This window comes from Pseudoalteromonas sp. ND6B, from assembly GCF_000764215.1.
Taxonomy (GTDB): domain Bacteria; phylum Pseudomonadota; class Gammaproteobacteria; order Enterobacterales; family Alteromonadaceae; genus Pseudoalteromonas; species Pseudoalteromonas tetraodonis.
This window is the reverse complement of sequence record NZ_JQFL01000035.1, coordinates 1-230,686: the sequence shown is the minus strand read 5'-3', so window position 1 is coordinate 230,686 and position 230,686 is coordinate 1. Positions and strand designations below refer to the sequence as shown.

The 230,686-nt window shown below is 39.8% G+C and carries 218 protein-coding genes, 2 tRNA genes, 3 pseudogenes and 1 riboswitch (1 of these 224 cut by a window edge); of the genes and pseudogenes, 94 read left to right on the top strand and 129 right to left on the bottom strand.

Annotated features, from left to right (window positions below; translation table 11 throughout):
• Positions 1–479 carry the final stretch of a porin gene (locus tag ND6B_RS09940; protein WP_033103439.1) on the top strand. It extends 730 nt beyond the left edge of the window, so 479 of the gene's 1,209 nt are visible here — the last part of the coding sequence; the start codon falls outside the window, past its left edge; its stop codon occupies positions 477–479.
• A 92-nt stretch (positions 480–571) separates the two neighbouring features.
• On the opposite strand, the gene ND6B_RS09945 is transcribed toward ND6B_RS09940, so the two are convergent.
• The gene (locus ND6B_RS09945) at positions 572–754 is read right to left on the bottom strand and encodes a hypothetical protein (protein WP_024602491.1); all 183 of its coding nucleotides are present in this window, start codon (positions 752–754) and stop codon (positions 572–574) included.
• Positions 755–865: 111 nt separating this feature from the next.
• Here ND6B_RS09945 and ND6B_RS09950 point away from each other — a divergent pair, with 111 nt between their 5' ends.
• Positions 866–1,387 (top strand): TetR/AcrR family transcriptional regulator, encoded by a 522-nt coding sequence (locus ND6B_RS09950; protein WP_024602490.1) that lies wholly within the window; start codon positions 866–868, stop codon positions 1,385–1,387.
• A 333-nt stretch (positions 1,388–1,720) separates the two neighbouring features.
• Here ND6B_RS09950 and ND6B_RS0119200 read toward each other — a convergent pair whose 3' ends face one another.
• The 3 genes from ND6B_RS0119200 to ND6B_RS09960 all read right to left on the bottom strand — a co-directional run bounded on the left by ND6B_RS0119200 (position 1,721) and on the right by ND6B_RS09960 (position 3,262).
• Positions 1,721–2,137, bottom strand: coding sequence for an alpha/beta hydrolase-fold protein (locus tag ND6B_RS0119200; protein WP_268746940.1), 417 nt, complete (start codon positions 2,135–2,137; stop codon positions 1,721–1,723).
• A 136-nt stretch (positions 2,138–2,273) separates the two neighbouring features.
• On the bottom strand, positions 2,274–2,756 hold the full coding sequence (locus ND6B_RS09955; RefSeq protein ID WP_235420472.1) for an alpha/beta hydrolase-fold protein: 483 nt from the start codon (positions 2,754–2,756) through the stop codon (positions 2,274–2,276).
• Positions 2,753–3,262, bottom strand: a complete 510-nt coding sequence (locus ND6B_RS09960) for a GNAT family N-acetyltransferase (protein ID WP_033103437.1) — start codon at positions 3,260–3,262, stop codon at positions 2,753–2,755. Before ND6B_RS09960 ends, ND6B_RS09955 begins: the two co-directional genes overlap by 4 nt.
• A 99-nt stretch (positions 3,263–3,361) precedes the next feature.
• On the opposite strand from ND6B_RS09960, the gene ND6B_RS09965 reads away from it, so the two are divergent.
• A complete protein-coding gene (locus ND6B_RS09965; protein WP_013464954.1) occupies positions 3,362–3,565 on the top strand; it encodes a hypothetical protein in 204 nt (67 codons plus the stop codon).
• 15 nt (positions 3,566–3,580) lie between these two features.
• On the opposite strand, the gene ND6B_RS20380 is transcribed toward ND6B_RS09965, so the two are convergent.
• The 5 genes and pseudogenes from ND6B_RS20380 to ND6B_RS20530 all read right to left on the bottom strand — a co-directional run bounded on the left by ND6B_RS20380 (position 3,581) and on the right by ND6B_RS20530 (position 4,955).
• On the bottom strand, positions 3,581–3,823 hold the full coding sequence (locus tag ND6B_RS20380; RefSeq protein WP_235420471.1) for a GNAT family N-acetyltransferase: 243 nt from the start codon (positions 3,821–3,823) through the stop codon (positions 3,581–3,583).
• Positions 3,824–3,838: 15 nt separating this feature from the next.
• Complete coding sequence (locus ND6B_RS20375) at positions 3,839–4,051, bottom strand: hypothetical protein (protein ID WP_235420470.1); 213 nt, start codon at positions 4,049–4,051, stop codon at positions 3,839–3,841.
• A 17-nt stretch (positions 4,052–4,068) separates the two neighbouring features.
• Positions 4,069–4,263 (bottom strand): CPXCG motif-containing cysteine-rich protein, encoded by a 195-nt coding sequence (locus ND6B_RS09970; protein ID WP_013464956.1) that lies wholly within the window; start codon positions 4,261–4,263, stop codon positions 4,069–4,071.
• A 92-nt stretch (positions 4,264–4,355) separates the two neighbouring features.
• Positions 4,356–4,727 (bottom strand): annotated as a pseudogene (locus ND6B_RS20535) (MepB family protein); the annotation flags it as partial.
• 12 nt (positions 4,728–4,739) lie between these two features.
• On the bottom strand, positions 4,740–4,955 hold the full coding sequence (locus tag ND6B_RS20530; protein ID WP_033103436.1) for a MepB family protein: 216 nt from the start codon (positions 4,953–4,955) through the stop codon (positions 4,740–4,742).
• Between the two features lie 123 nt (positions 4,956–5,078).
• On the opposite strand from ND6B_RS20530, the gene msrA reads away from it, so the two are divergent.
• Entirely contained in the window at positions 5,079–5,675 is a 597-nt protein-coding gene (msrA, locus tag ND6B_RS09980; protein WP_033103435.1) for a peptide-methionine (S)-S-oxide reductase MsrA, read from the top strand.
• A 127-nt stretch (positions 5,676–5,802) separates the two neighbouring features.
• Here the strand turns inward: msrA and ND6B_RS09985 are convergent, their stop codons facing one another.
• Complete coding sequence (locus tag ND6B_RS09985; protein WP_033103434.1) at positions 5,803–5,985, bottom strand: hypothetical protein; 183 nt, start codon at positions 5,983–5,985, stop codon at positions 5,803–5,805.
• Positions 5,986–6,379: 394 nt separating this feature from the next.
• Between ND6B_RS09985 and ND6B_RS09990 the strand changes: the two genes are divergently transcribed.
• The 4 genes from ND6B_RS09990 (at position 6,380) to ND6B_RS10000 (ending at position 10,326) form a co-directional block, all read left to right on the top strand.
• Positions 6,380–7,261 carry a LysR family transcriptional regulator gene (locus tag ND6B_RS09990; protein WP_033103433.1) on the top strand — a complete coding sequence of 294 codons (882 nt, stop codon included), beginning with the start codon at positions 6,380–6,382 and terminating at the stop codon, positions 7,259–7,261.
• 182 nt (positions 7,262–7,443) lie between these two features.
• A complete protein-coding gene (locus ND6B_RS20370) occupies positions 7,444–7,641 on the top strand; it encodes a hypothetical protein (protein ID WP_235420469.1) in 198 nt (65 codons plus the stop codon).
• Positions 7,623–8,900, top strand: coding sequence for an aerolysin family beta-barrel pore-forming toxin (locus tag ND6B_RS19610; protein WP_235420468.1), 1,278 nt, complete (start codon positions 7,623–7,625; stop codon positions 8,898–8,900). Before ND6B_RS20370 ends, ND6B_RS19610 begins: the two co-directional genes overlap by 19 nt.
• 232 nt (positions 8,901–9,132) lie before the next feature.
• Positions 9,133–10,326, top strand: a complete 1,194-nt coding sequence (locus ND6B_RS10000; RefSeq protein ID WP_033103432.1) for an acetyl-CoA C-acyltransferase family protein — start codon at positions 9,133–9,135, stop codon at positions 10,324–10,326.
• A 176-nt stretch (positions 10,327–10,502) separates the two neighbouring features.
• Here ND6B_RS10000 and ND6B_RS10005 read toward each other — a convergent pair whose 3' ends face one another.
• From ND6B_RS10005 to ND6B_RS10025, 5 genes are all read right to left on the bottom strand, one after another.
• Positions 10,503–10,811 (bottom strand): DUF6419 family natural product biosynthesis protein, encoded by a 309-nt coding sequence (locus tag ND6B_RS10005; RefSeq protein WP_033103495.1) that lies wholly within the window; start codon positions 10,809–10,811, stop codon positions 10,503–10,505.
• A gap of 121 nt (positions 10,812–10,932) precedes the next feature.
• On the bottom strand, positions 10,933–11,511 hold the full coding sequence (locus ND6B_RS10010) for a cold shock domain-containing protein (protein ID WP_033103431.1): 579 nt from the start codon (positions 11,509–11,511) through the stop codon (positions 10,933–10,935).
• 114 nt (positions 11,512–11,625) lie between these two features.
• Positions 11,626–11,859 carry a hypothetical protein gene (locus ND6B_RS10015; protein ID WP_033103430.1) on the bottom strand — a complete coding sequence of 78 codons (234 nt, stop codon included), beginning with the start codon at positions 11,857–11,859 and terminating at the stop codon, positions 11,626–11,628.
• Between the two features lie 138 nt (positions 11,860–11,997).
• Positions 11,998–12,891 (bottom strand): hypothetical protein, encoded by an 894-nt coding sequence (locus tag ND6B_RS10020; protein ID WP_033103429.1) that lies wholly within the window; start codon positions 12,889–12,891, stop codon positions 11,998–12,000.
• Positions 12,892–12,948: 57 nt separating this feature from the next.
• A complete protein-coding gene (locus ND6B_RS10025; protein WP_033103428.1) occupies positions 12,949–14,019 on the bottom strand; it encodes a hypothetical protein in 1,071 nt (356 codons plus the stop codon).
• Positions 14,020–14,409: 390 nt separating this feature from the next.
• Here ND6B_RS10025 and gloA point away from each other — a divergent pair, with 390 nt between their 5' ends.
• Positions 14,410–14,937, top strand: coding sequence for a lactoylglutathione lyase (gene gloA, locus ND6B_RS10030; protein ID WP_033103427.1), 528 nt, complete (start codon positions 14,410–14,412; stop codon positions 14,935–14,937).
• Between the two features lie 73 nt (positions 14,938–15,010).
• Here the strand turns inward: gloA and htpX are convergent, their stop codons facing one another.
• The 5 genes from htpX to bioB form a co-directional block, all read right to left on the bottom strand.
• On the bottom strand, positions 15,011–15,874 hold the full coding sequence (gene htpX, locus ND6B_RS10035) for a protease HtpX (RefSeq protein ID WP_033103426.1): 864 nt from the start codon (positions 15,872–15,874) through the stop codon (positions 15,011–15,013).
• A 139-nt stretch (positions 15,875–16,013) separates the two neighbouring features.
• Positions 16,014–16,697: a dethiobiotin synthase gene (bioD, locus tag ND6B_RS10040; RefSeq protein ID WP_033103425.1), complete on the bottom strand. Its 684-nt coding sequence runs from the start codon at positions 16,695–16,697 to the stop codon at positions 16,014–16,016.
• Between the two features lie 18 nt (positions 16,698–16,715).
• Positions 16,716–17,534 (bottom strand): methyltransferase domain-containing protein, encoded by an 819-nt coding sequence (locus ND6B_RS10045; RefSeq protein WP_033103424.1) that lies wholly within the window; start codon positions 17,532–17,534, stop codon positions 16,716–16,718.
• Entirely contained in the window at positions 17,531–18,685 is a 1,155-nt protein-coding gene (locus ND6B_RS10050) for an aminotransferase class I/II-fold pyridoxal phosphate-dependent enzyme (protein WP_033103423.1), read from the bottom strand. Before ND6B_RS10050 ends, ND6B_RS10045 begins: the two co-directional genes overlap by 4 nt.
• A gap of 55 nt (positions 18,686–18,740) precedes the next feature.
• Positions 18,741–19,781: a biotin synthase BioB gene (gene bioB, locus ND6B_RS10055; protein WP_033103422.1), complete on the bottom strand. Its 1,041-nt coding sequence runs from the start codon at positions 19,779–19,781 to the stop codon at positions 18,741–18,743.
• A gap of 95 nt (positions 19,782–19,876) precedes the next feature.
• Here bioB and bioA point away from each other — a divergent pair, with 95 nt between their 5' ends.
• The 6 genes from bioA to ND6B_RS10085 all read left to right on the top strand — a co-directional run bounded on the left by bioA (position 19,877) and on the right by ND6B_RS10085 (position 26,401).
• Entirely contained in the window at positions 19,877–21,178 is a 1,302-nt protein-coding gene (bioA, locus tag ND6B_RS10060; protein WP_033103421.1) for an adenosylmethionine--8-amino-7-oxononanoate transaminase, read from the top strand.
• Between the two features lie 180 nt (positions 21,179–21,358).
• Positions 21,359–22,171, top strand: a complete 813-nt coding sequence (locus ND6B_RS10065; protein WP_013464977.1) for a hypothetical protein — start codon at positions 21,359–21,361, stop codon at positions 22,169–22,171.
• On the top strand, positions 22,172–23,218 hold the full coding sequence (locus tag ND6B_RS10070; RefSeq protein ID WP_033103420.1) for an extracellular solute-binding protein: 1,047 nt from the start codon (positions 22,172–22,174) through the stop codon (positions 23,216–23,218).
• Positions 23,218–24,717: an ABC transporter permease gene (locus ND6B_RS10075; protein ID WP_024602540.1), complete on the top strand. Its 1,500-nt coding sequence runs from the start codon at positions 23,218–23,220 to the stop codon at positions 24,715–24,717. The genes ND6B_RS10070 and ND6B_RS10075 overlap by 1 nt, the downstream gene beginning before the upstream one ends.
• 13 nt (positions 24,718–24,730) lie before the next feature.
• Complete coding sequence (locus tag ND6B_RS10080) at positions 24,731–25,744, top strand: ABC transporter ATP-binding protein (protein WP_033103419.1); 1,014 nt, start codon at positions 24,731–24,733, stop codon at positions 25,742–25,744.
• 27 nt (positions 25,745–25,771) lie between these two features.
• On the top strand, positions 25,772–26,401 hold the full coding sequence (locus ND6B_RS10085; RefSeq protein ID WP_033103418.1) for a Vat family streptogramin A O-acetyltransferase: 630 nt from the start codon (positions 25,772–25,774) through the stop codon (positions 26,399–26,401).
• A gap of 3 nt (positions 26,402–26,404) precedes the next feature.
• Here the strand turns inward: ND6B_RS10085 and ND6B_RS10090 are convergent, their stop codons facing one another.
• Complete coding sequence (locus ND6B_RS10090) at positions 26,405–26,839, bottom strand: AAA family ATPase (RefSeq protein WP_013464982.1); 435 nt, start codon at positions 26,837–26,839, stop codon at positions 26,405–26,407.
• 291 nt (positions 26,840–27,130) lie between these two features.
• Here ND6B_RS10090 and asnS point away from each other — a divergent pair, with 291 nt between their 5' ends.
• Positions 27,131–28,528: an asparagine--tRNA ligase gene (gene asnS / locus ND6B_RS10095; protein ID WP_013464983.1), complete on the top strand. Its 1,398-nt coding sequence runs from the start codon at positions 27,131–27,133 to the stop codon at positions 28,526–28,528.
• 57 nt (positions 28,529–28,585) lie between these two features.
• Here asnS and ND6B_RS10100 read toward each other — a convergent pair whose 3' ends face one another.
• The 3 genes from ND6B_RS10100 to ND6B_RS10110 all read right to left on the bottom strand — a co-directional run bounded on the left by ND6B_RS10100 (position 28,586) and on the right by ND6B_RS10110 (position 31,529).
• On the bottom strand, positions 28,586–29,665 hold the full coding sequence (locus ND6B_RS10100; RefSeq protein ID WP_033103417.1) for an acyltransferase family protein: 1,080 nt from the start codon (positions 29,663–29,665) through the stop codon (positions 28,586–28,588).
• Positions 29,666–29,852: 187 nt separating this feature from the next.
• Positions 29,853–30,779 (bottom strand): electron transfer flavoprotein subunit alpha/FixB family protein, encoded by a 927-nt coding sequence (locus ND6B_RS10105; RefSeq protein ID WP_033103416.1) that lies wholly within the window; start codon positions 30,777–30,779, stop codon positions 29,853–29,855.
• Positions 30,780–31,529, bottom strand: a complete 750-nt coding sequence (locus ND6B_RS10110; RefSeq protein ID WP_033103415.1) for an electron transfer flavoprotein subunit beta/FixA family protein — start codon at positions 31,527–31,529, stop codon at positions 30,780–30,782. It abuts the gene before it with no gap.
• A gap of 219 nt (positions 31,530–31,748) precedes the next feature.
• On the opposite strand from ND6B_RS10110, the gene ND6B_RS10115 reads away from it, so the two are divergent.
• From ND6B_RS10115 to ND6B_RS10135, 5 genes are all read left to right on the top strand, one after another.
• On the top strand, positions 31,749–33,395 hold the full coding sequence (locus ND6B_RS10115) for an electron transfer flavoprotein-ubiquinone oxidoreductase (protein WP_033103414.1): 1,647 nt from the start codon (positions 31,749–31,751) through the stop codon (positions 33,393–33,395).
• A gap of 101 nt (positions 33,396–33,496) precedes the next feature.
• On the top strand, positions 33,497–33,961 hold the full coding sequence (locus ND6B_RS10120; protein WP_024602547.1) for an acyl-CoA thioesterase: 465 nt from the start codon (positions 33,497–33,499) through the stop codon (positions 33,959–33,961).
• 250 nt (positions 33,962–34,211) lie between these two features.
• The gene (locus ND6B_RS10125; protein WP_033103413.1) at positions 34,212–34,781 is read left to right on the top strand and encodes an outer membrane beta-barrel protein; all 570 of its coding nucleotides are present in this window, start codon (positions 34,212–34,214) and stop codon (positions 34,779–34,781) included.
• Between the two features lie 172 nt (positions 34,782–34,953).
• A complete protein-coding gene (gene tsaA / locus ND6B_RS10130) occupies positions 34,954–35,658 on the top strand; it encodes a tRNA (N6-threonylcarbamoyladenosine(37)-N6)-methyltransferase TrmO (RefSeq protein ID WP_033103412.1) in 705 nt (234 codons plus the stop codon).
• Between the two features lie 129 nt (positions 35,659–35,787).
• Positions 35,788–37,512, top strand: coding sequence for a proline--tRNA ligase (locus tag ND6B_RS10135; protein WP_033103411.1), 1,725 nt, complete (start codon positions 35,788–35,790; stop codon positions 37,510–37,512).
• Between the two features lie 123 nt (positions 37,513–37,635).
• Here the strand turns inward: ND6B_RS10135 and ND6B_RS10140 are convergent, their stop codons facing one another.
• From ND6B_RS10140 to ND6B_RS10150, 3 genes are read right to left on the bottom strand one after another with little or no spacing between them, the layout of a single operon-like run.
• Positions 37,636–38,844, bottom strand: a complete 1,209-nt coding sequence (locus ND6B_RS10140) for an ABC transporter permease (protein WP_033103410.1) — start codon at positions 38,842–38,844, stop codon at positions 37,636–37,638.
• Positions 38,837–39,625, bottom strand: a complete 789-nt coding sequence (locus ND6B_RS10145; protein WP_033103409.1) for an ABC transporter ATP-binding protein — start codon at positions 39,623–39,625, stop codon at positions 38,837–38,839. Before ND6B_RS10145 ends, ND6B_RS10140 begins: the two co-directional genes overlap by 8 nt.
• Positions 39,622–40,434 carry a DUF3025 domain-containing protein gene (locus ND6B_RS10150; RefSeq protein ID WP_033103408.1) on the bottom strand — a complete coding sequence of 271 codons (813 nt, stop codon included), beginning with the start codon at positions 40,432–40,434 and terminating at the stop codon, positions 39,622–39,624. Before ND6B_RS10150 ends, ND6B_RS10145 begins: the two co-directional genes overlap by 4 nt.
• Before the next feature lie 107 nt (positions 40,435–40,541).
• On the opposite strand from ND6B_RS10150, the gene ND6B_RS10155 reads away from it, so the two are divergent.
• Together ND6B_RS10155 and ND6B_RS10160 are read left to right on the top strand one after the other, a co-directional pair.
• Positions 40,542–42,170: a M28 family metallopeptidase gene (locus tag ND6B_RS10155; protein WP_033103407.1), complete on the top strand. Its 1,629-nt coding sequence runs from the start codon at positions 40,542–40,544 to the stop codon at positions 42,168–42,170.
• Positions 42,171–42,255: 85 nt separating this feature from the next.
• Positions 42,256–43,425: a putative manganese transporter gene (locus ND6B_RS10160; RefSeq protein ID WP_033103406.1), complete on the top strand. Its 1,170-nt coding sequence runs from the start codon at positions 42,256–42,258 to the stop codon at positions 43,423–43,425.
• Positions 43,426–43,506: 81 nt separating this feature from the next.
• Here ND6B_RS10160 and ND6B_RS10165 read toward each other — a convergent pair whose 3' ends face one another.
• From ND6B_RS10165 to seqA, 6 genes are all read right to left on the bottom strand, one after another.
• Positions 43,507–45,054: a dihydrolipoyllysine-residue acetyltransferase gene (locus ND6B_RS10165; protein ID WP_033103405.1), complete on the bottom strand. Its 1,548-nt coding sequence runs from the start codon at positions 45,052–45,054 to the stop codon at positions 43,507–43,509.
• Between the two features lie 8 nt (positions 45,055–45,062).
• Positions 45,063–46,040, bottom strand: coding sequence for an alpha-ketoacid dehydrogenase subunit beta (locus ND6B_RS10170; protein WP_013464999.1), 978 nt, complete (start codon positions 46,038–46,040; stop codon positions 45,063–45,065).
• Entirely contained in the window at positions 46,040–47,254 is a 1,215-nt protein-coding gene (locus tag ND6B_RS10175) for a thiamine pyrophosphate-dependent dehydrogenase E1 component subunit alpha (protein WP_033103404.1), read from the bottom strand. The genes ND6B_RS10170 and ND6B_RS10175 overlap by 1 nt, the downstream gene beginning before the upstream one ends.
• 265 nt (positions 47,255–47,519) lie before the next feature.
• Complete coding sequence (astE, locus tag ND6B_RS10180) at positions 47,520–48,572, bottom strand: succinylglutamate desuccinylase (protein ID WP_033103403.1); 1,053 nt, start codon at positions 48,570–48,572, stop codon at positions 47,520–47,522.
• Positions 48,573–48,652: 80 nt separating this feature from the next.
• Positions 48,653–50,290, bottom strand: coding sequence for a phosphoglucomutase (alpha-D-glucose-1,6-bisphosphate-dependent) (gene pgm, locus ND6B_RS10185; RefSeq protein ID WP_013465002.1), 1,638 nt, complete (start codon positions 50,288–50,290; stop codon positions 48,653–48,655).
• A 9-nt stretch (positions 50,291–50,299) separates the two neighbouring features.
• Positions 50,300–50,884 (bottom strand): replication initiation negative regulator SeqA, encoded by a 585-nt coding sequence (gene seqA / locus ND6B_RS10190; protein ID WP_033103402.1) that lies wholly within the window; start codon positions 50,882–50,884, stop codon positions 50,300–50,302.
• A gap of 489 nt (positions 50,885–51,373) precedes the next feature.
• Here seqA and ND6B_RS10195 point away from each other — a divergent pair, with 489 nt between their 5' ends.
• The 5 genes from ND6B_RS10195 (at position 51,374) to fur (ending at position 53,906) form a co-directional block, all read left to right on the top strand.
• Positions 51,374–52,141, top strand: a complete 768-nt coding sequence (locus ND6B_RS10195) for an alpha/beta fold hydrolase (RefSeq protein ID WP_033103401.1) — start codon at positions 51,374–51,376, stop codon at positions 52,139–52,141.
• A gap of 95 nt (positions 52,142–52,236) precedes the next feature.
• Positions 52,237–52,458, top strand: a complete 222-nt coding sequence (locus ND6B_RS10200; protein WP_008113777.1) for a DUF2788 domain-containing protein — start codon at positions 52,237–52,239, stop codon at positions 52,456–52,458.
• A gap of 2 nt (positions 52,459–52,460) precedes the next feature.
• Complete coding sequence (gene ybfE / locus ND6B_RS10205) at positions 52,461–52,739, top strand: LexA regulated protein (RefSeq protein ID WP_008113775.1); 279 nt, start codon at positions 52,461–52,463, stop codon at positions 52,737–52,739.
• A gap of 13 nt (positions 52,740–52,752) precedes the next feature.
• Positions 52,753–53,280, top strand: a complete 528-nt coding sequence (fldA, locus tag ND6B_RS10210) for a flavodoxin FldA (protein ID WP_008113772.1) — start codon at positions 52,753–52,755, stop codon at positions 53,278–53,280.
• 182 nt (positions 53,281–53,462) lie between these two features.
• Positions 53,463–53,906: a ferric iron uptake transcriptional regulator gene (gene fur / locus ND6B_RS10215; RefSeq protein WP_013465004.1), complete on the top strand. Its 444-nt coding sequence runs from the start codon at positions 53,463–53,465 to the stop codon at positions 53,904–53,906.
• A 71-nt stretch (positions 53,907–53,977) separates the two neighbouring features.
• Here the strand turns inward: fur and glnS are convergent, their stop codons facing one another.
• Positions 53,978–55,642, bottom strand: a complete 1,665-nt coding sequence (glnS, locus tag ND6B_RS10220; RefSeq protein WP_033103400.1) for a glutamine--tRNA ligase — start codon at positions 55,640–55,642, stop codon at positions 53,978–53,980.
• A gap of 214 nt (positions 55,643–55,856) precedes the next feature.
• On the opposite strand from glnS, the gene ND6B_RS10225 reads away from it, so the two are divergent.
• Positions 55,857–56,927 carry a DUF3083 family protein gene (locus ND6B_RS10225; RefSeq protein ID WP_033103399.1) on the top strand — a complete coding sequence of 357 codons (1,071 nt, stop codon included), beginning with the start codon at positions 55,857–55,859 and terminating at the stop codon, positions 56,925–56,927.
• 78 nt (positions 56,928–57,005) lie between these two features.
• Here the strand turns inward: ND6B_RS10225 and sucD are convergent, their stop codons facing one another.
• From sucD to sdhC, 8 genes are all read right to left on the bottom strand, one after another.
• Positions 57,006–57,878: a succinate--CoA ligase subunit alpha gene (gene sucD, locus ND6B_RS10230; RefSeq protein WP_024603036.1), complete on the bottom strand. Its 873-nt coding sequence runs from the start codon at positions 57,876–57,878 to the stop codon at positions 57,006–57,008.
• On the bottom strand, positions 57,878–59,044 hold the full coding sequence (sucC, locus tag ND6B_RS10235; RefSeq protein ID WP_008464053.1) for an ADP-forming succinate--CoA ligase subunit beta: 1,167 nt from the start codon (positions 59,042–59,044) through the stop codon (positions 57,878–57,880). The genes sucD and sucC overlap by 1 nt, the downstream gene beginning before the upstream one ends.
• A gap of 176 nt (positions 59,045–59,220) precedes the next feature.
• Positions 59,221–60,738, bottom strand: coding sequence for a 2-oxoglutarate dehydrogenase complex dihydrolipoyllysine-residue succinyltransferase (gene odhB / locus ND6B_RS10240; protein ID WP_033103398.1), 1,518 nt, complete (start codon positions 60,736–60,738; stop codon positions 59,221–59,223).
• Positions 60,739–60,741: 3 nt separating this feature from the next.
• On the bottom strand, positions 60,742–63,561 hold the full coding sequence (sucA, locus tag ND6B_RS10245) for a 2-oxoglutarate dehydrogenase E1 component (RefSeq protein WP_028835188.1): 2,820 nt from the start codon (positions 63,559–63,561) through the stop codon (positions 60,742–60,744).
• A gap of 87 nt (positions 63,562–63,648) precedes the next feature.
• On the bottom strand, positions 63,649–64,365 hold the full coding sequence (locus tag ND6B_RS10250; protein WP_008112091.1) for a succinate dehydrogenase iron-sulfur subunit: 717 nt from the start codon (positions 64,363–64,365) through the stop codon (positions 63,649–63,651).
• 10 nt (positions 64,366–64,375) lie between these two features.
• On the bottom strand, positions 64,376–66,148 hold the full coding sequence (gene sdhA, locus ND6B_RS10255) for a succinate dehydrogenase flavoprotein subunit (protein WP_013465011.1): 1,773 nt from the start codon (positions 66,146–66,148) through the stop codon (positions 64,376–64,378).
• The gene (sdhD, locus tag ND6B_RS10260; RefSeq protein WP_013465012.1) at positions 66,149–66,496 is read right to left on the bottom strand and encodes a succinate dehydrogenase, hydrophobic membrane anchor protein; all 348 of its coding nucleotides are present in this window, start codon (positions 66,494–66,496) and stop codon (positions 66,149–66,151) included.
• On the bottom strand, positions 66,487–66,864 hold the full coding sequence (gene sdhC / locus ND6B_RS10265; RefSeq protein ID WP_076916082.1) for a succinate dehydrogenase, cytochrome b556 subunit: 378 nt from the start codon (positions 66,862–66,864) through the stop codon (positions 66,487–66,489). Before sdhC ends, sdhD begins: the two co-directional genes overlap by 10 nt.
• Before the next feature lie 406 nt (positions 66,865–67,270).
• Between sdhC and ND6B_RS10270 the strand changes: the two genes are divergently transcribed.
• The 3 genes from ND6B_RS10270 to ND6B_RS10280 all read left to right on the top strand — a co-directional run bounded on the left by ND6B_RS10270 (position 67,271) and on the right by ND6B_RS10280 (position 70,324).
• Positions 67,271–68,557 (top strand): citrate synthase, encoded by a 1,287-nt coding sequence (locus ND6B_RS10270; protein WP_013465014.1) that lies wholly within the window; start codon positions 67,271–67,273, stop codon positions 68,555–68,557.
• A gap of 111 nt (positions 68,558–68,668) precedes the next feature.
• Positions 68,669–69,895: an aminotransferase class V-fold PLP-dependent enzyme gene (locus tag ND6B_RS10275; protein ID WP_033103397.1), complete on the top strand. Its 1,227-nt coding sequence runs from the start codon at positions 68,669–68,671 to the stop codon at positions 69,893–69,895.
• A gap of 12 nt (positions 69,896–69,907) precedes the next feature.
• Positions 69,908–70,324 (top strand): SufE family protein, encoded by a 417-nt coding sequence (locus tag ND6B_RS10280; protein WP_024603040.1) that lies wholly within the window; start codon positions 69,908–69,910, stop codon positions 70,322–70,324.
• A 36-nt stretch (positions 70,325–70,360) separates the two neighbouring features.
• Here the strand turns inward: ND6B_RS10280 and tcdA are convergent, their stop codons facing one another.
• The 7 genes and pseudogenes from tcdA to ND6B_RS10310 all read right to left on the bottom strand — a co-directional run bounded on the left by tcdA (position 70,361) and on the right by ND6B_RS10310 (position 77,817).
• Positions 70,361–71,158 (bottom strand): tRNA cyclic N6-threonylcarbamoyladenosine(37) synthase TcdA, encoded by a 798-nt coding sequence (tcdA, locus tag ND6B_RS10285; RefSeq protein ID WP_024603041.1) that lies wholly within the window; start codon positions 71,156–71,158, stop codon positions 70,361–70,363.
• Positions 71,159–71,835 (bottom strand): annotated as a pseudogene (locus ND6B_RS19605) (TIGR01621 family pseudouridine synthase).
• Positions 71,828–72,592 (bottom strand): 3-deoxy-manno-octulosonate cytidylyltransferase, encoded by a 765-nt coding sequence (gene kdsB / locus ND6B_RS10290; protein WP_033103396.1) that lies wholly within the window; start codon positions 72,590–72,592, stop codon positions 71,828–71,830. Before kdsB ends, ND6B_RS19605 begins: the two are co-directional and overlap by 8 nt.
• Entirely contained in the window at positions 72,580–72,777 is a 198-nt protein-coding gene (locus ND6B_RS10295) for a Trm112 family protein (RefSeq protein ID WP_008112074.1), read from the bottom strand. The genes kdsB and ND6B_RS10295 overlap by 13 nt, the downstream gene beginning before the upstream one ends.
• Positions 72,767–73,747, bottom strand: a complete 981-nt coding sequence (gene lpxK / locus ND6B_RS10300; RefSeq protein ID WP_033103395.1) for a tetraacyldisaccharide 4'-kinase — start codon at positions 73,745–73,747, stop codon at positions 72,767–72,769. The genes ND6B_RS10295 and lpxK overlap by 11 nt, the downstream gene beginning before the upstream one ends.
• Positions 73,744–75,489 carry a lipid A export permease/ATP-binding protein MsbA gene (msbA, locus tag ND6B_RS10305; protein ID WP_013465021.1) on the bottom strand — a complete coding sequence of 582 codons (1,746 nt, stop codon included), beginning with the start codon at positions 75,487–75,489 and terminating at the stop codon, positions 73,744–73,746. The genes lpxK and msbA overlap by 4 nt, the downstream gene beginning before the upstream one ends.
• A gap of 60 nt (positions 75,490–75,549) precedes the next feature.
• The gene (locus tag ND6B_RS10310; protein WP_033103394.1) at positions 75,550–77,817 is read right to left on the bottom strand and encodes a DNA internalization-related competence protein ComEC/Rec2; all 2,268 of its coding nucleotides are present in this window, start codon (positions 77,815–77,817) and stop codon (positions 75,550–75,552) included.
• On the opposite strand from ND6B_RS10310, the gene ND6B_RS10315 reads away from it, so the two are divergent.
• Positions 77,797–78,303: a DUF2062 domain-containing protein gene (locus ND6B_RS10315; protein WP_013465022.1), complete on the top strand. Its 507-nt coding sequence runs from the start codon at positions 77,797–77,799 to the stop codon at positions 78,301–78,303. The two genes, ND6B_RS10310 and ND6B_RS10315, sit on opposite strands and share 21 nt — an antisense overlap.
• A gap of 97 nt (positions 78,304–78,400) precedes the next feature.
• Here ND6B_RS10315 and ND6B_RS10320 read toward each other — a convergent pair whose 3' ends face one another.
• From ND6B_RS10320 to ND6B_RS10415, 21 genes are all read right to left on the bottom strand, one after another.
• Positions 78,401–80,140, bottom strand: coding sequence for a DUF3466 family protein (locus tag ND6B_RS10320; protein ID WP_033103393.1), 1,740 nt, complete (start codon positions 80,138–80,140; stop codon positions 78,401–78,403).
• 11 nt (positions 80,141–80,151) lie between these two features.
• Positions 80,152–82,065, bottom strand: coding sequence for an ATP-binding cassette ATPase Uup (gene uup / locus ND6B_RS10325; protein ID WP_033103392.1), 1,914 nt, complete (start codon positions 82,063–82,065; stop codon positions 80,152–80,154).
• Positions 82,066–82,080: 15 nt separating this feature from the next.
• Positions 82,081–82,320 (bottom strand): glutaredoxin family protein, encoded by a 240-nt coding sequence (locus ND6B_RS10330; protein WP_016900376.1) that lies wholly within the window; start codon positions 82,318–82,320, stop codon positions 82,081–82,083.
• Positions 82,313–84,430, bottom strand: coding sequence for a bifunctional 23S rRNA (guanine(2069)-N(7))-methyltransferase RlmK/23S rRNA (guanine(2445)-N(2))-methyltransferase RlmL (gene rlmKL / locus ND6B_RS10335; RefSeq protein ID WP_033103391.1), 2,118 nt, complete (start codon positions 84,428–84,430; stop codon positions 82,313–82,315). The genes ND6B_RS10330 and rlmKL overlap by 8 nt, the downstream gene beginning before the upstream one ends.
• 90 nt (positions 84,431–84,520) lie before the next feature.
• Positions 84,521–85,051, bottom strand: a complete 531-nt coding sequence (locus ND6B_RS10340; protein WP_033103390.1) for a cell division protein ZapC — start codon at positions 85,049–85,051, stop codon at positions 84,521–84,523.
• Positions 85,052–85,182: 131 nt separating this feature from the next.
• Positions 85,183–86,193: a quinone-dependent dihydroorotate dehydrogenase gene (gene pyrD, locus ND6B_RS10345; RefSeq protein WP_033103389.1), complete on the bottom strand. Its 1,011-nt coding sequence runs from the start codon at positions 86,191–86,193 to the stop codon at positions 85,183–85,185.
• Positions 86,194–86,299: 106 nt separating this feature from the next.
• Entirely contained in the window at positions 86,300–91,141 is a 4,842-nt protein-coding gene (locus ND6B_RS10350; RefSeq protein ID WP_033103388.1) for an NAD-glutamate dehydrogenase, read from the bottom strand.
• 201 nt (positions 91,142–91,342) lie between these two features.
• Complete coding sequence (locus ND6B_RS10355) at positions 91,343–93,673, bottom strand: efflux RND transporter permease subunit (RefSeq protein ID WP_033103387.1); 2,331 nt, start codon at positions 93,671–93,673, stop codon at positions 91,343–91,345.
• The gene (locus tag ND6B_RS10360; RefSeq protein ID WP_033103386.1) at positions 93,673–94,668 is read right to left on the bottom strand and encodes a WD40/YVTN/BNR-like repeat-containing protein; all 996 of its coding nucleotides are present in this window, start codon (positions 94,666–94,668) and stop codon (positions 93,673–93,675) included. Before ND6B_RS10360 ends, ND6B_RS10355 begins: the two co-directional genes overlap by 1 nt.
• A gap of 124 nt (positions 94,669–94,792) precedes the next feature.
• Positions 94,793–96,157, bottom strand: a complete 1,365-nt coding sequence (locus tag ND6B_RS10365) for a DUF1329 domain-containing protein (protein WP_033103385.1) — start codon at positions 96,155–96,157, stop codon at positions 94,793–94,795.
• A 13-nt stretch (positions 96,158–96,170) separates the two neighbouring features.
• The gene (locus ND6B_RS10370) at positions 96,171–98,267 is read right to left on the bottom strand and encodes a DUF1302 domain-containing protein (protein WP_028835176.1); all 2,097 of its coding nucleotides are present in this window, start codon (positions 98,265–98,267) and stop codon (positions 96,171–96,173) included.
• 253 nt (positions 98,268–98,520) lie between these two features.
• Positions 98,521–98,742 carry a DUF2835 family protein gene (locus tag ND6B_RS19930; protein WP_016900377.1) on the bottom strand — a complete coding sequence of 74 codons (222 nt, stop codon included), beginning with the start codon at positions 98,740–98,742 and terminating at the stop codon, positions 98,521–98,523.
• 3 nt (positions 98,743–98,745) lie between these two features.
• The gene (gene pepN / locus ND6B_RS10375) at positions 98,746–101,340 is read right to left on the bottom strand and encodes an aminopeptidase N (protein WP_033103384.1); all 2,595 of its coding nucleotides are present in this window, start codon (positions 101,338–101,340) and stop codon (positions 98,746–98,748) included.
• A gap of 50 nt (positions 101,341–101,390) precedes the next feature.
• Positions 101,391–102,875 (bottom strand): Na+/H+ antiporter NhaC, encoded by a 1,485-nt coding sequence (gene nhaC, locus ND6B_RS10380; protein ID WP_033103383.1) that lies wholly within the window; start codon positions 102,873–102,875, stop codon positions 101,391–101,393.
• A gap of 158 nt (positions 102,876–103,033) precedes the next feature.
• Entirely contained in the window at positions 103,034–105,058 is a 2,025-nt protein-coding gene (prc, locus tag ND6B_RS10385; protein ID WP_033103382.1) for a carboxy terminal-processing peptidase, read from the bottom strand.
• A gap of 27 nt (positions 105,059–105,085) precedes the next feature.
• Positions 105,086–105,724, bottom strand: coding sequence for an RNA chaperone ProQ (gene proQ, locus ND6B_RS10390; RefSeq protein WP_008112041.1), 639 nt, complete (start codon positions 105,722–105,724; stop codon positions 105,086–105,088).
• A gap of 16 nt (positions 105,725–105,740) precedes the next feature.
• A complete protein-coding gene (locus ND6B_RS10395) occupies positions 105,741–106,019 on the bottom strand; it encodes a hypothetical protein (protein WP_033103381.1) in 279 nt (92 codons plus the stop codon).
• Positions 106,019–106,477 (bottom strand): GAF domain-containing protein, encoded by a 459-nt coding sequence (locus ND6B_RS10400; RefSeq protein WP_033103380.1) that lies wholly within the window; start codon positions 106,475–106,477, stop codon positions 106,019–106,021. The genes ND6B_RS10395 and ND6B_RS10400 overlap by 1 nt, the downstream gene beginning before the upstream one ends.
• Before the next feature lie 128 nt (positions 106,478–106,605).
• Positions 106,606–106,986 carry a hypothetical protein gene (locus ND6B_RS10405; RefSeq protein ID WP_008112036.1) on the bottom strand — a complete coding sequence of 127 codons (381 nt, stop codon included), beginning with the start codon at positions 106,984–106,986 and terminating at the stop codon, positions 106,606–106,608.
• 172 nt (positions 106,987–107,158) lie between these two features.
• A tRNA-Ser gene (locus tag ND6B_RS10410) sits at positions 107,159–107,249 on the bottom strand.
• 51 nt (positions 107,250–107,300) lie between these two features.
• Positions 107,301–107,391, bottom strand: a tRNA-Ser gene (locus ND6B_RS10415).
• A gap of 252 nt (positions 107,392–107,643) precedes the next feature.
• Here ND6B_RS10415 and ND6B_RS10420 point away from each other — a divergent pair.
• From ND6B_RS10420 to ND6B_RS10445, 6 genes are read left to right on the top strand one after another with little or no spacing between them, the layout of a single operon-like run.
• The gene (locus ND6B_RS10420) at positions 107,644–108,309 is read left to right on the top strand and encodes a Bax inhibitor-1/YccA family protein (protein ID WP_008112034.1); all 666 of its coding nucleotides are present in this window, start codon (positions 107,644–107,646) and stop codon (positions 108,307–108,309) included.
• Between the two features lie 55 nt (positions 108,310–108,364).
• Complete coding sequence (tusD, locus tag ND6B_RS10425; protein ID WP_033103379.1) at positions 108,365–108,718, top strand: sulfurtransferase complex subunit TusD; 354 nt, start codon at positions 108,365–108,367, stop codon at positions 108,716–108,718.
• Positions 108,715–109,071, top strand: coding sequence for a sulfurtransferase complex subunit TusC (gene tusC, locus ND6B_RS10430; protein ID WP_033103378.1), 357 nt, complete (start codon positions 108,715–108,717; stop codon positions 109,069–109,071). The genes tusD and tusC overlap by 4 nt, the downstream gene beginning before the upstream one ends.
• Positions 109,068–109,334 carry a DsrH/TusB family sulfur metabolism protein gene (locus ND6B_RS10435; protein WP_028835169.1) on the top strand — a complete coding sequence of 89 codons (267 nt, stop codon included), beginning with the start codon at positions 109,068–109,070 and terminating at the stop codon, positions 109,332–109,334. Before tusC ends, ND6B_RS10435 begins: the two co-directional genes overlap by 4 nt.
• Before the next feature lie 3 nt (positions 109,335–109,337).
• The gene (locus ND6B_RS10440; protein ID WP_008112024.1) at positions 109,338–109,667 is read left to right on the top strand and encodes a TusE/DsrC/DsvC family sulfur relay protein; all 330 of its coding nucleotides are present in this window, start codon (positions 109,338–109,340) and stop codon (positions 109,665–109,667) included.
• Entirely contained in the window at positions 109,667–110,344 is a 678-nt protein-coding gene (locus ND6B_RS10445) for an rRNA large subunit pseudouridine synthase E (protein ID WP_033103377.1), read from the top strand. The genes ND6B_RS10440 and ND6B_RS10445 overlap by 1 nt, the downstream gene beginning before the upstream one ends.
• Before the next feature lie 57 nt (positions 110,345–110,401).
• Here ND6B_RS10445 and ND6B_RS10450 read toward each other — a convergent pair whose 3' ends face one another.
• The gene (locus tag ND6B_RS10450) at positions 110,402–111,676 is read right to left on the bottom strand and encodes a sensor domain-containing diguanylate cyclase (protein WP_024603062.1); all 1,275 of its coding nucleotides are present in this window, start codon (positions 111,674–111,676) and stop codon (positions 110,402–110,404) included.
• A 467-nt stretch (positions 111,677–112,143) separates the two neighbouring features.
• Between ND6B_RS10450 and mnmA the strand changes: the two genes are divergently transcribed.
• The 5 genes from mnmA (at position 112,144) to ND6B_RS10475 (ending at position 116,939) form a co-directional block, all read left to right on the top strand.
• The gene (mnmA, locus tag ND6B_RS10455; RefSeq protein WP_008113585.1) at positions 112,144–113,244 is read left to right on the top strand and encodes a tRNA 2-thiouridine(34) synthase MnmA; all 1,101 of its coding nucleotides are present in this window, start codon (positions 112,144–112,146) and stop codon (positions 113,242–113,244) included.
• The gene (hflD, locus tag ND6B_RS10460; protein ID WP_033103376.1) at positions 113,244–113,846 is read left to right on the top strand and encodes a high frequency lysogenization protein HflD; all 603 of its coding nucleotides are present in this window, start codon (positions 113,244–113,246) and stop codon (positions 113,844–113,846) included. Before mnmA ends, hflD begins: the two co-directional genes overlap by 1 nt.
• Before the next feature lie 31 nt (positions 113,847–113,877).
• Entirely contained in the window at positions 113,878–115,248 is a 1,371-nt protein-coding gene (gene purB / locus ND6B_RS10465) for an adenylosuccinate lyase (RefSeq protein ID WP_033103375.1), read from the top strand.
• Between the two features lie 80 nt (positions 115,249–115,328).
• Positions 115,329–116,471, top strand: coding sequence for a ribosomal protein uL16 3-hydroxylase (locus ND6B_RS10470; protein WP_033103374.1), 1,143 nt, complete (start codon positions 115,329–115,331; stop codon positions 116,469–116,471).
• A 9-nt stretch (positions 116,472–116,480) separates the two neighbouring features.
• Entirely contained in the window at positions 116,481–116,939 is a 459-nt protein-coding gene (locus tag ND6B_RS10475; protein WP_033103373.1) for a GNAT family N-acetyltransferase, read from the top strand.
• Positions 116,940–116,972: 33 nt separating this feature from the next.
• Here ND6B_RS10475 and ND6B_RS10480 read toward each other — a convergent pair whose 3' ends face one another.
• Together ND6B_RS10480 and ND6B_RS10485 are read right to left on the bottom strand one after the other, a co-directional pair.
• On the bottom strand, positions 116,973–118,190 hold the full coding sequence (locus ND6B_RS10480; RefSeq protein ID WP_016900382.1) for a pyridoxal phosphate-dependent aminotransferase: 1,218 nt from the start codon (positions 118,188–118,190) through the stop codon (positions 116,973–116,975).
• Positions 118,191–118,318: 128 nt separating this feature from the next.
• On the bottom strand, positions 118,319–118,663 hold the full coding sequence (locus ND6B_RS10485; protein ID WP_033103372.1) for an Hpt domain-containing protein: 345 nt from the start codon (positions 118,661–118,663) through the stop codon (positions 118,319–118,321).
• A gap of 132 nt (positions 118,664–118,795) precedes the next feature.
• Between ND6B_RS10485 and ND6B_RS10490 the strand changes: the two genes are divergently transcribed.
• Positions 118,796–119,389 (top strand): tRNA-uridine aminocarboxypropyltransferase, encoded by a 594-nt coding sequence (locus tag ND6B_RS10490; protein WP_033103494.1) that lies wholly within the window; start codon positions 118,796–118,798, stop codon positions 119,387–119,389.
• Positions 119,390–119,414: 25 nt separating this feature from the next.
• The gene (locus tag ND6B_RS10495) at positions 119,415–120,200 is read left to right on the top strand and encodes a CLCA_X family protein (RefSeq protein WP_033103371.1); all 786 of its coding nucleotides are present in this window, start codon (positions 119,415–119,417) and stop codon (positions 120,198–120,200) included.
• 17 nt (positions 120,201–120,217) lie between these two features.
• Here the strand turns inward: ND6B_RS10495 and dcd are convergent, their stop codons facing one another.
• Both dcd and apbC read right to left on the bottom strand, forming a co-directional pair.
• Positions 120,218–120,802, bottom strand: coding sequence for a dCTP deaminase (gene dcd, locus ND6B_RS10500; protein WP_013465052.1), 585 nt, complete (start codon positions 120,800–120,802; stop codon positions 120,218–120,220).
• Between the two features lie 2 nt (positions 120,803–120,804).
• Positions 120,805–121,881 (bottom strand): iron-sulfur cluster carrier protein ApbC, encoded by a 1,077-nt coding sequence (gene apbC / locus ND6B_RS10505; protein ID WP_033103370.1) that lies wholly within the window; start codon positions 121,879–121,881, stop codon positions 120,805–120,807.
• Positions 121,882–122,058: 177 nt separating this feature from the next.
• Here apbC and metG point away from each other — a divergent pair, with 177 nt between their 5' ends.
• On the top strand, positions 122,059–124,083 hold the full coding sequence (gene metG, locus ND6B_RS10510; protein WP_033103369.1) for a methionine--tRNA ligase: 2,025 nt from the start codon (positions 122,059–122,061) through the stop codon (positions 124,081–124,083).
• A gap of 112 nt (positions 124,084–124,195) precedes the next feature.
• Here the strand turns inward: metG and ND6B_RS10515 are convergent, their stop codons facing one another.
• A complete protein-coding gene (locus ND6B_RS10515) occupies positions 124,196–124,837 on the bottom strand; it encodes a hypothetical protein (RefSeq protein WP_235420467.1) in 642 nt (213 codons plus the stop codon).
• Between the two features lie 224 nt (positions 124,838–125,061).
• Entirely contained in the window at positions 125,062–125,235 is a 174-nt protein-coding gene (locus ND6B_RS20290; RefSeq protein ID WP_175527437.1) for a hypothetical protein, read from the bottom strand.
• 135 nt (positions 125,236–125,370) lie between these two features.
• Between ND6B_RS20290 and ND6B_RS10520 the strand changes: the two genes are divergently transcribed.
• Positions 125,371–125,913 (top strand): Tll0287-like domain-containing protein, encoded by a 543-nt coding sequence (locus ND6B_RS10520; RefSeq protein ID WP_033103367.1) that lies wholly within the window; start codon positions 125,371–125,373, stop codon positions 125,911–125,913.
• A gap of 14 nt (positions 125,914–125,927) precedes the next feature.
• Here the strand turns inward: ND6B_RS10520 and ND6B_RS10525 are convergent, their stop codons facing one another.
• From ND6B_RS10525 to ND6B_RS10535, 3 genes are all read right to left on the bottom strand, one after another.
• Positions 125,928–126,449: a DUF2937 family protein gene (locus ND6B_RS10525; protein WP_033103366.1), complete on the bottom strand. Its 522-nt coding sequence runs from the start codon at positions 126,447–126,449 to the stop codon at positions 125,928–125,930.
• A gap of 91 nt (positions 126,450–126,540) precedes the next feature.
• Positions 126,541–127,017 (bottom strand): nucleoside deaminase, encoded by a 477-nt coding sequence (locus ND6B_RS10530; RefSeq protein ID WP_033103365.1) that lies wholly within the window; start codon positions 127,015–127,017, stop codon positions 126,541–126,543.
• Positions 127,018–127,075: 58 nt separating this feature from the next.
• Positions 127,076–127,606 carry a GlcG/HbpS family heme-binding protein gene (locus ND6B_RS10535; protein ID WP_033103364.1) on the bottom strand — a complete coding sequence of 177 codons (531 nt, stop codon included), beginning with the start codon at positions 127,604–127,606 and terminating at the stop codon, positions 127,076–127,078.
• A 240-nt stretch (positions 127,607–127,846) separates the two neighbouring features.
• On the opposite strand from ND6B_RS10535, the gene ND6B_RS10540 reads away from it, so the two are divergent.
• Positions 127,847–128,347, top strand: a complete 501-nt coding sequence (locus tag ND6B_RS10540) for a fasciclin domain-containing protein (RefSeq protein ID WP_033103363.1) — start codon at positions 127,847–127,849, stop codon at positions 128,345–128,347.
• 155 nt (positions 128,348–128,502) lie between these two features.
• Positions 128,503–129,216, top strand: coding sequence for a flagellar brake domain-containing protein (locus tag ND6B_RS10545; RefSeq protein ID WP_013465062.1), 714 nt, complete (start codon positions 128,503–128,505; stop codon positions 129,214–129,216).
• A 74-nt stretch (positions 129,217–129,290) separates the two neighbouring features.
• Here ND6B_RS10545 and lepB read toward each other — a convergent pair whose 3' ends face one another.
• From lepB to aceK, 4 genes are all read right to left on the bottom strand, one after another.
• The gene (lepB, locus tag ND6B_RS10550) at positions 129,291–129,941 is read right to left on the bottom strand and encodes a signal peptidase I (protein ID WP_028835154.1); all 651 of its coding nucleotides are present in this window, start codon (positions 129,939–129,941) and stop codon (positions 129,291–129,293) included.
• Between the two features lie 123 nt (positions 129,942–130,064).
• Entirely contained in the window at positions 130,065–130,319 is a 255-nt protein-coding gene (locus tag ND6B_RS10555) for a DUF2999 family protein (RefSeq protein ID WP_008113615.1), read from the bottom strand.
• 86 nt (positions 130,320–130,405) lie between these two features.
• Entirely contained in the window at positions 130,406–131,368 is a 963-nt protein-coding gene (locus ND6B_RS10560) for a zinc-binding dehydrogenase (RefSeq protein WP_033103362.1), read from the bottom strand.
• 397 nt (positions 131,369–131,765) lie between these two features.
• Complete coding sequence (gene aceK, locus ND6B_RS10565; RefSeq protein WP_033103361.1) at positions 131,766–133,547, bottom strand: bifunctional isocitrate dehydrogenase kinase/phosphatase; 1,782 nt, start codon at positions 133,545–133,547, stop codon at positions 131,766–131,768.
• 117 nt (positions 133,548–133,664) lie between these two features.
• Here aceK and ND6B_RS10570 point away from each other — a divergent pair, with 117 nt between their 5' ends.
• Together ND6B_RS10570 and ND6B_RS10575 are read left to right on the top strand one after the other, a co-directional pair.
• Positions 133,665–134,612 carry a LysR family transcriptional regulator gene (locus tag ND6B_RS10570; protein WP_033103360.1) on the top strand — a complete coding sequence of 316 codons (948 nt, stop codon included), beginning with the start codon at positions 133,665–133,667 and terminating at the stop codon, positions 134,610–134,612.
• Between the two features lie 109 nt (positions 134,613–134,721).
• Positions 134,722–135,168 (top strand): hypothetical protein, encoded by a 447-nt coding sequence (locus tag ND6B_RS10575; RefSeq protein ID WP_013465068.1) that lies wholly within the window; start codon positions 134,722–134,724, stop codon positions 135,166–135,168.
• Between the two features lie 11 nt (positions 135,169–135,179).
• Here ND6B_RS10575 and icd read toward each other — a convergent pair whose 3' ends face one another.
• The 6 genes from icd to ND6B_RS10605 form a co-directional block, all read right to left on the bottom strand.
• Complete coding sequence (gene icd, locus ND6B_RS10580; RefSeq protein ID WP_033103359.1) at positions 135,180–136,430, bottom strand: NADP-dependent isocitrate dehydrogenase; 1,251 nt, start codon at positions 136,428–136,430, stop codon at positions 135,180–135,182.
• Positions 136,431–136,693: 263 nt separating this feature from the next.
• A complete protein-coding gene (locus ND6B_RS10585) occupies positions 136,694–137,434 on the bottom strand; it encodes a glycosyltransferase family 2 protein (protein WP_033103358.1) in 741 nt (246 codons plus the stop codon).
• A gap of 97 nt (positions 137,435–137,531) precedes the next feature.
• Positions 137,532–140,216, bottom strand: coding sequence for a 7TM diverse intracellular signaling domain-containing protein (locus ND6B_RS10590; protein ID WP_033103357.1), 2,685 nt, complete (start codon positions 140,214–140,216; stop codon positions 137,532–137,534).
• Between the two features lie 15 nt (positions 140,217–140,231).
• Positions 140,232–142,502: a TonB-dependent receptor gene (locus ND6B_RS10595; RefSeq protein ID WP_033103356.1), complete on the bottom strand. Its 2,271-nt coding sequence runs from the start codon at positions 142,500–142,502 to the stop codon at positions 140,232–140,234.
• Between the two features lie 87 nt (positions 142,503–142,589).
• Positions 142,590–144,839: an NAD(P)-binding protein gene (locus ND6B_RS10600; protein ID WP_033103355.1), complete on the bottom strand. Its 2,250-nt coding sequence runs from the start codon at positions 144,837–144,839 to the stop codon at positions 142,590–142,592.
• A 20-nt stretch (positions 144,840–144,859) separates the two neighbouring features.
• Positions 144,860–145,795, bottom strand: coding sequence for an acetoacetate decarboxylase (locus ND6B_RS10605; RefSeq protein WP_033103354.1), 936 nt, complete (start codon positions 145,793–145,795; stop codon positions 144,860–144,862).
• A gap of 413 nt (positions 145,796–146,208) precedes the next feature.
• Between ND6B_RS10605 and ND6B_RS20285 the strand changes: the two genes are divergently transcribed.
• Positions 146,209–146,376, top strand: a complete 168-nt coding sequence (locus tag ND6B_RS20285; RefSeq protein WP_007375427.1) for a hypothetical protein — start codon at positions 146,209–146,211, stop codon at positions 146,374–146,376.
• Positions 146,377–146,498: 122 nt separating this feature from the next.
• Positions 146,499–147,332, top strand: a complete 834-nt coding sequence (locus ND6B_RS10610; RefSeq protein WP_033103353.1) for a transporter substrate-binding domain-containing protein — start codon at positions 146,499–146,501, stop codon at positions 147,330–147,332.
• 50 nt (positions 147,333–147,382) lie between these two features.
• On the opposite strand, the gene ND6B_RS10615 is transcribed toward ND6B_RS10610, so the two are convergent.
• The 5 genes from ND6B_RS10615 to rnm all read right to left on the bottom strand — a co-directional run bounded on the left by ND6B_RS10615 (position 147,383) and on the right by rnm (position 150,981).
• The gene (locus ND6B_RS10615) at positions 147,383–147,964 is read right to left on the bottom strand and encodes a YceI family protein (protein WP_033103352.1); all 582 of its coding nucleotides are present in this window, start codon (positions 147,962–147,964) and stop codon (positions 147,383–147,385) included.
• A gap of 1 nt (position 147,965) precedes the next feature.
• The gene (locus ND6B_RS10620) at positions 147,966–148,517 is read right to left on the bottom strand and encodes a cytochrome b (protein WP_024603087.1); all 552 of its coding nucleotides are present in this window, start codon (positions 148,515–148,517) and stop codon (positions 147,966–147,968) included.
• 147 nt (positions 148,518–148,664) lie between these two features.
• Positions 148,665–149,507 (bottom strand): segregation and condensation protein A, encoded by an 843-nt coding sequence (locus ND6B_RS10625; protein ID WP_024603088.1) that lies wholly within the window; start codon positions 149,505–149,507, stop codon positions 148,665–148,667.
• A gap of 2 nt (positions 149,508–149,509) precedes the next feature.
• Complete coding sequence (locus ND6B_RS10630) at positions 149,510–150,130, bottom strand: L-threonylcarbamoyladenylate synthase (RefSeq protein WP_013465078.1); 621 nt, start codon at positions 150,128–150,130, stop codon at positions 149,510–149,512.
• Positions 150,127–150,981 (bottom strand): RNase RNM, encoded by an 855-nt coding sequence (rnm, locus tag ND6B_RS10635; protein ID WP_033103351.1) that lies wholly within the window; start codon positions 150,979–150,981, stop codon positions 150,127–150,129. Before rnm ends, ND6B_RS10630 begins: the two co-directional genes overlap by 4 nt.
• Before the next feature lie 445 nt (positions 150,982–151,426).
• On the opposite strand from rnm, the gene ND6B_RS10640 reads away from it, so the two are divergent.
• From ND6B_RS10640 to trpA, 6 genes are read left to right on the top strand one after another with little or no spacing between them, the layout of a single operon-like run.
• A complete protein-coding gene (locus tag ND6B_RS10640) occupies positions 151,427–152,995 on the top strand; it encodes an anthranilate synthase component 1 (RefSeq protein ID WP_033103350.1) in 1,569 nt (522 codons plus the stop codon).
• A 1-nt stretch (position 152,996) separates the two neighbouring features.
• Complete coding sequence (locus ND6B_RS10645; protein ID WP_033103349.1) at positions 152,997–153,599, top strand: aminodeoxychorismate/anthranilate synthase component II; 603 nt, start codon at positions 152,997–152,999, stop codon at positions 153,597–153,599.
• 10 nt (positions 153,600–153,609) lie between these two features.
• Entirely contained in the window at positions 153,610–154,647 is a 1,038-nt protein-coding gene (gene trpD, locus ND6B_RS10650) for an anthranilate phosphoribosyltransferase (protein WP_033103348.1), read from the top strand.
• Entirely contained in the window at positions 154,640–156,004 is a 1,365-nt protein-coding gene (gene trpCF / locus ND6B_RS10655; protein ID WP_033103347.1) for a bifunctional indole-3-glycerol-phosphate synthase TrpC/phosphoribosylanthranilate isomerase TrpF, read from the top strand. Before trpD ends, trpCF begins: the two co-directional genes overlap by 8 nt.
• A gap of 7 nt (positions 156,005–156,011) precedes the next feature.
• On the top strand, positions 156,012–157,196 hold the full coding sequence (gene trpB / locus ND6B_RS10660; protein ID WP_033103492.1) for a tryptophan synthase subunit beta: 1,185 nt from the start codon (positions 156,012–156,014) through the stop codon (positions 157,194–157,196).
• Positions 157,193–158,014 (top strand): tryptophan synthase subunit alpha, encoded by an 822-nt coding sequence (gene trpA / locus ND6B_RS10665; RefSeq protein WP_033103346.1) that lies wholly within the window; start codon positions 157,193–157,195, stop codon positions 158,012–158,014. Before trpB ends, trpA begins: the two co-directional genes overlap by 4 nt.
• A gap of 73 nt (positions 158,015–158,087) precedes the next feature.
• Here trpA and ND6B_RS10670 read toward each other — a convergent pair whose 3' ends face one another.
• Complete coding sequence (locus ND6B_RS10670; RefSeq protein WP_033103345.1) at positions 158,088–158,666, bottom strand: type 1 glutamine amidotransferase domain-containing protein; 579 nt, start codon at positions 158,664–158,666, stop codon at positions 158,088–158,090.
• Positions 158,667–158,888: 222 nt separating this feature from the next.
• The gene (locus ND6B_RS10675; RefSeq protein ID WP_033103344.1) at positions 158,889–159,158 is read right to left on the bottom strand and encodes an HU family DNA-binding protein; all 270 of its coding nucleotides are present in this window, start codon (positions 159,156–159,158) and stop codon (positions 158,889–158,891) included.
• Between the two features lie 231 nt (positions 159,159–159,389).
• Here ND6B_RS10675 and ND6B_RS10680 point away from each other — a divergent pair, with 231 nt between their 5' ends.
• Positions 159,390–160,031: a CPBP family intramembrane glutamic endopeptidase gene (locus tag ND6B_RS10680; RefSeq protein WP_024603097.1), complete on the top strand. Its 642-nt coding sequence runs from the start codon at positions 159,390–159,392 to the stop codon at positions 160,029–160,031.
• A 54-nt stretch (positions 160,032–160,085) separates the two neighbouring features.
• Here ND6B_RS10680 and ND6B_RS10685 read toward each other — a convergent pair whose 3' ends face one another.
• A complete protein-coding gene (locus ND6B_RS10685; protein WP_013465088.1) occupies positions 160,086–161,510 on the bottom strand; it encodes a sodium-dependent transporter in 1,425 nt (474 codons plus the stop codon).
• 188 nt (positions 161,511–161,698) lie between these two features.
• Between ND6B_RS10685 and ND6B_RS10690 the strand changes: the two genes are divergently transcribed.
• The 5 genes from ND6B_RS10690 to ND6B_RS10710 all read left to right on the top strand — a co-directional run bounded on the left by ND6B_RS10690 (position 161,699) and on the right by ND6B_RS10710 (position 164,834).
• Positions 161,699–162,001 carry a YciI family protein gene (locus ND6B_RS10690; RefSeq protein ID WP_016900387.1) on the top strand — a complete coding sequence of 101 codons (303 nt, stop codon included), beginning with the start codon at positions 161,699–161,701 and terminating at the stop codon, positions 161,999–162,001.
• Between the two features lie 163 nt (positions 162,002–162,164).
• Positions 162,165–162,425: a PepSY domain-containing protein gene (locus tag ND6B_RS10695; RefSeq protein ID WP_016900388.1), complete on the top strand. Its 261-nt coding sequence runs from the start codon at positions 162,165–162,167 to the stop codon at positions 162,423–162,425.
• A gap of 3 nt (positions 162,426–162,428) precedes the next feature.
• Positions 162,429–163,103 (top strand): response regulator transcription factor, encoded by a 675-nt coding sequence (locus ND6B_RS10700; protein WP_008109187.1) that lies wholly within the window; start codon positions 162,429–162,431, stop codon positions 163,101–163,103.
• Positions 163,097–164,434 carry an ATP-binding protein gene (locus ND6B_RS10705; RefSeq protein ID WP_028835133.1) on the top strand — a complete coding sequence of 446 codons (1,338 nt, stop codon included), beginning with the start codon at positions 163,097–163,099 and terminating at the stop codon, positions 164,432–164,434. Before ND6B_RS10700 ends, ND6B_RS10705 begins: the two co-directional genes overlap by 7 nt.
• Positions 164,421–164,834, top strand: coding sequence for a hypothetical protein (locus ND6B_RS10710; RefSeq protein WP_033103343.1), 414 nt, complete (start codon positions 164,421–164,423; stop codon positions 164,832–164,834). The genes ND6B_RS10705 and ND6B_RS10710 overlap by 14 nt, the downstream gene beginning before the upstream one ends.
• Positions 164,835–164,958: 124 nt before the next feature.
• Here the strand turns inward: ND6B_RS10710 and ND6B_RS10715 are convergent, their stop codons facing one another.
• The 3 genes from ND6B_RS10715 to ND6B_RS19925 all read right to left on the bottom strand — a co-directional run bounded on the left by ND6B_RS10715 (position 164,959) and on the right by ND6B_RS19925 (position 166,596).
• The gene (locus tag ND6B_RS10715) at positions 164,959–165,309 is read right to left on the bottom strand and encodes a VOC family protein (protein WP_013465093.1); all 351 of its coding nucleotides are present in this window, start codon (positions 165,307–165,309) and stop codon (positions 164,959–164,961) included.
• Between the two features lie 298 nt (positions 165,310–165,607).
• A complete protein-coding gene (locus tag ND6B_RS10720; protein WP_033103342.1) occupies positions 165,608–165,952 on the bottom strand; it encodes a lactoylglutathione lyase in 345 nt (114 codons plus the stop codon).
• Positions 165,953–166,095: 143 nt separating this feature from the next.
• Positions 166,096–166,596: a hypothetical protein gene (locus ND6B_RS19925; protein WP_081844555.1), complete on the bottom strand. Its 501-nt coding sequence runs from the start codon at positions 166,594–166,596 to the stop codon at positions 166,096–166,098.
• Between the two features lie 306 nt (positions 166,597–166,902).
• Between ND6B_RS19925 and ND6B_RS10725 the strand changes: the two genes are divergently transcribed.
• Complete coding sequence (locus ND6B_RS10725) at positions 166,903–167,985, top strand: flavin monoamine oxidase family protein (RefSeq protein ID WP_033103341.1); 1,083 nt, start codon at positions 166,903–166,905, stop codon at positions 167,983–167,985.
• Positions 167,986–168,025: 40 nt separating this feature from the next.
• On the opposite strand, the gene ND6B_RS10730 is transcribed toward ND6B_RS10725, so the two are convergent.
• The gene (locus tag ND6B_RS10730; protein ID WP_013465095.1) at positions 168,026–169,069 is read right to left on the bottom strand and encodes an AI-2E family transporter; all 1,044 of its coding nucleotides are present in this window, start codon (positions 169,067–169,069) and stop codon (positions 168,026–168,028) included.
• A gap of 168 nt (positions 169,070–169,237) precedes the next feature.
• On the opposite strand from ND6B_RS10730, the gene ND6B_RS10735 reads away from it, so the two are divergent.
• Both ND6B_RS10735 and ND6B_RS10740 read left to right on the top strand, forming a co-directional pair.
• A complete protein-coding gene (locus ND6B_RS10735) occupies positions 169,238–170,128 on the top strand; it encodes a TIGR01777 family oxidoreductase (protein WP_033103340.1) in 891 nt (296 codons plus the stop codon).
• Between the two features lie 135 nt (positions 170,129–170,263).
• Positions 170,264–171,442, top strand: a complete 1,179-nt coding sequence (locus tag ND6B_RS10740; RefSeq protein WP_033103339.1) for a GGDEF domain-containing protein — start codon at positions 170,264–170,266, stop codon at positions 171,440–171,442.
• Positions 171,443–171,504: 62 nt separating this feature from the next.
• Here ND6B_RS10740 and ND6B_RS10745 read toward each other — a convergent pair whose 3' ends face one another.
• Together ND6B_RS10745 and ND6B_RS10750 are read right to left on the bottom strand one after the other, a co-directional pair.
• On the bottom strand, positions 171,505–172,173 hold the full coding sequence (locus ND6B_RS10745; protein WP_033103338.1) for a DUF2987 domain-containing protein: 669 nt from the start codon (positions 172,171–172,173) through the stop codon (positions 171,505–171,507).
• Positions 172,166–172,975, bottom strand: coding sequence for a glucosaminidase domain-containing protein (locus ND6B_RS10750; protein WP_033103337.1), 810 nt, complete (start codon positions 172,973–172,975; stop codon positions 172,166–172,168). Before ND6B_RS10750 ends, ND6B_RS10745 begins: the two co-directional genes overlap by 8 nt.
• A 181-nt stretch (positions 172,976–173,156) precedes the next feature.
• Between ND6B_RS10750 and ND6B_RS10755 the strand changes: the two genes are divergently transcribed.
• Positions 173,157–174,449 carry an anti-phage deoxyguanosine triphosphatase gene (locus ND6B_RS10755; RefSeq protein WP_033103336.1) on the top strand — a complete coding sequence of 431 codons (1,293 nt, stop codon included), beginning with the start codon at positions 173,157–173,159 and terminating at the stop codon, positions 174,447–174,449.
• 68 nt (positions 174,450–174,517) lie between these two features.
• On the opposite strand, the gene ND6B_RS10760 is transcribed toward ND6B_RS10755, so the two are convergent.
• Positions 174,518–176,674 carry a prolyl oligopeptidase family serine peptidase gene (locus ND6B_RS10760; protein WP_033103335.1) on the bottom strand — a complete coding sequence of 719 codons (2,157 nt, stop codon included), beginning with the start codon at positions 176,672–176,674 and terminating at the stop codon, positions 174,518–174,520.
• 157 nt (positions 176,675–176,831) lie between these two features.
• On the opposite strand from ND6B_RS10760, the gene ND6B_RS10765 reads away from it, so the two are divergent.
• Together ND6B_RS10765 and ND6B_RS10770 are read left to right on the top strand one after the other, a co-directional pair.
• On the top strand, positions 176,832–177,143 hold the full coding sequence (locus ND6B_RS10765) for a DUF962 domain-containing protein (protein ID WP_013465102.1): 312 nt from the start codon (positions 176,832–176,834) through the stop codon (positions 177,141–177,143).
• A gap of 177 nt (positions 177,144–177,320) precedes the next feature.
• Complete coding sequence (locus ND6B_RS10770; protein ID WP_033103334.1) at positions 177,321–179,876, top strand: TonB-dependent receptor plug domain-containing protein; 2,556 nt, start codon at positions 177,321–177,323, stop codon at positions 179,874–179,876.
• Between the two features lie 62 nt (positions 179,877–179,938).
• Here ND6B_RS10770 and ND6B_RS10775 read toward each other — a convergent pair whose 3' ends face one another.
• From ND6B_RS10775 to ND6B_RS10785, 3 genes are all read right to left on the bottom strand, one after another.
• On the bottom strand, positions 179,939–180,940 hold the full coding sequence (locus ND6B_RS10775) for a branched-chain amino acid aminotransferase (protein ID WP_318249039.1): 1,002 nt from the start codon (positions 180,938–180,940) through the stop codon (positions 179,939–179,941).
• A gap of 225 nt (positions 180,941–181,165) precedes the next feature.
• Positions 181,166–182,218 (bottom strand): fatty acid desaturase family protein, encoded by a 1,053-nt coding sequence (locus ND6B_RS10780; protein ID WP_033103332.1) that lies wholly within the window; start codon positions 182,216–182,218, stop codon positions 181,166–181,168.
• Positions 182,215–183,258, bottom strand: coding sequence for a flavin reductase family protein (locus ND6B_RS10785; protein WP_033103331.1), 1,044 nt, complete (start codon positions 183,256–183,258; stop codon positions 182,215–182,217). The genes ND6B_RS10780 and ND6B_RS10785 overlap by 4 nt, the downstream gene beginning before the upstream one ends.
• 366 nt (positions 183,259–183,624) lie before the next feature.
• On the opposite strand from ND6B_RS10785, the gene ND6B_RS10790 reads away from it, so the two are divergent.
• The 3 genes from ND6B_RS10790 (at position 183,625) to ND6B_RS10800 (ending at position 185,900) form a co-directional block, all read left to right on the top strand.
• Positions 183,625–184,785, top strand: coding sequence for a PQQ-dependent sugar dehydrogenase (locus ND6B_RS10790; RefSeq protein WP_033103330.1), 1,161 nt, complete (start codon positions 183,625–183,627; stop codon positions 184,783–184,785).
• A gap of 92 nt (positions 184,786–184,877) precedes the next feature.
• Positions 184,878–185,057, top strand: coding sequence for a DUF6435 family protein (locus ND6B_RS10795; RefSeq protein ID WP_024603117.1), 180 nt, complete (start codon positions 184,878–184,880; stop codon positions 185,055–185,057).
• Positions 185,058–185,354: 297 nt separating this feature from the next.
• A complete protein-coding gene (locus ND6B_RS10800; RefSeq protein ID WP_024603118.1) occupies positions 185,355–185,900 on the top strand; it encodes a DUF7010 family protein in 546 nt (181 codons plus the stop codon).
• Between the two features lie 155 nt (positions 185,901–186,055).
• On the opposite strand, the gene ND6B_RS10805 is transcribed toward ND6B_RS10800, so the two are convergent.
• The 4 genes from ND6B_RS10805 to ND6B_RS10825 all read right to left on the bottom strand — a co-directional run bounded on the left by ND6B_RS10805 (position 186,056) and on the right by ND6B_RS10825 (position 189,543).
• The gene (locus ND6B_RS10805; protein WP_033103329.1) at positions 186,056–186,847 is read right to left on the bottom strand and encodes an SDR family oxidoreductase; all 792 of its coding nucleotides are present in this window, start codon (positions 186,845–186,847) and stop codon (positions 186,056–186,058) included.
• A 25-nt stretch (positions 186,848–186,872) separates the two neighbouring features.
• Positions 186,873–187,376: an Mpo1 family 2-hydroxy fatty acid dioxygenase gene (locus tag ND6B_RS10810; RefSeq protein WP_013465113.1), complete on the bottom strand. Its 504-nt coding sequence runs from the start codon at positions 187,374–187,376 to the stop codon at positions 186,873–186,875.
• 680 nt (positions 187,377–188,056) lie between these two features.
• Positions 188,057–188,473 (bottom strand): hypothetical protein, encoded by a 417-nt coding sequence (locus tag ND6B_RS10820; protein WP_033103327.1) that lies wholly within the window; start codon positions 188,471–188,473, stop codon positions 188,057–188,059.
• A gap of 125 nt (positions 188,474–188,598) precedes the next feature.
• Positions 188,599–189,543 (bottom strand): LysR family transcriptional regulator, encoded by a 945-nt coding sequence (locus tag ND6B_RS10825; RefSeq protein ID WP_033103326.1) that lies wholly within the window; start codon positions 189,541–189,543, stop codon positions 188,599–188,601.
• A gap of 124 nt (positions 189,544–189,667) precedes the next feature.
• Between ND6B_RS10825 and ND6B_RS10830 the strand changes: the two genes are divergently transcribed.
• On the top strand, positions 189,668–190,615 hold the full coding sequence (locus tag ND6B_RS10830) for a sodium-dependent bicarbonate transport family permease (protein WP_033103325.1): 948 nt from the start codon (positions 189,668–189,670) through the stop codon (positions 190,613–190,615).
• A 316-nt stretch (positions 190,616–190,931) separates the two neighbouring features.
• On the top strand, positions 190,932–192,101 hold the full coding sequence (locus ND6B_RS10835; RefSeq protein WP_024603123.1) for an MFS transporter: 1,170 nt from the start codon (positions 190,932–190,934) through the stop codon (positions 192,099–192,101).
• A gap of 72 nt (positions 192,102–192,173) precedes the next feature.
• Here the strand turns inward: ND6B_RS10835 and helD are convergent, their stop codons facing one another.
• Positions 192,174–194,270 carry a DNA helicase IV gene (gene helD / locus ND6B_RS19600; protein WP_152333068.1) on the bottom strand — a complete coding sequence of 699 codons (2,097 nt, stop codon included), beginning with the start codon at positions 194,268–194,270 and terminating at the stop codon, positions 192,174–192,176.
• Between the two features lie 206 nt (positions 194,271–194,476).
• Between helD and ND6B_RS10845 the strand changes: the two genes are divergently transcribed.
• On the top strand, positions 194,477–196,519 hold the full coding sequence (locus tag ND6B_RS10845; RefSeq protein WP_033103324.1) for a methyl-accepting chemotaxis protein: 2,043 nt from the start codon (positions 194,477–194,479) through the stop codon (positions 196,517–196,519).
• Positions 196,520–196,591: 72 nt separating this feature from the next.
• Here ND6B_RS10845 and ND6B_RS10850 read toward each other — a convergent pair whose 3' ends face one another.
• From ND6B_RS10850 to ND6B_RS10860, 3 genes are all read right to left on the bottom strand, one after another.
• Positions 196,592–197,299: a pirin family protein gene (locus tag ND6B_RS10850; protein ID WP_033103323.1), complete on the bottom strand. Its 708-nt coding sequence runs from the start codon at positions 197,297–197,299 to the stop codon at positions 196,592–196,594.
• Positions 197,300–197,328: 29 nt separating this feature from the next.
• The gene (locus ND6B_RS10855) at positions 197,329–198,279 is read right to left on the bottom strand and encodes a glutathione S-transferase family protein (RefSeq protein WP_024601612.1); all 951 of its coding nucleotides are present in this window, start codon (positions 198,277–198,279) and stop codon (positions 197,329–197,331) included.
• A 78-nt stretch (positions 198,280–198,357) separates the two neighbouring features.
• Positions 198,358–198,810, bottom strand: a complete 453-nt coding sequence (locus ND6B_RS10860) for a DoxX family protein (RefSeq protein ID WP_024601611.1) — start codon at positions 198,808–198,810, stop codon at positions 198,358–198,360.
• Between the two features lie 124 nt (positions 198,811–198,934).
• Here ND6B_RS10860 and ND6B_RS10865 point away from each other — a divergent pair, with 124 nt between their 5' ends.
• Positions 198,935–199,834 (top strand): LysR substrate-binding domain-containing protein, encoded by a 900-nt coding sequence (locus ND6B_RS10865; protein WP_024601610.1) that lies wholly within the window; start codon positions 198,935–198,937, stop codon positions 199,832–199,834.
• A 74-nt stretch (positions 199,835–199,908) separates the two neighbouring features.
• Here ND6B_RS10865 and ND6B_RS10870 read toward each other — a convergent pair whose 3' ends face one another.
• The 3 genes from ND6B_RS10870 to ND6B_RS10880 all read right to left on the bottom strand — a co-directional run bounded on the left by ND6B_RS10870 (position 199,909) and on the right by ND6B_RS10880 (position 202,853).
• Positions 199,909–200,319, bottom strand: a complete 411-nt coding sequence (locus ND6B_RS10870) for a hypothetical protein (RefSeq protein ID WP_013465125.1) — start codon at positions 200,317–200,319, stop codon at positions 199,909–199,911.
• Positions 200,320–200,526: 207 nt separating this feature from the next.
• Positions 200,527–201,372, bottom strand: coding sequence for an HDOD domain-containing protein (locus tag ND6B_RS10875; RefSeq protein ID WP_033103322.1), 846 nt, complete (start codon positions 201,370–201,372; stop codon positions 200,527–200,529).
• 182 nt (positions 201,373–201,554) lie between these two features.
• Entirely contained in the window at positions 201,555–202,853 is a 1,299-nt protein-coding gene (locus ND6B_RS10880; protein ID WP_033103321.1) for a porin, read from the bottom strand.
• Positions 202,854–203,201: 348 nt separating this feature from the next.
• Between ND6B_RS10880 and ND6B_RS10885 the strand changes: the two genes are divergently transcribed.
• Positions 203,202–203,447: a hypothetical protein gene (locus ND6B_RS10885; protein ID WP_013465128.1), complete on the top strand. Its 246-nt coding sequence runs from the start codon at positions 203,202–203,204 to the stop codon at positions 203,445–203,447.
• A gap of 76 nt (positions 203,448–203,523) precedes the next feature.
• On the opposite strand, the gene ND6B_RS10890 is transcribed toward ND6B_RS10885, so the two are convergent.
• Together ND6B_RS10890 and ND6B_RS10895 are read right to left on the bottom strand one after the other, a co-directional pair.
• Positions 203,524–204,867 (bottom strand): SPFH domain-containing protein, encoded by a 1,344-nt coding sequence (locus ND6B_RS10890; protein ID WP_033103320.1) that lies wholly within the window; start codon positions 204,865–204,867, stop codon positions 203,524–203,526.
• Positions 204,860–205,198 carry a hypothetical protein gene (locus ND6B_RS10895; protein ID WP_028835109.1) on the bottom strand — a complete coding sequence of 113 codons (339 nt, stop codon included), beginning with the start codon at positions 205,196–205,198 and terminating at the stop codon, positions 204,860–204,862. The genes ND6B_RS10890 and ND6B_RS10895 overlap by 8 nt, the downstream gene beginning before the upstream one ends.
• A gap of 486 nt (positions 205,199–205,684) precedes the next feature.
• Here ND6B_RS10895 and ND6B_RS10900 point away from each other — a divergent pair, with 486 nt between their 5' ends.
• A complete protein-coding gene (locus tag ND6B_RS10900) occupies positions 205,685–207,814 on the top strand; it encodes a pre-peptidase C-terminal domain-containing protein (RefSeq protein ID WP_033103319.1) in 2,130 nt (709 codons plus the stop codon).
• A gap of 284 nt (positions 207,815–208,098) precedes the next feature.
• On the opposite strand, the gene ND6B_RS10905 is transcribed toward ND6B_RS10900, so the two are convergent.
• Entirely contained in the window at positions 208,099–208,620 is a 522-nt protein-coding gene (locus ND6B_RS10905) for a cytochrome b/b6 domain-containing protein (RefSeq protein ID WP_033103318.1), read from the bottom strand.
• A 1-nt stretch (position 208,621) separates the two neighbouring features.
• Positions 208,622–208,903 (bottom strand): PepSY domain-containing protein, encoded by a 282-nt coding sequence (locus tag ND6B_RS10910; protein WP_028835106.1) that lies wholly within the window; start codon positions 208,901–208,903, stop codon positions 208,622–208,624.
• A 417-nt stretch (positions 208,904–209,320) separates the two neighbouring features.
• Between ND6B_RS10910 and sbcB the strand changes: the two genes are divergently transcribed.
• Positions 209,321–210,766: an exodeoxyribonuclease I gene (gene sbcB, locus ND6B_RS10915; RefSeq protein ID WP_033103317.1), complete on the top strand. Its 1,446-nt coding sequence runs from the start codon at positions 209,321–209,323 to the stop codon at positions 210,764–210,766.
• Between the two features lie 212 nt (positions 210,767–210,978).
• Here sbcB and ND6B_RS10920 read toward each other — a convergent pair whose 3' ends face one another.
• Entirely contained in the window at positions 210,979–211,860 is an 882-nt protein-coding gene (locus tag ND6B_RS10920) for an NAD(P)-dependent oxidoreductase (protein WP_028835102.1), read from the bottom strand.
• Between the two features lie 120 nt (positions 211,861–211,980).
• Here ND6B_RS10920 and ND6B_RS10925 point away from each other — a divergent pair, with 120 nt between their 5' ends.
• The gene (locus ND6B_RS10925; protein ID WP_013465134.1) at positions 211,981–212,523 is read left to right on the top strand and encodes a glutathione peroxidase; all 543 of its coding nucleotides are present in this window, start codon (positions 211,981–211,983) and stop codon (positions 212,521–212,523) included.
• A gap of 88 nt (positions 212,524–212,611) precedes the next feature.
• The gene (locus ND6B_RS10930) at positions 212,612–213,592 is read left to right on the top strand and encodes a 2-hydroxyacid dehydrogenase (protein ID WP_033103316.1); all 981 of its coding nucleotides are present in this window, start codon (positions 212,612–212,614) and stop codon (positions 213,590–213,592) included.
• Positions 213,593–213,687: 95 nt separating this feature from the next.
• Here ND6B_RS10930 and ND6B_RS10935 read toward each other — a convergent pair whose 3' ends face one another.
• Entirely contained in the window at positions 213,688–215,010 is a 1,323-nt protein-coding gene (locus ND6B_RS10935; RefSeq protein WP_033103315.1) for a sodium-dependent transporter, read from the bottom strand.
• A gap of 166 nt (positions 215,011–215,176) precedes the next feature.
• Between ND6B_RS10935 and ND6B_RS10940 the strand changes: the two genes are divergently transcribed.
• On the top strand, positions 215,177–215,935 hold the full coding sequence (locus ND6B_RS10940; RefSeq protein WP_028835098.1) for a 4'-phosphopantetheinyl transferase family protein: 759 nt from the start codon (positions 215,177–215,179) through the stop codon (positions 215,933–215,935).
• Here ND6B_RS10940 and lysC read toward each other — a convergent pair.
• The gene (gene lysC, locus ND6B_RS10945; RefSeq protein WP_200882080.1) at positions 215,912–217,303 is read right to left on the bottom strand and encodes a lysine-sensitive aspartokinase 3; all 1,392 of its coding nucleotides are present in this window, start codon (positions 217,301–217,303) and stop codon (positions 215,912–215,914) included. The genes ND6B_RS10940 and lysC overlap by 24 nt on opposite strands.
• A gap of 75 nt (positions 217,304–217,378) precedes the next feature.
• Positions 217,379–217,551, bottom strand: a riboswitch (Lysine riboswitch).
• A 98-nt stretch (positions 217,552–217,649) separates the two neighbouring features.
• Positions 217,650–218,897: a sodium:proton antiporter NhaD gene (nhaD, locus tag ND6B_RS10950; protein WP_033103313.1), complete on the bottom strand. Its 1,248-nt coding sequence runs from the start codon at positions 218,895–218,897 to the stop codon at positions 217,650–217,652.
• A 196-nt stretch (positions 218,898–219,093) separates the two neighbouring features.
• Between nhaD and ND6B_RS10955 the strand changes: the two genes are divergently transcribed.
• The 5 genes from ND6B_RS10955 (at position 219,094) to ND6B_RS10975 (ending at position 225,241) form a co-directional block, all read left to right on the top strand.
• Positions 219,094–220,365: a hypothetical protein gene (locus ND6B_RS10955; protein WP_033103312.1), complete on the top strand. Its 1,272-nt coding sequence runs from the start codon at positions 219,094–219,096 to the stop codon at positions 220,363–220,365.
• A gap of 5 nt (positions 220,366–220,370) precedes the next feature.
• On the top strand, positions 220,371–220,919 hold the full coding sequence (locus ND6B_RS10960; protein ID WP_028835095.1) for a condensin complex protein MksE: 549 nt from the start codon (positions 220,371–220,373) through the stop codon (positions 220,917–220,919).
• The gene (locus ND6B_RS10965) at positions 220,916–223,708 is read left to right on the top strand and encodes a hypothetical protein (RefSeq protein ID WP_033103311.1); all 2,793 of its coding nucleotides are present in this window, start codon (positions 220,916–220,918) and stop codon (positions 223,706–223,708) included. The genes ND6B_RS10960 and ND6B_RS10965 overlap by 4 nt, the downstream gene beginning before the upstream one ends.
• Before the next feature lie 104 nt (positions 223,709–223,812).
• Complete coding sequence (locus ND6B_RS10970) at positions 223,813–224,364, top strand: DUF4136 domain-containing protein (RefSeq protein ID WP_033103310.1); 552 nt, start codon at positions 223,813–223,815, stop codon at positions 224,362–224,364.
• Between the two features lie 64 nt (positions 224,365–224,428).
• Entirely contained in the window at positions 224,429–225,241 is an 813-nt protein-coding gene (locus tag ND6B_RS10975; protein WP_033103309.1) for a hypothetical protein, read from the top strand.
• Positions 225,242–225,246: 5 nt separating this feature from the next.
• On the opposite strand, the gene ND6B_RS10980 is transcribed toward ND6B_RS10975, so the two are convergent.
• Positions 225,247–225,753 (bottom strand): peptide-methionine (S)-S-oxide reductase, encoded by a 507-nt coding sequence (locus ND6B_RS10980; RefSeq protein WP_028835093.1) that lies wholly within the window; start codon positions 225,751–225,753, stop codon positions 225,247–225,249.
• Between the two features lie 202 nt (positions 225,754–225,955).
• Between ND6B_RS10980 and ND6B_RS10985 the strand changes: the two genes are divergently transcribed.
• Positions 225,956–227,809, top strand: a complete 1,854-nt coding sequence (locus ND6B_RS10985) for a TonB-dependent receptor plug domain-containing protein (RefSeq protein WP_033103308.1) — start codon at positions 225,956–225,958, stop codon at positions 227,807–227,809.
• 372 nt (positions 227,810–228,181) lie between these two features.
• Here the strand turns inward: ND6B_RS10985 and ND6B_RS10990 are convergent, their stop codons facing one another.
• Positions 228,182–228,445 (bottom strand): YkgJ family cysteine cluster protein, encoded by a 264-nt coding sequence (locus ND6B_RS10990; RefSeq protein WP_008109286.1) that lies wholly within the window; start codon positions 228,443–228,445, stop codon positions 228,182–228,184.
• Positions 228,446–228,616: 171 nt separating this feature from the next.
• Between ND6B_RS10990 and ND6B_RS10995 the strand changes: the two genes are divergently transcribed.
• From ND6B_RS10995 to ND6B_RS11005, 3 genes and pseudogenes are all read left to right on the top strand, one after another.
• Positions 228,617–229,792 (top strand): efflux RND transporter periplasmic adaptor subunit, encoded by a 1,176-nt coding sequence (locus tag ND6B_RS10995; protein WP_013465149.1) that lies wholly within the window; start codon positions 228,617–228,619, stop codon positions 229,790–229,792.
• Between the two features lie 3 nt (positions 229,793–229,795).
• Positions 229,796–230,245 (top strand): annotated as a pseudogene (locus ND6B_RS11000) (efflux RND transporter permease subunit); the annotation flags it as partial.
• Between the two features lie 45 nt (positions 230,246–230,290).
• Positions 230,291–230,686, top strand: a 396-nt coding sequence (locus ND6B_RS11005; RefSeq protein WP_033102530.1) for a transposase, incomplete at its 3' end; no start/stop codon positions are given.

Genomic DNA, 230,686 nt, shown 5'->3' with positions numbered 1-230,686 from the left:
GCGAGTTTGAATTAACGTATGGCGACGGAACAACCCGCTCTGTTGACGATTTAATTTATGGTGCAGGTGTTATTTGGGGCAATATTGATGCGCCAGGCTTGTATGTAGCCGCTAATATCAACAAAAACGAAAACCACGATACAGATAACATAGGTCGTTTAATTAAAGATGCTATTGGTATTGAAACATTTGTGTCGTATCGCTTTGATAACGATTTTAGACCATTTATTGCCTATAACTTATTTGATGCAGGTGATGACTACGTAATTCAACCAAACTTTAATGCCGATCCTAACGATGTATTTAAGCGTCAGTTTGCAGTTATTGGTGTGCATTACTTAATTGACCAAGACACACAACTTTATGTAGAAGCACGTAAAGACTTTGGTGATTTTGAAAGTAATAATAAACAGCAGCAAGCGCTAATGGAGCAATCTGAAGATGACGGTATTGCTTTTGGTTTTAGATACGTTCTTTAATATCAGTTGAGCTTTCAAGCTTAAAATCACAAATCGAAAAAAGCCCTGCAAAATAGCAGGGCTTTTTTCGATTTGTTTAGTTGAAGCTTGAGCTATTTTTTCTTAAATGCTTTTTTTAAAGCACGCGTCCCCTCTGTTGGCCCTAGAATAAGCCATAAAAAAGCAACCCCTCCTGGGACTAAAACTGCTTTTAATATTGGCCCTAGCAAATAAGAATAAAAATAAATTAGTGGAATAAAAAGTACATAACCAATAACACGTTTGATAAACTTCATGTAACATCCTTATAAAAATGAGCATGCTCACAATATTAATTGAGCGCGCTCAATTAATCAAATAATGATTTAGCCCTTTTATTTAACAAACAAGTAAAGCATTGAAATATAATGAGTAAAAAAGAAAAGACACGCGATAAAATTTTAGCTTCAGCATGGGAATTATTTTTGCTGCAAGGTTACGATCACACATCAACAAGAGAAATAGCGGTTGCAGCCAATGTTGCTGTAGGTACAGTGTTTAGTCATTTTGAAAATAAAATTGATTTATTGATGGCCGGTATGCAACAACAAATAGCCGTTATTATTAACCAAGCAAAGCAGTTAGATACGCAGCACTCCCCTCGCTTAAAGTTACGTCATTACGCTCATCCGCTTTATTCTTTTTATTGTGAAAATAGTGAATTTAGTAAGCTATTAATTAGCGACATCATTTGGAGAACGTCTTTTTTTAAAGCGCAGATGGATGAATTTAAACAACTGCTTTTTAGTGAACAACCGAAGTTTGATGAAACAAAAGCAAGCGTAATGATGGACTGTTATTTTATGACCTTGGTCGATGGGTTAAACGATCCCTTACCAAATGCTGAAAATATGCTTAGACAGTTAAGTAATAAAATAGCGCTTTTGTAATTAAGTCCTAAACGTATAGATCGGTGCTGATATAAATAAAGCACCGCCCACCTTTTTTGTTATTTAAATTCTTTATTTAACGATCCAGATAGCCAAACTCAATAAGCGTTATAAACCCACCACTCCACTTATGAGTAAATCGATAATTTATATTACGCCATTGCTAAGATTACATTTAAACACAATTAAGTATGATGTGTTCTTGCATGTGTTATCTTACATCCACCAGCCATTTACACCATAAAATAATTTATAGCAAAACGGCTTAACTGTACATATATACAGTTAAGCCGTTTTGCTAGTACTACTCTTAATTAAAGTTTAACAATATTATTAATTAATAAATTCATCATAGGCCATTAAAGCCCCCGTAATACTCAATGCAGGATTATCATTATGCTTTGCATCAGGGTTTACTTTACTGCCCCACACTAACCAGTTACTAGTATGGCTTACTAAACTTTGCTCCAAGTTATTATACGCCTCAAGCATTAATTTATGCTCAGCCCCGCCAACAGTAAAATATAATAAGGCGGGTCTATAGTAGCTCTGTGTTTTAACTTGTAAAAAGGTATTAAAATGATTTACTACGGTCATATCGTCATACCAAGCCGCAGGGCTAAATGCAAAGTAACCATTAAATAGCGATGGTTTGGTATGCAGCGTATATAAAGTAAAACTGCCCCCTGCCGAAAATCCCGTTAATATACGGTTTTCAGTTAACCTGTAGTTAGCCTCTAAATAAGTAATACCAATTCGCTTAATTAAGTGGTCTATTTTGAGGCTGGAAAAACGAGTTGATAGCTAGGCAAATAATTCGCTATTTAGTTGTTCTAAATGAGAGTTTTTTAACACAGGTAGCGACACGTTTAGCCCCGCAAAATGATTAAGTATTATTGCGGATTGGTATAAGTAGCTCTTGCTCTATAAAAGCTAAAAACAAATCAGCTTTACCAAAAATTTCTGGCGAAGTTTCATGTTTAGGTCGAGGATTTGTATTTACGTCCTTCCTTGCATAAGGTGGTACAAGATCACGATTTCGGGTATCAGTAAAAAACTGATTAGGTATAGCAACTAAAATAGCCTCATTTAATATACTTTCAGGATTTAATGCTTTTAGCGCTTTATCCCAATTAGCTAAATTAAAATTACCATCTGTTTTTATAATAAGTGGATACGCTTTATTTTTATCAAAATCATCGGGGAACCTTATAAATACCTTACGAGACTCATTAAGCACCTTTGAATCTAGGGTTACATCAACAAAATCTGATACATCATTTTTGTAATAACTAAACCCAATTGTTGTAACCCCAAATACACTAACAGCAAGCAACACATTTAAAATAATCGCTTTTTTTATTCTCATGCGTCACCCATTTTAGTTAATTGCTTATGCCAAATACCATTGTTTAATTGCTCGTTTAACACAAACCCAAGCTTAGTCAGTAAATTATAACTACGAACGTTATGTCCGTGAATTTCTGCATATAATTGCTCTATCTTTAATACACTCGGTATCTGGCTCATAAAACCGCGCAGCACTTCTTGCATTAAACCTTGCTGCCAATAAAAAGGATCGAGTTCGAAGCCCAAATAAGCACTTTTGGTTTGTTTACATATTTTATATAAGCCACATGTACCCAGTAGTTTGCCACTCATATTATGTTCAATAGCGAGTCGAATCACTTCACCTTCGTAATATCCGCTTATATCATCTTGAATTAATTGTTTAATATGGTCTTTGTTTAAAGGTGTTTTATAGTCATTAAACTCATAAACGAGTGGATTATTTAAAATTGTTAATAGCGCTGCGCCGTGTTTGTGGGTAATTAAACGTAAGGTAACACGGGGTAATTTTATAGTTTTAAACATGCCTACGCCAAATAAAGTAAACGCGCTTTAAATAGCACTTTATAGAGCGTCATTATTAACTTACCATACCGTATACACAAGCAGTAATTGAGATAAACTATGAGTGACAATTTTAAAGTAATACAACCAACTACTACTGTTTACTGCCCAAAACGTGGTGAAGGTTGGACCCTTACCGGCATTACTAATATTAACGAGTTTACGTCGGTTATGTTTGATGGTGTACGTTACACCTTACCAGCGAGAGAAATTGTAGAGCAGTTGCTGCCTAACCAATTAGCGCGTGAACAGCAAAATAGCTAAATTAAACAAAATTTATCACTTAACCATATGTACACAGTTTTCTGGTAATGGGCTTAAGTTTTGATTTTCTGGGGTATTAGCAGCAACTTTAAAGCCTAGCTTTTTATAAGCCGATACTGCTGCTAGGTTGTTTTTATAAACAAACAATGAGCAATCATTAACATTTAAGTTTAATTGCCCATGTTTACATAATGCTTTAATTAGGGTGGCTGCAATTCCCTCCCCCCTTCGTATAGGGTTTACTATTAAACGCGCCAAATGACATTTGTTTTTTTATTGATAATATTGCCCAAAAGCGAGTAATACGTTTTGTCGTCCAACCAATACAAAAGAAGTCGAGACATCAAGGTTTAAGTCTTCAATAAAAGTCTGCGCCGTAAATGGGTACCTAAAGTAAGGGCCAGCCCATTGAGTTATGTCATGTTGATCATTAAACCAACTCATTAGCTCGATAATATGCGTATTATTAAGTGGTTGTAATGTCATTCGCCTTGTTGATTCCTTCAAAACGCGTCATCTTCACTATACACATTTACGCCAAGCTCGTCTTCATCATCAAACACCACAAACGTAATGGGCTTACAGCATACTTGACAATCTTCTATGTATTGCTCATCAATATCAGCCACATCAATTAATACTTCTATGGTTTCGCCGCAGTAAGGACAACTGATTGACTTTTCAGTTAACTGGTTCATATTTCACCTGATATTTGTATGATTGTGTGATCTCACTTTAGTAAACAACCTTATATATGACAATGCTCGTAGAGTGACTTAATAATTCAAATTTAAACAGCGTTAGCTAAAATATTGTTTAACTTAATTAAATCAACTAAGCCATGTTGGTTCTGATTTAAAAAATAATCGCATTGCCAACGCTGAGTAACTTTAGCAGAGTTACTAAATGCGCCAGTCCCTTTTAATGCCCTACTTTCGCTCCAAGGCGGAAATACTCTAAAAGCCGTTTTGCCTTTATGGTTTCTACCTGTGACGATGCCTTTTTTAACTAACAACTCAACCGGAAATAAAAAGAAACCTTTTTGTATATTTGCTACTTGGTTATTAATAGTGGTTAATCCATCACTTGAAACAGCTACTAATAAATAGTCAAACTCATTGGCAAATGGAATTGGTTTAGAATTACTCAAATCCGCTGGGCGTTTCCATAGTGCTTAAAAAGCGCCAGGTCTGTCGGGTGTAACTTTAGCTTTTCTGTAAATTATACGTTTTTGGTTTAAAGTAAATGCATAGCCATGGTATTGGGCATTTTGATTATGAGGTATCAACTCATCAGCGTTTGGTAGTTTATACCCTGAGGGAGCAAAGTTGTTTTGTAAAATGATTAATAATTCATCATGCAAATGATCATTCGTCATTAAACTTTTCATATCTCGCATCCGTTTTATATAAAGTGAGTTCAAACCCTTAAGCAACTTTGTAATGAAAGAGTTTTTAAAGTTAGCGGGTCTTACTATACAAGTATTTATACATAACTAAAGGTGAACATTTTTATGAAACACACATTAGCGCTAGCATTGACCTCTATGGGGATTTTGTTTAGCTCATTAACATACGCTAAAACCGAACAAGCTATTTTAGCCGGTGGCTGTTTTTGGTGTATGGAAAGTGACTTTGAAAAACTCGAAGGTGTAACCAATGTGATCTCAGGGTTTACTGGTGGTGAACTTAAAAATCCAACCTACAATGGTAATCACCAAGGCCACTACGAAGCTGTGCTGGTTACCTACAACACTAATGTATTAAGCTATCAAGATATTTTAAACCATTACTGGGTGAATATTGATCCTTTTGACGCAAAAGGTCAGTTTTGTGATAAAGGCCCAAGCTACCGTAGTGCGATTTTTGTTGCTAATGAGCAACAGCGACAATTAGCTAAGCAATCTAAACAAGCGGTAGTTAACGAATTTCCTGAGCAAACGGTAGTAACCCCTATTCTTGATGCTAAAACCTTTTACCCTATAAAGGGCGATGAAAGTTATCACCAAGATTATTACAAAAATAATCCTATTCTTTATAACACCTATCGCTGGCGTTGTGGCCGTGATAGTCGCCTAGAAGACATTTGGGGCGATAGAGTTACCCACTGAGTTTAAAAAACCAAAAGGCTGCAAAAATTGCAGTCTTTCTAATATTTAAGCAAAGTAATAGCAGACTAATTATTTATTCTATTCTCAAAGCTGCAAGCCCACTTAAACAATTCATTTTTTAAGACGGTTAAATAGGCTTCCTATCATGATGATTTCTTTTTATAGGAAACACCTTAAACCAAAATGCCATTTCAAAAACAAAGCCCGCAATAATAAAAATAAATAAGCCAGTAGTGCTACCATAAGAATAACAGCCAATAGCAGCAATAATTAATGCAGCTAAAATCAACCATTTTATAAACACATTCATCTTTAATACCTTCAGTTCTGTTGATTTATCGTGGCAAATTCCATTTAGGTAATCAGATCCTATGCATCATGATTATTCACCAAAAAAGTGTGTCTAGCGTAAATACTCGTTTATTGTTTGTCTATTAAAACGTATCGTAAAATGTTACGCATTGTTTCTACTGAGTTTTTATTTTAAAAAACGCGTTATTTGCAGAATCTTTAATTACTAATACCTCAAGTAAGTACACCTTCGCTCACAATAATTTATTAAATGTTCTAATACAAAGGTAAATTTTTTGTTGCCACAAAAGGGACTAATGAGTGCTTTAATTAAATAATTAGTTTTATAACTTTAACTAATTATTAAGTACTAAATACAATTTCATGTCTTAAATTTATACGGGAGATTTACCTTGCTTGATATCATCGCGCTTTTTATAAAAGTAAATCATTACAAAACATTTAATGAAGCGTCAGTAAAGTTAAATATTCCTTTACCCACTTTACAAAGAAAAATAAAAAAACTTGAAGAAGACTTATCGTTAGCGTTGTTTTATCGTGAAAAAGGAAGTTTGCGATTAACAGAACCTGGAAAGAGTTTTTATAGCCACTGCCTAGCCCATGTAGAAGGTTTACAAACTACGCTGTGCAATTTTAAGAATTTCAGTGAAAATAAAGTGAGTAAAATTAAACTAATAGCGCCGCAAAACTTTATAAAGAGTGTGTACTTCTCAGGCGTTATAAATCAATTCACATTACTTTATCCAAATATTAAAATTCATATGATGCTATCGGATGAACGCCTTGATTTAAAAGCCACCGAGTTTGATTTAGCCATTAGAATTGGAAAACTAGATAGCTCACAAAATATATGTAAAGTTATTAACCAAATGAGTTTTGTTTTAGCTTGTTCATCGAGTTTAATTGAGCAATATGGCATACCAAGTAATTTTGACGATTTAGCTAAACTACCCCACATATCGTGCTCGCCATTCGAAAACTGGTCCTTTAAAACAAATAAAAATGAACAGGTAATTTTTAAACCTCAACCTAACTTTATTTCTAACGATATAGAAATGTGTGCCTTAGCTGCTATTGAAGGAAGAGGTGTATATTATGGCCCTAAATATTGTTTATTACCGCATATAAAAGACGAAAGCTTGGTTGAAGTATTAACGCAATTCAAACCCATAAAGCGAGATGTAAACCTGATATGGCCTGATAAATTAATTCCAAAAAGCACACGCTATTTAATTGATTTTTTAGAGCACTCTCTCAAAGGAATCAAAATGTAGCTACCGCAGCATTAATAATTTAATTAATTTTTGTAATGCTTAAGCAACTAATATTTTTGAAAAATCAACTTTCATATAACACTCTATAAAAATAAAGCGAGTTCTTTAGAATCAAAATCGGTCCAAAATTAGATTATTTAATTAGGACCTCATTTAAATATAATTTTAAAGGATGTAACTTAATGAAAAAAATATTACCCCTATTGCTGTTGTCGCATACAAGTTTTGTAAGTGCTAATACAACTGCAATTTATCCAGATCAACTTAAAAATGAAAGCTTAGGTGCTGGAGTTTGCTCAGCTGATAATAGACTAATTACAAAGGCTGAAGCGCAAACCTACAGAAATGAACTTACTAACAAATGGGTAAGTGGCAAATAACGGGATTAGCTAATGGCTGGGTTATTATGGGTTCTGGCTACGCAGGTGAAATAAAACAAGGGACTGCTGCAAATTCTTGGTGCTACCCTAACGATCCTATTAATGAGATCCCTACATTAAGTCCCGTAAAAGTATCGCCAGGCAGTCAAAGCCAAATTGAATGGGACTTAGTGAATCAAAAAGAGGGGTTTATAAAACCCCTTTCATACCTTGCCCATACAATGGGATTTGCGTGGGTTGGTGGAAATCGCTCTAGCTATGTGGGTGATGACATGGAGGTAACCAAAACGGGCTCAGGGTGGAAAATACAAGGTTACAATGGTGGCAGTTGTGATGGTTATCGATGTGATGAAAAGTCAGCTATTACCGTATCTAACTTTGAATATGTGATGGATAACGAGTCATATAAAATAACAGGTGATATTGTTGCTGCCGACAAAGAACTAATAAAAACGTTAACAGTCCCTGCAGTGAATGACACGTCAGCAGCTCAAATGTCAGTGGTTACAATTGAATACGATGCGGCAACCAACTGGTCTAAAACCAATGATTACAGTATTTCTGAGTCTGTTACATTATCTAATACATGGAAGTCTCCCTCTGTTACTGGCGGATCAGACACTTCGTTATCAGTCACAATCGCAGCGGAGCAAGCATGGGGAACAAGTAATGGCGGCTCAGAAGCTGAGCGAGTAGTTGTACAGGCAAGAACCAATGTACCAGCATACACACAGCTTAATGCAAAGGTCGATTTGTTTAAATCATCAATATCGTATCCTTATGCATTCGATGCTGATATTACCTATGATCTATCTATAAATGGCTTTATGCGATGGGGAGGCAATGCTTTATTAACCCACCCAGAAAACAGACCTAACGACACTGCTAATTTTGTAATTGGCCGTTGGGCAGGTCAAGATAAAAGCATTGAGTATCAATGGGAACACCGCTATATACCAGGTGAGAATAAAAAATGGAATTGGCCTTGGATGATACAACAAACAAGCTTATCAACAATGCAATACTATTTAAGCCATGTTTTAAGACCTAAAAAAACAACCCTAACAGGCCACTTTTATGCACAAAGCCAATTTGCGGGCAGTGTTTACTTTGGTGACGAAACCCCAATTGTCACTAACCAAAGAAGTAAGCGAAGTGTTTCATCTAGTGAGTACTCAAGTGCAGAAAAGTTAAAAAAAGAGTTTGAAGATGCGGGTTTTAAAAATGTCGTTGTTAATATTGAAATGATTGATTTATAAACACCTGTGGGCTCTCATAATGAGAGCCCTATTTCATAAATTTAAACAAAAATATTATTACTACTTACCTACTTTACTATTCCTTTTATTAAAATACATATACAGCTGAACCAACCTCGCCTTTAGTTTATTGAGAAATTATGCTTTGATGCATTAATAAAACTATTAATCGCATTAGTCTATTAAACATACACCAGCACAAAGTGATTATAAAAATAATAAGAGAACAAAAATGGCACAAAATACAAACAACAGCGTAGTAATACTCAGTGCGGTTCGTACCGCTATCGGCAGCTTTGGTGGCAGCCTCAAAGATTTTAGCCCAGCTGAGCTTGGCACTTTGTGCGCTAAAGAAGCCCTAAATCGGTCTAAACTATCTCCTAACCAAGTAGGTTCATGTGTGGTAGGCAAAGTTATTCATAACGGCCCTAAAGACGCATACCTTTCAAGAGTCATTGGTCTCGATGCTGGGTTGCCTATAAGCAGCCACGCTGTAACGCTTAATCGCTTATGTGGTTCAGGGCTTGAAGCAATCATACAAGCGGCACAACAAATTCAATTAGGTGATGTAGATGCAGCCATTGCTGGCGGAGCAGAAAGCATGAGTAGCTCTGCCTATACCCTCGAAAGTAATCGCTGGGGGCAAAAAATGGGCAATAGCACTATGGTCGATGAGCTCACCACGACCTTACAAGACCCATGGGATAATAACCCGATGGGAATAACTGCTGAAAACATTGCAAAAAAATATTCAATTTGCCGTCAGCAGCAAGACGAGTACGCAGCAAACAGCCATAATAAAGCTGCAAAAGCCATTGCTGCAGGTCATTTTAAACAGCAAATAGTACCTGTAGAAATCAAGTCGCGAAAAGGGACGCACATTTTTGACACCGACGAACATGTTCGCGCCGATACCACAGCCGAAAAACTTGCCACTTTAAAGCCCTACTTTAAAAAAGATGGAACCGTTACCGCAGCAAGCTCATCAGGTATAAACGATGGTGCATCCATGTTGGTACTCATGTCTGAGCAAAAAGCCAATGAGCAAGGCTTAAAACCGCTCGCTCGTTTAGTGGGTTATGCCAGAGCGGGTGTTGATCCTACTTTAATGGGTATCGGCCCTATTCCTGCAGTACAACAGGTATTTGAAAAAACCGGCTTAACCATTGACGATATGGATGTAATTGAGTCTAACGAAGCCTTTGCAGTGCAAGCACTGTGCGTTGCCAACGAGTTAAATTTCCCTGCCCATAAAGTAAACCCGAATGGCGGCGCCATTGCGTTAGGGCACCCTGTAGGCGCAACAGGTGCAATTTTATCAACTAAATGCTTGTACGAACTCAAACGAATTAATGGCAAGTTTGGGTTAGTCACAATGTGTATTGGCGGCGGGCAAGGTATTGCAGCCATTTTTGAAGCGCTTTAACTTTAAGTTTGTAATAGCTATTTAAGGGCTTTATTCACAAGGAGAAATAACAGACGCTTTGCTTTTAGAGGAAACAAACAATGTGAAAGGCTATCTTCACAAAGGGAGCAAAGCGCTGCTACACCTTATCGCTTAATAACAAAAAGCTTTACCTCAAACGTGGGCAAAACTCTCGTCTACAAAACGTGTTTTAAAGTTAACTTTCTTACGCCTAATAAAACACCACCAAATGAGATTGAAAATAATATCGGTAAAAACAGTAATGCATCAGTGTTGTCTATATCTGTAGCTGGGCTACCAATAACCGCCAGCGTATTAATTAACAGCAATATCAAACTTGATTGCAGGTAGCCCTTGTAACCAATAGCCCCAGCAAATAACAGCATAATAAATGATCCTGATATTGCAGGCGTAAAAGGTGCGGCGGCGAGTAACATACAAACAAACGAAAATATCACAGCACACCCAATTATTACTTTAAACATAACAATCTCCATGATAAATGGCTTTAATCCACCAGCTATTTATAACTGTATTACTAAAAATCGTATTCCACTTAACAGGTATCAACTAATTTTTAGTTTATTAATAACCCCAATATAAAAACTACCTATTTCCAAACTGCCGTTCACAAGGCTCGCCATCTTTATCCCCGTCCATTTTGGTATTTGGGCAATGTTGAATAAAAAATAATGCCTCTGCATACGAGGTCATTTGGCTACAATGTTGGCGGCCATCACAACGAAATGTTGGTGGTGTTTTATTAAGTGAGCTTGAACTCGCGGGCATAAATGACTCTAAGTTAGCATTAGTTACGACTGGTGTTTGCTTGGTATTTAAAAAACCGGTTTTATACACACTAAAACCAATACTAAAAATAATACCAAGTGTTATAAGTTTCATTAAAGGTGAGTTCTTACCTGAGGTTTTGCTTATTCTAACCGGCCTTGATGAAGCTTTTATGTGTGGTTGTGCGAGTACGCCCTCAATACGGCAATTTACAGCTTTGGTTTTACCGTTAGGCTCGGTTGCAACCTCAAAATAGATAATGTCACCTACTTTAGGTTTTCGGCTCATATGTTTGAGCGATGATATGTGTATAAAGGTATCGTGTTGCAGTGTGCTTGATTTAATAAAGCCAAAGCCTTTATCGTCATTCCACGATTTTAATAATCCTTTGTTCATCCTTGAATCGTCCATTTAATAACTGTTAATTTTACATCCGTTTTAAAAAAGGCTTAAAACCAAGCACATCTTGGAGAGCCCACCAACAATCTCTCTTTGTCCCTATTAACTAACTCATTTTGCAAAAAAGCGTATTTTTGCCTCTTTTAATGTGTTTAAAAATACAGAAAACGCACAAATTCCGCCCCCCATAAATGCAATTTGAAAACTTGATAGTGACGAGAAACTAAATTGCTGAGAATACATGTACTGCCCTAATAACTGTGCAAAGGTAGCCACACCTAAAATAATTAATAATGGGCACACAACTAGCGTAAACCAAAACCAAATACGTTTAATGCCTTTCATAAAAAATCCTTTTATTTTAAATTTAACTTAGAGGTTAATTAGCTTATAAGCTACCAGCATTTTAAAAGCAGCTTATAGGTTGCCGTATCTATTGATGTCTGAAGTCAAGATTTGACCCCATTTGTTATTAAGGCCTTGTTATGAGTGTACTACACAGCCCTCTACACTCCTTTGATTCAAGGTGAATTCAGCATTAAAATGTTCATTTAAAGCCACTTGAATATCCTCAATAGTTACGTTGCTTTTTAGGTATGTAAATCCATGCAAACTCAACGAACCAGACACATCACTCTTTATAGAGAATAATCCTTCTATTAAATCAACTGCTTCTAGACTTTGCCAGCAAAAAGGAACGACACCAGAGTGAACAAATGTATTAGTCCATGTATTTATTGCTTTCAATAAGTCTATACATACAGGAAACTCTATAAAGTTAGGATTGTTAGCAAAAAAAGCTAGTAGAGAATTTATTGGGACAAACTTAAACCCTCCACCAACTTTCTCGACCTTTTCCAAGCCAATCATATTTTTTAACTTAATTTCGATAGATTGACGTATTAAAGTTGGCATTGTAGAAAAGTTAAAGTTTCTACAAGTCGTTTCAGCTATGTGTTTGTGGGTAAAGTATGAAAACTTCGCATGTAGAAAGAATTGATGACTTGATAGATAGTTATCACGGCTAACTTGATTGTCTAAGGCCAAACGGCCACCTGAAATTTGATCAAGTAATGAAATGTCAGAAATTAATTCTTTGGTAAGTAGCACCAGATCGTTTTCAGTTAGAATATTTTGATAATATTCGTTGAACTTAGACTCTCCGTTAGTAACTTTCTCAATTTGATTGCAAGCTGACTTACATTGCGCTTCAAACCAGTCTTCGTTTATATCACTACTGTACAGGTGAGAAAGGTATTGTCCTGTATTTTTATTTTTTAAGTAATTTTCCAACTTAACCTTTAAGCCGATAAGATTTGACTTATTGTGCTCTAGATTACGCATTGCAATTTTATCCACTTCTTCTGAAATATTCACATGTGTTCCTTACACTCATAACGCCGCATTCAGCGGCTTGTCCGCTGCAATGCTTTGTTATGAGTTTTTTATACTCTTGATTAAGTTACCTATCTGCTCAACACCATCAAAAGTGCTCGGCAATTTTTCTGGATCGGAAAGAACTCCACTAAAAATTAGACTTTCGAACTTTTCTAAGGCGCTTGAATCTTGCTTTTTCATCTCAGAAGAGTAACCAGTGTAGCTCTGAATAAATTGGCAAAGCGTTTGCCGTAGTTCAATTTGCATTATCTGGGCTTTGACCGACCGATGGTTTAAAAGTATGACCCTAAAGAAATAGATAAGAATTATTTCTATGGAAATTACAGGAATAAGAATAAGCAAGTGCTCCATGCCTAAAGGCTTCCCACTGTAAATACCCACCACAGACAAAACTATTTCAGTAACCAGTGGCGCTAAGATAAGCAAGCCCATTCCAATTAGTGACAAGAATAACCAAAAAGCCTCTTTAGCCTTCTTTTCAGCCAGTGCAGAAAAGCCTTGGTATAGTCCTACGAAGTTAAATCCGATTTTATACTCTTCTAACTTGTCTTTTAATGCGTTGGCTGCTGATTCTTTTGATGTTATTTCTCCATCCCATTGCTCTTTTAGTTTTTCAGCTTCGAGTTTCTTTTGCTCGAAATCTTTGAATACACCAATATTAGCGTCATTAATAAAGTCTTTTGCAATATTAGCTGGCATAACATAAGAGGCATAAATTATTTGCGATCTAACATCGTCATCCATTTTTCCACTGTCATGCTCTATTTTACTTTTAAGTGACCTTAGCTCCATGCTCAGTTCTTTACCCGGCCCCACAAGAAAATCAAATTCGCAGAGAAACCTATAGGACATACAGTAAATATGATCAATATGTGTTGGTTTTGATTGATCGAAATCTCTTAGCCACTGAAGAAATTGGTCACCAATATGCTTAATATTAAATGTGCATCTTTCTTCCCAGCCTTCTGGCGACTTATAAATGTATCCAATTATTTCTCTTGAAATCGACAAGCGCATAGCTCTTGATTCGTCTTCAATATGAGCTGCTTCAGCTTTACGAAGAAAGCTTGCCAAGACTTTTGCATTGTCTTCATTCTTAAAGAACATCGATACTCCAATTATCTACGGGTAACTCATAACAATTTTGTCTAAGACATTTGTCGTTTTATAAACCGACAAATGTCCATATATTACATTGCATTTATCTTAGCCCTCAAATAAACACCTGTAAACAACTAGTTAACTTCGGCTCATACTTCATAAATGCACAAATACCCCAAAATGGGGGAGATCAGTAATATTGGACAAAATGCCATACACTGTATAAATATACAGCACCCATAAATATGCCATTTTTCGCTTATAAAACACTCAGCTCAATGCTTGGTAATTTAGCTCGATGGTTTTAATTTTTGCTGCTGTTGATTATGATGAGCGTATACCCTGCCTTTTTAAATCCATTAAGGTTTTTTCAGTCATTTCATTAAGGATTATCTCATGTCTAGCTATAACGAATCTCCAAGGCAAATTGCACAAGCCACTGAGGGCTATGTGATGCAGCAAACTATGTTGCGTATTAAAGATCCAAAACCGTCGCTGGCATTTTATGAAAACGTATTGGGCATGAAACTATTAGGAAAGTACGACTTTCCTGGTATGGAGTTTACTTTGTACTTTTTAGGCTATGAGCAAGATATGCCAAAAGGCGATAATAAAGAAAAAACCCAGTGGGTGTTTCGCCGCCCTGCGCTGATTGAACTTACCCATAACTGGGGTACTGAAAACGACGACAGCTTTAGCGGTTATCACAGTGGTAATGAAGAACCAAAAGGCTTTGGCCATATTGGTATTAGCGTGCCCGATGTATACGCTGCCTGTGAGCGCTTTGCTAAATACGATGTGGAGTTTGTAAAACAGCCAGACGGTGGCTCAATGAAGGGCCTTGCCTTTATTAAAGACCCAGACGGTTACTGGATTGAAATACTCTCGCCAGAGGGCATTACTGACATAATTCAATCGCAATAAAAACCATTAAACATAAAAAAGCCTGCAAATGCAGGCTTTTTGTTTACAAGTACTGTGAAAAACTTGAATTTTTTTAACGACGTAGTGCGTCTATACGTGCATCAAGCGGTGGGTGAGATGAAAACAACTCAGCCATGCCTTTACCACTGGCAATACCAAAGGCCATCATTGAGCCTTCTAATTGCGATGGGTGGTTTTGCTTTAATCGCTCAAGGGCTGAACGCATTTTGTCTGCGCCAACCAACTGAGCTGCGCCGTTATCGGCTGCAAATTCACGTTTACGGCTGTAATGGGCAACCACTATGCTCGCCAATACACCAAATAATACTTGGAATAACATATCGAATAAGAAGTAAGTCCAGCTGCTGCCGCCCTCTTCTTCATCGCTATTGATAAAGTTGTCAACAATGCCAGCCAGCACTTTCGCGGCAAAAATAACAAAGGTATTAACCACACCTTGAATAAGCGTGAGCGTTACCATGTCGCCATTAGCCACATGCGATACTTCGTGCGCCAATACGGCTTCGGCTTGATCTTGGCTCATGTTATGTAATAAACCCGTACTTACCGCCACCAGCGAATTATTTTTACTCGGGCCCGTTGCAAACGCGTTCATTTCTGGGCTGTCGTAAATAGCCACTTCTGGCATGTTAATACCGGCTTTTTTAGCTTGAGCAGCCACAGTGCTTACCAGCCATTGTTCGGTTTCGGTACGAGGTTGGGTGATCACTTGCGCACCAGTTGATTTTTTGGCGATCCATTTAGACATAAATAACGAAATAAACGATCCACCAAAACCAAATACAGTCGCAATTAGTAAAATTCCGCCAAGGCTACGATGGCTTAAGCCCAGCGCACTCATTATTATTGAAAGCACCACACCTAATACCAACATAACCGCGAGGTTAGTTAATAAAAACAAAAATACACGTTTCATACGAGTTCTCCAAAAATAACATTTATTGCTGAGCGATTTACTATGTTTGATCGGCTTTGAGCAATCACTGCGTTATGACACACTATGTCATAACGTCAGCGCTATTCTGTGACAAACTATGTCGCAACACAAGGGTTATTTATGGATTTATCGATAATTTTTCAAGCAGGGTTTTATAAATTTTTAATTTAGGGGTTTGCTCTGTGTATGGGCTAATGGCAAGCAGTGGAAATGGTAAACGTGTTTTCAGTGAATCTAGGTTTGCTTGGTATTCATCCATAGTGGCATCAACTTGGTTTGCAATCCACCCTACACAATTAATCCCTAAGCTTTGCATGTGTGCAGCAGTGAGTAAAGCATGATTAATACAGCCTAGTTTCATCCCCACCACTAATATTACGGGTAGTTGCTCTGCTTTTACCCAGTCGTATAAATATTCGTTGTTATTAATAGGTAATGCCCAGCCGCCAGCGCCTTCGGTTAACAGGTAATCGGCACCTTGCTGCTTAACATGTTGATAAGCCATGCTGAGCTTTTCTACTGTTATGTTTAGTCCCGCATGCTCTGCAGCTATATGGGGAGCTATTGGCGGCTCAAATGCAAATGGGTTAATTATGTCGTATTTAGCGCTGACTGTGGCACTTTCCATTAGCATTAGTGCATCGGCGTTTACGAGCTGCTCAAACGCCATTTCACACCCAGAGGCAATCGGCTTAAAACCTATGGCGCGCTTTTTATGTTGCGCGAGTAACTTTAACAGCAAACTGGTTACATGAGTTTTACCGGCGTCGGTATCGGTACCGGTAATAAAAAACTGGTTCATGGCATGGCCTTATTATTTTTACTGGGCTTTTTCTAATGATAACAATACTACATGGTAAGATACATGGGCTTTATTGTTTACAAGCGGATAGGCATCACAGACTTTTTTTAGTGCTGATTTAGTTAATAAACCACGACGACTTGTTGCATGATTTTGTGTGGTGGCACCAATGGCTTTAATCGATTTTATAGCCGCTAATGCACTGCTGTGCTGATCGGTATAGATGACTTTTTTTGATACGTTGATCTTAAACCCGGCCTTTTCGACCGATTGGTTTATATTATTATGGCTTGCAAACTGATTAATATGATTATGTGAATCAAGCACTTCAAAGGCGGTTTTGATTTCGTTTAATGACCCTGCAACAACCGTACTAATATAGGCTTGCCCGCCTGGTTTTAATGCTTGGTAAAGCGAGTGCATTAAGGCTTCTAAATTAGCAGACCACTGCAGCGCAAAATTACTAAATAGCACGTCAATACTGTTAGCTTGCAGCGGTAAATTATCCATGTCGGCGCACAGTTTTGGGGTGTTTAAATCACTGCTTTTTAGCATGTTAAAACTTAAATCTATGGCAACAACTTGGCCAAATAATGCCCTTAAAGCCTGAGTATTAACAAGCGGCCCTGCCCCTAGGTCAACACAGAGCTTTTTAGGGTTTGCAGTAATGAGTTTAAATAAATCATTTGCCGCTTGTTTTTGCACATTAGCATGCTGGCTATACTTGTTTGCTGCTTTTGAAAAGTTATGCGCTGTGGTTTTTTTTAAAGCCCGAGTCGCTAAATACACTGTAGTGGGATTAAGTGGCTTAGTTTTAATTGCCTGCGGGCTTATCATGAAATAACCTTTTGTAAACCACCAACGAGTTGTTTTATATCGTCATGGGTGTGGGCTGCACTTAAGGTAATACGCAAACGCGAGGTATTGTGTAAAACAGTTGGCGGGCGAATAGCCGTTAGCCAAATGCCCTGCTGCTTTAGTTGCTCACTGGCTTTTAACGTTTGCTCGGCGCAACCTAAAACAATTGGTTGAATCGCGGTGTTAGAGTCCATTAGCGCAATGTGCTGCTCTTTAGCTAGGCGTTTAAACAGCGCAATATTAGCGTTTAATTTAGCTCGCTTGTCGTTGGCGTCTCTTATGCTTTTGATACGCGCCAAAGTATGAGAGGCAATAAACGGCGACATAGCGGTTGAGTAGGTATAATCACGATTAAACTGCAGCATGTAATCTATAAAATGCTGCGAACCTAATACGCACGCCCCACTACTAGCAACCGCTTTACCAAAGGTGATCACTAAAATATCGGGCAAGGTGTCGGCTGCAATTAAGGCTTCACAACTGCCTAGCCCCGATTTTCCTAAAGCACCAAAACCATGGGCATCGTCTATCATTAGCCAGGCGTTATGCTGCTTTGCTAAGGTAAATAGCGCTTTAATTGGCGCGGTATCACCATCCATGGAGAACACACCTTCAGACACAATGAGCTTATTGCGCGCTTTTGATTTTTCTAGCCGTGAGCGTAAATGGTTTATATCGTTATGGTTAAAGCGTATTAACGCGGCGTTGGCGTGTAATGCGCCATCAATTAAACTGGCGTGATTGAGTTTATCTTGAAAAATCGCACTGTGTTGCGCTGTCGCTTTATCTTGAAACAAGGCTTTTATCACACTGCTATTTGCGCTAAAGCCCGAATTAAACAACATGCCTGCTTCATAACCCAAAGCACTGCATAAAGCTTGCTCAAGCGCTTGCTGTGGCTGTTGATAACCCGTCACTAATGCTGAACTGTGGCTACCGAGTAATGGCGCACTGGTTAACTCCACCGGCGAATCGCCAAACCCTAAGTAATCGTTACTCGCAAAGTTAAGGTAGGTTTTATCATTAACCGTAATAGTGCGCGCCGTTGCGCTTTGCACTACATAGCGTTTACGCAATAGCTGTTGTGCTTTGCGTTCATCTAAATGAGTGTTTATAAATTCAAATGACATAAATGCTTTAACCTTCAACGCGATACTTTAAACCATTACCATAGTACTGAGCACTTTACGCTTCGTAAAATAATTCTGCGGTTGCTTTATCAGCCACTTGCGATGACAAAGACGCAGCAACGGCTTCATCAGAATAGTCTTCGGCTGTTTCTGGGTTCATCCCGAGCTTTTTAATTAATTGCATGTCGGCATCGGCTTCTGGGTTTTCTGTAGTAAGAAGTTTATCACCATAAAATATAGAGTTAGCACCGGCAAAAAAGCACATTGATTGCATTTGCTCGTTCATTGCATTACGTCCTGCTGATAAACGTACGTAGCTATGGGGCATCATAATACGTGCTGTGGCTATGGTACGAATAAACTCAAACTGATCTAAGTCATCAACGTTTTCAAGCGGTGTTCCTTTTACCTTTACTAGCATATTAATTGGCACGCTTTCGGGCTGCTGGGGTAAATTAGCTAACTGCATTAATAAGCCATAGCGGTCGCTTGCTTGCTCACCCATACCGACAATACCGCCGGAGCAGACTTTCATACCAGCGTCTCGCACATTACCAATGGTGTCTAAACGATCTTGGAATGTCCGAGTTGATATAATTTGCTCATAGTATTCAGGTGAGGTGTCGAGGTTGTGGTTATAGTAATCAAGGCCAGCATCACGCAGTGCATGGGCTTTTTCGTTATTTAACATGCCTAAAGTCATACAGGTTTCAAGGCCAAGGGCTTTTACTTCTTTTACCATTTGCGAAATGTATGGCATGTCCCTGTCTTTTGGATCTGACCATGCTGCCCCCATACAAAAACGGGTAGCGCCTTTTTGTTTTGCTAACCGCGCTTGCTCTACCACTTTTTCAACCTCTATGAGGCGCTCGCGTTCTAAATCAGTTTTGTAATGACCCGATTGCGGGCAATATTTACAGTCTTCTGGGCAGGCACCGGTTTTAATAGATAACAACGTAGAAATTTGTACTTCGTTTGGATTAAAATTAGCGCGATGCACAGAGGCGGCTTTAAATAATAAATCGTTAAATGGCATTTCAAATAAGGCTTTCACCTCACTGTGGGTCCAATCGTGTCGAACTGTTGCAAGCTCCATAATACTCTCTTTTATTTTTTGCTCTTGGTGTTATTGGCTTAGAATACGTATTGCCGTACCATTGTCAACGAAGCCCACTTAGTTAAAGTTTACATATGATTAATAAACAAACGATAGACCTTGATTTTGATCGTCAGCACATTTGGCACCCCTACACCTCAATGACTCAACCTATTCCGGTTTACCCCGTAACGTATGCAAGTCACAACCTTATTCACTTAGAAACGGGCGAACAACTTATTGACGGTATGGCCTCATGGTGGAGTGCTATTCACGGCTATAACCATCCGGTTTTAAATGAAGCGATGCAAGCCCAAATAAATAAAATGAGCCATGTAATGTTTGGTGGCATAACCCACCAGCCGGCAGTAGAGCTCTGTAAAAAGCTGGTAGCGATAACGCCAGAGGGATTAACAAAGGTGTTTTTAGCCGACAGTGGCTCAGTAAGTGTGGAAGTAGCGATAAAAATGGCGCTGCAATATTGGTTAAGCCAAGGGGTTACAACAAAACAAAAATTAATGACCCCGTTCAAAGGCTACCATGGCGATACGTTAGCAGCGATGAGTGTGTGCGATCCTATTAATTCTATGCATAGTTTGTACGCTGGTTTTTTGCCTGAGCATATTTTTGTGCCTGCCCCTATTAGCCAGTTTAATGGTGAGTTTAATCAAGCTGAGGCCGATGAACTCGAAAGCTATTTTTTAAAGCACCACCAGCAAGTCGCCGCGTTTATTATTGAACCTATTGTGCAAAACGCCGGGGGGATGAATTTTTATCATCCTGAGTATTTAGCCTGTGTGCGTAAGTTCTGCACTCAATATGATGTGCTGCTTATTTGCGATGAAATTGCCACCGGATTTGGCCGCACCGGCAAATTGTTTGCTGTAGAGCATGCCAATATAGAGCCCGATATACTGTGTATAGGTAAAGCGCTGACTGGTGGCGCAATGACCCTTTCGGCAACCATAACTAGCGACAAAATAGCCACAGGAATCAGCGAAGGAGAAGCTGGGGTTTTGATGCACGGGCCTACATTTATGGGAAATCCGCTGGCCTGCGCTGTTGCCTGCGCCAGTATTGATTTATTACTAAGCCAAAACTGGCAACACCGTATCAGCGAAATAAATACTCAATTACAGCAGCTGCATAAATGCCAAGCGCTCAGCGCCGTGGCGAATGTACGTACTTTAGGAGCTATTGGCGTAGTAGAGCTTACAGAAGAGGCTGGTAGCATTGATGTCGCTAAAATTCAGGCTTATTTTGTATCTCAAGGAGTATGGATACGCCCCTTTGGTAAGCTAATTTATCTAATGCCACCGTATATAAGTGACAAAAACAGTATTCGCGCTTTATGTGATACTATTTATAACGCCATAAAAGGTAAACATTACGTATAGATAGGTTAACTATTATTAAGGGTTACGTTAAAATTTATGCAAATAATTAGTTTGCTGCCTATTCGTCCCAAAACATTGGGATTTTTAGCCCTGACCTGTCATTTAGTGTGTTGATCTGAGTGATCTTTAGGGATATGATAATGCCTATCATTTACAATAACATTTATGGACTCACTTGCTATGAAAATATTACTTAAGCCTGCCAAGACATTAAGTGCAAGTTTTTTACTCGCCTCTGCGATTTTTGCACAACCTGTATTTGCTAATGGCCCTATTGGTGAGCATGTTAATCACCTTCAAGCTAATTTAAAAACTTACAATGAAGACGTTGAATGGATGATCTCTAAAGTCGATACCATGGTAAGCGATTACGAGAAAAAAGGCGCAAAAGCAGTTAATAGTGATGATTTGGTTGAGTACTGGGAATCAGTTAAATTCCACAGCGCAATAGAAACTAATTACGTGCCTGTCTATGCCTCTATTTGGCAAGGTTTGTATGGCATAAAAATGGCTATCGATAATAAAAAACCAGCGCTAGAAGTACGCAAACAACAACAAGCAATGAATAATGCCCTATGGCAAGGATTAGGCGCAGTTAAACTGGCGGCTAAGTTTCAACAAAAAGGGTTACTAGATAGCGTTAAAGCAACAGCAACCAAAGAAATGACGCAAAGCGCGACTATCGACGAAATTAAACATAAATTAGACCGAGTGGTCGCTAAATACGCAGAACGTTTAAGCGATGAAGCCACCAACATAGTGCACGACACTTACCTACATTTATTTGAAGGTGTTGAAGGTACACTAATTGAGCAAGACGCGAAGTTAGTAGAAGTTCTAGAAAAAGACTTTAACGTAACACTTCCACAAGCAATTTCTAATAATAAAAGTGTTGATGAAGTTCGTGATGTGGTTGTTGATATGCAAACCAAACTAAGCCGCGCTCAAACGCTGATTGAAAAAGCAGAAAAAGCACGTAAGGATGTATTTTAAGTGAAACGCAGAACCTTTATTCAAGGCTTAGCTGCGTTAGGGGTAGCGGGTGCTTTACCGCTATCGCTTTCACGCGCTTTTGCCGCTGATATTGCTATTGCAAACCCCGTGTCTGTTGATACATTGCCTAAATTAAAAGGTGCATTGACGCTTTATTTAGGCCGTGGTGAAGGTGGCTTATACGAAAACGTATTACAAGCCATTCAAAAAAAGAACCCTGATCTTGACCTTGCCATTCGTCGCGGCCCTACCGCAGCGCTTGCCAACACCATTGTTGCCGAAGCAAATGCAGGGGTTAAACGTGCCGACTTATTTTGGGCTGTCGATTCGGGCGCTATTGGTTTAGTTACCGATGCGGGCCTTGCCAAGCCCATGCCGAGTGATTTATCAGCGCAATTACAGCCACAATTTAGATACGATGAATGGGCACCTGTAACTGGTCGTATACGTACTTTGCCTTTTAATACTGAGCGTTTAACCAAAGAGCAAATTCCAACAAGCATTATGGAAATAGCCGACAGTGATTTAAGTATTGGTTGGGCGCCTGCTTATGCTTCTTTTCAATCGTTCATTACTGCTATGCGACTTTTAGAAGGTGATGATAAAACTGCTAAGTGGCTCAAAAAAGTTAAAAAACGTTCTAAAACCTACGCCGGTGAACTCGGTGTGGTAATGGGCGTTGAACGTGGTGAAGTAGACATTGGTTTTGCCAATCATTACTACACGCTGCGCTTAAAATCAGGTAAACCCGATGCAAAACTTGATTTAGCCTTTACGCAAAATGATGCTGGCTGTTTAGTTAACGCTTCAGGTATTTTATCGTTATCTGAAGACCCACTGGCAATCAACTTTATGCGCTATTTACTTAGCATTGAAGTGCAAAGTTATTTAGCAAGCGAAGCCTATGAAATCCCTTTGGTTAATGGCATTACTCAACCCGATGGATTGCCTAAGTTAACCAGTATTTCGCCACCTAAAATTGATTTAACCCAGTTGGCTGATTTACGCCCAACTATAGATTTAATGCGCAGCAGCGGCGTTTTATAATGCGAATACCTACATCTTACCCAATGGCGCTGCTTGCAGCGCTAGTGACCCTGACCCCTATTTTTGTTTTAATTACGCTTGCCTCTGACGCAAGCTCTTTTTTTGATAGCCATAATTTAACTATTTTAGGCAATACCCTGTCGTTAATGGGATTAACTGTATTAGGTTCAATTTTAATTGGTGTGCCCTTGGCATTCATTAGCGCCTATGTGCAGTTACCGTTTAAAAAGTTTTGGCTGGTGGTGTTTGCAGCCCCGCTTGCTATTCCCAGTTACATTGGCGCTTTTACGCTTTATGCTGCATTTGGTCCCGGCGGTGAAATAAACAACTTACTTGGTTTTGAAACCCCTTCTATGTATGGCTTAACGGGAGCCGCCATTGTCATGACCTTGTATACTTTTCCGTTTGTTATGATGACTACCCGTTCGTCTTTACTTAGTTTAGATGCCAGTATGGTCAACGCTGCTCGCACACTGGGTATGTCGATGACGCAAAGCGTATTTAAAGTTATTTTACCCCGCGTAATAAATGGCATTGCTGCAGGGTCATTATTGGTTGCGCTGTATACCTTATCTGACTTTGGTACCCCCGCAATGATGCGCTTAGATACGTTTACCCGTGTTATTTATGTGGAATACAATGCTTTTGCCTTAAGCCGTGCGGCTATGTTGTCACTGCAACTGATGGTGATTGTTGGCTTTTTATTAATGATTGAATCACAAATAAAAACCGCCTCAGAGCGTCAAGGTCGTTCGCTTATTTTATTCCCTAAAAAATGGCAACTAGGCGCTATGTTTGCCACCTTTGCACCTATTTTGTTACTCGCTATTGGCCTACCTTTAGCAGTATTTACTTTGTGGTTAGTGCGTGATGGCTTTAGCTCGTTTGATTTTAGTATTGCCTGGCATTCAACTTACGCTTCAGCCATTGCGGCTATTGTTACGGTTATTGTTGCCATTCCGGTTGCCCATGCGGCTTTAAGTGGTAAGGCCGGTAAAGTAATGGAACGCGTTACTTACTTTGGTTTTGGTATTCCGGGTATTGTTATGGGCACAGCGCTTGTGTATGGCGGCTTACAACTGCCCTTTTTATATCAAACGCTGGGCTTATTGATTATTGCTTATATGCTACGTTTTTTACCACTTGCGGTAGGTTCTGTGCGTACCAGCACCGAGCACCTTGACCCTAGTTTGGTAAAATCAGCGCGGGTATTAGGCGCAAACCCGCGCGAAGCCTTTACGCGTATTACTTTGCCCCTAACTATGCGTGGTATTATTGCAGGTGGGGCCTTGGTCTTTTTAGAGTCAATGCGTGAATTAGAAGCCACACTTTTATTAGGCCCCACCGGCTTTGAAACGCTTTCTACCTACTTATGGCGTGTTTATGAAGCTGGTTATTTTGGCCGTGCTGCTATTCCTGGCTTATTGTTGGTGGTGATTTCTGCGGGTGCTTTAGCTATTATGATGTCTGGCGAAAAACGCAACCAGTTTGAACATTAAGGATTTATAAAAAATGCTATCTGTAAGTCAGTTGTCTATAGATTATGGCAGTAACCGTGTTGTTAGCGATTTAAATTTCACCCTAGGTGAAAGCGAAATATTAATGCTTGTTGGTCCAACAGGTTGCGGAAAAAGTACGATTTTACAAGCGCTAGCGGGGCTTTTACCGATTAGCGACGGTGAAATTAAAGTGGCTAAATGGACTGCTACGCCAAAACATACTGTGGCGCCTGAAAAACGCAGCGTGGGTATGGTGTTTCAAGACTTTGCATTGTTTCCCCATTTAACGGTTGAACAAAACGTATGTTTTAAATTAAAAGACACCAGCCCTGCCGATCACTGGTTAAAACTTCTTGGTTTAGATGCATTTAGGCATAAAAAACCAGCCACACTGTCAGGCGGGCAAAAGCAACGCGTAGCATTAGCGCGTACCCTAGCCCACCAACCTGACTTTGTATTACTTGATGAGCCGTTATCTAACCTTGATGCTGCCTTAAAAGATATGTTGCGTTGGGATATCCGTAACGCATTAAAAGAAGCTGGCGTACCGGCAATTTGGGTAACGCACGATCAAGAAGAAGCGCTTTCGGTGGGCGATCGTGTGGGTGTTTTAAAAGGCGGTAAAATACAACAAATTGACACCCCAGAGCAGTGTTTTAGTACCCCAAACAACCGCTTTGTGGCCCGCTTTTTAGGTGAAGCCAGCTTTATAAAAGGAACCCTAAATAACGGCCAAGCGCTTACTGATATTGGTAATGTACCTGCAAACGGCGTTGATTGTGACACTGGTGAGGTAGAAGTTCTACTTCGTCCAGATGATGTATTATTAGTACAAAGCAGTATTGGTAATAATGGTGAAGTAATTTGGGTACGCTTTGAAGGCGGTAGCCGTTTATGCGCGGTTAAACTTGCATGCGAAACCGTGGTAACTAGCCGAGTAAGCCATGAGGTGGTTGTACACCCAGGTGACAAGGTACATGTTTCGCTCAGTACATCTCACCCATTGGCGGCATTTAAAAGCGTGTAGCCTATTTATCTTACTTGAGAGGAAACCATGAACGGACCAAATCCAAACAATCCATCACCTATGGACGGTTTTCCTCAAGTAGGTTATTTAAAAAACTTTATTAAGTCACCTAATATAGAAGTAGGTGATTACACGTATTACGACGACCCTGATGGGCCTGAACATTTTGAAAAAAATGTGCTCTACCATTTCGATTTTATCGGAGACCGTCTCATTATTGGTAAGTTTTGCGCCATAGCTAAAGACGTTACTTTTATAATGAATGGGGCTAACCATCAAACCTCCGGCTTTTCTACTTATCCATTTTTTATATTTGGCAACGGTTGGGAAAAGTCTGCTCCTCAACAAGGTGACTTACCTTTCAAGGGCAATACTGAAATAGGTAATGATGTATGGATTGGTTACAACGCCACTATTATGCCGGGGGTAAAAATTGGCAGCGGCGCCATCATAGCGAGTAAATCTGTGGTAACCAATGATGTACCTGCCTATAGCATTGTAGCCGGTAATCCTGCAAAAGTAATAAAAAAGCGTTTTAATGAAACAACTATCAATCAACTTTTAGCGATTGCATGGTGGGATTGGAGCAGTGAAAAAATCACCGCTCATTTAGATGCCATTACCCACGCTGATATAGACGTATTAGCTAACATTTAATAATTACCACTCAAACATGTAGGCCATTTTACTAATGGTTTTAAGCGGTATGTTATGGCTGTTGCGCTTGGCATATAAGTGCTGCATTGATTTGTCTTTTACTTCACCAACAATCACTTCTTTTACTTGATACCCTAAAGCTATCGCTGCTTGCGAATAGGCAATGAATTCCCATTTTTTAATGTTAGTGTTATCAACAATAACCAGTTCAATACCTTGTGCTAACGCGTTAATAAAACGTGCTAGGTTTAGGTTGTGGTATTGCGATAATTTAAACTTATCAAAATGATACTCACCCTGCTCGTTTACAAAGTAATCATCTGTTGAGCAAATAAAATAATTGCTTTCATCTGCGCCCGATAATTCGTCAGCGAGATTTTGCGCATAATATGACTTACCACTGCCTGGCAGTCCTCGTAAAATAAAAACTTGTTTCATAGCATCCATTTTTTATTAATGGTAAACGTTAATTCGGTTTGATTACTAATAATGCCACAAATTGATGAATTTTCAGAGTAACAAATGGTAATAGTAGCCATTTAACACTAAAAACTGGTTAAAAAAACCGCGCATGACTAAAAACTTTTAAAGAGTTGCCCACAACAGTTTTTTTATTTTACTTTACTAGGTATTATACAAGGTTCAAGTGCAGTGACCTCAAATGCTAAAAAGCATGAGTAACGCACAGTTAATTTATATAGTTAGGCAACTTATATCATTGGAGTGAAGATGAGCCATTTAGCGATTTCAGAGCTATTAAAAGGCAATGTTGCGGTAGACAGCCAAGTAACCATTAAAGGCTGGATCCGTACACGCCGCGATTCAAAAGCAGGAATATCATTTTTAGCCGTTCATGACGGTTCGTGTTTTGATCCTATTCAAGCGGTAGTTCCTAATTCACTGAATAATTATGATGAAGTTACAAGCTTAACAGCAGGCTGTTCTGTGTCGGTTACCGGTGTATTAGTACAATCAGCAGGACAAGGGCAATCTTTCGAAATTCAAGCTAACTCAGTGACTGTGTTAGGTTGGGTTGAAAATCCAGACACTTACCCAATGTCGGCTAAGCGCCACAGCATTGAGTATTTACGTGAGCACGCTCACCTTCGCCCGCGCACCAATATGATTGGCGCAGTAACGCGTGTACGTAACTGTTTAGCGCAAGCGATTCATCGTTTTTACCATGAGCAAGGTTTTTACTGGATCAGCACACCAATCATCACAGCCAGTGACTGTGAAGGCGCAGGTGAAATGTTTCGCGTATCAACCCTTGATATGCAAAACCTGCCAATGACAGATAAAGGCGAAATTGATTACAGCGAAGACTTTTTTGGTAAAGAAGCATTCCTAACGGTATCTGGCCAGCTAAACGGTGAAACATATGCGTCAGCTATGTCTAAAATTTACACCTTTGGTCCTACGTTCCGTGCAGAGAATTCAAATACATCTCGCCACTTAGCTGAATTTTGGATGGTAGAGCCAGAAGTTGCGTTTGCTGATTTAGAAGATATCGCAAAATTGGCTGAAAACATGCTTAAGTACGTGTTTAAAGCGGTATTAGAAGAACGCCGTGACGACATGGAGTTTTTTGCTCAACGTATCGAAAAAACAGCCATTAGCCGTTTAGAAGAATTTGTTGAAAAAGACTTCGCACAAGTTGATTACACAGACGCTGTAGAAATTCTAAAAGCATGTGGCAAGAAATTTGAGTACGCTGTTGAATGGGGTGTAGATTTACAGTCTGAGCACGAGCGTTACCTAGCAGAAGAACACTTTAAAGCACCGGTTGTTATTAAAAACTACCCGCGCGATATTAAAGCATTTTACATGCGTCAAAACGAAGACGGCAAAACTGTTGCGGCTATGGACGTAGTAGCACCTGGCATTGGTGAGATCATTGGTGGTTCACAACGTGAAGAGCGTCTTGATGTATTAGATGCACGCCTTGACGAAATGGGCTTAAACAAAGAAGACTACAGCTGGTACCGCGACCTACGTAAATACGGTAGCGTGCCACACTCTGGCTTTGGTTTAGGGTTTGAGCGCTTAGTTGCTTATGTTACCGGTATGGGTAACGTACGTGATGTAATTGCATTCCCTCGTACTAAAGGCAGCGCAACGTACTAAGCCACGCTTTGTAACGTTAAATAAAAAAACCAACCTACGGGTTGGTTTTTTATTGTCCTAAATCTTTATAAATATCTTTCGCTTATAAAGCATATTTGAAATTAACCAAAAGCCAATAACATGTAATAAAGCAAAGGTGAACGATGCCAATTTAGTGCTCATAACTAAAGCGAGTTGCTGATACATCCAATCCCCCAAGTTTAGCTCGCCAATATTAACCAGTGAATAGCTCACTACCCACACACCCGATAACACATAAATAAACAACGGATTCGAGCCATACACAATTAATGGATTAACAAGACGTTCGGGTTTTACTATGTCGCAAAGCCACACAAAAAAGGCCAGTACAATACAGGCAATCCCTGAGGTGTAAATAACGAAGGTACTGGTCCAAAGCGATTTATTAATTGGCATAATCAGCGAGCCTAATTGCCCTAAAGCGATACCAACAACCCCAATGACCAACAAACGCTTAATACTTGTCCATTGACTGCTAGAGCTGGTAAGTAAACGGGTAACCTCAAAGCCAAATACAACACTTACTACACTTGGTAAGGTGCTCAAAAGCCCTTCTGGATCAAACGCTAATCCTTTACCTTGCCACAAATGCGATTCACCTAATACCGCTATATCAACCGATCTAACCAGGTTGTTCTCTAGTGTATAGGCATTATTAGAACCAACACTTAAAAGCAGTAACCAATATGCAATTAAAATAACAACCGATAAGCTGATCACCCCTCGCCTGTTGAGTAACAATACACAGATAGACGCTAAAATATAGGCAATGCCTATTCGCTGTAATACGCCCAGTATTCTTAAGTTTTCAATGCTCGTGGTAAAGGGATAAATATTTAACGCTAAGCCAATAGCAAAAATAATTGCTCCTCGTTTTATCAGCCGTAACACTTGGCTTGCATTAGCTGTGCTGTTGGTTTTTTTAAATGAAAAAAACATCGCAGAGCCAATAATAAACATGAAAAACGGAAAAATTACATCCGTTGGTGTACACCCATGCCAATCGGCATGAAGTAAAGGTGCATACACGTGGGACCACGAACCCGGTGTATTTACCAGTATCATTAATGCGATGGTTAACCCCCGCATAGCATCAAGCGCTTTATACCTTGTCATTTTGGCTCCTATTTAATAATTTGTATGACTACAAATGACAACGCTGTCACTTTGTTATAAAAAAAAGCCAAGCGCAAGTAATTTAGATAAGTGGCGTTATTGAATTAAAAAAGCCGCAGAATCAAGAATGAAACGGCGGCTTTAAATCAGAATATTTAACTTTATATAATGCTGTGGTTATTAAACTTTATAAAGCTTGTTCAAGTTCAGGTAATACATCAAATAAATCAGCAACTAAACCGTAATCAGCCACTTGGAAAATAGGCGCATCTGAGTCTTTATTTATGGCCACAATAATTTTTGAGTCTTTCATGCCTGCTAAATGCTGAATTGCACCACTAATACCCACCGCTATGTATAAATTAGGCGCTACAATTTTACCTGTTTGGCCTACTTGCATATCGTTAGGGACAAAGCCTGCGTCAACCGCTGCACGTGAAGCGCCAATTGCAGCACCCAGCTTATCGGCAATACCATTAAGTAGCGCAAAGTTTTCACCATTTTGCATACCTCGACCACCTGAAATAACCACATCAGCTGCAGTGAGCTCTGGGCGTTCAGATTCGGTTTGCTCAACACTAACAAAGCTACTTAACTGTGAATCAGAGACCGTATCTAAGGTTGTGACATTAGCTGGCGCTTGTTCGCCTTGTAAATCAAAGCTACTTGCACGCACGGTGATCACTTTTTTACTATCGAGTGATTTAACCGTTGCAATGGCATTACCCGCGTATATTGGGCGTTTAAACGTGTCTGCGTCAATAACATCAATAATTTCTGAAATTTGTGCAACATCTAATAATGCGGCAACACGCGGCATAAAGTTTTTACCTGTCGTTGTGGCACTTGCCACGATATGGCTATACTCATCTGCAAGTGATAACACTAGCTCTGTCATGCTTTCAGCAAGTTGATGTTCGTACACCGCGTTATCTGCAAGTAATACATTTGTAACACCCTCAATGCTCGCAAGTGACTCACTCATGGCACCTAAGTTTATGCCAGCTAACAATACATCGACATCAAAGCCTAATTTTTTAGCGGCGTTAATGGTTTTTGAGGTTTCTGGTTTTAAGGCACCGTTATCGTGCTCTGCAATTACAAGAGTTTTCATTTAAATCACCTTTGCCTCTGTTTTAAGTTTTTCTACAAGCTGTGCAACGTCTTCAACAATAATCCCGCCGCTGCGTTTTGCTGGTTCTTCTACATGAACGACTTCAATACGCGGGGCTAAATCTACACCTAGCGAATCAGCCGCTATAACTTCTAACGGCTTACGTTTGGCTTTCATAATATTAGGTAGCGACGCATAACGTGGCTCATTCAAACGTAAATCGGTGGTGACTATTGCGGGTAAATTAAGTGCAACAGTTTGCAAACCGCCATCAACTTCGCGGGTTACATTCACTTTGCCATTTTCAATAACGACTTTTGAAGCAAATGTACCTTGGCCGCGATTAGTTAATGCTGCTAGCATTTGACCTGTTTGATTATTATCAGAGTCGATAGATTGCTTGCCTAAAATAACCAGCTCAGGAGATTCTTGCTCAACCACTTTCGCAAGTAACTTTGCAATATGGAGAGATTCTAGGTTTTGCTCGGTTTCAACATGAATCGCTTTATCAGCGCCAAGGGCAAGTGCTGTGCGTAATTGCTCTTGTGATGCTTTAGCGCCAATAGTCACAACAACCACTTCGCTTGCAATACCCGCTTCTTTTAAACGAATCGCTTCTTCTACCGCAATTTCACAAAATGGGTTCATTGCCATTTTTACGTTTGTTAAATCAACACCGCTGTTATCAGGTTTAACGCGAGCTTTTACGTTGTAATCAATCACTCTTTTTATTGGTACGAGAACTTTCATAGGGACTCCATAATTATTTAAACCTATAAGCTAACGTCTACGTCAACCTATTTATTTTATGAAATCAGACTACTTCCTGTTGACGTAAACGTCAACCTAAAATAACCTTAAACTATTCACAACCTGTAACGATTAATTTGCATAACAAAGAAACAGGTTGCTTAGCTTACTTTTTGCCTATAGGGCAAGAGTGAGTCCGTCATAGATAAAGAGGTTATTATGATTGAACGCGAAACCATGGAATTTGATGTTGTTGTTGTTGGGGCAGGCCCTGCGGGGCTTTCAACAGCAATTAAACTCGCGCAGCAAGCACAAGAAAAACAACAAGAGTGCATGATTTGTGTGGTTGAAAAAGGCTCAGAAGTGGGCGCGCATGTATTATCGGGTGCTGTTTTTGAAACCAAAGCATTGGATGAACTACTGCAAAACTGGCAAGAATTGGGCGCGCCTGTTACGACTAAAGTCCAAAGCGATGAAATTTATTGGTTTAATAACGAACAAAAAGCAACCTCTATTCCTCATTTTGCAACCCCAAACACATTTCATAATAACGGTAACTACATTGTTTCTATGGGGAATGTATGTCGTTGGCTTGCTGAACAAGCAGAAAGCTTAGGCGTTGAAATTTTTCCAGGCTTTAGTGCTCATTCACTTATTATTGAAGATGATGTTGTTAAAGGCATTATTACCGGTGATATGGGGCTGGATAAAAATGGCGACGAAAAAGACGGTTACATGCCGGGTATGGAGTTACGTGCTAAATACACGGTATTTGCTGAGGGCTGTCGCGGCCATTTAGGTAAGCAACTGATCAATCAGTTTGCTTTAGACGATGAATGCTCGCCACAGCATTACGGTTTAGGCTTTAAAGAAATTTGGCAAGTGGATGAATCTAAACATCAGCTTGGTAAAGTAGTTCACGGAACCGGTTGGCCATTGAGTGGCGATACTGGCGGTGGTGCTTTTATGTATCATAGCGAAAACAACCAAGTGGTGGTTGGTTTAATTGTTGATTTAAATTATTCAAATCCACATTTAAGCCCATTTGATGAGTTTCAGCGCTTAAAACACCACCCGGTATTTAAAAACACTCTCGAAGGGGGTGAGCGTATAGCTTATGGTGCGCGCGCCATTGCCAAAGGCGGTTTACACTCTTTACCTAAAATGCATTTCCCGGGTGGCTTGTTAGTGGGCTGTGATGCAGGCACGCTTAATTTTGCAAAAATTAAAGGTAATCATACGGCTATGAAGTCAGGCATGATAGCCGCTGAGGTCATTTTTAATGCGCTACAAAACGATTTAGCTAACACTGATTTAACCCAGTACACCGCTGAGTTTAAAAAGTCATGGGCGTATAAAGAGCTGTATCAATCTCGTAACTTTGGCCCTGCAATGCATACATTAGGTAAATTTGCAGGCGGCGCATACAACACCCTTGATCAAAACATATTTAAGGGTGCCCTACCGTTTAGTTTTAAAGATAACGTACCCGATCACGCCACTTTAAAAGACGCTGATCAAGCTGAAAAGATTGCCTATCCGAAGCCTGATGGCAAACTCAGCTTTGATAAGCTTTCTTCGGTATTTTTATCAAACACTAATCATGAAGAATCGCAGCCGTGTCATTTAAAACTCAAAGATGCATCAATTCCGATTAAGGTAAATTTAGTCAAATTTGATGAACCTGCACAGCGATACTGCCCTGCCGGCGTTTATGAAGTACAAGAAGTCGAAGGCGAGCAAGTCTTTGTGATCAATGCACAAAACTGTGTGCATTGTAAAACCTGTGATATTAAAGATCCGAACCAAAATATCACCTGGGTCACCCCTGAAGGTGCTGGCGGTCCTAACTACCCCAATATGTAACAACCTTTCTAAAGAAATTATAAACTTATCCTAAATTGCAGGGGCTTCGGCCCCTTTTTTGCGCTATGCTGTTAAGCAATATGAATAAATGAGAGTGTGTTATGGCGTCGTCGAGTGTAATTTTTCGTTTTTTAGCAGAGCCTACCGATGTAAATTTTGGTGGTAAGGTGCATGGTGGTGTGGTCATGAAGTGGATTGACCAAGCAGGCTATGCCTGTGCTGCAGGTTGGAGCGGTCATTACTGCGTAACCGTATCGGTTGCGGGCGTTAAGTTTAGCCGTCCTATTTTGGTTGGCCAAATTGTTGAAGTGGAAGCCAAAATTGCACACACCGGTAAAACCAGTATGCAAATTTTCATACAAGTACGCTGTGGCGACCCTAAAACCCAAAACTTAGTTGAAACTAATCATTGTGTAATAAGTTTTGTTGCTATGGATGAGACGGGTTACCCTGTTGCCGTTCCTGAATTCACATCTGTTACTGACGAAGATAAAAAGCTAGAAAATTACGCCATTAAAATGAAACAAATAGCGATAGAAACAGAAAACTTACTTTATCAAGTTTAATTAAGTACCTTTTGCAGGTATGTATAATCTACAACAAGCTGTAAATTCTACAATTTTTATTTTTTTACAAATTAACAGTACGCTTAACAGCTGGATGTTTTGCGTACTTAAACCACCAAAAAAGTTCAATAAATACACTTTAAGAGCAAATATTGAACAAAAAAATTATTGGCATGTTCACTGCAATTAGTAAATCGACGTTTGATAAATCTATCGAACATTAGATTTTATTTTTTAAAGGAGCTATACAATGATTAAAACACTTTCTCTCTCTGCACTTGCTTTAGCAACACTGGGTTTTAATTCAGCAGCACAGGCTGATGTTACCGACATGGACTCTCCACGTATTTATACGGGTATTGGTTACGGCCAATATTCATTTCAGTTTGAAGATAGCGAAAACGACACCGATTTCGATGACGATGCGCAAATGTTAAAAGGTTATATCGGTACTCAATTTAATGAACATTTAAGCCTTGAACTTGCCTATCAAAATTTTGATGAAGTGAGTGACATAGACAGTAAAGCAGAAATCGATGGGGTATCACTAGCAGCGCGTTTTGCAGCGCCAATCACTGAAGATTTTTCTGTTTATGCAAAAGGCGGTTGGTTTGAATGGGATGCTGATGTAACTCAAGAACTACCAGTAGGCAGCGTTAGCGTATCACAAGACGGTGGTGACGTATTTTATGGTGCAGGTATTGAATATGCTTTCACAACCAATATGCAAGTGCGTTTAGAGTATGAGCGTTACGAATTAGATGATGATATTGATCCAGAAATGGACGTTGCGTCAGTATCTTTCCAATATATGTTTTAATAACAACTCAATAGTTGCAATGTAAGGGTAAGGCTAGGTTTAGCCTTGCCCTTTTTTATTCCACATTTAAACCAATCAGTCTAAACTCTCTTTATGCTGATTATATTAAGCTAATGCCAGCAACGTTAATAAAAGGTAGAATAACGCTCTATTTTTTCTATAACCGAGCATTATGAGCGATTATCAAATTTCAGCTATTGGCCATATCCAATCACCGTATAAACAAAAATTTGCCATTCCTAGACAACCTCGATTAGTGCCTGAAGCAAAAGCTAAACTAATTTTTGCTCCAGATTTTAATCGTGAAGAATTTGTTCGTGGTTTAGATGAATTTAGCCACATTTGGCTGTTATTTCGTTTTCATGAAACCGCGGATAAAGGCTATTCAGCAATGGTGCGCCCGCCGCGCCTTGGTGGTAATGAACGTAAAGGCGTTTTTGCTACCCGCGCCACATTCAGACCTAACGCTATAGGGATGAGTGCTGTTAAGTTAGAGGGAATTGAATACAAAAATGGGCAGTTAGCGTTATTGCTCGCCGGTATTGATTTACTTGATGGTACACCTATTGTTGATATTAAGCCTTATTTGCCCTATTCAGACGCTTTACCTGATGCCAGTGCAGGCTTTGCCGACACGCGCCCAGAAACTCACATGAGTGTTGAATTTAGTGAGCAAGCTTTGGAATTTATAAATAAACAAAGCCACTATCCTGAGCTACAAGCGTTTATCAGCAATGTGCTAAAACAAGATCCTCGCCCAGCGTATAAAAAGCAAAAACAAGGCATGCAAAGTTATGGTATGAATTTGTATGAATACAATATTACTTGGCAAGTGACTGATTCTCATCATCTGGTTACTCATATTGAGCTCAGTTAAGCTAACTTTAAAGCCCTGCTATGGCTATAAAATTCGATAAAAAATCACTTAGCGCTTTAGTGTCAATGCAACCGCTGGTAAACTGAGCGCCTTAATTAAAAGAACATATCACTCTATTTCGGAAAAAACATGCGTACTAGTCAATATATACTCGCTACACTTAAAGAAACGCCATCAGATGCGGAAATTGTATCGCATCAATTAATGCTTAGAGCCGGAATGATCCGTCGCGTCGCTTCGGGTTTATACACTTGGCTACCCTCTGGTTTACGTGTGCTTAGAAAAGTAGAAAACATTGTACGCGAAGAAATGGATAAAGCAGGCGCAATTGAAATGCTCATGCCAGTAATTCAACCGGCTGACTTATGGGAAGAGTCTGGCCGCTGGAGTGAGTTTGGTCCAGAGCTTATGCGCTTTACCGATCGTCACAATCGTGAATTTGCCATGGGCCCTACCCATGAAGAAGTGATCACCGATTTTGTCCGCAAAGAAATTAACAGCTACAAACAACTACCAATTACTTTGTACCAAGTACAAACTAAAGTACGTGACGAACGTCGTCCGCGCTTTGGTGTTATGCGTGCTCGTGAATTTACTATGAAAGATGCCTACTCATTCCATTTAACCGATGAATGTTTAGATGCAACTTATCAAGTTATGCACAAAGCCTACTGTAATATTTTTGAACGTTTAGGCCTTGATTTCCGCCCTGTTATTGCTGATACCGGCTCTATAGGCGGTAGTGTATCGCATGAGTTTCACGTACTTGCTGAATCTGGCGAAGACGCTATTGCCTTTAGTGATGCTAGTGACTATGCCGCTAATATTGAAAAAGCAGAAGCGCTAGCGCCAACTGAATCGCGCCCTGAAGCAAGTAAAGAGTTAAAAGCATTCCCAACGCCTGATGCTAAAACAATTAATGAGCTGAAAAAACACTATGGTGTAAAACCACATCGCGGTGTTAAAACACTGATTGTTTATGGCGCCCCTGATGAAGACGGAAAACGTGGCTTAGTAGCACTAGTACTGCGTGGCGATCACGAGCTTAATGAACTTAAAGCTGAAAAACACCCACTGGTTGCTGCACCATTAGAAATGGCAACCGAGGCTGATATTGTGGCTGCCATTGGCGCAAAACCGGGTTCTTTAGGCCCTGTTGGCTTAAACATGCCAATTATTGTTGATAGAACGGCGAATGTAATGGCTGATTTTGTAGCTGGCGCAAACAAAGACGATGAGCACTTTAGTGGTATTAACTGGGATCGCGACGTAACAGACTACGAGGTTGCTGATATCCGTAATATTGTTGAGGGCGATCCTAGCCCGTGTGGTCAAGGCACGTTGCAAATTAAGCGCGGTATTGAAGTTGGTCATATTTTCCAACTAGGTACTAAATACTCAGAAGCAATGAAAGCAGGTGTATTAAGCGAATCGGGTAAAAACCAAACAATGACTATGGGTTGTTATGGTATTGGTGTATCGCGCGTAGTTGCCGCTGCCATTGAGCAAAATAACGACCAATACGGTATTACCTGGCCTAAAGCCATCGCCCCTTTCGATTTAGCAATTGTGCCAATGAATATGCATAAATCGCATCGTATTCCTGATATTGCTAATAATCTATATCAAGGTTTGAAAGATGCAGGTTTAGATGTGCTATTTGATGACCGTAAAGAGCGCCCTGGTGTTATGTTTAACGACATGGAATTACTCGGTGTACCTTACACGCTTGTAATTGGTGAGCGTAACCTTGATGAAAACAAGGTAGAACTTAAAAACCGCCGCACTGGTGAAAAGCTAATGATAGATATTGATAGCGCGATTGAAACAATCAAAAATCAATTTAATGCATAAGCTTAAAATTAATAAAAAAAACCGCTGTATGATTTTTTCATATAGCGGTTTTTTATTAATTTCTGTAAGCCAAGCTCGATTTTTTAAGTACTCATTTCAGCACTAAAACCTAATAATAATTAATTATCTAAACAACACATCTTCACGGTTAAACCATTTCACACAAAATGCCAGGAGTGCCCCTGCGATGAGTGCTGTTGCTAGGAATATCAATCCCACCAGCGTGTAATCAACGGTGCCTTTAACAATTTCTTTAATCGCTAAGGCGACGTTAGTTACCGGAATAAACGCCGTTTTAGAAGTCAGTTCCATGTTAGGCATTATTGAAATAATAATCGGGAAAAACACGACCATACTTAATGGCGTCATGTAATTTTGCGCTTCTTTAAACGAGCGTGCATAGATTGATATTGCCAAAGCTAATGCAGAAAAGGTTGCAGCTATAGGCAATAATAATACAAAAATCATCAGTAAGTCTGTGATAGCCAATGTACTAAAAGCGGCTTTAATAAATTCAAGATCAGCAAAAGCCAGCGCTAAGGCTATCCAACATCCCATACTAATTACGGTTATCGTGGTTGATGCAATTGACGTAGTGAGTAGAGTAATAAATTTACCCAATACTAGCTCAGTACGAGTAATAGGTGTAAGTAATAAAGTTTCTAAGGTACCTCGTTCTTTTTCACCGGCCCCTAAATCAATAGCCGGATACGTTGCGCCTACCAGTACTAACGGAATAAGTAGATAAGGTAAAAACCCACCCACTTTTTCACCTAGGTTTTCGCGCTTATCGGCAGTATCTACTTTAACTACATTAACTGGCTTTAAAATAGCTTCTTGTGCGCTTTTATCTATACCAAAGCTCAATAATTTACTTTCTTGTAAAGTATCGCTGTACTCTTTAGCAAGCTCTTTGACACGCTCAAATAAGAAGTTAATTGATTTTGAGTCATTAAATACAACTTGCCATTCGCTTTGCTGTTGCTCATTTAATGTTTGCACTGCATCGCTTGGCAGATATATTCCCATGTCGATATCGCCAGCGTTTACACCTGCTTTTAACTCCTCAACACTGTTGAAAGTTTTATCACCTTTATATAACTCAAAGCTTTTGTGATAAAACACTTTATCAGAAAATTCTGGCGCATAGTCGCCATTGATAATCACATAGGTATTTACTTTTTGTTCAGCATCAAGCGCAGCTTGCGAGGATATAAACGCAACCACAGCAAATAACAACGGGAAAACCACAATGGGAAATACCACCACGAACAATAAGGTTTTTTTATCGCGTAGCAGCTCTGTTAATTCCTTTTTAAATACTTCAAACATCATGTTTCTCCGTTAATATGTTCATAAACGCTTGGTTTAATTCTTCACTGTTGCCTGCTTGTTTAAATTCAGCGAGCGTGCCATCAAAACAACTAACGCCTTCATTAATTACCGCAACGCGGTCACATAAAAGTGCTACTTCATCCAAATGATGCGTAGAAAAAATAACAGGAGTACCTTGTGCTTTTAAGCCTTTAATAAAGTTGATCACCGTTTGGGTGGTCATAATATCGAGGCCGGTAGTTGGCTCATCGAGAATAACAACGTCTGGGTGATGTACCACAGCACGCGCAATGTTGGCTTTTTGCTTCATGCCGGTTGATAGGTTCTCAGCGCGCTTATCAATAAATTTATGCATATCGAGTAAGGTAAATAACTCTTCACAGCGTGCCTTAATAGCCTGCTTGCTCATGCCATGTAGCTTTGCAAAATATTCGATATTTTCTTTTACCGTTAAACGGCCATATAAACCAGTAGAGCCAGACAAAAAACCAATACACTTACGCCCAATGAGTGGCTTTTTAATTATGTCATTTCCTGCAATAGTAATACTGCCATCATCTGGTTTTAAAGCGGTAGAGATCATTCTTAATGTTGTGGTTTTGCCTGCGCCATTCGGTCCTAATAGCCCTAGTACTTCGCCTTTTGCACAGCTAAAGCTGACATTTTTAACCGAGTGAAAATAATCTTTATCTTCACGGGGGTCTATATCATCTATTTTATTTTTTTTATGATCTTTAGTGAGCTTAAATTTCTTTTTAAGCGCGGTAACTTCTATCATTTTCGTGTCCTTCGTTTCGGTCTAAAATAGTCCGTGTTATCGTAAAATGATGGATTGTTATTCTCATCACACCAACCAGGAACACCTAATAAAGGTAAAGGTGAAAGCTGTTTGTTATCGGCTAAACAATCATCAGTTTTAATCATCTCATAAAGGCGCTGATCTAGGTACTGATATTGCGTTACTAAATCTTTACAAAATATTTCATCCGGTACATTTACAAATAAGGCTTTGCCAGTCAGTCCAATATAAGGTTTAGTCAACATTTCGTAGTTAGCATGGCCAAACATAAAAGGCGCAATGGTTTTACCCCACAGCTCTCTATGCTCTATAAACGCTGTTTTCCATTGGTGGTCTCTTAACCACTCTTTCCACTGTGATTCGCTAACAGCTAGTACGACCCCACACTCGTCAAACAAAGTCAGTGCGTTACGGTGTTTACTACGTTGTTTTAATCCGTGCTCGGCTATTTCGTCTACATGACGCTGATTTATTAAGGCTTTTGTTTTTGGAAATAAACACCAAATAAAACCACCAAACAGATCATGCCAGTTTTGTTGTCGGGTGGGCACGTCCCCAGTTTCAAAAATGACTTGTTCATAATAGCGCTCAGCAAAATCAACCTTGGCATCATCGACAAAACGAATGGGGAGATTATTAGCATTGATGGCGTTTAAATACGGGGTAAAGTACGCAGGCTCAGGCCAGTCTGTTTGCTGATCTATTTTAAACAGCTGACGAAGGTGCTCAAATGCACCTCCATTTATACTCGTTACTTGAAATTGTTCTGGGGGAGTAAAACGCTTCATTGTTACCTTTACTGTACATTTTTATCAGCAACAGTTTACCGCAAAAACTGGTTCTAATTAACAGAAGTTCATATACTAACGCCACTTAGAACAAAAAAAGAGCCAATATGAAACGTTATTTTTCTTTGACCCTAATAACAACGGCAATTTTAGCCGGCTGTGCAACAACAAGTATCACATCTGATGATGTCGCTAAAGGCTACAACAGCATTCAAGCGGATGAAATTGCTAAGCATGTAAAAGTGTTAGCTTCAGATGAATTTGGTGGACGTGCTCCTTCATCTGAAGGTGAAAAGCTTACACTTGATTACTTAACAAAAGAATTTACTGCTTTAGGCTTTGAGCCGGGTAATGGCGACAGCTTTTTCCAAGAAGTGCCGCTTGTATCGTTAGAAGCAGACTCTGATATGGTGCTTAATATTGGCGGTAAAGACTACCAATACAAAAAAGACATGGTTATGGGCAGCAGCCGTATTAGTGCGCAAGAAGGAATTGAAAACTCGGAGCTTGTATTTGTGGGCTACGGTGTTAACGCACCTGAATATAACTGGAATGATTACGAAGGCCTAGATGTTAAAGGTAAAACCGTTGTTATGCTGGTAAACGATCCGGGTTTTGCAACTAAAGATCCTGCTTTATTCACCGGCGATGCAATGACCTATTACGGGCGCTGGACTTACAAATACGAAGAAGCAAGCCGTCAAGGTGCTGCTGGTGCTATTATTATTCATGAAACTGCTCCAGCGTCTTACCCTTGGTCTGTGGTTGAGAACTCATGGAGTGGCGAGCAATTTGGTTTCGTAAAAGAAAACAATAATATGGACCGTGTTGCTGTTGAAGGTTGGGTTACTGTTGATGTAGCAAAAGAGCTTTTTTCTAAAGCAGGCCTTAATTTTGAAACCGCCAAAGCAAACGCTGCCAAAGGTGCTTACCATGTTGATATGGGCGATTTAACAGCCACTGTGAATGTAAAAAACACCATCAAAAAATCGGTATCTTATAACTTTATTGCCACTCTTCCTGGTAGTAAAACACCCGATGAGCATATTATTTACTCTGCGCATTGGGATCATTTAGGAACGAATAAAAACCGTAAAGGCGATCAAATTTATAACGGCGCACACGATAACGCAACAGGTACAGCCGGTATGATAGAAGTTGCCGAAGCCTTTACCAAACTAGGTAAACGCCCTGACCGTTCAATGACCTTTTTAGCGGTAACCGCTGAAGAGCAAGGTTTATTAGGCTCGAAATATTATGCTGCGAATCCAGTTATTCCAGCTAATAAAACCGTTGCAAATATTAATATGGACAGCTTAAACCTATTAGGTAAAGTAAAAGATATTAGTGTGGTGGGTATTGGTAAATCACAAATGGATGAGCTATTAGCAACTGCGGCCAAAGAGCAAGGCAGAAAAGTATCGGGCGACCCTAAACCATCTTCAGGTGGTTACTACCGCTCAGATCACTTTGCCTTTGCTAATATGGGTGTTCCTGCCATGTATGCCGGTGGCGGTACACAAGCGTTTGATGAAGAAACTGCAAATTACCGTAAGCGTATGAGCTTAGTACTGCGTGGTTGTTACCACCAACCTTGTGATAGATACCGTGATGAGTGGGATTTATCAGGTGCGGTTCAAGATTTACAATTATTTTATAAAGTAGGTTTTGATATTTCGCAGCAATCTCAGTGGCCTACGTGGAATGAAAACTCAGAGTTTCAACGTAAAAAATAACTACTGCGCCAACACGTAAATGATATTGATTATCATTTGATAAAATAGTACAGTGCGATCTCATTCTTTAATTAGGTCGTACTGTATGTTTTTAACATCCCATTTAGGAGTTATTTCGCCAGCTGCAAAACGTGTTTTTCATCAAAATAAACGCCTAATTTTACCTCTGTTAATTTTAGTCTGTTTAGCCCTGCCCGGTTCACGCGCCATAACAATTACTGCACTGAGTGATGCTTTTTTTCAAGTCAGTGTGTTTGTTGTTGCGACCTTATTTATTTACTACTACGCGATTGATCATTTACCCAAACTAGAGCTTCGTTACCTAAATGCTAAGTCACCGGTATTAGAGGTAAGCTTTGCTGCTTTTTTAGGCATGTTACCAGGCTGTGGTGGCGCGATTATTGTGGTGACTCAATTTACAAAAGGCCAAGCTAGCTTTGGCGCAATTGTTGCTGTATTAACGGCCACTATGGGTGATGCCGCGTTTTTATTGTTAGCGACTCGCCCTACCGAGGGTTTAACCATCATGGCAATAGGGTTTGTGGTTGGCTCAGTAACGGGTTTAATCGTCAACACACTTCATAAAACAGGCTACTTATGCCCAACTGATCAAAAGCACACACCACAGGTTACCCTTTTACCGACGAAAATAATTACGCTCAGTAAGCCTATTTGGTACATCGCTATTATTCCGGGGTTACTCATTGCCTTTTTACTCGCTTTTAATATTGATTTGAGCCAATTTGGGCAGTACACCACATTCACTGTTACTCATTTTGGCGCATTAATGGCGTTGTTTGTCGTATTTATGTGGGCGTTATCTTCAAAAGGTGAAAGCTATAAAGAAGTAACCTCAGAAGATGATATATGCAGTCCACCTTCAAAACTCACAAAAGTACTGCAAGATACTCATTTTGTAACCGCGTGGGTGGTTGCCTCCTTTATATTATTTGAACTACTGGTGACAGTGTTTGGCCTTGACTTAAAAACATGGTTTTTAAATTATGCTTATATGGCCCCGCTCATAGCTGTATTAATTGGTTTTTTACCTGGCTGTGGCCCGCAAATAATTGTTACCACTTTATATATTCAAGGGGTTATTCCGTTTAGCGCATTAGCGGCCAATGCCATTTCCAACGATGGCGATGCGCTTTTCCCAGCCATTGCCATGACACCTAAAGCGGCTGTTATTGCCACACTATATACCGCAGTCCCGGCGTTGTTAGTTGGTTATGGACTGTATTATTTTAGCTAAATCAGTCTAGCTTTTATTTATTAAGTTATAAAAAAACCAGCTAATTGCTGGTTTTTTTAATTTATAAATGAATATAAAGACTTAGCGCATAGCCATCATCATTTTAGCTGGCTGCTCTAAGTATTCTTTCCATAAATTATTAAAGCGCGCGATAGTGCCGCCATCAATTACACGGTGATCCCCTGACCAACTTACTTGCATAATTGCACGCGATACCACTTGCCCTTGCTCGTCAAAGCGCGGAAGGTGCTGTAATTTACCTAAGGCAACAATCGCCACTTCTGGCTTATTAATAATTGGCGTAGCTATAGTGCCACCAATCGCACCTATATTCGAAATACTAATAGTACCGCCTTTTAAATCATCTGGTGCTACGCGGCCTTCTCGAGCTGAATCGGTAAGCTGAGTTAAACTGTTAGCAACCTCTACAATACTTTTAGTTTGGCAAGCCTTAATGTTAGGCACTAATAAACCGACTTTAGAGTCTACTGCAACCCCAATGTTATGATCGTCATAGTAAGTAATTTCGCTACAATCATCATTTACTTTTGAGTTAAGTACTGGGAATTGACTCATTGCCAACGATAACGCCTTAATAAAGAACGGCATCATAGTTAACTTAACACCCTGTGCTTTATATTGCTCTTTAAGATCAGTTCGAAGTGCAATTAAATCAGTTAAGTCAATTTCATCACTGTAGGTAAAATGTGGAATAGTAGAAACCGATGCCACCATTTGTTTTGCCATGGCCGCTTTAATGCCTTTAATCGCTTCTGTTCGTGTTCCACCCGAACTAGTCGCGTTACTCTGAGTCGTTTGTGGCTTGTTAAGCTCAGAGGTATCCATGCCAGATGGCACTTCATTTTTTATAAACGCCTCAATATCTTGTTTATAAATACGGCCATTTTTACCACTACCTGGTACGCAGGTTAAATCAACGTCAAGCTCACGCGCTTTACGCCTAACCGCCGGTGATGCAACCGCTTTTTCGTTAACTATTGCAGTTTGCGTTTGCTTAGCAGGTGCGTCTGACGTTGCGTTACTTTGTGCTTTTACAACTGCTTGGTTAACATCAACGTCTTCTTTTGCGACTTGCCCTGCAACCGTCATTTGAAATAATGGGCTATGCACCTTTGCAATTTCACCTTTTTGATAATACAGCTTTTGCACTGTACCGGTGTATTTAGCCGGTATTTGTACTAATGCTTTATCGGTCATTACATCACAAACGGCTTGGTCTTCTTCTATTTCATCGCCCTCTGCCACTAACCATTCAACAATTTCACACTCAACAATACCTTCACCAATGTCGGGTAAAATAAAGTCTTCTAAGTGTTCACGAGTACTTGTTGGTGAAGAAGCTGTTTCAGTCTCTTCACTAGGCGCTTCACCGGCAACATCCATTGCAAATAACGGCGCATGTACTTTAGCAATATCGCCTTTTTTACAATGCAGCTTAGTGATCACCCCATCGTGTACCGCTGGAATTTGCACTAAGGCTTTATCTGTCATCACATCACAAATAGGCTGATCTTCTTTTACAGTGTCGCCCTCTTGTACCAGCCATTCGACTACTTCGCATTCAACTATGCCTTCACCAATGTCGGGTAATATAAAATCTTTAGCCATGGAAACCCCTAAAAGTTCACTGATTGTTTAATTGCGGCCATTACTTTTAATGCATCTGGAACATATTCTTTTTCGAGCGCCAGCGGGTATGGCGTATCTAAACCACACACACGTAAAATAGGCGACTCTAAATGCAGAAAACACTCTTGAGCGATGGTTGCGGCTATTTCTGCGCCAAAACCGTTAGTAATAGGTGCTTCATGACTAACAATAAGACGGCCTGTTTTAGTCACTGATTTAGCAATCGTTTCAACATCCCATGGTAAAATACTGCGAAGGTCAATCACTTCACAGCTAATGCCCTGTTCACTGGCTTGCTTTGCCGCTGCTTCTATAATTTCCATTTGTGCACCCCACGCTAATAAAGTAACGTCAGTACCCTCTTGAACCACTTCAGCTTTACCAAGTTCAATGCTGTAATCTTCTTCAGGCACTTCACCAGTTGAAGCACGGTATAAACGTTTGGGCTCAAAAAATAGCACTGGGTTGTCGTCTTTAATACACGCACGCAGTAAGCCTTTAGCTTGGTATGGGTTACGCGGCACGACAATTTTTAACCCTGGCGTGTGAGCAAAGTACGCCTCTGGCGATTGCGAGTGATACAAACCACCAGCAATACCGCCACCGTAAGGTGTACGAATCGTTAGATTACCCACATTAAACTCATTACCACTACGATAACGAAACTTAGCCGATTCATTCACTATTTGGTCAAACGCAGGAAAGATGTAATCAGCAAATTGAATCTCTGCCAATGCAGGTGCACCAAAGGCTGCCAAACCATTAGCAAAGCCTAAAATACCTTGCTCTGTGAGCGGGGTATTGAATACGCGATGCTTACCGTACTTTTCTTGTAACCCTGATGTTGCTCTAAAAACACCGCCAAAATAACCCACGTCTTCACCAAAAATACACGCTTGAGGATGTTCATTCATGGTGATATCTAAAGCAGAATTAATTGCATGTAGCATGTTCATTTTAGCCATTACTTAATTCTCCCTGCTGTTGTTGGGTAGGCGTCTGGATGTGCTTTTATATGCGTTTTAAGTTCATCATATTGGCGTTGTAAAGATGGAATTGGCGTATCGTAAACATCTGAAATTAGCTCTTCTAACGCCGGCTTATCAATTACTTCAGCGCGTTTTAGTGCCGCTAAAATATCATCACGAATTGTTTCTTTCGCTTTGATATCTTCTGCGTCATCTAACCAATTTTGTTTTACTAACCATTTTCTAAAGCGCTCAATTGGGCATGTTTTATAGTTTGCTTCTTCATCTTTTGAACGGTAACCGCTTGGATCATCTGATGTTGAATGCGCACCTAAACGATACGCTATCGATTCAATTAATACCGGTTCACCTTGTGTCGCAGCAATTTCGCGGGCTTTTTTAGTAGCCGCGTAAACGGCGAGCGCATCACTGCCATCAACACGAATAGTTTTAATACCATAACCCACACCACGCGATGCAATCCCATCGCCTTTAAATTGCTCATCGGCTGGGGTTGAAATAGCATAACCATTGTTACGTGCAAAAAAGATAACCGGTGCTTTATGTACTGCAGCCATATTTAAGCCTGCATGAAAGTCACCTTCTGAGGCAGCCCCTTCACCAAAATAACAAATAGTAACGTTATCAATAGTACTTGCTAGTTCACCTGTTTTAGCATCAATGTGTTTTACTTTTTGACCATATGCGTAACCCGTAGCCTGTGGAATTTGTGTTCCCAAAGGTGATGAAATGGTCATGTAGTTAAGTGCATTAGAGCCATAATGGATCGGCATTTGACGGCCTTTACCTAAATCTAATTCATTAGAAAACATTTGGTTCATAAATTGATCAAGGGTAAAACCACGATAGTGTAAGGCTGCTTGTTCACGATATTGCGCCATGATCATGTCATCTTGATCAAGGGCTGCAGCAGAGGCTGTTACCGCCGCTTCTTCCCCTAAACACTGCATGTAAAAGCTAACACGCCCTTGGCGTTGAGCACCCTGCATACGTTCATCCAATAAACGAATAAAACGCATGGTTTCGTATAATTTAATAGCGGTGTGTTTAGAAATATCAGGTGCAGGAGCACTAGGATGAATGTCGCCGTCCTCAGTTAAAATACTCAGGGTTGGAATATTAAGTGCGTGGCCGTCAATAAACTCAAGCTCATGATTAATATTCAGCGATACGTTATTGGGATTACTCATAACCTACCTTCTTTTGTTGTCGGTATCACAGCGCCCCTTTGGATTATTATTATGGGTGATAGTTGCTGAATAAACTTTGCAACATCTGCACTGTATTTAATTAAAGCTGCCAACACTTTACGTTAACGTAAAGTGTTATTCAACAAAACTGTGACCAAAGAAAAGTAAATAATGAGCAAAAAACTGGCAAGTTAACTATACATATAATTAACCACTTATTAATCAGTTGGTTAAACTTTAATAACAAGTGGTCTGATGTGTTGATTTAGCTAAAGCGGCTATCCACTTGCATAGGGACTACCGTAAGCAATGCACGTTGCCCAATGGCAACCTGTGCGTTAGGAAAAATAATTGCTTCCCCTTCTACGTCGGCATATATGGCATTATCGCCATCGGTGGCTAAAAGCTCACCCTTTGCAAACCCTGTAAAATTCTCGGCATCGTCAGAAAACGGAAAACTAAAGTTTTGCTCTGTGCGGTTAATAGTTCGATGAACAGAAAAAAACTCAAAGTCACTTGCATTAAATTCTGGGTATTTTACTTCTTTTTGGCTAATTAATGCAGTTAGAGTTTGTTTTGTTTTTGCAAAGCGTGACATGTCGTTTTCACCAAAGGGTTTCACTTGCCCAAGCTCTACAGTAAATGAGTCGGCACCATGAACAAACGACGAATAGTAGCTAAACGTGGTAGCAGGCGACTTCATCATCAATACTGTATTCACACCACAGCTTAATAAGAACTGCAGTTGCGACTTTTTCCAAGGCTTGCCATGTAAGAATGGGTAAACAGCAAATTTTTCGTTTTTAGAACCGCGAATAGCGGTATGTAAATCATAATGACAGCGATACGTACCCTGCTCTGAACGGGTGTAAAAATCGCTAACATATTGCTCAAGTTTATCAGCGCGAACGCGTTCGTCGTTCATCGCTATACCATCAACAGTGTGGTGGCCGTTAAACAAGCGGTTTAAGTTCTCTTCTACAAATCGTTTACCAATATTAATTGACTGAGGATTACCAAAAATAAATAAAACACGCTGTTGTAATTCAAGTTGCCCACTAATAATGTGTTTAATCAGTTCATCGCAAATTTCAATGGGGGCTGTCTCATTGCCATGAATGGCACTGGATAGCACCACATTTTTTGAGGTAACACAATCAGGCTCAAACTCAATCACTCCGGTATCGTGTATGGTAACCTGAGTATTGTTATTAAGCGTAAATTGACCTGCCTCTAAATGCCATTCATGGTTACGCGAAAGCGTTAAAAAATCACCATCTTGTTTTAATTGATTAATATATTCTGCAGTGGCTGACATAACGATAAAAGCCCTTTTTTTTTAAATTATAGATACAAAAACGGCTGATAAAATCAGCCGTTTTTAGTTGTAATTGCATATTAGCTAATCACTGAATCAACCAGTTTTTTAGCTTCTTTTTCTAATAAGGCTAAGTGCTCTTCGCCTTTAAATGATTCTAAGTAAATTTTATAAATATCTTCCGTACCTGACGGACGCGCCGCAAACCAGCCGCTTTCAGTTACCACTTTTAGCCCACCAATAGCTGCATTATTACCTGGCGCATGAGTTAGCTTTTGTAAAATAGGCTCACCCGCTAAGGTATCTGCTTTTACGTCATCAGCACTGAGTGCTTTTAATCGCGACTTTTGCTCAGGCGTTGCTGGCGCATCTAGGCGTTTATAAAGTGGCGCACCAAACTCTTGCTCTAGTTCTTTATACAGCGCAGACGGGGTTTTACCCGTAACTGCAAGAATTTCAGCGGCGAGTAACCCCATAATAAAGCCATCTTTGTCTGTACACCAAACCGTGCCATCAAAACGTAAGAAAGCCGCACCAGCGCTTTCTTCACCACCAAAGGCCAATTTGCCTTTGTTTAAACCCTCAACAAACCATTTAAAGCCAACGGGTACTTCTTTTACTTTACGCTTGTTGCGCTCAGTTACTTTGTCAATCATTGAGCTAGAAACAAGGGTTTTACCGATTTCAACACTGGCATCCCAATCACGATGCGTTAGTAAATAGTCAATCGCTACGGCTAAAAAGTGATTAGGATTCATTAACCCATCTGGTGTTACTATGCCGTGACGGTCATAATCAGGGTCATTACCAATCGATAAATCAAAATCATCTTTAAGCGCAATTAAATTAGCCATTGAATAAGGTGATGAGCAATCCATACGAATTTTGCCATCTTTATCAAGCGGCATAAATGCAAAACGCGGATCAACACTGTCATTAACGACCGTTAAATCTAAATTATATTTTTGCGCAATCACTGGCCAAAAGTTAATGCCTGAGCCACCTAATGGATCAATACCAATCTTGATGCCTGCATCGCTAATCGCTTTTAAATTAATAATGTTTTTTAAATCATCAATATAAGGCGTCATTAAATCTTCGTAGCGAATAAAACCAGAACGGGAAGCTTTAGCAAAAGGAAACAGTTCTACTTCAACTAAGTCTTCTAATAATAATTGATTGGCTCTGTCCTCAATCCATTTTGTAACGTCTGTATCTGCAGGACCGCCATTGGGCGGGTTATATTTAAAACCGCCATCTTCTGGTGGATTATGAGATGGAGTCACTACAATACCATCGGCAAGCTCGTTAGGATGATTTTTATTATAACTAACAATAGCATGGCTAATAACTGGCGTTGGAGTAAAGTCACCATTTTCTTGGGTGATCACTTGCACTTCATTAGCAACCAACACTTCAATTGCTGAGTTAAAGGCCGCCTCGCTCAGTGCGTGGGTATCTTTACCTAAAAATAACGGACCAAATATATCGTTCTGTTTTCTATAATCACAAATAGCTTGGGTGATTGATAATATGTGTGATTCGTTAAATTTTACATCGTAGGCACAGCCTCGATGCCCTGAGGTGCCAAATGCAACACAATGCTCGGGGTTTTGCTCTAAGTCAGGCTCATTTAAATAATACGCAGACACTAACTTTGGTACATTCACTAAAGCCGATTGTGGTGCAGTTTTACCTGCGCCGGAATGAATTGCCATGGTCTTTCCTTAAAGATAATCACGAATTTTTTCAGCTTGCTCGTTGCTATAGCCTAAACTAAGTGCAACTTCATGCAGCATCATTTTTTTACGCGTGGTATTAGAATTGGTCATCACCCAATATTCACTGTCAGTGATATTTTTTGGGTTCATACTACTACCGCTATTCACTAAGTCTTCTTTGCTGGTCGCGAAGTAAACACGATCTCGACCTTTAATATCTAGCACCGCAGAGAAATCTGTTTTATGCGTTCGATAAAATGCACTTAAAATAAATAAAAAACGACCTACAACGCCTTTTTGCATCGCCAATTCTTCTTTATTTAAAATATTAAATACGTTTGCATTTTTTTTATTTACCGGCGGTTTTGCCACTTGGGTTGGCTGTTCAACGTCTGCTATAGATTGTTCTAGTGATGAATTAGACACACTTACGGTTTCATTTTTATGATCAGTGTCTAGTTTAGTGGTGTTAATTTTTTCGCCGTTGAGATTTAATAAACGACGTAAAATAGTGGATGCACTCTCACCAATACTCTGTGTATTGCTTGCAATGTACTGATATAACTCGTCGTCTATGTCGATTTGTTTCATGTTCTTCCTGTCATTACGGGTCACATTTTTCTTTCGATATGATTATACCCAAATCACCTCAAGATGCGAGTTTCAGTTGGAATTAAAAGCGATTTAGGCAAGGCATTGATTGCAAACAATAGTCGTTCTATTGCTAAAACCAATAACGCAGTATAAATCGCTTTTAAACCAACCCTCTGGGCGTTTCACAGGAACTTACTCTCATCGTTGTTAATTTTTAAAAGGGATCACCATTGTTGCAAACTAACGCCTTGATATTAAGCCCCGGTGAAACGCTGAATTCTGTATCTTGTGATGGTTTGGGTATATACCCAATCCAGTTAGAAATGCGAGTTACAACCCACGCGACTCTAAACATAGTAGTAATTAATAATTACTAAATAATCAGGAAGCTAGGTGTTTTTGAGTCCAACATACAAATAATACCTGTATTTTTTGCTTTTTAGGGTAATGCTCGGCAAACTATGCGCAAAATTGAAGGAGACGTCTATGCAATTAAATTACAAACAAATTGGTCAAGGTCCAAATGTTATTTTGATCCATGGACTGTTTGGCTCTTTAGAAAACCTTAATGTGATTGCAAAGCCATTAAGCGAGCATTTTTGCGTAACCAATGTTGATTTACGTAATCATGGCCTTTCGCCCCACAGCGATGAAATGGATTATACTGCAATGGCTAATGATGTTGTTGAATTAATGACGGCATTAAACATACAAAAAGCGCATCTGGTTGGGCACTCTATGGGCGGCAAAGTGGCGATGCAAATAGCACTGAGCCATACTGATTTAGTCGATAAACTAGTGGTTCTTGATATTGCGCCTGTGAGCTACCCTGCGCGCCATACCCAAATACTTGAGGCTTTAAATGCAGTAAAAAATGCAGATATTAGTGATAGAAAGCAAGCTGATTTAATAATGCAACCGTATATAGAGGAGATAGGTGTACGTCAGTTTTTATTAAAAAGCTTATATAAAAATGATGATGGGCACTTTGTTTGGCGCTTTAATCTACCTGTGCTCGATGATAAATATTCAACTATTACCGCAAACATTAATGCAAATAATTCTTGTTTGTGCGAAACTCTGTTTATTAAAGGTAATGACTCTGACTACATTTTAACCGAGCATCGCGAAGCGATTAATGCGCTGTTTAAAAACGTCAGTGCAAAAATCATTCATGGTGCGGGTCATTGGTTACATGCCCAAAAACCACAGGCTGTAAACAAAGCAATCAATGATTTTTTAACTGCAGTTTAATGTTATTTTTATGGCGTGTTTTTGATTTATCACACTAAATAATTAAAGATTTATGTGCTATAGTACGCGCCGTTTAATTTAAAGGTTATACGTCGATGGTCAGTCAGTTTATTAACGAATTTGATACCTTAGGGTTGTATTTTGGCTTAGCAGGTATTTTTATTTTTATCGGCTTGGCAATTAAAGACGTACTGAAAAGCGGCAATGTGCCTAAATTTGGTCGTTATATTGTGTGGCTGGTACTCTTTTTAGGTTGCTCTGGCTTTATTGCCAAAGGACTTATTCAGGTATTTTGGCAAGGTGCGGGTGTAGGTTAAGCATGGCCAAGTCAGAAACAGATAGAACAACGCTTGATTTATTTGAATACGAGAAACGTCCAGGAAGACCTAAAACTAATCCCCTTCCTCGGGATATGCAGTTAAAGGTTAATAAACGTAATCAAATAAAAAGAGATAAGGCACGTGGTTTAAAGCGTGTTGAATTTAAAGTTTCGTCACAGCTGTATCAGGCACTCAGTGATATGGCAGATGCACAAAATATTAGCCGCAGTGCGTTGATCGAAACAATTTTACAAGAAAGATTGGCTATTGATAGATAAAAGGTTTAAATCCATGGCAAGTGTAGGCATTTTTTTCGGAAGTGACACAGGTAACACAGAACACGTAGCAAAAATGATCCAAAAAGAATTGGGTAAAAAGCTCGTTGCTGTGCATGACATTGCAAAAAGCTCTAAAGAAGAGATTGCTGAGTTTGATCTGATCTTATTCGGTATTCCAACTTGGTATTATGGTGAAGCGCAATGTGATTGGGATGATTTCTTTCCTGAGCTTGAAGAAGTAAGCTTTGAAGGTAAACTAGTTGCTATTTTTGGCTGTGGCGACCAAGAAGACTATGCAGAATACTTCTTAGATGCTATGGGCATGATCAACGATATCGTAACAGAACGTGGCGCTATTGTTGTTGGCCATTGGCCAACAGACAGTTATGATTTTGAAGCATCAAAAGGCATGGCTGATGACAAACATTTTGTTGGTTTAGGTATTGATGAAGACCGTCAGCCAGAATTGACTGAGCAGCGTGTTAAGCAGTGGTGTGCTCAGGTATATGATGAAATGTGCTTAAGTGAGTTAGCAGATTAATCCCTCCTTTTTTATGCTAACTGTTTAAAATATTATCAAACAGTTAGCATTTTCCGCGTTAATATTGATATAGATCAATTGTTCTTTGCACTTCCTGCTAAGGCACGTTATCCTAACTGTTATTGTAACGAGTACATCTTGCAAGATGTCTAGTATAACTAAATAAAATTGAGACAGATTTAATGACTGATCATAACTTGGAACTTAAAAAAGCCGGGCTAAAGGTAACTTTACCGCGTATTAAAATTTTAGAGATTCTTCAATCTCCAGATAACCAACACATAAGCGCTGAAGATGTTTACAAGGTTTTATTAGATCTAGGCGAAGAAATTGGTCTTGCGACTGTTTACCGTGTTTTAAACCAATTTGATGATGCAGGAATTGTAAGCCGTCACCACTTTGAAGGCGGTAAGTCAGTATTTGAACTTTCTGGCAGCACTCACCATGACCACTTAGTGTGTTTAAAATGTGGCAAGGTTGTTGAGTTTGAAGATGATTTAATTGAACGTCGTCAACTTGAAATAGCTGAAGAAAACGGTATTAAGCTGACCAATCACTCTCTTTACCTATATGGCGAATGTGAAGATAAAGACGCGTGTAAAGCGTTTGCGCAAAGCAATAGTTAAAAGCCTATTTAGTTTAATAAAAAAAAACCTGCGATTAAGCAGGTTTTTTTTAACTAAAAAATAGAGCAATATTATTTGTGCTCTATTTTAGCCCACGAATCACGTAAGCCTACCGTTTGGTTAAATACCAGGTTTTCTGATTTAGTATCACGTGAGAAATAACCGGTACGCTCAAACTGAAAACCTTGTGCAGGTATAGAATTAGCCAATGAAGATTCAAGTTTAGCATTAGAAATAACCACTAATGAGTCTGGGTTTAACGTGCTTTCAAAGTCCTCTGCGGCTGCAGGGTTAGGCACACTGAATAAACGGTCATATAAACGTACTTCAGCTGTCACTGACTCAGGCGCAGATACCCAATGAATAACCCCTTTTACTTTACGACCATCGCTTGGATTTTTACCCAATGTTTCAGGATCGTAAGTACAGTAAATAGTTGTAATTTCACCATTGTCGTCTTTTTCAACACGCTCTGCCTTAATCACATAAGCACCACGTAAGCGTACTTCTTTATCAAGCACTAAACGTTTAAACTTATTGTTCGCTTCTTCACGGAAATCTTCGCGTTCGATAAAAATTTCACGCGTGAAAGGCACTTCACGGCGACCCATTTCTTCTTTATTTGGGTGATTAGCCACAGAAAGCGTTTCTACTTTATCGACTTCATAATTCTCAATCACAATTTTCACTGGATCAAGTACAGCCATAGCACGCGGAGCATTTTCGTTTAAGTCATCACGGATACACGCTTCAAGCATGCCCATTTCAACCATATTTTCCTGCTTAGTAATACCGATACGCTGACAGAATTCACGAACAGATGCCGGTGTATAACCACGACGACGCAGACCCGCAATGGTTGGCATACGCGGATCATCCCACCCTTCTACGTGCTTATTAACCACTAAGTCATTAAGCTTACGCTTTGACATAATTGTGTATTCAAGGTTTAAACGTGAAAACTCAATTTGTTGCGGGTGACATTCAAGGCTGATGTTATCCAATACCCAGTCATATAAACGACGGTTATCTTGGAACTCTAGCGTACATAATGAATGAGTAATGCCTTCAAGTGCATCAGAAATACAATGCGTGAAGTCGTACATTGGGTAAATGCACCACTTATCCGCTGTTTGATGATGATTAGCAAAACGTATACGGTATATAATTGGATCGCGCAGCACCATAAATGAGCTGGCCATATCTATTTTAGCGCGAAGGACACATTCACCTTCTTTAAATTCACCGTTACGCATTTTTTCAAATAATGCGAGGTTTTCTTCAGGTGATGTTTCGCGGTATGGGCTGTTTTTACCAGGCTCTTTTAATGTACCACGGTATTCGCGAGCTTGATCTGCAGTTAAGAAACAAACATACGCTAAGCCTTTATTAATAAGCTCTACCGCATAACCATAAAGCAGATCAAAATAGTTTGACGAATACTTAATCTCACCATCCCAATTAAACCCTAACCACTTTACGTCTTCTTTAATTGAATTAACGTAGTTAATATCTTCTTTTTCTGGGTTTGTATCGTCAAAACGAAGGTTACATAAACCGTTATAGTCTTTGGCGATACCAAAATTTAAGCAAATTGATTTTGCATGGCCAATATGTAAAAAGCCATTAGGTTCAGGTGGAAAACGGGTATGCGTTGTGGCATGTTTTCCACTTGCTAAATCTTCATCAATTCGGGTTCTAATAAAGTTATTTGGGCGATTCTCGATTTCCGCCATAGGATTATAAACCTCTGTATATTGCGTGATAACAAAACTACTGCATTATTACAAAAACCAACCTTAACATACAGTAATAGATGCGGGTTTATGCAGTTATTACCAAAGTTTGTTAGATAAGGGATAGTTTATGAGCAAAATTTGTTTTAGCGCAATATTAAAGTCATTAAAGCGATTTATAGTAAACGAATAACCCCAACTTAAAGGAACGAAGATGGCCTCATTAAATCAACACCGCATATATATTCCAAGTAATGCACGTGCAAATCATTACTTATTAGCCGAAATTACACCTAATGAAGATTTTTATAAAAACTTCAGTAATATTAATGCTTGCTATGAACGAATTGCGCGTCAGTTATTTGCATCATGTGATGAATATGAACTGCATAATGTTCATTTACTCGCAAATGATAAACTCCCCGTGGTGAGATTTCATGATGAGTCTTACCAACTTGAAACCAATAAGCAAATGTTGTTTTTTTATAACCCTCGTTACCATGAAGCACATAAACTACATCACACAGAAAATCAGCAAAGTAAAAAAATACGCCTATTGTTTTTAGCTACTGGTGAAGATATACGTGCCCACTCAGCGCAATTTCATACCAATGTACAAAAAGTATTGAGTCATTTACAAGATCAGTTATTCTTAGACCAGCCAAGCTTTAAGCTGCGCGATCATCAACATTTAACCTATGATTTATTCGCTAAAGAAAAAGGTAATAAAGAAAGCTATGGATATAAACTAAGAAGTTTATACCCTCGTTATCAATCCAGACAATGCGCAATACCTAGTAGCCATGCTGAAATGACTTACGTCACCTTCTCTATTCCCGTGTCACGTAATATTAAAACGCAATTTCAAACACAAATTAATAGCCATACTTATAAACCGTTTTATAACCACTTTTTGCAGTTATTTACTCAACTTTGTGAAGATAATAAACTCACCCATGCAGCGATGGTTGCCAATGGGGCAATGCCAATAATTCGTAATAGTGAAGTAGATAGAAATGAGGGAAATGGTGAGTTACAAAAAATTAGTTTTGATATAGAAGATTCAGCGCCGCAAATAAAAGTATTTTTTGATGAAAATAAACTCGTAGAGACGCTACATTTTGTGATTGTTGCCGCCGCACATAACAAACATGAGATTGGCTATGGTCGCTTTATGAACCAAGTAGAGAAAACCGTTCATGCATTCTGTGATGAATTAGCTATTAATAAGCAGCGCCAAGATTTATCTCTGCGATTTTTTCAACATATTAGTTACCCGTTTTAAAATTAAGGGTAATACGCTCTAGTCATAGATAACAAAAAGGCTCGCAATTGCGAGCCTTTTTTAAAGAATAACCGCTGATTACCAGCCTGTTTTTTCTTTAAGTGCTTTACCGATATCAGCCAGTGAACGTACAGTTTTTACGCCCGCAGCTTCTAATGCAGCAAATTTCTCATCAGCAGTACCTTTACCGCCTGCGATGATTGCGCCAGCGTGACCCATACGCTTACCTTCTGGTGCAGTAACACCAGCAATGTAAGAAACAACAGGTTTAGTTACGTTAGCTTTGATGTACTCTGCAGCTTCTTCTTCTGCAGTACCACCAATTTCACCAATCATTACGATTGCTTCAGTTTGGTCGTCTTTTTCGAACATTTCTAAAACGTCGATAAAGTTAGTACCTGGGATTGGGTCGCCACCAATACCAACACACGTAGACTGACCAAAACCAGCATCTGTAGTTTGCTTAACCGCTTCGTACGTTAAAGTACCAGAGCGAGAAACAATACCTACTTTACCAGGCTTGTGGATGTGACCAGGCATGATACCAATCTTAGTCTCACCAGGAGTGATAACACCTGGACAGTTAGGACCGATCATACGTGTACCTGTTTGATCTAGTTTAACTTTAACGTCAACCATATCAAGTGTAGGAATACCTTCAGTGATACAAACAATTAGCTCGATGCCCGCATCGATTGCTTCTAAGATTGCATCTTTACAAAAAGGTGCTGGTACGTAGATAACTGATGCAGTTGCGCCAGTTGCTTCTACAGCGTCACGTACTGTGTTAAATACTGGAAGACCAAGGTGCGTTTGACCGCCTTTACCTGGGCTTACACCACCAACCATTTGTGTACCGTACTCAAGCGCTTGCTCTGAGTGGAAAGTACCTTGACCACCAGTGAAACCTTGACAGATAACTTTTGTATCTTTATTGATTAATACAGACATTATTTGCCCTCCGCAGCAGCAACAACTTTTTCAGCCGCGTCTGTTAATGATTCAGCAGCGATGATGTTTAGATCAGACTTAGCAAGTACTTCACGACCTAGTTCAGCATTAGTACCTTCTAAACGTACAACTACTGGTACTGTTACACCTACTTCTTTAACTGCGCCAATGATGCCTTCTGCAATCATGTCACAACGAACGATACCGCCGAAGATGTTAACTAAAACAGCTTTAACGTTGTCATCTGAAAGGATAATTTTGAATGCTTCAGATACACGTTCTTTCGTTGCGCCGCCACCAACATCTAGGAAGTTAGCTGGCTTGCCACCGTGTAGGTTTACGATGTCCATAGTACCCATTGCTAGGCCTGCACCGTTAACCATACAACCTACGTTACCATCAAGGGCTACGTAGTTAAGCTCGAAGCTTGCTGCGTGAGCTTCACGCGCATCTTCTTGAGATGGATCGTGCATTTCACGGATTTTAGGTTGACGGTAAAGTGCATTACCATCGATACCGATTTTACCATCTAGACAGTGAAGGTTACCTTCATCTGTGATTACTAGCGGGTTGATTTCAAGTAATGCGAAATCGAAATCGTTGAACATATTACCAAGACCCATGAAGATCTTAACAAACTGTTTCATTTGCGTTGGGTTAAGACCCAATTTAAAACCAAGCTCACGTGCTTGGTAAGCTTGAGGACCTACTAATGGATCGATCTCAGCTTTGTGGATAAGTTCTGGTGTTTCTTCAGCAACAGTTTCAATTTCAACGCCGCCTTCAGTAGACGCCATGAACACAACTTTACGAGAAGCACGGTCAACAACAGCACCTAGGTACAGTTCGTTAGCGATGTCAGTACAGCTTTCTACTAAAATTTTAGCAACTGGCTGGCCTTTCTCGTCTGTTTGGTAAGTAACTAGGTTTTTACCTAACCAGTTAGCTGCAAACGCTTTAACTTCGTCGATAGTTTTAACTAGCTTTACACCGCCAGCTTTACCACGTCCACCTGCGTGAACCTGAGTTTTAACAACCCACATATCGCCGCCAATCTTTTCAGCAGCTGCTGCAGCTTCTTCAGGTGTATCGCAAGCGAAACCTTGAGAAACTGGTAAACCATATTCGGCAAAAAGTTGTTTTGCCTGATACTCATGCAAATTCATGATGCTTTATCCAATTTTTTATATTAAAAGAGTTGAATATTTATGCAAATAAACAACTATCCCAAATTGCGTGCCTAGTATAGATCTCATGGCGCTACATGAAAACCCCAGTATGACCATAGGCACAAAAAAAAAGCTGTGATTTTAACTCACAGCTTATATTTCATACTACTTAATTAAACATCCAGCAGTAAACGTGTTGGATCTTCAAGTAACTCTTTAATTGTTACTAAGAAACCAACTGATTCTTTACCATCGATTTGGCGGTGATCGTAAGATAACGCTAAGTACATCATAGGTAAGATTTCAACTTTACCGTTTACAGCCATTGGACGATCTTGGATTTTGTGCATACCCAAAATTGAAGACTGCGGTAAGTTAATAATTGGAGTAGATAGTAACGAACCGAATACACCACCGTTGGTGATAGTGAAGTTACCGCCGGTCATATCGTCAAGCGTTAGCTTACCATCACGACCTTTAAGCGCTAGCTCACGAATACCCTTTTCGATTTCTGCAACAGATAGCTTGTCACAGTCTTTAAGTACAGGTGTTACTAAGCCACGAGGTGTAGAAACAGCAATGCTGATGTCGAAATAGTTGTGGTAAACAATATCATCGCCATCAATTGATGCATTTACATCTGGGAAACGCTTTAACGCTTCAGTCACTGCTTTCACGTAGAAAGACATGAAACCTAAACGGATACCGTGGCGCTTTTCAAATACTTCTTGGTACTGCTTACGAAGATCCATGATTGGCTTCATGTTAACTTCGTTAAATGTAGTTAACATTGCAGTAGAGTTTTTCGCTTCAAGAAGACGATTCGCAATTGTTTTACGTAAACGTGTCATAGGCACACGTTTTTGTGTACGGTCACCCATAGGTGCTGCTGGCGCTGCTTCTGCTTTTGCCGCTGGCGCAGGTGATTTTAAGAATTGATCAACATCTTCTTTAGTCACACGACCATTTTTACCTGAACCTTTGATTTTTGATGCATCAAGGCCTTTCTCAGCAATTAAACGACGAACTGATGGCGTTAACACATCTGAACCCTCGCTTGAGCTTTCTTCTTTGGCTTCTGGTGCATCCGCTTTAGCGTCAGATTTAGCGGGGGCAGCGCCTGCTTTTACTTTACCAATTACTTGCTCACCAAGAACAGTATCGCCTTCGTCATGAATGATTTCACCCATAACGCCGTCTTCTTGGGCAACCACTTCAAGTACAACTTTATCTGTTTCAATATCAACCAAGTTTTGGTCGCGTGTTACCGCGTCACCTGGTTGAACATGCCAAGTAGCAATTGTTGCATCTGCAACTGATTCTGGAAGTACAGGTACTTTAATATCCACTTCTTTACCTTCTGATGCTGGTGCTGATTGCGCCGCCGGCGCGTCTTCTGATTTTTCTGATGCTGAGCTATCTTCTTTTGGCTCTTTACTTGGTGATGCTTCTTGCGCATCACCAATTAAACCGATCACTTGGTCACCAAGTACCGTAGCACCTTCTTCTTGTGAAATTTCAGTGATTACACCGTCATTTTGTGCAACCACTTCTAAAACCACTTTGTCTGTTTCAATATCTACTAAGTTTTGGTCACGGCTTACTTTGTCGCCAACACTTACATGCCATGTAGCAACGGAAGCATCTGCAACCGACTCAGGAAGAACAGGAACTTTAATTTCTGTGCTCATTGCTTATCCTTTCTTTTCTATAGTAAGCGCGTCGGCAACGAGCGCTTGTTGTTCTTTAGTATGTACTGACATATATCCACATGCAGGAGATGCTGATGCCTTACGGCCTGCATATTTCAATTTTGCACCTTGTGGAATTGCATCAACAAAGTGATGTTGTGAGCAGTACCAAGCGCCTTGGTTTTGCGGCTCTTCCTGACACCACACAAAATCAGTAACGTGTTGGTAACGTTCAATAATTGCTTTCATTTCGTCATGTGGGAACGGGTAAAGCTGCTCAACACGAACAATTGCAATATTGTCTTGCTCAAGTTTACGACGTTCTTGTAATAATTCGTAGTAAACTTTGCCGCTACAAAATACAACACGTTCTACTTTCTTAGGGTCAATCTCATCAATTTCATCAATGATATTGTGGAACACACCTTCAGATAACTCTTCAAGTGTCGATGTTGCTAATGGATGACGTAATAACGATTTCGGTGTCATTACAATCAATGGACGACGCAGTGGTCTAACTGATTGACGACGTAACATTGCGTACACTTGTGCCGGTGTTGATGGTACACACACTTGCATGTTGTGATCAGCACAAAGCTGTAAAAAGCGTTCTAGACGAGCCGAGCTGTGCTCTGGACCCTGACCTTCATAGCCATGAGGTAACAAGCACGTTAAGCCACATAAGCGACCCCACTTTTGCTCACCTGAACTTAAGAACTGGTCAAATACCACCTGTGCACCATTAGCGAAATCACCAAATTGTGCTTCCCACAATACTAATGAAGTCGGCTCTGCAGTTGCATAACCATATTCAAATGCTAATACCGCTTCTTCAGACAGTACTGAGTCGAACACTTCAAACGTACCTTGATCTTCACTAAGGTTCTGTAATGGTAAATACGTTGCACCATCTTTTTGACTATGAACAACCGCATGACGGTGGAAGAAGGTACCACGACCTGAATCTTGTCCAGTTAGACGAATATCAGTGCCTTCAGCTGCAATAGTTGCATACGCTAAAGTTTCTGCCATACCCCAATCAAGTGGTTTTTCGCCAGCAGCCATTGCTTTACGATCATCGTATATTTTTTTAACACGAGATTGTGCTTTGTACTCTTCTGGGTAACTTGCAACTATGTTACCAAGTTCTTTAAGCTTTTCTACCGAAACGCTAGCATCGTAATCAACACTCCATTCATGGCCTACATACTTAGCCCAATCTGAAGAGTGTGATGTTTCTGGCTGTATTTCTTCAACAACACAGTTGCCATCGTCTAAACCATTACGGTAATCATCAGCAAGCGCTTTCACTTCATCTTCTGTGAAAGAACCTTCAGAAATCAGCTGATCCGCGTAGATTAAACGAGGTACTGGGTGTTTTTTAATTTTTTGGTACATAATTGGCTGTGTAGCGTTAGGCTCATCAGCTTCGTTATGACCATGGCGACGGTAACAAACAAGGTCAATCACAACGTCACGTTTAAACTGATTTCTAAAATCAAGCGCGAGTTGCGTTACAAAAGCAACCGCTTCAGGATCATCAGAGTTTACGTGGAAAATTGGCGATTGAACCATTTTTGCGATATCAGTACAGTAATCAGTTGAGCGTACATCGTCTTTTTTACTTGTTGTAAAACCAACTTGGTTATTAACAACAATACGGATACTACCGCCACAACTAAATGCATTAGTTTGCGATAAGTTAAACGTTTCTTGAACAACACCCTGACCTGCAATTGCTGAGTCGCCGTGGATAGTGATTGGAAGTGCTTTGCTGCCTGTTTTGTCATTAAGACGATCAAGACGTGCACGCACAGAGCCCATAACCACCGGATTTACGATTTCTAAATGCGACGGGTTAAACGCAAGTGCCATGTGCACGTTGCCACCTTTAGTCGCGAAATCTGATGAATAACCCATGTGGTATTTAACATCACCTGAGCTTAACGTTTCTTTGTGCTTGCCAGCAAACTCATCAAAAAGTTCTGATGGATTTTTGCCTAGCACATTAACAAGAACATTTAAGCGACCACGGTGGGCCATACCAATAACGGCTTCTTTTTGGCCACTTTCACCGGCACGGTGAATAAGCTCTTTTAACATAGGCACTAACGCATCGCCACCTTCAAGTGAGAAACGCTTAGCACCCGGGAACTTAGCCCCTAAATATTTTTCAAGACCATCAGCCGCTGTTAATCCCTTGAGGATTCGTAGCTTTTCATTTTTATCAAATTTTGGCCTAGACTGAACAGACTCTAAACGCTGTTGTAACCAACGCTTTTCTTCTGTTGATGTGATGTGCATATACTCGGCGCCAATAGAACCACAGTAAGTGGTTTTTAGTGCTTGGTATAACTCACCTAAAGGCATAGTATCGCGGCCAACGGCAAACGATCCTACGTTAAATTCGCGGTCAAAGTCAGCATCCGATAAGTCGTGGTACTCTAGCTCTAAATCTCGTACACGTTCTCGTTGCCAAATACCTAGTGGATCTAGGTTTGCATTTTGGTGTCCACGAAAACGGAAAGCATTAATAAGTTGCAGTACTTTAACCTGTTTAAGGTCGCCACCACTGCCCTCTGCTACCACTACTTCTCTATGCTTGTTTTTAGCAAGCGCCGCAAATTGTGAACGAACTTCTGAATGTTTTACTTCAACATCCACACCATCTACTTTTGGTAACTGTTCGAACACTTCTCGCCATTCTTCTGGCACCGAAGTCGCATCGTCTAAATACGCTTCATAAAGCTCTTCAACATAAGCAACGTTACCGCCGTTTAAATGTGAAGATTCTAGCCATGCCTTCATCACACCTTCGTGCATTTATAAGCCCTTTTTTTTAGCGCAGAAATTAATAGTTATATAACAAGATGGCTAATAAATTATTAGCCATCTTTCGTCTACTAGAAATTAAACCGAGCGGTTTAATAACATAGATTTTATTTGTCCAATTGCTTTGGTCGGATTAAGACCCTTAGGACAAACGCTAACACAGTTCATGATACTGTGGCAACGGAACACACTGAATGCATCGTCTAAGTCAGCTAAACGCTCTTCTGTTGCTGTGTCTCGGCTATCAGCTAAGAAACGGTAAGCATGAAGAAGGCCTGCTGGACCTATAAACTTATCTGGATTCCACCAGAAAGAAGGACACGATGTAGAACAACATGCACATAAAATACACTCGTAAAGCCCATCTAATTTATCACGTTCTTCGATAGATTGAAGACGTTCACCTGCAGCAGGCTCATCATTAATTAGATACGGTTTTACTTTTTCGTATTGAGTGTAGAACTGACTCATGTCAATAACAAGGTCACGAACAACAGGAAGTCCAGGTAATGGACGCACTACGATTTTACCTTTGCCATTTTTTTGCAGCGTAGATAAAGGAGTAATACATGCTAAACCGTTCTTACCATTCATGTTTACGCCGTCTGAACCACACACGCCTTCACGGCATGAACGACGAAACGATAGTGTAGGATCTTGCTCTTTTAATAGTAAAAGTGCATCCAATACCATCATGTCTTGGCCTTCCTCAGTTTGCAAAGTGTAATCTTGCATACGAGGTGCGTTATCAACATCCGGATTGTAACGATAAACTGAAAATTGTACTTGTGCCATCGTCTCGCTCCTAGTAGGTACGTGCTTTAGGTGGGAAAGCTTCACGTGTTTTAGGCTCGTAGTTTACTTTACGCTTGCTCATTTCATCCGTTACCGGATTAAATACTGAGTGACATAACCAGTTTTCGTCATCACGATCTGGGAAGTCAAAGCGAGAGTGTGCGCCACGGCTTTCAGTACGGAAGTTTGCAGCTACTGCAGTTGAGTAAGCTGTTTCCATTAAGTTGTCTAGTTCTAAACATTCAATACGCATGGTGTTAAAGTCTGATGATTTGTCATCAAGACGCGCGTGCTGTAAACGTTCACGGATTTCTTTAAGTTCAGTAAGACCTGTAGCCATTGAGTCACCTTCACGGAATACCGAGAAGTTAAGCTGCATACATTGTTGTAGGTCTTTCTTGATTTGAACTGGGTCTTCGCCTTGACCAGCTGTTGAGTTTTCCCAACGGTTAAAGCGCGCAAGAGACGCTTCTAGGTCAGACTCTGAAGCCGCTTTAGAAATTTCAACGTCATTTAGGTATTTACCTAAGAAGTTACCTGCTGCACGGCCAAATACAACTAAATCAAGTAATGAGTTACCACCTAAGCGGTTAGCACCATGTACAGATACACAGGCAATCTCACCAACAGCAAATAAACCTTGTACTACTTTTTCGTTGCCAGCAGCATCGATATTAAGTACTTGACCATTTACGTTTGTTGGCACACCACCCATCATGTAGTGACATGTTGGGATAACTGGAATCGGTTCTTTTGCAGGATCAACGTGAGCAAATGTTTTAGCAAGATCACATACACCTGGAAGACGTAAGTTAAGCGTTTCTTCGCCTAAGTGGTCAAGTTTCAACTTAAGGTGAGGACCCCAAGGACCATCACAACCACGACCTTCACGAATTTCTGTCATCATTGAACGAGCAACAACGTCACGAGACGCTAAATCTTTAGCATTTGGTGCGTAACGTTCCATGAAGCGTTCGCCATCTTTATTTAAAAGATAACCACCTTCACCACGACAACCTTCAGTTACTAGCGTACCAGCGCCAGCTATACCTGTCGGGTGGAACTGCCACATTTCCATGTCTTGCATAGAAATACCAGCACGTGCAGCCATACCAACACCGTCACCGGTATTAATGTGAGCATTGGTTGTTGATGCGAAAATACGACCTGCACCACCTGTCGCTAACACAACTGCTTTTGATTTGAAGAAGGTGATTTCACCTGTTTCAATTTCAATCGCTGTACAGCCTACTACATCGCCATTATCGTTTTTAACTAAATCAAGTGCATACCATTCTGAGAATACATTGGTTTTGTTTTTAACGTTTTGTTGATAAAGAAGGTGTAATAATGCATGACCCGTACGGTCCGCTGCTGCTGCAGTACGCGCAGCCTGTTCACCACCAAAGTTTTTCGATTGACCACCGAAAGGACGTTGATAAACACGGCCATTTTCAAAACGCGAAAATGGTAAGCCCATGTTTTCTAATTCAGTAATAGCTTCTGGGCCAGTTTGACACATGTATTCGATAGCGTCTTGGTCACCGATAAAATCGGAACCTTTAACGGTATCATACATATGCCATTCCCAGTTATCTTCATGCGAGTTACCTAGCGCGACTGTAATACCGCCTTGAGCAGATACAGTGTGTGAGCGTGTCGGGAAAACTTTAGAGATTAGCGCACATGTTTTGCCAGATTCAGTAATAGCAAGAGCAGCGCGCATACCTGCACCACCGGCACCAATTACTACGGCGTCAAATTCACGAACAGAATATTTCACTTAAACACCCCATAAAACGATTAAACCCACAGCTACGTAAGCAACAGCCATTAGGTTTAGTACAAAGCCTAAAAAAGCACGCAATTTAGCGTTCTTTACATAGTCGGTAAGAACCTGCCAAAGGCCGATGCGGGTATGAACCATAATGCAAACTAGGGTGATTAACGTTGCCCCTTTCATTGCTAGGTTTGAGAATAGGCCTGTCCAGGCTTCATATGTGACTTCTGGCATTGCTAAAAAATAGCCAATAATAAAGATTGCATACGCGCTGATTATTAATGCCGTTGTGCGTAAAGATACAAAATCTTGTACGCCATCACGTTTAAGAGTTGCTTGATTTAAGACCATATCCACACCCCTGCCAATACAGCAAACACAACGCCAAGTGCCATCGCAATTTTAGCGCTAGTATTGCCTGATTCAAGTTCTTCCCAATGCCCCATATCCATAATAATGTGACGGATACCACCGATAAGGTGATAACCCAATACAGAAAGGGTGCCCCAAGCTATAAATTTGGCAATGAATCCGTTAAACAGACTCTTGACGAATTCAAAACCTTCAGCTGAAGAAAGAGACTCTGACCAAGCCCAAATGACAAACGTTAAAGCAAAAAATAATGCAACACCGGTGACGCGGTGAAAAATTGAAGCTTTAGCCGTTGCCGGCATAGATATAGTTGTTAGATCTAGATTTACAGGTCTTTGCTTTTTCACAGTTACTTGCCCATCTTGCCCGCAGTGGGGCTCATCTACTTGTTTTTCTAAAACCCACCAAATGTTTCTGGTGGAACTATCAAAATAAACGTATTGATACTAATAAAGTTCACTTTTTATGAAAATTATTATGTAAAAAAAAGTTTACCCAAATACAAATTGGTTAAAAACCTCCGTTAGTATATATAGCCGGAGACTCTTTTACAATTCTTGTTTACTTTGAGTCGTTTGCGAATTAGCCAATGGTATAATATTCAATCTATACCGAATATTTATTATACATATGTGCATAATACTTATAAAAATTGACTTTATACCCCTCTTTCACGTTAAAATGTAAAGATGTGCTTAGAATAGATTTTAGAATATAAAAATCAGAATAGTTATCTTAATAGGAGATACATAGATGGCAGATAAGAAAGCCACGGTCCATATTGATGGGCTAGATCCAATCGAACTTCCAATTTATCAAGGTACTGCTGGCCAAGATGTAATTGACGTACGTACACTCGGCTCACATGGTCACTTTACTTATGACCCAGGTTTCATGTCGACTGGTTCTTGTGAATCTACCATCACTTACATCGATGGTGGCAAGGGTGTTTTATTACACCGTGGTTACCCAATCGAACAGTTAGCAGAAAGCTCTAACTACGTTGAGTTATGCTACTTACTATTAAATGGTGAGTTACCAACTAAAGAGCAATACGATGATTTCGCTACAAAAATCACTCGTAGCACTATGCTAGATGAAAAAATCGCAAACTTCTTCCAAGGTTTCCGTTTTGACGCTCACCCAATGGCGATGCTATGTGGTGTGGTTGGTGCTTTATCTTCTTTCTACCATGAAGATCTGGATATCACTGATGCAGTTCAACGTAAAACAAGCGCTATTAAATTAGTTGCTAAGTTACCAACAATTGCAGCAATGGCGTACAAAACAAACATCGGTCAACCATTTGTATACCCACGCAATGACTTAAGCTATGCAGAAAACTTCTTACACATGATGTTCTCTGTGCCTGCTGAAGAATACAAAGTAAACCCTGTCACAGCTAAAGCAATGGATAAAATCTTCATGCTTCATGCTGACCATGAGCAAAACGCATCAACCTCTACAGTACGTTTAGCAGGTTCTTCTGGTGCTAACCCTTATGCATGTATTGCTGCGGGTATTGCATCACTTTGGGGCCCTGCTCACGGCGGTGCTAACGAAGCATGTTTAAACATGTTAGAAGAAATTGGCTCAGTTGATCGCATTGACGAATACGTAGCAAAAGCTAAAGACAAAGCGGACCCGTTCCGTCTTATGGGCTTTGGACACCGTGTTTACAAAAACTTCGATCCTCGTGCAACAGTAATGCGTCAAACATGTCATGAAGTGTTAGCAGAGCTAAACATTCAAGACCCATTGCTTGATATCGCAATGAAACTAGAGCAAATTGCACTTGAAGACCCGTACTTTGTTGAGAAGAAACTTTACCCTAACGTAGATTTCTACTCAGGTATTATCTTAAAAGCAATCGGCATCCCTACCAGCATGTTCACTGTAATCTTTGCAATGGCACGTACTGTAGGTTGGATCTCACACTGGGACGAGATGCTTTCTCAACCTGGTCATAAAATCAGCCGTCCACGTCAGCTTTACACAGGTGAAACACACCGTGATTATAAAGCAACTGACAAGCGCTAAGCATTAAGTTAGTTTAAAAGGCCGCCTATGCGGCCTTTTTTATTACCTACTACTTGAGAATTATCTTAAACAGATTACAATTCCTGCCCACTTGATTAACTTTATGAGCCTATGTCTGTGTCCTCGTTTGATCCTAAAAAAATCCGTAATGACTTTCCTACTCTAAATCAGACAATCAATGGCTACCCTTTGGTTTATTTAGACTCAGCAGCAGCAACACAAAAACCACAATGCGTGATTGACGCTACCACAGAGTTTTACACCTTACAGAATGCAAATGTTCACCGCGGACGTCATACGCTGAGTGAGCAAGCTACAGCGGCTTATGAGCAAGTACGTCAACGCGTTGCCGATTATTTTCAGGTAACCAGTAACGAAATTGTCTGGACCAAAGGTGCCACTGAAGCGATTAACTTAGTTGCTCATGGCTTAAGAAATACATTAACAGCTGCTGACACTATTTTAATTAGCCCAATCGAACACCACGCTAATATCGTGCCGTGGCAAGAACTGGCAGCGCAAACCGGGGCAACATTAAAAACTTTACCACTTAATGCAGATGCTACGTTTGATATAGCACAGTGTTGTGAAGTGATTAAGCGCACCAACCCTGCACTACTGGCTATTACTCACGCCTCTAATGCACTAGGCAATATTACTGATTTAGCCCCCTTAATAGCCTCAGCGAAGGAGGTAGGTGCGCTAACCTTAGTGGATGGCGCACAAGGGGCGCTGCATTTAAGACCGGATTTAAAAAAGCTCGATTGTGATTTTTACGTGTTTTCTGCTCATAAAATGGTGGGGCCGACAGGGCTAGGCGGTTTATATGGCCGTTATACAGCCCTTAATGCACTATCGCCTTATCAAACAGGCGGTGAAATGATTGAGAAAGTAACCTTAACGCACAGTACTTATCGTAATGCACCGGCTAAATTTGAAGCAGGAACGCCAAATATAGCCGGCGTTTTAGGTTTTGGCGCTGCACTTGAGTATTTAATGGCGCTTGATCTGCAAACATTACAGCACTATGAACAGCAGTTGTTTATTTATGCAGCGAACGCATTGGGCAAAATAGACGGTATTATTATCTACAGCGAACTCAAATCGAATATTGGCACACTTTGCTTTAATTATAAAAATGAACATCCTTATGATCTGTCAACTTTACTTGACGGCTATGGTATTGCTGTACGAAGTGGTCATCATTGTACCCAACCTTTAATGAGTCATTTAAACCTAAATGGTTCACTGAGAGCGAGTTTTGCTTTTTATAATACGACTAAAGATGTAGACCAATTTATTGCCGCACTCAAAGAATGCATTGCTTTATTAGACTAATTTGGATAAATAATGACACACACATATCAACTCGTAACTAAAAGTATTCAAAGCAGTAGTAGCTGGCAACAAAAGTACCGTGAAATTATGTTACTCGGTAAAACGCTGCCACCTTTAGCCGATATATTAAAAACAGATGATGCGTTAGTGCCAGGCTGTGAGAGTAAAGTATGGATGTTTGTTGAGTTTGACCTAACCGAGAATGCACTGGTTGTAATTGGAGACTCTGATACTCGCATAGTAAAAGGCTTATTGGCGTTAATTTTAGCCCTGTATAACGGTTTAACACCCGAAGAAGTGTTAGCAGTAAATGCTTATGATGAATTTGAAAAGCTTGGCTTAATCAGTCATTTGAGTGCGTCTAGGGGTAATGGAGTAAAAGCCATGGTTGAAACAATACAAACCATGGCCAAACAAAAAGCGCTTTAAGCGCTTTTTAAATACTATTAAACCAAAACACTTTATCTAAGTATTTAGACGCGCACGCTTGTCTAAGTATTTTCGAACCGCTTTAGCGGCAACAAAAAAACCAAAACTACCGGTGATCATCGTCACTGAGCCAAAGCCATTATTACAATCCATGTTCATACTGCCATCAGCATTTTGCTTCGCATGACACACACTGCCGTCACTACCTGGGTAAACAAGCTGTTCAGTGGAATATACACAGTCAATATTAAATTTACGTTTTGGGTTTGAACTGAAATTATATTGTTTACGCAAAATGTAACGCACTTTTGCAAGTAATGGATCTTGAGTGGTTTTTGCCACATCGCCAAAAGTAATTTGACTCGGATCGGTTTGCCCACCTGCACCGCCTGTGGTAATTATAGGCATTTTATTACGTTTACAGTGAGCTATTAACGCCGCTTTTTCTTTAACCGCATCAATACAATCTATTACATAATCAAAACCTTGAATATGTTCTTGAATATTATCAAGGCTAATAAAGTCATCAATCACATTCACCACACACTCAGGGTTGATAAGCTTGCAGCGAGTTTTCATCGCCTCAACTTTAGCTTCCCCTATTGTGCCTGTTAAGGCATGAATTTGACGATTTACATTAGTTGCACAAATATCATCTAAATCAATTAAGGTGATTTTACCTACGCCGGTACGCGCTAGTGCTTCAGCAGTCCAACTGCCTACACCACCAATACCCACAACACAAAAATGTGCTTGCTGTAACCACTCAAATTGCTGTTGACCATACAGACGTTTAATACCACCAAAGCGGATATCAGTTACTTGTTCACTCATTTACCAATCCAGTTTCCACGGCGTTTGCCAAGAATTAAAATCTTGATGTTTAATCAATTGCGCATACTCTTCACCAGATTCTGGCAACAGGGTATGTTGTATTTTTTGCCCTTTCCATAAAAAATCCAGCGCAAATGCATGTAAATAGGTACGCTCTGCAGGGCTGCCTGCATAACTCGCATCACCCATTATGGGGGCACCCAAACTCTTTAAAGCAACTCTGAGCTGATGGGTTTTACCCGAATAGGGTTTTAGTAAGCTCTAAAACCACTTTTAAAACTAAATGAATAAAACCGCGTAATAGCGGGATTTATTTGCGAGTTTAATAATTTAAAAGTACCCCGACGTGACTTCGCCATGTCTCCTTTAACCCAACCTTGCTTTTTTTTAGGCTTAGAATCACTTACAGCTAAATAAAATTTATTAATAGTATGCTCAGTAAACATCTGGGTAAACTTTGCCGCAGCGTCTTTATGCCGCGCTAATATGATCAGCCCTGAAGTCACTTTGTCTAGACGATGAACCGCAAACAATTTTTCGTTTAGTTGTTGCTCAGCAAGAACCACAAAACCAGGGCTTTCTTCTGAATGAAAATTAAGCCCTGCAGGTTTAGTTATAATATAAAAATCATCGTGCGTGTATTGCACCTTTAACACAGGCGTATCTGCTTTATTCACGCGATTTACTTAGAATATGCGCAACGACTTTAGCTAAATCCTCTGGTGTATCAACCCCAGCATGAGGGGTCACCAGCGCTTGCTCTATTTTAATCGCATAGCCATGGTAAAGCACCCTTAGCTGCTCTAGTGATTCTAAAACTTCTAATGGTGATACCGATAATTGAATATATTGCTTTATAAAGCCAGCGCGATACGCGTAAATACCCACATGGCGTTGAAAAGGCGCTAAATTAAGTGGTTGCTGCTCTGCCATCATGGCACTTCTATCAAATGGAATGCTGGCTCTTGAAAAATATAAGGCATTTTTATTGATATCGCTGACCACTTTAACCGCGTTAGGGTTAAACACCTCATCACGCTCTTCAATGGCAACACTTAGGGTTGCCATAGGCGCGGTTGATTGCGCTAATAGTGTAGCCACTTGTGACACGTTATCAGGGGATAATAATGGTTCATCGCCCTGCACATTAACCACGATAGTATCATCTGATAAATTTAGTAAATCAACGACTTCTGCTAACCGTTCAGTCCCTGATTGATGATCTTCTCGAGTCATCAATACATCATTGGTAAAGTGTTTAGCCGCATCAAATACTTTTTGATGATCGGTGGCAATAACCACTTTACTCGCTCCCGACAAACACGCTTTTTCATAGACATGTTGGATCATTGGCTTGCCACAAATATCAGCAAGTGGTTTACCTGGCAAACGAGTAGAAGCGTAACGCGCAGGAATAACAACTACGAATTCCACTTTTCTACCTCTTCAAGAGACAATTCTCGGGCTTCATTTTCAAGTAATACCGGAATATCATCGCGTACCGGGTAAGCAAGCTTTGCAGCTGTACTGATCAGCTCTTGGTTTTCTTTATCAAAGCGCAACTTACCTTTACACACGGGGCAAGCAATAATTTCGAGTAACTTCGTATCAAAGGCCATGATGGATCCCTTTTTCTTTTAATAGTAAATTTAATGTGTTTATTACCGCCGCTGTTGGTTGAGCATCAACAGGCAGGTAATACCAATTAGGTTTTGCAAAATCACGGCATTTAACCGCATCTTTTTCTGTCATTAATACACAGTCATCGCCAAATTGAGCGAAATCATCAGCGCTATAAGCATAATGATCGCGAAAATGATGTGTAGACAGTAATTTAATACCCTGTGCTTGCAGTGAAGCCTCAAAACGACCTGGGTTACCAATAGCACTCACCGCATGCGCAGCCTTTAAAGGCGTCGCTATATCCGTGTTATCGGCAACGCGTTTAATAACCGATGGCTGCAAGCGATAACTAAACTCATCCTCAGAGCCATTTTCAATTACTACGTCTACGCTCTTTAATCGAGAGACGGTTTCGCGCAGTGGCCCTGCGGGCATTAGCAAACCATTACCAAATTTTCTTTCGCTATCAACAATACAACATTCTATGCTGCGTGCCATTTTGTAATGCTGCATGCCATCATCAGAAATGATCACATCAAGCTTAAAGTTTGCGTTGAGCTTTTCTATATTGTGTTGCCTATTAGGGCCAACCACTAATGGGCACTGTAAACGATTAAATAAAAGCACCGGCTCATCACCAGCCTCTCGTGTAGTCGTTTGTGCAGTAACCAATAACGGGTAATGAGTTGCTTGCCCGCCGTAACCTCGGCTAATTAAACCAACAGATAAGCCTTTAGCAGTTAAATAATCATAAAGCCACAATACAAACGGCGTTTTACCATTACCGCCAACGCTTATATTACCAACTACAATAACCGGCGTATTGCTCACAAATGGCTTAAAAATACCGACACGGTAGCAATACCTGCGCACTAAGGCAACACAGCCAAAAACAGCTGACAACGGCATTAACAATAAGGTAATTAAGCTAAATGGTTTATACCAGCTTTGCTCTATTTTACTCACCCTTGCTCACCAAACTGCATTTTGCATAACGCAGAATAAGTGCCATCGTTAGCAAGTAAGTCTGTATGGGTACCACTTTCAATAACTTGACCACTGTCTATTACATAAATGCGGTCACTATTTTCAATAGTCGATAACCTATGCGCAATTACAATAGACGTTTTGTCTTTCATTAATGTATCGAGGGCATGTTGAATGAGTTTTTCTGATTCAGTATCCAGCGCCGAGGTCGCTTCATCTAAAATTAAAATTGGTGCATCTTTTAATATTGCACGAGCAATCGCGATACGTTGACGCTGACCACCTGAAAGCATCACCCCATTCTCACCAACCATAGTATTAAGTTGCTCCGGTAAATCTTTAACAAACTCCCAGACATGAGCTTGTTTAGCCACAGCATGAAGCTCTTCCATCGATACATCGCGTTGGAGGCCATAACAAATATTATTTGCAATCGTGTCATTAAAAAGTACCACTTGCTGCGATACTAAAGCAAATTGACGACGTAAATCGGTAAGCTTATATTCATTTAAAGCAATACCATCCAGTAATATTTCACTGGGGGCTTCTAAATCATAATAGCGAGGTAATAAGTTTGATATGGTGGATTTACCCGAGCCTGAGCGGCCAACAAGCGCAATGCTCTCGCCCGCTTTAATAGTCATAGACAAATTATTTAATACCGGCTCGTCTTTGGTTGGGTATTTAAAGGTGACATTTTTTACCTCAATATGACCTTTAACTTTATCAACCGATAAGGTGCCCGTGTCTTTTTCTATTTCTTCATCTAGCACTAAAAATACACTCTGCGCAGCTGAAATACCGCGTTGTAAATCGCTGTTCACATTGGCAAGCTGTTTTAACGGGCGTAGTAACATCATCATCGAAGAAATGAGCACTACAAAATCCCCAGAGCTAATACTGTCTATCATTGAGGGCATAGACACCACCCATAAAATAACGGCCATTGCACTGGCGGCTAAAATTTGAATGATAGAGACACTTAACGCCTTAGTCGCATCCATTTTGATACGTTGCTGGCGATTATGATTATTAATTTTAGAAAATTGATCGATTTCTTGAGTTTGACCACCAAAGCCGTGGATCACTTTGTGACCACTGAGCATTTGCTCTGAGCTGCGGGTAACTTGCCCCATCGCAGACTGAATATTTTTAGATATATGACGAAAACGTTTAGATACCACCGCCACTATAATAGCCACTAATGGAATAATAACTAAAAAGATTAACGATAATTGCCAGCTGGTATAAAACATAACTGCAAGTAAAAACACCACAAAAGCGCCTTCACGAACTACAATAAGCAGTGCTTTGGTAATCGCTTGCTGTACTTGCTCTGTATCAAAGGTAATTTTTGAAATAAGGTCGCCAGTCGAGTTTTTATCATGAAACGATACTGGCAAATGTAATATATGCTCAAATAGTTCTTGGCGAAGCGCACGCACTACCTGCGAACCAACATAGCTTAAACAGTACGATGACATAAAATTAAATACGCCACGCCCGATCACCAACGCAATAACCACAAATGGCGCATAAGTAAGTACCTGACTATTACGCTCATTTAAACCTTCATCAATAAACGGCTTCATCAGTTGGATGAATAATGCATCCATACCTGAATAACCTATCATTCCAATAATTGCGACGATGGCAACCGACTTATAGGCACCAACGTAAGAAACAAGCCGTTTATAAATTTGTGTAGTACTTTGATCCATAACACTCTCTAAAACCACTGACAGCCTCTATTGTATCCTTAGCAACAGCAAAACAAAACGTCAATCTTTGATAAACCAATAACTTTCCTGCGCCCTCGCTGTAGTAAGCTCAAGGTGCTTAGCATAAAAATCAACCCTAACTTGTCCTACATCACCGGTGCTATATTGTTTGGCGTTTATTTTATTGTAACGCTCAACTACCGCTTTACTTGGAAATTGCCACTGACCTTGATAGGCACTTGAATGAATCACAATCGTTGGGTTTACTGCCTTAATAAACTCGTCACTCGAGGAGCTGTCACTGCCGTGGTGTGGGCTTATCAAAACGGTACTTTGTAAATCATCTTCCTTTTTAATTAATTGCGACTCTCGCGTCTTTGATATGTCACCGGTAAGTAGCACACTATAGTTTGCAGCTGAGATTTTAACGATACAGGAATTATCATTACTATTATTAAATTCCTCTTTAGTAAAGGTTTTAATACTCAACCCATGAAAATCGCGTGTTGTTGTTATACAGTCGTTATATACACCATTTGGATGAAAATAATCAAAACTCCATGCATAACCGGCTGCTTTAAAATGCGCAACACCTCCGGCATGATCGTTATCTTGATGACTGACAATCGCGGTACTTACCGTTAGATTATGGGCGTCAATATAGGGTAGTAATACACTAGGCACACGACTAAAGCGATTAAAGTAACTCGGGCCAAAATCATAAATAAACGCATGTTTGTCTTTTTTTATCAATACCATTAGGCCATGGCCTACATCAAATACGTTCAACTGCCAAAGACTAGATTGCGTAAAATAATAATTAGACAGTAAAGTCAAAAGCGGAATACACGCCAGTACGCGAAGCTCAATAAAATAAAGTAAAGGAACCACACTATAAAGCAGCACCACAGTGGTTATACTTACCTGACCAACATTAAGCCAACGTATGTGCTGCGGTATTGCCAGCAACATTTGATAAATATAGGTCAGTGGAAAATCATACAACACAATAAACGCATGCCAGTCGGTTAATAACCCCAGCAACACACTTAAAAATAAAGCAGGCATTAATACAAAAGATAAAATGGGAATAGCGACAAGATTTAAAACTAAACCTGCTAAACTCACGCCATTAAAAAAGTATAATGACAGCGGTAATAAGCCAATAAATAATCCCAGTTGAATAATAAAAAGAGTGCGAATATTGGCTAACAATGAATGACCTCGCAGCGGAAACTGTTTTAAAACCATAAAAATAATACATACCGCTAAAAAGGAAAAATACAGGCCAGGATTAAGCAAACTAAATGGATTAACCGCTAGAATAATAACCAACGCATATAAAATACTTCGCCATCTAAGCGCTTGCTTCGCTAAATAATAAAGCAACAAATAACAACCCAACATAATTAAGGCGCGGGTTGCCGAAATAATGAAATCACTCAAGTAAACATAAATAAAAGCGGCAACAAAGCCAGCAGCGCTATAAAAAATAGCAATATTTAATGATTGATTTAGTTCAGGCTTAATCAACTTAAGAAAACAGCGCACTGCAAAATAACAAAAGCCGAAAACCAAAGAGATATGCAATCCAGAAATAGCCAGTAAATGACTTAACCCAAGACTTTGCATTAATTGTTTATGCTCAAGGGTCATTAACGACTTGTCTCCGGTTAAGAGCACGTAATATAGCCAATTAAGCTCAGCACTACTTACGAGCTTTTTGACATAAGTCCGATAAGCCGCGATATGATTATTTTGTGGGCGGTTGTAAATCGCTAACTGCTTATTTAATACTGTGCCTTTAAACGCTATTTTTTGTGTAAAGGCATAGAGTTGACTGTCGAACACAGTAAAATTTTTAATCCCCCTAAAATTTTTTAACCTAACTTGAGCAGTAAAAGCATCACCTGGCTGAATAGGTTGTGTTGAATTAATACTTAATAAGGCATTAGGTGCTCTAAACTGACTATATTCGCTATCTTCCAAACGGGTTATTTTCACTTTTACGTATTGTGGAGGGGTTGAAGAAATAACCTCTTCGACAACAACATTGACTGAATAAGCATATTTTTCATACTCATTAGGTAATTCAAATGAATAAAACAAAATAAAATGTGCCGCTACACAGCAAATACCGCAAATAAAGCCTAACAATACAGTTAAAAACGGCTTAAAATACGTGCTCACAATGAGGATTGAAATTGTGATAACTGTAAATTCAAGGGTTTGGTAATAAAATACGGTAACAACAACTCCGATAACAAACCCAAGACTCATCCACACAGAAGTAAATGGTTGCTTTAAATGGCTAAAAAAACGATCCAACGGTTTTTACCCGATCCAAATAAAATTAGACATCACAAATCGCTAAGAATATTTGGCCGTCTTTTACATGATGCTAACCTTTGGCATTTAAATAGACGTTCGGCACGAGGTGCTTTTGCTGTTGGGCTCTTTTTTGCTTTCATCCCTGTTCCTTTTCAAATGGTGCTCGCGGCTGCCGCAGCGATAATTTTGAGAGTTAATTTACCCATTTCTGTTGCGCTAGTATGGATCACTAATCCACTGACTATGCCGCCAATTTTTTACGGCTCCTACCTTGTTGGTACATTAGTACTTAATCAACCAGAACAACACTTTGCGTTCGAAGCCAGTTGGGCATGGTTTATAGAAAGCTTAACGACAATTGGCCCTGCATTCTTAGTCGGTTCTTTGGTATGCGCCTCTATCGCCAGTGTTATTGGCTACTTTGGAATAGATCTAATTTGGCGCCGCTCTGTAAGGCGGGCATGGGGAATGAGAAATAATTAGCCTCTCTTCCTTTAAATGCTTACATTACTATAGACAAAAAAAACCCAACTTAACAAGTTGGGTTTTTTAGTCGTTCTGTTTAACGATTTAAGCTCATTTAAAATCTAAATACACGTCTTAAACCAACAAGTGGTAGTAATAATAAACCAAACCAAGAAAAACTCGCTGAACTGCGTTCGTAAAATTCAGCATCTGGGGCTTTACAATTCTCAACTTCACCATTAGGGATAGGCGAAAGTTTTACCGCAACGGCTACACTTTCATATTCAATATTACCATTTACATCGGTAACAACTCCGCCCAATGAATTTCGTTTTTCAACTGTTTTAGTCGCAACACCAAATACTTCGTTGTTTTCATTAATCGATTTAGCTTCTACCATTTTATAGCTGAAACTGGTTTCACCATCACTGTCATAACAAGGCAGCAATTTATTTAGGTTAGTGATCTTGTCATCGCCAATTTTATAAATAAAGGCTTCTGAACGGCGGGTGTTCTCAGACTCACCAATTTCACCTTCACCAACAATGTAGCCTTGATTATTAATGTCATTTGCATATGAGCTTGAGCTTATAAAGTAATCTTCAGGAAACACGGTCGTGTTTGTATTTATATCATGGTAAAAAAGTTTGTTTCTTAGCGTGCCTTCTATTCGCTTGGTCGCATAACCTACAACAATATCGTTATCGTTGATAGCAAATGCTTTACCACTTTGCCAGTCATCTCTTTGTTCAATAAAATCAACTACTTCACCATCTTTAAAGTAAACTGGCATCGTTAAAATTGTGGAATCTCTATCAAAGTAACGGGTATTAGAAAAACCGGCCGCAACGCCATTTTTATTAACCGCTAATGCATTACTAATAAATGGGTTACTGTCTTCATCTTCTTTTGGTGTCAGCGCTAAACCTAACAATTCTGTTGAGGTTACATTATAGGCACTGTCTAGTGTCCACTTAACCGCTGTTTTATTAAATAAACCACGTGTGTTACGACTATTAATTGATTCAATACACGTCATTACAGGTTCATCAAGACCATCACAATTATCAGCAATTAAGGTTTGTCTCTCTGTAGGGATACTCACTGATACATTACCAACAACAACGTAACCCGTGTCAGTGGCAACAATATCAGACGCTTTACTCGTCCCACCATGTTCAGTAAATTCTGGAACAAGCGGCACTTCTACACCGCCTTCAGAAATTAAAATACCACGTTCTATAAACTCTCGGGTAAACCAAGTTTCTTCTTCAGTTTCACCATCTGGTGTAAAAGTGATTTTATCAAACGGTGCACTGCCCCAACCTACGGTCGTACCGTCCTGTGCAACAGCATTATAAAAGTTGCTAGTCGAGCGCGTTAATCCATCATAATCAACCGAAGCCACATCAAACAAAGATTGCTCTGTAATTACACCACTGTTGTAATTTGTAGCAACAATTGAGCTAATTTTTTGATATTCAAAGTTAGCAGATAAGTTTGACAAAAAACGAACCATAAAAGTATGCGCATCAGCATTGGTATAAATAGCGTCGTTGTTTTCGATGTCATCAAGTGTAAACGTAATTTCTTTGTCACTTAGTTCAAATGAATTTACTTCATTAGTATAAGCGTTCTTAATTAAACTATCGGTAAAATCAATATAACTAATATCAATTGGGATATTGTATAAGCCATTAGCAAGCCCAATGACATGTCCGTTTTCACTCACATCGGTAACATAAGTATGTTTTGCGTTTTCAAAGTTACCTAACTCCGTTAACGCATAGGTAGCACTTAATGCCGATGTACTCAGTGTTGCTAAAACACTGGCCGCGAGTAATTTATATTTCATTTTATTCCTTACTACTGATTCTTTAATTCTTCAAGTTCTTCCCAACGCTCAAAAGCGGCTTCAAGGTCAGACTCGAGTTGGGCTAAATGGTTCAATTCCTTAGCTGTTACATCACTGTCTTGCTTGAAAAAGTCTTCGTGACTTACTCGTTCTTGTTGTTTTTCAAGCTCAGCTTCAAGTTGTTCCATTTTATTAGGTAGTTGCTCTAGTTCAAGTTTTAATTTGTAAGAGAGTTTATTTGCTTTGTTATTACTTTTAACGGGTGCCGGCTCTGATTTTTCAACCTTTTTAACTGGCTGTTGTTGCTGCTGCTTTTGCTGCTCTGCTAAATAGTTGGTATAGGCTTCATAATCGCTGTAACCGCCAACGATATCTGTTACCTTGCCGTTACCCTCAAAGGCCCATACACTCGAACACGTATTATCAATAAACTCTCGGTCATGGCTAACTATCAGCACAGTACCTTGGTATTGATTGATGATATCTTCTAGTAACTCTAACGTTTCTATGTCTAAGTCGTTGGTAGGCTCATCAAGAACCAATATATTTGATGGCTTTAAGAATAACTTAGCCAGAAGTAATCTATTTTTTTCACCACCTGAGAGCGCTTTTACGGGGGTACGAGCACGTGCTGGCGGGAACAAAAAGTCTTGTAAATAACCTAATACATGACGAGAACGCCCGCCCATCATGACCTCTTGCTTACCCTCAGCTACGTTGTCCTGAACGGTCGCTTCTTCATCAAGCTTTTCACGGTATTGATCAAAATAAGCAAACTCTAAGTTAACACCTTGCTTTATTTCGCCACTGTCTGCTTTTAAATCACCAAATAGAAGCTTTAATAAGGTCGTTTTACCAATGCCGTTAGGGCCGACTAATCCAATACGATCACCACGCATAACCAAAGTAGAGAAGTCATCAGCAATGATTTTATCTTTAAATGCATGGTGTAAGTGTTTCGCTTCAAACACTAATTTACCTGAACGATCTGCCGTTTCAATATTGAAATCGGTTTTGCCTACTTGATCAACACGCTTTTTACGCTCATTACGTAATTGTTTAAGCTCACGAACACGCCCTTCGTTACGCGTACGACGCGCTTTAACACCTTGGCGGATCCACGCTTCTTCTTCCGCTAAACGCTTATCGAACAATGCATTTTGCGTTTCTTCCACTTTTAAATCATGCGCTTTTTGTTCTAAGTAAGTGGCATAATCACCTGGATAAGAAATTAGTTTACCGCGATCTAAATCTAAAATACGTGTTGCAACGGCGCGAATAAAAGCACGGTCATGCGATATAAATACAATCCCGCCTTTAAACTCTTTTAAAAATTGCTCTAACCACATTACACTTGTCATATCTAAGTGGTTGGTAGGCTCATCGAGTAATAATAAATCAGGCTCGCTCACTAGCGCACGCGCAAGTGCAACTTTACGTAACCAACCACCAGAAAGTGATTCTAGTTTTGCATCGGGGGTTAATTCTAGTTGGGTTAAAACCAGTTGAATACGGCTATCAAAACGCCAGCCATCAGCTGCTTCTAACTTATTTGATAAGCGCTCTAATTTATTGAGTAACTGATCAGTACAATCTGTTTGCAATTGTGTACTTACATGATGAAAATCAATCAGTAAGTTAGCAATTTCCGGCATACCTTGGGCAACATAATCAAATACAGTACCGCTTGCCCCTTTAGGCGGATCTTGTTCTAAACGCGATATTTTTAAACTACCGACTTGGTTTATTTCGCCGTCATCTAGTATTACTTGGCCATCTAATACTTTTAGAAGCGTTGATTTACCCGCACCGTTACGCCCTACAATACATACACGTTCACCGCTTTCTATAACCGCATCGGCATTATCTAATAATGGGTGCGTACCGTAGGCTAATTGTGCTTTTGAAATTCTAATTAAATCCATAATTAATCTTTACTCTTATTCTGCTTGCGCTAAAAACTGCTGCGCCTGAGGTGCAGTAAACGGCCAAAACAATTGCTGGCCTTGTTGATTTTTTAAAACCGGAATACTGATTTGATACTCTAAAATTAATGAGTCATCGCTCATAATATCAATAAGTTGTAATTCATCAGCTGATGAAAGTAACGGTTTTAACAGTTGCTCAGCTTGCTCACACAAGTGGCAACCGTCTGTGTGATATAAAACCCACTTAGCCATGTTTAATTAACCAGCTATTATGAATTTTTTTATTACGTTTAAAATCGGGAGATAAGGTTTTTTCTGAAATATTTTCCGCTTTTAAGCCTAAGCCCATTAAACCTACTTCGTCCATCACAAAGCCGCGTTTATTGTTAGAAAATATAAGCGTACCCGATGGGCTCAATATTTTTTTAACCCAAGTTAAAAGCTTAATGTGATCATTTTGTACATCAAACGCATCTTTCATTCGCTTAGAGTTAGAGAATGTTGGAGGGTCTAAAAAGATCAAGTCGTATTGGCCTTGTGCATGCTCTAGCCATTTTAAACAGTCGGCTTGCTCAAACCGATAACGCGTATTGCTAATATCGTTAAGTGCAAAGTTATCTTGCCCCCATTTTAGGTAGGTTTTAGATAAATCAACGGTAGTAATTGCTTTTGCACCACCTAATGCAGCATGAACCGACGCTGTCCCCGTGTAGGCAAACAAATTTAAAAAGCGTTTATCTTTTGCATATTCTTGAATGTAACGACGCGCAAGACGGTGATCTAAAAATAGTCCGGTGTCTAAGTAATCAAATAAGTTAACTTTAAACTTAGCACCAAACTCCTCTACCACCATGGTTCTGTTTTGCTTAGCCATGGGGGTATATTGTTCTTCACCTTTTTGCTTTTTACGTACTTTTACCGCAATGTTTTCAGGTGCAATATCAAGTTGTTGCGCTGTTAAGCTAATAACATCTTGCAAGCGTTTTTCTGAGGTTTTTTCATCAATTTCTTTTGGTGCTGCGTATTCAAAAATAACCGCTGAATCACCATAAATATCAACCGCAACGTTATATTCAGGAATATCCGCATCATACACGCGATAGGCATGTACTTGATTTTGCTTAAGCCAATTTTTTAAGCCTTGCTTATTCTTTTTCAAGCGATTAGCAAAAGCCATTGAGCCTTCAAAGTTTAAAGCCGGTTTGTCATCCGTGGTAAGACTCACTTGCTTGTCATCAAGTTGATACAAGTTTAATTCAACATCAAGTGGACCATTTTTAAATTTATAACGTTTTTGCTTCACCAATTTAAGCAGTTTAAACAAGCTTTCATCCATGCCTAATAAAGCTAGTTTCCAGTGGTTGAAGTGTTTTTTAAAGCCAACACCTAAACTGCGATGTAAGTTAACCAGCTCAGCCATAGAGCCAATTCGCTCACCATAAGGTAAATTAGAAATAACAACACCCGGCAATTTAGCAACCGCAGTCAATTTAGTTGCATCGCTTTGTTTAAACTTAATTACCGTATCAAGTTCTGCGCGCTGCGCATTGGCAATGGCTTTATCAAGGACATTTGCGTCGTAATCATGGCCAATCAACCACAATTTAGGGTCGGTAATATTTGCTAAAAGCTGCTCTTTTAGTTCTTTAAACTTTGCTACTCTAAAGCTAGGTAAACGTTCAAACGCAAAGCCTTCACGAAATAGACCTGGCGCTTCATTACGCGCCATTCCAGCGGCTTCAATTAAAATAGTACCAGCACCACAACAGGGATCAAATAAAGGCTGATTAACATTTTCAAGCCAGCCACTGCGTTTAATAATTGCTGCAGCTAAATGTTCTTTAATTGGTGCTTTACCTTGACCTTGACGGTAACCACGCTCTGATAAACGCGGGCCTGAATAATCAATATAAAGTGAAACACCATGGCGATTTAAACGTGCAACCACTCGTACATTGGCATCTTGCTTATCAACATTTGGGCGCTGTTCATACAGATCATTAAAATAATCAACAATCGCATCTTTAATCACTAACCCTGAAAACTGGGTATTTTTAAGCGAGTCGTTTGTGCCATTAAAGTCAACAGCAAAGGTTTGCGTAGGCCCAAACCACTCTTGCCAAGGTTGTAAGCGTGCAAATTTATACAAGCTGTCTTTGTCATTTACGCCTTCTTTTTCTTCAATAAGCATAAGTACACGCGTAGCAAAGCGTGTTGATAAACACACCTTTTGCGCTAGCAATGAGTCAGCCTCAAAGCGAACAGAACCCACAGTTTGTTTTGACACCGTAGCGCCAAGCTCTGTAAGTTCATCAACCAATAAATTTTCGATTCCGATAGAAGTAAGTGCGATAAATTGCAAAGTAAAAACCCTTAATAGCTAATTGCGCGGGATTATAACATAGGTTTGCGTACAAATACGCCATAAACACGGTGGGAAAACTAAATTAGATTAAGCGGTTTGACTATCGTACTGTGAGATAATAAGCGGGTGAACACGGTTGTTTAATACGCGGATCACTTCAAACTGTGAGAGTGATAAATTATCGTCAAGCGCAAAGGTTTCGCTTAAATTAATACACACAGAAGCATCAGGGCAATGCTCCACAATTAAAAACTCGCCAGTTTGAGATTCAGAGCTCAAGTTGATAACGGCTTCAGTACTAGGTGTTGTACCCGTGTAGGGTTTAAAAAACCAACTTTTAGCTAAAACGGGCTTTAATTGAAACTTAACCGCGCTGGCATTGAGCGCTATTTGACATAATTGCGCAGGATTCCATAAGTTAAACTGCTCGAGGTAATAATATACCTGCTCATAAAAAGCGGCGTCTTCTAAACTAAAGTAAGGGTTTTTAAAGGTGCAATCTGTTAATTGCCTTAGTTTATAAGGGGTGCATAGTTGCATATCGTCATTTAAATCAAGCAGTAAGCGGTTTTTTTCAGCACACGCTATCCACTGCCATTGCTTTGACGCTTGTAACATTTGCTCCTCCCTACTTAGTACTTAAAAAAATAAAATAAGACAATAAGCTTAGAGTATAGCTGCTTTTGACCATTTTTAAAATGTCTTTTTAGAACATTTATCGAACGATCAAAAGCTTAGATAAAAGATCCTTATAAGCCGTTAATGATCGACTTGACCAATTGTGGTCCTTTATAAATAAATCCAGTGTAAACTTGAATCAAATCAGCCCCTGCGTTCATCTTCTCTTTAGCCGATTGAACGTCATCAATACCGCCTACACCAATGATAGGTAATTGATTATTAGTTAAACGTTTTAGTTCAGAAACAATATGAGTTGAACGCTCTCTAACCGGAGCACCCGATAACCCCCCTGCTTCATCAGCATACTGCTGACCTTGCACTAGGCTACGCTCAAGGGTGGTATTTGTGGCAATCACACCATCAATTTTATTCGTTAATAGTGATTCGCTCACTTGTTCAATTTGAATAGGATCTAAGTCTGGCGCAATTTTAACCAGCATAGGTACATTTTTATTATGCTTGGCAATTAAATCTAACTGCTCATTTTTTAAACTTTGCAATAGGTCATCTAATGCTGCGCCATATTGTAAGTCACGCAATCCTGGTGTATTCGGCGATGAAATATTGACGGTTATGTAAGATGCATACTCAAACACTTTTCGCATACAGTGAATGTAATCATCTTTGCCTTGTTCATTCGGCGTATCTTTATTTTTACCAATATTAATACCTAAAATGCCATCATACTTTGCTGCTTTTACGTTATTTACTAGATTATCAACGCCTTTATTATTAAAGCCCATGCGATTAATAATTGCATTCGACTGTGGCAATCTAAACATACGAGGCTTATCGTTACCTGCTTGTGGACGCGGTGTTACTGTGCCTACTTCGACAAAACCAAACCCCATTTGGGCGAATGCATCAATACACTCGGCATTTTTATCAAGACCAGCGGCAAGCCCTACGGGATTTTTAAATTCGAGGCCTAAAAAGTTCACAGGCTTATTTGCCACACTTTGTGACCACGCGGCACTTAACGGTGTATTTGCAAAGCGACGTAAGTTATTAAGAGCAAAATCATGGGCCCACTCCGCATCACGGGTAAACATAAAACGGCGAGCTAAATCGTAAAACATGAATATAATCCTCTTAAAGTTGTAGACAAAAAAATACCTCAGACAAGGCTGAGGTATTATATAACAAAAAACTGTTTAACGATTAATTTTAATCAGTTGCAGTTTATTACTTTGCAGAGGTATCACAGTTGTGGCCTAGTAACATAAGCTCTCTAAGTGCAACTGAGAATTTTGCAAAGTCATGACTTTGCGATGTTTTAAATTCAGTTAGCATTTGTTTCCAGCGCTGTAACAACAGATCTTGGCTATCCATCCACTGTTCAATTTGGCCATCAACATCACTACTATCACCTTCAAAGCTGTTTAACACTACTTCAGATAATGTACGTTGTTGCCAATCTAACTCTTCACGATATGAAGCACGCGCAAGTGCTTGCCAATGGTTTGAAACAGGTTGATTAGTAATTTGGTCTAAGAACCAATGTAGCCCCATTTGCGCACCAAGTTTGAAGTAAGTGTGCGATACCATATCGATTTTACGATTAGAGTTTTGTGCAATTTGCGTTAAATCCATTACCGAGAATAAGCTTGATAACGATACAATACGCTGTGCAATATCAGCAGGTACACCGCTTTGCGTTAGTTCTTCACGGGCACTTACAATACGATCGCTTTCTGTTTTAACGATGTATTTAGTTAAGTTTTCACTTAAATCTACAAATGTTGGTGAGAATATTTCGATCGCTTGCTCAATTGATTGTGCTTTGGTGCGATGACGTAAGAACCAACGTGTTGCACGGCGAACTGTACGTCGTAACTGGTATAACATTTCTGTTTGTACGCTCGATGGTATCTTATTATCAAGATCACTAATAGATAACCATGTTTCACGCATTTGGAAAATTTCACTTGCGATTGAGTAACACAATGCAATTTCAGCTTCATTTGCACCGGTTTCTTCATTCATACGCACCATAAAGTTTAAGCCCATATCATTAACAATATTATTTGCTAATTTAGTGGCAATAATCTCTTTGCGTAGCGGATGATTATCCATTGCATCATTAAATTTCTCACGTAATGGACGCGGGAATGATTTAACTAATAACTGACGGTAATAAGGGTTTTCTGTAATTTCATCAGTGACTAATGACTCTTTGAGCACCATTTTCGCATAAGAAACCAATACAGATAACTCAGGGCGCGTTAAATCTTTACCTGCGGCGGCGCGTTCTGCCAGCTCTTCATCAGTAGGAATAAACTCAATTGCACGGTCTAGCTTGCCATCTTTTTCAAGCGCATGGATAAAGCGTACTTTTTCTTTAAGCGTAGAGGTTCCTTTCGATTGAGTAATCGATAAGGTATGCGTTTGACGATAACAATCTTTAAGTACTAATTCAGACACTTCATCAGTCATTGAATAAAGTAGTTCGTCACGTTGCTTACGTGTTAAGTCGCCTTCCGCAACTAAACCATTGAGTAAAATTTTAATATTTACTTCGTTATCTGAACACGCAACCCCACCTACGTTATCGATAAAGTCAGTATTTACACGACCGCCTTGAGCTGCAAACTCAATACGACCTAGTTGGGTTGCACCTAAGTTACCACCTTCACCAAATACTTTAGCACCAAGGTCTTTACCATTTATGCGCAGCGCATCGTTTGCACGATCCCCAACATCAGCATCAGTTTCTTTAGAATGCTTAATGTAAGTACCGATACCGCCATTCCACAATAAATCATAGTTCATCATTAATGATGCTTTGATCAACTCATTTGGCGTCATGCTGGCTTTTTTAGTGCCTAACATCTTTTTCATTTCAGGCGTAAGCGTAATCGACTTAGCAGCACGCGAGAAGATACCACCACCGCTTGAGATTAACTCTTTATTGTAATCTTCCCATGATGAACGCGGTAAATTAAATAAACGCTCACGCTCTGGGTAAGAAGCTGCTGCATCTGGGTTTGGATCAACGAAAATATGTAAGTGGTTAAATGCCACTTGCAAGCGAATATGCTTTGATAACAGCATACCATTACCAAATACGTCACCGGCCATGTCGCCAATAGCAACTGCTGTAAAGTCTGTTGTTTGACAGTTAATATCCATTTCACGGAAATGACGTTTAACAGACTCCCATGCACCACGCGCTGTGATACCCATTTTCTTATGGTCATAACCTACAGAACCACCTGATGCAAACGCATCACCTAGCCAGAAGTTATATTCGTTTGCGATGCCATTGGCAATGTCAGAGAATGTTGCTGTGCCTTTATCCGCTGCTACTACTAGGTACGCATCGTCTTCATCATGGCGAGTAACATCAACAGCAGGTACTATTTCACCGCGGTCAATATTATCTGTAATGTCTAATAAACCACGAATGAAGATTTTATAACATTCTTGGCCTTCTTTAATAAACGCTTCACGTTCACTAGGTAGTTGTTTACATACAAATCCACCTTTAGAACCTACCGGTACAATAACGGTATTTTTTACTTGTTGCGCTTTTACTAAGCCAAGTACTTCTGTACGGAAATCTTCACGACGGTCTGACCAACGCAACCCACCACGGGCAACTTTACCAAAACGTAAATGCACACCTTCAACACGTGGAGAATAAACAAATATCTCAAACGCTGGAACAGGTAGTGGGACTTCTGGAATTAAACTTGGCTGAATTTTAAGTGAGATGTAAGACTTAAATTTGCCTTCAGCATCTTTTTGGAAGTAGTTAGTACGCAGTGTGGCAACAATCATATCAACGTATAAACGGATAATACGATCATCATCAAGGTTGGCAACGTTTTCTAACTCTGCGTAAATTTCCAAGCCTAGCTTTTCAAGCGTTTTAGCACTTGCAGGGCTTTTTACAGAGAACTTTTTAGAGAATAAGTTTACAATTTTAGCGGCAATATGCGGGTAATTCGCAAAGGTGCTTTCAATATACGTTTGCGAGAAAGTGACCCCAATTTGGCGCATGTATTTTGCGTATGCACGTAAAATTGAAGATTCACGACCCGTTAAACCACCCATTAACACAAGACGGTTAAAGCCATCGTTTTCTAAGCGGTTTGCCCATACACTGGTTAACGCAGCACGAAAACGTGCAGAGATCTTGTCAAAATCAGCCATCCCTTTGCTATCAATTAGCATTGAGAAGTCCATGATCCAATTAACGCGACCATCACTGGTTTTAACCGAGTATGGCGTTTCACCTACAACACGTAAGCCAAAATTTTCAAGCATTGGCATAACATCAGATAAATGAATTGGCTCATCTTTATGGAATAAGCTTAAACGTACGATGTTACTACTTGCTTCTTCTTGCGGACGATAAAACAACATTTCTAACTTGTTATCATCGCTTAGCATTTCTAGCTTTTCAATATCGACCACTGCAGCGCTAGGTAATACTTCTTCTTTGTATGAGCGTGCAAACGCATTGCAATATTTACGGTTTAATTCATTACCACGGGCCTCACCAGCAGATTCAAGTAAGGCTGATTGTAATTTATCTTCCCAAGTACGAGCGGCTTCTATTAGATTGTTTTCTATATCTTTCACGTTATATTCAATATTGTTGTCGGTCACACGAACAGTGTAATGGGTACGCGCCAGTGTAGACTCAGAGAAATAGGTAGTAAATTCGACTTTTACGTCAGAATTAAATGCGTTGGCTAAAATAGCCTGCGTTTCGCGGCGCAGCGCTGTATTATAACGCTCACGAGGTACGTAAACCATGCATGATAAAAAACGGCCGTATGCATCTTTGCGTACAAATAAACGACACATATCGCGTTCTTGTATTTGCAATACGCCCATGGCAACTTCAAGTAACTCATTCTCACGAGCTTGTACCAGTTCGTCGCGTGGGTAAGTTTCTAATATATTTAATACGGCTTTGTATGCATGTGTCCCTTTAGCGAAGTCACACATATCCATAATACGATTAATTTTACTTTTAAGGACCGGTACATCAGCAGCACTATTGTTATAAAAGTTTGATGAAAACAAACCAATAAAACGGTCTTCACCAATAACATTGCCTTTGTCATCAAAACGTTTAACACCCACATAATCTATATAAGCTGGGCGATGAACACGAGACAATGAATTAGTTTTAGTTAAAATTAATAAGTTACTGCTTCGCGCTTCTCTTTGCGCTACTTCTGGCAGTTCAGAAAGCAAACGTGTGTGTTCTGCATCAGAGTTTTTCATTAACCCTAAGCTAGTATCCATTTTGCCTTTTAATTGATAATCGCCCTGAACTGGCGACAGCTCATATTGACGGTAACCCATTAAAGTAAAGTTATCTTTTACTAGCCAATCTAAAAACTCAACGGTTTCGTTGATTTCATTATCATTTTTATCTTTATGGCTTTTAGGCAGGTTTTTACTAACCGCTATGAGTTTTTCACGAATAGGCTGCCAATCTTCAACGGCAACCGAAACATCAACCAATACAGATTCAAGCTCTTTTTTGAAAGACTCAATAACAGATGCATCTGTTTGGCGGTCAATTTCTATAAAAAACACTGTTTTTGTTGATGTTGATTCTTGCTCTGCTTTTAAGCTTGATAACCCTGATATTTTTTCGTTTTTATCACGTTGAATTTTCAGTGGGCTATGCAATAGCAAGTGAGAGGCGATGTTTTCTCGTGTCATGGCCATACGTACAGAGTCGACTAAAAACGGCATGTCTTTAGCGATAATCTCTACAATGGTATGTGATGACTGCCAGCCATCTTTTGCCACTTCAGGATTGAAAACGCGAATAACTGCGTCATCTGATGTATTTTTTTCTAGCGAATTCCAAAGGCTGAGTGCAGCACCATATAAGTCACTGTCGTTACGATTAGCCAAATCCTCTTTAGACATATTGCTGTACAAGGCTTTGGCGAATTTCTCAACGAGTAACACATTATCAGCGCGAACTTTTTTCTGGATAAGCTTACAGACGTTATCTAAAATAACCGAGGCTTGGCCTTCATTTCGTGTCATTGTATGTTCCTTAATCTATCACTGCTAGTTTAGCAGAATATTTGTACAGCCATTTATTAGCGTGGAGTCAGCTAAATTCTAACCCTTTTGAAACTAATAAACAGCCTTTTCGATGAAAACATTTTAAGCATTTCAGCTATTTGGTCATCTATTCACAAAATATAGATATAAATGGCCATTACTGGCCATTTTGGAGCAAATTTATTCACCTTCTTTTTTCTGGTCAGTCCAGAGTAAGCTACCAATTGCAGGTAAAAGTAACACTGCGCCTAACATATTTACTAAAAACATAAAGGTAAGCAGAATTCCCATATCAACTTGGAACTTCAAATCAGAAAAAATCCACGTACTTACACCAATTGCTAACGTAATACCGGTAAATAACACCGCACTACCACGTTCAACTAATGCATTACGATAAGCAATACTCAACGGCACGTTTTGTTTTAACTGCCCCATCATCGATGACAAAATATAAATACCGTAATCAACACCAATACCAACACCCAAAGCAATTACTGGTAAAGTTGAAACAGTTAAACCAATTTCAAGCTGCACCATAAGCGCCTGTGCAAGGGTTGACACTATGTACAAGGGTAACACCACCGCAATAGTTGCTTTTACGCTCTTAAAGCTAAGTAAACATAAAATAATTACTGCACCGTAAACATAGAGCATCATAGGGATTTGCGCGGCTGAAACAGACTCGTTAGTTGCAGCCATTACGCCTACAGGGCCTGATGCTAATTTGAAAGCAAGTTTTTCTGTGCCCTCTTCAACAGCAAATTGTTTTACTTTTGCAATCACGTTATCAATAGTTTGTGCTTTGTGATCGTCTAAAAATATGATCACTGGCATTACTGAACAATCGCCATTGAGTAAGCCAGTGCTTGTTTCAACTCGAGAGGTTGATTGCACTAAACTGGCAGAATTGCGCGGCAAACTTTGCCATTTTAAATTACCCTCGTTATAACCGGCATTAACCGACTGAGCCACTGAACTTAGGCTCACAGCAGATTGTACACCGGCTAAATTTTCAACTTTATATTGAAAACGCGATATACGCTCCATTACATCATGTTCAGTACAGGCTGCAGGGTAAGCCTCTACAATGACTTTAAGGATATCAGATGAAATTGTGTATTTGTCCGATATTAAGAAAGTATCTTGGTTGTAACGTGCATCTTGGTGCAAGGATGGTGCTCCCGCATGTAAATCACCAATACGCATTTTATCTGCTTGCCAATAGCCCAGTGCGAATAAAACCAGCGTGAAACCAATAATGATTTTTGCTGTTTTTGGGTCGGTTGCTTTAACTAACAAATCGCGCATAGCATCAAGTATATTCGGTTTGTTGGCATCACCTGATTGAATATGGATGCTGTTTTCAAAGCGCATATATGATGCCCACACTGGCAACAAAATCAGATTAGTAAATATAATCACCGCCACCCCTAAACTCGCAGTAATAGCAAGTTCACGAATAATACCGATGTCAATGGTTAAGAGGGTTAAAAAGCCGACCGTATCAGATAACAACGCAATCCCGCCAGGCACAAGTAAAGCCCTAAAGCTTGATTGGCAACATACTGATGTAGTTTTGCCCTCTGCAACCTTTTTGCCAATCGCATTAATCATTTGCACACCATGGCTCACACCAATAGCAAAAACTAAAAACGGCACTAAAATAGACATAGGATCAAGGCCAAAGCCTAAACTAGAGAGCAGTCCTAACTGCCAAATTACAGCAATAATAGAACACACAATCGGTAAAATAGTGAGCTTTAAGCTGCCACAAAATAGCCATACCATGACAAAAGTAAACGCAATCGCGATGGCAAAAAATAAAACAACCCCTTTTGCACCTTCGGCGATGTCGCCGGCCATTTTTGCAAAGCCGATAATATGAATACTTATATCGTCTGTACTGAGCGGCTCACGGATTTCGCTTTCTAACTTCTTTGCAAACGCGAGCGTGTCTAATTTTTCTTGTGTTTGCGGGTCGGTTTCTAATAGTTGCGCAGTCACCATGGCACACGAATAATCGCTTGCTATCATACGACCGACTACTTTGGCCTTTTCAATGTTTTCTTTTACAACGCCTAAGCCCTGCTTGTCTGCTTTAAAGTTGGCTGGAATGATAGGTCCGCCAGCAAAGCCGTCTTCAACAACTTCAACAAAACGAGCGCTGGGTGAAAAAATAGAATTTACTAAAGGACGATTTACCCCTGGAATAAAATAAAGCTGATCATGAACTGCTTTTAATTGGGTAAAAAATTCAGGGTTGAAAATATCACCACTGTCGTCACATACTGAAATTAAAATGCTATTAGCACCACCAAACTGTTTCTCATGCTTGGTGTAAACCTTCATGTATTCATGATTAAGCGGGATATTTTTATTAAATGACGCATCAAGCTGAATGTGTGTGGCTTTAAATACCAATAAACAAGTGATCAACACAAAACTTATAAGTACCACTAAGCGGTGTCTAAAAATCGCTTTTTCTAAAAAATCTAAAATTGCTTGCATTAAGGGGTCAACTCCTTCACTTTAATGCCGTTTTCTGTCGCCATGATAAGTCTATCTTTTACAATCACGCCATCAAGAATCGCTTTACCATCAGCCAATTGCTCGTATGAAAGCACATCATCCTTAAGATGAAAAATAACACCGCTATTAGCCAATAATAGCCATTGTTTATCGTTATAATTAATGATGCTGTTTACAGTAGCTGTTTTATCATTGTCTAAGTGCTGCCACTGCCCGCTGTTAGCCTCATTAACAAAAATATTACCGCGTAGTCCAGCTACAATATCTCTTGATGAATCTGATGCAAAACCAAAAAATGAACCAGGGTAAATTTCATCCAAACGTTGCCATGTTTGACCGTCGTCATCACTTTTTGCCATTAACCCCATCTCACCCACTAGCATTAAACCACTGCTGGTCGGTTCTATGCGGTTAAAATGAGGCAAAATAGACGAGGTTTCTATTTCATAACCTTCAGGATCTGTTTGTTTTAAATCATTTAAATAGGCTCTATCTTCACTAAATAATAGCGAATCTAAAAAACGTTTTTGCCAATTTTTTCCGCCATCAGTTGTTTGATAAAACATACCATAGGCACCAACCGCATAGCCATGTAAGTCATCTTTAAAATAAATATCTAAACAGGGTTTATCTAAGCTCGGTTTTGATTGTTGTAATTGCCAATTTTCACCACCATCGGTGGTATTGATAATTGTGGCGTCATGTCCACATGCCCAGCCATTAGAATCGTTGGTAAATTCAACCGCTGTTAATAATACTTGTGTAGGTACCGATTGCGCTTGTTGCCAGTCACTACCATCAACACTTTTAATCACTGTCCCGTGTTTACCCACAGCAATAAGCCCGGCTGAGGTTTGGGTAATATCGGTAAGGAGTGTTTTATCTGCATTAATTGCGCTAATCGCACTTTGAGGTGCGTCTTGTGCAAAACTCGCACCGCTTAGGATCAGGCTGGCATAGACCAAATACTTCATAAATTAAATTCGCCTTGAACTGAGGATTTGTTTGTCTGTTATAAGGAGGAAAACCTGTGCGTTAATAGACAAACGCGATGTGAAACAAAAAAGGCACCTAGGAAACTAGGTGCCAGCTTTTATACTATCTGCCAGCGCGACGTAAAGCGCTCGATGTGAACTCATTATCATTAAATGACTGAGAAAAATCATACATCTTTTCTTGGTTATCTAAACCAATGGCTAAGTAGCGACGTGAGTTAAGGTCGTGGTAAACCTCAAGCGTACTCCACTGAGTCGGTACTTCGTAGTAGTTAAGGCCATAAGCCATTGCTACACGATACAGTTGGTCGCGATTATCGTATATATCGGTAACATGTACTTGCCAGCTGTCTTCATCAATGTAGAACACACGTTTTTTATAAATATGGCGCGTGTCATCTTTTAAGTTTGCTTCAACAACCCACACACGGTGTTTTTCATAACGTGTATGCTCTGGGTTGATGTGGCCCGGCTTTAAAATATCATCATAGGTTAGCTTATCGCTGTGAAGCTTGTAGCTATTGTATGGGATGTAAAGCTCTTGCTTGCCTTTTAGCGTCCAGTTATAACGATTTGGTGAGCCGTTAAACATGTCAAAATCATCGGTTGTACGCAAGCTATCTGCTGCTGTACCCGGAGCATCATACGCTACATTAGGTGCACGACGAACACGACGCTGACCTGAATTATACGTCCACGCTTGACGTGGTGTTAATATTTGATCCATGGTTTCATGTACTAACAATGCCGTACCTGCCAAACGTGCTGGCTCTGTCACTTGCTGTTTAAACTTAAACAAAATATTAGAGTCTTGCAGCTCAGCAGGCGTTGCATTTGGATCAGAATATTTAACTAATAGTTGCTCATCAAAGCCAACATAGTTGTACGACCCCGATGCCGTTGGCGCTGCTTGACCACCAAAGCGCTCAATTGATTGACCACGATAGCGAAGTAAATGGTTCCAAATTGCTTCTAAACCTGTTTTAGGAATTGGAAATGGAATACCAATTGCAGTGTTCTTAATGCCGTTACCGCCTTCAACTAATTCAGCTGTAGTAGCAAATTTCTTTGTCGCATCGTATACAAACTGTGGGTATGATGCTGAACGACGTGTTTTGTAAATAGGCATTTTAAACGTATCTGGGTACGCTTCAAATAATGCTATTTGCCCAGGGCTTAAATTTTCTTTGTACTTATCAATATTGCTTTTATCTATAGTAAACAATACTTCATCAGTTGCGTAAGGGTCTAAGTGGTGCATACCTGGCTCATAACCTGCTGGTGCAGCAGTAATACCGCCGTTCCACGCTGGGATTGAACCATCTGCATTAGCTGCTTTTTCTGCCCCAATTGGGCTTAGGTCTTTACCTAGACGCGCAGCTTCTTCTGGACTAATTTTAGCCAGTGCTGTGTGACTTGCAAACAAACTACAAAACGCTGTAGCAATGAGGGTAGGTTTTTTAATCATAATAATGTTACCCCTAGATAGAATATTTTAAGTTAAAAGAAACGTAATCTCGGTCAGAGAAAGTGTTGGTGTCGCCACCACCCCAAAATGAGTTGTAACTTACATCTAAAGACCATGCATTTTGGTAATTAAAGCTCATAGTAGCACCTAGTGACTTACGATCTTCAATGAATAAGAACATTGGATCAGGCGTATTACCATTAACATCATGCGAGAACACAAAACGAGGTGAGAAGTTAATACCATTGTAAATATTAAAGTAATCACCTTTGGCAATTAAGCGATAACCCCAAGACGACGCCGTAGCAAACGATTTTTGCTCAGGACCATTTGATAAAGCCATATGCAATGCAGAATAGTCTGAACTACCTGGGCCTTGCATAATACCGCTTCGACCAGTACCAGAAACATTTAAACGCATTTCATCGTATTCAGGCATATTGTTGATGCGAACACCACCAATTTCACCGACAACTGCCCAGCTATCAGCACCTAATGAAGGGCCGAATAAATGCGTTGCCGTAAACTGTAGCTGTGAAGTATTACGTTCGATGTAACCTTTAGCCAGCTCGCCTGGACCTACAACACTTGCAGCATCACCTTTACTCATTTGCGAAATACCCGCAAATTCAGGGCGTAAGCCGGCAATCGCTAATTGCTCAGGCATAGCTGCATAAAGTAATTCTACGTCATCGATTTGTAGTGGTTCGTCTTCACGGAAAGTGAATTCACCTGCAAACGCGGTTTCACCCAGCGAGGTATTAAAACTCAAACCATAAAGTTTAATATCTTCAGGGTATTCGTTTGTCGCTTTAGCAAATGCTTTTAAGTCAGAGACGTTATCAGAGGTAATTTCAGTGGTGGCAATCATCGCTAAATCTTGTTGCAATGATGCTTGCGTGAAATTAGATACGCGGCCCGAAATAAGTGGACGACGGCTGTGATAATTTACATGGTAAAGTGCCACTTCTGTATCGTTCCACTCTGGCAAAAACATACCTAAGCGCAGACCATATTGACCGCCATCATCAGGCTCTGTTTTTCCATCATAGCCTTTACCTTTAAGGGCAACCTTAGTCGGGTACGCTAAGTACATATTGGCCAGTAATTGTTGTCCAGCTGCACTTGATGGGTCAATACCTTGGCTCGCAGCCACTTGGCCATAAGTTGCCATCAGGTTATTCAAGTTATCTGTTAAAAACGCTAAGTCAATATCAGGGTTTGAGGTGAAACCAAGCTGTACATTTTGTTGATAACCGTTTTCAGCCGCAAAATCATTGGTAGAAAAATAAGTCCCTGCTGCAGGTAAACGTGTTTCATGCCATTGATACTGATAAAAGCCCTCTAAGGTCATGTTTTCTGTAAGCCCTAATGATGCCCACAACATACCAACCGGAATAAACGCTTCTTTTAGTTCAGCACCAGGTGCTTTTAATCGGTCAATATCAACCGGGTTTACGTTAATACCATGAGAGATTAATGTACTTTCCCCCCAGTTAACCACTTGTTGACCAACTCGAATAGAAAGCGGGTTTTTGCCTTCATTTAAATCAAAGTTTGCCCACACATACGCATCAAGTAAACGAATGTCAGCACAGCTTTGCTCTTTAGTATCATCATCATCACACGGATCTACACCCTGACCAGATGTTGGATTAACGTAGGCACGATCGCCGTCCATTAATTCAAAATCATAAAAATACATAAAACGAGTAAATAAGCCGTAGTTATCTTTACTTATTGATAGGTCATGCGTGCCTTTTAATAGCTTTGAAAAAGTTTCGCCGCTATCAAAGTTTAAATCGCCTGCATCACCATTATTTGAGTAAGAGCCCGGTTGAGCCCAGACATCTTGAGATGAATAAATTGTATTGATTGCTGGGTTATAACCTGTCCAATCAAATGATGGGTTATTACTTTTACCAATGAGGTTAAAGTCACGGTCTTCTACGCGAATACTTTGCCCATAAGAAAAAGTAGAGTCGAAAGCGATATCAAAACCGCCTACCTCAAATGTTGCAGCCTGTGTCTGTGCTGCTGATAAACCGATAGCCGCAGCTGTTAAGCCGAGTACTATTTTATTTTTAACAAAAAGCGATCTTCTTATCATTTTGGTTCCCCCCTGTCGCGGGTATTTTTTGTGTGATCAAGTTATTGTTTTTAGTGTAATCGTAACGATAGAAGCGAATTAAACAAATTACAAATGGTCGCCTTCAATCAGTTATAAGTTTTTTATTTGTTTAACGTTTACGTATTGGTAAGACGTCATACCAGATAATTTATACACGTAAATTAACAATAGAACAAATCGAAATTAACAAAAAGGCAATATTTGTGTATATCTATATCACAAAAAACAACAGCTAGGCTACTCGTTCGAGACGGATGAACTTGTTTTCATTACTTAAAATAAGTCTAAACCGACCACGAATACCTAAACTAGACATGAAGGGCCGAAGATAATGCGCAGCAAAACGAATTGTTTTGCCGCTATCAGCTGTTACTTGAATTGAGCTATACCGGCCATGGTAATAATCCATGCACTCGTTATAGCTCAAATTTATATAAAAATAATGTTCTATCATGATTTATTGTAAAGCTTTTTCAACCTTTTCAAATAAATCATCGCTTAACCCTTCTAAATTCGAAAGGCGCTCTAATTGCGCTTTCATTGCACTGGCACGGGTTTCATCATAGCGACGCCATGACATAAACGGCGTTAACATACGTGATGCATTTTGCGGGTTAATCGCATTAAGCTTAATTAATAAATCGCCAAGTAATGTATAACCTTGACCATCTAGACGATGAAATTGTGTGGTATTAAAGTGCGAAAAACTCCCCACTAATGCACGAACTCGATTCGGATTTGAAAAATCAAAACATGGATGTGTATACAAGGCCTTAATTTTCTCAATGGCATCATCAGCGCTGTTCATTGCTTGTAGAGCAAACCACTTATCCATTACTAGTACATCATGGCGCCATTGGCTGTCAAAATGCGCAAGTAATTGATTTGATAATGGGTGCGCAGCTTTAACTACACTGCTCAGAGCGCCAAGCACATTAGTCATATTTGTTGATGCTGCTGCCTGCTCAATTAAGCTTGCCGCCTCAGCACTGTCTGTTTTTGCTAAATAGTGCAAGCAAAGTTGTTTTAAAGCGCGAATAGCCACCGCTTTGGCACTCACACTACCATCATCGGTGATTGCCTGATAACAACTTAAAAACTCAGTATGTAGTTGTTTGGCAATTTGTTGTTCGAATAGCTCAATATTGGCAATAATGTCATCAACCGGAATAACGTCAAACTCCGCAGCTAAAGTGTCAAAACTAGGCAGTTTTAACAGCTCAGCAATCAGCGCTAAATCACCCTCTCGTTGCGATATTAGCACCCTAAGTGCATCAATAACGGCATCGCTTAGTGGTGCATTACTAGCTGAAATAACGTTTGCCTTGAGTGCATTAATAAACAATTGTTGTTGTGCATCCCAGCGTGAAAAGTCACTGCGTGCAAAACGCATAATATGTAATAAATCAGCTTCAGTGATCTGTTGATTCAAAATACACGGTGCTGAAAAATCTTCTAGCAATACGGCGGTTGGACTGTGTTCAATATTATCAAAATGAAATGTTTGTTTAGCTTGAGTAACATTTAACACGCTATCAACCTTTTTACCTTGGTATTGCAATGCAATACTTTGGCCTTGCTGATCTAAAAGTTCAATCGCAAAAGGAATATGTAACATCGCATTATCAGGCTGATTCAGGGGCGCAAGTTGTTCTATAGTGAGCGTGAAGATTTGTGCACTTTCATCATACGCTTTGGTAACGTTTAAACGTGGTGTCCCACACTGATTATACCAACGCTTAAATTGTGATAAATCAATTGATGATGCATCACTCATTGCCGCAACAAAATCATCGCAGGTAACCGCTTGGCCATCATGACGCTGAAAATACAGTGTCATGCCTTTTTGAAAATTTTCCTCACCCAACAATGTATGCATCATACGAATAACTTCAGCCCCTTTGTCATACACTGTAACGGTGTAAAAGTTATTCATTTCGATGACTTTTTCTGGGCGTATTGGGTGTGCCATTGGGCCGGCATCTTCGCTAAATTGATGAGTGCGCATCACTTTTACCGCGTCAATTCTATTTAGCGCACGAGAGCCTAAATCACTGCTAAACTCTTGATCTCTAAATACCGTTAAACCTTCTTTTAAAGACAGCTGAAACCAATCACGACAAGTTACACGATTTCCGGTCCAGTTATGAAAGTACTCGTGGCCAACAATAGACTCAATGGTGTGGTAATCTTTATCGGTTGCCGTTTCTTGATTTGCCAGCACACATTTGCTGTTGAAAATGTTTAACCCTTTATTTTCCATTGCTCCCATATTGAAGAAATCAACGGCAACAATCATATAAATATCAAGGTCATACTCTAAATTAAAACGTGACTCATCCCAAGCCATCGCTTTTTTAAGCGACGTCATAGCATGCTCTGTTTTAGGTAAGTTTCCTTTATCGACAAATAACGCTAGGGTGACATCCTTACCACTGCGGGTAGTGTATTTATCGTGTAAAACATCAAAGTCCCCTGCCACTAGAGCAAACAAATAACTCGGCTTTTTGAACGGATCTTGCCATTTTACAAAATGGCGTCCATCTTGCGTTTCACCACTGTCCACTTGGTTACCATTAGAGAGCAAATGCGGAAATGCCGTATCGGCAATAATAGTGACATCAAAAGTTGAAAGTACATCAGGACGATCCATGTAGTAGGTTATTTTTCTAAACCCTTGCGCTTCACATTGAGTACAATAAGCGCCTCCCGATAAGTACAATCCCTCAAGTGATGTGTTTGTTTGCGGTGAAGTTTGCGTCACTATGCTTAACTGACATTCATCAGGCAGATTATTAATGATTAATTGCTGATTTATAATTTTATAATCTGTGAGCTCTGCACCGTCAATCGATAAAGAGATCAAAGTTAAGTCAATGCCATCTAATACCAGAGGGGCATTTGAATCACCCACGCGTTTAAGCGTTAATAAAGCATTTACTTGAGTCGTTAATGGCTGTAAGTCGAAAGTAAGCTCAGTATGCTCGATTGAAAAATCGGGGGCTTTATAGTCTTTTAAATATTCTGCTTGAGGTTTTTGTAGTTCAGTCATGATCACTCCAAAAAAATAGCCCCTTTTAGTGATAAAAGGAGCTACTTAAATTAAGCCGTTTGCTTAGGCTTGATACGCAGTATCTTAATACCTAAGTAAGCATAAATAACGGCTAAGAAAGGATTTATAAGGTTGAAAAATGCATAAAGTGCATAATCAAACGGATTGATTAATAGGACACTTTGCATATACGCACCACAGGTATTCCATGGTATGAGCGGGCTGGTAATTGTGCCACCATCTTCTAGTGTGCGTGACAAATTAACCGGCTTTAACCCACGCTTTTTATATTCTTCTTTAAACATCCGCCCAGGTACCACAATGGCAATATACTGATCGGCAGCAATAACATTGGTACCAATACACGTTGCAATAGTGGAGGCGATAAGAGAGCCAGTGCTTTTTGCTATTTTTAGAATACTTTTAACAAATATATCAAGTAGACCCGTTTTTTCCATAATCGCACCAAACATCAGTGCTGTCATGATCAACCATGTGGTTGTTAGCATGCCAGACATGCCGCCGCCACTGAGTAACGAGTCCATTTTTGCATCACCGGTACTAATAGTAAAACCGTCAAAAAAGGTGGTCCAAACCAGTTTAAAGTAACCGACAAACTCACCCTGAGTCATGTCTATTTGACTAGCAATTAAGTCCGATTGAAATAGCATAGCCCACACCGCGCCAATGACAGCACCAATAGAAATGGCAGGAAACGCTGGCATTTTTCGAATAGCAAGTACGAGTAATACAATTAACGGCACCAACATTTCTAAGCCAATGTTAAAGTTTTGCTGAAGAATTGCAGTTATTTGGTCTATTTGACCAGCCTCTCCCGCTGCTGTCGCGTTAAAGCCCATGAAAACAAAGATGATTAATGCAATTACAAAGCTAGGTACTGTAGTCCAAAGCATATGATGAATATGTTCAAACAAATCTGCACCAGCAACCGCTGGAGCTAAATTGGTTGTTTCAGATAATGGACTAAGCTTATCGCCAAAATATGCGCCTGATATTACAGCACCCGCGGTAACTGTCGGCTCTAAACCCAGTCCTGAAGCGACACCGAGTAACGCGACACCTATGGTCGCTGCCGTGGTCCACGAACTACCAATACTCATTGCTACAATGCCACAAATTAAACAACTCGCAGCGTAAAACCAGCTAGGGTTGATAATTTGTAAGCCGTAATAAATTAAGGTCGGAACCGTTCCTGATAATAACCATGTTCCGATAAGTGCCCCCACCATGAGTAAAATTAAAATAGCGCTAAGAGATAAGGTAATTCCCTCAATCATTGCATCTTCTAATTTTTTCCATGTGTAGCCATTTTTTAAACCAATCAGTGCTGCAGCAAAAGTTGCAAACAGTAATGCAATTTGATTCGGTCCTGATGATGAATCATCGCCAAATAAGTACACGGCGGCACCTAACAAACAAATTAATACAGCAATTGGAATGAGTGCATCAAAAAGTGTGGCACTTTTAAGTGGTTTTTCTTCAATGGGCTTCAAAATATAGACTCCTACACACATTCGATGCATGTTGATTATTTTTATTAGCACGTACGCGCATTTATTGAGCAGTGTTGATCTAGCTCAACTTTTGGTAATCCGCGATTATAACAATTTAGCAAATTATCGATAGTAAAAAAGGCGCCTAAGCGCCTTTTTTTTAACGAGCAAAGCCTTAATTAGCGCTTAGCCATACGACCGTATCTAATATAATCTTGCGTTATTAGTGCCGCTTCTTCAAGGAATGGGTCGAGCTTTTCAATCACCTCTGGTACATCGTCAAGGTTTTCTACTGGCTCTTTACCTAAACGTTTTAAACGCTCGTTAGTACGAGCTAATGCACGTGCCTCATTTTCTTCTTTTTCTTTAATACGTTTTTTCTCAACTAAAGAAATCGTTTTACGATCTTTTTCTTCGTTGTAACGGGTAATATCTTCAAACACATAATTAAATTCAGGCTCTGTTTTAATTCGCTCATCATGTTGTTTTTCAAGATGACTGATGACCGGATCTAAACGCCCTATTTGTTTATACTGTGCTTGTACTATGCTATCCCATGGCAATGCATTGTCTTGTTTGCTTTCGCCCCACTCAGCTGGGTCAATGGCAGATGGGAACGTAATATCTGGGATCACACCTTTATGCTGCGTACTGCCGCCGTTGATACGGTAAAACTTAGCAATGGTGTATTGCACACTGCCTAACGGGTTATCGTATAAATCATAAGCGCGCGCGAGGCCTTTATGCTGCTGCACAGTGCCTTTACCAAAGGTTTGTTCACCAATAATAACTGCGCGGCCATAGTCTTGCATTGCCGCTGCAAATATTTCAGATGCAGACGCGCTGTATCTATCAACAAGTACCGTCAGTGGACCATCGTAGTAGGTAATGCCATCACGGTCTTTTTGCTCTTCAATGCGATTATTTAATGTATGAATTTGTACCACTGGGCCTTGATCAAAAAACAAGCCTGACAGCTGCGTCGCTTCATATAGCGAACCACCGCCATTTTGACGTAGGTCTATAATAATACCGTCAACTTTTTGCTCTTTTAATTTAGCAAGTTCTACTTTTACATCTTTAGAAAGGTTGTTGTAAAAACCAGGGATTTCAATTACTCCAATCTTACTGGTTAGATCCGAATAGCTGGCTTCAAATACTTCTGATTTTGCTGCTCGGTCTTCCAGACGAATTTTATCACGGGTAATCTCAACTACCTTTGGCGTACCGTGAGCATCAGCGCCCTTTAAATATTGTAAACGTACTTTAGTGCCTTTAGGACCTTTTATAAGATCAACCACGTCATCTAAACGCCAACCAATAACATCAACAAACTCTTCGCCCTCTTGAGCCACACCAATAATGCGATCATCGGCTTTAATCTGCTCAGATTTGTCTGCAGGGCCTCCTGGAACTAGACTACGAATAACTGTGTAGTCTTCATCAGGCGTTAATACTGCGCCAATCCCCTCAAGCTCTAAGTCCATGTCCATTTTAAATTGTTCAGCACGACGAGGTGACAAGTATGAAGTATGCGCTTCAATACTGCGTGCTAGCGAGTTCATTACAATTTGAAATGCGTCTTCAGATTTTGACTGAACAAGGCGTTTTTCTGCGTTTTTATAGCGCTTAGTCAACACCTCTTTAATGCCTGGCCAATCTTTGCCAGTCATTTTTAAACGCAGTGCATCATATTTTACCCGTTCGCGCCAAATTTCATCAAGCTCAGCTTGGGTAGTTGCCCACGGTGCATCTTCGCGGTCATAAAAATATTCATCTTCTTCGTCAAACGTCATTTCGTTTTCAAGTAGCGACAGTGAAAATTCATAACGTTCAAAACGGCGTTTAAGGCTTAAGTTGAAAATATCAAACGTAAACCCTAACTGGCCGCTAAGAAGCGCGTTATCAAAACGGTTACGATATTGCTCAAATGAGTCTACATCGCTTTTTAAAAACACGCTTTTATTAAAATCAAGGGACTCGATGTAACGATCAAATACTTTACTCGAAAGCTCATCGTTAAATCGAACGGGTGTGTAATGTGAACGAGTAAATAGATTAGCCACTCGTTTGCTGGCTGTACCGTGCTGACTTTCTTGTTTTAACAAGGGTAAGTCTTCTAATGTTACCGGCTCTACTGCAGCAAATAACGAACCTGAAAACAGCGCAGCAAATAACGGAATGAGCGTAAACTTTTTACTCATACACAACTCCTTAATTTTTTTCGCAACTTAAATAATGTATAAGCTGTCGGCTTTGGTTTTTACTTGCATACCTGTCACTAGTTCAACGTGAACATCGTCTTTGTTTACTTCAGTGATTACTGCATTAACAAGTGCTTGGCCAAGTTTAACTTTAACCTTGTTATTAACCTTGACCTCGCCTGCAGGTAAAGGTTCAACTTTTCCTGAACGCTTAGGCGCAGCGGCTTTGGCAGGTTTTGCTGCAGCTGATGGATTTTTAGCTGAATGCGCTGGCTTCTTCTTAAAAGATTTTGCATCTGAGTCTTGACGTGGGCGTTGCTGCTTTTTGCGCTTTGCCATTTTAGCACGGCTTTCTTCCAACGCTTTTTGTGCGTGGTCGATATGCTCTTGCTCAACTTTCTCGCCTTGATTTCCGTCAAGATCAATACGGAACTCAGATTTAGTAACCGCTTCAAGATAGCGCCAGTTAGATGTGTATTTTCTAAGTGCTTGGCGTACTTGTGTTTTACTAACTTTTTCAGACCCTTCAATACGCTCAGCGATATCTTTAAAGATACCTACTTTAAGCGGCTGAATGCCTTCTTTTTGTTTAAAACATTGTGGAAATTCTTGGTATAAGAACTCCAATACTTCATTAATATCTTTTAGCTTGTTTGTGGTTTCCATTTTAGAACCTATTTAATCACATCTTTTCATCAAGGGCAGAATCAACATAGTGGATGCTCCAATCAACTAACTCTTCAAAGTCAGTTTCAATCACAGCCATATCACCACGTAAATGTTCCCAAATACCATTTATAATTTCATCAATTGAATCACAGTCTAAATCATCAGGTAGACGATCCCATGCCATGTGAATCAAATCATTGAGCGTTTCCGCTACATGTTCTTCATCCCCTTCCCAATCACCAACATCTTGAACGGCAAAAAGGTAATCTTGAACATTTAGCAAATCTTTCATTACAGGCTAGCCTCTAAGCATTTTACAAGTGCTTCAAGCCCTGCTTGATCATCAGTATCAAATCGGCCAATACTTGGGCTATCTATATCTAGCACCGCAAATACAGATCCGTTTTTCATGATAGGTACAACTATCTCAGAATTTGATGCTGCATCACAGGCTATATGACCGTCAAAAGCATGCACATCTGAAATTAACTGGGTTTGCTCGGTTGCCGCAGCAGTGCCACATACCCCTTTCCCTACTGGAATACGAATACAAGCTGGATTGCCTTGAAATGGACCAAGTACCAATTCTGTGGGTGAATCCATAAAATAAAAGCCCGCCCAATTCACATCTTCCAAAGAGGTAAATAACAGCGCGCTTATATTTGCCATATTGGCAATTATGTTTGATTCACCGCCTATCAGCGATTCAGTTTGCTTAACTAATGACTGGTAAAAATCGTGCTTTTGCATACCAAACTACTTCTTATTAAACATACAGTAGCTAAAGGTACTCTTTGTCACTAAAAATTGAAACCTTTTGCGGGTAAAAAAAAGGAAATTACATGGTTTTACGACGCACTTGATTAAATATTCTGCAATTAACTTTGTACCGATTTACGTAGACCGAATAAAAACAGCCCAGCAGCAAACCCTGACATCACACTATTGATTAAAAATATCTCACCTGTGGTGGCGCTCAGTAGGTAACTAAAAATAGCCCCGCCTAGCAAGCCTAGTGTTAATACACCAGAATAATTGACCTTAGAATATTTAAACATAAGTAAATAACCAGGCACAACAAACGCGGCCATGGTTAAGCCTACTATGTGCGCGTTAGCAATAGCCGTCATTAATAACCCTAAAAAAATAGAGACGGCATCACCACGCATTGTCAATGCATAGTAAATCCCTAACATACTGCCAATAATAACAGGAGATAATAATGAAAGTGCGACGCTTTTTGCGAGTTGATGTTTCATTGTAAGATCCTTAACACAAACGTAAATCTTTAATTTCTTAGCATGCACTAACCGCTGTAGCTTATAAATAGAGACTATGGTCGTATTTTTTAACTAAATATACTTGGCTTTGAAAAAGGTATAGCGAAAATGAGGCACAAAAAAGCCCGCAAAAAGCGGGCTTATCTGATAATGGTGGAGAGATAGGGATTTGAACCCTAGAGGGGCTATAAACCCCTGCCGGTTTTCAAGACCGGTGCATTCGACCACTCTGCCATCTCTCCGAAAGTGCATAAACTACAAGTAAGCGTGTACTCATAGTTATTTTAATAAGGTGGTGGAGAGATAGGGATTTGAACCCTAGAGGGGCTATAAACCCCTGCCGGTTTTCAAGACCGGTGCATTCGACCACTCTGCCATCTCTCCGCACGGCCTGAATAATAGGGAAACCCATGGGCTTTGTGAAGCTTTTTTTTCAATTATTTGTTCAAGTGATTAAAAAACAACTAATTTGTTTAAACATACAGCAAAAAGGGCGATTCCTATACGCCGAGTGAACTTTTATTTAAATTTAGTTGTCTATTGATCTACAAAGGTTTGCCCAAACATATAAGAGTTGGTAATCTAATTTTAGTTAAATTACAGGAACTACTTAGTTTCACTTACAGGAGCTCTACAATGGCATTTAATCAATCGTACAATACTGCAAAGCCGGTAATGTCGACCATTGAAACAAACAAAGTGCTTAAAAACACTTATTTTCTACTTGCAATGACACTTGCATTTAGTGCCGTCACCGCCGGCATTTCAATGGCACTGCAATTACCTTATTTCATGGGACTAGTGTTCACTCTGGTTTCGTTTGGCCTTCTTTTTGTTGTAAACAAAAAAGCCGACACAGCATCTGGTGTATTTTGGGTGTTTGCGTTTACAGGATTAATGGGAGCTGGTTTAGGCCCACTCCTTAATCACTATGCACAATTACCTAATGGCCCTATGCTAATTATGCAAGCGCTAGGTTCTACGGCGTTAATCTTCTTTGGTTTATCTGCTTATGCACTTAACACTAAAAAAGATTTCTCGTTCATGGGTGGTTTTTTAACTGTGGGCTTAATTGTGGTTATCGTGGCAAGTATTGTAAATATTTTCCTAGGTAGCTCTTTAATGTTTATGGTACTAAACGCAGCCGTGGTATTAATCATGTCTGGCCTAATTTTGTTCGATACGAGCAGAATCATTAATGGCGGCGAAACGAATTATATCCGCGCAACGGTTTCTTTATACCTTAGCGTTTATAACTTATTTACGTCTTTACTTGCGTTACTTGGCGCAAATAATGACTAATTAAATAGTTCTGTTAAAATAGCCCCTTTATTGGGGCTTTTTTATTGGAATAGTTTTGGCACGCTTTGTACTTTCTTTACATACTCCACCATCGGACCACGATACCACACAGCGTATTGTTAAATTTGCTCACGCTTGTTTAGCACAAGGGCATAGTATTGATGCAATATTTTTATACCAAGATGGTATCTATCATGCTTCTACTCATTTTGAGCTTGCCTCAGATGAGTTAAATTTATCCTCACTTTGGCAGCAGCTAGCCGACAAAAATATTAATTTAATGCTGTGCGTTACGGCAGCTGAAAAGCGTGGCTTAGATATCCAAAATACTGGTGTATTCGCTGTAGCAGGCCTCGCTGAATTTGCTATGTTAGCCAGTGAAGCAGATAAATGGATACAATTTAAATGATTAATGTACTCGTTATTAGTCAATCAAGCCCATTTGATGACATGCATATTCGCGATGCACTCGATATGACGCTTATTTTTGCCGCAGTTGATCAAAATATAAGTTGGTTGTTTAGCGGTCCTGCGGTGCTAGCTCTTAAAAAAAATCAAAGCCCGAATAGTTTGGGGCTTAAAGATTTTTTTAAAAATATTAAAACTCTAGAAATATATGATATTGACAATATCTACGTGTGTGAGAAGTCACTCATTGACTACGGTTTAAGTAAAAATGAGCTACTTATTGAAGTAAAAACCGTTAACTTTAATGCCCAAAAACAGTTAATTCAAAATCAGCAGCACGTGGTAACGCTATGAGCACTTTACATATATTTTCAAAACCACTGAATTACTACAGTGCAAACAGTCTCGATAATCTGATTATGCTAACAGACTCGGTTTTATTAGTGGGTGATGCCTGTTTTGCTAAAGGGCAATACAGACAATTTGCCGATTCGCTTTATATTTTAAAGGACGATGCAGCGGCGCGTGGTATCTCTTTAAATTTGAATGATAAAGCGATTAGCTATGATGAGTTCGTTACCCTAAGTTTATCATCTAAACAATCAATTACTTGGTGATTTATGCTGGAATTTAATAATCAAACAATAGACACAGATAAGCAAGGTTACCTGCTAGATCATACTGATTGGTCAAAAGAGTTAGCCGATGTTATTGCACAACATGAAAGCATTATATTAACCGAGCAGCATTGGGAAGTTGTTAACTTTGTGCGCGCATTTTATCTAGAATACAACACCAGTCCAGCCATTAGAATGTTAGTCAAAGCGATGGCTAAAGCGCTCGGTGAGGATAAAGGTAATAGCATGTACCTGTATAAGCTTTTTCCGAAGGGACCGGCCAAACAAGCCACTAAAATTGCGGGCTTACCTAAACCTGCACGGTGTATTTAATGAAACACAAAGCTACAAACACGTCATCTTCAACAAGTAAACGCAATACAGGTCGTACATATTCGCGCAGTGCTGTAAAAAAGAGCCCGATAAAAAGAGCAATTAAGCCGCAGATAGCCCAAAGCGATAAAAAAGTTATTTTATTTAACAAACCTTATGATGTCCTTTGCCAATTCACAGACGAGCAAAATAGACAAACACTGGCTAATTTTATTCCTATTAAAGATGTTTATGCTGCGGGTCGCTTAGACAGAGACAGTGAAGGCTTGTTATTATTGACCAATTGCGGGAAATTACAAAATACCTTAACCGCTCCTGGTAAAAAAACCAACAAAACGTACTGGGTACAAGTTGAGGGGGTGCCTACAGAAGCATCTATTGATGCGCTCAGTCAAGGGGTCGAACTCAAAGATGGATTAACCTTACCTGCACAGGTAAAGTTAATCGATGAACCAGCGCTTTGGCCACGCACTCCCCCAGTGAGAGAACGTAAATCAATTCCAACATCTTGGTTGAGTATCACTATAAACGAGGGGAAGAACCGTCAAGTTCGACGAATGACCGCACACATTGGCCACCCAACGTTACGGTTAATTCGCTATAGTATTGGTAAATACACACTCGATGGAATTGAAACAGGTCAATATAAAATCAGTGGACCACCAGCCAACAGTTAATACTTTACGTTAGCCTTTGCTTATCTGGTATTAAAAGCAAAGGTTAAACATGCTGTGTTATTCATGCCTTCCTAAGGCAATACAATTTCTGCCCTGCCTTTTTGCATAATACAGCGCACTATCCGTTGCTTTAAAGAAATCGACATGGTTAGTTTTTTCGCCATGTTTTACCGTATGAACTCCCATACTCACAGAGAGAAAGCCAGTAAAACTATCTTCATGAGCTATCGCTAAATCTTCAATAGATTTTTGTATTTGTTCTGCAATAAAGAGTGCACCTTGATTATCTGTTTGTGGGAGTAAAACAACAAACTCTTCTCCGCCATAGCGCGCTACAAAGTCCTCAGGACGACTGACTGTTTCTGCTAGCTTTTGCGCTACGCTATGTAAACACTTATCCCCTGCAATATGACCATACCTATCATTAAATTTTTTGAAATTATCTATATCAATAATGATCATAGAAAGTTGAGTATTTACTTTTATCAGTTTTTTAAATTCAGCATGTAATTTTTCGTCAAAACGGCGTCTGTTGGCAATTTTAGTCAATGAGTCTAAAAAGGCCATATCGCTGAGTATCTCTTGGGTTTTCAAACGCTCCGTCGCATCGTTAAATACAGCAATAAATTCACTTTCTACACTAATACCTGACACTTGCATTATCACTTTCGAACCATCTTTACATACAATTTGATAGTCATTAGCAGGAATATCGTCATTATTTTTATTTGCCTGCGCTAAAGACTCACCCCACATCGTTTGAGCAGACTCTCTATAACTAGGCTCAGGATACGCGACCTTCCACCACTGTTTTAAATTAGGGATATCATCAATTGTATAGCCAAATACATCTACAAACCGTTGATTAAGCTTTAAAATATCGCCAGTTACCATACAAACATTACACACGGGCAAAGGCAAAATAGTAAATAATTTTGCATAATGGCTCAGCTCATGTTTTCGCATTGGATGTTCAGTTGCACTACTAACAAAACGCTGCTGTTCAACGTGTTTCATTTCAAGAGAAGCATTCATAGTGGCAACAAAATGCCATTCTAACCACCACTTTTCTAGCTGCTTTAAAATGACTTGTTGAAAGGGATTAATAAAGTCTAAAGAATGTTCAATGAGTCTAAATAGCGCTGAAATAGGGTTAGGTTCTTCAAAGCGGTAAGGACGAGGAACCCTAATGGTTTGATAAAACAGTTGGTAAGCTGATTCTTTAACGTTATGTGGTAATTGTTCTGCTACTAAGCAATCATCGCGTTGTACCTTTGTTGATAACTCAACAACGTAAGATTTTACCTTTTGTGCTTGAGAAGCATAATTCATATATTCATTCCATTGACTATATTATAAATACTTATTTGAGTGTTTATTCAATTTAAACTCATCTAAAGGTATTGCATAATCATTTGGTTGTAAAGGTTTGTTAATGAACAATAATAAATATATTCTTTGATATTCTATAAATAGTACTAACACCTTAAATAAATAACATTTACTCATCATTTATAACTTAAATGAGTGTTTATAATTTAATGGCCTGACATCTTGGACCTGTTGTTCTTTGCAAATTAAAATGTGTGCAAACAAAGGGGCTATAATAGCACCGCAAAATGTGTAATCTAATCGGCTAAGTAAAAATCGACTAACAAAGAGTAAATCATCCCTAACCAACATAAAAAAAAGCAACAAAATCTATTCAATAGCCCTTCCTCTCTTTAAGCACTTACAAAATACATGCTATAATCGCGGCCTTTCCAAGTTAACAGTAATCTGTATAAGCGAAATTATTCATGAGCGAAAATAGTCACATTAAAGTCATCGTTGGTATGTCCGGCGGTGTTGATTCTTCTGTATCTGCATATTTATTAAAACAACAAGGCTACCAAGTAGAAGGCTTGTTTATGAAGAACTGGGAAGAAGATGACAATGATGAATATTGCGCTGCCGCTGAAGATTTAAAAGATGCCCAAGCTGTCTGTGACAAATTAGGTATTGAACTTCATACCGTTAACTTTGCAGCGGAATACTGGGACAACGTATTCGAATACTTTTTAGCTGAGTACAAAGCTGGTCGCACACCTAACCCAGACATCATGTGTAACAAAGAAATTAAATTTAAAGCCTTTTTAGAATTTGCGGCTCAAGCACTTGGTGCTGACTTTATAGCAACGGGCCACTACGTACGTCGTGAGCTCAGAGATGATAAATATGTTATGTGCCGTGGCCTAGATGATAATAAAGATCAAAGCTACTTTTTGTACACATTGAGCCATGAACATATCGCGCAAACGCTGTTCCCTGTTGGAGATATTGCCAAGCCAGAAGTACGCCGTATTGCTGAAGAGCAAGATTTAATTACCCACGATAAAAAAGACAGTACTGGTATTTGTTTTATCGGTGAGCGTAAATTTAAAGATTTCTTACAAAAATTCTTACCTGCTCAACCTGGTGTTATTGAAGACACAGATGGTAACAACGTTGGTGAGCATGAAGGGTTGATGTACCACACCTTAGGTCAGCGCAAAGGCTTGTTAATTGGTGGTATGAAAGAAGGCTCAGGCGAACCTTGGTATGTTGTAGACAAAGATGTTGAACGCAATGTATTGATTGTGGGCCAAGGTAAAAATCACCCTCGCCTTTACAGTAATGGCCTAAATGCCAACCAATTACACTGGGTAGATCGTGTTGGTCCTCAAGGTACTACTCGTTGCACCGTAAAAACACGCTACCGTCAAGAAGACCTAAGCTGTACCTTATTAGTCGGTGAAGATGGTATGGCACGCGTATTATTTGATGAGCCACAAAAAGCGGTAACCCCAGGACAATCTGCCGTATTTTACGCTAATGAAGTGTGTTTAGGTGGTGGTATTATTGACTCGGTGATCAAATAATGAATCAACATCAAGTCATGGCGCTTGCAGCCATGTGTCAAGTGGCTAAGCAAGTTCAGAAGGTTGCCCAATATGGTCGCGCTGATGAACAAGATTTATCGATTTTATTATCAAGTATTGTGCAAACCTCGCCAGCTTCCCCAGTAGATGTTTATCAAGGTGAACATAACTTACGTGATGGCTATAAAACATTGATGGCACAACTGAGTGCCGGTGCTCAAAAAGATGTAGAAATAGTCAAATATGTAGGTGGTTTAATGCAGTTAGAGCGTGCGCTTAGTGCTAACAGTAAAAGCCTCAATGAATTAGGTAAACGTATTGATGATATTCATCGTCGTTTGGATCATTTTGCTATTACCGATGACAGTGTTGTTGCCGGTTTAGCAGATATATACTCGTCGGTGCTAAGCCCCCTTGGGCACCGAATTCAGGTTTATGGTAAACCCGAGTTATTAAAACAGCAGCTCACGCAAAATAAAATCCGCGCATTACTTTTAGCCGGAATTCGTAGTGCAGTATTATGGCGACAAATGGGCGGCAAACGTCGTCATTTCTTTTTTGCGAAAAGAAAAATTCTCGCCATAGCTAAAACAAAAATTTAATTATCGTTCAAACTAAAATTTAGGAGTTATTATGGAGCTTTCAGCGTTAACGGCTATCTCTCCGGTTGATGGTCGCTACGGCAGCAAAACCACTGAACTACGCAGTATTTTTAGCGAATTTGGATTAATCAAATACCGCGTAACCGTTGAAGTGCGTTGGTTGCAAGCGTTAGCTGCAGCAAGCGAGATTAAAGAAGTCCCCGCTTTTAGCGACGAAGCAAATGCGCTGTTGAATGCAATTGTAGATAACTTCTGTGAAGCTGATGCTCAGCGAGTTAAGGACATCGAACGCACAACAAACCATGATGTTAAAGCCGTAGAGTATTTACTAAAAGAAAAAGTAGCTGATAATGCTGAGCTACACGCAATTAACGAATTTATTCACTTTGCCTGTACTTCTGAAGATATTAATAACCTATCTCATGGTTTAATGTTAACTGAAGCGCGTAACCACGTCGTTTTACCTTATTGTGATGAGTTATTAAGCGCCATTAAAGAAAAAGCAATTGAGTACAAAGCCATTCCAATGATGACTCGTACACATGGTCAGCCTGCAACGCCTTCAACTATGGGTAAAGAGTTTGCAAATGTTTACATGCGTTTAAAGCGTCAACGTGACCAAATTGCACAAGTAGAAATGCTAGGTAAAGTAAACGGTGCTGTGGGTAACTACAATGCACATCTAAGTGCGTACCCCGACTACGATTGGCATAACCACGCCGATAAGTTTGTAACTAGCCTAGGTTTAACACTCAACCCGTTTACCACGCAAATTGAACCGCATGATTACATAGCAGAGCTTTTTGATGCAATTGCACGCTTTAATACCATTTTGCTCGATTTTGACCGCGACATGTGGGGCTACATTGCACTTAATCACTTTAAGCAAAAAACCATTGCCGGTGAAATTGGCTCATCAACTATGCCACACAAAGTGAACCCGATTGATTTTGAAAACTCAGAAGGTAATTTAGGCTTAGCCAATGCTATCTTAGGTCATTTAGCACAAAAACTACCTGTGTCTCGCTGGCAACGTGATTTAACTGACTCAACCGTATTACGTAACTTAGGTGTAGGTATGGGTTATGCGGTAATTGCATACCAATCAACCCTTAAAGGTGTAAGCAAACTTGAAGTAAACGAGCAACGTTTGGCAGATGAGCTTGACCAAAACTGGGAGCTGCTCGCTGAGCCAATTCAAACCGTTATGCGTAAATACGGTATTGAAAAACCATATGAAAAGCTAAAAGATTTAACCCGTGGTAAACGTGTAAATCAAGAAATTATGGCTGATTTCATCGATGGTTTAGACCTACCAGAAGCTGCAAAAATTGAAATGAAAAAACTAACGCCGGCTAACTACATTGGTCGCGCTGTTGAGTTTATTGATGATTTAGTTTAATCACTCAAATCTACTAATAAAAAGCGAAAGGTACCGGCCTTTCGCTTTTTTCATTTAGGTCTTAACGTTATAGGCATTCTATGTATCAATTAAAAATAAATGAATTATCAGAGCAAGCGTTTTTAAGTCAATATTGGCAAAAAAAACCACTGTTGATCAAAGCTGGTTTTAAAGATTTTCAAGATCCACTTGATGCGAATGAACTCGCAGGCCTTGCTATGGAAGACAGCATAGAATCGCGCATTATTACTAACCACAATCAACAATGGCAATCGCATCAGGGACCATTTGACGATTTTGAAATACTCACTGATCAGCACTCGACACTACTCGTGCAAGCAGTGGATCATTGGCACCCAGAAGCTGCTCAGTTACTTGAACCTTTTCGCTTTATACCTAATTGGCGAATAGATGATTTGATGATCAGCTACTCAACCCCAGGTGGCGGTGTTGGCCCACACCTAGACCAATACGATGTATTTATTATTCAAGGTGAAGGTAAGCGCCATTGGCGGGTAGGATTACCTGACCCAACACTAAAACAATTTGCTCAAAATAAAACATTACTGCAAGTTGAAGCTTTTAGTGCAGTAATTGATTGTATTTTGGAGCCCGGTGATATTTTATATATACCACCCGGTTGTCCTCATGAAGGCTATGCGGTTGAAAATGCACTCAACTATTCAGTCGGTTTTAGAGCACCTAATCAACAAGATTTACTTTCAAGTTTTGCTGATCATATTATCGACACGGAAAGCGGCCAAAAAAGGTATACCGACCATACCCTCGCCCTACGTGATTCTAAAGGTGAGCTAACCCAAAGCGAAGTCGATAAAGTAAAAACGTTAATGCAAGCATTGCTAGAAGACGAGAGTTTATTTAAACACTGGTTAGGTAATACCCTTAGCCAACCTAAGCATGATATGGACTTAGCCCCTGAAGAAGACCCATTTAGTGTCGAACAAATACAACAACTGCTTGAAAACCAAGTAACATTTGAGCGTTTAGGGGGCACGCGTGCAATTTACCAATGCATAGGTGATGAGCTGCTTTTAAGTGTTAATGGCGAAAACTACCCTTTACCGCTATCTGATTTAGAGGCTGTAAAACAGCTAACTGATTTTATTGAATTTGATAGCAGCTTGCTGAATTCAACCACACCTAGCCTAGATTTTATCGAAACTTTTACTACACTGGTTAATGAGGGTATTTGGTTTAGCTAGGAGGAGGTCATGGTTTATACCGTTGACAAAGTTGATTGGCAAAGTGAAAAAAGTCAACTGCAACATATAAGGGAGCGAGTGTTTGTATATGAGTTACATATTCCTAAACGTATTGAGTTTGATAACTTAGATGCACTCGCTCAACATATTCTGGTCACCGATAATATGCACTCACCTGTTGCCACAGGTCGATTATGTAATGATGATTTAATTGGTAGAATCGCCGTATTGCCGCAGCATCGCAACCGCAATGTTTATAAGTCACTGCTTAGTTTCATTGTTAAATTAGCAGCGGAGCAAGGTATTGAAGCAATCAGTATTAATTGTATTTTAAACGAAGTAGAACGATTCAAAAATAATGGGTTTACTGTGCAAGGCCACGTCTTTATGGAAGCAGGTATCCCAAGGCAACGTATGCAGTGCCCTATTGCATGCTTTGAAACACGACCATTTACTTTAGTGCATTAACGAAAAAACGAGCCACTTGGCTCGTTTTTTTCTTTATTCTTGTCGGTAATCTTTGAAAAAACGCTGCATTTTCATCATTGCACTCGATAAATCATCTTTATTAGGTAAAAACACCAATCTAAAATGATCAGGCTCTGGCCAGTTAAAGGCGCGCCCATGTACTAACAATATTTTTTCTGCCTTTAACAAATCAAACATCATTTGTTCATCGCTTTTAATATTGAATTTAGCGGTATCCACTTTAGGGAAAGCATAAAGCGCCCCTTTAGGCTTTTTACAACTAATTCCATCAATCGCATTTAAGCCGCGCCAAGCAATATCACGTTGCACATATAAACGCCCACCGGGGTCAATTAAGCTATCAATTGACTGAACGCCACCCAATGCTTGCTGAATTGCATATTGTGCGGGCACATTGGCACAAAGACGCATTGAGGCAAGAATATCTAAGCCTTTAATTAAATCTGTCATTAATGCGGTGCGACCACTTAACACCATCCAGCCCATTCTCAGCCCAGCAGCACGGTATGTTTTAGCTAAGCCATTAAAGGTGATGATAGGGAGATCATCGCATAATGAACCAATAGAAGTATGGGTAACGCCGTCGTATAGAATTTTCTCGTATATTTCATCGCTTAACAGCAAAAGCTTGTGCTCTCGAGCAATATTGATCAACTCTTCAAGTAAAGCGTCACTGTACACAGCCCCAGTTGGGTTGTTGGGATTAATTAGCACCAATGCTTTGGTTTTAGAGGTGATTTTACTCTTAATATCATCAATGTCAGGAAACCAATCTTGCTCTTCATCACACAAGTAGTGAACCGGATTACCACCTGCTAATTTTACCGAGGCTGTCCAAAGCGGATAATCTGGAGCAGGAATTAACACTTCATCATCATTATTCAACAGTGCTTGAGTAACCATTTGGATAAGCTCACTCACACCGTTGCCAATGTAAATATTATCAACGTCTAAATTGTGTAAGCCACGCTGTTGGTAGTGCTGATAAATAGCAACCCGCGCAGAATAAAGGCCTTTAGAGTCACAGTATCCCTGAGCTGAATATAAATTACGGATGATATCGCGATGCATATCTTCTGGCATATCAAAACCAAATGCGGCGGGGTTACCTATATTAAGCTTTAATACCTTTTGGCCCTCATCCTCCATTTTTTTAGCTTGCACTAAAACGGGACCTCGGATGTCATAACAGACGCCGTCTAATTTATGACTCTTTTTTATTTCTGACATTGTTACCTCTAAAGAGCAAGTTAGCCATTAGACTAACGCAGTAAAGCCGTGAATTACTAGGAAAATTAAGCGCTTGAAACTGAAAAAAATTCACGTTAACACTCTTTTTTATTACTATTGAAACGCGTTTAGCGCCCAGCTAACCATGCATTTAGTTTTGCTTGTGAACCAGTAACTTGCGCCATTAATCCATCGGCTGCATTAACAGCCTGCTCGTCATTCCCATTATTTAAATTATATTCAATTAAACGAGCAACTTCGGCTAAACTTGCCGCACCAAATTGAGCGGCGTTTGATTTAAGGCTATGAGAGTGGCGAATAGCAGCCTCTTTATCTTGCCCAAGCGCAGCAATTGCTTCGTTACCCAATCGCTCAAATTCCGCACAACAAAATTCCAGCGTATCTGGAAATTGTTCACCTAATAGAGATTTCATACTTTCTAAAGCGGATTCGTCAATATTGATCTCTGTCATATTCATGCCCTTCAATACGGTCCATCGATTTTCTTCTTATCTCTTACTCTATATCTAAGCACAAAAAAAACCAACTTTATTAGTGCAAAAATGTATAATTACGGCAAATGTACCAACGAAATAGTGTATTCAATGGCACGTCCTCATTGTAAACAGTGTAACTTTTCGCTAAGCACTTGTATTTGCAGCGCAATTACCCGTGTTACTAACCAAACTCAGGTTATTATTTTGCAGCACCCCAATGAAGCAAAAGTGAGCAAAAATACGGCGCAGCTATTAGCTTTGGGTTTAACCCACTGTAAAATTATTAGAGGCGAAAATAATCAGGACTTCGCCTGTTTACAAAACCTGCCTATAGAATCGAGCGTATTACTCTACCCAAGCGAGAGCGCCGTAAAATTAGACCGACCGAATAGTAAAGAAAATCTACAAGATATTACGCATTTAATTGTGATTGATGGTACATGGAATAAAGCCTTTAAAATTTTGCAATTAACCCCGTTATTACAACAGTTTAAAACGGTAAGCTTTAGCAATATTCCCACCAACCGTTATGCTATTCGTAAAGCCCCTAGAGCAGATAGTTTATCGACACTAGAAGCAGTAGCACATAGTTTATGGCTCATAGAAGCACTAAACCCTGCGCCCTTGTATGGTTTATTAGAGGAATTAATAAAAAAACAAACCCAACACATGCCCGCTCACGTAAAAGCACGTTACTTGTAATGTATGAGCTGACATAAAATAACCGATGCGTAATACCACATCTCGATTAAAACGCGGATTTTCTCGCCAAGGCCCCGACTATCGTTTTGACGATCAAGTCGATTTTAGTGATATAAGAACCACTTTTGGTTTTCGTTCTATGGTGGTTGGTAAATGGGTTACTAAAGAAGAGCGCTTTATTAGTGCCAACTTAATTTATGATGCGCTGGCTGATTTAGCGCAGATTTTGCATTTACCACCCACTGCCATTGGCCTGCGTGGCAAACTTAATCTCGCTTTTGGTCACGGTGGACAAAAAGGCGTGCAAGCACATTATAATGCGTATGACCAAACCTTAGCACTGGCTAAAAATGCAGGCGGTGGCGCTTTAGCCCATGAATGGTTTCATGCTTTTGATCATCATATTAGTGAGCATTTGTTTAAATCAAAAACCCGCTTTGGTTTCGCTTCTAAGTTATGGTTATCACACTCTCCCGACTTAAGCCATCCACTTAATGATGCACTTAATGAATTTTATAAACAGGTGTTTTTAGAGCAAAGCGGTGAACATGCCAATGAATTTGTAAATAAATGCATTGCGTTTGATAAAGCGCATAATCAGCAGTATATGAGTATGCCAGAGGAGCTTGCTGCTCGGTGTTTTGAAGCCTGTATCAACGAGCATCAAACAATCAAAAACAGTTTCTTAGTCGGCGGTTTGAGTAATAATAACTTAATTTATCCTGAGCTAAAGCATACGTTACTCGCCAATGAAGCGCTTAACCATTATTTTCAACTATTAGGTTATGCGCTTCATCAACTAGAAAAATAAGCTATTGTTTAGCTTAGTTATTTATCGTCACTGATACGGCTTGCTACCGCACTATTCTGATCTTTATATTTTGCATCAATGCGGGTGTTATAAGGGCTTTCACATGGACCGGTAAGTGTTTCAAAACTCATTGCGCCAATTTTCATCATAGGTCTGAGCGCAAGCGGCAGCTTACCAGAGTTATAAAACTCTAAAACAATATTACCACTCCAACCAGGATCGATTCTGTGTGCTGTAACATGCACCATTAAACCCAAACGTGCTAGCGATGAACGCCCGTCTAACCAACCAACAATGTCTGCAGGTAGGGTTACTTTTTCATAGGTTATTGCCAACGCAAGCTCGCCAGGATGTAGAAAAAACGCTTCGCCTTCAGCTAATACAATTTCGTCGCTCATGATTGATTCTAACGCTTTATTAAGCTGATCTTTTGGACCACTTAAATCAACATAAGCGGCATTATGGGCATGAAATGTTCTAAACTTATTGCCTAAGCGAAGATCAGCGGTAACCCCTGAAATCATTTCACTCGTTGGCGCGGGCTCGATAACAATACGCCCATCGTTTAAGTATTCTTTAATATGTGTATCTGAAAGTCTCATTTTTAATCTTCCGTAATCACAACTTCAATCGCGTTGTGATGTTGTTGATAGTAAAGCGTGCTGGCAATCAATCGTGCGGCCGCGCTGTAAGTTTTGCTAATAGCCGCATCTGTATCATCGGCAATCAACTTACCTTGCTCAGAGGATTCTCTGATATCAATCGCAAGCGGAATATGCGAAAGCACAGGCACACCATGCTTAAGCGCTAATTTTTGTGCACCGTCTTTACCAAATACATGATTGGCCTCGCCGCAATGCCCACAAATGTAATGGCTCATATTTTCAATCAAACCGAGCACTGGCACATTTACCTTATTAAACATAGCAATACCCTTTTGCGCATCAGCAAGCGCTAAGTCTTGTGGCGTCGTGACAATCACGGTGCCACTGGCTGGCACTTTTTGGCTCATGGTTAATTGAATATCACCGGTACCTGGTGGCATATCTACAATTAAATAATCAAGTTCACCCCAATCGGTTTCATTTAAAAGCTGACTAAGCGCGCCTGAGGCCATTGGGCCACGCCATACGGTGGCATCATCGCTGGGGACTAAAAAACCGATAGATTGCGCTTTAATACCATTGGCATCAAACGGTTGTAATTGTTTATTGTCTTTTGTAACCGGCTCACTGCCAACTAATCCTAACAACATAGGAATTGACGGACCATAAATGTCGGCATCCAGTATGCCTACTTTTGCGCCTTCATTTTTAAGCGAGCCCGCCAGATTAACGGCCGTAGTAGATTTACCCACCCCACCTTTTCCTGAGGCAACTAAAACAATATGTTTAATGGCTTTAAATTTCGCAGCCTCTTTAAGGTGAACACTGGCCGTTACGCTCACATCAACCTTTAAACGCTCAGTCAAAAATTGAGCCACGTGCGGCATTTCAGATTGCGCCGCAAAAGGGAGAATGAGTTTAACCGTAATTGATTTATCGGTGTTTTGAGTGATATCAGCAATGAAATCTTGCTCAATACCCACAGCGAAAGCGGCACTGCGATAGGCCGCTAGAGCAGAAATAATCGGTTGTTTTTGCACCGATTTTGCAGAGAATAGTTTCGACAGTCCAAACATAGCAATAAAATAGCGTTTCTTTGATGAAAAGTGCCACGGAATTATGTAACATTCAGGGCATTAACACCAGTCAATTAGTAAATATCGATAAGCAGTGTGCTCTGTTATCACTTTGCTTATCGATAATGTAATAATTTTCATCTGTTCCTGACTAGGAACGCTTAATTCGGAATGATTATGGCACAGCGAAAGATCCTGATTACTAGCGCATTACCTTATGCCAATGGCCCTACACATTTAGGGCATTTATTAGAGTATATTCAAACTGATATTTGGTCGCGTTTTCAAAAACTACAAGGCCACGAAGCGTACTATGTGTGCGCCGATGATGCTCATGGCACACCTATTATGCTTAATGCGCAAAAGCAAGGGATCACGCCTGAGGAAATGGTAAAAAACGTTAGCATCGAGCGCCAACGCGACTTTGCTGACTTTAATATCAAATTTGATAATTACCACAGTACCCATAGCCAAGAGAATAAAGAATTTAGTGAGCTTATTTATAACCGCCTTAACGATGCAGGTCATATCAAAAAGCACACTATTTCACAGTTATTCGATCCAGAAAAAGGCATTTTTCTGCCAGATCGCTTTGTCACAGGCACGTGTCCTACATGTAAATCGGAAGATCAGAACGGGGATAGCTGTGATGCCTGTGGCGCAACCTACAGCCCAACCGAGCTGATTAACCCACGCTCTGTCATGTCGGGTGCTGAGCCTATCTTAAAAGATTCTGAGCATTACTTTTTTGACTTACCCGCCTTTGAAGACATGCTTAAAGAGTGGCTACATTCAGGCACAATTCAACAAGAAATGGCCAACAAGTTAGATGAGTGGTTTGCCGATGGCCTACAGCAGTGGGACATTAGCCGTGATGCACCTTATTTTGGTTTTGAAATTCCAAACGCACCAGGTAAATACTTTTACGTATGGCTAGATGCGCCTATTGGTTACATGGCGAGCTTTAAAAACTTATGTGATAAACAAGGCATCGACTTTGATGCATTTTGGCAAGAAGGCTCAGACGCTGAGCTTTATCACTTTATTGGTAAAGACATCATCTATTTCCACAGCCTATTTTGGCCTGCGATGTTAGAAGGCGCTCAATTTAGAAAGCCAACTAACGTATTCGCCCATGGTTTTGTTACGGTCAATGGCGCAAAAATGTCTAAATCAAAAGGCACGTTTATTAAAGCGCGTACTTATTTAGATAACCTAGACCCAGAATTTTTACGTTACTACTACGCAGCTAAACTTAATAGTGGCATTACCGATTTAGATTTAAACCTTGAAGATTTTGCACAACGTGTAAACTCAGACTTAGTGGGTAAAGTAGTGAATATTGCCAGTCGTTGTGCTGGTTTTATTACTAAAAAGTTCGACGGTAAGCTGAGCAATACAGTTATGCAACCTCAATTGCTTGCAGAATTCCAGAACGCATCAGCGACAATCACCGAATATTACGAGAACCGTGAATACAGCCGCGCAATCCGTGAAATTATGGCGCTTGCTGATAAAGCAAACCAGTTCATTGATAATGCCGCGCCTTGGGTGCTTATTAAAGATGAGTCAAAGCAAGAAGAAGCGCATCAGGTTTGTTCACTAGGACTTAACTTATTTCGCGTGTTGATCACTTACTTAAAACCAGTGCTACCTGGCATGGCAAGTAATGTTGAAGCCTTTTTAAATGATGAATTATCTTGGCAGGGTGCGCAAATAGCGTTAGTAAACCACCCTATCAATAAATTTAAGCCGTTAATGCAACGTGTAGAAATGGATAAAGTGAATAAAATGGTTGAAGAATCAAAAGAAAGTTTAGTTGCTGAAAAAGACAAAATCGATCCTAATAGCCCGCTTGCGAAAGAGCCTATTAGCGAAGAGATTGAGTTTGATGACTTTGCAAAGGTAGACCTGCGTGTTGCTAAAATTGCCAAAGCAGAGCACGTAGAAGGCGCTGACAAACTACTTAAGTTAACCCTTGATTTAGGCGGTGAAACTCGCCAAGTGTTTGCTGGAATTAAATCGGCTTACGCACCAGAAGACATTGAAGGTAAATTAACGGTAATGGTTGCTAATCTTAAACCACGTAAAATGCGTTTTGGAATGTCTGAAGGTATGGTACTTGCTGCAGGCCCTGGTGGTAAAGAAATTTACATTCTTAACCCAGACGACGGCTCTGAGCCGGGTATGCGCGTAATGTAATTATTATCGCTTAAAGCCGCTAATATTTAGCGGCTTTTTTTTCATCTGTTATTTAGCTATTTTAATGAGAATTTTTAACGCCGCTATTCTCTTGTTTGCTCCCTGAAAATGATTAAGCATTATTGCGATTTTGTATTACTGCAACAACTTTTGCTAAGTGAATCACCAAGCTTTGCGAGCTAATATACACAAACCAGTTTACATAGCGCACTTGAGGATAAAAGCCTTGCCCCTGATTACCATAAATCCAAAAAGCACCAATAATGGCATCAGCCAATGCAGCAAGGAAAAGCCCTAAGCTCACCCACACTATTGATTTGGGTGCGTTAATCCCACCATAGGCAACAACTAATACCAGACCCATAAGTCCAACAGCCGTTATCACTAAGCTATAAACCCCTGTCATAGCTAAAATAGTATCTCCTGCCCCCTCAAGATACATAGAAGAGAACGACGCACTACTTAGCACCAACACAACAACAAAAAAAAGTGCACTTTTTATAAGCGACACCCGGCGTTTTATATTAAAAGCTAACACACAGGCTATAAATAAAAGGCTGTAACCAGGTGCAAAAAATAAGATTGAATCCACTAAGTAATCATGTTTTATCAAGGTACTATAGCGATAATAGTGTTGGGGTAAATTAAAATTAACCACATCACCCGCGATAAACAACATAAAAGCGCCACTGCCTAAAAGAGCAATAAAGCGTAATTGTTGGTCTTTAAAACGTTTAAATACCCAAGCTGACATCGTTACACTATTAAACACAAGTAAGCAGAGCGAACTCAGTGTCAATAGCATTAAAACACGTTTATTTTCAGGCGCAAGTAGCCCTATTAACATCACAGCTAAAGCGCACAGCCAAGCTATAAAAGTAATAATTTGATGCGGATGTTTTATAGATAACGGATTAATTGCACTATCCAGCCTTTAAAATTAATAACGTTAACTTAGCAAGTTTTTATCGCCCAAGGCTATTTTTTGTTTTGCATTTGCTGTATTTCTTTTTGTGTTTTAAGCAGACATTGCGCTAACTGTTCGAGTCGAATTGCTTTAATAGCGGCTAATGGATCTTGTACATTAAGTCCACCAGCATCATGGTTATTTTGTTGGTTTATTATTTTATTCTCATCGTGCTTATTGTGCATATCTTTTCTCTTGAAACTGTTTATCGATTTTAGGCGCGGTACCTTAAGTAAAAAAGTGCTTAAACGCTAAACGATTTACTTGAAAAACACCTGACACCCTGTATATTAGAACCTTCTAATGTTTAGAGGTGTATTATGCGCATTATTTTACTTTTTTCCAGTTTATTTATTTCATCCGCTGCTTTTGCTAGCAATACCGACGAGGCACGACAAACCATTAAGGCATTTTCAAGTGATTTAAAACAGGTACTGGTTAGTACTATGAAACAAAGCGGCCCACTAGCGGCAATAAGTGTATGTAATACAGCTGCACCCGCTATCGCTTCACAACACAGCAATAGTCCTTGGCAAATTAGCCGCAGTGCTTTGAAAACTCGTAACTCAGATAATCAACCCGATGCATGGCTCAAAAATGTTTTATTAAACTTTGAACAACGTAAGCTCAATGGCGAGCCGTTAGCAAGCATAGAATATCAAGAGCAAAGACCCGATGGCTGGTATTTTGTAAAAGCGATTCCTACTCAAAAAGCGTGTTTAGCGTGTCATGGCAGTCAGATTGACCCCACAGTTTCTAAAAAAATAGCGACTTTATACCCTAATGATCAGGCAACTGATTTTAAACTGGGTGACATTCGTGGCGCATTTGTTGTTAAAAGGGCCAGTGAAAATCACCAATGATAACTCATTGACGATCAGCTATTAAATTTTACCGCATCGGATGCAATACGCTTTTTACGCCTAACATATAAAGTATGTGGCAGCATAAGTAATTGATTTAATAAAATAGCTAATACCAATGCAAACAACACTGCACTCGTGGTTAAAGGAATACCTAACTTAAAGTTATCAAGTGTACTTTGTAATCTGTCAACGCGCTCAGGGGAGAACATATACAGCATTTTTTGCACTAAATTACCTTGTTCAAAAATAGCCATCCCTTTTTTTAAATCGGCAAATTGCAGTAATGTTTGCTGTTTTTGATTTGCATCGGCTCTGACACTAGGTTCAGTGTTTGCTAAATGGCGGTTTATCATCGCTTGCGTGCTAGAAAAGTTATATTGCTTGGCCGTTTTTGCATAGCCGTCGACTTGCCATTTTGTTGCATGGTATAAGCCCGCTAAATGTTGTTGGTAATGATCACTCAGCTGCGGTAGTTGCAATGAAACAATAAAAGCGCAAGCAAATATTAACTTATCTAACAGGTTAACGATCATAATAATCCCTTGTGCTGCGTTTAATAAAAGTCAATACCGTTAACTATAACAGGTAGTCGCTTTAGTCTAAATACCATGCGCTGCTGCGCTGTTAATCTGCTTGGTGGAATTGACGATGCAGGGCGTGAACCTGCTCAACAAGTGCTGGTACGGGCCCATAAACAGCGACATTAGGAGCAACCGCTTCAATAGGTAACGGGTTAACCGGCGACTTAGTCATTTTGAGCTCGCTAAGCCAGCTAGTTAATTGCGCAGATGAACTGACATACATAATTCGACCTAAGCCAACCGAAGCATGTGCCGCAGCACACATAGGACAATGTTCTCCTGAGGTATACACTGTGGCGCTGGCGCGTTGCTCTGGGGTCATATTGTTGGCTGCCCAACGAGCAATCTCAAACTCAGGATGACGTGTATGATCGCCACCGGCAACACGGTTACGATCTTCCATACATACATGCCCATTAACATCAACAAGGACTGAGCCAAACGGTTCATCACCTGCTTCTAACGCCTCTTTAGCTAGCGCTACGGTGCGTTTTAAGTGCGCTAAATCAGTCTCGTTCATAATCTGTAAACTCCTTTACTATCACTTTTGGGGATATTTAGTAACGTGATCAGTTTTTCTACTGCGCTAACCATAACGCTTTGATCCCTGCTTTTGCAACACGTACATCCTCACTGCCATGAGCACCGCCAACTCCCACAGCCCCCACCACAGTATCGTTTATATAAATAGGCACCCCGCCATCCAATATTAAAATGTTTTCATCTAAATAACGAAGGTCTGCTGGAATAGTGCCCTCTTTTATGCCTTTTGCTATAACTGCGGTTTCTCGCTTTTGCGAATTGCCGGTATATGCTTTTTTATAACTGGCACGAATAGTATGAACACCGGCACGATGATCGCGAAGTACCGCCAGCGTTTGTCCAGATGCATCCACAACGGTTATTGATACAGCTAAATTGTCCTTGAGTGCCGCTACAGACGCTGCATTGACTATACGCTGTGCCATTTCACCCGTTAATTGTGCCACCATAGCCACATTTTCAAGCTGTTGATTATAAGTATTTATCTGCATTTCAGTTTGTCCAGCAACAGACGCTAATGAAGAAAGTGATGCAATGAGCGCTGTAAAAATAGCCCGTTTTTTCATGGTTTATTTCCTATTGTTAATTAATGTCGTTATATCGCTGAACTGGATATAAAAAATTGAAAATAAACAGACCGTGTTTACTCATAAAAGCTTTCACTAGGAGGGTTAATCGCTGGCTTTGCTTTTTATTAAATACCTTTATTGGGATAAGGCAATGACTCACCCTTTTTTAAAATGATCGTAAGTTAGCAAGCCTGCGTAATATTTAACCGATATCTAATCAATTTAAAGGAAAGTAACATGTTTAAGAAAATAGCGTCTGTTCTGACTTTTGTATTAGCAAGTTTAACCCTATCTACAGCAGCTCATGCCGATCACCATGGTATGAAAAAAGATATCGTTGATGTAGCTGCTGCCAATGGATCGTTTTCAACACTCGTTGCAGCTGTCAAAGCGGCAGGACTCGTTGATACGTTAAAAGGAGATGGCCCTTTTACTGTATTTGCGCCAACTGATGAAGCATTTGCTAAACTACCAGCAGGTACCGTTGAAAATCTTCTTAAAAGCGAAAATAAAGACAAGTTAACTGCAATTCTTACCTACCATGTGGTATCAGGTAAAGTAATGGCTGCAGACGTTGTAAAATTAGACAGTGCAACGACCGTGCAAGGCCAGTCTGTGAATGTAACCACCAATGGTGGCTCTGTCATGATCAACAATGCAAACGTAGTAATGGCAGATGTAAAAGCCAGCAACGGCGTGATTCATGTCATTGATACTGTTTTGTTGCCAAAAGAGTAACAATCTAATCTCCACAGCGGAGTAAAATACTAACTCCGCTCACTATTACAAGCACAAAGTATTATTTTCTTTTACTAAATGCCCTCTTTTATACTAGTGATTTTTACACTATATTAAAAGATAATTAAGCGTCTGTTAATATTGAGAAAGTGTTTGTGGAAACAAATAAAAATAATACTACTGTTGAAGATAAACCAACTGAAGATCAAAAGAAGTTTTTCCTCGATTTACTCCCGGGAAAGCTAATTGATATACAATTTAACAATCCCATTCAGGTTCGCTTTAAACTCACTTTAATCGGCTACGACACCGGTAAATATTTAATATTAAAATACCCTGCTCAAGCAGGTAAAAATGATTACAGCGACATTTTAGTTGAAGGTAATGGGGCTATTGTACGTTATATCATTGAAGACGAACGGGGCGAATGTGTTGCTTTTTCAACCAGCATATTAGCGATTTCATTTCGCCCTGAACGATTAATTTATTTAGCTTACCCTAAAAAAATTGAAAGCCGCCAATTACGTGAAACTAGCAGGTTGCCTACACACATTCCGGCCAAAATTAGTTTACATAAAGGCGATATTGATGCTGATAATAAAAGCTTATTGCACGGTTTAATTATTGATATTTCTCCGAGTGGCTGTCGCTTTGCTATTCACGTAAGCTCTGGATTTGTTGCACTAAAAAAACGTCAAGTTTTTGTGCATATACTTTCTCCATTAGACAACGAGCCTGTAATTATTACGTCTTACATTAGGAATAACCAAATGAAAGGCAACCGCCTTAGCGTTGGTATAGAGTTTGATGCTTCAGAGCAAGTTAAGCTTAACAAGCTGTTAGAAGCTTACTCGATTGATATTGATTAATGCCTTAAATAATCCTACCTGCAAAAACAGCAATGGCTAACCAATTTTGCTTAGCCATTGTAATAGTTAGTTTTTTATTCTAAACGCTTCAAAAACCGGTCACTTCTTGGCAAGTAGTAATCATCATAATCAAGCGAGACAATCACTCGCTCTGCCCGACCCAGCAACTCATCACGTGGAATTAATCCAATAACCCGTGAGTCCGCACTGTTATCGCGGTTATCACCCATAACCAGATAATGATCTGCTGCTATTGGTGTTGCCGGAAACTGCACTAAGCTTGCTGCCGATTTGGTAAGCCGTATGGTATGAGCATGCCCCTTTAAGTGCTCAGTTTTATCTAGCCACCGAATACTCTCGTTTAAAGTGCTATAACTTACTTTCTCGCCATTAATGGTCAATTCGTTATTTTGCAATGAAACTATATCACCTGGTGTGCCAATAACGCGTTTTATTAAACGGTTATCCGCCACTTTAGAATCAAATACAATAATATCGCCGGTTTGTGGTTCTGCCAGTCTTAACAGGGATACATGCGTAAATGGTATACGTAAATCATACGCCATTTTATCGGTAAGGATTCGGTCGCCTTCTTCAATAGTCGGTTTCATTGAACCTGTTGGTACTTCGTACCAATCGGCGACGGCACTACGAAACACACTCATTAAAATAATAAAAACGATTAAAGAACGGTTATTTTTCCAAAATTTATAAAGTCGCTTCATGTTTTGTCTCTGCTATAGGTTAAGTATTTATTTGACTGTATAAATGCAGAGCCGTTCAAATGAGTGTGTAACAAAACATGTTTAGAGATAGAGACATGCATAAAACATGTCTCTAAAGATAGTTTACTGCTGGTTTAACTTGTCTTTCGCTTCTTGTACTTTTGCAAAATCTAAACCTAACTCATCCGTTGCTTCTTTAATTAAATGAGGTTGGGTCATTACTACCGCCATCAATTGCTGAAGTTTTTCAGGTGGTATGCCCAGCTCTTGTACTAATGCCATAGCCATCATTGGGTTTTGGGTAAATGCTTCAAATAATGCCGCTACTTTTTCATCGCTGACATTGTGCTCTTTTAATATTGCAATAATTGGATTCATTATTAACCTTAAAATCGAAATAGTTTTTTAAAGTATATGGCCTCATACAGGGATTAACAATATTAATCCCTGTGGCATTACTTGTTTCACTCTACCAACAATACAACTTTACCTGAGTTTTCATTACCCTCTAAAATGGCATGTGCCTCACTAGCTTGTTGCCATGGCATGGTTTTATAAATATTAAAGTCATATTTCTGATTGGCAATATCATCATAAAAGCGCGCTACAAATGCATCTCTTAACGCACGCTTAAACGCGATACTGCGATTACGTAATGTGGAGGCATGAAACGAAATACGTTTTTGTAATAAGCGTGCAAAATCGACTTCGGCAAAGCGACTATCTAAAAATGCGAGCATCACAATCTGACAATCCATTGCGGCCACTTTGGCATTTTTATTCAAATAGCGGCCAGAAACCGGATCGACTATGGCGTTTGCACTTAAGTTATGTGCCTTCATATATTCAACAAAATCAGTGGTTTTATAATTAATCACATGGTCAGCACCCAAGCTTTTAGCGTGTTCACATTTTTCATCAGACCCTGCTGTTATTACCACCTGTGCACCGGCACTTTTTGCCATTTGAATAGCCGCTCCGCCTACGCCACTGGCACCGGCATGAATAAGCGCCGTTTGCCCTGATTGTAGTTTTCCTAACTCAAAGAGTGCACCAAAGGCAGTTAAATACACTTCACTAATAGCAGCACCTTGTGCCATAGAAATATTATCTGGCAATTCCATTAATTGCTGCGCATCTACCGCGACATATTCACTGTACGCACCTCCAGCACATAGAGCAAAAATACGCTTATCTTGCCATTTAGGGTCTACCTCACTGCCAAGCTCACACACGGTACCTGCACATTCGAGTCCTAGAATAGGGCTATCCCCTTCAGGAGCAGGATACTTACCTTGGCGCTGCATACAATCGGCACGGTTAACGCCAATCGCTGCTACTTTTACCAATACTTCATTACTGCTAATCTGCGGCTTATCGGTTTGTTCAAACGCTAATTGCTGATCTTGATGTGAAATGTACTGCATAAATCTCCTCGTATTTTATTCTATTTGATTTTCGCCATACTTCGGCTTCAACTAACTCGTTATTTTCTGTGTAATATATTTAAAGTGTGTAGTGGTTAGTAATTTTATTGATGTAACCTCGGGGTTTTAGCACTGGCAAACACAAAGCCTGACAAAAAAAGCGAAGCCAACTAATATAAACCTCATAATACTCCTTTTGGAGTTAACAGCGCCTTAAGCACAAAAATTCAGTGCTGATTTAATCAGTTTATTGGCCTTTGTGGACTAACCTTTGTTCAATTTAGGCCGAACTCGTTGGGCAGTACATGTTCTGCATTTATGCTGCGTTATCAGCAATTGCTGGGGAAGCCTTGCCTAAAAACACAACTTCGAATTTAACTATGAAAGATAAACAAAACTATAAATTATTAAAACGCCAGCTTTGTTTATAAGGATATACATCAGGAAGCTGACCTTGCTCAATACCTTGCTGAGTCATTTGCCAGTACTTTGCCGTAAATAAGTCACTATGATAATGATTAAAATGGCTAAAGGCACTGCTGCTGGCACTAAAAAACACCTTAAATTCACTCGGGAATATATCATTTTGGTCTATGTCAAAATAAGAATGTGAGCTTATTTCCTCTAACGCGTTGTCAGTATTTGGCACTTCTCTAAAATTACAATCAGTAAGAGGGCAAATTTCATCGTAATCATAAAATACCACTCGCCCCCAACGTGTCACACCAAAGTTTTTCATTAGCATGTCACCGGCAAAAATATTAGCACTGGCAAGCTCTTTAATCGCTTTACCATAATCAACCATCACCTGCTGCAGTGATTTACTGGTACATTGACCGATATATAAATTAAGCGGTGTCATTTTTCGCTCAACATAGACATGTTTGAGTATTAACGCTTTACCCGAAATAATTAAGCTATCACCAATGTGTTTTTTCATTTGTGTAAGCAGTTCATCACTAAAACGACTTAAATCAAAGGCTAGGTATCTAAATTCATGAGTATCAACTAATCGCCCTACTCTATCAGCCTGTTTTACAAAGTTATATTTATCTTTTACCTGCTTTTTTGTCGCTGTTTTTGGTGCACTAAATTTATCTTTTATTACTTTGTACACATAGTCTAGGCCATCAATTGTAAAAACAAGCATCACCATACCTGGTGTACCTGGCGCTAAATGATATTTATATTGCTCGGGGCTACTTTTAGTCGTATCCACCTTATAGCGATAAAATTCTGTTTTCGCATGTTTAATAAAACCTATCGCATTAAACAATTCAAACCGTTGTTTGTGAGGCATTAACACACTTAAGTAATCTACATACCTTGCAGGTTGGTCGGTATCTACCATAAAGTACGTGCGCGCAAAGCCAAATAACAAGCTCAGCTGATCAGCACCCATCATCACAGCATCAATTGTAAGCCCGTCAGGGGTATTTAAAATGGCTATTGCAAAGGGCATATTATCGCCATTTTTAGCAATACATCGTCCTATTACATAACACGCTTTATTTCGGTAAAAGTGTGAATTGGCGTACTCAATATAGCCGTCATTTAAACTTATTAGCTCATACACTTGTCTGCATTGTTGCTGCGCCCCTTGGGTTAACGTTGCTTGTAGTTTAGCTAAGTCCTCGTTTAAATTTTTAAATGGCACTCTAAACACTTGTTCATTGACTAAAGTTTTAACTGCGCTATCAAAGCCTTCTTTTAAGGAAATACGACTCACAAGCCCTTCATAAGAACGTGGTTGCCCCCGGTACTTTGCTTTTAAGACAAATAAATGCACCGTACGAATTTTTTTATCATCCCAAATAGCGCCAAAAGTAGAATTAAAAAACGTATGTGCAATTGGCTGGTTTTCATGCTCTTTAACCATTTCGCCATAAATATTTTTTGCTCGTTGCCATGTTTGTGGACAGTTTAGTTCATCATAGGCAATCACTTTAACGGCCTCACTCACCTGCTTTACTTGACGCTCATACACTTGCAAGCGCGCTCGCATTGCCGCTTGCACCTCATGATATTGGCGTTGTTCAAAGCGACTTTGTGCCCCTAAGGTAATATTTAAGAACTGTGCAAACATAGCTTCAAAGCCAGCAAATACAGCGCGTGCTAACTTAGTGGCTATGAGTTCTTGTATAGGATTGTGGGTAGACGTTAACGACGTGCTAGGCATAGTATAGGCGCTTCTATTTTTAGCAATTATGCTGATTATTTTTTATTAGAGGTTTACACCTTAGCAAGCACGCTTTAATTTAGATAATTAATACAGCAAATAAATAAAATTGATCATATGAATATAAGAAATGTCGATCTCAACCTACTCGTCTATTTAAATGTATTAATAGATGAAAAAAGTGTGTCTAAAGCGGCCAATAAACTCGCATTAACACAACCGGCTATGAGCAATGCGTTAAAACGCCTAAGAGACTTATTTGACGATCCTTTGCTTGTTCGTGCAGCTGGCTCCATGACCCCAACAGCTAAAGCCCTTGCCCTTAAGCCCGAAATTGAAGCGCTGTTAAAAATGGCAGAAGAGATCACACAGCCCAGTGAGCAGTTTAATCCGGCTACCGCCCACGTGACGTTTCGTATTATGGCAAACGATTATATAGAATCGACGCTAATTGCCCCCTTTATTTGCGAGCAGCTAGCTAAAAATCCGGGCATTGACTTCGATGTACTTAGCCCCAGCGACGTGAACCTACAGGATATGGAAAAAGGCACTATCGATTTGGCAATAAACCGTTTTAATGGTCTGCCGCGCTCTTTTCATCAAGCTACTGTATGGCGAGATAACTACTGTTGTTTAACCCATCCACATAATCCATTTTTAAACGATGCAAACTTAGACCAATTTTTAAAAAGTGAACATATTTGGGTTAATCGAGCCGGCTGGGGCCCCGAACCCGCTGTAACTAATAAATCAGGTAAACAAAAATTAGGCTGGGTCGATGAGGCATTATGGCAATTAGAACAAACACGTAAAATACGAGTGTTTACTCGTCATTACATGATTGCCAGTTTACTGTGTCAATCTGAGCAACTCATTGCAACCCTTCCGCGTCGTCAAGCAAAGCTTTTAACTAGCCATACTAATTTAGTGATTAGCCCTGTGCCATTTCAAATCGTCCCCATAGAAATAAAAATGATATGGAGCCCGTTATTACATCATACACCAGCGCACCAATGGCTTAGACGCGAGTTGTTGGCGTTTGCAAATACAGTGATTGATAGGTAAAGAATTAAAATATTGATCAAATCAATATCAGTTATTGAAAACAACAATTTCATTAATATTACACTTAGCGCTACAGTGAAGTTAAGCCAACAAACTAAGAGTAATAATTATGCAAACATCAGCAAGCTTCACACAACAAGACGGATTATTCATTGATGCAAATTTACATCAATTCATTGAACAACAATTGTGTCGTAAAACAACACTTCAAACGCAACACGTTTACCAAGCGTTAGCCACGCTAGTTGATGAGTTTGGGTGTGCATGTCGTAAAACAAAACACCAAGAAAACGACATTCTCGACGTGAATACTTTATTAAATGCATATCAACGTAAAAGTCATCCACATTGTCATGTAGATGCACAAACAACCGCAGCCGTTCTAGATGAATACTGTTGCCAAGTGCCTGCGATTATTGTGGTTGCTTTAATGGATACGCTTAGTGGCACACTCTGTGATGAGCCAAGCGCCCATAAACTTTACCACAGAGCTGCAGAGCTGACAGAGCGTCCATGCGTTCATCGCGAGCAAACAGCTAACGCCTCTGCAGCGTAAAATGCTGCCCTTTAAAAGTGCTCGATAACCTTGTTGGCAAATTGTTTGCAACTTAAGGTTGTCGAGTTATGATTTGATTGAGCTAAATCAAATGTAACCTGTCCACTGGCAAATGTGCTTTCAAGCGCGTTTTCAATTAAACAAGCAGCCTCACTCCATCCCATAAACTTAAGCATTAGCACCGCACTTAATAAGCTACTGCTCGGATTTGCCTTATCTTGCCCTGCTATGCGCTCAAATGTACCATGTGTGGGTTCAAAAAACGCAACTTCGGTATTTAAGTTTGCCGTGGGCATAATCCCTACTCCACCGACTTGTGCACTGAGCATATCGGCTAAAAAGTCTCCGTTTTGATTAGTGGTGGCCACCACATCAAATTGGCCAGGATCCATTAAACACTGCTGAAGCATATTATCGGCAATCACTTCTTTAATAACCAGCGGCGGTAAATCAGCACGTTGTATTTCAAGCCAGCGCCCGTTTTGATGCTCAACGGCAGCGTATTCACGTTTGGCCAGTGCAAATCCCCAGCGCTTAAATGCGCCATCGGTAAACTTAAGTACATTGCCTTTGTGAACTAAAGTGAGTGATTCACTATTATTTTTTAGGGCATAATTAATTGCATAGCGTATTAATCGCTCTGATCCCTCTTTAGAGATATTTTTAATACCTAAACCACACTCTTGGGTAAAACGAAGCCGAGTTACGCCCATTTCTTCACATAAAAAATCGAGCATTTTTTCACTTTCAACACTGCCCGCTTGCCACTCAATTCCTGAGTACACATCTTCACTGCTATCACGCAGCACGGTAATATGCGTGGTAAATGGGTTTTTTAATGGTGACGGTAATGCACTAAATCCTTTAATGGTTCGCATATTTACATACAAATCCATTTCATGGCGAAGTGCGACATTGAGCGAGCGAAACCCACCCCCAAGCGGTGTGGTTAAAGGGCCTTTAATCGCAATTTTACAGTCTCGTACTGCATTAATCGTTTCTTGAGGAAACCAATCACCGTCATAAAGCTTGGCAGCTTGCTCACCATTGTAAACTTGCATCCAATGAATTTTGCGTCTTGCGCCATAACTATGCTCTATGGCGGCATCCACTACTTTTCGCATCACTGGCATCACGTCGAGCCCGACGCCATCACCATCAATATAAGCAATAATAGGGTGTTCGGGTATATGCCACTGTCCTTGTTCATCAATAAGTATATGTTCACCATTTTCTGGCACAGTAATATGTTGATATTGCATTGTTAACACCTAGAAAAACATCCTCTTTCCATTAAAGCATGTTCGTTAATAGGTGTCTGTAATTGCATTTTTATAATTGATATCACCGCAGCGAATAACTGCACGGTATTCACTATTAGTAAAAATGAGGGAACGATTTTTTAATCAAGGTGGGATCAGGCATTTTATTTAACACCCGACTAAATAGAACATTACTGAGTAGAGCATAAGTGCAGATTAATTTTAACCACTGGATGATTATAAAATTAACCTGCTAAATGAGATTATTTGTAATAGGCAAATAAGTATTTATTAAAACTATATTGGCTTTGTATAACCGCAATAACAAATCCTGCTTTACCATCTAAAAAGCCACGTCTTAAAAAATAATGGCGAATAAAAGCAAAAAAAGCGGAACTACTTGCCTTCAATAGTGATGGTTTTTTACCCTTTTTTACCATTTGCTCTGCGCCTATGTGCGCATAATGGTTTCTTTTATTCATGTAACCAAAAATATCTTCATACTGAAAATGTAATATATTTTCTTTCAACTCAATTGGCTTACAATCAAGCATTACAATAGACTCATGAACCAAATTTTGGTTATAACCTGTTATTTTTTTGTTGTAGATACGCGCAATACGATCTGGATACCAGCCGCTGTGTCGAATAAATTGGCCACAAAAATACGTTAAACGGTTAAGCTTTAAAATATTTTTCTCATTGCATTTTGCCAATGTCGTTATTATTTCTTCCTTTAAACGCTCACTGACAACTTCATCACAGTCAATTGCAAAAATCCAATCGTTAGTTGCTAATGCTTCTGCTCTACGTCTTTGCTCACCAAACCCTTGCCAATCATCACGTACAAATACTTTATCTGTGTATTTATTTGCAATAGCACGTGTTTCATCAGTGCTGCCTGAATCAAGTACAATGATTTCATCTGCCCACTTTACTGACTCTAAACAACGCTCAATTGTATCCTTTTCATTTTTACATATAATACAAACAGATAGCTTCACAAAATTTCCTTTTTAATAACACTGTATTTTAAAAATTATCTTCCTATTATAAACAGATCATAACAACACAGGAAACAAGACTTTAAAAAGTATGGTTTTAAGCTTCTAAAATAACGTCAATTGTATTGAGTAAAGCCTCTACTTGATGTCTATCAAGCACGGCGTTAGCGGATTTTAATCGTTTTTCAAACTCAACAGCTTGTTGATACAGTGCTTGGCATTCAAACATCCCTGCTGTTCCTTTGATCATATGTACGCTGCGTGCAAAACCGGTTATATCACCCTGCTTAAATTGCGACTGTAATGTGTGTTTTTGTTTTTTTAATCCTTTAATATATTCTTGCTTGAGCAGTGCAAACTCATCATCAGGCAGCTTAATATTTTCGCATATATCAATATCAAGATAACTTGCGATTTTACTACTAAAACACCGTCTATCGATGGGTTTGGCAATATGATCGGTAAAACCTTGTTTTAAATAACGATCGACTTCATGCTTCATCGTGTTCGCAGTAAGCGCCACAATCGGTGTTGTTACTCCTGTTGCTTGCATAATATTAATTGCTTGTTCACCATCCATAATTGGCATTTGAATATCTAATAAAATTAAATCAAATTGTTCATCAAGTGTCGCTTGTGCAGCATCTCGGCCATTTTCTACTGCCACCACAGTTAAACCCATTCGCTCTAAAATCCGCTTAATCAGCTGTCGGTTTTCTGGGTGATCTTCAGCCACGAGTACCCTACCAATCAAATTTCGCTGGTTACTATTTAAAGGGAGCTCTTTGTTTTGTGACTTACAGATATCGTCAAATGCGTAAACCCATTTTGTATGTTCCGTTGTATGCAGTGCCATAGTAAAACAAAACTCACTGCCGCTACCGAGTACAGAATAAACCGTAATATCCCCATCTAGTTTAGTTGCTAAGCTTTTTGATATGTTTAATCCAAGTCCAGTGCCACCGTATTTACGAGAAATCGACGAGTCAGCTTGATGAAAGGGAGTAAATAGATCTTTTTGCTCACTGTCGGTCATACCAATTCCCGTATCTTTCACTTTAATAATTAGTTGTTTTTTATTACAGCTAACCGTTAGCTTTATATAACCTTGGCTGGTAAATTTAAGCGCATTGGTTGCTAAATTTAATAATATTTGTCGCAATCGAGTTGGATCTGAGACTATCCAATCAGGTAGCGGAAATTGATAATCAACTTTAAATTTTAAGCCTTTATCACGGATTTGTTTTCCTAGTAATGATTCGATTTCAGCAATAGTGGCAAACAAGTCCGTTTCAACTAGCTCTATCTCTAGACGGTTAGCCTCAATTTTTGACATATCCAAAATGTCATTAATTAAGCCAAGAACATGACGACTATTTTGCAAAATCACCCGAATGCCATGGTTTCTCTCATGAGGCTGTATATCACCTAAAATAATACCATCAGCATAACCAATAATTGATGTCATTGGGGTGCGAATTTCGTGGCTCATATTGGCTAAAAATCGACTTTTAGCTTCACTTGCATCACGAAGCTCTTCAGCTAATTGTTGTAACTCTTGAGTACGCAACTGTACTTTGTGTTCTAAATTTTTAGTCAATTCAACATTCTCATGGTGTAAAATGCTAAATTTATTTGCCACGGCAAAAGCAAGTAGCACTGCATCGAGTGCGGTACCAATGAGCCCAAGTAAATAGAGATCTATCTTTATAGGTTCAATTAGCCCTAAATTAGTTAAATTGCCGACCATATTAGGAATGGCCATCGCCAAATACGCTAAAACAAAATAGCGAGCGGGCTTAAAGCCACTTAACCAACTTCGTATACCAACAATCATACCCAGGCACAAAGTAGCCCCCGTTACTAAAGTAGCCCATATAAAGCCAAAACCTGGCCAAATGATTGCAAATGGAGTACCTGCGGTAGCAATAATGCCTAAGTAAATTGATAACCGTGATAATTGAGGAGACGTTTCCTTTAATTTAAGTAAGCTGTTAAAAAATAAGATATTTGTGATGGGAATTAAGGTAAAACCTAGCCAATGAAAATGGGCGTTATAAAAACCAAAAATTTGATCAGGTATATGAAAAAACTGACTCCAGGCTAACACCCAGCACGCGGTAAACAGGGCGTAATATAAATGGGTTTTATCTCTATCACCCAAGTAAATAAGAAAATTATATAAACCTAATGCAATGCCAACCCCGAAGCACAGTAGCATAATCATGTTATCTGATGTTTTTTTCACAAAAAAATCATCATAAGGTGAAAGCACTAATTTAGGTGGGGTATAAAAGTATTCACTTTGAAATTTTGCAATTAATATGTAGGGCCGATTAGGCGTAAGCTGGATTTTATTACCATAATGAAATGCAAACTCATTAGGGTAAATGCCACCCGTTGTATAACGATTTATTGGCTCATCAAAATCCGACATATCATAAATACGCGTCTCAATTTTTGAAAGCAGCGTGTTATAGGGATATAACACAAGTTCATTTAAATCAGTTTTGTTTTCCAGCTTAATCACAAACCAAAAACTACCACCAAAAAACGATGTTCTCGATTGTGGTTGCTTTTTTTCAAGCCACGTTTCTATATCGCTATGATCTCGGGGAAAAGCGCCATCAGTGACTTGAAATACACTGCCTTGATTAAGCAAATCAGTATCTTGTTGTTTCAAAGTATAAGCAAAAGGCTCAAGTGCATTTGCCACTGCTAAATTGCTAAAGCATATAAATACACAATATATAAATAGCTTTAGAGCTGCCTTTATTGGCATACTTTGCACCTTAAATTAAAACTGATAACTAATATCCAAGCCAAAACGCCGGCCTTCACCCTTAAAATCTTCAAGCATGCCAAGAAAAGAACTTAAATCAAATTTTAAGTGACTGTATTGAGTACCAAACAGGTTTTTACCCCAAATGGCAACCCCCCAGTTATCGTGTTGATAGTGTATATTGGCGTTAAAAATACTATAGCTGTCTTGCATCGCATAGGGGTTTTGATTCTGATCAAAATAGTAATCGGATTGATAATCAACTAATAATTGAGTAGTTAGCGGGTGATTAGCCACCTCAAAAGTGTATTCAATACCCGCACTGAGATTCCATTTTGAGGTAAACGGCAAACGATTATCAGTTAACGCATTCCCTAGTGGATCAACATATTCTTCAAACTCTGCATGAGGTATATAACCCATAGCAAACTTAACATTCAAATTATCGGTCAGCCAATACTCAAGATCAGCTTCTAAGCCGTAAATAATGGAGTCAGCCACATTTTCTAATAATTGAATTGGCGGGCTCTGCTCAGATGTTGAAGGCTGATTCATAAAGACTTGTTGATCATTATAATCATAATAAAATGCAGCCCAGTTAAATCGAATACCCTGCTGTGGCCACCAGGACTTTGATCCGATTTCATGTGAGTTTAACCGCTCTTTTTGATAGTCAGCGAGTTGGGCTTGTTCAACCGATGATAAAAAGCCACCGTTATAGCCTCCGCTTTTGGCGCCATTAGCAAAACGATAATAGGCGTAAGTTGAATCATCGACTTTAAAGTTCACTCCTAACTGCCCAGAAATGCCATCATCTGACTGCTCTCCTTGAACACGATAAAATGGAACCCTAACTCCTGTTAAATCGTTAGCATCTATAACAACGTTAAGCTGAGATACTGAGTCGTAGTCTAACGATTCATAAGAGTAACGAAGCCCTGCAGTGATCAACCAATCTTGGTTTAATTGATAATCGAATTGCGTAAACGCAGCCATACTCTTTGTGTTTATTTTATTATTATAAAAAAAAGTAGCGGTTAAATCTGTCGCTAAAATTCCCCGATAGTCCCGTAAAATATCATTTACATTATCTTGAACAATAGACTCATCAGCATAATATATTCCCGTCGTTAAAAAATGCTCACCCAACTGAGATTGCAATCGCAATTCTTGCGTCACCAAATCAGTATTTAACCCTAAGTTGCCCTCACATAACTGTGCGGGAGAGCCATCACAATTAAAAGCATGGTCCCGTTTTAATTTGTTATAACTGCTTAAAAAAACAAGCTCATTGTGCGTGTCTAATTGCCAATTAGCATGGCCGCTAATGCCCTTACCATCTGTTTTATGAGGCGAATTATTATTTACGCTGACTGTATAAAAATCATCACTGGCATCATTAAAGCCAAAATTATCAAAACAACTGGTTGAACCCGCTTGTGCTGGCGAGCATCGCTCTCCTGTTAGTGGATTAGCAACAATTCCAATACTGCCAACCGGCTGTACTATTCCATCCCAATCGGCAATATGCCCTTTTATCAATAGCTGTACCGTGTCAAAATCAGCTAAAAAGGAAACTCGGCCATTCGTTTGTCGCATGCCAGATTTCGGTGAGTCGGCAAAAATATTGTTAGTGGAATAATCATAATCTTGATGATTAAGCGCTATACGAACGGCGGTGTTTTCACTAAGTGCTGAATTAAACATAGCATCAACACTGGTCGCATTGTTATTAGCAATGCCAGTGCTTAAATAACCACTTTGTTCAAACTCAGGGCGTTTAGAGCGGATTAAAATAGCGCCCCCAGTAGAGTTGCGACCAAATAAAGTGCCTTGAGGACCACGCAAAATATCAATTTGTTCAATATCAAATAAATTAACAATTTGGTTACTTGCAGAGCCAACAGCAATGTCATCAACATACATCGCCACAGGGGATGTATTCGCCGTATTGTAATCAACTAGCCCTACACCACGAATGTTAACCGCTGGCGGTGTGCCTTCCGCTGCGTTTTGACTAATTTTTAGATTAGGAGCAAATACAGACAACTCTGTCGAATCTTTAACGTGTTGTACTTGAAGATCATTACCTTTAATGGTGCTTACAGAAATGCCAACTTCTTCAATTTTTTGCGCTCTTTTTTGCGCATAAACTTCTATGATTTCCATATTACGCGCATTCGCACTTTCATCATCTACAAGTACTTTCGCCTGCAGTGGCAGTAAAAAGCCTGGTAAGCATATCAACCCTATTTTCTTATTGAGAAGCTTGCCTTTATTTTTCATTTCTTGTGACCTTTACGCTAGACAAATGTAAACAGCATGTTTAATTATATACTAATCAATCGATAATACGGTTATATGAATAATATTTTAATGTTTGAGGGCTGCAAATGCATCTTCGCCACTAATGTGTTGTGGGTAACCCACCATTGCTCTTGCTGTTTGCATACCAGCCATGACAGCCGCTTCAACACAACCGGCATTAACGCCTGTTTTTATCCAGTCACCGGTAATAAAAAGATTGGTAAATTGTGTTTCATCAGTTGCCAGACGATATTGACTTGAGCCCGCAACTGACAAAACATAGCGCTCACTGGGATCCACATTTACTCGCCAGTATTGAGCATTTAATCGTTCATCCCCTGATAACTGAGAGCCATGCAAAACAGACCAGTCAAATTGATTATTTTGATACGCTATTGGCCAAATAGCCTGTATGTTATTTTCTAGCATACCTTTAAGATTAGCTTTTACTTGCGATTTTGCTTGAAAAACAAATTGATGTTCACTTTGTGGCGGGTAATAGTCACAAGGAAAAACACTGCAAAAGTAAGCAATGTTTTTAGGAGAACAATCGATAGGCCATTGCTCTTTGTCGATTAAATTCATCATCGCAGCCCATGTATCAAATGGTTCGCTAAAGCCACTGAGAATGGGGCCTTCTTTGCTAGGTGGCCTATATTGCCAACCTAATTGCTCGTCAGTCTTACTAAGCCACAATTGGGCTGCCTGCGTTGCCACCGTTTTAACTTGCTTTGCTTGAGCTGCAAAATTTGTATCCAATGCAAGTAAAGAAGGACATACATGTTCAAGTGAGGCAACAGATACGCCAAGAATAATCCTGTCAAAGTCATCTTTGTAGCGTAATTTTTTTATTGGTAGGGGCTGCCCAAAATGATTTTCATATTGAGCTGGCCAGTTAGACCAAAAAGATTCTAAATTAATATTATGCTGTTTTAATAGTGCAGCTTGTTCACTATTAATTTGCGCATAAAGCGGCTCACTTGGCCAACAAGGTAGTTTTTTCACATCAACAAGTGGTTGATATTCAGCATCTGATTTCAAAGTAACTTGTTGCTGTAACTTAATTATCTCAACAAAACGTTCACCCTGCTCATTTAGGCTGGGTTCCAGGTTTTTCAATTGATGGAAATATTCAAACTTAACCCCTCTTTTTTTTAGTAGCTCATACAGTGGAGCAAAAATGACATCGCCCATCCCCGCTTGCATTTTCCACATGACGCCACCGCGATAACACAGCGCAATACGTAACATAGCTAGTGATGCAACACCGGCTTCAACATTAGGCTTACTGATGTCTCCATCAGCGTAAGCAAATACTAAATCATAAAATCCCCGTATTGGCGCAGAGTTAGCACTGTACTGCTCATTTGCCCCATTTCTTATCAGCCACTGTCTAAAATCAAATTTGTTTATTACCCCAAACCCATCTCGATATACTTTGTCTTTGACCAGGCCAACCAACATTGCAATAGCAAGGTCTGCACAAATATATAATCGTCTAAGCTGCGCATTATTGTCTAATAACTCAATCATTTCGCTATTTAGCCAACGCTTTAGTTTTCTAACTATATACCAAATGACAAGGCCATCTTTTTTCTCTTGTACTTGGGGTTTTAATGTATTGTCAGCGTGAGCAAACTGATTTAATTTACTTATTAATAAGCTGGGAGTAGAGGCTATTTCACTCGAGTATTGTTTTATATCATCAGCAAAGTGTTGCCAAGTTTCCTCTGTATCATCAACCAAGTCCGCTATTTGTTGATGTAAATGACGTAATAAAGACTGATCACGAGATTTTTTTGTGCTCAAATTTATATTTTTATTGGCTTTTTTTGCGGCTAATTGTAAATCCAGTATCCACTTTTTTAGCCAAGCTAGGGTCATTTTAATAAAGTCCCATGGCGTAATATCCAAACTACCCTCCGCAGGATTTCCAGGTAATAAGGGGAAATCTATTGGCCATGTTTGCCATTGATCATTAATATATTCTTCTAGTGCTATAAAACTATGCGGCTTTAATGCTTGCTGCCATGTAGATAAAGGTGAATCGACTGGGCGTTGTAACTGAGTGTAAACCGTTTCTATTGTTTTAAAGCTATTTACATAAGCACCAAACCATACATGCAAGCCATGCTCTTCAATACGCTGCCCTCGAGCCGCATTACGGCCACTTGCGCCTTTACCACCTAAACGCCAACCTTGTTGGTATACAGTAATAGTTCGATGCTGTTGCCAATCACGCTGCTCGGTTAAATACAGTGCAGCAGTCATAGCCGATACACCGCCACCAATTATCACAATTTTTTCTTGGTTCATGGTAAATCCTTCTAAGTAATTTAAATCTTAGTTGCGGCTAACTGGTCAAAATCCATTTGAACATAAAATGGTAAGTGCAGCGCTTGACTACCTAACTTCAGACCAAACATATCGGCAAGGGGGAAACTATCTAATTTATTAAGATGTAACGTAAACTCAGGTTTCAGAAATTTAAAGCGATGTATTTTTTTAATCATAGAGGGTGAGTGCATTACGCTTTGGTATACCGCTGAATCACCACTGCCATCGGGAAATTGCTTAAACAATATTTGATCCATTTGTGGATTAACAAACCCACTCAATAGCTGCTTTAATAATGACAAATCAATGCCTAAATGTTTACGAGAAAACAAATTTGCTACTTGCTCGCCAAAATCATCTAGGACAGAGAAAAAGTCATTTTCGTGCCCCTGAGAGTTTATTGTAATTGTAAATAACTCATGCATTTGCAGCTTTGATTCAGGCGAAAAATGATCAAAGCATTCTAAAGATAGTGAAAAATTCGAAAGCTCAGTTACACACTCGGGCATAATGTAATCACATAAATATTTATTATAGCCCCACGTTTCGCGACCATTTATGAGTGCATAAATGTTATTAACGCAGATAAATGCAGGATACCAATATAGGTAGGTTATATCCTCATCTTCAACTTTAGCGACAGGCAACCAGATGATAATATCTGTTTCTTGCATCCAACCATGCTGATCGAAAGGCGGTGTCATTGAGGCTATTTTTTTAATATCTGTAAATGTAATAAGTGCAAACTCGCCAAGTATTTTAAAACGAATATTCCCTTTAACGCCTACGTTTAGCGTTGAATCAATATATCTTTGTGATTTAGCTAATTCTATCTCAGCAAAAAAACCATACATATTCGCATTGTGCATACGACAAGGCGGCTTTGCTATTGGATTAGATAAAAAATGTTGATATGGCGTAGATAGTGAGCTCATTTGACCCCCTCAGTTAAAAACTGAGTATAGTCAGATATATTAGGGTCTGTTGACCTTTGCGAATTAATATTTATGGCTATATGTGAATTCCACTCGATTCAAAGTATTTTAATAAATTGCTTGCAAAGTAAAATGTTGTGAAGTAGTATCGCTGCTTGGCTATAAAAAGCCCTAGCGGTTAACCTCTTTACCCTGATCCAGTAAGCCCCGCAAAACGTATATTCAAAAGCTAAGTTATTGTACGGCGAGAACCCCTATTAATACCTTGATGATTTATTTTTAATATCATCGTAAAAGTGTCATAAAGATCGTCAACACTGTAATGAAGCTAAACACAATTAGATTATTTATCATCTGTAATGTGCTTTAAGAAAAAGCCCAGAATAAATAACAAAAATAAAGTGAGTTTTATTATGTCATACAAATATAACGGATCTATGATCCAAATAGCACATCCAGTGCAATCAATTTCGGTTAACAAACATCGTGTAATCTTTAGCGATACACAAGGTTTGAAAAATGCATTGTTTCAAAAAGCAAGTGATGCACGTCAATTTGTAAAGTGGCTCAAGGCCAGCTAATTATCATTGATAAGTTAAACACTTATAAATAAATCTAAATGCCAGCGTGAAGCTGGCATTTTACTTTTTGGTGTATTATTGACTACACTTAAATCCTTGTTTATTTATTCGTTGTAGTGCAAATGCGGTTTTCGTGGTTAATACTGTTAGTCTGTGTATTTTTAAGCACAAAGTGTAATGCCAGAACAATAAAATGGTTAACACATGATTTTGCGCCCTACTACATTATAAGCGGGCCGAACAAATCCCAAGGTCGTGACGAAAGTATTATTTCGCTTTTAGAACAGCAGCTGCCGCATATTACCTTTGAAAGAGTGATCATCCCCTCAGGTAAAGTGATTCAGGAACTCGCAAACCTGCAGTCTAATGCCTGTGCTTTGTCGCTCTATAAGAATAAATACCGCGAAGAGCGTGTTTATTTCACACATCAAAGCTCTACAGCAGGGCTTTCGCCATCAATTGCCATGCATACCAAGCTAAGTAGTGCGCTAGAGATTGAAGACGCTAAACCAGTGTCATTAACCAATTTATTAGTTAATAAAAAGCTTACCTTAGGTGTATCTATGAATCGCTCCTATGGCAGTGAAATTGATAAAATAATCAACACCACACCCGGTATAAATCTGGTCATTCGACCAACTCGCGATACCCTCAGTACGTTAACATATATGCTTAACCTTAAAAGAATTGATATTTTATTAGGTTACCCAAGTGAACATTATTATTTAGCAAAAACAATGGGGTTTACTGATAATTTAACCCAGCGGATGCTCACTGAAGCACCAGAAATAAGTTACGGTTACATTGGCTGTACTAAAAACGAGCAAGGTGCAGAGGATATTGCTACGCTTAATCAACAACTCAAACTGATTAAGCAGACTGAAAACTATAAACAGATATTAACTCGGTGGTTGCCAAGTCATTTAAAACCCAAATTAGAAGCACATTTACAATAATAAAAAGCTAAGCGTATTACTAATTAGCGCTTAGCTTTTTTAAAATAGTCTTACTGGCGAATACCTTCAATAAATAAACCAATATCAACATGGGTAGATGCTGGGCCTAAGTTATAGTCAATACCGTAGTCGGCCAGTTTTAAGCTAGTTTCTCCTTCAAAACCAACACGGTAACCACCCCATGGATCTTTACCTTCACCAATTTTATCTATTTCAAAGGTAATTGTCTTCGTAACACCGTGTAGAGTAAAGTCACCGGTTACTGTGGCTTCTTCACCGTCTTCGTCAAACTTAATCGCTGTACTCTTAAAGCTTGCCTGTGAGTATTTGCTTACGTTTAAAAAGTCACTACCACGTAAGTGTTTATCACGTTCTGCGTGATTTGAATCTAGGCTTGCCGTATCAATATTTACACTAATTTGAGACGCATTTGGATTTTTAGCATCGTAGTTAAATTTGCCATCAAAGGTATTAAAACGACCGTGCAGCCAGCTGTAGCCTAAATGTTTAATCTTAAAGTTTACAAAAGCATGCGCACCTTTTGTGTCAATAACATAATCTGCGGCATTCGCAGTGGTCGCTGTCATAAACATCGCTGCTGATAACGCTGAAGTTAAAAATAATTTTTTCATTTTAATCATCCTTTTGTAATGTGATCATTCTAATTAATGTTTTATCTTTATCGATAAAGTGATGTTTTAGCGCACCTAACACGTGCAATACTACAAATCCAATTAATAAGCATGCGCTATAGAAATGGATTTGCCCGGCTATATCAGCCTGAGAATCAAACGCAAAGTCGATAGCTTTTACATAAAAAAAGCCAAATACTTCTATGGGTCGTCCATCAGCCGTCGAAATTAAATACCCTGACACCATAATGATCAGTAAAAACAGATACATTAAAATATGTGCTGTTTGAGCTAATTGATTTAACTGCTTGTTACTGCCAATCGGACTTGGTTTAACACTAAAGTGTCGCCATAACAGCCTAAAAACAAAAACCGCTGCTAAGCTAAGGCCAATGCTTTTGTGAAGGTCTAATGATCCTTTATACCAACTATCATAATAAGTCAGCTCAACCATATATAAACCTAAACCAAACAGACCAAACACGGTCAGCGCCATTAGCCAGTGTAAAAATATAGCCACCACGCCATAGCTGGTTTTTGAGTTTTTAAACATTCCCTACTGCCAATCTCTTATTTAGTAATAACACTACAATATAATGATTAAGCGGTGATTAAAATAACATATGCAAACACTCATCGTGCGTATACGCACAGTAAAATGTATAAGGTTAATATAATTGCAAATGATGTTGAGAAGGGATTAGCTAGCAGCTGACTCGTTAAGAGACACGTATATTTGGCTATCAGGTTCAACCTGTAAGCAGGCAATCAGGCCCTCTTTTATTAGTTCTAACATCGCGATAAAACTAACAACAACCCCACTGCGTCCCTCTTCAAAGGTAAATAATTGAGTAAACGCAACAGGCGCTTTTGATTGGGATAAGGTATTTAAAATCAAGCTCATGCGCTCACGCGTTGAAAGGGTTTCAGCGCTAATTAAATGATGCTCGAATGTTTTTGCACGCGCCATGACATCGCTTAGCGCTAACAATAAATCTTTGATTGCCAGTTCAGGTAATGGCTGGTTTTTTTCTGCTAGTTCCGGCACGCTTGCCTGCGCTATAAAGATATCGCGGCCAACACGAGGTAGGCTGTCTATATTTTCGGCCGCTTTTTTAAATTGTTCGTACTCTTGTAGACGTTTTATAAGTTCGGCGCGGGGATCGTCTTCTTCTTCTAACTCTTCATGAACAGGCAGTAACAGCCTAGATTTAATTTGGGCCAGCAATGCCGCCATTACTAAATATTCACCCGCGAGTTCTAGCTGGAACTCGCTCATCATTTCTACATATTTTACATACTGCTCAGTAATGCTAAAAATAGACAACTCAAGAACATCTAGCTTATGCTTTTTAATTAGATAAAGCAGCAGATCCAAAGGCCCTTCAAAGGTTTCTAAAATAACTTCAAGCGCATCAGGCGGGATATATAAATCTTCGGGTTTATCAACAACGGCTTTACCATGTAAAAAAGCCAGAGGGAGCTTTTGCTGCACTGGCATATCAGGTGTTGGCGTTGATGATAGCGTCTCAGACTGTTTCATTGTTATTCAAATGGCGTTGTATCACCGCAACCAACACGAAGAATTTGAATATCATCTTCTGATAAATCAATCACTGTGGTCGCTTGCTCAGGTAAATACCCACCATGAATAATTAAATCCACATGTTTATCAAGGCGCTCTAAAATGTCATCGGGATCAGCTTGAGTAAACTCTTCGCCCGGTAAAATAAGTGAGCACGACATTAAGGGCTCACCCAGCTCAGCTAATAAAGCACACGCTATTGGGTGCTCTATAACACGTATGCCTATGGTTTTTTTCTTGTCGTTTAATAACCGCTTAGGCACTTCTTTTGTACCTTTAAAAATAAATGTGTAAGGCCCTGGGGTATTATTTTTAATAAGCCTAAACATTTGGTTATCAACACGCGCATAAGTAGACAGCTCAGATAAATCACGGCATACCAAAGTAAAATTGTGATGTTTTTCAATGCCACGAATACGTTCAATGCGCTCTTTAGCTTGCTTATTACCTAAATTACAGCCTATCGCGTATCCTGAATCTGTAGGATACACAACTACGCCGCCTTGTTTAATAATATCAACAGCTTGAGAAATTAATCTAGGCTGTGGATTATCTGGATGTATATGAAATAATTGACTCATAATGCAACTCCTTCGTGCTTTTCCCATGTTTGCCAAACCCCTTGGCAATCTTTAGGTAAGTATAAATTTTTTCCAAGTTCTAAATAGCTAGTCGGAAAATGAAAATCAGAGCCTTGTGAGCAAAGTAGCTCGTATTCTTGGCTCAATAGCCCTAAAAACTGACGTTCACTTGGCGCCTGCTGCGGCTGAGCAACTTCCATTGCATCTCCGCCTACTGATTTAAATTCCACTAACAATTTACGTAGCCACTTGTTCGACATTTTATAGCTACTTGGGTGCGCTAAAACGGCCACCCCACCTGCGGCATGAATCGCCGCAATAGCTGTTTGCATATCACACCAATTACTTGGCACGTAACCGGTTTTACCTCGCCCTAAATACTTTTTAAATACCCCAGGAAAGTTTTTAGCTACACCACGCTCAATCAATGCTCTGGCAAAGTGAGCGCGAGTAATTTGTGCATTTTCGGCCAGCTCGCGAGCTTGTTGGTAAATACCCTCAAAACCATTTTTATTTAGTCGATGGCCAATCTCTATCGCGCGGGTTTCGCGTTTTTGCTGCTGCTCGCTCAGTAATGTATGCAAGGTACTATCGTTGGTATCAATATTTAGTCCAACAATATGAATTTCAAAACTTTCCCACTTGGTTGATATTTCAACCCCATTAATAAGTTTAAGCGGCAAATTTTCACGTTTGATAAAAGCCCGTGCAGGTTCGATAGCAGCCACCGTATCGTGATCGGTAATAGCAAATACATCAATATTTTTGTCGACTGCTCGCGCTAATAATTCCTCAACGGTTAAATGGCCGTCTGAGTGCGTGGTGTGACTATGTAGGTCGTATTTTATCAAATGAAAACTACTTAAATTTAGGGTTTAACGGTGTTTCACCCAGTATAACAAGTTTTTTAACTAAATTGTTTTAAATAAACACTTGACATAAAAGCAGTTGATACGTTTTACTGTAGCCACTTTTAGACATTAAAGAATTAACAACAATGAAAAATACAATTCACAACATCATTTGGTGGTGGCACTCTTAAAATCAAGGGTGATGAATTGTCGTGTCTAAACAAAAAATTCTAACCCGCTACCATGCGGGTTTTTTTATCACTAAATTTTGCAATATAAGATTAACAGGAATTAAAAACATGAATAACGTAAATACTCTTACACATCATTGGTGGTGGCGCCTGGCATAGCGGGACGGTAATGGTCTATCTATAATTTAGACATCGTTATTCAAACCCCGCACTGCTTAGCATTGCGGGGTTTTATTTTTTTTAGGGGATGAGGTTTGATTTTTAGTCATATAACAACAACACCAGGTGAAGTGACCAGCATAACGCAAGTACGAGACTACATAAGTAGCCCACTTGCATTGTATGCCGCACTTGATAAACCTAACTCACTATTACTTGAATCTGCAGAGATAGATTCTAAAGATAGCGTAAAAAGCTTAATACTCGTTGATTGTGCACTGCGTATTGTCTGCCAAGGCAATCAAGTGAGCGTAACAGCACAATCAAATAATGGTCAGCAGTTACTCAGTTATTTACAAGCTAATGTAAAAAACTGCGCATCACAGTTATCCGATACCACATTAACACTGGAGTATCACCCAGTAGATGACACCATTGACCAAGCCAGTAAGCTGATTGCAGATAACGCTTTTAGTGCATTACGCAGCTGTTTAAATAGCATTAAAAGTACCACCAACAATCCATTCTCGGTGTTTTTAGGCGGCGTATTTGCCTACGACATGGTGGCTAATTTTGAACAACTCACCGATGTACCCGACGGGGAAAACACCTGTCCAGACTATGTTTTTTATTTAGCAGAAACACTGGTTGTTATTGATCATCAAAAACAAACAACGGAATTAATTGGTAACGTATTTAATGGCCCTGATGTACATGCAAACTGCTTTGAAGTAGGCAAACAATTAGAGCGTTTGAATACATTATGCGACCATGCTGCTGACTTTAACGCACCAAGCCAAACTGGCGACTGCCCAGTGAGTGTTGATATTAGTGATGAGCAATACTGCCAGCAAGTAATTAAGCTCAAGCAACACATAGTCGATGGCGATATTTTTCAAGTGGTGCCCTCTCGTACCTTCTCATTACCCTGTCCTGACTCTTTACATGCCTACAGCCAGCTAAAAAAACAAAACCCTAGTCCGTACATGTTTTATATGCGCGATGAAGATTTCTCATTATTTGGCGCATCTCCTGAGTCCGCGCTTAAATACGAAGTTCAATCTCAACAGGTCGAGGTTTATCCGATTGCCGGCACACGCCCTCGCGGCAAATTTGCTAATGGACAAATCAACCCTGATTTAGATAGCCGTATTGAGCTTGAGCTTAGAAACGATCAAAAAGAACGTGCAGAGCATTTAATGCTGGTTGATTTAGCGCGTAATGATGTGGCCCGCATTAGCGTGCCGGGTACGCGCCATGCCAAAGAGCTATTAAAAGTAGACCGTTACTCACAAGTAATGCACTTAGTGTCGCGCGTGGTGGGGAAATTAAAACCCGAACTAGATGCCCTACATGCTTATCAAGCCTGTATGAACATGGGCACATTAGTGGGCGCGCCAAAGGTAAGAGCTGCAGAGCTTGTGCGCCAAACCGAAGGAAAACGCCGCGGCAGTTATGGCGGCGCAGTTGGCTATTTAACTGGTGATGGTGCAATGGACAGCTGTATTGTTATTCGTGCAGCCTTTGTTAAAAATAATATTGCTTATGTGCAAGCTGGCGCTGGGGTTGTATTTGATTCAGACCCAATGTCAGAGGCTAACGAAACTCGCGCTAAAGCACAGGCGGTGATCACCGCAATTAAATCGACATATAAGGCAGTATAAAATGAGTGAAGCACACCCTATTAAAATTTACTTTTTAGATAACTTTGACTCATTTAGCTATAACCTTGTTGATGAACTAACAATGCTAGGTGCTGAGTTAGTTGTTTACAGAAATAACATTAGCGCTGAAGTAATATTCAACAAAATGCAGGCAGAGCATAAGCAGGTATTACTGGTTTTATCGCCAGGCCCAGGGGCACCGAGTGATGCGGGCTGCCTAATGGAATTAATTAGCCTGTGCAAAGGTAAATTCCCGATGCTGGGCATTTGTTTAGGCCAACAAGCACTAACACAAAGTTACGGCGGAGTAATCGGTCATGCTGGTGAAACCGTACATGGTAAATCATCAATAATTGAGTTAGACGATCACCCGGTGTTTAACGGAATGGGTAGCACTATGCCAGTGGCGCGTTATCACTCATTAATGGCCACAAAAGTGCCTGATAACTTAGCGGTTATTGCAAAGTATCAAGATATTCCAATGGCTATTTATCATCATCAAGACACTGCGCTGGGTTATCAATTCCACCCAGAATCTATTTTAACGCCCAATGGCGCTATGCTGCTGCAGCAAAGCGTTGCCTATTTAACGCGTGCCAGATAAAGGGAACATTATGACTACACAATTACAAAACTCGCTTAATGTTCAACAGGCTATTGAGCACGTTATTGCCAAGCAATCATTGAGCTATGCACAAGCAAAAACACTTTTTGATCAAATAATGCAAGGGAATATGAGCGATATTGAGCTCTCTGCACTGTTAATTAGCCTTAAAATGAAAGGTGAAATAAGCGATGAAATCGCTGGTGCTGCGGCCTCAATGCGTGAAAACGCCGTGGCATTTACAACCATTAAAACTCAACTTGCCGATAGCTGTGGTACCGGTGGCGATGGTTCAAACACTATCAATATCAGTACAACCGCGGCAATTGTGGCAGCCGCTGCCGGTGTTAATATGGTAAAACATGGCAATCGCAGTGTATCGAGTAACTCAGGGTCTGCTGATTTACTCAAAGCCTTGGGGATCAATATTGATATGACTCCCACACAAGCGGCTAAATGCCTTGAACATACAAATTTTACCTTTTTATTTGCACCGCACTATCACAGCGGCGTGCGCCATGCGATGAACGTACGAACCACTTTAAAAACCCGTACTATTTTTAATATTCTTGGGCCGCTAGCTAATCCCGCTGCCCCAGATGTTCAATTGCTGGGGGTATACGATGAATCCTTGTGCCTACCTATGGCGCAAACTCTTCATACTCTGGGCACTAAACGCGCTATGATAGTTCACGGCTCTGGCACCGACGAAATCGCCTTGCATGGCCCAACACAGGTTGTTGAGCTGGATAACGGCAAAATCACCCAATACACACTCAACCCTAGTGATTTTGACCTTGCAAACTATTCACTTGAACAATTAGCCGGTGAAGGCCCACAATACAATGCAAACGCCAGCCTTGCCATTTTACAGGGCAAAGGTAGCGAGGCACATAACGCCGCTATTATTGTTAACGTTGCTGCATTGCTGTACTTAACTGGCCAAGCACAATCGTTAAAACAAGGTGCACAAATAACACACTCATTATTACGTTCAGGCAAGGCCATGGACACACTAAATGCAATTATTGAGGTAAGTCATGGCTAATGTATTAGACAAAATTATTGCCGATAAAAAAATAGAACTCATTGAACGCAAAGCAGCGCGCCCACTTGAGAGCTTTAAGCATCAAGCTAAACCCACCACACGTAGCTTTTATCAAGCGTTAGCGGCACCTGGCACGCAGTTTATTTTAGAGTGCAAAAAGGCATCGCCTTCTAAAGGGTTAATTCGTCAGCCGTTTGATTTAACAGAAATCACCCAAGCGTATAAGCAGTATGCCACTTGTATGAGTGTATTAACTGACGAAAAGTACTTTCAGGGTAGCTTTGATTACCTTGAGTTTGTGCGCAGCCAAGTAGAGCAGCCACTTATTTGTAAAGACTTTTTTATTGATGAATACCAAGTTTACATGGCACGTATTTATGGTGGTGACGCTATTTTACTGATGCTATCAGTGCTTGACGATGAGCAGTATAAAACGCTTCATGCAGTCGCCGATTCGTTAAATATGTCGGTACTAACTGAGGTGAGTAACGAAGAAGAGGTGCATCGTGCACTGGCACTCAATGCACAAATAATTGGGATTAATAATCGTGACTTGCGCGATTTAAGCACCGACTTAGCCACAACCGAGCGACTACGTAAGCTTATTCCTAACGATAAAGTGGTTATTTCAGAGTCAGGTATTTATACCCATCAAGATGTAAAGCGTTTAGCGCCTTTATGTAATGGATTCTTAATTGGCAGCTCATTAATGGCTGAGGCCGATTTATTACAAGCGTGCCGCCGTGTAATCCTAGGCGAAAACAAGGTTTGTGGATTAACCCGTAATCAAGATGCCATTGCGGCTTACGACAACGGTGCCCTTTATGGCGGATTAATTTTTTATCCAAAATCACCGCGCTTTGTCGATTTAGATTGCGCCAAAGAAATCAGCCAAAGTGCCCCTTTAAAATTTGTTGGGGTGTTTGTTAATGCCGCCATAGCAGAGGTTGCTGAGCACGCTAAACAACTAAAACTGTCTGCTGTTCAATTACATGGCCAAGAAGATGAACATTACATTGCATCGTTACGTAATGAACTACCACGTCATTGTGAAATATGGAAAGCACAGGCCATCAAAGATGCTTTGCCTCAACCGATTATAGGAGCCGATCGCCATTTATACGACACTCACAGTGATTCACAGGCTGGCGGCACAGGCAAAACATTTGATTGGTCGGTACTTCGCGATGCAACGACCCCATTTATGCTTGCTGGCGGCTTAAACCCAGACAATATTAGCGATGCACTTTTTCAAGGTGCTCTTGGGCTTGATTTAAATTCAGGTGTAGAAGAGTCTCCAGGTAAAAAGTGTGCAAACAAACTACATCATGCTTTTACAAGTATCAGAAATTATTGAGGTTAAAATGCAAAATCCAGCTTATTTTGGCGAGTTTGGCGGTATGTTTGTACCCGAACTGCTTGTCCCTGCGCTTAAGCAGTTAGAAAACGAATTTAATAAAGCACAAAAAGATCCTGAATTTCAGGCAGAGCTAAGTAAATTACTTAACGAGTATGCGGGTCGTCCTACCCCGCTTACTTTAACGCGTAACTTAGTTAAAAACCCAAAAGTAAAACTGTATTTAAAGCGTGAAGATTTACTCCACGGTGGTGCGCACAAAACAAACCAAGTTTTAGGCCAAGCACTGCTTACCAAACGTATGGGTAAAAAAGAAGTGATTGCTGAAACAGGCGCCGGCCAACATGGTGTAGCCACTGCACTTGCCTGTGCATTGCTTGGCTTAAAATGCCGTATTTACATGGGTGCAAAAGATGTTGAACGCCAACAGCCAAATGTATTTAGAATGAAGCTAATGGGCGCTGAAGTTATTCCGGTAACCGCAGGCTCGGGTACATTAAAAGATGCGGTTAACGAGGCACTGCGTGATTGGTCTGCCAATTATCAAGAGGCTCATTACCTTTTAGGTACTGCAGCGGGTCCTCACCCATTCCCGACTATTGTACGTGAATATCAAAAAATAATTGGTGAAGAAGCAAAACAACAAGTACTTAAAGCCGAAGGGCGTTTGCCTGATGCGGTTATTGCGTGTGTAGGCGGTGGGTCTAACGCCATTGGTATGTTTACCGATTTTATTGATGAGCCAAGCGTTAAACTCATTGGCGTTGAACCTGCAGGTAAAGGGTTAGACACGCATGAACATGGCGCAACTATCTGTAAAGGAACAAAAGGTATTTTGCACGGTACTTACACTTATATTATGCAAAATACAGATGGTCAAATTGAAGAGTCTTACTCTGTATCGGCGGGACTAGATTACCCCGCAGTTGGCCCTCAACATGCCTTTTTGCACGAAACTGGCCGTGCTCAATATGTCGGTATTACCGACACCAAAGCACTTGATGCCTTTCAAGCATTAGCTAAACACGAAGGGATTATTCCTGCGCTTGAATCAAGTCATGCGCTAGCCTATGCCCTAGATTATGCAGAAGAGCAAACGCAAGACAGTATCATTGTTATTAATTTAAGTGGTCGTGGAGACAAAGACTTAGCCCACGTACACAAGGTATTATCAGAGGAAGGTCAACTATGAGCCACGTAAAAACTGACCGTTATGGACAAATGTTTGCCGCGCTTAAAGAGCAAAACCAGGGTGCTTTTGTACCGTTTGTAACCATTGGCGATCCAGGTAAAGCGCAAAGCATCGAAATTATTAAAAGCTTAATTGATGGCGGCGCTGACGGGCTTGAATTAGGTATTCCGTTTTCCGACCCGATTGCCGATGGCCCTGTCATTCAAAAAGCCAATATTCGTGCCTTAAACGTGCATATTAATACGCAAGACTGCTTTGATATTATTAAAGAGATCCGTGAATATAACGCCAACATTCCAATTGGTTTGTTATTGTATTCAAACTTAATATTTAAACGTGGCTTAGAAAAGTTTTACACCGATGCAAAAGCAGTGGGTGTTGACTCTATTTTAGTGGCTGATGTGCCATTACATGAGTCTAAAATGTTTAGAAAAGCCGCCATGGCCAATGGTATAGACCCGATTTTTATCGCTACACCGAACGCCAGTGACGATACCTTGCGTGAATGTGCATCATACGGCCGTGGCTACACCTACTTGCTTTCTCGTGCTGGGGTAACAGGTACAGACACCAAAGCACAAATGCCAGCAACCCATGTGGTTACGCGCTTACAAGAGTACCACAGTGCACCTGCATTATTAGGCTTTGGTATTTCAACGCCTGAAGATGTAAAAGCGGCACTTAAAGCCGGTGCTGCGGGGGCTATTTCGGGCTCTGCTGTGGTAAAAATTATTGAAGCAAACTTAGATGATTTAGATGCGATGACCTCGCAGCTAAAAACATTTGTAAGCGATATGAAAGCCGCTACTGCGCTTTAATAGCGAGCTGTGTTTTATCATTATCAATAAAAAAGGGCATGTAATATGCCCTTTTCTATTTAAAAGCCCAGAGCTAGTGCGCTTGGTGCTTACCTTCGAGTATTTCTTCAATAAATTTTGCATTAAATGCATCTAAATCTGCAGGGCTGCGGCTAGTGACTAAGCCGTTATCAACACACACTTCTTGATCTACCCAGTGAGCTCCGGCGTTAATTAAATCGCTTTTAATACTAGGGAAGGAAGTCACTTTTTTATCTCTGAGCTTATTAATTTCAGCTAATAACCACGGCGCGTGGCAAATAGCGGCCACAGGTTTATTTTTTTCTGCTCCAAAAAAGCCATCAACAAACGCTTTGGCATCTGTATTTTGACGTAAGCTATCGGGATTAAACAAACCACCCGGCAGTAAAAGTGCATCGTAGTCAGCGGCATTGGCATCTGATGCTAATTTATCAACGGTTACTTTTTCACCCCAATTATCTTTATTCCAACCTGTGATCTGCCCTTCTTTAATAGACACCACCTCTATATCTGCGCCCGCCTCTAGTAATGCGCTTTGCGGCGAAAGTAGCTCGCTTTGTTCAAATCCATCGGTGGCTAAAATGGCAATTTTTTTACCTTGTAAACGGGTGCTGCTATGTAAATTACTCATTAAATACTCCTTATCTTATTTTTTGATACACAGAGAGGTTTGCATATCACATACCAAAAATAACATACTGATAATATTGGCGTTTTATTTAAAGAGATGAGAGTGCTATGTAAATTATTTACAGTGGTTGCAGATACTACACAGCCATTTTTTAAAAATAAAAATAGCCTGCAAGGTACATGCTTTGTTTGAATAACAAAACTCCCTTACAAGCACTGACAATTAAAGGCTGTCTTTCAACGCTTTGGCTGGCTTAAATACGGCTTTATTAGCCCCTTCTATTTCTATTGCTTCGCCTGTTTGTGGATTACGACCCGTACGGGCTGGGTAATAACTTAATGCAAAAGTGCCAAAACCAGATATTTGTACCTGATCGCCTTCAGACAATGATTTGGTAATCACCTTTTGTAAGCTGGTTAACGCTAATTGCGCCTCTTTTTTTGTTAACTCGCTCGTGTGTGCCATGGCTGCAACCAGTTCTGCCTTATTCATTTTTTGCTCCTAAATACACGCGCTGGCTTTAGCCAACTAGCGTGGCAATACAATGATGTAAAAATAAAAGCAGGCAGGCTAAGGGTTGCAAGGGGGTAAGTCAACCTTAACAGAGGGCTAAGGGCCTTAGTGAGAGTCATTGGGTTTAAATATAATCAGCTTGGCTGTTTTATAGTCATAAAGATGACTTAATCGCTTGCTAAGGTGAAATAAAAATCAACGTGAGCAAACGTGAACGCTAATCAATACCGCTGGTTTGAATTTACCTTTATTTTTATCATACTGCCTTTAATTGGCTTTAATATTCGCCAGTATTTATCTAACTGGCTTATTCCAGCACTGATCATTTTAATGAGTGTGTGCTGTATGCTGCTGCTAAACGACATTCACTTTAAACGCTTTAGATTAACCAGTATGGGGCAGTTTTCTGCTGTGAAGCGCCGTATGTTTAGCTTTTTCTTTATTGGCGCATTATTTTCAGGGGTGTTTTATAACCTACTCTACCAAGGACACTGGTTTACTTTACCGCGTGAAAACCTCACCGATTGGCTGATGCTATTGCTGCTCTACCCTTTATTGTCGGTGATCCCGCAAGAGTTAATATTTAGAACGTATTTTTTTCATCGCTATAAGCGCATTATGCCCAGTAAATGGTTGCGCATTATTATTAGCGCCAGTGTATTTGCATTGGCACATATTATTTACGCCAATTGGATAGCTGTTAGTTTAGCGTTTGTCGGTGGCTTACTATTTGCCTATACCTACGCGCAAAGCCGCTCAACTTTTGCCTGTGTTATTGAGCACAGCTTATGGGGCATTTGGATGTTTACCCTAGGGATTGGTGACTACTTAGATTCGGGTGCACTGAATTAACTAACCGCAACAAAAAAGCCGCGACAAGCGCGGCTTTATTAAATTAGTTTTTAATTAAAAACCAAAAATACTGATATTAAAAAACTTGGTCGCAACGGTATTTACAAAAATAAGCAGTAAAATCGCTGGGATAAATGTTTGTAGTGAAAAGTTAACGTACTTTTCCATAAAGCTATTCGCATAATTAGGCGAACCTTGTCTTAGCTCTTCACTTAAACGAACTTTCTTCCATTTATACATTACAAACAAACACACCATTAAACCATTGAGTGGTAAAATAGTGTCGTAGAACACGTCATATACAATATCAAAAAAGCTCTTGTTACCACTGCCGTAGCTAGTAAAGGTAGTTAGGCTGTCAATCATACCAAACGACATAATACACATAATGGTTAACACACCGGTTGATAAGGTAAGTATGCCTAGCGCTTTTTTACGGCTAATGCCTTTACGGTCGCTGAGTGTGGCAGTCGGCACTTCTACAATTGATACCAACGATGTAATTGCGGCAAAAAATACCAGCAAGAAGAAAATAAACGCCACGGCTGATGCGCCAAAGTAGCCAATATCGTGTTGTAACGCTAATAAGATTTTTGGTAAGTACACAAAAATCATTGAAACTGACGAGTCAGATAACTTTGTCGGATCGGTATTTGGGTCAAAGCTAAAAATAGCCGGTAACACCATTAAGCCTGCAACAAAGGCAACTAATGAGTCGGTAATGGCAACCATTTTAGCACTGCCCACAATGTCATCTTTTTTAGAAATGTAAGAGGCATACGTAATTAAAATACCCATACCTAACGACAATGAGAAAAACGCTTGGCTCAATGCGCCATTAAGAACACTGGCATTCATTTTACTAAAATCAGGAATAATATAGTACTTCACACCCGCCATTGCGTTATCAAGGGTGAGTACGTAACCCACTAATATAATAAGCATGACAAATAACGCCGGCATCAAAAATTTAGCCGCTTTTTCTATGCCATCTTTTACGCCACCGACCAATATTAAGTTAACAATCACCACAACCAGTGCCATGTAGCCAAACACCGTGTAGCTGTTAATAAACTCATCAAAGTGCCCAGGGTTTGCCAACTTATCCAAATTACCAAATGCGGTTTGGCTTAAGTAACCAAAAATCCACACCGTGATCACCATGTAAAAAACGGCAATCATAAATGGCGTTAACACGGCTAAAAAGCCAGCAAACTTCCATTTCTTATCGTTATTGGCTAACGCCTTGTATGCACCAAGAGGATCTTTTTGTGCGTGGCGACCCATAGCCATTTCGGCCATCATGACGGGTAAACAAATGAATGCGACGAACAAAGCATAGACGAGCAAAAATGCACCACCGCCATTCTTAGTCGCAGAAACTGGAAAGCCTACTAAGTTACCAATGCCCACAGCAGAACCCGCCGCTGCTAATATAAATCCTAAGCGGGAGCTAAAGTGCTCTCTATTTTCACTCATGTAATAACCTTGTTATTATTTATCTTATCCAAGGGACTCTACCAGTGTTACACAACGCTTTTCAAGCAATTACCGCGTAAAAAAACATTCTTGCTGTAAACATCGCCATAAACACTTTTAATTCACCATTTATCAACGCTATGCTAGTATGCAGTTAATTAAATTTAACAAGTTTTGAGAGTATTTTTATGTTGTATATGATTTATTCAACGGACGTCCAGAACAGCTTAGAGCACAGAAAAGCTGCTCGCCCTGCTCATTTAGCACGTTTACAAACGCTAGAAAACGAAGGTCGACTATTAACAGCCGGCCCCCTTCCAGCGGTTGATAGTGAAGACCCTCAAGATGCGGGCTTTACTGGCTCTTTAGTGATTGCTGAATTTAACTCTTTAGAAGATGCCAGAGAATGGGCCGCAGATGATCCTTATGTTGCGGGTGGCGTATATGAAAACTCAATTGTTAAACCATTCAAAAAAGTGTTCCCTGCTTAACATTAACGTGAGTTCCCTTGTTTAACTGCAACCAGTAATTCAGGGTTTGTTCACTCATTTTTAATTAGACTTTGTCTTATAAAAATTTAAATACTCAATAGAGTAATTAAATTTTAGTGGCTTAGTTTTTTAGGCTAAGCAGGTATGTTCTAGGAGTTTCGTAATGCGTGTATTATTAACACTCAATTTAATTGCTGTTTTTTGTTTGGCTAATGTTGCCCATGCAAATAATACTAACAGCACACCCGATAAAATTGAGATAAGCAAAAAGAAAGCAGTAATACTTGCAAAACAAACCACAGACGGTACAACATTAAAAATTTCAGAAGAAACACAATTTTATACAGTACGAATTTTAAAAGCTGACGGCCACGTCGTCGATTTGAAGATAAACAAAAAAACTGGCGAAGTGAAAAAGGATTAACCAATGCGAATTTTAGTAATAGAAGATGATTTACATTTGGCAGATAATCTGCGCAATGCATTAGAAAAAGAGCGTTACAGTGTTGATTTATGTCACGATGGCGAAGCGGGCCTTTTTCATATAACAGAATACCCTTTAGACATGGCAGTGGTTGATTTAGGCCTGCCTAAAATAGATGGCATAGAGCTTATAAACAAAGCCCGCGCCCAAGGGATCACTATCCCTATTTTAATTTTAACGGCGCGCGATCGCTGGCAAGACAAAGTTGAAGGCCTCGATGCGGGCGCTGACGACTACCTAACTAAGCCATTTCATGTTGAAGAACTCATTGCTCGCTGTAATGCGCTTATTCGTCGAAGTGCAGGTAAAGCAAACCCAGAAATGACAGCCGGCCCTATTAAAATTCATACGCGTTCACAACAAGTGTGGGTAAACGACAAAGAGCTAAGCTTAACCGCATACGAATATAAAGTACTTGAATACTTAATGGTTAACCCGCAAAAAGTAATTTCAAAGTCTGAGTTAACAGAACATATTTATGACCAAGATTTCGATCTTGATTCAAACGTCATTGAAGTGTTTGTATTGCGTTTACGTAAAAAGCTCGACCCTGACGGTGTGCTTAACCCAGTAGAAACACTACGTGGGCGTGGTTACAGGCTTAAAAGCCAGTGGTAGCACCGCAAATTTCGTTAAAAATAAGGCAAGGATTTATCCTTGTCTTTGTTTTATTAGTCGCCTTACCTATTTTGTTTTACTCCATAGGTAAGGCGTATTACGCGTCACTTGTTGATGCCACCGAAAAAAACCTCGAAGCGCACCTGTATTCACTCATCTCCGAGGTTGATTTTACCGAGCGTGGCATTATTATGCCCAGCTCTATATTAACGCCCGAACTCAACAACCTAAACTCAGACACCTACGCCATGATATACCGTGACGATGTGCCTATTTGGCATTCTGAGTCGGCGGTTAACGTTAATTTTGTACCTCAGTATATAGAACCCAAAGCCGGTGCTGCAGACTTTAGACGCGTGGTTTATAACAACACCGCCTATTGGCAGTTAAGCTTAACGGTCATTCTTAATAATATTGACCAATCAGAGCAAGCACGATTTATTTTATTAAAACGCAACGACGCCCTACTGCGTTTAATGGACGGGTTTAAACAAACCTTAGTCGATTGGATGTTTATAATGGGGATTGCTATAGCAGGGTTAATGGCTATTGGTTTTATTTGGAGTGCAAGGCCGCTGCAGCGCCTAGATAAAGAAATAAAAGCTATTGAATCAGGCGATATTCAAGAAATTAAAGGCTTATACCCCGTTGAACTACAAACAATAAAAGCCGACCTCAACCTATTATTAGAGTCGCAGCAACGCCAAAAAGAGCGCTACCGCGCCTCACTCAGCGATTTAGCACATGCACTTAAAACGCCGTTAGCTGTATTAAAATCAAGCCCACTGGCCAATGATGCCGACGCACAAGAACAACTCGACAGAATTAATGTGATGATCGAGCACCAATTAAAACGTGCTGCTACTGGGGCTTCCGATACATGGAAAAAGCAAACCCCCATCAAACCGGTTATCGACTCTATTTTAAGTGCGATGGGTAAAGTTTATCGCGATAAAGACATCATATTTAATTGCAAAGTGAGTGATAAAGATTACTTTTTAGGCGATAAAACCGATTTAATGGAGTTATTAGGTAACTTAATAGATAATGCCTGCAAAGCCTGTCGCTCCCAAGTCAGTATTGACGTTTCACAAGCTAAAACACTTAGCATTAGTATTTGTGATGACGGCCCGGGTATTCAACCAGATAAACGCGAGTCATTGCTTCAACGCGGTACGCGCCTTGATACTTACGAAAGTGGTCATGGTGTTGGCATGGCGATTGTATCTGACTTGGTGAAGTCGTATCACGGGTTGTTAACTATTTCTCAGTCGCAACGTTTGGGCGGCGCAAAATTTATTCTCGAGTTTAATTACCATGAAAAAAAATAACTATATCCTTTTTTTTACTCTAGCTCTGTTATTTGCTTGGGCTGTTCCAAGCGTTGCAGCGCCGCTTGAATGCACACTTGAAAAAAACGCCCTACCCGAACAAATCAAAGCATATACACAATGTTTAGATGCCAAACTAAATAGAGTACAGCAAGAACAAGATAGCTGGATCCAAAAGCGTACCTTTGAACTATCTGCATTAGAAAGCGAGACCGGCAACACCCAAATTTTGTCATTATTTAAGCTAAGCATTAACGCTAAAGACAACTACATTCAAAGAAGCTGCCAATGGCGCTACATGCTAAAACAACCTAATGCACAACAAGCCGTTGTTACCTACAAAGAGTGTGAAATAGCCATGACCGAGCAGTTTATTCAGCAGCTTAAAACGGCTCTTTAATTAGTTTATAGGTAAGCGATGTGTGGTTTGGTTTGGTTTGGTAATTAAGTGAAGAGTTTATTGGTGTTTTGGGAAGTGCAGCCTTAAAGACTGCATTTTTGTAGTTATATAGTTTGAAATGTGATTACTCTGACCATACCGCAAATTCATTTCCATTAGGATCGCTAAAGTGAAATCGTCTACCACCGGGAAATGAAAATGTAGGCTTAATTATTTTGCCTCCAGCTTTTTCAATTTTATTTTGAGTCGCTTCAAGGTCATTACTGTATAACACAATTAACGGGCTTCCGTTTTTAGTAGAAACAACCAAGTCAGATTTAAAGAAACCACCATCAACCCCTTGCGCGGTAAAACTACAATATTCTGGGCCATAATCTACAAATGACCAGCCAAACACCGTACTGAAGAAAGCCTTTGTAGCTGCAATATTTTGTGCAGGAATTTCAATATAGTTAATTTTATTATTTTGAGTCATTTTAGTTTTTTACCCTTATTATCACTTATCTTATTTGTGGCTTGTGCAAGCAATAAAGATAGCAGCAATAGCATAAACGGCTGATAAAGTTTTATAAGAATGTGCTTAGACACCCTACTTATAATTAATGCTGAATAAAACCTAGTTAAAAGGCATTTGAAAGTACAAAATTAAAGATGGGTGTCTTGTTTATTTATTTTTTTATTGAATAATAAGCTCATGGGCTAAAATTCGAGCGAAGCGGGTCAACCCACGTATTAGCGTCCCAGCGACCAAAGGGACTCCCAACAGCGTTTTGTTAGCTGCTCAGCTGCGTGATATGCAACAGTTCACCCACTGGCCCCCATAAATAAAAGACCTTACCCCAAGCTTCTTGTTGGATTGGGGTAATCTTTGTTTTGTGTTCGGATTTAAAGCATAACTCATATGCTTCGTAGATGTCTGAAACGCAGATTTGCAACATAAAATTTTTGGCCAAATCTTCATTGTAAAAGCGCTGCAAAAAGAAAAGACAATCACCGTTTTCAAAAAGTGTGAGATCGTCGGTTACGTATTCTGATTTAAATCCAATTTCCGAGTAGAAAGACTTTGAAATTTCGAAGTCCTTACTTGGAATAAATGTTTTTATATCTATTACATCCATGATTCTTTCCAAAGGCAGCTAACGCCGCATTAAAGTGTGAGTAACGCTACCAAAAAACCTCACCATACCACCGAAAACACAAAAACCTAAGATGGAATCAAAAATGCCAAGCGTTGGGAATCACTCTTCAATGCTTTGTTAGTCTAAGCAAACTGAAATTCCCCACCATGCTCTTCCATTATAAATGAAAGGTTTTGTGCGGCATTTTGAAATATTTTTTGGATGATTCCTTGAATCCCATACCATTGCTGAGACAACTGATAATCAGAATGTATTGTGTCATCAGAAAAATCGACGCCGGCCAAGTGAGCAACTTTGGCTAAACCAAAGACTAAGTCAAAAGTAATGGGCTCACCTAAACGATGTGCTAACCTATTTCTAATACGATTCATTTCGATCAAAAAATCAGCCATTGATTGCCAAATTAAACCACGATTTAGCGCTAACTTAACCTTATTAGGAAAACTCATGTTAAATGGGTTTATCTTCTCACTATCGTCAAGCTTCAACTTTATTAATTGAACTAATACTGACTCAAGCAATAAATGACCTGTTAGATATGCACCCAACTCAGCGTTGTTGAATAATTCGAGAATGTGCTCAAGATCTGGTGTTTCTCTATCTTCCCAAATGTTATCTGCCATATAGACTCACTTACTATTGGATTAGGCTAACAATTTTATAGTACGCGATTTGCGCATATCTATACCAACGCTGCGCTAATTTTGCTTCTTCATTTATAGTTCTAACAAATTAGCTAACACATTGCTATCATTAAGTTTTATTATTTTAAGCAGTGCTAATTTGAACAATAGGCTCGCGTCGCTCATTTTCCTGAGTATGAGTGCACACTAGAGCTTACTCACTTAGCCCATAAAACGTTTTGACAAATCTGCATAAAAACCACAAACTACCTACCAGTAGATTGATTTAGCTAAAGTGATTTTAAAATGCATAAACCTGTGGTTATTATTGGTGGTGGCTTAGCGGGCTTATATGCCGCTTACAGCCTAAAAAAACGTGACATTCCGTTTTTATTATTAGAGGCCAAAGCCAATTTGGGTGGCAGGATTACCTCTCACTTTTTAGCGACTAACAACAGCATTGGCCACGATTTGGGCCCTACCTGGATATTTCCGCACCAGCCTAATATTCAACAGTTAGTTACTGATTTAAACATCCCTGTGTTTGAGCAATACACACAAGGCGATGTGTTGTATCAAGCATCGCATACTGCCCCTGCACAGCAAATTGCAGGGGCGGGTGAAATGCAGCTATTTAGAATACAAAACGGCATGAGCGAGCTTATTAATGCGCTTTATCAGCAGCTTGACCCAAACACCGTTAAATTAGAGCACGCTGTTAGTGAAGTGAAAAAGCTTTCCGATGGCTGGCATACAAGCGCTAATTACCAAGGGAGTACGCATCACTTTACTTGCGATCAGTTACTGTTGGCGTTACCGCCTAGAATGATCGGCCAGCATTTAACCCCGCATTTATGGGCTGATAATGTTTTAGCACAGCGTTTAGCATCGGTGCCGACGTGGATGGCAGGCCAAGCAAAGTTTGTTGCCACCTTTGAGCACGCTTTTTGGCGAGATAAAAATTTATCAGGGCAATGTTTTAGCCGTGTAGGTCCGTTAGTAGAAATACATGATGCCTCAGCAAGTGAGCATGCTCACCCTGCTCTGTTTGGCTTTATTGGTGAGCCTTACTTGCAGCGCAGTCGAGTAACTCGCGAGCAATTAACCCAAGCCTGCCTTGATCAGCTTGGCTATTTTTATGGTGATCAGGCTTATACTGCCACTCATTGCACGTTAAAAGATTGGGCTGAGGATGAATTTGTGGCCAACAAGGATGACCAAATGGGTGTATCGCAGCATCCCGAATTTAATTTTTCAGGGCTTGGCGAGCAACTCAAACAGTTAAAAGTGCATTTTGTGGGGAGTGAGTTTGCAAAGCAGGAGGCAGGCTATTTAGAGGGGGCTGTAAACGCCGTAGATAGCGCCTTAGCTAATTTAATAGATACTTAATAATGTTAAAGGCGTGCTTTTGGCACGCCTTTATAAGGTATTAGTCTTCTGATTTAATGACGGTTTCTTCACCTGTGCCAAGCATGGTTGCTAACCAACGCCCTTCGTCACTGGCTTCTAGCGCTATTTTTACAATCATAGTTAACGGCACTGATAACAACATACCCACAGAGCCTAAAAGCCAGCCCCAAAATATTAACGATAAAAATACCACTAACGTAGAAAGCCCTAACCCTTTACCCATGTATTTAGGCTCAACAATATTACCCATTACGGTATTTATAGTTAAATAACCCGCGCCAACGAGGCCTGCCACTAATGGGCCTTGAGTAATAAGCGCCAGTAACAGTGCTGGCACAGCGGCTATGATTGAACCAATGTTAGGAATGTAATTAAGCATAAATGCTAATACGCCCCATAGTACAAAGTAATCAACATCGAGTATCCACAGGTAAAAACCAGCGATTACACCGGTGGCTAAACTTACTAAGGTTTTAATGGCCAAATAAGAATTAATAGAGTCTAAAAAGCGGTCAATTTGCTTAATTTTACTGTCAGGATCGTCCAATGCTAAATGTATCTTTTTGCCAAGTATGGGCCCTTCAAACAGCATAAAAACAACCGTTAAAATAATTAAAAACATATTGGCCATTACGCTACCTAAGCCGGTTAGCATATTGGTGGCAACATCAACCATTTTACCGGGGTCGAACATAGACAAAATTTGTTCTTTATTAATTAAGATATTGTATTGCGAGGCCATATCAACCAGCCATACAAATTCTTCTTTTAATTGTGCTTTGTATTCAGGTAACTGCTTTGAAAAATCGTTAACCGACTGCCCCACTAAACCGCCTAAGCTTACACCTAAGCCCATAATAATAAGCACCACAAGCACAACCGCTATGCCTTTTGGAATACGGTACCGAGCAAAAAAATTAATGAGTGGGCTACAAATAATGGCAATGAATGCTGCCAAAATAAACGGAATAACGATAGCGCTTGCGGCTTTAATGCCCGCTAATACAATGACCAACGCTGCAAAAATAATTAAGCTTTTATTTACCCCAGTTAAACTTGCCAATACTCTTATCCTATTGCTGTTATTTGGCTTCAGTGTAAGGCAAAAGCTAATAGAATGAAATATTTATGGGTGATCATAATAATCAATGGTACGTATAAATTTGCAAATCGTTGAGCTGGGGAGTATAAATTTTAAACATCCCGCTTTATTTATAATTTTGGAGTTGCAATGCATATATTTTTTACAGGCGCCACGGGCTTAATTGGTAGGCACCTTTGCCCTTTCTTGTTGCACCACCACGACATTACGGTATTGAGTAGAAACCCAACCAAAGCTAAAGTATTGTTAGGCCACAGAGTAAATGCTGTTAGTAGCTTAGAAGATGTAGATTTTAATACGGTCGATATTGTCATTAATTTAGCCGGCGAACCTATTGTTAATAAACGCTGGAGTGATAAACAAAAAGCAAAAATACGCGATAGCCGAATTATTATTACCCAAGCCATAAGTGAAGCAATTAATCAGTGTCATACACCGCCACATACGTTTATTTCAGGCAGTGCAATAGGCTATTATGGTCGCCAAGGTAAAACCCAAGTTGATGAAAACAACACAGAACCGCACGATGAATTTAGTCACCAACTTTGTAAAGATTGGGAACTCGCTGCATTAAAAGCTGAGTCTGACGATACTCGTGTTTGCTTACTTCGCACAGGCATTGTACTGGCTAAAAAAGGCGGCGCACTTGGAAAAATGTTGCCTGCATTTAAGCTTTGTTTAGGCGGGCCAATTGGCAATGGCGAGCAAGGTATGTCGTGGATCCACATTGATGACATGGTGCAGCTCATTTTATTTTTGATTCGTAATCAAGATATCTCTGGTGCTGTAAATGCAACTGCCCCGCATCCGGTGAGCAATAAACAATTTAGCCAATCATTGGGTAAAGCACTGTCACGTCCTGCCTTTATGCCCATGCCTGCAGCTGTGCTCAATGTTCTAATGGGAGAAATGGCAGATCTACTTACAACCGGCCAATTTGTGGTGCCTAAAAAAGCATTAGAAAATAATTACCGTTTTCACTTTTCTGAAATCGATGCCGCATTAAAAAGTTTAGTTTAACGACTGACCTTAAAGGGTTAAGTTTGTAGCAAGGGAGTATAAAGTTAATACTTTTTACTCCCTTGCTATTTTAGTGTTACTACCTAATAATGAGTTAAGCGTTATTTCTTATTCAGCTAAAAGAGCAACTAAAACATGCTTCATTTACCCACATTAATTAGCCTCTGTTTTATTCTTAACTTGTTTATTGCAGTATTCTTTTTTTCTGTGTATTCATATAAAAAACAACCTAGCTTTTTATTTTTTGCTACTGCCTGCTGCTCGTTTATAACCGCTATTGCCCTAATTGGTTTAAGAGGGGTGATTGACTATCCACTTTTAACTTACTTTTTTGCTTACCTGTTTATTATTTTAACCCCACTCCTGCTTATTTTAGGGTTAATACCACAAAGTACGGTGCCTGCAGTAAAGCTAACGCCTTTATATTATGCCTGTGCTATATGTTGCACATTGCTACTTGCTGTGTATCTCATTGATGCGGGGCAAATTATTACCAGTATCATTACTGCCGTACTATTTAGCTACGCGGCCTATTTAATGATCAAAACCCCCAGTGTTGCTAAAGTACAGCAACGACTACTAATTGCCTGCTTTTCACTACACAGTGTAGTAATGCTGTTGCAAGTTGTACTCCTTGTTTTACCCTACTTTAGCCAAATTAGTCAGGCGAACTTAGCCGCAGGGTTACAACTATTATTGGTCTCGCATTTATTTTTAACCACAGCCAGTGCATTAATTCTGCCGTTTATTGCTTTTGCCAATGAAGAATCAAAACTAATAAACTTAGCGAATCACGATCCGCTTACACAATTATTAAACAGGCGAGGCTTTTTCCGCCTGTGTAAAAAAATAACCCACACTGCACCACTTAACAGCAGAGTGTCGTTAATTATGCTCGATATCGATCTTTTTAAACAAGTGAACGACCAATATGGCCATGAAACTGGCGACGAAGCAATAAAGTGGATTGCACAACATATTAACGAATTGTTTTTTGAAGCAGGCATTACCGCTCGAATTGGCGGAGAAGAGTTTGCTATTTTCCTTAACCAAAAAAATCTTACTCAAGCAAGGCAGTTAGCCCAAAAGCTATGCAAAAGTATTGATCAATATCCCTTTTATTTTAACGGTAATAGTATTGCACTGTCTGTTAGTGCTGGAGTAAGTAGCGCACTTATTCGCGATTTAAATATGCAAGAGCTGCTATTACAAGCTGATAAACGCCTTTACCTTGCTAAAGAAACGGGCCGAAATAAAGTTGTTACTCATGATGAAAAAAGCGCACTCATGAATAGCCCCTCTGCCATTATTTAATTTGGCGATAAAAAAGCGAGGTCAAACCTGACCCCGCTTTATAATCAAACCAATTAATTTTATTACTTACTGATCCAAGGCGTTACTTTAACTACCTCGTTTATATCAGCCAATACTTTGGTGTCGTTTTGCCAGCTGTCTATTACTTCAAAATAACATACTGATTCTTCGCATGTTATGCGCTCATCATCAAATTGTTTAGGCGCATTAAAAGTAACAACCACCCCTTTTTGCTCAGGCAGTAAAAACCACATTAGTTTGCTAACAAAAAAGCCCGACAAGTCTGTTAAAAGCGCTTCAAGCTCATTATTAATGGTTAATAATGATTGCTTTGAAAAGGTTAGCCCTTCTAGCTCGTTGGCCTCTATTTGAAGCTTTAACTGACAATCATGAACCGGATTTTTAGGCTGAACCACAATCACCGCTTTGTCAGTATCGAGCTGCTTATCATACGGTAATAACAGTTGCGCTTTGTCAGTGTAATTAAGCGGGTACTCATTTTTTTCAGTTAAAATAGTCCCGCTTTTGATACTACATACTTCGTTAGTACCAATATCGCTAATATAAAAGTTTACGCGGGCGTACTGAAAATCGCCTTTGTTTACTACTTTTAAACGGTCGTAAAAACCGTCATACGACATAACAAACTCTTTAGCATAGGTGTTATTTGCCGCTATTGCTAAAAAGCAGGTCGCTATAGTCGTAACTAATTTTAATACTGGTTTATTCATCAAAGTACGCTCGGTTTTGATTGATCATCGTATTTAGCTCTTCAATATACGCTTCACCACGCTCTGAGTAGGACATCAGCCCAAGGGTTAGCTTAGTCGCCTTAATTGGCTTTTGCTGTGCGCGTAAATCTTCACGTATACTGCGTAATTGTTTATAGGCATTATGCGTATTAATATTTCTAAAATATGACGTTACTGCAGCGCGAACCGATTTAAATGCAGCCACTTCATGCTCGGCTTCATTATCACGTCTTCTTGGCACCATGCCACAGCCTTTTTTGTAGCACCATTGGCCAAAAAAGTTTAAGCCTATTCGGGCAAAGCGTGAGGTACCCCATGCCGACTCATTAGCAGCTTGCATTAGGGCAAGTTCTTTAGGAATAATATCTACACGGCGCAGCGCTTGAGTTAGTGTAAGCGTGTCTAAGGTTTCAGGTAAGCGGTATAATTTAAGTATTTTTTTAATATCGCTCGCTTGTTTTTTACTTAACGGCTCGTCGTGTTCTAGCATCATGCGCGCAATTTCAATGTTTGCACGTTGCTGTAAAATCTTTTTGTTTTCGGCTTCTACATGGGGCTTAATGAAGTTAAAAAACGCATGCTTTTTCTCTTTTACATCGGTGTATTCTGAGAATTTTGGCAACTTAACATTGTGCAATGGTTTTTCTTTCTTCTTTTCTTTTTTAATGTCGTCAGCACGTGTTTGTTCATCTGAAACAAACTCATCAGTTTGTATAAATGGATGAGTAAGTGCCCAAATAACAAGGGCGGCTAACAACAACTGAAAAATAGTTTTTAACATGTATTATCTCAATTAAACTCTAAGTTATGTATGGTGTAGTCACATACATACGAACACTCATTATACCTAAGCCACTTTATAAACGCGAATACCGAACAACTGAATAAAATTCATACGCCTATTGTGAGTTATTTATAATATACTAAGCGTTAAAGTCGTAGATATAGAGATAGGTTGTGACATGGATAAACAGTGGCAAAATAGAATAATTGAACAATATAAACACCGCCCAAACGATAACCGCTCTCCTTGGCAAATAGACCGCTCTCGAATTATTCATGCTGCAGCATTTAGACGCCTTCAAGCCAAAACTCAAATAATGGGTATTGGTTTAAATGACTTTTATCGCACACGTCTTACCCATTCTTTAGAAGTATCGCAAATAGGCACGGGCATATTACGTCACTTAAAAGCCCTGCACCCTCGTTTTGAACATTTTCCATCAACCGGATTACTCGAAACCTTATGTTTAGCGCACGACATCGGCCATCCGCCCTTTGGGCACGGCGGAGAAATTGCGCTTAACTACATGATGCGTGATCATGGCGGGTTTGAAGGTAACGCACAAACACTACGAATAGTTGCCAAACTAGAGCCTTACAGTAATGGCTATGGCATGAACTTAACAAGGCGCACATTATTAGGGTTTATAAAGTATCCTGGTTTTATCGATCAGTTGTGGTACAACATTCCCAAAGTAGATAAACAAAGCGCGTTTATAAAAGCCGACGACTGGCGACCTGCTAAAGGTATTTACAATGACGATGCACCTATATTTAATTGGATCATTGAACCACTGAGTCAAAATGATAAAGCATTATTAACCAGCCAAAATATTGTAGATTCATACCGAGCTAAAACACGCTATAAATCTCTCGATAGTGCCATTATGGAACTGGCTGATGACATTGCCTATGCCGTACACGATCTTGAAGATGCCATAGCCACCGATGTGTTAAGCCTAGACGATTGGTTAACCCATGCATTGCCGCACTTACAAGCACTCAACTATGATTGGTTAAATACGCTACTTAAATCACTTACAGAGCGATTATTTTCAAAACACGAACATGAGCGTAAAGATGCCATTGGTGAATTAGTAAATACCTTTATTATTCATATTCATTTAGACATACAAAACGATGCCTTTGAATGCCCTATTTTAAAGCACACCGCTAAATTAGATCAGCAATACGAAAGCGTATTACAAATACTTAAGCATTTTGTGTTTCAACGCTTGATACGCGACCCTCAAATGCAGCAAATAGAATTTAAAGGGCAGAACCTGCTTATTGAGCTGTTTACCGCATTTGCCAGCGATCCAATGCGGTTATTACCCGAAACCACGCAAGCACTTTACCTAGAAGCCGAAAAGCACCATCAAGGCATGCGAATTATTTGTGACTACTTAAGCGGTATGAGTGACGAATACGCTTATAAAACTTATCAACGGTTGTTCTCACCCATACAATAAAGTAGTGAGCATAAAAAAAAGCCGAGTCACTTAAGTAACTCGGCTTTTCGTTAGCTTATAAAGTCACATTAAAGTGATTTAATGCCCATGTTGTATAGCGTAAAACCGTACATGTCGGCATAAAGATCAATAATTTTACTGGTTGGTGTACCCGCACCGTGGCCTGCATTGGTTTCAATACGAATAAGCGTTGGATTAGTGCCCGCTTGCTTCGCTTGAAGCTCTGCTGCGAATTTAAATGAATGCGACGGTACAACGCGGTCATCATGATCGCCTGTAGTGATCATCGTCGCCGGATATTCAACCCCTGCTTTTACATTATGAATTGGCGAGTAGCCTTTTAAGTAATCAAACATTTCTTTACTTTGGTCGCTAGTACCGTAATCGTATGCCCAGCCAGCACCCGCTGTAAAAGTATGATAACGAAGCATATCGAGTACGCCTACCGCAGGTAACGCCACTTGAAATAAGTCAGGTCGCTGGGTCATTACGGCACCGACTAATAACCCGCCGTTTGAACCACCTCGCAGTGCTAGGCGCTTTTTAGAGGTGTATTTTTTATCTTGTAAGTATTGTGCAGCGGCAATAAAGTCGTCAAATACGTTTTGCTTTTGCAATTGCGTACCTGCTTTATGCCACTCTTTACCATACTCACCGCCACCACGAATGTTTGCCACTGCGTATACGCCGCCTTGCTCAAGCCAAGCCGCTGTTGTTGAACTAAAGCGAGGTGTTAAGCTTATATTAAAGCCACCATAGCCATATAAAATAGTTGGGTTGCTACCGTCTAATTTAATATCACTTTTGTAAGTAATAATCATCGGTACTTTAGTGCCATCTTTAGAGGTATAAAATACTTGCTCAGAGGTATACTTATCGCTGTTAAAATCGATACCTGACTTACGATATACTTTTGACTCACCACTTTGTACATCAAAGCTGTAAGTCGTGCCAGGGGTTTTATAGTTAGTAAATGAGTAATAAAGCGTAGTTTGCTCTTTTTTACCGCCAAAACCACCCGCCGTACCAACGCCTGGTAAACTAATATCGCGGATCAATTCGCCCTGCTTGTTGTACTGCTTCACTTTAGAGATAGCATCAACCATGTAGTTGGCAAAGAATGTGTTACCGCCAAGCGTTACATTAAGTACGTTTTCGGTTTCTGGAATAAAGTCTTGCCAGTTTTCAGGTTGCGGGTTGCTTGCATCAACCGTCACTACTTTTTTATTTGGAGCATTTAAGTTAGTAACCAAAAATAGCTTGCTGCCTTCGTTATCAATCACGCTGGTATCAGAGTCGGTATTACCCACTACAGTAACAAACTCGCTATCTGGCTTAGTTAAATCTTTAATAAATAATTTATTGCCTGAGGTCGATACGCTAGCAGTAATAAACAAATAACGGCCATCTTTGGTCGCTTTAGCGCCCACATAACGGTGTTTTTGCTCAGCGGTATCGCCAAATACTAGCGTATCCTCGCTTTGGGCTTGGCCTAATTTATGGTAGTACACTTTATGTTGATCAGTTTTTGCAGAAAGCTCACTGCCTTCTGGTTTGTCGTAGCTTGAATAATAAAAACCATCATTTGCCAACCAACTTACGCCACTAAATTTAACATCAACCAGTGCTTGCTCTACTTGCTCTTTGGTTTCGGTGTCTATAACAATGATTTTACGCCAATCACTGCCACCTTCCGATATTTGGTATGCTAACAATGAGCCGTCTTCTGAAAATGATAAGCCCGACATTGAAGTGGTACCATCTTCACTAAAGCTATTAGGATCTAAGAAAATCTCAGCCTCGCCGCCGTCTTTACTGCGGTATAAAACGTACTGATTTTGCAGGCCATCATTTTTGTAAAAATAGGTGTAATCACCTTCGGTGAACGGCGCGCTGATTTTTTCGTAGTTCATTAACTTTTCAAGGCGCTGCTTTAACGTATCTCTGTACGGTATTTGCTCTAAATATGAAAAGGTTAGGTTATTTTGTGTTTTAACCCATTGAGCCGTTTCATCACTCATATCATCTTCTAACCAACGATACGGATCAGCCACATTTTCACCAAAGTAAGTGTCAACCACTGTGCCTTTTTTAGTTTCAGGGTAATCTAGAGAGTTAACTGCTTTCATTGCTGTTTTTACTTCATTTTGAGAGGTGTTTTCTGCAGGTTGTGAACAACCCGCAAGTGCGATTACAACCGCACAGGTCAGTGTTTTTTTTAGCATTGTTATTTTATTTCCTTGTTGATAATCAATCTAAGTTATTAACTTTTCCTGCTTTTGTCTATTAAGATGCGGTAAACGTCATTTATCGCTGTTAACCTGCGCTTAGTTACGCTTAAATACATTAATGAACAACGTTTAAACACCAATAGGCTAAGTAATGACAGAAACCCAATCCTTTAAAAGCTTTAAACGCTTTTACCCTTATTACTTAAAAGAGCATCGTAATCAAACCTGCCGTAGATTGCATTTTATAGGCAGTAGTTTAGTACTGTTACTGGCAGGCTATGCGTTTTTTAGCTCACAACTTATGTTGTTATGGTTATTACCAGTGATTGGTTATGGCTTTGCGTGGGTTGGGCATTTCTTTTTTGAAAAAAACCGCCCTGCTACATTTAAGCACCCGTTATATAGTTTATGGGGCGATTGGGTAATGTTTAAAGATATGCTCACAGGTAAAATTAAATGGTAAATGGCGACTTACGCTACAGGCTACTCAAATAGTCCACCTGCCGCTGTAAATAAATTGTAGATTGAATGTAATTCAATTGACCTTGGTTGTAAAAATGGTCTACCTTGACAACAGAAATTTCAATTAGTTCATTAATAATTGAATTACCTGTAGAGCATTGAATGAGGGAAACTAATCATGCAACTAAAACAGCTATTTACAGCAAAAAAAACCATTACACTCAGTGTTGCCGCTGCACTACTTGGCTCCTGGTCGGTAAATGCCGCACAGCAAGAAACACAAGCAGAAGAAAATATTGAACAAATTAGTGTAATTGGCTCTCGCCGACTCGGCCGCACAGTTGAAGACAGCCCAGTTCCGATTGATATCATTAGCGGTGATGCCCTAAAAAGTTCAGGGCAAACTGAAACCAATGCACTACTGAGCACTTTATTACCAAGCTTTAATTTCCCTCAGCCATCAATCACCGATGGCAGCGACCATGTGCGCCCCGCTCAACTGCGTGGCTTAGCACCTGATCACACCTTAGTGCTCGTAAATGGTAAACGTCGCCATAGTAATGCACTGCTTAATTTAAATGGTTCAACCGGTCGTGGGTCATCATCGGTTGATTTAAACGCTATTCCAGCCAATGCCATTGAGCGAATAGAAGTATTGCGCGATGGTGCCGCTGCGCAATATGGCTCAGACGCCATTGCCGGTGTGATTAATATTGTCCTTAAAAGTAATAGCAGTGGCGGCAGCCTAGGTGCTGTATATGGAGCAAACATCACCGAAATGCAGGGTGTGCCTCAACTAGAATCCGTTTCTGAAGATGCCAATGGCAACTTAGCCTTTAATGAAGGCAGCGACCGTTCGCTGACCGACGGCCACACCTTAACCCTGCAAGGTAATATGGGGTTTGAATTGGGCGATAACGGCTTTTTAAGTATTTCTACTGAATATCGCGACCGTAGCTCAACGAATCGCTCTGATTATGACCAGCGCGAAAATTACGCCCGCCTACCTGATGGCTCTCTTGATCCGCGTGAGTTCACATGGGATCGTTACAATCATAACTTTGGCAATGGCACCGTTGAAGACTTCGCGCTGTTTTATAATGCCGGTTATCAATTAACTAACGATGCCGAGCTCTACTCGTTTGGCTCTTACAGCAAGCGTGAAGGCGAAGGCGGAGGTTTTTATCGTCGCGCACAAGACAGCCGTAACGTAACAGAAATTTATCCTGATGGCTTTTTACCGGTGATCACCTCAGATATTGACGATTTTTCGTTAGCACTCGGCGTAAAAGGTTTTGCTAATGAATGGAATTACGACGCTTCTGCTGTATACGGCCAAGATGCCTTTAACTTTGGTGTTATTGATAGCTTAAACACCTCATATGGACCTAGCAGTCAAACCAGTTTTGATGCCGGTACACTTACCTACGATCAGCTGACTATTAATCTTGATTTTAGCCGCGAGATTGATGCAGACTTTTTAGCTAGCGGAATCAACGTCGCAGTGGGCGCTGAGTATCGTCGTGAAGGCTACGAAATTCAGGCAGGCGAAGAAGCCTCATACGCACAAGGCACTTTTGGCCCTGGTGGCGCAGTAACCGACCCAGTTAATGGCCCATTTGGCTCTGCAGGTTCGCAAGTATTCCCGGGGTTCACACCTGAGTCTGCGGGTGATAACAGCCGCCATAATGTTAGCCTTTACGTTGATTTAGAAGCCTTTATTACAGATAACTGGAATGTTGCCGTCGCAGCGCGTTACGAAGACTACTCTGACTTTGGTGATACGCTTAATGGTAAAATTGCTACCCGTTATACGCTAACAGAAGATTTAGCATTACGCGGCTCTGTATCAACCGGCTTTAGAGCGCCCTCTCTGCAACAGCAATATTTTACTTCAGTGGCCACCGTGTTTGTTGATGGTATTCCAACACAAACAGGGACGTTTGCCCCAAGCAGTGATGTAGCCGTTGCATTGGGATCACCGGGCTTAGATGCAGAAGAAGCCACCAACTACGGGGTAGGTTTTACCTGGTCAACCGACTTTAATTTCAGCTTATCTGTGGATTATTACCAAATATTAATTGATGACCGTATTGTGTTATCAAATAACCTGTCGGGCGCAGGTGTAGCAAGCTTACTTGAGGGCACTGGAGCTAACCAAGGGCGGTTTTTCTTAAACGCGATTGATAGCAAAACCCGTGGCGTTGATGTGGTTGCCTCTTACAACCTAATGACCGATAACTACGGTGATGTAGCGTTTAATTTAGGCTATAACTACGGCAAAAACGAAGTGACTAATATTATTGCCCCACCCGCTGAGCTACAAAGCGTAGGTGTTGAACAAGATAATTTGTTCTCGGGTAATGAACTGCGCCGTTTTGAAGTAAGTACCCCGCGTAATAAATACAACCTAAGCGCTACATGGACACTAAACGAATGGCGTACCACACTTCGCAGCACTCGCTATGGTGAAACACAAGACCCATCAGAAATTCCAGAGCGTAACGAAGTGCTCAAGCCAAAGTGGATCACCGACTTAGATGTTGCCTATGCACTTAATAACAACATTACTCTGAGCTTAGGCGCGAATAATGTGTTTGATGTATACCCAGATCCAACGCGTGATTTAGTGAGCGATGTAACCACTTTCTCTCGTTTGTTCTCTTACTCGGGCTTTTCGCCATTTGGTTTTAATGGCCGCTATGTTTACGGCAAAGTTGAAATGAAATTTTAAGCTGCAGCTAAAAACAAAAAGCCACACTATTTAGTGTGGCTTTTTATTGAATTTGAACCCGATTAGATTTTAGTTAACCAACCGTGTGTATCTTCACTTTTACCCCATTGAATATCGTTCAATGCTTGACGTAAACGTGCTGTTGTTGGTCCTGGTTCACCATTACCCACTTTGTATTCATTATCGTTATGGATAAACGTACCTACTGGTGTTAATACTGCTGCAGTGCCTGAAAGTGCTGCTTCAGTGCCTGGTTTTGCTGCACGCTCTAAAAGCTCAGTTACGGTAAAGTTACGCTCGCTTACCGTCATTCCTAAATCTTTCGCAATGGTTAAAATACTATTACGAGTAACACCATGTAAAAAGGTGCTGTCGAGTGCTTTAGTAATGATTTCGTTGCCATCAATTAATATGAAGTTGGCCGCGCCGGTTTCTTGCACATCGCCACCTGGGCAAAATAAAATTTGGTCGGCTTTATATTTAGTGCGCGCTGCTGATATTGGGCCAAGCGCGCTAGCATAGTTACCACCGCTTTTAATCATACCCATATGCGGGGCACAGCGCATGCCGTCTTCTTCTAATAAAACACGTAACGCGGTAGCACCACCTGAAAAGTAGTCACCCACTGGCGATAATAACGTATAAAGCAATGAGCTCATTGAAGGCGCAGCCGCTTTGCCAATGGCAGCTTCAGTACCAATGTGGGTTGGGCGAATATACATAGAACCAGGAGGAAGCGGCGTTTCATCGGCGTATTCACGAACAATATCGATGATCATTGTTTTTAGCATCTCGCCATCAACCGCTGGTAAACTTAATAACTCAGAACTTTGCTGCATACGTGCAATGTTTGCATCCATTCTAAAAATATTTACCGAACCATCTTCATGGCGAAAGGCTTTTAAACCTTCAAAACATGTACTTGAATAATGAAGAACGTGTGCACCTGCATGCAACTCAAGCTTATCGCAAGGAACAATTGAGCTTTCGCCCCACTGATTGTCAGAAAACTTAGCTTGAATCATCTGCGGCATAAACACAGTACCAAATGCGGCCATTTTTATTCTCTCTTGTGTGGTCTATTTTTCTCCATTGTATGACAACCCGCTACTGTTTAACCATAGCAAAACAGGGTGTTTTTAAATTAATTAGACGAATTTTTTGCATGTACTGATGATTATTTAATCAAAAAAGCACTTACTAACTCTTTAATGCAATAATCAGCTAACAATTTAAGGTTAGCCGATTATTTAATGCATACATTATAGTAGCGGCTATTTTATTAACCTCTATTTAAATGAATAACGAAATATACGTTTTAACACCGAGGTATATTGGTGAAAAAAACCGCCGGTGTTGTATGCAATGCCCTGCTTTTGTAAAGCAGCTTGCACTTGTGGTGCTATTTCTTGGTAGCGTGACGATGGCATATCAGGAAATAAGTGGTGTTCGATTTGAAAACTTAAATGCCCCGTTAAAATATGAAACCAACGCGCCCCTTTAATGTTTGACGACCCAAGCGCTTGGCGATAATACCACTGACCTTGGCTTTCGTTTTCACAATCTTGCTCGTAAAAGGTATGCGTTTGCTCGGTAAAATGGCCACAAAAAATAATGGTTGATGTCCATAAATTACGAATTAGGTTCGCCAATAAGTTACCGCTTAGCACCCATAAAAACAGAGGCCCCGCTAAAAGTGGAAACAGCACATAGTCTTTAATTAATTGGCGCGCCCCTTTACTAAAAAAGCGTTTTTTTAACGTACTATGCGCTACAGCCCCTTTGCGGTTTGGCTTCTTTTTACCTATAAACACACGCTCACCCGCCAGCTCATGGTACGACACGCCCCACTGAAATAGCACACTTAAATTTAAATAGGTAATAAACTGCCAAGTATTTTTTAAACGCCATTTAAAGTCATTACTTAATCTTAATAAGCCATAACCAAAATCGCGGTCTTTGCCAATAATATTAGTGTAAGTATGGTGCTCAAAATTGTGTACTCGGTTCCAACTTTGGCCGTCGCAGGCTATATCCCACTCGTATGTTTTTGAATTAAGCTGTTTGTCGTTCATCCAATCGTATTGACCATGCATTACATTGTGGCCAATTTCCATGTTGTCGAGAATTTTAGCCAAAGCCAGTAATAACACACCCGCCACCCAAAGTAAGGGCTGAATAAAACCAAGCATTAATAAAATGCGCCCACCTATTTCGCACAGTCGCTGCTTGCGGACAATAGAGCGTATATAATTAGCATCCTTTTGCCCTACTTTGGCAAGCGTCGACATTTTTATGCCATCTAAATCTTCGGCTAATTGTTGATAATTTATGGTTGTCATAGCTGTAACTCCAAATCACTGACCGCTTGGCTAACACACAGTTGAATTAACTGCTCGCCGTTATCTGATAACTCACCGGTTTTTAAATTGCGCACCACGCCCGTTTTTTTAATGCACTGGCATTGATGACAAATACCAATCCCACACCCTCGCTGCACAGGTAGTTTTTTTGCCTCAAACTGAGTTAACAACACCTCATTCGCTGCTACGTCGTGGTGATCATTATTAATTTTTACAGTAAATTGACTGTCATCATTTAAGCTTGGCAATGCAAGGCTAAAGGCTTCTTGGTAATAGGTTAAATGATGCTGGTTTGCAAAATGTGCAATTTTTTGCATAAACGCTGCTGGCCCACAGCAGTAAATATCAGGATTGTCATCGATGTTTATATGCGTAGTTAATTGCGGGCTCATATCGCGAGTGAGTAACAAGTAAGAAAAATGCGCATAACGCTCTGCTAATGCGGCAAGTTCTTCAACGCATTGGTGCTCATTAGCTTTTGCAAAATACAGTAATTTGATGGTGTGCTGAGTATTTGCTAATTGCTGGCTAAGCATTGCCAGCATAGGTGTAATACCCGAGCCACCAGCAACAAAGGTGCTGGCTTTATGCCAGCTTTTAAATACAAAGTCGCCACTTGGCGCAGAAATATTACACCACGACGGCGCCTTTAATGTGCTTTGCAACTGAGCTGTAAAACGTCCTTGCTCATTGGTTTTAATTAAAACTCGCAGCAATCCGGTTGCTTTGTATTGCGCGGGGCTGCAAGCAAGCGTATATACACGGGTAAGCAAACGCCCGTTGAGCTCAAGCGTTAAACTAATATGCTGGCCCGCAATGTGGGCGCGCCACTGTTTATTGGGTTTAAGCGTTACACTTAAAAACTGACCACTCAACGCGTGTACATCAATAATTTGCGCACGAAAAAAGCCGGCTCGCCATGCAGGTTTAACGACCTGTATTAAGGGCTCTATGTAAGCGGCAAAGCTTTGATGGTGTAAAAACCATTTTGAAAATTGGTCTAATACCGAAGTTAACATGGTGATTAATTCTCTACTTAAATCGACTACCCATCACTTTGTGTTAAGCGAATTCACGCAAACACATGTACTGGGCTTTAAATATTTGAGCCTACACGTGTAAGCTCAACTTTCAGCGCACAAGTGTACGCTCGAATTTTTAAATTTCAACCCCAATAGAGTAATTATTCAATTTTTTTAAAGCGGTCTTTAATCCCTATATCCGCAAAGTTAGTTAAACACCTAAGGGGCATAAACAAGCTCATTAAGCTAAAAACCAACATTAAACCGGTTAAATAGTGTGTAATTTCATTCATCCCAAATACTTAACACTGTGATTAATAGCGTGCTAAGGTAGTTAAAATTTAGTTAATTTTGGAAGCCATTATGAACAAAGTAACAACGCGTAAAAAATTTTCTACACTCGCCACAGCCAGTTGTGCATTGGCATTTTCGGCGCTTACCAGCCTTAGTGCTCACGCAGTTGATTTTAAAGAACTGGATAAATTAGCGCTTAATGTAAAACCGGTCACTGTTGCCCAAGGGATTTCCATTCCGTGGGCTATTGAGGCTCTGCCAAACGGTGATTTATTAATAACCGAGCGCAGTGGCACCTTGTATTTACTGCGTAAAAATACCACCAGCTTAACTAAAATCTCTGGGCTACCTAAAATTGATGCCAACGGCCAAGGCGGCCTACTTGATTTAGAACTGCATCCTGATTTTGCTAATAATCAATGGCTGTATATCACTTACTCAAGCAGTGAAGGTGACGGCGCTGGCAGTAACACTGCACTTATGCGTGCAAAGCTAAGTAACGATCACAGCCAATTGCGCGAGCCACAACAATTATACAAAGGCGAGCATAACTCTAAAAAAGGCCAGCACTACGGCAGCCGCATTGTGTTTGATAACCAAAATTATGTGTATTTTTCCATTGGCGATCGCGGCTCGCGAGATATTAACCCACAAGATTTAAGCCGCGATGGCGGTAAAATTTATCGTTTACACGACGATGGTAAAATTCCAACTGACAACCCATTTGTAAACCAAAAAGACGCAAAACCAGCGATTTGGTCTTACGGGCATCGTAACCCACAAGGCATGTGGTTCGATGGTGAAAATAATGTATTTTGGGCACACGAACACGGCCCCCGTGGCGGTGATGAGCTTAATATGATTAAACCTAAAACTAACTACGGCTGGCCAGTGGTGAGTTATGGTATTAACTACAGCGGCACCTCGTTTACCGATTTAACCGAAAAATCAGGCATGCAAGCGCCCACATTACAATGGACACCCTCTATTGCTCCTTCAGACATGCTGCTCGTAAAAGGTGACAAGTATCCTGAGCTTAAAGGAAAATTTTTACTCGCTTCAATGAAATACGCGTTTATTAGCGTACTTGAAATAGCAGATGGCAATGTCGTTAAACAAAGTAAATTACTGGAAGGCATTGGTCGTATTCGCAGTCTAGCACAAAGTGATGATGGCACTATTTACTTAGGATTGGACGGCCAAGGCATTATGCGCCTTGACCCACAATAATCTTTTAATAAGCTAATTACAGTAACAGCAAACTTTTTGCGTCTTCACTGCGTATTGTTTCTGTAATTAGCTAATAAACAACGAGGGTGTTGATGTTTTCATTTTTAAAGCCAGATCCAATCAAAAAATTACGTAAAGAATACGACGCAAAATTAGAACAAGGCATGCAAGCGCAAAGAAAAGGCGATATAAAAAGCTACGCTATGTTAACCGACGAGGCTGAAAAAATTTGGAATGAAATAGAAGCGCTCGAAGCCAAAAAAGCCCAGTAAACATTTAACCAAATGAGTTTAAACCTATCCCCCGCATTAACAGTGCGGGGTTTGTATTTCCCAGACTAAATAACTTCGATAAACATTTATCCAACTAAGTAAAATTAGATACACTTCTTATAAGTTCACTTTGCATTTCCCCCATCACGTTATTACAGCCCTATTGGTGCGACACTCAAAAGCCATTTTATTTCTCGCATAATCAGTTGTTTACATTAAAGTTAATTAGTGGAATTATTAACCAATAATTACTTTCCTCTGTTTGAGGGATATCCACTTTTAGGTCACGGGGTATTTATGGAATTTAAGCAAGCACAAAAAGACATGGATCTCGCCTATTTTGGTGGCGCAACAGGTGTTGTTATTTCTGGGTTAGTTTGGTGTTTTGCTGGTTTAATTGCAGTACTGTATTCAACTAAAGCGAGTATGCTTACCCTGTTTATTGGTGGTATGTTTATACACCCGCTGGCTATGTTGCTATCAAAAGTACTTAAGCGCCCTGGACAACATGACTCCACAAACCCATTAGGCAAACTTGCTTTAGAAAGTACCGTTATTTTATTTGTTGGTTTTTTCCTCGCCTTCTATGTTTCTAAGCTGCATCTGCAATGGTTTTATCCAATAATGCTGTTGGCAATGGGTGTGCGTTATTTAATTTTTAATACTTTATATGGTGCAAAAGTTTATTGGCTTTTAGGTGCTGTGCTTATGCTAGCGGGAGTAGTTTGTATATTATTAAATGCTAACTTCGTCATTGGTGCTTTTGTTGGCGGCATAACAGAAGTTATATTTTCTATTGTGATCTTCAATAAATCAAAAGAGTCAGCAGTAAAAGCCTCGTAGCGAATTGTTATCTAAAAGGAAAGTTACAGATAAAGATACTCTTAGCTTAACACTATGCATCATTAACTTTAACGTCTCCATTATTTAAAAAATAGAAGTACACTGTCAGCACAAATTTAACTTAAATTTTTGCTAACAGTCCACTAATTCTCAGGCTATTTATATTCTACCTTGGCGGTTAATCGATTAAATAAACTAGGGAAAAACCGTTTTATAAACGGTGCCCAACCACTCAACCCTTGGCCTATTACAACTTCGTCTTTTTTATTATAGATTGCGGTGAGCATTTTCGATGCGGCTACATTTACATTCATACCATTTTCTATTGAAGGCTCAGGTTTGTTTTGTGCCTCTCCTTGCTCGTTCAATGAATTATGGGCAATTGCTGTTTTAATTGAGCCAGGGCAAATAGTTAAGCAATGTATATTGTGCTGCGCGACTTCGGCACGTAAGCAATCCATAAAGCCTACTACAGCGTATTTACTGCCTGAATAACCCGTTCTAAACTTAGAGCCCACTTTGCCTGCCACGCTACTAATAGCCACTACAGAACCACTTTTTCGCGCCACCATTGAAGGTAGCACTGCTTTAGTGAGGGCAATTAAACCAAAGTAATTTACTTCCATGAGTTGGCGGTACACTTTAAAGTCATTTTCTAAAAATAAACTACGCTGTGATACGCCACCATTATTTATTAAAATATCAATTGGGCCTAAGCTATCTATTTGCGCTGATACATCCTGCAGTACAGTTTCGGGCTTTGATAAATCAAGGGGAATAACACGATGCCCCTCGCCTTTTAACTCGTCTTTTACTTGGTTGAGTTTATCGATATTTCGCGCTGATAAAATAACCTTCGCACCTTGCTCTGCAAATTGTTTGGCGAGCTCTTCACCAATGCCAGATGATGCACCGGTGATCCACACTGTTTTATTATTATAATCCATGGTTTACCTTATAGTCTTTGACTGATTATGCTTTAGTTGGGCCCGCTATTTCATTAACTTGCTGTTCTAAATTTTTATAAAAACCCATTAAAAATAACAGCTCTGCGGTGACATACAAAGGGCCAATAATTAAACCCACTAAATCATCAACAAAGGCGGGCTTTTTGCCTTCAAAATAATGACCAATAAACTGTAACACCCAGCCAAATACAAACACACCCACACCAATCGTCAGCCAAGATGTAAAGGGCATTGCGGCGATAGGCTGCGCTGCCACTAACAATAAAGTAAAAATGATGCCCATGATTAAACCTAGCGAAAAGCTCAGCATAAAATAGTAAACCACACTGGCAAGGACAAAAAGCTGCGCCCCATCGACATTAAAACTCCCTAGAGGAATTTCAACACGCGCTAGTAAGCACAATGCCGCAAATACAATCAGTGGAATACCAAAAAAGTGAGTTAATACGTTACGCTTTGAACGATGATACAAGCCATACTGGCCAAGTTGTTGCTGTAGAGTTTTCATAGGTTGATCCCGTTGTTATTTTTATAAGCAAAGTTCACCTTATAAAAAAGTGCGCACAATAACAACAAATACCGATGGTTATAAATTAAAAGGCTAACTAATGGCTCTCTAATTGGGTATTGATGTAAACTATTTGAAATAAATGTTTAACTGTTGGCCTTTGTAATATAAGGAAATCATCATGTTATTAAAAGCCCTAGCCATAGGCTTATTACTTGCTTTAGGCGAGATAATTAATGGCAACATTCGGGTGCGAGTTCTGCATCGATTATATGGGCAACGACGCGCTAAAACACTTAGTTTACTCTCAGGCATCGCCATTATTTTTGCTATAACTTGGTTAGCCCTGCCATGGGTTACCCCTACAAATTACCTAGATTGTTTTAAATTAGGCTTAGTGTGGCTAATGATAATGCTTAGTTTAGATATTTTTGTGGGTAGGTATTTATTTAAATATAAGTGGCAGAGAATTTTTGATGATTTTAATCTCTGTAAAGGCAACTTGCTTAGTGTAGGCATGTTGATACTTTTTATATGCCCAAGCTTGGTTTTTTGGTTGCAGATGAAAGTTATGGTTTAGATCACTGCTCTAAAAGCGCAGCGTCTCTTCGCCCTCTTTGTGCATAATTCTTAAAATCTATTTAAAATCAGAAGTAAATGAGCTTGCAACGTGTCGTTATCTAAGCTAACGCGGTTACAAGCTTGCCTTTTTCATGCGTAGGTTGCATGGCCATTCGATCAGTGCCTTTTTCGTATTCTTGCTCCAGCATTTTTTGTAACTCTGCAAGCTGCTCTTTAATGGTGTCTATATCAGCACCTTGCTCTTGGAGTTTTTCTGCCAATGCCTCGATTGCTGCTTTTAACTCTGCAATTTTTTCTTTATCAACTCCTAATCGTTGATAGATAAGCGCCTCTTGCGCATTTTCTAAAAAGCTTTTGTCTTGTGGCTTAGCGCTTGCTATTTGCGTTTGTTCGCTATCACTGGTTTTAGCTGTTGCCACAGGGCCAGAAGTTGCCGCTACTTCGTCAGCTTTTGCCGGTTTATTTATTGTACTAATATAAATACTATATTGATTTTTAAAGGTTATTGATGTCATCAGCTCAAATCCATTTTTGCGTTAAAATATCTATCTTTAACTATTTTCACTTAGATACTTGTATGTGAATAACTACAGCAACTTTAATACCAACTTATATTTGTTATTCGCTTCGCTTTAACTCTTTATTTTAAATTAAGCCCATTTAGCTCATTACGCACCCATTGCTTATCGAGATATTGCTCTAAATTCAGCTGGGCAAATTTTAAAAAGCTGCGCGCAGCATGAGAAATATGCCTGTCTGTGCGCACTACAAAATACCAATGGCTGGCTAAGCAGGTGTCGGTTACATTGAGCACTTTAAAACTGTTATCGCCTTTTGGTAATACATGATGGGAAAGCACCGCAATCCCCATTCCCGAGGAAACAGCAACTCGTATGGCTTCGTTACTGGCCATTTGCACACTATCACTAAGGACTAAACCACGGCTTTGTAATTCGCTTTCAAAAAGCATACGCGTAGCAGAGCCTGGCTCTCTTAATAAAAATCGATATGGCATTAAATCAGCTAATGTTAATGCTTTTACATCGGCAAGCGGATGATCAAGCGGCACAATAAAGACCAAGGGGTTATGTAAAAAACGCGCAGCTTGGGCATGTTCAAGTGATGGTGGGTGGCTAAACACATAAATGTCGTCTTCTCCACGCTCAAAACGCGCTAACACTGCAGAGCGGTTGCCAATTTCCAATGGCAGCTCTACATGGGGATGGGCATTACTGTAAGGCCCAAGTAACTTAGGTAAAATATATTGTGCAGTGTTTACCATGGCAATTTTACAGCGCCCGCGCTCCCCGCCTTTAAGCTCGGCTAAATAGTCTTGGTAATCATCAAAGTGACCAAACACTTGCTCACAAGTTCTAAATAATTGTAAGCCAGCCTCGGTAACCTGTAATTTTTGCTGTTGCATAACAATTAAAGGTTCATTAACGGTTTCTTGTAAGCGCTTAATTTGCAAAGAAACGGTAGGCTGGGTTAAATGCAATTGCCGAGCTGTTTCGCTAATGGAGCCGGTTTTAACTACACTCATAAAGACTTCGAGTAGCCTAAATGATAGTTGCCTTATGTTCATTACTCACCTCATAGATTTTTATCTATAAGATACTATCATTCATTTTATTATTTACTATACAAAGATAGGTTTACAATAGCTCCGCTTAACAAATTGAGTAACTAATAACAAAAAGGAGAACAGTGTGCCTGATATCGTCGTAATGTTTTTTATTTTAGGATTAGTGGCGGGGATTTTACGTTCTGATTTAGCGATACCTAAAGCCACTTATGACACACTAAGTCTATTGTTAATGCTCACCATAGGGTTAAAAGGTGGCATGGTGCTGCATGGTAACTTAAGCTGGCAACTTCTTCCTGAAATGGCCTCGGTTATGTTACTCGGTGGTCTTATTCCCCTTACTCTTTACCCTATTTTAAAATATGTTGTTAGACTCAGTGTGGCTAATAGCGCCAGTATTGCCGCGCATTATGGCTCGGTAAGCGCAGGTACCTTTGCAGTTGCATTGGCTTATGCAGAGTCGGCTAAATTAGAGGTAGGTGCTGAGGTTACACTGTATTTAGTGATGCTCGAATTACCTGCCATTATTGTCGGTTTAATGCTGTATCGTAAACTCGATAAACAACATAGCCAAAGTAATACACTGTCACTCAAAGCGCTTTGGCACGAAACACTCACTAACAAAAGCGTGATTTTATTGGTAGGCGGTGTGATCATCGGAATGATGTATGGCACACAGCAAGGCAGCCAAGTAACCAGTCTTTTAACCAGTAGTTTTAAAGTAGTACTGGCATTGTTTTTACTTGAAATGGGTTTAGTGGCTGCGCAAACTCTGCGCCCATTTCCTTGGCAGCATTGGAGACTCGCTGCATTTGCTATTATCACTCCGCTATTTTTAGGTACTATTGGCGTGGCTGTAGGCACACTATTAAAATTAGAATTAGGCTCGGTGGTGATACTCGGTAGTTTAGTGGCTAGTGCGTCTTATATTGCAGCCCCTGCGGCAATTAAAGCAGCCGTTCCCAAGGCTGATATTGGCCTAGGTATGCTGAGCTCTTTAGGGGTAACGTTTCCGTTTAATGTGATTGTTGGTATTGGTTTGTACCATAAGCTTGCGCTTGCCATGCATTAAAATAAACACCAATAAAGCCCAACATGGGCTTTTATTTTTTAACTATGCCCCGCCATTACTAAGTTATTACCCTCTTTAAAAACTCAACAAATATAAAACAAAAACGCTAACTTATTTCTACAATCAGATTGCAATTAAGCGATTAGTTTACGTAAAAAAACATTTTAAAAATTATTTTGATTGAGCAATTAAAAAACACTTTACTTGGTATAAAAAGCAGCATAAATTCGCAGCCAAATTAACCTGCTTCAAATAATCGCGCCACTATCACACCTAAATCAGCAATTATTTAAACCCTTTTTATCGGAATAATCTAATGGTGGAACTTGCCGCTAATAGTAAATCAAATAATCCTTTAGCCCCTGTTATTGGTTTATCTTTTTTTGCTATTGCTTCGGGCTTTTTAATGAGCCTGATCCCGTTATCACTGAGTGCTTTTAAGTTAAGTATTGATCTTGCGCCTTGGCTTGCCAGCGTCTTTTATTTTGGTTTACTTATTGGCGCGCTGTGTATTGAGCGTGTGGTAGTAAAAATTGGCCACCGTATGGCATTTATCGCATTTTTAATGTTGCTGATCATCAGTGTTATTGCACAGATCATTTCCCCTACAGCCACAATGTGGTTAATTGCTCGCTTTGTTGCTGGTATTGCTGTTGCGGGAGTATTTGTAGTGGTTGAGTCGTGGTTGTTAATGGCGAATACACCTAAGGCGCGAGCTAAACGCTTAGGTTTATATATGACCTCTTTATATGGTGGCAGCGCTGTGGGGCAATTAGCAATCACACCGCTTGGCACTGAAGGTGCCGTACCGTATTTATTTGTCGTTGCCCTTTTGGCGTTGGCTATTTTAGCTCCATTATTAATTACCACAGGCCAACCTAATGCTCAGCAATTACAAAAGCTGCCACTTAAAGAGTTAAAAACTCTCAGCCGCCCTGCTATTTTAGGCTGTTTAGTATCAGGATTATTACTAGGCCCTATTTACGGGTTATTACCAGTTTATATAGCCGCGCAAACTGATCAAGCCCAATATACCGGCTTACTTATGGCGGTGATTATTTTAGGTGGCATGCTGGTGCAACCTTTAGTGAGTTATTTATCAACCCGTATTATAAAAAGCTTACTTATGGCTATTTTTTGTTTTGTTGGTGCTGCCAGCGTAATGGGAATATTAAACGCGCATAGCTTTGGCGGATTAGTTGTAAGTTACTTTGTATTAGGTGCGTGTAGTTTTGCACTTTATCCGATTGCAATTACTTTGGCGTGCGACTCGTTACCTATGGCAAAAATAGTGTCAGCCACTGAAATAATGCTGCTCAGCTACAGTGTTGGCTCTGTATTAGGCCCGTTGTTGGCAACGCATTTTTCTGATGCAAGCCATGGTGTGCTTATTTATTTAGGTGGTTGTTTAATTACCACCTGTATTTATATGCTCATAAAAAGTATGAAAAAAATACCCACAGGTAACACCCCTGTTGCAGGTTAACTAACGCGATAAACCGCTTAAGCTTATTCGTTTGCCACTAAGCGGTTTATACCTGCGCTACCACTTTAATAGCTATGTTTTTAACTCTTTTAGCTCAATTTGATACTCGTTTATGAGCTCGTCAACAAAACAGCTGCGGTTGTTGTCATCACTTATGATAAACACCTTGTGTTTAGCACGAGTGAGCGCCACATAAAATAAGCGTCGCTCTTCGCTATGGGCATACAAATCTTTATCGGGTAACAGAGCTTCTAACATTGCAGGCGATGGCTTAGTGCTCGGAAATCCAAATTGCCCGCCATGCATACCTAATATAACTACATAATCGGCTTCTTTACCCTTTGAACCATGAAAGGTATCACACTCAATTTGTAATGAAGAAAAGGTGTGCTGCAAGGCGTTAATATCGGCTTTAGTAGGTAACTGAAAGCGGTAGCGTGCCAGTAAATACACAACAGCGGGCTTATTTTTGTTGATAGTGTCGAGTACATGGGCAAGTGCCCCATTATTTAGCTCAGCTATTTTTGTATTTTTGCTTGAGACAACATTCGCTGTTTTTAATATGCTAATAGCGGGCTTTGTCACTTGTGATAACGAGTTAATTTGCTTAGCTAACTGGGCAGGGTTTTTCATGATAAAACATGAAGCAACCTCACTAATTTTATTATTAAAACGAAACGTAACATCCAGTATGGTTTGTGTGGTAAAACCAAAATGTGCGGCAAATTCTGTGGTAAGGCGCATATCAGCACCACTAAAACGGTAAATAGCTTGCCAGTCATCGCCTACTACAAACAAAGAGCTTCTAGGCTTACTATCGCGCAGCGCTTTAACCAACGCCGCACGCGTAGGCGATATATCTTGAAATTCATCAACCATGATATAACGCCAAGGTGATATAAACTTTCTTGTATTAACATAATCGAGGGCTTTGAGGATCATATCGTCAAAGTCTATTTCACCTTGAGTATCTAAATAATGGTTATAGTTGGCTAGTAATGGCTTTAATAATTTCCAAGCCTGCTGTATCTGCTTTGAATCGTTCTCAAGCGTTATATTTGCTGTTTTATACACGCTAATTAATTGACTAAATAAAGTCGCTAATTTGGTTAAATAACCGCCAGCTTTTATCTCTTGTAGAAGCGCTATATGATTAGGCTTTGCAGTGCTTAATTCAAACCCACTTTTAACGTCATTAAGATTGTTATTTATATAGTTTACCAATGCTTTAGCATACTGTGGCTTAGCATTAGCAAGCGATTCAAAACACCCTTCAACCCATTTTATTTTAGCTTTTTCGTTTTCAGCAAGTTTAGATATTTTAGGCGTTTTTCTCTCAACCTCACTAATAATTGTTAAACCTAAGCTGTGAAAAGTGGCGGTTTTTATAGCCTGTGTATTCAGCTTAGCTTTAATACGTTCGTCCATTTCACTGGCAGCTTGCTTACCATAGGCGAGTAATAAAATATCATCGTAATTAGCTTGCTCACTGTTTACTAAATAGCCCGCTCGCGCCACCATTACACTGGTTTTACCTGTGCCGGCTCCGGCTAATACGAGGTTATTATCGTCATCGATAATGCATGCCCGTCTTTGATTTTCAGTAAGTGGGTTTGCTTCAACGTTATCGAAAAAACCAGCATAACGCTGCAACTGTGTCTGTGTGTATTTATGCTGTAAAAAGCGAGTTAATGAATCGCTCCACTGACTATATTGTTCGAGCAGTTTTATTTGCGTGCTAACAACTGCCAATGCCTCACTCTTTTTTATCCAAGGTAACCAGCGGTTGTATTGTTGTTTAACGCGCTGTTTTATATCTGCCACATAGGATTGACGCAAAAATTGATGATGTGCAAATTGGTTAATATTTTCTAGCAGCTCATTTAATGGTTCAATATTATTATTGACCCATAGCTGATCCGTCTTGGCTTTAAGTATTCGGTGACTGCCATAAGCCCTCATCCACACTCGATACTGCCCAGACTGTGTTGAAAAACGTAGTGTTTGTCCAAGCACCCCATATTCATAACAAATAGGCGAGGTTAAATCGCACCAATTCAGTGTATCTGTGTGCTTGTTGTTGTTAATGACTAAACCTTGTTGATTAATATCAACAGCGAGGTGTGGGGTAAACAGGCGGCCAAATACGCTGGGGAAAATAGAATTCATTAACAGCAGAATTCCTTTATAAAAATGAACCAATTAACGCTATTTTAAGGTAATACGCGCTGTAAGGATAATAAATCTGGCGGTAAAATTTTCAACGCGTTAAAGTAGAACAAAAAACAACCAATCAATTTATCCATTTCCTTGGCATAACTCCCTATTGTGACTAATATTTACTCTACATACAGTGATTTAACAAGGATTGAAACATGCGAATTAACTCAATTAGAACCAAAGTTATTTTACCTATTGCTTTTTTAGCACTGATCCTTGCAGGTTTACTTGTTTCAATTGCATCAATTACTTACATACAAGACAACGCGATGAAAAGGCAAACCGAAACCTTTTTTGAAGCCGTTACCGTTATTTTAAATGCTGACAGAGACATATACCAAGCACGTATTGCACTGGAAAATCTACTCAGTGCCACAGGCGATAATGAGACCAATAAAGCAGAGTTTTTAGAAAACGCTGAACAAGTCAAAGACCGCTTCAACAAATACTTAACGTACTTAAAAGATGAACAAGCATTATTGTCAAAACATGACTCTTTTTCTCGTTTTGAGCCTTTATACAATCAATGGCTAGACCACAGTAAAACGTTAATGGATTCCAGTCACTCACAAGGTAAAATGCAAAGTGATTTGAATCAAACTGAATCTGAATTTTTACAAATACGAGAAATGATGGATCAAGCTGGTGAAGAGCTTCGCATCCATACCAATAAACAGCAGCAAGATAAAGTCGGCTCAGAGTTATTAAGTCGCTATGTAGAAGCAATGGCCGAGGTGCTCAATGCAGATAGAGATATATACCAAGCTCGACTAGCAAAACAAAAAATTGTAAACCAACATGGCGAATTGGCACAAAACCAAAAACTATTTGAAGAAAATGCAGCTCAGGTTATTCGTCGTTTTAATAGTTACCGCAGCTACTTAATCGATGAGCCACAACTGACACAAAAATACGCTAATTTTGATCAACTTTATCAACAGTGGTACGAGAAAGGAAAAGCGTTAGTTTACTCAAGTTCGGCTAATCAAATAGCCTTAATTGATGATAATTTAGCGCAAGCAGATAAAAGCTTTAATGAATTGAGAGAAATACTTGATATAGCGGGCGAAGAAGCGCGAACCTATGCCCGAAAAGTAAAACATGAAGTGCAAGCTAGCATTCAACTTTTTGAAAAAATTGTGTTTGTTATCATTATTATTGCCTTTATTGTTGCTTTAGCTGTGGGTTATTACATCCCTAAAAAACTCACCGACAATATAAATAATATTACTCTACGAATCCAAGAAATTGCCGCTGGTGATGGTGATTTAACGCAAAGAATTAATACTACATCACATGACGAGCTCGGTGAGCTGAGTAATGAGTTTGATAACTTTTTAGCGCACCTGCAGCAAATAATAAAAAACATTCAGCAGCACTCCATTCAACTAGGTACTGTGACCGGCGATCTTAATAATGTCTCTGATACCGCGATGGACGTGACCCAGCAACTTGCTAATGCGTCTGACTCTATTGTAAGCGCTGGTCATGAAATGGATATGGCAAACCAGCAAATGGCTGAGCTGGCTAAAAATACCGCCCACGAAGCTGATATTTCTAGCGAGCAGGTACAGCAAGGAGTTCAAGCCATTGATGTATCGAGTAAAGCAATTGAAGATTTAATCAATGATATTCAATCGGCTTTATCAAATTCTATTGAATTAGAAAGCAGCTCAACCGATATTACGTCTGTACTTGAGGTCATTAGAAATATTGCCGAACAAACTAACTTATTAGCGTTAAATGCCGCGATTGAAGCTGCCAGAGCTGGCGAGCAAGGCCGAGGGTTTGCCGTTGTCGCTGATGAGGTTAGAACGTTGGCTACTCGCACACAACAAAGCACCGATGAAATAGATACGATGATCCAACGCTTAAATAACAATGTAAAAGCGTCATCAGATTCTATTAAAAACAGTCAAACAAATGCTAATGCCACACTCAGTAATTTTGATGCCGTTATTAGTATTTTTAGCAACCTAACTCACGCCTTTGAAAAAGTGCAGCAAATGTCGGCCGAAACCGCACAAGCAACACAAGAACAATCTCATGTAGCAAACGAGATTAATAGAAATTTGGTATCGTTAAAAGAACAGTCAGCACAAATGAAACAAATCTCTGAGCAAACAACTCTGCAGTCAAAAAATGTATCAGCGCTTTACAAGCAAATGAAATCGCAAGTAGATAGCTTTAAAGTATAGTGCTGTAAGTTTTTAAAACAATGGCGCAGTGTTTACTGCGCAATTAAGTTAAACCCAACTAAGCCGAATAGCCTAGGCTAATGTATCAATAATAATTATTTCACACTCTGTTGTTGCCGTTAGCGTGATAAAATCAGCATGAGTGACCTCAGCACCATCCCCTTTGTTCATGGTAATTACACTGCTTTTGTCATCTACAGTAAATACACCATCAGATGCAAGTACATAAGCTTGATGATCAATACGCTGAGTGATGGTGGTACCTTTTGCAATCTTTCCACCATAAATGCGTGCTTGTTGATTGATAAATAAGGTGTTACCCGCATCTTCTGTATAACCCGACACTAAAAGCGTAAGCTCGTTAGCTACGTCGGTCGGAAATTTTTTACTTTCCCAACGCGGCGGCACATCTTGTTTATTACTTTGAATCCAAATTTGATAAAAAGTAAGTGGCTCATTCGTACGGTTATACTCAGAATGCACAATACCTGTGCCTGCACTCATTACCTGCACTTCACCTTGCTCGGTTATGCCTTTATTACCCATACTATCTTGATGAGTAATGGCACCACTGCGTATGAAACTAATAATTTCCATATTTTTGTGTGGATGCGCTCCAAATCCCATTTCAGGTGCAACCCAATCATCATTAACAACGCGTAATGTACCAAAGCCCATACGTGCCGGATTATAGTAATGTGCAAAACTAAAATGATGTTTAGATTTAAGCCAACCGTGATCGGCACTGCCTAAACTGTTCTTTGGATAATGATTGATCATGGTCTTTCCTCAAAAAGAATAAACATTAATTAATATGGACGTTCACGGTCGTGTGGAGCATCAAAATGATGCTTTGCACCCAGCGGTACTATTTGTGTTGGATTAATCGTTAAGTGGCTTACATAGTAATGCACCTTTGTGTACTCTAAATCGACTGTTTCTTTAACACCCGGTACTTGGTACAGCTCGTTAACGTAATTGCTAATATGGTGAAACTCGCTTAATTTTTGACGGTTACACTTAAAATGCCCGTGATACACCGCATCAAAGCGAATAAGGGTTGTAAATAAACGCCAATCAGCTTCTGTAATAACATCACCAACGAGATAGCGCTGCTTAGCTAAACGCGCTTCTAGCCAGTCTAAACTATCAAATAGTGCGGTGTAAGCCTCGTTGTAAGCTTCTTGTGTAGTAGCAAAACCGGCTTTATATACGCCGTTATTAATGGTGTTATAGACACGGTTATTCACGGCTTCGATTTCTTCACGAAGTGGCTCTGGATAATAATCATCAGTATTGCCAGTGAGCTCATTAAACGCACTATTAAGCATACGAATGATCTCTATTGATTCATTATTTACAATAGTTTGCGTTTTTTTATCCCATAAAATCGGCACAGTAACCCGCCCTTCATAACTAGGATCGGCTTTTAAATATAATTGATAGGCGTAATCTAAGTTATAAAGTGGATCGCCCTGCTCGCCAAATTCCCAGCCGTTTTCCATCATGGGCGCTTCAACAATACTCATAGAAATAATATCTTCGAGCTGCTTTAATTTACGAAAAATAATCGTTCTGTGCGCCCAAGGGCACGCTAGCGATACATATAAATGATAACGCCCCGCCTCAGGGGTAAATTTGCTTTGTGGCGCTGATGAAATAGTATCCCTAAAACGGCTGTCTTGACGTACAAATTTACCGTCGCTTTTTTCGGTGTCGTACCATTTATCGACCCATTCACCGTTAACAAGTAATCCCATGTCCGTCTCCTAAGTATGTAGAATGTGCCAACCTTACGCAGATTGGCAGCTTAAAGTTCAATCAGTTATATGATCAGCTTATTGGTTTAATTTGTTATGAATTTTTCCATCAAGGGATAGCTTTCCAGCTCCTTGAATAAATAAGGCCAAGGTAATTGCCAACAACGATAAACCAAACTCGTAACCGTTGTTGCTCATAAATAAGCCGTTATCTATATGTACGGTAAAAATAGCAACCACCATAGTGATAGCCAGTACAAAACTCGCAGGACGCACCAGCAAACCAACGATGAGTAGTAACCCACCAAAAAATTCAGCGCCACCCGCCATTAATGCCATTAAATAGCCCGGTGCTAAGCCAATCGACTCCATCCATTGCCCTGTGCCTTCCAAGCCATAGCCACCAAACCACGCAAACAGTTTTTGTGCCCCATGAGCGCTAAACACTAATCCTGCAATAAGCCTTAATGGTAGTGTTGCAAAAGACTGTTCAGTTTTTGTGATGACAGCTGTGATATTTTTAATCGTCATAATGTTTACCTGTATTGTTTCTGTTGATTATGCAGCTATTGTATAAGTTGAATTAAAATTAAATAACTCCTATTATTTGCTTTATATGTTCAAATATTTTGAACAGTTAATATTTGGTATGATGATGAATACACCCCCTATTAGCATAGAAGCTTTACTGGTATTAGACGCCATTGAGCATCGTGGCAGTTATGCAGCCGCTGCAGAACAACTTAATAAAGTGCCATCAGCCCTGTCGTATATTGTTAATAAACTTGAAGAGCAATTAAATGTAACTTTATTTCAGCGCCAAGGTCGGCGAGCAGTTTTAACCCCCGCAGGTAAACATTTACTGAGCGAGGGGCGTAAAGTGCTCAATGCTATAAATAATTTATCGGAGCAAACACAAACCATAGCTAATGGCTGGGAGCCTAGAATACGGATTGCTTGTGACTCAATTATTGACGTAACTAATGTTTTTGCTGCTTTGCAACAATTTTTAATTGAACATAAAAGCATTGAAATTGATGTAAAAGAAGAGGTCATGAGCGGTACATGGGAGGCGTTAATAGAAGACAATGTTGACTTAGTGATTGGTGCACCCGCCCCCGTGCCTGCTCAAAAAGGGATCAGAGCAGTGAAAATAACGGATATTCAAAATGTACTTGTGGTTCACCCAACCCACCCTTTAGCAAAAGAGCAAAAACCCATCAAGCCTAGTGAGCTTGGTCAATACACCACAGTGATAGTTCATGACTCTGCAAAACAAAGTATTCCGTGGTCAGCTAATTTAATCGAAGGTAGTCAACGTTTTTATGTAAGCTCCGTAAAACAAAAAATTACCGCTATTTTATCGGGAATCGGGATTGGTTATTTACCAGTAAACCTTATTGCTGAACATATTAAAGCTAAAAAACTTCATGTTGTGGAGCTCATTGAACCACGTCCTATTCAAGACTTATACCTTGCATGGAAAATAACCAACAAAGGTAAAGGATTAAAAAAATTGACTCAACTTTTAATCGACAATAATTTACAGACATGAAATAAGCCAACTACATAAATGCAAAAGCCCATGCTAACTAAATTAGCATGGGCTTTTTTAATCACTAATAGATGTTATAAAGCAAGATCTTGCTTAGCACGTGTTAAGTTGTGCGACACTAACTCGTTACCTGATATTTGCTGTGCTTCGTAAAAGTCAGATAACGCTGCGGTTTCGTTTTTAGCCATTAAACGGCCAACACCGCGGTTACTTAAAGCAAATGAGGTCAGCTCACGTACTTTAAAACGTGGGCCTGTACTTTGCTGTAATAATGTAATTGCTTTTGAGCAAATTTCTTCAGCTTGGCTGTAGTTTTTTGATTTTACATTTAATGCGCAACTGTTAAATGCAACTTCGAATTCTTGTGGGGCTGTTGCAGCCTCTTCAATAACCATTAACTTGTAGTCACTTTGATCAGCCATTACAGCAGCTGAGCAAGTTAATAAAGAGCCAAGAGCGATGGTTTTGATAAGTGAGCGTTTCATGATTAGTTTCCTATTTGGTTAGTCGTGCTTGTTGCCGACAACTAAACTTTAGAGTGTTTACTTAATCTCGACAAACGATTAAAAACAAACCAATAAGTGAAAAAAACTAACCTATAGACTTTAGTCTAATTAAACTGAGCATATTCGTTTTAATAAAAGCGACAAATAACCGCTCGTTTAACTAGGCTGCAAACCCGGCATGATTATTTACTGATTTAAGTAATCAATAACTTCTTCTTGTAAATCAATATATTCATCTTCAGACATATTTAACTTTTTAAGTATAAACGGTTCAAGGCGCTCCCAATCTTTAATTTTTTCATCACGTAAAATACTATTTACTATGCTTTCAGAGAGCTTTAACACACAAAAACAGAGCTGTTGATTAGGATCGGATGTGTCCTCAAGTAAACTTAAATCATGATGGCGTAGGATAAGCTGGCAAATATCTCTTGGTAAATGCCAACTCGATGCTAAGTAATAGCCGATAATGGCATGATTAGCGCCATAAACACGATCTTCAATATCAACTAAACTTTCTTTACTGCTTCTATTTGAACCATGCAGCACATTGACGTAGTCGTCATATTTAATCGCCATCGGAACTATGCCGCAATCATGAAATAAACCGAGAGTGTATAAGTATTCAACTGGAATTTTATTTTTTACTCGCTGCCCAACAATCATGTTTACATTAGCAATTTCAGACGCGTTATCCCAAAAACGCTCTAAACTAATACAACATGTTTTTTGTAAAAACATTTGCTTTAATTTAAGCGCAGGAATAAGTGCTTCTATGCCATTCCAACCTAAAAACATGATGGCTTGTTTTATGTCAGCAATGCTTCGCACTAAGCCGTAAGCGGGTGAATTAACAATTTTTAAAATAGCAGACGATATGGCCACATCTTTAGCAACTATATCTGCAGCAGCCATTAAAGACGGCTCATTTTGATGTGCTAATCTATCAAGATCATCTAAAATTTGCGGTTTTGGGGGAATAATAAAGTTTTTGTTTACATCAGATAATACCTGCTCATTAACGACAAACATCGATGTCTAGCCTCCAGCTAAGCTATATGGATTATTTATTTAATTCCATTTGAACTTTTATACTAGAAGTTGATTAGAGATTTATCAATTTATAGGTGCTGAAATTGGTAGGGTAAAAATGATTTTTAAAACGACAGTAGCACACGCCCAGTATATAGACGTGTGCTTTGAATACTAGCTTATTAGAAGTAATAGCCAATATTAATGTTGAAGCGGCGTTCAGTTTCGCTGCTATCGCCCGCTAATGAGCCACCAACAAACGGCATGTTTTTACCATGAACTAAGTCAAAGTATGTAAATAAACCACCTGCAGCGACCGAGAAACCGGTTACGTTCATCCAGGTATCTTTGCTGTTGTCTGATTTGTCGTAAATAGCGCTGTAGTCATTATAAAACTGTAAGTTTGTTACTGCGCCCCATTGCACCGGCACACTGTATGCTACGTTTGCACTCGACATAGTTGCTTCCGCTGCCATGCTATCGTAAAACGAGTAAGCGCCTACAGCAATGCGGTTTACGTTATCAATATCGTAGTTGTATTCGCCATGTTGTAATTGCAAGTTCCAAGGGCCCATATTACTGTTTAAGTGAAGCGCCCATGCGTTATAGTCACCTGCGCGGTCAACACCATCATGCAAGCCACCAGCAAGCGCTGACACACCAATTTCAGTTTTACCACCCTCATGCTCTATGTGGTAGCCGTAACGACCTGAGAACGTATTATATTCGCCAATTGGATTGGTCGGCTCAGCGTAAACACCATCACCAGCTTCTCTAAAACCAACAATATCGTATGAGTAGCGATCGCTGCGGTTATCTACATAACCATCAACACCACCTAATTCATCATTTTTGAAAAAGCCCAAATCAAGCTGCCAGTTATCGGCAATTTTACGCTTAAATAACACCCCTAAATCGTGGTCGTCTTCAAGGCCTACGTAATAGTTAGTGCTGAAAAAGTAGTTATGTGAATTGTAAGGCCAGTTACCAAAAGGAACCTGAGTAATACCTGCTTGAACTTGCCAATCATCAGCAAAATCGTAAGCAGCATAGGCGTATTTAACAGCTGTCATGTAATCAAAAAAACGAATTTCAGCGTTTAGTTTTACATCACCCACATCGCCTGAGAAATTTAAGCGAAAAATATCAAAGTCAAAATCGCCGCCGCGATTTTTATTGTCGTCATCATACGAGGTGTGGCTATAGTTGGTTCGAACAGCACCGCCAATTTTAATTCCCTGAGGCTTGTGTTCATGTTTAGCTACTTTAACTTCAGCTGTATCTTCTTTCACTTCAATGGTGCGTTCGATTGATTTTTCACTTTTTTGCTCTGCTTTCGCAAGTTGCTTTTGCAGCATTTCCACTTGTTTTTGTAAGCTGCTTAATTGCTGCTTTACTTTATCAAGATCTGTATCTGCATGTGCCTGATGTGAAAAAACAACCATAGCCACTGCTAGTGCTAAAGGTTTCATAGGTGTCATAATTTGTCCTTGCTTGCCTTGTTGATATTATTAACTCGAACTTGGTCAGCGTGAGCTAAGTACCTGCTTGATTTTACATGTTGTTTTACAATGATAACGTATTTTTACAACTCTTCAATTACACCTTGTGATTTTGCGCAACACACCAGCAACACACAAACTACTTTTTAGCAGGGTAAGCATGACAATTAATCATCATTTTAATAAATGAAAGCAGCAGCTTGCAAAATTAAAGCTTAAAAAAATAGTAGGATGATCATGTACCTATTTTTAATGTGTTATTATTTAAAAATCATATTTAAAACAGCCAGTTTGTTGCTACATATATAAATTAAGGACTCTCCAAAAATGAAAAATAACGATACCTTTAACACAATTGCTACGTTAATTTTTAAGCATCTTTATAATAACTTTCCAAGCCCAAGCCAGTTAGATCCTGAACAATTAATTAGCGATGCCTCAGATCATCAAGGTGAGCAAATAAAAGGAACAATTGCGTTTCTTCTTCATGAGGAATATATATTTTCGACGCCCAGCGCCACTTTTTTGCTAACCGAAAAAGGCTTTAGCCACGCTTTGTGTCCTAAGTTTTAAACTCACCACTTACAAAGCGATACCACAAAAAAAGCCCTAGCAATTAAAGCTAGGGCTTTATAATGATTTTTAACGTTTATTTTTTCTCTTTTTCTAAACGCTTTTTAAGGCTCAATGCCGCGTCGGCCGCCAGTAAGCGCATAAATTCAGAGCCGTTATTTTGCTCACCCTGCCCTGCACCTATAACAATTTCAGGCACTAAGCGGCTGTTACCTAAGCTAGTAAATAAAGCCGTTTGAATTTTAACTTCTGCTTTAAGTGTTTCATCAAATACATACTTAGGATCAAGCGCTGCTGATTTTGCGCGTAAACGCGCTTCAGCTAAAACGTCCATACCTAATGCTTCTAAGCGTTGCTGTTTTAAAATTTCTTCTTGCTCTTTTGCAAGCTCCGCTTTAACAGCTACACGTTGCTGAGCAGAAATAATCGCATTCGCTTTTATTCGTTCTGCATCAATTTGCTCTTTAATTTTTAGCTTTTCAGACTCAGCTCTTTGCTTTGCAATCGCTTGCTCACCTAATGCCACTTCAGTACGTGCTTGTTGCTCTGCTTTTTTAAGGTTTTGTCTTGCCAGCGCTTCATCAGCAGCCGCTTGTTTTTGCGCCTCTAAACGTGCATTTACTTTATTTTCGTAATCAATATCAATAATACTCGCATCAACGACTGTGATCCCATAAGAGCCTAAAATAGGCGCATTACGTAGCGGATTACCTTCAGCATCCTTCTTTATATTAATGGTAACGCGTTGTTGCTTACTTAAATTACTTAAATCATCTGACTTATCACGCTCACCGGTACTAATAATTTGCTCAGTAACAAAAATACCATTCGTAAGTTGATCAGAAAAATCTTGGCTTAATTGACCATTACCACCTGAATAATGTTGCTCCACCGACATCATACGAGCCGACGCTTTTACATTTTCTGTTGTTGCACGCATTAAAAGGTTAGAAATTAGGGTTTCTTGGGAACCAAATTCTTCATGAATTTTTAATAAACCACGCAAAGCACCCGATTCACTAGCGGGTACGTTGCCAGGTAATCTAAAGCGGGAAACACCGCGTGCCCCACCGGTCGTGGTATCTAAGAATCGAATAGGAATGAGTGGTACAATGGCACTGGCTGTTGCGCTGCTATCGCCGGTAAAGTTAATTGAAATAACTTTTTTATAGGCTGATGTTGTACCAAATGCTTTTAAGTAAGGGCCCGCTTGATTTATTACCGTTAAATTACCGGTAAAAGCTGACTGATGAACTAGCCGCTCATCGGCTTCATTCCATGAAATAACCTGCGACGTTAATGTTGCAATCACGGCTAACACCACGACAACGGATGTTAGTAAAATCACATTACGACGACCAAAACGTGCCATAAATGAGGTGTTTTTTGCCTCAGCGACTGCTTGTTGTTCGCTATCCATTTTTAGTACTCTCCATGTTTAGTTTCTTTTTAACAAAATACGTAATTTCTTGTTCGCTTAAATGCGCACAAAAACTACCCGATCGATGCAAATCTATAAAAGTTGCAAGGATCTCTTGTTTGCCTTTAATTGTTTTTTCCTGGTTTTCTTGGGTTTGGTTTTTCTCGCTAAGTTGAGCAATGAGTTCATCAATAATGGTGTCTTTATCAAATAACACATTATATTCTTTTGACTTTCTTACTCGGCTCTTACGTATATTGCTGTAAATCACATAAAGCGCCACACACAAAATAATAACAAGCGTACTTAACCCAATAATATAAAAAATCATAACGTCTGCTTATATTAATTGAATAATTAACCCCAACAACAAATGTAACGACTAGGTCACAGGTGTTAAGCCGATAATTTTACAGAATAACGACCCAAATAACAGAATTAAAACTTGGCTTGTGTATATTTTTGTAAAAATTAAATTAGATAAAAGTTCAATATCAGAAGTCTCAATATCTACAATATTACTTTTAGTGAGTGTTGATGTTTACCGTTTAGAGTCAACGGTAAACATCTTTTATTCAAACTTTCATATTGAATATTAAGCCATTTATTTTTTAATAATCTGATTTCAAAGTGAAAATTGCAATAATTTCCGAGTAAAGTTAAAAATATTTAAATTTTTTACTGGCGAAGATTAAAATGCGACCTACCCTTAGTATGTAAATTAGGTACTGATTATTTGCTCAAAGTTAAATCATATGGGCATGCAGTTGATCGTTTACGTTACATCAAACCACTTATTAGTGAAAAGGATATAAAGATGAATAAATGTAAATACGCAGCATTGCTCGCTACAGCTATCTATGGACAATGCAGTTTTGCTGCAATCGATGAGCTCACTATTTTACAACACACTCAAGAAGCAAAGAAAACCACAATCGCCAAACACGCTTCTACCCATGTAAAACTTTCTAAGCAATTTGCTATCGAAACTGCGCAAGGACACGTAATTACTCAAACTGTATCGCACCCTAATGCTGATTACATAAAGCTACATTTTAGCCAAGTAGATCTAAATGGTGACGCAAAGTTAGTCGTTAGAAGCGAAGATAACTCAGAGCGATATGAATATAGTAGTAATAATATGGACGCAGCAACAATCGATAGCTTAAACGGGGATGATGGTGTGCATTCATTTTCTTCTATGTCGGTATCAAATGACAGCGTTATCATTGAATATTACCCTGATCCAAAAAACAGTAAGCAGCAACACCAGTTTGGTGTTATTGATAGCTATTATTACGGAACTGAAAGCGCCAATATAAATATCAATGAACAAAATAAACCAGCCCCTTTGTCTACCTGTGGTATTAATGAGCGCAAAGATGTGCAGTGTTGGGTTAATTCCAACCCAACAGAGTTTGACCGCAGCCGCCCGGTAGCACGCTTAGTAATTGGTGGCCGCAGCTTATGTACCGGTTGGCGCGTTGGCAGCGATAATAAGTTATTTACCAATAACCACTGTATAGAGACTGCATCTGAGCTTGCCTCTACTGAAGTGTGGTTTAACTACCAAAATAAAAGTTGTAATGGGACAACCAGAGAAACCATTGTAAAAGTAACGGGTAAAGAGTTTTTTAAAACTGACTACACGTTAGATTATACGCTGTTCAGTGTTAATGACTTTGCCGCTATTGAGCAGTTTGGTTACTTGGGGCTTGATGTGCGAAACGCAGAGCAAAGTGAGCGAATTTATATTCCTCAACATGGTTCAGGTAACCCTAAAGAGCTGTCAATTGAATCGGATCAAGATACCAATGGTTTGTGCCAAGTTAATGCCCCCTCAACAAATGGGCGTGGAAGTAATACTGATATTGGATACTATTGTGACACTATAGGCGGCTCTTCCGGTTCTCCTGTTGTTGCAGCATCAAGTAATCGTGTTATTGCACTTCATCACTTAGGCGGATGCTACAATAAAGGCGCCAAAATAAGTAAGATTTGGCCCCAAGTCGCAACTTACTTTAATAACACAGTGCCTGTTGGCGATAACGACGGTACTACACCACTGCCACCTACCGCACGTTTTGAATACAGCTGTGAACAATTACAGTGTAATTTTGATGCAACAAGCTCCAGCTCAGCAGGTACTATCAATAGCTATAGTTGGAACTTTGGCGATAATCAAACCGATACAGGTGCAACTGTAGTGCATAATTTTGTGTCTGAGGGTGATTACGACGTCTCTGTTACTGTGCAAGATAGTAATAATAATACAAATACACTAACCCAAACTATTAGTGTTTCCGATGGTTCCTCAACAGAAATTGAATTAACTAAAGGCCAAGCATTAACAGGCCAAAGTGCAGCAATAAATCAAGAGAGTATCTACTATATTGATGTGCCTGCAAATACCACGAACATTACAATGAGCATATCAGGTGGCTCAGGTGATGCAGACCTATACGTTAAGAAAAATACAATACCTACCACAAACGATTACGACTGCCGACCATTTAGAAATGGTAACACTGAAAGCTGTAACGTGAGTCAAGGAGAAGGTCGCTATTACGTTATGCTTAAAGCCTATAGCAGCTACAGTAATGTCACTATTATGGCTGATTATGAAAACAGCACACCACCGACGGGAGATAGCACCATTATTGCTTCTCGCGCCTATGGATTTCCTGGTTTTTGGCAACGATATAGCTATGTAGTTCCTACAGGAAAAACATCTGTAACAATAAACACAACAGGTAGCCAAGGAGATATCAGCCTGTACGTAAAAGCAGATGGTGCTGTCACGCAAACACAATATGATTGCCTATCAAAAAACACCGGCAACAACGAAAGCTGCACTCTAGCCGTTAGTGCTGGTCAATCATTACAAATCGGCTTACTAGGTATGCTCAGTTATGACTGGGTTAAGCTTGTCGCTACTGCAAAATAGACAATATCATTACCCTAAACAAAGCACTCCAGTATACCTGCAGTGCTTTTCACTTTTAGCTAGTTTCATTTTACAGCAATCTTTGTTGGTTTTTATTTATTCTTCTGGCTTAACTTAAACGTACCTAAGGAAAGCTATGTGGGCAGCGTATGCCTAGTAAATAAGGTTTCATCATCTATTAACGAGTTATACCCACCCATCAAATACTATTTAGCACCTTCAAACCAAACACACTGCCAAAAATTAAAGTTTAAAAAAAGTACACAGATGCTTCAGCTTTGGTACTAGGGTTTTCGCTTGCCGGTAATCATAGGAGTTATCAAAGAAACTCTCCCCCACCAACCAACCAATACAATTGCGGCAATATGTACTATTACAATTGAATACAAACTGTTAGCGAGTATTGAATGAATATTTTCAACAAGTGAACTACCAAAAAAGTAATCTGTCTCTTCAAGTAAAAAACCCGTTGTGGCAAGTGCAATAAATAATAACCATGTTGCCAACACCATTAACCAGCCTAACGGATTATGGCCAGAGTTTTCCGGCACATTTCTGTTTTTTAAGTGTTTAAAGTGCAATTTAAAATCACTAGGTCGCAATTTAATCTGTTTAATACTAGCAAAACCAGAACGAAAAAAAGCCCAAACAAGGCGAATTAGTACGGCCACAAAGGCAACATAACCCACAATTTGATGCTCGTCGCTGCCCGATTCAAGTAAAAAATAATTCAAGCAAAAAGCAATCACTAAAAGCCAATGGATCCCCCTAACAAGGGGATCCCAAATTACTAATGTAGATCGCAAATTAATGGTTTTCCTGTTTAACTACGCTACCATCAACGGGGTTAAAGTAAATTTCTACTTTGCTTCCTTTAACATCGCTACCGTATAGCTCGTAACAATTGCCTTCGGTAACTTTAAATTCTTTAATTTTATAACCTTGCGCGGTTAAGCTATTTTTAAATTCCTGTTGCTCCATCCAATTTTCGTTTGGCTCACTCGTACATTGAGTGGTTTCGTTGGCAACACCGCAACCTGCAAGTAAAAATACACTTACTACTGATGTGATTAAAAGTTTAGCTTTCATTAAAATATCCTTGTTAAAAATGGATTGTCGGTTAATCATACTACGTGCATTAAATAACAGGATCAATCGCTTTATCGGTACTTAACTTATTCGTCCCCCCTTTATTTATGGCAAAGGAATTAACTTATCCCCATTAATAAGTTTAAATTTATTTAACGTGATAGGTTATTTAAGTATTACTCTTCATACAAAACAATACTTCAAAGCAAGCTTGGCCCATATCATCAAAATGTAACTTTCTGGCATAAGGCTACCCTTTTATATGTAATGTTAAGTTTGTAGCCCCCCATACTCTTAATACCAAAATTAGTATAAACCTATAAACTCCTGTCACCCTATGCCATAATCTAAATAATTCATAAATTTAGTAACTTGGCGGTATATAAACCGTTTCAAGCTAACTTATAGGGTTTTTTAATGGCTTATCAAGAGCAAAACCAAGCAACAATCTATTGGCACGACTACGAGACCTGGGGGGCAAGCCCGCAAAAGGATAAGCCGAGCCAATTTGCAGGTGTGCGCACCGATCTTGATTTAAATATTATTGGCGAGCCGCTTATTGAGTACTGTAAGCCGCAAGCGGATTATTTACCGCATCCTGAGGCGTGTTTAATTACTGGTATTACCCCACAAGTGGCGATGCAAAAAGGCTTAGTTGAGGCTGAGTTTATTGCTAAAATTCATGCCGAATTTAGCGTGCCCAATACCTGTGTGGCTGGTTATAACAGTATTCGCTTTGATGATGAAGTAAGCCGGTATAGCTTTTATCGTAACTTTTACGACCCATATGAGCGTGAATATAAAAACAATAACAGTCGTTGGGATATTATAGATTTAGTGCGTGCCTGCTATGCACTTCGCCCTGAGGGCATTGAGTGGCCATTAAAAGAAGATGGCAGCCCAAGTTTTAAACTTGAGCATTTAACTGTAGCTAATGGTATTGAACATGCCGCTGCGCACGATGCATTAAGTGATGTAACGGCTACCATTGCACTGGCTAAATTAATAAAAGAAAAGCAGCCTAAGCTGTATCACTTCTTTTTTAGTTTGCGTGGTAAAAAAGCACTCGCTGAAATGGTTGATGTATTTAATATGACCCCATTAGTGCATACATCGTCGCGTATTCCAGCAACCCAGGGTTGTACCACGTGGGTGGCACCTATGAGCTTTCATCCTGTTAATAAAAACGCAGTTATTTGCTTTGATTTAACCCAAAATCCACAGGTATTACTTGATTTAAATGTAGAAGAGCTACGCAAGCGTTTATACACCAAACGTATAGATTTAGCAGAGGGTGATTTACCCGTAGGTTTAAAGCTGGTGCATTTAAACAAGTGCCCTATTTTAGCACCAGCTAAAACACTACTGCCTGAAAACGCTGCTCGCTTGGGTATTGACCGCGAGCAATGCTTGGCTAATTTAGCCATTTTAAAAGCCAATACTGAGCTTCGCGATAAAGTCACTGAAGTATTTAATGAGCAAGGCGATTACAGCGCCACTACAAATGTAGATTATTTACTTTATGATGGCTTTACTAGCCATGCTGATAAAGCCAAATTTGCGATTATTCGTGATGCAAAACCTGAAGACTTGGCAAGGTTAAAGCTTGAATTTGAAGATCCTAAATTTAACACTTTGCTATTTAGATACCGCGCGCGAAACTGGCCACAAACGCTAAACCAACAAGAGCTTGATCAATGGCGTCAATATTGCCAAAGCAAGTTAATGCATGGCGAAGATCAGCCATCAATCAGCGCACAAGATTTTATGATCACCCTTGAAAACCTAGCGCATGAGCATGATGACAGCGAAAAAAATCTTACAATTTTAAAAGCGCTGTATAACTACGCGCAAAGCATGTAATTTGCTTTAGTGTATATAACCCATGAAAAACGCGACCCTTTAGCAAAAAGTGTCGCGTTTTTTGTTACTAGGTAAAAAACCAAAAAACTATCTCAACAAGAGAGGTAAATGAGAAAACATAAAACCAACATTTACTGTTTATGATTATCACTTCCTCTAAAAGCGCAGCACCTCTTACCCTTTTTGTGAAAAGTTTACTTTTACCAATTACATTACTTTTTATGCAGTGCTTCAATACGCGCTAGTAAACTTGAGGTATCGTATCTGCCGCCGCCAAGAGCCTGTACATCGGCGTAATATTGATCAACCGTGGCGGTCATTGGCAGTGTTGCACCGTTATTTTTAGCTTCATCGAGTGCAATGCCTAAATCTTTGCGCATCCAATCTACAGCAAAACCAAATTCGTACTCGCCTGCCCACATTGTTTTGTAGCGGTTTTCCATTTGCCACGAACCAGCTGCGCCTTTAGAAATGGTTTCTATTACTTTTTCGCCATCAAGCCCTGCTTGTTTAGCAAAATGTAAGCCCTCAGCTAAGCCTTGCACTACACCAGCAATACAAATTTGGTTGACCATTTTACATAATTGTCCAGATCCAACTTCCCCTAATAACTGGCTAAAACGGCTAAACGCCGCCATGATAGGTTGTGCTTTAGCAAATACCGCTTCGTTGCCACCAGCCATTACGGTTAATACCCCGTTTTCAGCACCTGCTTGACCGCCCGATACTGGCGCATCAATAAAGTCGATATGCTGTAAAGCCGCTTTTGCCGCAACTTCACGCGCTACCTCAGCAGAAGTAGTTGTGTGATCGATTAAAATCGTGTTTTTGTCCATACCAGCTAAAACGCCATCATCGCCGTATACCACTGACCGTAAGTCGTCGTCATTGCCAACACACATAAATACCATATCGGCACCACTTGCAGCTTCACGCGGGGTAGGTGCAAAACTGCCGTTAAAATCTTCAACCCATTTTTGTGCTTTAGCTGCTGTGCGGTTATAAACACATACGCTGTGCCCCGCTTTTGCTAGATGCCCTGCCATTGGGTAACCCATTACGCCTAAACCTATAAATGCAATTTTTACTGACATAAAAATGACCTATTTAACTGATAACTTAGAAACATAAGCTCGATTATGTCAATCGGCCGCTAAAAAAGCGAATGAAAGTCTTTTAAAATTTCCCTCATACGGAAATTAGGTAGGTAATCTATGGATAGTATTTATCAATTTAACGCACCACTTTGTAATAACGATGATTTTTCTTTGAGTCAGCTAAAAGGAAAAACGGTTCTTATTGTTAATACCGCCAGTAAATGTCATTTTTCTGCGCAATTATGCGCGCTAGAAAAGCTATATCAACAATACAAAAACGATGGGTTTACTATTTTAGCCTTTCCGTGTAATCAATTTGATAAAAATGAGCCATTAGAGGGAATGGCCATTAAAGACTATTATCAAAAACATTTTTCAATTAATTTTGAGGTGTTTAATAAGGTCATGGTAAATGGCCCAGATACGCATCCACTGTTTAGTTATTTAAAGTCTCATACACGAGGTATTGCACAAAACCGAGCAATAAAATGGAACTTCACTAAGTTTTTAGTTAATGCACAAGGGCAGCTGGTTGCTCGCTATGCACCGCGAACTAAACCGGAGTCATTACATAATGTAATAACAAGCTGCTTAGAATCAGTGCCCGTTATAAAACCGACGACCGCTCGTTTAGGAGTCCGTTCGGCTGTATTAAAATAATCCTGTCGTAATTAAAACAACAAGAGTGAAGCATCTATAGTAAGAATAGTTTATGGTAATAAAATAATTGATTACTTGGAGCTAGTTAATGGATATTGCTTTTTTTAGTGCTCAGAAATATGAGCGACCTTTTTTTGAGCAAAGTTTAAATGGCTTTTCTAACATCACTATTACTTATTTTGAGCAAAGTTTATCGGCGCAGACGGCAATATTAGCTAAAAACTTTGACGCTGTGTGCGTATTTGTCAACGATACAGTAGATAAAGCAGTGATTGTGCAACTTGCCACATTGGGTGTTAGCGCTATTTTATTACGCTGTGCGGGGTTTAATAACGTTGATTTGCCTGTTGCCAAACAGCATAACCTCAGCGTATTACGCGTACCCGCCTACAGCCCTGAGGCAGTAGCGGAGCATTGTGTTGCCCTTATGCTTACCCTCAGTCGTAAAACACACAAAGCTTATAACCGCGTGCGCGAAGACAACTTTGATTTAAATGGCTTACTTGGGTTTAACTTACATAACAAGACCATAGGGATTATAGGCTGCGGTAAAATAGGCTTGGCACTGTGTAACATTTTAAATGGTTTTGGCGCTAACGTTTTAGTGTGCGACCCTTTTGCAAAACCAGGCAATTACACTATTACCGATTTAAATACCCTACTTGCCCAAAGCGATATAATTTCACTGCACTGCCCGCTGAGCGAAGATACGCATCATTTAATCGATGACGCTGCATTTAATAAAATGAAAACCGGGGTCATGCTCATTAATACTTCTCGCGGTGCGCTGGTAAACAGCCAAGCGTGTATTAAAGCACTTAAATCACAAAAACTGGGGTACTTAGGGCTTGATGTGTACGAACAAGAATCAGAACTGTTTTTTAAAAACCACAGTGACGAAATAAATCAAGACGATATATTCTCTCGTTTAGTGAGTTTTAGAAATGTGATAATAACAGGGCATCAAGGCTTTTTTACTCAAGAAGCTCTAACCGAAATCGCTAATATAACATTACAAAATGCAAACGAGCTTGCTCAAGGGCAAACGCTAACCAATCAAGTATTGTAATACCAAGTCATTTAAACTGTAAAAAGCGAACTTTGGGGTGACTCCCAATAGTTCGCTTTTTAAAACTGCATTTTTAAATTCGCGTTTAAAAGTTTTTAACCAAACGCTACATTTGCAAATACTAAGGTCATAAGTACAGGACACACAAAGCGAATATATTGTGCAAACCAATAGTGCGGCCCACTACTTGCCTTGTGCAGTTTATTACCACGTTGCCATAACCAGCCTACCGTTATAAAGTAAAAAAGCCCCATTAACGGCAATTGGTATTGGGTAAATACCATAATCACTAAACCAAATAACCAATCAAAGTTTAAAATAATGGTACTGGCACAAATAAGCACAACAGCACTGACTGCCCAAGTTGCTTTGGTTCTATCTACACTGTGGTTTTCAACCAAAAATGCCACAGGGATCTCAGTTGACGAAATAGTTGAGGTAACTGAAGCTATCGACATCAATACGAAAAATAATAAGCCAACCAATAAACCAATTTCACCCATAGTGCCAAATAGCTCAGGTAATATGGCAAAAATAAGTTGCCCCTCACCAATTAATTTACCGTTATTAAATACTTCAACGCCATTGTACTGGGCAACATAAATAGCCGGAATTATTAATAAGCCCGCTAAAAACGCCACGCTGGTATCAAGTAGCGCAACACTTGCGGTTAATTTTGGTAAGTTAGCACCAGGTTTTAAATATGAGCCGTAAATCATCATACAGCCTACCCCAAGCGACAACGAAAAGAACGCCTGTCCCATTGCGGCAATAATTAAATCAGGGTCGAGTATTTTGCTAAAATCAGGCACTAAATAAGCAGCAAACCCTTCGCTTGCGCCATCTAACGTTGCAATATAAATAATAAGCCCAATAAGGAGAACAAGTAAAAGCGGCATTAAACGGCGTGACCAGGTTTCTATTCCCGACTTCACCCCTTTTAAAATAATACTGGCGGTTAAAATAAGCATAAGCGGCGTAAAAATAAAATTACGTAACATAGAGTCGCTATGTAAAAACTCACTCAAGCTATGCAAGCCAAAAAAGCTACTTATAGGCTCTATAGCGTAGGAAAGCATCCAACCGGCCACAATTGAGTAAAAACTTAACATAACGATGGCACCGGCAAGGCCAATATAGCCTGCTGCGGCTCCCACTTTAGGGGCATGATCTTGCCATGCTTGGCTTAGCGCTTTAACAGGGTTAGCTTGGGCTTTGTAACCTAAATACAGCTCGGTGTACAAAGCAGGTAACGCCAGCAAAAAAATAACGATAAAGTAAACCAGTAAAAATGCGCCGCCACCATGATTAGCAGCCTGCGTAGGAAAACCCCATATATTACCTAAACCTACCGCTGCACCGGCTGCTGCCAATACAAAACCTAGTCGACTTTGAAAACCATCACGCACTTGTGCCATACACCTACAAATCTGTTATTATTTTAACGAATGCGAATTAAACCATATTTAAGAGCGGCTGAGTAATAAAAATGTACTTAGCGCTCACAACAACTAACAACCGCTCACAAACTATCCAGCTTTGGGTAATAAATATGTAATCGGTCGTCATTTATAACGAGCAATGATGAGTGTAACTTACTTTGAAAACCAGCTAAAAGCCACGCCCGCTTTAGCAAATAACAGCCATTGCATTGCGTTGCTTAACGCAACCACCCTCAATGTGGGTGAATTTGATTTACCCCACTATTTAAGCCCTTTTGAGCTCAATGTTATTAATCGGCGTAAAAATCCACAGGCTAAACAAGAATATTTAGCCACACGTTTAGTGCTTAAATACCTAGTAAAAACCGCTTGTTCTTCTTATGCATCATTAAAGCTGTGTGATATTAGTTCTGAATTTAACCCCGATAACAGTAAATTAGAATTACATATTAAAAATACAACAGGCGTGATCAGTTGCTGTATTTCTCATTCTCATGGTTTTGTAGGTGCAGCGTTAAATGTAGCATCAACTCAATTTGGCTTTGATATTGAAAAAATTAGTTTAAAGCGCCCTTTTAATAAACTCGCTAAGCACTTTTACCACCCAGCCGAATTGAGCTTAATAACCGATTCAGATAACATAACAACTCAAGCACATCATTTTTTTAGGATTTGGACATTAAAAGAAGCGCTGGCTAAAGCCACCAGCCGCCCCATTGCTCAATTATTAAGCCCTAATGTGTTTAACGAACTTAATAACACTCAGCTTACAGCTTGCAGCAATACCGTGGTTGGAGCACATAACGACATGTTTGATATTAGCGTTGTGGCAAAAAAAAGCACCGACTGGCGGTGCTCAATAATAACTATTAACGATTTACGCAGCGCAATCACTTTCTAGTAATCGACTATGAATAGCTTGAACCACAGCATCAGATTCACTTTGCTCAACTAAAAAACACAGGTTGTGTTTACTCGCACCATGGCAAATAAGTCGAATATTAAAGTCACTTAATACTTTCATTAAATTCATTTCATGTTGGCGCAAAACAATTTCAGAGCCAATTAACGCTACCAGCGTTAAATTGTTTTCAACCGATACATGGCAAAACTCAGCGAGTTTATCTAAGCATGCTTGATCTAGCTCTGGGCGTGATGCATTAGGCGCATTATCAAGGGTAATTGCTACACTAATTTCAGAGGTGGTAACCAAGTCTACCGAAATATTACATTCACTTAAAATAGTAAAGATACGTGCTAAAAAGCCACTGGCTAATAACATTTCTGGGCTTTTAAGGGTTAATAATATTTGATTTTTACGTTGTGTTACCGCACGAATACCAGGTAGTTGCGATTTTTCACGTTCAATCCACGTACCACCACGCTCTGGCTCTGTGCTTGAGCCAACAAACACATTAATATGGCTGCGACTAGCAGGCAAAATTGTAGCTGGGTGCAGCACTTTAGCGCCAAAGGTCGCCATTTCTGCTGCTTCATCAAAACTTAAACGCGCAATAGGAGTGGCTTTTACACACAAACGAGGATCGGTGCTAAAAATACCCACTACGTCAGTCCAAATATGCACACTTTTAGCGTTAATAGCCTCAGCAAGCAGTGCAGCGCTATAATCTGAGCCGCCTCTACCGAGCGTGGTCGTTAAATTGTTTGCATCGCTACCAATAAACCCTTGGGTCACAATAACGCTATCATCAAGCAGCGGAATTAAATGTGTTTTAGCGGCTTGCGCTGTGGCGGCCACATTTGGTGTTGCTTTACCAAATTGGCTATCGGTTTTAAGCACCTGGCGCACATCAAAACGAGTGGCATTTAAACCCTTTAATCTTAGTACTTGGGTAAATAAGTACGACGATAAACGCTCGCCAAAGCTAAGTAGCTCATCGAACTGCTGCTCAGTATTGAGTGTTTGTGCCGCCAACGTTTGAAATGCATCTAGCGTTTGATTAAACCCAATGGCTAAATCCTCATCTAACGACAGATCATTTAAAATAGCCTGCTGAATCGCAAGGACACCATCAATATGCTGTTGGCGCTTAGCGGCTTCAATACCCGCTTTGCAAAGCTCCACTAAATGATTAGTCACTCCGGCACTTGCGCTTACTGCAACAATACGTACATTTTTATCGTTTACGATAATTTCGCTACAACGGCTCATGGCCTCAAAGTTAGCAACGCTGGTGCCACCAAATTTGGCAACAATGTAATCTGATTTTGTGCACTGTGAACTATGTGGCACTGATTGGGTAGTCATTTCGTCTCCTTTCGCGGCATCCAAACCGCAATAAAACAAGAAGAACTTGGCAGGAAATAAAGATAAGAAAAATCTACTGCCAGAAGCTCTCCACCTAAATTGGTGACAGTTTTGAGGATTCAGCCCCATAAACCGAAAAACAATGGTAACGACCCATTATTTTCCTCGGCGAGTACTTCCCTCCTTAATGGTCGCAGGCTGTCGTTGCCTCACATTAAGTACCTAAGTATCGCACCTCTTCTGAATGTATTATTAACCTGTGGCTAATAAAACAAAACCGCACTAAGAGTGCGGCTTTGAAAGTTATCGTTTAGACGTCTAGCTGTCAAGTCGTTTTATTATAAAATCAAATAAAACTACCCATAAAGTAAGAGCCAACATAACCAAAGGTGTAACACACTAACAAATACAACGACAAACGAAGGTAACTTGCAAACGTAAGTTCTTTAACCTTACTCATAGCAATAATACCAGCCGCCGAACCAATGATCAGCATTGAACCACCCACACCGGTTGCATACGTAAACGACAACCAATGCTGTTGACTCATTACAATGTCGGCTTTTAGTAACGCAGCCGTTAGTGGCACGTTATCAACACCGGCCGATAAAATACCCATTAAGTAGTTTGCGTACTCTGGCGCCATTACCGTATACAAATTAGTAAATTGGCTCAGTACCCCAACTTCTTTTAACGCACCAACAAGCAGTAACACACCCACGAAAAACAATAAGGTGTCGTACTCTATGTCGCGTATAAAATCGATCATATCTTTGTTGATGTCTTTTTTGCGCATTAAAAATTGCGCGACTAAAAACATAATAGATAAACCCAATAAAAAAGTAAGCAGAGGCGGTACACTGTATAAAACACTCAATGTAAGCGTAGCAATAACCGTAGTGAAGAAAATAACCGCAATGGTTATGTCGGTTTTTTCAATACGTTTAAATTTAGTTTTTTTAAACTCGAGTTGCTTATTCATGCCAATTGATAACAAAGTAGCGAGTAATAATACACTTAGTAACGCAGGCACAATTAACAGTAATAAATTGCTAATTGATACTTTACCATCAAGGAAAATCATAAGTGTGGTTACATCACCCGTGATAAGTGATACACCACCGGAGTTTACAGCAAATACAATAAGCGTGGCGTACTTAACTAACTTTTTGGCTTCAAGTTTTAATGACATAATCACTGCCAGTGATATTAGCGTGGCCGTAACGTTGTCTGAAATAGATGAAAATAAAAACGCAAAACACCCCACCAAAAACATCAGCTTACGCTCACTAATGCTGGTTGGCATAATCCGGTTCACAACATTTTCGATAAGTCCTTTAGAGTTTAAATAGGCAACAAAGGTCATTGCGGCCATTAAAAACAGCCATAAAGAAGCAATTTCTAAAATATTGTGGTCTAGGAGGGTTTGAATCGTTTCGGGGCTTTGCCCATTAAGAGGAAAAATAAAGGAGATAATCCAACAAAGTGTACCAAAAAATAATGTCGTTTTTGCTTTGTTTACGTGGATCACATCCTCAATAACGATAAGCAAAAATGCAATCGCTATCAGCGTCAGGATAATCGAGGAAACCATGATATTAAACAACCTTCGGGGTTAAGTAAAAATTGAAACCATGTAAAAAATATACCCACAAACTCTATGTGCCTATATTCGGCGCGGATACTATCACTAAGCGGGTGTAAAAACTATTATTAAATCGTCGCAAAAACGAATACCATATAAGTTCGAGAAATATAAAATAACGAATACTAGGAAGTTGCAACGCCTTATGATCCCAGCTAAAAAGCTACTTAATACCCTAAATGAACACTGGGGTGTATTAGAGCTATTATTTAAGCGCTTTAAAATGGCCGACTTTAGTATTAAAGATCTTCAAAATGCCATTAAGCAAAAGCAACCCACGTGGAATAATGAGCGTATTTATAAAGAAACCAACCGGTTATTGAATCAAGAAATTATTATTCCGCTGGCTAAATCGTCACAACTGGAAATTAACCGCGCCATTGCCGACTTTGCCACCTTTTTACTGCAAGAAGAACATTTAGGCTTAGCACAAGAAATTAATGTCTTGGTTGATGATTTGGCCCGTTTAGGTAATCGGCTATTCAATGCCGGTGAAATGGAAGATTTTGATGATTTACGCCGCTTTAGCCGTATTATGGATGATCGGGTGCGTAAAATAATCAAACTGTTTTTACACAACGAAAACGCTATTTTAAATATTGTTGAGCAAGCCAAATCTAATAATGCGGTGCAGTCGCTACAAAAACGCTATAAAGCCGTGATAGAAGCGTTTGATGAGTATATAGAACCCATGCTGGAAATGGTGGATATTAGAGGCGACTTTCATGCCTGCTTTACCCTTATTGAGCAACAAATTAGCACCCAAATAGAACACATTGAACGCTCAGGCAAAGCGTACAACGATAAACGCATGCTTGAGCAATTGCGTACCCGCATTCTAGAAATGCACTTAGTTGGCCGGACAAGCTTACGAAAAAGTGCCGATATGCTTATGCCACTGCGTGAAGAGTTGCGCCGTAACAACCTTGTTACCCGCCAAGTAGCAAAAGTATTAGGACTAATACGTAAAAATGGGGTAAATAATATGCTCAGCGCCGTGCAGCCACATTTTGTAAGCGATGCGCAAAAGTATTCATTGGGTCAACAGCGCCATATAGTAGCCTACATGGCAAGCCTGGCTGAGTTTGAGCATCACGAATATCAGCTACCAGAGCAAAACGATGTGCCTGCGTTTGTCACGCCAAACATTCCTGACTATCACGATGTAAAAGCGCAGTTTGCAAAACGCTTCAAAAAGCAGCGTAAAAAACCACAGCCTCTGCTGCAATTTTTAGACGAAAGCTACCCTGAGCTTGAAGCCGATGAAATGCTGTTTTTATATCAAAAGCTAGTGAGCGATAACACCCTACATATTAGCCAAAGCGATAAAAAAGCCCGCGTTAACATTGCAGGCCAGCACTTTTCTTTGTACCCCTTTAATTCAGAGCCTCAGGCTGATAAAGCCGAGCACGAGTAATGACCATGACACAGATAAACTTAAATGAGCTTTCTCACTTACAAGCCATTAATAAAAAATTAGTCGCGGGTTACCACATTTGCGAACAAGACACCCTAATGTGGCAAGAGCTTGACCAACAAATTGAAGCTTACAGCGCCTTATTCACAGCATTAGGCCATGATTTAAAGCACGACAGTCGTGGCTTTTATTATTTTGCTAGCGATGAAAGCACCCCCAATATGGGCAAAATATCGCGCGCGATAGCGCTCACTATTTATATTTTAATCGAACACTTTGCCAACACAGGTAAAGACCCAATGCGTGCATTATTTGATGAGCCAAACGATTTAGAGCTAATGCAAACCTTGGTACAACTTAATAAACATTTATTTGATCAGCTTGAAATATTCTCGGGTTCTGATTTACGCAAAGATGTGTATTTACGCATGGTACGTTTAGGCCTTGCCCGCGAAGTGGAAGGCGGCTTTATGCTACAGGCGCCAATTCATCGCTATATTGATGCCTTAATGGAAGTAAATGAAGAAACCTTTTTAGGAGAGGACGAGGAATGAAAAACTTATACGGACTGAGTAAACTCGCCCTACTTAATACTGCAGGCTATGCAAAGTGTGTGATCCCACTTGATAAAAGTAGCTCGATTTGTGCGCCTAACAACACAGGTAAAAGCTCAGTTATTAATGCACTGCAATTTCCGCTAATTAACGATTTACGCCTTACCGAGTGGGATGGCCACGATTTAGATGAAACCCGTAAGTTTTATTTTTCATCAGATCAATCGTACATTTTATTGCAAGCCGATTTACCCCATGGCTCAGTTGTCATTGGCGTAGCAGGCTTAGGTAAAATTGCCGGTTATGCACACCAATACTTTTGCTATCAAGGCAAACTTGATTTAGCCCAGTACACCCAAGGCAATACCATTATTAAGTTTACCAAGCTGTTTAATCACTTAAAGCAGCAAGGTTACAACCCGATAGAGCTTAAAGCGCAAGAGTTAAACGCCCTACTTACTGGCGGTGCAACGCAATTTGATGGTGAGATCAATTTAAAAATGATCCCCCTTAACAACGTTCAAGACTCTGCAATATACAAAGAAATATTTCGTCGTATTCTTAATTTACATAAATTAGGCGCAAACGACGTTAAGCGCTTTATGTTACGTGTGTTTGAACGCCACATGTCAAATTCAAAGGTCGACTTTTACGAAGTATGGCGCCGGTCGTTTGATAAAGTAAACCGCGCAAAACGTGAATTAAAAGCCCTTGAGTCAATGCAAGAGCCCATAGCCGCCCTTGAATCTATGCTTGAAAACCAAACCGTTCTTAAAGGTAAACTGGCCGCTTATGCACCAAAAATTGACCAAGCACTGATTGATTTTGATACGTATCAGGAAGAGCAACTAAGCGAACTCAACATCGCTCTTGAAGATATTGAGCACGAAAAACACGAGTTTGAACAAAAACAAAGCCTATACGTTCAACAATCGCGCGATATAGAGCGCAAACAAACCCAAATTGAACAGTGGTTTTTAGATTACAACGCTCTTAAAAGTGAGTTTGAGCTGGTTAATAAAGCCACGCTCAAAACCAGCTTAACGCAGTTAAAAAATGACTACGAGTCGTTGTCACACTCAATAACGAGTGTACAAGGTCAAAGCCTGCACACCCTTGATTACCGCATTGGCGAAACACAAAAACAAATTAAAAGCTTAAAGTTACAACTTAAAAACTTAGAATTTAATTTATTCACTCGTATGCGTGAAGACTTATCACTGAAAGAAGTTGAAGAAATATCACGACTATTAAACCCCGATCTTCTCTCCTTTGCCACCACCAGCAATGGCGATATTACCATTGATGATGACGACGCTTTCGGCGAATTTTTAGCACAGCTCAGCGAAAACGTGAAAGGCGGTGTACTCACCCTGCCCGGTGCCAGTATTAAACTTAAAAAACTCTCGCCTGTGCAAATGCAAAGCGGCGAAAACAAAGAGCAACTGAGTGCTCAATTAACCGCGCTTGAGCAATCATTAAAAGAGTTTAAACAACAGCGTGAAGTGGCCGCCAATGTTGCAGATAAGCAAAAAGAAAAAGACTCGCTATACGATGAGCTTATGAGTGCTGAAAGTGCACTTAAACGCTTAGAGCAATTTGAAGTGATGCAACAGTCGGTTGACGCGCAGGCGATGCTAAAAGAGCAGCTTTTAGCCGAACGCGAACAAGTTGACGATTACCTACAAGATATTCAAAAAAACAGTGGCTCAATTGCTGATAGACGCTCGTTAATTAAATCAAAACAAGCGCAAATTAATCGTCAAACAGAGCGCCTGCACCAAGTTAAAACCGAGCGTATTGACCACTCGTTAGATTTATACAGTGGTAAAGTGACGCCTTACATGATTGATATAAAAATCGATTTTGATAATTTAAGCGATTTAATTCACCACTTTAACAAAGACTGCCAAGAGCTACGTAATTTCGATATAAATGTACGTAATACTTATATGCATATTTACAATGCAGGTATTACCAAATTCGATAACGAAAACGATGAGTTTAGTAAATACCAAAAACTTATTAGCGCGTTTCATAATATTGATAACGAGCGTGATGCTGTTGAGCGCCAAGGTCGCGTTGCTCTCACCGAAGTGGCCGCCACGATTAAAGGCTTACGTGAAGATTTAGACCGCCTACGTCGTGAAATGAATAGCTTTAATAAAGGCATAAGCCAGCATCGTATTTCAAACCTGCAAGCGTTTAAAATTAATATTATCCCGCGCAAAATGTTGGTAGATAGCATTGATACTATTATCAGTACCTCTAACCAAATTGAACAAGGCGACACCCTGGATTTACTCAGCCAAGAGCCGTACAGCGAAAGTGCGGTAAACGACGCAAAAGATCATTTAATTAAACTCGCCTCAGACAAAGCAGGCCTGACCCTTACCGATTTATTTGATATTCGTTTTGAAGTGGTTAACCGCGCGGGCGAAACCGAGCACTTTGAAAAAATAGATTCGGCTGGTTCAAATGGTACGCGTATCACCATTAAGCTGTTATGTGGCATGTTGTTTATTCGTTACTTATTAAGCGATCAGGAACAAAACTTATACCGTATACCTATTTACATAGATGAAGCGGCTGATATCGACCCGCAAAACCAAAAAGCAATTATTGAAACCGCCTTGAGCTTTGGCTTTGTGCCAATATTTGCCTCAGTTAAACCGCAAATAAGTTGTGATTATATTGTGCCAATTCGTTCAGTAAAAAACGGCGCACAAAACTGGGTAGATGAAAAAGATTGGATTGAGGTTGAACATAAAGCCTCTCTACTGGACTAAGAGTTAATTGGCTATTCATCTTAGCCAGTTACACTTATTTTTAGATTTTAAATTACCCTCGCCCATGGTAGTTTAAACAAACGCACTTTATTGGAGCAAACGGTATGAAACATATATTTATTGTCGCAGCACTGGCGCTACTTACCGCCTGTACACAAACGCCCGATTGGGATTACGATAAATCAGCAAACTTTAGTAACTACAAAACGTTTGCTTGGGTAGAAAACGCGAGCCTAACTAAAGACACGAATAACTACCAAATCAGTGGCCTTATGGAAAAACGCGTTCGCAATGCGGTAAACAACCAACTAAGCCAACAATTAGGTATGCAATTGGTTGACGTAGCGCAAGCTGATGTACTTGTTAACTACCATGCAAGTGTAGATAAAGAGCTTGAAGTTGATAGCTTTAACGTAGGCTACGGTGCACGTTGGGGTTACTGGGGCACAGGCTTTAACCACGATGTAAGCGCACGCGAATATGAAGTAGGCACGTTAGTTATCGATATTATTGATCGTGAGTCAAACCAATTAATTTGGCGTGGTGCTAAAGATGGCCGTTTAAAGAAAAAACAAACACCATCACAACGTGAAGCCGCTATTAAAGAAACGGTTGCCAATATTTTAAGCAACTTTCCGCCTAAAGTGCAGCAATAAACTTTAATTAATATTTGAAAGCCCGCATGTTTGCGGGCTTTTTTGTGAGAAAAGGAATTTTTCGGTGACATTTAAAAAGCTCCTAACCCTTAGCTTATTTTTACCCCTGCTTTGTGCGTTCCATGCGTACGGCACTCAACTACAGTTAAAACCTGGTATATGGCAAGGAATTTATAAAGATCATTTTGAGTACAATGTACTGGAAATTAAAGAAAACGGAGAACACCGTTTAATAATAGCAAGTATCGCCAATGCATTTTATAGAAATAAATCAATTGCGTTTAGCAATAATGATATCAAATGCAGTCGCATTAATTGCACTATCAAACTTGTTAGCCCTAATAAAGAACATCTGCAATTCACATTGATTTTAAGCCCCTTTTTAGATAATTCATTCGAGGTGTTAGAAATTTATTCTAATGCAGACGATAATTTTGTAATGTCAAAAACGTACCGATTGGAAGAACAAAAAGGGCAATCTACCGTTCGTACATTTATAGGTAAATACCGCTCTAAAATAGATGAGTTAGCTGCTATAGAAAAGACGGGCCTACATGGTTTTTGGGTAGGATTATTAAATTTAGACGGCAAGCAAGAACTAGCAAGTATTGAATTTCACCCCAATAAAAAGTCGTATTTCAATTATTTTACAAATGGGACCAATGACATAATTAGCACCTCTTTTATGCCACAAGATATTCAAGAAAAAGAGAGGATATTGGAAATAACCACCAGCCATCCACTTTTCGCAAATAAGCTAATTATTCATAAAGACAACCGAGAACTTAAAGGCTATATGTACTCAAACCACAAAGGCACAACACTTCAAACTGGCTCGTTCAAATTATATCGTTTTGAAAGGCCTGAGTACCCTTAAAGCTATCACGATTTATACTTGTGCAATAAATCAATTGGGATATGGCAATAATCATCAGGGTGATTGGTTAAGCGGTCTTGATGCTCGGGATCGCTAGGGACATAATTAGTCAGTGGCGCTACTTGTACCGCTATTTTTTTGGCATCGTCCCGCTGGCTAATATAGTCTCTGGCGATGTTTAAATGATTACTGTCTTGGCTAAAAATGGCGGTACGGTATTTTTCGCCTACATCGTTACCTTGTTTATTGATACTGTATGGGTCAATAATCTCAAAAAAATAGCCGATTAATTCATTTAAGGTCACTTCTTGGCTATCAAAGGTTACTTTAACGCACTCGGCGTAGCCGTCGTATTCCCCCTGTGTAGTATTGCTGGTGCCATTGGCACGCCCCGCCTCCGTGGTTACCACCCCAGGTAAATACCTCATAAATTCTTGTACCCCCCATAAGCAACCACCAGCAAAATAAAGTGTGTGCTGATTTAATGAATGACTCGATTGTTGTGTTTGCATAATAAAGTGACCAATGTAAATAATTTATAGGATGCAGAGTTACTATTTTGTAACGCTAGGTTTGATTATCAAATGCAGTTTTTTATCATTAATGTACAATAGCGCCCAAAATCACCCTAGCTTAGTGAGCTTACCTTATCATGTGATAAAAAGTGATAGGTATTTAATTGTTAGCGCCATTGCATAAAATGAGAATAATGATATGAATCGTGCCCCGCACCTTATTATACCGGCCGTGTTAGCCAGTATTTCAACTGTTGCTTATGCAGAGCAGAGTAAAGAAACAGCAACCATAGAACAAATAACAATTGAAGCGTCACCCACCGCCAATACATTACCTGTTGGTACATTTGATTCGCCTATTTCAAATTTAGAGTACGACCCGCGTGTTGACTTGCAATCACGCAATATGGCTGAAGCACAAGCTGATGTAACGATACGCGGTGGTATTTTTGAAAATACCGGCTTTAGAGTCGGCAGTGCAACTTTACTAGACCCGCAGTCTGGTCACTACTTTGCAGAAATTCCTATTGCACCACAAATGCTAACGGGTGCCAGCGTATTAACCGGAGCCGATAATGCACTTTATGGCATGAATAGCTCGGTAGGTACTGTGTCGTTTGCTTGGAAACCAATAACAACTGGTGGCAGTGTCTCTTTGGGCGCTGGCTCAAATGACTTTAACCTACAAACAATTCATGCAGGTGTGAGTACTCCAATTGAAGCAAACGCTAATTGGCGTATTGGTTTTGAAGGTGAATATTCGCACTCACAAAGTGATGGTTCAATTGATTTTGGCGATCATGACTTTACCCGTACTTCTGGAAGAGTGCAGTTAACTGGGAGCGATTCACAAACTGATTTATTTTACGGCTTACAAGAAAAGTTTTTTGGTTGGCCAAACCTTTATACCCCCTTTGGTGTAAATGAAACCGAAGACTTAGAAACGCAACTGTTAATGCTTAACCATAAACAAGCCTATGCTACCAACAGTGAATTTGAAGTATCGGCTTATTACCGCAAGCATAACGACCATTATGTTTATTCACGAGAAAACCCAAGTGCGTTCCAAGCATTTCATGAAACGCAAGTAACATCACTGGCTATTTCAGGTCGTCATGCGCAAACAAAGTCAGTTGCGGTTAATTACTCTGCGCAATATATAGGAGACAGTATTGACTCCACCACCCTTGAAAATAACTTTACTTCACGTAACTACTTTAAGCTTAGTGTATTGCCTGAATACACAACAGCACTAGCAAGCAACCAGCAACTAACCGTCCGCTTAGGTGCTGCGTTTGATAACACCAGTCGTGATGATTCTGAGCTATCGTTAATTGGGGATGTTAGTTTCAATACCCAAAATAACGATGGCACTGAGCGAACATTGTATTTGTCGTATGCCGAGGCAAGCCAAGTAGCAGGCTACACCGCCATTGGTGGCAATGAATCAGGTGGTTTGTTTAGAAGTAACGCTAACCTTAAGCGTGAAACCACCAAAAATTTAGAGCTGGGCTTATTGCTTGAGCAACAAAGCTGGCAGCTTAATTCCGCACTTTTTTATCGTAAAGATAACAACCTAACTGATTGGACATTTAGCTTTGATTCAAGCTCAGCGCGATTTGCACAGCCGGTTGATATTGACACCACAGGCCTTGAGTTTTTAGCCACTAAACAATTTAATAATACAGAAATTGTTGCCAGCTATACCTACTTACATAAAACAGAAACCTATGGCGCTGAAAATCTTGATGCTAGCTTTTATGCCTTAAATTTTCCTGATCATCGTGTAACGCTCGGTGCAATTTGGAACCCGACGGATATGTTAGAGTTTCGAGTAGATAATGAGTGGCGTAAGCAGCATAAAAATGCCCTTCGCCGTTCAGATGACGAGGCACTATTTACTCAGCTGACGTTAAAAATAACCCCAGCTACACTGCAAAATTTCTTTATTACTTTAGCAGCGGATAATTTGTGGGATGAATCGTTTGAAGAAATCCCAGGCACGCCGGGTCGCGGTGAGCAATATACGCTGAGCGCCACGTATAGCTGGTAACAATTTAGCTCAGCGAGGGTGTATCCCACGCTGAGCTTGTTTTTTAAATTGAAATAATAAACAGACTAGCAACAAGCTGACTTAAAAATTTCATACCGCAGCTCGCCCTACTTTACGTACTCTAAAAGCGCAGCGCCTCTTCGCCCTCTTTGTGCATTTATCATTAAAAACGGTATGAACAAAGAGGATTGAATAAGAAGAAAATGAGAAAAACACGACTCACTAAACCAAGTGACTTTGTGTCTAAGTCACTTACTCTTAAAGCGCAGTGTCTCTTTGCACTCTCTCAGTACTACTTTTAGAAAGACAAAGTAAGTGTCTACACTTTTCAAGCGTATAAATTGTAAATATATGTGTATTTAATACAATAAATTAGGTTAATTGCTCTAATTCTGTAATTAACGTTAATGCGTGTTCATTGGTTGTCCCGCATACATCTAAAGTGGCGCTAAAATCACTACACACTTTTGGGCGCGACTCATCACCAAATAGCTTACATAAATTACGCTCATCCAGCTGAATACAACGTTCTCCGGCCTTTTTACCATTTGGCATACCCGGTATTGGCGAGCTAATACTTGGTGCAATACAACATGCTCCACAGCCTAAACGGCACGCCATTGATTGTGTTTTCATTATAACCTCAGTAATAAATTTTAATTATATTGTTGCTGCTTTGCATACAAACAGAGCGATTTGTTCTATTTGTAACCGCATTATGCAATGACTTGTTACATCTTCAAACACACTGTAAACACTTTATTGCGTATCATTAGTTCATCAGCACAATTTATGAAGGAATGCCCTGTGGCGACTAAAAAACAAATAATACTCCCTATCGCGGTCCTTGTTGGTGGCATCGCCCTTGCAGCGGGCTTTTCAGCAATGAAAAAACCACCAGAAGAAAAACCAGAACAAGATACTCGCCCATTGGTTGCAGCACAACCTATTCACCTTGATGCAATCACTCTCGATGTTAAATCGTACGGTATTGTGCAACCTAAAGACCGCACTGAGCTGATTGCTCAGGTAAGTGGCCAAGTTATTTCTGTTGCAGGGCAATTTGTTGAAGGTGCCTTCGTAAAGCAAGGAGATATTTTAGCACGAATTGACCCAAATGATTACGAAGCTGATTTAATTGAAGCTGAGGCTGGGCTCGCCCAAGCAAGTTCAGCGCTTGAGATTGAACGTGCTCAAGCGCATGTTGCTAAAGCTGAATGGGAACGCATTAAAGCAGACTCAAGTGATATCACCGCCTCTGCGCTTTATTTACGTAAACCGCAATTAGCAGAGAAAATGGCGCGTTATCGCTCAGCACAAGCAAGTGTAAAACGTGCTAAACGTAATTTAGAACGCACTTATATTAAAGCCCCCTACGATGCAATTATAAACGCGCGTAGCATTAGTTTGGGTTCTGTTGTAAATCCAGGTAATAGCTTTGGCTCACTCAGCGCCACTTCGGTCGCTGAAGTACGTTTACCGGTTGCCGATAAAGAGCTTCAATACTTAAATAATGGCGGTATTGGTGCAACAGTGTTATTTAGTGCGCAGTTCGCGGGCAAAGAAACCACATGGCAGGCAGAAGTTGTTCGCAGTGAAGGGGTGATAGATCAAAAAAGCCGTATGAGCTACTTAGTGGCACAATTACCAACCCCATATGCTAACAAAACTCAACCATTGCGTTTTGGCTCCTATGTTAACGCTAGCATAGAAGGTCGTGCAGTTAATAACGCCATTGTTGTGCCACATCATTTAGTCAAAGAAAATAAAATTGCGATATTAAATGACGATTTAACCCTGTCGTTTAAAACTCTCAATATTATACGTGAACAAAACGGCATGGTGATCGCAGACCAAGGGCTTAATGAAGGTGAACAGCTAATTACTTCTGCCCTTGAATACCCTACCGAGGGAATGGCGGTAAAAATTGAAGACGTTGTAACAACCCCAGACGTTACTCAACTTGCATTGAAACAGGAGTAACTTATGTCTACACGTGAAAAAGGCCTAATTGCATGGTTTGCGCGCAACCCTGTTGCAGCAAATCTATTGATGATATTTATACTTATTGGTGGCATTTTAACGGCGTTTACTATTCGCAAACAAATGTTTCCACAATTTGAAAGTAACTGGATCAGTGTCTCCGCGGTATACCCTGGCGCAGCCCCGCAAGAGGTTGAGGAGGGCATTACCATAAAAGTCGAGGAGAACCTTGAGGGTATAGAGGGAATAAAGCGCCTTATCACCTACTCCAATAGAGGCTCTTCACAAGCGTGGATTGAAATAGAAGAGCAGTTTGACCCGCAAGAAGTACTCGATGAAATTAAAGTACAAGTAGATTCAATTAATACGTTTCCTGCGGGTATGGAGCGCCCTATTGTTCGTCGCGATAAGTACGAACAAGAAGTAATGATACTTGCCCTTTACGGCCCCCTGTGTCAGGATAGTTGTCGCCTCTAACATTTAGCAGAGGCAAATAAAATGAGACGTCAATTTACACAAGAATTTAAAGTTCAAGCTGTTGAAAAAGCATTATCTCAATGTGATGATGTTCGCTTAGAAGATATTGCAGATGACTTAGGTGTCGGTTATTCAACGTTACAACGTTGGATAGCACTGGCAAAAAAGCATCAACTTGAAATACACCAGACGGGTAGCCAAATGACAGCAGAAAAACGACCACAAGACTGGAGTTTAGAAGAAAGACTCAACGCAGTAATTGAGTGTGGAAGTTTAGATGAAGCCGCCATAAATGAATACTGCCGTAATATAGGGCTTTATCCGCATCATATTCAGCAATGGAAGAAAGACTTAGTAACACCACCTTCAAATAAAACAGTAAAGTCAGACAGTAAACAGCTTAAGCAAGAAATAAAG

Coding starts and splice junctions, on each gene's coding strand:
- ND6B_RS09945 (WP_024602491.1), bottom strand. CDS start 754: ATGAAGTTTATCAAACGTGTTATTGGTTATGTACTTTTTATTCCACTA.
- ND6B_RS09950 (WP_024602490.1), top strand. CDS start 866: ATGAGTAAAAAAGAAAAGACACGCGATAAAATTTTAGCTTCAGCATGG.
- ND6B_RS09955 (WP_235420472.1), bottom strand. CDS start 2,756: ATGAGAATAAAAAAAGCGATTATTTTAAATGTGTTGCTTGCTGTTAGT.
- ND6B_RS09960 (WP_033103437.1), bottom strand. CDS start 3,262: ATGTTTAAAACTATAAAATTACCCCGTGTTACCTTACGTTTAATTACC.
- ND6B_RS09965 (WP_013464954.1), top strand. CDS start 3,362: ATGAGTGACAATTTTAAAGTAATACAACCAACTACTACTGTTTACTGC.
- ND6B_RS20375 (WP_235420470.1), bottom strand. CDS start 4,051: ATGACATTACAACCACTTAATAATACGCATATTATCGAGCTAATGAGT.
- ND6B_RS09970 (WP_013464956.1), bottom strand. CDS start 4,263: ATGAACCAGTTAACTGAAAAGTCAATCAGTTGTCCTTACTGCGGCGAA.
- ND6B_RS20530 (WP_033103436.1), bottom strand. CDS start 4,955: ATGAAAAGTTTAATGACGAATGATCATTTGCATGATGAATTATTAATC.
- msrA (WP_033103435.1), top strand. CDS start 5,079: ATGAAACACACATTAGCGCTAGCATTGACCTCTATGGGGATTTTGTTT.
- ND6B_RS09985 (WP_033103434.1), bottom strand. CDS start 5,985: ATGAATGTGTTTATAAAATGGTTGATTTTAGCTGCATTAATTATTGCT.
- ND6B_RS20370 (WP_235420469.1), top strand. CDS start 7,444: ATGAAAAAAATATTACCCCTATTGCTGTTGTCGCATACAAGTTTTGTA.
- ND6B_RS19610 (WP_235420468.1), top strand. CDS start 7,623: ATGGGTAAGTGGCAAATAACGGGATTAGCTAATGGCTGGGTTATTATG.
- ND6B_RS10000 (WP_033103432.1), top strand. CDS start 9,133: ATGGCACAAAATACAAACAACAGCGTAGTAATACTCAGTGCGGTTCGT.
- ND6B_RS10005 (WP_033103495.1), bottom strand. CDS start 10,811: ATGTTTAAAGTAATAATTGGGTGTGCTGTGATATTTTCGTTTGTTTGT.
- ND6B_RS10010 (WP_033103431.1), bottom strand. CDS start 11,511: ATGAACAAAGGATTATTAAAATCGTGGAATGACGATAAAGGCTTTGGC.
- ND6B_RS10015 (WP_033103430.1), bottom strand. CDS start 11,859: ATGAAAGGCATTAAACGTATTTGGTTTTGGTTTACGCTAGTTGTGTGC.
- ND6B_RS10025 (WP_033103428.1), bottom strand. CDS start 14,019: ATGTTCTTTAAGAATGAAGACAATGCAAAAGTCTTGGCAAGCTTTCTT.
- gloA (WP_033103427.1), top strand. CDS start 14,410: ATGTCTAGCTATAACGAATCTCCAAGGCAAATTGCACAAGCCACTGAG.
- htpX (WP_033103426.1), bottom strand. CDS start 15,874: ATGAAACGTGTATTTTTGTTTTTATTAACTAACCTCGCGGTTATGTTG.
- bioD (WP_033103425.1), bottom strand. CDS start 16,697: ATGAACCAGTTTTTTATTACCGGTACCGATACCGACGCCGGTAAAACT.
- ND6B_RS10045 (WP_033103424.1), bottom strand. CDS start 17,534: ATGATAAGCCCGCAGGCAATTAAAACTAAGCCACTTAATCCCACTACA.
- ND6B_RS10050 (WP_033103423.1), bottom strand. CDS start 18,685: ATGTCATTTGAATTTATAAACACTCATTTAGATGAACGCAAAGCACAA.
- bioB (WP_033103422.1), bottom strand. CDS start 19,781: ATGGAGCTTGCAACAGTTCGACACGATTGGACCCACAGTGAGGTGAAA.
- bioA (WP_033103421.1), top strand. CDS start 19,877: ATGATTAATAAACAAACGATAGACCTTGATTTTGATCGTCAGCACATT.
- ND6B_RS10065 (WP_013464977.1), top strand. CDS start 21,359: ATGAAAATATTACTTAAGCCTGCCAAGACATTAAGTGCAAGTTTTTTA.
- ND6B_RS10075 (WP_024602540.1), top strand. CDS start 23,218: ATGCGAATACCTACATCTTACCCAATGGCGCTGCTTGCAGCGCTAGTG.
- ND6B_RS10080 (WP_033103419.1), top strand. CDS start 24,731: ATGCTATCTGTAAGTCAGTTGTCTATAGATTATGGCAGTAACCGTGTT.
- ND6B_RS10085 (WP_033103418.1), top strand. CDS start 25,772: ATGAACGGACCAAATCCAAACAATCCATCACCTATGGACGGTTTTCCT.
- ND6B_RS10090 (WP_013464982.1), bottom strand. CDS start 26,839: ATGAAACAAGTTTTTATTTTACGAGGACTGCCAGGCAGTGGTAAGTCA.
- asnS (WP_013464983.1), top strand. CDS start 27,131: ATGAGCCATTTAGCGATTTCAGAGCTATTAAAAGGCAATGTTGCGGTA.
- ND6B_RS10100 (WP_033103417.1), bottom strand. CDS start 29,665: ATGACAAGGTATAAAGCGCTTGATGCTATGCGGGGGTTAACCATCGCA.
- ND6B_RS10105 (WP_033103416.1), bottom strand. CDS start 30,779: ATGAAAACTCTTGTAATTGCAGAGCACGATAACGGTGCCTTAAAACCA.
- ND6B_RS10110 (WP_033103415.1), bottom strand. CDS start 31,529: ATGAAAGTTCTCGTACCAATAAAAAGAGTGATTGATTACAACGTAAAA.
- ND6B_RS10115 (WP_033103414.1), top strand. CDS start 31,749: ATGATTGAACGCGAAACCATGGAATTTGATGTTGTTGTTGTTGGGGCA.
- ND6B_RS10120 (WP_024602547.1), top strand. CDS start 33,497: ATGGCGTCGTCGAGTGTAATTTTTCGTTTTTTAGCAGAGCCTACCGAT.
- ND6B_RS10125 (WP_033103413.1), top strand. CDS start 34,212: ATGATTAAAACACTTTCTCTCTCTGCACTTGCTTTAGCAACACTGGGT.
- tsaA (WP_033103412.1), top strand. CDS start 34,954: ATGAGCGATTATCAAATTTCAGCTATTGGCCATATCCAATCACCGTAT.
- ND6B_RS10135 (WP_033103411.1), top strand. CDS start 35,788: ATGCGTACTAGTCAATATATACTCGCTACACTTAAAGAAACGCCATCA.
- ND6B_RS10140 (WP_033103410.1), bottom strand. CDS start 38,844: ATGTTTGAAGTATTTAAAAAGGAATTAACAGAGCTGCTACGCGATAAA.
- ND6B_RS10145 (WP_033103409.1), bottom strand. CDS start 39,625: ATGATAGAAGTTACCGCGCTTAAAAAGAAATTTAAGCTCACTAAAGAT.
- ND6B_RS10150 (WP_033103408.1), bottom strand. CDS start 40,434: ATGAAGCGTTTTACTCCCCCAGAACAATTTCAAGTAACGAGTATAAAT.
- ND6B_RS10155 (WP_033103407.1), top strand. CDS start 40,542: ATGAAACGTTATTTTTCTTTGACCCTAATAACAACGGCAATTTTAGCC.
- ND6B_RS10160 (WP_033103406.1), top strand. CDS start 42,256: ATGTTTTTAACATCCCATTTAGGAGTTATTTCGCCAGCTGCAAAACGT.
- ND6B_RS10165 (WP_033103405.1), bottom strand. CDS start 45,054: ATGGCTAAAGATTTTATATTACCCGACATTGGTGAAGGCATAGTTGAA.
- ND6B_RS10170 (WP_013464999.1), bottom strand. CDS start 46,040: ATGGCTAAAATGAACATGCTACATGCAATTAATTCTGCTTTAGATATC.
- ND6B_RS10175 (WP_033103404.1), bottom strand. CDS start 47,254: ATGAGTAATCCCAATAACGTATCGCTGAATATTAATCATGAGCTTGAG.
- astE (WP_033103403.1), bottom strand. CDS start 48,572: ATGTCAGCCACTGCAGAATATATTAATCAATTAAAACAAGATGGTGAT.
- pgm (WP_013465002.1), bottom strand. CDS start 50,290: ATGGCAATTCATTCCGGCGCAGGTAAAACTGCACCACAATCGGCTTTA.
- seqA (WP_033103402.1), bottom strand. CDS start 50,884: ATGAAACAAATCGACATAGACGACGAGTTATATCAGTACATTGCAAGC.
- ND6B_RS10195 (WP_033103401.1), top strand. CDS start 51,374: ATGCAATTAAATTACAAACAAATTGGTCAAGGTCCAAATGTTATTTTG.
- ND6B_RS10200 (WP_008113777.1), top strand. CDS start 52,237: ATGGTCAGTCAGTTTATTAACGAATTTGATACCTTAGGGTTGTATTTT.
- ybfE (WP_008113775.1), top strand. CDS start 52,461: ATGGCCAAGTCAGAAACAGATAGAACAACGCTTGATTTATTTGAATAC.
- fldA (WP_008113772.1), top strand. CDS start 52,753: ATGGCAAGTGTAGGCATTTTTTTCGGAAGTGACACAGGTAACACAGAA.
- fur (WP_013465004.1), top strand. CDS start 53,463: ATGACTGATCATAACTTGGAACTTAAAAAAGCCGGGCTAAAGGTAACT.
- glnS (WP_033103400.1), bottom strand. CDS start 55,642: ATGGCGGAAATCGAGAATCGCCCAAATAACTTTATTAGAACCCGAATT.
- ND6B_RS10225 (WP_033103399.1), top strand. CDS start 55,857: ATGGCCTCATTAAATCAACACCGCATATATATTCCAAGTAATGCACGT.
- sucD (WP_024603036.1), bottom strand. CDS start 57,878: ATGTCTGTATTAATCAATAAAGATACAAAAGTTATCTGTCAAGGTTTC.
- sucC (WP_008464053.1), bottom strand. CDS start 59,044: ATGAATTTGCATGAGTATCAGGCAAAACAACTTTTTGCCGAATATGGT.
- odhB (WP_033103398.1), bottom strand. CDS start 60,738: ATGAGCACAGAAATTAAAGTTCCTGTTCTTCCTGAGTCGGTTGCAGAT.
- sucA (WP_028835188.1), bottom strand. CDS start 63,561: ATGCACGAAGGTGTGATGAAGGCATGGCTAGAATCTTCACATTTAAAC.
- ND6B_RS10250 (WP_008112091.1), bottom strand. CDS start 64,365: ATGGCACAAGTACAATTTTCAGTTTATCGTTACAATCCGGATGTTGAT.
- sdhD (WP_013465012.1), bottom strand. CDS start 66,496: ATGGTCTTAAATCAAGCAACTCTTAAACGTGATGGCGTACAAGATTTT.
- ND6B_RS10270 (WP_013465014.1), top strand. CDS start 67,271: ATGGCAGATAAGAAAGCCACGGTCCATATTGATGGGCTAGATCCAATC.
- ND6B_RS10275 (WP_033103397.1), top strand. CDS start 68,669: ATGTCTGTGTCCTCGTTTGATCCTAAAAAAATCCGTAATGACTTTCCT.
- ND6B_RS10280 (WP_024603040.1), top strand. CDS start 69,908: ATGACACACACATATCAACTCGTAACTAAAAGTATTCAAAGCAGTAGT.
- tcdA (WP_024603041.1), bottom strand. CDS start 71,158: ATGAGTGAACAAGTAACTGATATCCGCTTTGGTGGTATTAAACGTCTG.
- ND6B_RS10295 (WP_008112074.1), bottom strand. CDS start 72,777: ATGGCCTTTGATACGAAGTTACTCGAAATTATTGCTTGCCCCGTGTGT.
- msbA (WP_013465021.1), bottom strand. CDS start 75,489: ATGGATCAAAGTACTACACAAATTTATAAACGGCTTGTTTCTTACGTT.
- ND6B_RS10315 (WP_013465022.1), top strand. CDS start 77,797: ATGGCTAAAAAAACGATCCAACGGTTTTTACCCGATCCAAATAAAATT.
- ND6B_RS10320 (WP_033103393.1), bottom strand. CDS start 80,140: ATGAAATATAAATTACTCGCGGCCAGTGTTTTAGCAACACTGAGTACA.
- uup (WP_033103392.1), bottom strand. CDS start 82,065: ATGGATTTAATTAGAATTTCAAAAGCACAATTAGCCTACGGTACGCAC.
- ND6B_RS10330 (WP_016900376.1), bottom strand. CDS start 82,320: ATGGCTAAGTGGGTTTTATATCACACAGACGGTTGCCACTTGTGTGAG.
- ND6B_RS10340 (WP_033103390.1), bottom strand. CDS start 85,051: ATGTTACAAGCGTCAAAGCAATGGCAGTGGATAGCGTGTGCTGAAAAA.
- pyrD (WP_033103389.1), bottom strand. CDS start 86,193: ATGTTTTACGATTTAGCTCGCCGTTTTATGTTTACCCGTGATGCGGAG.
- ND6B_RS10350 (WP_033103388.1), bottom strand. CDS start 91,141: ATGACACGAAATGAAGGCCAAGCCTCGGTTATTTTAGATAACGTCTGT.
- ND6B_RS10355 (WP_033103387.1), bottom strand. CDS start 93,673: ATGCAAGCAATTTTAGATTTTTTAGAAAAAGCGATTTTTAGACACCGC.
- ND6B_RS10360 (WP_033103386.1), bottom strand. CDS start 94,668: ATGAAGTATTTGGTCTATGCCAGCCTGATCCTAAGCGGTGCGAGTTTT.
- ND6B_RS10365 (WP_033103385.1), bottom strand. CDS start 96,157: ATGATTAAAAAACCTACCCTCATTGCTACAGCGTTTTGTAGTTTGTTT.
- ND6B_RS10370 (WP_028835176.1), bottom strand. CDS start 98,267: ATGATAAGAAGATCGCTTTTTGTTAAAAATAAAATAGTACTCGGCTTA.
- ND6B_RS19930 (WP_016900377.1), bottom strand. CDS start 98,742: ATGATAGAACATTATTTTTATATAAATTTGAGCTATAACGAGTGCATG.
- pepN (WP_033103384.1), bottom strand. CDS start 101,340: ATGACTGAACTACAAAAACCTCAAGCAGAATATTTAAAAGACTATAAA.
- nhaC (WP_033103383.1), bottom strand. CDS start 102,875: ATGTGTGTAGGAGTCTATATTTTGAAGCCCATTGAAGAAAAACCACTT.
- prc (WP_033103382.1), bottom strand. CDS start 105,058: ATGAGTAAAAAGTTTACGCTCATTCCGTTATTTGCTGCGCTGTTTTCA.
- proQ (WP_008112041.1), bottom strand. CDS start 105,724: ATGGAAACCACAAACAAGCTAAAAGATATTAATGAAGTATTGGAGTTC.
- ND6B_RS10395 (WP_033103381.1), bottom strand. CDS start 106,019: ATGAAAGATTTGCTAAATGTTCAAGATTACCTTTTTGCCGTTCAAGAT.
- ND6B_RS10400 (WP_033103380.1), bottom strand. CDS start 106,477: ATGCAAAAGCACGATTTTTACCAGTCATTAGTTAAGCAAACTGAATCG.
- ND6B_RS10405 (WP_008112036.1), bottom strand. CDS start 106,986: ATGAAACATCAACTCGCAAAAAGCGTCGCACTTTCATTATTATCTCCT.
- ND6B_RS10420 (WP_008112034.1), top strand. CDS start 107,644: ATGGCATTTAATCAATCGTACAATACTGCAAAGCCGGTAATGTCGACC.
- tusC (WP_033103378.1), top strand. CDS start 108,715: ATGATTAATGTACTCGTTATTAGTCAATCAAGCCCATTTGATGACATG.
- ND6B_RS10435 (WP_028835169.1), top strand. CDS start 109,068: ATGAGCACTTTACATATATTTTCAAAACCACTGAATTACTACAGTGCA.
- ND6B_RS10440 (WP_008112024.1), top strand. CDS start 109,338: ATGCTGGAATTTAATAATCAAACAATAGACACAGATAAGCAAGGTTAC.
- ND6B_RS10445 (WP_033103377.1), top strand. CDS start 109,667: ATGAAACACAAAGCTACAAACACGTCATCTTCAACAAGTAAACGCAAT.
- ND6B_RS10450 (WP_024603062.1), bottom strand. CDS start 111,676: ATGAATTATGCTTCTCAAGCACAAAAGGTAAAATCTTACGTTGTTGAG.
- mnmA (WP_008113585.1), top strand. CDS start 112,144: ATGAGCGAAAATAGTCACATTAAAGTCATCGTTGGTATGTCCGGCGGT.
- hflD (WP_033103376.1), top strand. CDS start 113,244: ATGAATCAACATCAAGTCATGGCGCTTGCAGCCATGTGTCAAGTGGCT.
- purB (WP_033103375.1), top strand. CDS start 113,878: ATGGAGCTTTCAGCGTTAACGGCTATCTCTCCGGTTGATGGTCGCTAC.
- ND6B_RS10470 (WP_033103374.1), top strand. CDS start 115,329: ATGTATCAATTAAAAATAAATGAATTATCAGAGCAAGCGTTTTTAAGT.
- ND6B_RS10475 (WP_033103373.1), top strand. CDS start 116,481: ATGGTTTATACCGTTGACAAAGTTGATTGGCAAAGTGAAAAAAGTCAA.
- ND6B_RS10480 (WP_016900382.1), bottom strand. CDS start 118,190: ATGTCAGAAATAAAAAAGAGTCATAAATTAGACGGCGTCTGTTATGAC.
- ND6B_RS10485 (WP_033103372.1), bottom strand. CDS start 118,663: ATGACAGAGATCAATATTGACGAATCCGCTTTAGAAAGTATGAAATCT.
- ND6B_RS10490 (WP_033103494.1), top strand. CDS start 118,796: ATGGCACGTCCTCATTGTAAACAGTGTAACTTTTCGCTAAGCACTTGT.
- ND6B_RS10495 (WP_033103371.1), top strand. CDS start 119,415: ATGCGTAATACCACATCTCGATTAAAACGCGGATTTTCTCGCCAAGGC.
- dcd (WP_013465052.1), bottom strand. CDS start 120,802: ATGAGACTTTCAGATACACATATTAAAGAATACTTAAACGATGGGCGT.
- apbC (WP_033103370.1), bottom strand. CDS start 121,881: ATGTTTGGACTGTCGAAACTATTCTCTGCAAAATCGGTGCAAAAACAA.
- metG (WP_033103369.1), top strand. CDS start 122,059: ATGGCACAGCGAAAGATCCTGATTACTAGCGCATTACCTTATGCCAAT.
- ND6B_RS10515 (WP_235420467.1), bottom strand. CDS start 124,837: ATGTCAGCTTGGGTATTTAAACGTTTTAAAGACCAACAATTACGCTTT.
- ND6B_RS20290 (WP_175527437.1), bottom strand. CDS start 125,235: ATGCACAATAAGCACGATGAGAATAAAATAATAAACCAACAAAATAAC.
- ND6B_RS10520 (WP_033103367.1), top strand. CDS start 125,371: ATGCGCATTATTTTACTTTTTTCCAGTTTATTTATTTCATCCGCTGCT.
- ND6B_RS10525 (WP_033103366.1), bottom strand. CDS start 126,449: ATGATCGTTAACCTGTTAGATAAGTTAATATTTGCTTGCGCTTTTATT.
- ND6B_RS10530 (WP_033103365.1), bottom strand. CDS start 127,017: ATGAACGAGACTGATTTAGCGCACTTAAAACGCACCGTAGCGCTAGCT.
- ND6B_RS10535 (WP_033103364.1), bottom strand. CDS start 127,606: ATGAAAAAACGGGCTATTTTTACAGCGCTCATTGCATCACTTTCTTCA.
- ND6B_RS10540 (WP_033103363.1), top strand. CDS start 127,847: ATGTTTAAGAAAATAGCGTCTGTTCTGACTTTTGTATTAGCAAGTTTA.
- lepB (WP_028835154.1), bottom strand. CDS start 129,941: ATGAAGCGACTTTATAAATTTTGGAAAAATAACCGTTCTTTAATCGTT.
- ND6B_RS10555 (WP_008113615.1), bottom strand. CDS start 130,319: ATGAATCCAATTATTGCAATATTAAAAGAGCACAATGTCAGCGATGAA.
- ND6B_RS10560 (WP_033103362.1), bottom strand. CDS start 131,368: ATGCAGTACATTTCACATCAAGATCAGCAATTAGCGTTTGAACAAACC.
- aceK (WP_033103361.1), bottom strand. CDS start 133,547: ATGCCTAGCACGTCGTTAACGTCTACCCACAATCCTATACAAGAACTC.
- ND6B_RS10570 (WP_033103360.1), top strand. CDS start 133,665: ATGAATATAAGAAATGTCGATCTCAACCTACTCGTCTATTTAAATGTA.
- ND6B_RS10575 (WP_013465068.1), top strand. CDS start 134,722: ATGCAAACATCAGCAAGCTTCACACAACAAGACGGATTATTCATTGAT.
- icd (WP_033103359.1), bottom strand. CDS start 136,430: ATGCAATATCAACATATTACTGTGCCAGAAAATGGTGAACATATACTT.
- ND6B_RS10590 (WP_033103357.1), bottom strand. CDS start 140,216: ATGCCAATAAAGGCAGCTCTAAAGCTATTTATATATTGTGTATTTATA.
- ND6B_RS10595 (WP_033103356.1), bottom strand. CDS start 142,502: ATGAAAAATAAAGGCAAGCTTCTCAATAAGAAAATAGGGTTGATATGC.
- ND6B_RS10600 (WP_033103355.1), bottom strand. CDS start 144,839: ATGAACCAAGAAAAAATTGTGATAATTGGTGGCGGTGTATCGGCTATG.
- ND6B_RS10605 (WP_033103354.1), bottom strand. CDS start 145,795: ATGAGCTCACTATCTACGCCATATCAACATTTTTTATCTAATCCAATA.
- ND6B_RS20285 (WP_007375427.1), top strand. CDS start 146,209: ATGTCATACAAATATAACGGATCTATGATCCAAATAGCACATCCAGTG.
- ND6B_RS10610 (WP_033103353.1), top strand. CDS start 146,499: ATGCGGTTTTCGTGGTTAATACTGTTAGTCTGTGTATTTTTAAGCACA.
- ND6B_RS10615 (WP_033103352.1), bottom strand. CDS start 147,964: ATGAAAAAATTATTTTTAACTTCAGCGTTATCAGCAGCGATGTTTATG.
- ND6B_RS10620 (WP_024603087.1), bottom strand. CDS start 148,517: ATGTTTAAAAACTCAAAAACCAGCTATGGCGTGGTGGCTATATTTTTA.
- ND6B_RS10625 (WP_024603088.1), bottom strand. CDS start 149,507: ATGAAACAGTCTGAGACGCTATCATCAACGCCAACACCTGATATGCCA.
- ND6B_RS10630 (WP_013465078.1), bottom strand. CDS start 150,130: ATGAGTCAATTATTTCATATACATCCAGATAATCCACAGCCTAGATTA.
- ND6B_RS10645 (WP_033103349.1), top strand. CDS start 152,997: ATGAGTGAAGCACACCCTATTAAAATTTACTTTTTAGATAACTTTGAC.
- trpD (WP_033103348.1), top strand. CDS start 153,610: ATGACTACACAATTACAAAACTCGCTTAATGTTCAACAGGCTATTGAG.
- trpCF (WP_033103347.1), top strand. CDS start 154,640: ATGGCTAATGTATTAGACAAAATTATTGCCGATAAAAAAATAGAACTC.
- trpB (WP_033103492.1), top strand. CDS start 156,012: ATGCAAAATCCAGCTTATTTTGGCGAGTTTGGCGGTATGTTTGTACCC.
- trpA (WP_033103346.1), top strand. CDS start 157,193: ATGAGCCACGTAAAAACTGACCGTTATGGACAAATGTTTGCCGCGCTT.
- ND6B_RS10670 (WP_033103345.1), bottom strand. CDS start 158,666: ATGAGTAATTTACATAGCAGCACCCGTTTACAAGGTAAAAAAATTGCC.
- ND6B_RS10675 (WP_033103344.1), bottom strand. CDS start 159,158: ATGAATAAGGCAGAACTGGTTGCAGCCATGGCACACACGAGCGAGTTA.
- ND6B_RS10685 (WP_013465088.1), bottom strand. CDS start 161,510: ATGAGTGAAAATAGAGAGCACTTTAGCTCCCGCTTAGGATTTATATTA.
- ND6B_RS10690 (WP_016900387.1), top strand. CDS start 161,699: ATGTTGTATATGATTTATTCAACGGACGTCCAGAACAGCTTAGAGCAC.
- ND6B_RS10695 (WP_016900388.1), top strand. CDS start 162,165: ATGCGTGTATTATTAACACTCAATTTAATTGCTGTTTTTTGTTTGGCT.
- ND6B_RS10700 (WP_008109187.1), top strand. CDS start 162,429: ATGCGAATTTTAGTAATAGAAGATGATTTACATTTGGCAGATAATCTG.
- ND6B_RS10710 (WP_033103343.1), top strand. CDS start 164,421: ATGAAAAAAAATAACTATATCCTTTTTTTTACTCTAGCTCTGTTATTT.
- ND6B_RS10715 (WP_013465093.1), bottom strand. CDS start 165,309: ATGACTCAAAATAATAAAATTAACTATATTGAAATTCCTGCACAAAAT.
- ND6B_RS10720 (WP_033103342.1), bottom strand. CDS start 165,952: ATGGATGTAATAGATATAAAAACATTTATTCCAAGTAAGGACTTCGAA.
- ND6B_RS19925 (WP_081844555.1), bottom strand. CDS start 166,596: ATGGCAGATAACATTTGGGAAGATAGAGAAACACCAGATCTTGAGCAC.
- ND6B_RS10725 (WP_033103341.1), top strand. CDS start 166,903: ATGCATAAACCTGTGGTTATTATTGGTGGTGGCTTAGCGGGCTTATAT.
- ND6B_RS10735 (WP_033103340.1), top strand. CDS start 169,238: ATGCATATATTTTTTACAGGCGCCACGGGCTTAATTGGTAGGCACCTT.
- ND6B_RS10740 (WP_033103339.1), top strand. CDS start 170,264: ATGCTTCATTTACCCACATTAATTAGCCTCTGTTTTATTCTTAACTTG.
- ND6B_RS10745 (WP_033103338.1), bottom strand. CDS start 172,173: ATGAATAAACCAGTATTAAAATTAGTTACGACTATAGCGACCTGCTTT.
- ND6B_RS10750 (WP_033103337.1), bottom strand. CDS start 172,975: ATGTTAAAAACTATTTTTCAGTTGTTGTTAGCCGCCCTTGTTATTTGG.
- ND6B_RS10755 (WP_033103336.1), top strand. CDS start 173,157: ATGGATAAACAGTGGCAAAATAGAATAATTGAACAATATAAACACCGC.
- ND6B_RS10760 (WP_033103335.1), bottom strand. CDS start 176,674: ATGCTAAAAAAAACACTGACCTGTGCGGTTGTAATCGCACTTGCGGGT.
- ND6B_RS10765 (WP_013465102.1), top strand. CDS start 176,832: ATGACAGAAACCCAATCCTTTAAAAGCTTTAAACGCTTTTACCCTTAT.
- ND6B_RS10770 (WP_033103334.1), top strand. CDS start 177,321: ATGCAACTAAAACAGCTATTTACAGCAAAAAAAACCATTACACTCAGT.
- ND6B_RS10780 (WP_033103332.1), bottom strand. CDS start 182,218: ATGACAACCATAAATTATCAACAATTAGCCGAAGATTTAGATGGCATA.
- ND6B_RS10785 (WP_033103331.1), bottom strand. CDS start 183,258: ATGTTAACTTCGGTATTAGACCAATTTTCAAAATGGTTTTTACACCAT.
- ND6B_RS10790 (WP_033103330.1), top strand. CDS start 183,625: ATGAACAAAGTAACAACGCGTAAAAAATTTTCTACACTCGCCACAGCC.
- ND6B_RS10795 (WP_024603117.1), top strand. CDS start 184,878: ATGTTTTCATTTTTAAAGCCAGATCCAATCAAAAAATTACGTAAAGAA.
- ND6B_RS10800 (WP_024603118.1), top strand. CDS start 185,355: ATGGAATTTAAGCAAGCACAAAAAGACATGGATCTCGCCTATTTTGGT.
- ND6B_RS10805 (WP_033103329.1), bottom strand. CDS start 186,847: ATGGATTATAATAATAAAACAGTGTGGATCACCGGTGCATCATCTGGC.
- ND6B_RS10810 (WP_013465113.1), bottom strand. CDS start 187,376: ATGAAAACTCTACAGCAACAACTTGGCCAGTATGGCTTGTATCATCGT.
- ND6B_RS10820 (WP_033103327.1), bottom strand. CDS start 188,473: ATGACATCAATAACCTTTAAAAATCAATATAGTATTTATATTAGTACA.
- ND6B_RS10825 (WP_033103326.1), bottom strand. CDS start 189,543: ATGAACATAAGGCAACTATCATTTAGGCTACTCGAAGTCTTTATGAGT.
- ND6B_RS10835 (WP_024603123.1), top strand. CDS start 190,932: ATGGTGGAACTTGCCGCTAATAGTAAATCAAATAATCCTTTAGCCCCT.
- helD (WP_152333068.1), bottom strand. CDS start 194,270: ATGAATTCTATTTTCCCCAGCGTATTTGGCCGCCTGTTTACCCCACAC.
- ND6B_RS10845 (WP_033103324.1), top strand. CDS start 194,477: ATGCGAATTAACTCAATTAGAACCAAAGTTATTTTACCTATTGCTTTT.
- ND6B_RS10850 (WP_033103323.1), bottom strand. CDS start 197,299: ATGATCAATCATTATCCAAAGAACAGTTTAGGCAGTGCCGATCACGGT.
- ND6B_RS10855 (WP_024601612.1), bottom strand. CDS start 198,279: ATGGGATTACTTGTTAACGGTGAATGGGTCGATAAATGGTACGACACC.
- ND6B_RS10860 (WP_024601611.1), bottom strand. CDS start 198,810: ATGACGATTAAAAATATCACAGCTGTCATCACAAAAACTGAACAGTCT.
- ND6B_RS10865 (WP_024601610.1), top strand. CDS start 198,935: ATGAATACACCCCCTATTAGCATAGAAGCTTTACTGGTATTAGACGCC.
- ND6B_RS10870 (WP_013465125.1), bottom strand. CDS start 200,319: ATGAAACGCTCACTTATCAAAACCATCGCTCTTGGCTCTTTATTAACT.
- ND6B_RS10875 (WP_033103322.1), bottom strand. CDS start 201,372: ATGTTTGTCGTTAATGAGCAGGTATTATCTGATGTAAACAAAAACTTT.
- ND6B_RS10880 (WP_033103321.1), bottom strand. CDS start 202,853: ATGACACCTATGAAACCTTTAGCACTAGCAGTGGCTATGGTTGTTTTT.
- ND6B_RS10885 (WP_013465128.1), top strand. CDS start 203,202: ATGAAAAATAACGATACCTTTAACACAATTGCTACGTTAATTTTTAAG.
- ND6B_RS10890 (WP_033103320.1), bottom strand. CDS start 204,867: ATGGATAGCGAACAACAAGCAGTCGCTGAGGCAAAAAACACCTCATTT.
- ND6B_RS10895 (WP_028835109.1), bottom strand. CDS start 205,198: ATGATTTTTTATATTATTGGGTTAAGTACGCTTGTTATTATTTTGTGT.
- ND6B_RS10900 (WP_033103319.1), top strand. CDS start 205,685: ATGAATAAATGTAAATACGCAGCATTGCTCGCTACAGCTATCTATGGA.
- ND6B_RS10910 (WP_028835106.1), bottom strand. CDS start 208,903: ATGAAAGCTAAACTTTTAATCACATCAGTAGTAAGTGTATTTTTACTT.
- sbcB (WP_033103317.1), top strand. CDS start 209,321: ATGGCTTATCAAGAGCAAAACCAAGCAACAATCTATTGGCACGACTAC.
- ND6B_RS10920 (WP_028835102.1), bottom strand. CDS start 211,860: ATGTCAGTAAAAATTGCATTTATAGGTTTAGGCGTAATGGGTTACCCA.
- ND6B_RS10925 (WP_013465134.1), top strand. CDS start 211,981: ATGGATAGTATTTATCAATTTAACGCACCACTTTGTAATAACGATGAT.
- ND6B_RS10930 (WP_033103316.1), top strand. CDS start 212,612: ATGGATATTGCTTTTTTTAGTGCTCAGAAATATGAGCGACCTTTTTTT.
- ND6B_RS10935 (WP_033103315.1), bottom strand. CDS start 215,010: ATGGCACAAGTGCGTGATGGTTTTCAAAGTCGACTAGGTTTTGTATTG.
- ND6B_RS10940 (WP_028835098.1), top strand. CDS start 215,177: ATGAGTGTAACTTACTTTGAAAACCAGCTAAAAGCCACGCCCGCTTTA.
- lysC (WP_200882080.1), bottom strand. CDS start 217,303: ATGACTACCCAATCAGTGCCACATAGTTCACAGTGCACAAAATCAGAT.
- nhaD (WP_033103313.1), bottom strand. CDS start 218,897: ATGGTTTCCTCGATTATCCTGACGCTGATAGCGATTGCATTTTTGCTT.
- ND6B_RS10955 (WP_033103312.1), top strand. CDS start 219,094: ATGATCCCAGCTAAAAAGCTACTTAATACCCTAAATGAACACTGGGGT.
- ND6B_RS10960 (WP_028835095.1), top strand. CDS start 220,371: ATGACACAGATAAACTTAAATGAGCTTTCTCACTTACAAGCCATTAAT.
- ND6B_RS10965 (WP_033103311.1), top strand. CDS start 220,916: ATGAAAAACTTATACGGACTGAGTAAACTCGCCCTACTTAATACTGCA.
- ND6B_RS10970 (WP_033103310.1), top strand. CDS start 223,813: ATGAAACATATATTTATTGTCGCAGCACTGGCGCTACTTACCGCCTGT.
- ND6B_RS10980 (WP_028835093.1), bottom strand. CDS start 225,753: ATGCAAACACAACAATCGAGTCATTCATTAAATCAGCACACACTTTAT.
- ND6B_RS10985 (WP_033103308.1), top strand. CDS start 225,956: ATGAATCGTGCCCCGCACCTTATTATACCGGCCGTGTTAGCCAGTATT.
- ND6B_RS10990 (WP_008109286.1), bottom strand. CDS start 228,445: ATGAAAACACAATCAATGGCGTGCCGTTTAGGCTGTGGAGCATGTTGT.